The following is a 230,686-nucleotide window of genomic DNA, read 5'->3' on the forward strand; positions in this document are numbered from 1 at the left end:
CCCGACTTCGAGACCAGGCCGATACGGCCGGCGCTGGTGATGTCGGCCGGGATGATCCCCGCGTTGGAGGCGCCGGGCGAGGCGATGCCGGGGCAGTTGGGCCCGATGATCCGGGTCTTGCCGCCCTTGGCGACCGCGTACGCCCAGAACTCGGTGGTGTCGTGGATCGGGACGCCCTCGGTGATGACCACGCAGAGCGGGATCTCGGCGTCGATGGCCTCCTTGACGGCGTCCTTGGTGAACGCCGGGGGCACGAAGACGACCGACACGTCGGCGCCGGTCTCCTTGATGGCCTCGGCGACGGTGCCGAAGACGGGCAGGCCCTCGTGGACGGTGCCCGCCTTGCGGGCGTTGACGCCGCCGACGACGCGGGCGCCGGAGGCGAGCATCCGGCGGGTGTGCTTGGTGCCCTCACCGCCGGTCATGCCCTGGACGATGATCTTGCTGTTCTCGTTCAGCCAGATGGCCATTACGCACCTACCGCGGCGAGCTCGGCGGCGCGCTTGGCCGCATCGTCCATGGTGTCCACCAGTTCGACGCCGGAGAGCTTGGCGTCGGAGAGAATCTGACGCCCGAGTTCGGCGTTGTTGCCGTCCAGACGGACGACCAGCGGGCGGCTCACGCTCTCACCGCGGGCGTCCAGCAGCTGGAAGGCCGAGACGATGCCGTTGGCGACCGCGTCGCAGGCGGTGATGCCGCCGAAGACGTTGACGAAGATCGACTTCACCGCGGGGTCGGAGATGATGATCTCCAGGCCGGCCGCCATCACCTCGGCCGAGGCGCCGCCGCCGATGTCGAGGAAGTTGGCGGGCTTGGGCTGACCGGGGAACGCCTCGCCCGCGTAGGCGACGACGTCCAGGGTCGACATGACCAGGCCGGCGCCGTTGCCGATGATGCCGACGGAACCGTCGAGCTTGACGTAGTTGAGGTCCTTGGCCTTGGCCGCGGCCTCCAGCGGGTCCTCGGCGGCCTTGTCCTCGAAGGCCGCGTGGTCCGCCTGGCGGAAGGACGCGTTGTCGTCGAGGGTGACCTTGCCGTCGAGGGCCTTCACCTGGCCGTCGGCGGACAGGATCATCGGGTTGACCTCGACGAGGGAGGCGTCCTCGTCGACGAAGGCGCACCAGAGCTTCTCGATGAGCTCGGCGGCGCCGTCGAGCGCGGCCTCCGGCAGCCCTCCGGCCTGGGCGATCTCGCGGGCCTTGGCCCGGTCGACGCCGTCCAGGGGGGAGACCGGGATCTTGGCGACCTTCTCGGGGGTGTTGTGCGCGACCTCTTCGATGTCCATGCCGCCCGCCGCGGAGCAGATGGCGAGGAACGTACGGTTGGCGCGGTCGAGCAGGAAGGAGAAGTAGTACTCCTCCGCGATCGCGCTGGCTTCCTCGATCAGGACCTTGTGGACCGTGTGGCCCTTGATGTCCATGCCGAGGATGTCGGTGGCCTTCCGCTCGGCGTCGGCGGCGTCGTCGGCGACCTTCACGCCTCCGGCCTTGCCTCGACCACCGGTCTTGACCTGGGCCTTGACAACGACACGGCCGGTCAGCTGCTCGGCTGCCGCCCGTGCCTCCTCCACGGTGTGCGCGACCACGCCGCGCGGCACCGGGATGCCGTACTCCGCGAAGAGCTCCTTCGCCTGATGTTCGAACAGGTCCACGAGGGTCCGTCCTTGCTTGTCCGGCTGGTGTACAGATGTGAGCGAGCCGACTCCATGATCCAAGGGGGAGCCCGGCGGTTTTGCGCCAATGAAGCCTAGCCCGCCTCATGGCATGACCAGGTAACCGGGTTCCAGATCGTACGCCCCGAACGCTGTCCGCGCCGAACCGGCCGGTCCGGCCGCCGGTCCCGCGAGCCGGTTCACCGGGTCGGCGGGCGATCTGTCAGAGGTTCGTCGGACAGGCGAGGGGCGACCGGAGCACCGGCGAGAGGTCCGGCGAGAGACCCGTCGGACGGTGGGAGACCGTCAGATGGACTCAGACGGACGCGGCATCGTCAAACGGGCGAGAGAACCGTCAGACGGGCGAGGGGATCGCGCTCCGCACCCAGTCGACGATCTCCTGGGTGGTGGCGCCCGGGGTGAAGACGCGTGCGACGCCCATCTCCTGGAGGGCGGGCATGTCGGCCTCGGGGATGATCCCGCCACCGAACACCACGATGTCGCTCGCGTCGTTCTCCTTAAGCAGCTCCAGCACCTTGGCGAAGAGCGTCATGTGCGCGCCCGACAGGATGGACAGCCCGACCGCGGCGGCGTCCTCCTGGATCGCGGTGCGCACGATCTGCTCGGGCGTCTGGTGCAGGCCGGTGTAGACGACCTCCATCCCGGCGTCCCGCAGCGCCCGCGCCACGATCTTCACGCCCCTGTCGTGACCGTCCAGCCCCGGCTTGGCGATGACGACGCGGATCCTTGACACGGCATCCATCCAGACCTCCTTGTCTGCGCTCCCCTCGCGACGTGGGAGCTGTCCGCAGCGTAACCGGCCGCGCCGCGCCGGGCTCGGCGGGCCACCGCGAACCACGGTACAGCGGTACGAATTTCACCGCCTTTCCGTACGGCGCCACGGCCCGTCTCCCCCGGCGGCCGCGCCCCGGCTGAACCGGCCGGAATACCCGGAATACGCTGCGGAACCGGGGCCGCACGGAAAAGGGAAACTGACCGTCCGTGATTGTTCGGAAACGAAGCCGCGTTCCCGGTATAGGAGATGACGGCGTGCCAAAGGCCGGCAGGACCTCTCTGCACCGAATGTGCACGGTTAATTCAAGGCAATCCGCCAAATACGCTACCGTTCCGTGATCTTTCTCCATAAGAATGTGTCGTCCCTCCCCCAGCGGGGCGGAGGGATCAATCAGGAGGACATCCCTTTGAAGCGATACATCGCCGGGCTGGCGTGCGCCGCAACGGCCATGCTGGGCGTTCCGGCGCTGGCATCGACCGCGCACGCACAGGCCGCCGATCCGATCAGCGCACTGAAGAAGCAGTTCAAAAACGGCCGGGGCGTGACGTACGTCGACACCACGAAGGGGCGCGCCTCGTACGGCAGCGCGGTCGTGGCTCAGCGCAAGGGGGTGTTCCAGTTCGGCGCCTCCGGAATCAACGCGTCCGACCAGACCACCAAGCTGCGCATCAAGGCGAGCGACATCGCGGAGATTACCGAGAACCTGAGCGAGGAGGAGAGCAAGGTACTGGTCGGTCTGACCAAGCCCGAGCGGGTGATCCGCGTCAAGAACACCTCCTACGTCTCCGGCGGCATCTTCGGCCAATTCCTGCCCGAGGACAAAACGTGGCTTAAATTGCCGGGCGTTCTGGGCAACACCGGCCGGTTGAGCCAGCTCGTCAACCCCGCCGAACCCGCGACGCTCAAGGCCCTGCTCGCGCGCGCCACGGTCAAGCGCCCGACCGCCTACTCGGGAAAGATCACTTTCGGCGAGCTCTACAAGGTCTCACCGTGGTTCCGGGCCGGCATCTTTGTTCCCCCGACGGCCAAGCAGTCGAAGACCGTGGTGCAGTGGAAGCTGGTTCTCGGCTCCGACCTGCTCGCCAGGAGCCTGACCACCACCTACCCCGGGACCGCCCTGTCCACCGCGCCGGGGACGACCATCTCGGTCGAGACCCGCTACACCGGCTGGGGCTCCAGGGTGACGGTCAAGGCGCCGCCGGCCGATCAGATCGCCAAGCCGGGCGATCTGGACGAGGGCGTGGAGACCGACACCCCCATCCCCCTGCTGAGCGGCGGCAGCTGATCACCCGGGGCTGATCACACGGCACCGGTTCGTCCCGCGCTGATCACACCACACCGATCGCACGGCACCGATCGTCCCGCGCTGATCACATCTCGCACCACACGGGCCGCGCCCGGCGGGTTTCCTCCGCCGGGCGCGGCCTGCGGCGTCCGCCGATGGCGCGGAGCCCGGCACCTCTGTCGATTCTTGATCCAATATTTCGGGATATAGGGAAGAATCTTCTTCCGCCCTCCGCGACGACGCGAGGACACCTACGGGAGGACCCCCTCGATGAGGCGAATCATCGCCGCCCTGACCGGCGCCACCATGGCAGCCCTGATCGTTCCCACGCTGGTGACCGTCGCCCCGGCGGGCGCCACGACCACCCGGACCGCCCAGGCCGGCGCGGCCGACCCGGTCTCGGCGCTGAAGCGCCAGTTCAGGACCCACCGGGGCGTGAAGCTCACCGAGAACACGAAGATCGTCGGTGAGGGCAAGAAGAACCGGACGATCTTCACCCGGCGGAGCGGGGTGCTGGAGTTCGGCAGGACCGGCATGGTCGCCTCGGACCTGACCACCAAGTTCAACCTGCCTGTGCCGGACAGCGAGCTCAAGGGCCTGTTCACCCCGTCGCGGACGATCTCGCTGAAGGGCGTCAGCTACACCTCGGGCGGCATCTTCGCCGAGTCCATGCCCGAGGGCAAGAAGTGGCTGCGCACGCCCAGTGGCACGCTCTCCCTGGTCAGTGCCTTCCAGCAGATCATCAGCACCGTCGAGCCCGGCACGCTCAGGGCGACCCTCGCCCACACCCGCGCCAAGCGCCCCGGCGGGACGTGGGACGGCACCCGGACCACGGTCCACTCGGGCACGATCACGCTGGCCGAGCTCTTCAGGGTCTCTCCCGCGGTACGCACGATGCTGGGCAGGAAGCCCACCGGCAGGTCCGCGACGCTCCCGGTGACCTGGAAGATCTATCTCGGCTCCGACCAGCTGGTCCGCCGGATCGTGTCGTCGTACACGGAGTTCACCCAGGGCCTCAACAGCACCGAGCTGACCTACGTCAACGACACCCGCTACACCGGCTGGGGCACCAAGGTCACGATCAAGGCACCGCCCGCCGGCCAGGTGGTCGAATTCGACGAGCTCCTCGGCGACGTCACCCAGCCCGAGGACCCCGTCCAGGAGCTCTTCAAGGGCTGAACCGGCCCAGGGGGACCGGACCGGACCGGACGATGGCGTAACGGACGCGATCCGACCGGCAGGCACGTGGGGGCGCCACCGATCACATCGGCGGCGCCCCCAGCCGTGCGTGGCCGCTACCCGGACGAGACCGAGCGGATCCACCTCGCCGATCGGGTGCGGGAGAAGACATCGATCCGGGAGATCGCGCGCGAGCTCGGCCGGGCCACGCGCAGGCCCCGCCGCCTGGCCCACGCCGCGTCGGCTGATCCGCGGCTGAACGGCACGGCCTCGAGGACGCGGGTCATCTGGTTCCGGCGGCGCCCGCCGCGACGAGTCCCAGGAGGTTGTCGTGAATCTCGGTGAACCGGGTCCGCACCGCTTCCGCGGCCTTGGCGACATCGCGCGCGGCGGGGTCGTGAGGCCGTTCGAGCAGCAGGTGGACGGTGTCGGCGAGGGCGGTTTCCGGATCGTCGATGCTGAGCGGGCCTGCGACATCGACGTTGTTCATGACGGTGCTGAACCCGACCAGCACGGCGTGCAGGGCGTACATCTGCTTGGACAGCGGGAGATCGTCGCGCACGATCCCGTGGTCGCGCAGGATCGTCACGACCGCGTTGCCCAGCGCGCTCGTGGTGGCCTCGGCGAAGCGCTCCTGGTCGGCGGGGCGGTGGAGCAACTGCCGTAGGGCGCTGTCGTCGCTCATGAGCCACCGCAGCCACGGGTTGCCCAGTGTCGTGCGGATGAGCAGCGGAGCGAGACGGCGGGGCAGGATGGACTGCGGGTCCTGGGCGATCTGGGTGTTGATGGTCTCGATCCAGGCCAGTACCTCGCGCGCGGCCAGCCCCACGAGCAGGTCTTCCTTGGTCTCCCAGTACAGGTAGACCGTGCCCTTGCCCACGCCCGCGGCCGCGGCGATCTCGGCGATGGTCACCTTGCGGACGCCGTGTGCGAGGACCAGCTCGCGCGCGCTGTCGAGGATTCTGGCCGCCTTGACGGAGTCGTGTTCGATCAGCCGTCTCACCGTCGGGGTTCCTCCCGTTCGCTCTTCGGCGGCATGATGTCACGTGGATTCACGGAGGTGAACCCTACCGTGCGGCGGGACCCGGGTCCGGGTCACGTCCAGGCGATGTCGATCGTCTTCATCCGGGAAGCCTTGCTGCGGTGTTTGGCCTCCGAGAGGAGCGTTCTGCCGAGCGTGGTCCCCGCCACGTGGTCGAAGACGAACCGGAGCCCGTACTCGGTGCGGCCGGCCGGGACGAAGAGCTTGCGCATGGCCATGCCGGAGCCCTGGTGGAACTCGATGAAGGGGCGGAGTCTCTCCTCCCAGGCGCGCAGCGCCCGCGGTACGTCTCCGGGATACCGCTCCAGCATCGTGCCCAGCACGTCGGCCCCGGCCAGGCCGCTGGAGGCCCCCATCCCGGAGTAGAGGGTCAGGCACCACGCCGAGTCGCCGACGAGCACCACCCTGCCCTGGTGCCACGTGTCGAGCCGCACCTGCTCGGCGGTGTCGAACAGGCGGTCAGGCGCCTGCTCGAACCGGTCGAGCAGCCAGCCGAGCGTCGCACCCGTGGACTCCGGTCCGAACACCGCCCGCAGCGAGTCGATGGCGGGCCGGGTGAACTCGCCGTCCACGTCGTCGGTCCGGTAGTTGAACAGCACCGTCGGTGGCCGGTCGGCGAAGGCGAACACCCATGCCGACCGGCCCAGCTCGGACATGACGATTCCGTCAGTGCCCCGGAAACCGGGGACCGGGCCGGGCAGGGCACACGCCGCGAGCATGTAGCCGAGACGGTGAAGGCGGCCCTCATCGGGCCCGAACGCCAGCCGGCGCACGGTCGAGCGCAGGCCGTCGGCCCCGACCACGAGGTCGAACCGTTCGGTGGTCACCGTCCCCGCGGCCCGGTCCTCGATGTCAACCCGCACGCTTTCCGCGTCCTGGCGTAGCGCGACCGGAACGGACGAGTAGCGGATCTCCACGTCCTCGGGCAGGGCGTCGAACGCCGCCTGCTCGACGTCGCCGCGCACGACCGGGCGTGACTCGCCGGCCACGGCCTCGGTGAAGCCCATGCCGCGCCGCCGTCGGCCTGCGCGATCGACGTTGTAGTAGGCGATGTCCGTCGAGAAGCGGTTCGGCACCTCGATGCCCAGGCGCTCCGCCGCGGTGATCCCGGTGCCGAAGAGGGTGAGGAAGTACCCGCCGCGGCGGCGTTCGGCTGCTTTCTCCAGGACGACAACGTCCCAGCCCGCCTTGCGCAACCGCAGCGCGGAGGCGGTTCCGCTGACGCCGAGCCCGACTACGAGAGCCCGCTGTCGCGGGGTGGTGTTCGTCTTCATGTCCGCAGACTATAGTCTCTGACCAGATTGGTCATATGGTCAGTCTCGTTCGATGTGAACGGAGTTCCCGCCATGCCAACCGTTTTCGTCCACGGCCTCCCCGAGACGCGGGAGGTCCGGGAGCCGCTGCTCGTCGAGCTCGGCCACTGGTGGATGGCACAGGACCCCGGCCGTGGCGCCCGGGTACCCACCGATTTCCGGGACTCGTTGGACCGCTGACGAGCCGAGCGGCTCGAACTGTCGAGCGGGTGCGATCGGCGGTCACATTCAGCCCCTCGTCCTTGTCCTGCTTGTCGAGTCGACGAGAAAGGACGGGACGCAATGATGAAGAAGGAAGGAAACGCGATGAGGATGGCGGTGGCCGGGGGAACCGGCTGGGTCGGCAGGCTGGTGGTCGAGCGGGCGCGCGAGCAGGGCCACGAGGTCGTGGTGATGTCCCAGTCGAGTGGCGTCGACCTGATAACGGGAGCCGGTCTCGACGACGCGCTGCGCGGTGTGGACGTCGTGATCGACGTGGCGAACGTGACGACGCTCAGCCGCAAGACGTCGGTGGCGTTCTTCGAGACCGAGACACGCAACCTGCTGGCGGCGGAGGAGCGGGCGGGCGTACGCCACCACGTGCTCCTGTCGATCGTCGGGGTCGACCGGGTCGACTCGGGCTACTACATCGGCAAGCGCCGCCAGGAGGAGCTGGCGCTGGCCGGCCCGATCCCGGTGACGCTCCTGCGGGTGACGCAGTTCCACGAGTTCGCGGCGCAGATGCTCGACAAGGTGCCCGGCCCGGTGAAAGTGGCGCCGTTGATGCTGAGCCGGCCGGTCGCCGCCTCCGAGGTCGCCGTCGAGCTCGTGCGCCTGGCCGAAGGCCCCGCCCAGGGCCGGGCGACCGAACTGGCCGGCCCCGAGGTGCTGACGATGGCATCGATGATGCGCCGCCTGGCCAAGGGCAAACTGGTGCTGACGGTGCCCGCCGGCAAGGCGATGGCGAACGGTGGCGTGCTGCCGGCCGGCGACTTCCGCAGCGGGAAGATCACCTTCGAGCAGTGGGCGGCGTCGCGATGACCGTGACGGCCAAGCGCTGGATGGCCGGGGTGCTGGCGGTGGCGGCGGCGTACCAGGGGGTGTGGGCGGCGGCGTTCCCGCGGTCGTTCTACGACGACTTCCCGGCGCCGGGGTTCCACTGGGTGGCGGCGCTCGGCCCGTACAACGAGCATCTGGTCGTCGACATGGGGGCGCTCAACCTGGCGCTGCTGGTGCTGAGCGTGTGGGCGCTGCGCCGGCCGACCCGGGAGTCCCTGGTGGTGACCGGGGGCGCATGGTCGATCTACAACGCGATCCACTTCCTGTGGCACATGCTGCACCTGCACGTCTTCCCCGTCATCGACAAGGTCAGCGTGGCGGTGATATTGGGTGGCCTCCTGATCCTCTCGATCCTCATGATGCTGCCCGTCAAGGAGCCCGGACCCGGTCCTTCCTGACGCCTCGGCGAGGACGCCGGGCAAACGCGCCAACCGCTCCCGGGCCCTTCCGGCTTCCCCGGACGCTCATCCGGGGAAGGCTAGAGCTTCTCCAGGGGCGCGTACGCCAGCAGCAGGGTCTTCTCTCCCCCGCCACCGAAGTCGATCTTGACCTTGGTCTTCTCCGCGACACCGTCCACGGACACGACCGTGCCCAGGCCGAACTGGTCGTGGGTGATCCGGTCGCCGGGGGACAGGTTGGGGATCTGCCTGCCGCCGGGCTTCCTGGCCGGGGCGGGACGGGAGTCGCGGCGGGTGGCGGCGCTCCAGGCGCTCTTCTCCGGGTCACTGCGCCAGTCGACCAGCTCGGACGGGATCTCGGCGACGAACCGGGAGGCCGGGTTGAACGCGGGCGAGCCCCAGGAACTGCGGACGGCCGCCCTGGAGATGTAGAGGCGCTGCTCGGCCCGGGTGATGCCGACGTAGGCCAGGCGGCGCTCCTCCTCCAGCTCCTTGGGCTCGCCGAGCGAGCGCATGTGCGGGAAGACGCCGTCTTCCATGCCGGTGAGGAACACCACCGGGAACTCCAGCCCCTTCGCGGTGTGCAGCGTCATCAGCGTCACCACACCCTGGCCGCCGTCGGCCGCCGGGATCTGGTCGGCGTCGGCGACCAGGGAGACCTGCTCCAGGAACTCCACCAGCGTGCCCTCGGGGTTGGCCTCCTCGAACTCGGAGGCGACCGAGATCATCTCGTCCAGGTTCTCCAGGCGGCTCTCGTCCTGCGGGTCGTTGGAGGCCGTGAGCTCCAGGCGGTAACCGGTGCTCGCCAGCACCTCCTGGGCCAGCTCCGAGGGCGTCATGTCGTCGGCCTTCACCATGAGCTCGTCCATCAGCGCGACGAACTCCTTGATGGCCTTGAGCGAGCGGGTGGCCATGCCCGGCGCGTCGTCCGCCCGGCGGAGCCCCTCCCAGTAGGGGATCCGCTCCCTGGTCGCGAACGCCTCGACCATCGCCTCGGCACGCTCGCCGATGCCGCGCTTGGGCACGTTGAGGATGCGGCGCAGCGACACCACGTCGTTCGGGTTGGACAGGAAGCGCAGGTAGGCGAGCAGGTCGCGGACCTCCTTGCGCTCGTAGAAGCGCACCCCGCCCACCACCTTGTACGGCAGGCCGGTCCGGATGAAGATCTCCTCGAACACCCGGGAGGCGGCGTTGGTCCGGTAAAACACCGCGACCTGGCCGGGCACGACGTCCTCGTGGTCGGTGAGCCTGTCGACCTCCTGCGCGACGAACATGGCCTCGTCGTGCTCGTTGTCGGCGACATAGCCGATGATCTTCGCCCCGGCGCCCTGGTCGGACCAGAGGTTCTTGGGCTTGCGGCTCGCGTTGCGCGAGATCACCGCGTTCGCGGCGGACAGGATCGTCTGGGTGGAGCGGTAGTTCTGCTCCAGCAGGATCGTCCTGGTCTGCGGGTAGTCGCGCTCGAACTCCAGGATGTTGCGGATCGTCGCGCCACGGAAGGCGTAGATCGACTGGTCGGCGTCACCGACCACGCACAGCTCGGCCGGGGCGACCCCGCCCTCCCCACCCTCCCCGACCATGTCCCCGTCGGCGGTGCGCAGCTCGGGACGGCCGGCGATCTCGCGGATCAGGGTGTACTGGGCGTGGTTGGTGTCCTGGTACTCGTCCACCATGATGTGGCGCCAGCGGAGCCGGTAGTGCTCGGCCACGTCGGGGAAGATCTGAAACAGCGTCACTGTCAGCATGATGAGGTCGTCGAAGTCCATCGCTCCGGCCTCGGTGAGCTTCCGCTGGTAGTTGCGGTACGCCTCGGCGAGCTTGCGCTCCAGGTGGGTGGACGCCTGGGCCGACGCCGTCTCGTAGTCGATCAGCTCGTTCTTGAAGTTGCTGACCTGGGCGGAGAACGATCTCGGCGGGTAGCGCTTGGGGTCGAGGTCCATCTCGCGGCAGACCATCGCCATCAGCCGCTGGGAGTCGGCCTGGTCGTAGATGGAGAAGCTCGTCGGGAAGCCCAGGCGCTTGGCCTCGCGGCGCAGGATCCGCACGCACGCGCTGTGGAAGGTCATCACCCACATCGCCGCCGAGCGCGGGCCGATGAGCCGGTCGACCCGGTCCTTCATCTCCCTCGCGGCCTTGTTGGTGAAGGTGATCGCCAGGATCTCCTGCGGCTGCACGCCCCGCTCGCCCAGCAGGTAGGCGATGCGGTGGGTCAGCACCCGGGTCTTGCCGGAACCCGCGCCCGCGACGATGAGCAGGGGGCTGCCGTGGTGCACGACGGCCTCGCGCTGCTGGGGGTTGAGCCCGTCGAGCAACGGATGGGTCAGGGAAGAGGCTGGGATCGACACGTCCCCTAGGTTAGAGCGACCGACCGACAACCGGGTCCAGCCATCGCAAAGGAATGCGGGTGGACTCCCCCGCGGTTGTGATGACGGAGCGGTACGCGGAAAAACGGAAAGGTCTTCTCATGCTGCCCGAGAACGAGATCAACCGCGTATTGGCGGTCACCGCACACCCCGACGACGTCGACTTCGCCGCCGCGGGCACGATCGCGCTGTTCACCGATCGAGGCGTCGAGGTGACCTACTGCGTGGTCACCGACGGTGACGCGGGCGGCTTCGACCGCGAGCTGGACAACGGCGGCATGGCCGAGTTGCGCCGGACCGAGCAGTCCAACGCCGCCAAGGCCGTCGGCGTGACCGACGTGCGCTACCTCGGCCACCACGACGGGACCGTGGTGCAGAGCCTGGAGCTGCGGCGTGACATCACCCGGGTCATCCGGCAGGTCAGACCCGACCTGGTGATCACCCACAGCCCCGAGCGCAACCACCGGTTCATCGCCCCCAGCCACCCCGACCACCGCGCGGTCGGCGGCTGCGCCCTCGACGCCGTCTATCCCGACGCGCGCAACCCGTACACCTTCCCCTCGCTGCTGCTCGACGAGGGGCTGGAGGCCTGGACCGTCCGCGAGGTGTGGCTCAACGGCGGCCCGACGCCCGACCACCACGTGGACGTCACCGACACCTTCGACCGCAAGCTCGCCGCCCTGCGCGCCCACGCCAGCCAGATCGGCCACCTGGAGGACTTCGAGAGCTTCCTGCGGGGCCGCTTCTCGCAGATCGCCGTCGAGGCGGGCTTCGGCGAGGGCCGCTACGTCGAGGCCTTCCAGCGGGTCCCCACCGCCTGATCCTCCCGAGGGCCCGAAGAGCGCCGCAGAAGGGCGGGCCACGACCGGACCACCGCTCCCGCCGGGAGTCCGAAGGGCACCCGGCGGGAGGAGCCGGGCCCTCCTCGAGGTCGCCGCCGGGGACCTGGGAACCTGGAAGGCACCCGACGGGAGGTCCGCGCCGTTGAACAGCATCGACCTGTCCCTCGCCACCGCCGTCGTCGTCCTCCTGCTGGCCGTCGGAGCCGCCGCCGTCACCCGGCTCGGCCGCCTCGGGCACGCGCCCGCGGTGCTCGTGGCGTGCCTGCGCGCCGCCGCCCAGCTCGGCGCGGTCTCCCTGATCATCGTGTGGGCCGTCGAGCACGCGCTCGCGGTGGCGGTCTTCGTGCTGGTCATGTACGGGGTGGCGAGCGTGACCGCGGGACGCAGGATCACCTCGGGTTCCGCCGTCCGGTGGGCCGCGGTGCCCATCGCGGCCGGGACCCTGCCGGTCCTTGCCCTGCTGTTCGGCAGCGGCGTCGTCCCGCCGCTGGGCATCACGCTGATCCCGGTCGCGGGCATCCTGCTGGGCGGGTGCCTGACGGTCACGGCCCTCGCCGGACGGCGGGCCCTGGACGAGCTGGCCCACCGGCGCGGCGAGGTGGAGGCGGCGCTCTCGCTGGGCTTCTCCGAGCGGGACGCGGCGCTGGAGATCTGCCGCCCGCCCGCGGCGCAGGCGCTGGTGCCCGCGCTGGACCAGACGGGAACCGTGGGCCTGGTCACGCTGCCCGGCGCCTTCGTGGGGATGCTCCTGGGCGGAGCCGGCCCGCTCCAAGCCGGAGTGGTGCAGCTCGTCGTGCTGGTCGCGCTGCTGGCCGCGGAGGCGGTGGCCGTGGTCGTCACGATCGAGCTCGCCGCCCGCGGCCGCTTCGGCGGTCAGCGGCCGGGGGCGGGCCTGTCCGGCGGGGCCAGGCGGGCGAACAGGTAGCCCAGGGAGTTGGTCGCGACGTGGAACATCGCGGGAGCGGCCAGGCCTCCTCTCCTGCGCAGCTCGGTGAAGAGCACCCCGGCGAGGCCCGTCGTGATCACCGACCCGGCCACGACGCGCGCCACCTGCCACGCGGGCGCCCTCCCGGGCACCCCGGACCCGCCCGGTGTGCCCTGCGCGTCATGCGCGTCATGCGCGTTCCGCGTGTCCGTTCCGGTGGGCGTGTCCTGTGTGCCCTGCGCGTTCTGCGCGTCCGTTCCGGTGGGCGTGTCCGAGGCGCCGGGGGTGTGCTCGCTCCCCGGCCCGCCCCCGGGCCCGCTCCCCGGGCCCTCCGTACCGGGGTGACGGGCGGCCGGGGCGTCGGGGGCCTCCCCCGCGGCCAGGCGGCTCAGGGCGGGGTTGGCGGCCATCATGTCGACGGCGGGCAGGATGTGCCAGAGGCCGAAGAGAACCGAGGAGACCGCGGTCGCCGTACCGTGGCCGTGGGAGCGGGCGACGAGGGCGTGCAGCACCCCGCGGAAACCGACCTCCTCGAGCAGGACCGTGCCGACCGGCACCTGGAGCAGGGCCTCCTCCAGCGCGCGGGCGCGGGACAGGGACAGGGCGCGCTCGTCGCGGAAGAACCGGCGGGTGGCCGGGACGGCGATGCCCGCCGCGTAGGCCGCGGCCACGGCGGAGACGAGCGCGCCGCCGATCCGCAGGCCCCGCGCGCGCCGGTGGAATCCCAGCTCGGCCCAGGAGAGCCCGGAACGGCGGGCCATGACGACCAGCGCGCCGGTGGCCGCGGCCGAGGTCAGCGGCGCCAGCCTCGGCGCCACGCGGTTGTTGAGCACGTTGGCCGCCACCAGCACGGCCACCGCGCCCCCCTGCACGCCCGCCCGCGTGCCCGCGGACACACCGGGTACACCGGGCACCACCTCGGGTCCGGCGCACGCGGCTCGCCCCGGCTCACGCTCCATGCCCACGACTGCCCACGACTCCCTCGGACGCCGTCTCGCGCCCCGCGTGCCGGGCCGCGCCGGGGACCGTGATCTTCGGGATCCCCTCGAATCCGGTTCGAGGCTACGCGATCGGAGCTCAGCCCGCGGCGGCCTGGCGCCAGCCGGCGGGGAAGCGCAGGAGACGGCGTTCCCGCACCGTCAGGCCTCCCCAGATCCCCTCGGGCTCGGCCGCGCGGAGCGCGTAGGCCCGGCACTCCTTCAGCACCGGGCACCGCTCGCAGACCGCCTTCGCCCGCGCCTCGTGCTCGGCCGACTGCGTGAGCGGGAAGAACAGCTCGGGGTCGCTCGTACCGCAGGCACCCCGCGCGGCCCAGCCGATATCCCGCACCGTCGTCCGCATGACATCGCCCCCTGATCGCCCCCTGGTGGCCGGCGTCCTCAGCCAGACTAGGCGGACCCCGGCGGCGGGACATCAGCCTCTCGACGGATTCACCCGTACTCATCGCGGCGTACTCCGGTGGCGCGCCACCCCCGTGACACCCCGTGGCGCCCCAGCGGCGCCCCGGCGCCACCCCGTGGCGCCCTCGTGGCCCGCTCCGGCGCCCGCGTCGCGCGACGCGGCCTCAGCAGGCGGTCGTCCCCTGGTTGTATCCCTTGGCGAACAGCTCCTGGCGCTGGCCCGCCGTGCCGTGGGCGTCCGGGCGCAGCCAGTCGTCGGTGGGGTCGCCCGCCGCGGCGAGGTTGATCAGGAGCTCGTCCTCGTCGCCGGGCTCGGTCTGCAGCGAGCCGCCCTTGACGAGCGCCCCCAGGGTTCCCCCGGCGTAGCAGTCAGCCTGGAGCTCCTGCTCGATGTTCAGGCGGAACGCGGTGTTCAGCTGCGCCTGCACCGCGTGCCCGAACTCGTGCGGGATGATCACATAGACCGAGCCGTCGCCCATCCGCTCGTAGAGCTCGTTCATCCACTTCTCGTCGTAGGCGATGAAGTGTCCCGCCGAGCAGTAGAAGGCGTTGTTCGGCACCGACGGCCGCCCGCCGCAGTCGGGCCCGTTCTCTCCCTGGTAGGCGACGAACGCGGTGACCGGGCGGTAGGTCAGCCCGGCCGCTGCGAAGGTCTGCTTCCAGTAGGCCTCGCTGAGCTCCCTGGCCAGCTCGACGTCCGACTCGAACGTCTGCCCCCGCGTGCTGGGCGTGGCCTGCTCACCGGTGGGGCCGGCCTCCGGTTCCGTGCCCTCCCCCACGCTCCCGCAGGCGGTGACGGCCGCCAGGACCAGGGCCAGGAAAAAGGAGAACGCTCTCATGGGCCCATCGTGACGGAGTCCGCGGCCCCGCGCGAGCGATCGGTGCGACCGGGGACCGGCGCGAAGGCGGAGGCGGAGGCGGCACGGCGGGCCTCATCGGCCTCGCAACAGCGACCCCACCGGCGTTCCGGGCGTTCCGGCGGCTCCGGCGGTTCAGTCCGCGGTCCCGGAAACGATCTCAGCCGCGGTCTCACGGGGACGGCCAGGTGTGGACGGGCTCGTTGGTGTGCATGTTCTCGATGTAGCGCAGGGTCATCCGGCGCAGCGCCTCGTGCCTGTCGAGCTCGCCGAGCGCGTTCACCGCGTCGATCTGCCAGCTCGCCCCGGTCGTGCCCGTCAGGCAGCGCTGCTCGACGATCCCCAGCAGCCGGTCCCTGGCCCCGGGGTCCACCCCCCACAGGTCGAGTCCCTCGTGGGCGAGCGGCAGCAGGCGGCGCAGGACCAGCTCCGACGCGACCACCTCGCCGAGCCCCGGCCAGAACAGCCGGGCGTCCAGGCCGTACCGGGCGGCGGCGTGCAGGTTGTCCTCGGCCGCGGCGAACGACATGCGCGTCCAGACCGGGCGTTCGGCGTACGGGAGGACGCGCATGAGCCCGTAGTAGAAGGCGGCGTTGGCGGCGACGTCCGCCACCGAGGGCCCGGCGGGCAGCACCCGGTTCTCCACCCGCAGGTGCGGGGTGCCGTCCACGACCGCGTAGACCGGCCGGTTCCACCGGTAGACGGTGCCGTTGTGCAGGGTCAGTTCGCCGAGCTGCGGGGTGACGCCGCGCGCCAGCTCCTCGCGCGGGTCCTCGTCGTCGCACAGGGGCAGCAGCGCGGGGAAGTAGCGGGCGTTCTCCTCGAAGAGATCGAAGACCGAGGTGATCCACCGCTCGCCGAACCACACCCTGGGCCGCACCCCCTGGGTCTTCAGCTCCACCGGGCGGGTGTCGGTGGCCTGCTCGAACAGCGGGATCCTGGTCTCCTGCCAGAGCCTGCGGCCGAACAGGAACGGGGAGTTGGCCGCCAGCGCCACCTGGGGGCCCGCGATGGCCTGGGCGGCGTTCCAGTTGGCGGCGAACGCCTCGGGGCTGACCTGGAGGTGGAGCTGGAGGCTCGTGCAGGCGGCCTCGGGGGTGATGCTGTCGGCGTAGGCCTCCAGGAACTCCTCGCCCTCGATCGACAGGTGCAGGTCCTCGCCCCTGGCCGCGAAGATCTGCTCGTTGAGGAGCTTGTAGCGGGGGTTGGCCGACAGCGTGCCCTCGTGTACGTCGCTCTCTCGCAGCGTGGGCAGGATCCCGACCATCACCATGTGCCCGCCGACGGTACGGGCCCGTTCCTCGGCATGGTTGAGCCGGTCCCTGATCACCTTCTCCAGCCGGGCCGCGCCGTCCCCCTCCAGGGATTCGGGCAGGACGTTGATCTCCACGTTGAACTGGCCCAGCTCGGTCGCCCAGTCGGGCTCGGCGATGGCCTCCAGCACCTCGACGTTCTTCATGGTGGCCTCGCCGCGCTCGTCCACGAGGTTGAGCTCGATCTCCAGCCCGGCCCTGGGCTCGTCGAACTCGAACCTGGACTCGCGCAGCATCTGCGCGAAGACGTCAAGGCACCGGCGGACCTTGTCCCGGTAGCGCCGCCGGTCCTCGCGGCTGAACACCATCGCAGGTACATCGCGTCCCATACTTCGCAGAGTCGCACAGAAGTAACTGTTCGTACAGAAGTCCGCGAGGTGAGGATGCCGTGGAAGCCGGGGACGCCGGGGACGCCGGGGATTCAGACCAGGCGCCGCGCCGTGGCCCAGCGGGACAGCTCGTGACGGTTGGAGAGCTGCAGCTTGCGCAGCACGGACGAGACGTGGGTCTCCACGGTCTTCACCGAGATGAACAGCTCCTTGGCGATCTCCTTGTACGCGTAACCGCGGGCGATCAGCCGCAGCACCTCGCGCTCACGCTGGGTGAGCGAGTCGAGCTCGGGGTCGATCGGCGGGGCCTCGCTGGAGGCGAACGCGTCCAGCACGAACCCGGCCAGCCTCGGGGAGAAGACCGCGTCGCCCTCGGCCACCCGGCGGATGGCGTCGGTGAGCTCGCGCCCGCTGATGTTCTTGGTCACGTATCCCCTGGCACCGCCCCGGATCACGCCGATGACGTCCTCCGCCGCGTCGGAGACCGACAGGGCGAGGAAGCGGACCGTGGAACCTGAGCCGAGCACCCGGCGCAGCACCTCCTGGCCGCCGCCGCCGGGCATGTGCACGTCGAGCAGGACCACGTCGGGCCCCAGCGCGGCGATCGCCTTGACCGCGGACTCCACGTCCTCGGCCTCCCCGATCACCTCGATGGAGTCGCCCAGCTCGGCCCGCACGCCGGAGCGGAACAGGCGGTGGTCGTCGACGATCAGGACCTTCACCACACTCATCGGACTTCTTCCCCTCGCGGTCCCGAGGGCCGCTCTCCTGCTCGTCGCGGTCCCGAGGGTGATCCTGAGATCCGCTCTCCGGCCCGCCGCGATCCCGGGGGCGGGGCCCCGGCTCGCCGCGTCGTGGCTCGCTCGCCGCTCACGTCTTCTCCAGCTTCATGGTCAGCATCACTTCCGTGCCCTCGCCGGGCTCGGTCCGCACACGGGCGCTGCCCCCGTGGCGCTCCATCCTGCCGATGATCGACTGGCGGATACCCATACGATCCTCGGGCACGTCGTCCATGTCGAACCCGATCCCCCGATCTCGGACGAAGACGGTGACCTCATCCGGTTCCGTCTCGGCGTACACGGAGACGACCTCGGACCCGGAGTATTTCGCGGCGTTGACCATCGCCTGCCTCGCGGCCTGCATCATCGCGGACAGCTCGGGGGTGAGCGGGCCGTCGCCGACGCAGACGACCTCGATCGGCACCCCGTGCGCGTCCTCCTCCTCGGCCGCGACCCGCCGCACGGCCGCGGCCACCGACGCGTCGGCGTCCTGCTGGGGCTGGTAGAGCCAGTTGCGCAGCTCACGCTCCTGGGAGCGGGCCAGCCGCATCACCTCGCGCGGGTCCTGGGCGTTGCGCTGGATGAGCGTCAGGGTGTGCAGCACCGAGTCGTGCACGTGCGCGGCCACCTCGGCGCGTTCCTCCTGCCGGATGCGCTCGCGGCGTTCGCGCTGCAGCTCCTTCCACAGGGCGGCCAGCCAGGGCGCGGCGATCAGCGCGACACCGCCCACGACCACCAGGGTGAACACGATGCCCGGGCGCGCGTTGCCCAGCTCGTCGTTGGCCACCAGGAAGCCGATCGCGCCGACCACGACGAGCACGAGCCCGAGGAAGGTGCGGACCCGGTTCTGGCGGACCTGCCCGACGGTGTTGCTCATCCAGCGCTGCCGCCGGTCGGGATCGGCCTGCTGCCACAGGATCAGCGAGCCGATACCGCCCACGGCGATCGGCCAGGCCCCGATCCCGGCACCCGAGGCGCCGGTGAGCCAGCCCAGGGCCATCAGCGCCAGCCCGATCGCGCTGTACGCGGTGATCTGGCTCCAGTCCCTCCCCGGCTCCCTGCCCTCGTACGGCTCGCGCGGGGTGAACATCCACAGGGCGGCGTACGCCAGGGTGCCGAAACCGTCCAGGACGGTGAGCAGCACGAAGGCCAGCCGCAGCACGACCGGGTCGAGCCGGAGCTGGGCGGCGGCACCCTGGGCCACCCCGGCGACCAGCCGCCCCTCCATCGGTCTCACCAGGCGAGGGAAGGGGGCGTCGTCGGAGGTCACGGGCGCCGCGTCGCGAACTGTCTGTCGGTCAGCCATATCGTCAGCATCGTCACATGAACCAGCCTGCCAGTGCATCAGGCGTTCCCCTGAAGCGACCCTGAGAGAGACGTACCCTCTCCGGGACGACTCAGGGGTCTCCCGGATGCGTCATGGGCCGGGAAAGGCCACGATGAGGAACATGAACGACACCGGGCGGGCCCAGGATCCGGCGAGCTCGCCGTCCGCCTCCTCCCCCTTCGAGAAGCGCGACTTCGAGAAGCGCGACCTGAGGCGCAGCAACGAGGGGCGCATGCTCACGGGTGTCTGCGCGGGCCTGGGGAGATACACCCGGATCGATCCCGTGGTGCTCCGGGTCGGTTTCGCGGTGCTGGTGCTCGGCTCCGGAATCGGCATCATGCTCTACATCGCGGCATTCCTGCTGATGCGCGAGACCGACGGCGGCCCCGGCTACCTGGAGCAGTGGGTCCGGCGCGACTTCGACGGCGAGACGGTCCTGACCCTGCTGACCGGCCTGTTCGCCCTCGGACTGATCGTCAACGTCTCCTCGGACGGCATCGGCACCGGCACGGTCGTGGTCGGCACGGTATTCGCCATCGCCCTGCTCGCCGCCCATTCCCGCGGGGTCGACCTGCTGGCCGTGGCGAGGTCGCTGCCCGACCGGCTGCGCAGGCACCGCGCCCCGTCCCCGTCCCCGTCCGGCCGGTGGCCCGGCTCGCCCGGCTCGCCCGCTCAGGCGCCCGGCGCCGCCGGGCAGCGCCCCGTCGGCGAGCGGGATCCGGTCACTCACGCCGCCGCGTCTCCGGCCGCGTCCCCGGCCACCGAGACGGTCGCGTCTCCGGCCGCCGAGACGGTCGCGGAACCGTACGCGCCCTCGGCCGGCCCGGGATCGGCGACGGTCCCGCCGCCACCCGCCTCCGGGACCCGGCCCATGCCCGCCTTCGAGAACCGTGCCGGGCAGGCGCCGGGCATGCCCCCGGGCCCCGTCGGACCGCCGGGACACGGGCCGCGGGACACCCCGCCGGGCCCGTACGGCGCCGCGAGGCCGTTGTTCGACTCCTCCGGCGAGCCCTTCTCGCCCTACGGCCCCTACCAGCCTCTGGACCCCCGGAGACGGCAGCAGCCGTACCTCCCCTACGACCCGTCCGCGTACCTGGGGACGGTGGTGGCGCCGCCCAGGCCGCGGCGGCGCGGATCGCTCGTCGGGAGCATCACCATCTTCCTGGCCATCATCGTTGGAGGAATCATCGTGGCGATCCAGTCCGCCTCGGGATCGGTCAACATGACGGTCGCCGGCGGCGCGGTACTCGTCGTCATCGGCGCCGGCCTGCTGGTCGCCACCTGGTTCGGCCGGGGAGCGGGGCTGGTCGCGACCGGCACCGTCCTGTCGCTCGCCCTGATCGCGGGGTCCACGCTGGGCGGCGTGCCGAAGAAGTTCGGCGACTACACCTGGCGGCCCACCACCCTGTCCGAGGTGGCGCGCACCTACTCGGTGGACGTGGGAGAGGGCAGCCTCGACCTGGGCGACCTGGCCCTGCCCCCCGGCTCGCGGACCGTCGTGAACGCCTCGGTCTCGGTCGGCGAGATAAGGGTGATCCTGCCCCCGACGGCCAGGGTCGAGGTGAACGGCTCCACCAGGTTCGGCGACGTCAAGATCGACCATGCGGTGGAGGGCGGGGCCGACATCCATCACAACAAGATCCTGGAGCCCGAGGTGCTCCCCGAAGGGGACGTGGCCACCATCGTGCTGAACATCAAGGCCGGCCTCGGGGACGTGGAGGTGCGCCGTGCGGCCTGACCTCGAAGGGACCGAGCGCCGCCGCGTGCACCGCACCGACTGGATGGCCCTGCTCAGCGGGGTGGTGTTCATCGCGGCCGGCATCGTCTTCATCAGCGAGCCGTCCGTACAGCCGCTGGTCATGCTCATGGTCCTGGTGAGCGGCCTGGGCTTCGCGGGCCTGGTCGCCATCCTGGCCAAGGCCATCCGGCGCTAGGTGTCCCGTCCCGGCGGTCGCCGGCGACGGCAGGACCTCACGGCAAAAGACCACATCAGGCATTAGGATCGGAGTATGTCGGCCCTGGAGTTCGTCAGCACCGTCCGCGCGACGCGGGCCGGTCTGACGGACACGCTCGCCGACGTCGAGGGCATGACCGCGTGGGGCCGGGCGCACGCCGCCGAGCTGGGGATCGACCCGGGCTTCCTCGCCTCGGAGGAGCTGCGGAACGAGGTGGTGGAGCTGCGGCAGGCCGTGCGGGCGCTCTTCGCCAGGGCTGTGGAGCCGGGCCCCGCGAGCGGCGCGGACGCGCACCGGCTCCCGGGGTTCGCCGAGTCGCTCGACCTGGTCAACGCCGCGGCGCTGGCCGTGCCGCTGGCCGCGCGGCTGGAGTGGCCCGCCGGCGACGCTCCCCGCGCATGGGCCGTCCCCGGCGACGGGGCCACGGAGTCGGCGCGGATCCGGGCGGCCCTGGCGACGTCGGCGATCGAACTGCTGGCCGGACCCCGGCGCGAGCGGCTCCGCACCTGCCCCGCGCCGCGCTGCGTGCTCTACTTCCTCAAGGAGCACGCCCGGCAGGAGTGGTGCTCGGTCGGCTGCGGCAACCGGGCCCGCGCGGCCCGCCACTACCACCAGCACCGCGACGGCTGACCCCGCCCGGCCGACTCTCCCTTCTCACGCCCGACGGGTGGATCTCACGCCTGGATTCCCGCAGGTGTGACTTACGTCATATATTTATAATGGAAAAAATGATGATTGTGCATTAGATTTACCCTGCAGCCAGACTAACGGAACGAGCCGTTAGAAAACCTGAAGGGGAGAGACCAGATGACCTTCCAGACCGGCCACGTCGGCCTCAACGTCTCCGACCTCGACAGGTCCAGGGACTTCTACGTGAAGATCTTCGGCTTCGAGGTCCTCGGCGAGTCCGGCGAGGCGGGCCGCCGGTACGCCTTCCTCGGCCTCGACGGCACGCTGGTGCTCACCCTCTGGCAGCAGAGCGAGGGCCGCTTCGCCACCGGCCTGCCCGGCCTGCACCACCTGTCCTTCCAGGTTCCGGACATCGAGACGGTCCGCCGGGCCGAGACCGCGATCAGGGAGGCCGGTGCCACGCTCCACCACGACGGCGTGGTGGCGCACCGCGAGGGCGCGTCCTCGGGCGGTGTGTTCTTCGAGGACCCGGACGGGATCCGGCTGGAGATCTACGCGCCCACCGGCGCCGAAGGTTCCCCCGTGCCGGTGGCCGCCGCTCCCACCTGCGGCTTCTTCTAAACGACCGTGGAACACGCAGGAGAGCTCGCGGTTCAGCGAAGGGCCGGGGTGCGCGCGGTGGCGCTGGGTTCGGCCAGGACCCGGCCGGAGATCCCGGCGGTGGCGGCCGAGTTCCTGGGGCGGCAGCGGATGCTGCTGATCGGGGCGAGGGGGCGGGACGGGCTCCTGTGGGCGTCAGTCCTGACCGGGCCCGAGGGCTTCGCCCGGGCGCCGGACGAGCGGACGGTCGTGATCGACGCGGTTCCCGGCGAGCACGACCCGCTGGCGGGGCTGGACGGGGGCCAGATCGGGATGCTCGCGATCGAGCCGCGGAGCAGGCGCAGGATGCGGGTCAACGGCACGGTCTCGCGGGAGGGCGGGCGGTTGATCGTCCGTACCGAGCAGGCGTACGCCAACTGTCCCAAGTACATCCAGGCGCGGGAGATCGTCGCGGAACCGGCCGAGCCGGGGGAACCCACCCCCGGCTCCCACGGCTTCTCCTCGGGGACGGTGTTCGGCGACGAGGACCGGGCGTGGATCGAGGGCGCCGACACGTTCTTCGTCGCCACCTCCGCGCCCGGTCTCGGCGCCGACCTGTCACACCGGGGCGGCAACCCCGGGTTCGTCCGGGTACTGGACGACCGGCGGCTGGTCTGGCCGGACTACGTCGGCAACTCCATGTACATGACGCTGGGAAACCTGGAGCTGGACGACGACTGCGGCCTGCTCTTCCTCGACTGGGAGGGCGGCGGCGCCCTGCACCTGACCGGGCATGCCCACGTCGACTGGGATCCGGGCGACGTCCCGGGCGCGCAGCGGCTGGTCCGCTTCGAGGTGGACCGGATCGTCCGCCTACGGGGAGCCAGCCCGCTCCGCTGGGGGCTCGCGGAATACTCCCGCCACAACCCGCCGGTCTGAGGGCGCGGCGCGGCGGGCGCATCGTCCCCGTCAACGGGGGCAGTACCAGGGGAGCGGGCACCGAACTGGAGTGCGGACACGAACCGTCGCAGGAGGTCCGGCCGGGCTTCAGGGCGGCATACTGGCAGTACGCCCCCGTGTAGTCGTAATGTCGCGACAGCGGCCGAGCGGTGAGGAGCGCAGCGATGGCGATGCGATTCGAGCACGAGTTCACGGTTCCCGTACCTGTCGACCAGGCGTGGCCGGTGCTGCTCGACGTCGAGCGGATCGCGCCCTGCCTGCCCGGAGCCGCCGTGGACAAGGTCGAGGATGACTCCTACACCGGCCGGATGAAGATGAGGATCGGGCCGATCACGGTGACGTACCAGGGCCGGGTCGCCTTCGAGAAGGTGGACGAGGACACCCGCTCCATGACCCTCAGGGCCTCCGGCAAGGAGGCCAGGGGTCCGGGCACGGCGGGTGCCACGGTCGTCGCGCGCCTGCACCCCGAGGGCCGCAACACCCGGGTCACCGTCGACACCTCCTTCGACGTGACCGGCCGCCCGGCCCAGGCCGGCCGGGGCGTGATGACCGAGGTCGGCGGGAAGCTGGTCGACAGGTTCGCGGCCAACCTCTCCCGCCTGCTGGGCCACGGCCCCGGCGTGGAGACGGCCGCCGAGACGGTCTCGGGGACGGCCGGCCTGGGCGGCTGGAACGCGAGCGCGAAGCGGGAACCGGCGTCCACGGGGCCGGACGACGTTCCGGCGATCTCGGAGACCTGGGGTCCCGGCCCGGCGCGCCCCGCCGATTCCGACGATTCACGCGAGTCCGTCGACTCCACGACCGCACCCGCCGCGTCCTCCGGTCCTGCCGGTCCCGCGGGTTCGACGGCCTCCGGCCAGGAGAGCCCCGGCACGACCGGCTCGGCGTTCCCCGGCCCGGCAGGCTCGACGGGGCACGGCCCGGAAGGCCACGGGAGCACGACGGCCTCCGGCGGCACGGACCATGGTGCGGCGTCCGGACTGGGCGGCCCCGGCGGCCCGGAGGACCTGAACGGCCCCGGCGTCCCGGACGGGCCGGAGCGTCACCTCAGCGCGGTGCCCACCCCGCCCGGCCTCGCCATCGGCGAGAAGGAGGAGTCCCGCCAGAGCCACCCCGCGGGCACCGCGCGCACCTCGCTCAGCCCCGACGAGGAGGCCCTGAACCTCCTGGAGGTGGCGGGCCTGCCGCTGCTCAAGCGCGTCGCCCCCCTGGTCGCCGCCCTGGCGGGCATCGTCCTGCTCGCCTGGCTGATCCGCCGCGCCCTGCGGCACTAGCCCGCCAGAGCACCGCCCGCGATCGTCAGTAGACGCACCTCTCGGTGTCGTCCGACGTGCAGCCCTCCGGTACGTGAGGCGCCGTGTCGGTCCAGCCGGGCTTCCCGACGGTGATCACGGGAGAGCGCCGGCTTCCTGTGGGGGATTTCGGTGATCGTTCAGGGTGCGGTGGGGCTGCGGGCGGGTCAGCGCACCATCGACCAGGCGGGCGAGGTTCGCCAGGTCATGGAGCAGTCGATGACGCTCAGACTCCTCCCAAGCCCTGATCGCCACTCTGATGTCTCCGGAGCCACCGGTCGTGACGATGACGTCCTGGCCGTTGACCGTTGCTTGTGAGTGTGCTGTGGTGAGCGCGCTCTCAGGCAGCTTCCGGCTTGCGCCGGAGCGTTCCCCGTTTCCGGGGTTCCCGTTTCGCCGGTGCGCGCCCGGCACGGGTGCCGGGTCCTACCGCTCTGTCCCGTGAGCAAGTGGCAGAGGCTACTGAGATCAACCGCGCCACCCTGTACCGAATCGAGATGGCGCAGGCAAAACCACAGGTAAGAACGCTACGGGCGTTGCTCGACGCGTACGGCGTGCCGGAACGATACCGGGACGACCTGATCGGAATCCTCACACTGGCGGGAGAGGAAAGTTGGCTACAGGCCCCCTCAGAATCCCTGTCCGATCAGTACGCCACCTACATAGGGTTCGAGCAGGAGGCCAGAGCGATTCTGGACTACCAGTCCTCGTTTGTTCCCGGGCTGCTGCAGACCGCAGCGTATGCCCGCGCAGCGATTCCCGGAGGCGCACTCGAACTGTCGGCGGAGGAGATTGAAACCCGGGTGGCGGCCCGCATGGCTCGCCAGGCCAAACGAGATTCATCGCCGACCATCGAGGCAATCATCGATGAGGCGGCGTTGCGCCGTCGTGTCGGTGGTCCCGAGATCATGCGCGAGCAACTGCGACGCCTGCTTGATGAGAGCGAGCAGCTCCACGTGACGTTGCAGGTGATCCCTTTCGAAGCCGGTGTACACCCAGGAATGCAGGGGTCATTCGTCATCCTCCAGTTCGCCGAGGACGTTCACGATGTTGTCTACATCGAGGCGAGCGTAAGAGACTTGTTCCTGGAGAGCGAGAGTGACGTGACGCGATACAACCGAGTCTTCGAGAAGCTCCGGGCCATAGCGAGTAGCCCAGACGAGAGCCGCGATCTCATAGCACGCGTGCTCGCGGACACATAACGGAAGGAAGCATGGGGTGGGCGAGGAGTCCGGTATTTCCCGCGCCGAATGGCATACCAGTAGCCTCAGCGGCTCAAGCGGCCAGTGTGTACAGGTTGCTTTTCTTGATGAGGATGTCGCTGTACGTGACAGCAAGGATCCAAATGGGCCAATATTGTTCTTCACCTCTGACGAATGGCAGACTTTTACCGGAAGTATTCGCCGGGGAAAATTTGAAATTCCTGCAAGCTGAACCAGTGGTCGCCTCAAGGACCCACTGACCAGATCAGCCGAGGAAGTGTGAGCGTGACCGACAGCACCCCCGTGAGCGTCGAGACCGAACTATCGACGGCTGTCTGGCGCAAGTCCAGCCGCAGCAATGCCGATTCCAACTGTGTAGAGATCACCCGCCTGAATAACAACCGGGTTGGCGTGCGCGACAGCAAGAACCCCAACGGCCCCGCCCTTGTGTTCGGGGCCGCCGCGTTCGCCGCTTTCCTGGAAGCCGTGAAGGCCGAAGCGCTCTGAGCAACGCCTTCGGCGAAGGTGCCCCCTGAACGATCGAAGTCCTCGAACCGGTCGCGAATGCGGTCGTAGTCGCCAGGAGAGAGAACACCGAGAACCGTTACCCGGCCCGGGTCCGGCTCGCTCTCTCCGCTGGTGGGGACGGGAGGAGGAGGCGATCATACGGGGTGGCGCGGCGTTTACAGGTGACGGGGATTGACCGGACCTCGGGCGGGGAACTGTCACACCCATCAGCCATGATGGAACACATGTTCGGGATCGAAGAATGACCAAAAACTCTGACCCCACCGGGCACGAACCGCATCCTGACCCCATGCCCCTCTCAGCCCACGCCATCGCCGCCGCCCTCCGCCAGCGGTAACCCGGCATGGGCGAAAAGCTCCACAAGCTGCTCTACTACGCGCAAGGACACCACCTTGCCGCCTTCGGCCGGCCTCTGTTCAGAGAATCGATCTCCGCATGGGACATGGGGCCGGTCGTCGGACAGGTCTGGGGAGACGAGAAGTACGGTGCCCTCATCGAGGAGCCTCCCGAGCTGACGGAAGCCGAGTTGAACACCATCGGCTACGTCCTCAGCAGGTACGGCGGTTTGACCGCGACGGACCTGGAGAACCTCACCCACTCCGAAGGCCCTTGGCAGCGCGCCGACCGTGATCGGCCCCCGGGAGGGAAAGCCCGGATGGAGCTGGAGTCGTTGCGAGAGTTCTTCTCCAACCAGGTTGACGACGAAGACGAGCCGCAGCCCGATCGCGCCCAGTTCGCCCGCATGATTGAGGGCATCGAACAGCGGCGAGCCGAACCGGCCAGCCCGGACAGCCCGGAGGACATCCGCGCGTGGCTGGCGGCCCGCGCCTGACTCCACCCCTGCAAGCTGGTCAACGTACGCAACGCTCTGGATATCTGGGAGCTGAACGAGCCCGTGTCCGCAGCCCGCAAGGAGGTCCGGTTCGACATGTTCTCCACGCTGAGCCTGCCGGGCTGACCGGCCGGCCGAGAACCCAACTCCTCCGCTCGCCTGGTGGAGCCGCGCCGCGAGACTGATCACGAGGGGTGTCAATGCACGAGGTCGTCGTGGCTCGGCTCTGCGCCGAACTGTGCGTGAAGGCGGGATTCGCAGCGAGGCCGAAGACTCGTGCGGCGGAGTTCACACCCAGCGGCCATATGAACGGTTAGCATTTAAGTGTTCATATGGATGGGAGGTATTAACACTTGTGGCTGAATACATCGCTGCGTCGTGGCCCGGGATACCGAACGGCGCCATACGTGCGGAACGCCGGCCGTGTGACTACAGGGCCTACGTTCCAGACCTGCTGGTCGGCCGCCCCCTGCAGCTGAACGGACAGCGCTCGGCGGATATCGGTGACGTGGAACGTCAACTCGTGGCGCTGAACGCGTCCGACCAGCCCTTGGTCGGCCTCGAAGCCCTGGCCAGGCTCCTGCTGCGAGCCGAGGCGGTGGCGAGTTCCTTCATCGAAGGCCTGCGGATCAACGTGCGGCGTCTGGCCAAGGCCGACATTGCGGCACGTACAGGTTTGGAGGCACATGATGACACCGCGCGCGCGGTCCTCGGAAACGTCCGGGCGATGGAAGCGGCCCTGAAACTGGCGGACGCCCCGACCGTATGCGTCGATGACGTGCTGGAACTTCACCGCAAGCTGCTCGAAGGGACCCGAGACTCTCACTTCGGCGGCCTGGTCAGAACGGAGCAGAACTGGGTCGGCGGGACCGGTATGTCGCCATGCGGCGCCGACTTCGTGCCCCCGCCGCCCGACAGAGTCCCCGAACTCCTGGAAGACCTGTGTGCCTACATCTCAGGCGATGACCATCCCACCCTGGTTCAAGCCGCCGTCGCCCATGCCCAGTTCGAAACCATCCATCCTTTCGTCGACGGCAACGGCCGTACCGGAAGGGCGCTCATCCACCTGATTCTCCGTCGCCGAGGTCTTGCCGCCCGATTTGTCCCGCCGATCAGCCTGATCCTGGCATCACACGCCAACGCCTATATCGCGGCACTCACCGCCTATCGATATGAGGGAACCGCGAGTTCGCCCGCGGCACAGGAGGCGATCGGCACGTGCATCGACCGTTTCACCGCGGACACCGCCCGTGCCATCGCCGACACGGCTCGGTTCGGCATGGAACTCGACGCCCTCGAAGCGGAATGGCGCGGGAAACTGGGAAAGGTTCGCGCGGCATCCTCCGTCGACCTGCTCCTTCGGATGCTTCCCTCGGCGCCCGTGCTCACCGTGACCACCGCCGCCGAGCTCATCGGCAGATCCGTCCAACGGGCCAACGACGCCATCAACCAGCTCGTGGCGGCGGGCGTGCTCAAGCAGACCACCATCGGCAGACGCAACCGCGCGTTCGAGGCCCCCGACCTCATCAAAGCCCTCACCGGGTTCGAGCGAGCGCTCGCCAGCCCTCTCGGCGACACTCGGTAGGCACCCCCCGCCCGCCCGGTTCCGTACAGAGATCAAGGGTCATAGCACCTCTGGACCGATAGAGGCTCTGGGAGCCGTGAGGTCGTACAGAGTCATCAGGTCAGGTGTATCGGGCGCGGGCCGGCCGGTGGTGTCGGCGATCGGCTGGTGAAGCGGAGACGGCCGGTGAAACGTGTCGGTGACCGTTTCACGTCAACAGCTTCACACAACCCCAAAAACAGTGTCATCAGTGAACAAGTAGGACAACTGACTACTTTTTCTCGGGAATACCTCGGATCGTGATCAATATCCCGGAATGCAGCGTTGTGGTCATCACCTACAACGATGCCGCACGGCTGGCCAGGGCCGTGCGGTCCGTGCTCCGGCAGTCCCTGCGCAACATCGAGGTGATCATCGCGGACGACGCGAGCACCGACGGCACAGGGAAGGTGGCCAGGGAGTTGCAGCGCAGGGACGCGAGGGTCCGCTACCTGCGCGGGGAGGTCAACAGCGGCGGCTGCGGGGTGCCGCGCAACAGGGGGGTGGCGGCGGCGCGGGCGCCGTACGTGATGTTCCTGGACAGCGACGACGAGCTGACGAGACACGCCTGCAAGAGCATGCTGCTGGAGATCGAGCGGACCGGCGCGGACTTCGTCACCGGGCAGATCGCGCGGCTGTACGAGCAGACCGGGAAGACCGCGCGCTACTACCCCGCCCTGTTCACCAGGCGCAGGACGGTGGAGGGCATCGCCAGGGAGCCGGAGATGTTCCTCGACTCCTTCAGCACCAACAAGCTCTACCGGGCCGAGCTGCTGCGGCGGGTACCGTTCCGCGAGGACATGCACTACGAGGACCACGTCTTCAGCACCGCCCTGTACTGCGCGGCGCGGCGGTTCGCCGTGGTCCCCTGGGTGGTCTACCTCTGGCACCGGGCCTCGGCGGAGAGCGACGAGCGGCTGTCGATCTCGCTGTGCCTGACGGACATGGCCAACGTCCGCTCCAGGATCAGGGCGGCCCGCCTCAGCGACGACATCCTGCGGGACAGCGGCCTCGGCGACCTGGTGCACGAGCGGCAGCGCCGCTTCGTCCGCCAGGACCTGCGGGTCTACCTCAACCCGCTGCCCTCGCGCGACCCGGCGTGGATCGAGGAGTTCGTCTCGGTGATCCACCCCTACCTCGCGGAGCTCGACCCGGTGGTGTTCGAGACGGTCGACCCGCTCCTGCGGGTCTGCTGCAGCTTCATCCTCGACGGCAGGCCCGACGAGCTCCTGGTGGCCGCCCGGTCGCTGAACGGGCCGAAGGCCCCGCCGCGCGTCGCCGTACGGGAGGGCGGGCGCACCTACTGGGGCGCCGTTGCCGACGAGAGACGGGAGATCACCTCGCTCCGGATGGCCGAGCTCCCCTACAGCGCCTCCCGGCTGCGCCACGAGGCGGTCGTCACCGGGAAGGGCTCGCTGATCAGGCTGGCCATCACGACGTACGACCCGTTCGGGGTGCTCGCCGCCACGCCCGGCTGGACCGCGTTCCTGCGGTTCAGGAACCATCGGGTACGGCTGGAACCGCGCGCGCCGGACGGCGACGGCGGCGACGGCGGTTATCTGAGCGAGGCGACGATCGACCTCGCCGCGATCCGCCACGGCCGCCTGGGCTTCGAGGGCCGCTACGACCCGGTGGTCGAGATCGTCAACCCCGACGGGCGGGTCACCTCCGACCGGCTGCTCGTCGACCCGCGCACCGCGCCGTTCGGCACGACCATCCTGTGGCACGAGGTCGTCGTCAAGGCGGAGGGGAGCGCCGCGTTCCTGCGGGTGCTCTGGCGCCGCCAGGGGCTGCTGCGGCAGCTGCCCCGGCTCAAGCGGGCCGCCACCCGTCTGCTGCGGCAGGTGGGCGGGCCGGAGGTGAAGCTCCGCGTCTACAAGGGGCTGATCTCCGTGATGCCGCCGCGCGGGGACTTGGCCCTGTTCGAGTCCGACGTCGGCACCGGGTACACCGGGAACCCGCGCTACATCTACGAGGAGCTCAGGCGACGGAACACGCCGCTGAAGGTGGTGTGGTCGGCCGCCGGGACGCGCGGGAACTTTCCCCCCGGCGTCAGGCTGGTACGGCGGATGAGCTGGCGCCACGTCTGGACCATGGCCAGGGCCGGCTACTGGGTCGACAGCCACGGCATGCCGCTGGCCTATCCGAAACCGCCCGGCACCCGCTACCTGCAGACCTGGCACGGCCAGGGCATCAAGTCGGTCGGCTTCGACGCGCCCGACCTGCGCGCCGACTTCGACGGTCCGAGGGCGACCTGGCGGGCCGCGGTGGACCGCTGGGACGCGCTGGTCTCGCCCAGCGCCGAGTTCGAGCGGGTCTTCGTCCCCTCCAACGGCTACCGGGGGCGGCTGCTGCGGCACGGCTCGCCCCGCTGCGACGTGCTCGTGCACGGCGACCGGGAGGCGGTCAGGCGGGCGAGGGAGGCGCTGGAGATCCCGCACTGGTCCAGGGTGCTGCTGTACGCCCCCACCTACCGCGACCGGGCCAAGGGGTCCGGGCAGTCGGTCAGGGCCGACCTGGCCGCGATGGCCGAGGCCCTGGCGGGCGACTGGACGGTGGTCCTGCGGACCCACCCGGTCGAGCGGTTCGAGGTGCCCGAGCACCTGCGCCACTTCGTCCGGCAGGCGGGGCCCTACCCCGAGGTCAACGACCTGATGCTGCTCTCGGACGCGCTGCTGACCGACTACTCGTCGCTGATGTGCGACTACGCGGTCACCGGACGGCCGATGCTGTTCCTGATCGACGACTGGGACGAGTACCGCAGGGTGGAACGCGGGGTCTACCACGACCTGCCCGCGATCGCCCCCGGCCCCTGCCTGACCACGACCGAGGAGCTGATCGAGGCGCTGCGCGACCTCGAGGGGCTGACGGCGTCGTTCGCCTCCAGGTACATCGCGTTCCGCAGGACGTGGTGCGCCGACGAGAAGGGCCACGCCGCGGCGAAGGTGGTGGACGCCTTCTTCGAACCCTCCCACGTCCAGACCCCCCGCCCCGCCGGCGTGCGGGAACGCGCCCCGGCCGGGGCGCGGCAGCTGAGCCGCCTGCCGCTGCTGGGACGGCCGCGGTGAGCGGCGGGCACACCGGGGCGGTGGTGTTCGCGTGCATGGACGCCGACACCCTCGGCGGCGTCCAGCGGGTCACCCACACCATGGCGCAGGGCCTGGCCGAGCGGGGCCGCGAGGTGCACGTGGTCGGGCTGCACCGGGCGGAGAAGCCGTTCCGTTACGTGGAAAGGCCGCGTTACACCAGCCATGTGATCCACCGCACTCCGGTGGGAAGGCTCTCGCGGCTGGGCAGGCGCCGCGAGCGGCGGGCGCTCGGCAGGCTGCTGCGGGAGGTGGGGCCGGGGTTCGCGGTGCTCGCCTCGCCCAGCGTGGTCGCCCGGATCGGGGGCCTGCTGCCCGAGGGACTGCTGCCGATCGGGCAGTACCACGGCTCGTACGAGCACGCGCGGGGATCCTGGCATCTCGGCTCGGTCCGCGGCCACTACGCCACCCTGGAGAAGGCTGTGTTCCTCAGCGAGGAGGACGCGTGGCTGTTCTCCGAGCACGCCCTGCTGCCCAACACCTGGTCCATCCCGAACCCGCTGCCCGCCTGGCCGTCACGGACCGCGGACCTGACCGCCCGCCGGGTGCTCGGGGTCGGCAGGCTGGAGGGCGTGAAGCGGTTCGACCGGCTGATCTCGGCCTTCGCGGAGGCGTGCGGCCGGCCGGGTCCCGGAGGCCCCGGAGGTGTCGGCGGTGCCGGCGGTGACCCGGAGCTCGTGGAGGCCCGTCGCGCGGCGAGCGAGGACTGGGAGCTGCACCTGATCGGCGAGGGGGCCGAGCGGGGGCGGCTCCTGTCGCACGCGGCGGCGTGCGAGGTGAGCGACCGGGTGGTGTTCCGCGGCGCGGTGCCCGCGGCCCTGATGGGGGAGGAGTACCTGGGCGGGTCGGTGCTGGCGCTGTCCAGCGAGCACGAGGGGCTGCCCCTGGTGGTCGGCGAGGCGGCGTCCTACGGGGTGCCCTCGGTGGCGTTCGACGTGTCGGGCGGGCTCAGGTCACTCGTCCTGGACGGGCGGACCGGGGTGCTGGTGCCCCCGGCCGACGTGACCGCGCTCGCCGCCGCGCTGGCCGGGCTGATGGCCTCGGCCGAGGAGCGGCGGCGGCTGGGAGCCGCCGCCCGCGCGCACGTCGAGGCGTTCCGCCCAGACCGCGTCCTGGACCGGTGGGAGGCATTGTTCGAGCAGGTCACCCGCTGAGCGGCACGGGCTCGTGCTCAGCGGGTCACCCGCCGGTCCTCACCGGCTCGCCGCGGGCCGGCTGGGCCGGTCACCCGCCGATCCCCGGCGGCTCTCCGCGAGCAGATCGGACCGGTCCGGCCGGTCGGACCGGTCACCCGCTGACCGCGACGGGCTCGTTGCGCGGCAGCGGCACTCCCGCCAGCACGATCTGTGCGGAGGTGAGCCGTGCCCCCAGCGGGTTCGGCTCGCGGAGCCGGATCAGCCGGTCGAACGTGACCCGCTTGACGCGGGCCAGCTTCCGCTTGGCCGCGGTCCGCTCGTAGGAGACCATCCGCGAGGTCTCGACCTTCGGCGCGCCGGTGAGCTCGTACCCGTACGTCTCCAGCCGGTTCCCGAGCACGCTCTCGCACAGCGAGACCTCGCCGGGGTCGAGCCGGTCGCGCCACGAGCCGGTCCGCACGGTGGTCACCTCGCCGAAGGTGCGCGCGTGCCAGGTCTTGCGCGCGGGTACGGCGATGTCGGCCACCGCGCCCGGATCGCACATGGCGGGGTCGAAGTCCTCGCCGAGGAACTCGCACAGCCTGCGCAGGTGGGCCTCGGGCTCCGCGGTCAGGTCCTCGTAGCGCAGCTCGTGGTAACTGCCCTCGGGGAGCTTCGGCGCGCCGTGCCGGGCGAAGTCGATCGCCTCGGCCCAGGCGGACACCGCGCTGTAGACGCTCCCGTTGTACCAGGGCATCTCCTTCAGCGACGCCACGCAGTCGCGGCCGTCCCTGATCAGGTGCACGAACTGGGCGTCGGGGAACAGCCGCAGCAGCACGTCGGTGTACTGGAAGTACGAGGGCCGCTTGTCGCCCCAGCGCGGCTTGCCGTGCCGGGCCGCGTACGCGCGCAGCACGATGCCCAGCGCGGAGCCGAGCGTCGGCGGCCCGTCGACGATCTGCTCCAGCACGTCGTCGCGGTCCAGCTCCAGCTCGTGGAAGCGCGTCTGGCGCCGGTCGACCACCCATTCGCCCAGCTCTCGCCGGCGTTCGGCGGCGTTGAGGTCGCCGAACTGGAGCCGTCGCTGGTAGGTGGAGATCATGAACCGGGTCTCCGGCGGGATGGCGACGCGCGGGTGGGCGTGCAGCATCAGCTGCAGCATCGTCGTCCCCGAGCGGGGACAGCCCAGGATGAAGATCGGGCGATCGGACGTCATGTCAGACCTTCGCAAGCTCGCCGAGCTGCCGGCTGGTGAGCCTCGCGGCCACCGGGCTGGGCTCGCGGAACCGGTTGAGGCGGTCGCGGATCTCCTTGCGCCTGCGCGCCCAGCGCCGCTTGGACGCCGCCTTCTCGCACGCCTGAACGTGGGCCTTGCTCGCCTTGGGCGCGCCGCTCAGCTCGTAGCCGTTGGCGGTGAGCCGGTCGGCCAGCACGGTCTCGCACACCGAGATCTCCCAGGGCTCCAGCCTGGCCTTCCACGAGCCCGCCCGCGCGGTCGTGACGTCGCCGTGGGTGTTGCTGTGCCAGACCTTGTGCTGCGGGATCGCCACCCTGGCGACGTGGTACGGCTCGGTCATCGCCGGGTCGTAGTCCTCGCCGAGGAAGTCGCAGAGCTTGCTCAGCTCGGTCTCCGGGTAGGCCGTCAGGTCCTCGTAGCGCAGCTCGTAGTAGCTGTCGGCGGGGAGTTTCTTGGCGTGCCGGCGACCGTAGTCGATCGCCTCGCTCCAGTTGACCGCCGCGTGGAAGACGTCCTTGGTGTACCAGGGCATCTCCTTCAGCGACGCCACGCAGTCGCGGCCGTCCCTGATCAGATGCACGAACTGGGCGTCGGGGAACAATCGCGTCAGCAGGTCCACGTGGTGGTAGTAGCTGGGCCGCTTGTCACCCCAGCGGCTCTTGCCGTACTGCTCGGCGTAGGAGCGGAAGGTGATGCCCATCGCCGACCCCAGCGTGGGCGGCCCCGCGACGATGTCGTCGATCAGCCTGTCCCCGTCGAGCTTGAGCTCCTTGAACTTGGTGTCCTTGTCGCTCACGATCCACCGGCCGACCCTGCGCCGGTTGCGCTCCTCGCGCAGGTCCCCGAAGGAGAACCTGCGGTAGTAGCCGGGCACCACGAACCGTGTCTCCGGAGGCACCGCGATGCGCGGGTGCGAGTGCAGCATCAGCTGCAACATCGTCGTGCCGGAACGCGGACAACCGATCACGAAGATCGGACGGTCGGACTGCATGACAACGAACCCCCGTAAAGCTTGGTCAAACAGATACGCGTGGCGCCTTCTGCACGAGCGGCATGACGGGCACCACCCGGGCGAAGAGCCACATTCGATAGATCAGGACGACCTCGTTCAGCAGAAGCAGCACACCCGCCGCGACCGAGAGGGGCATCAGGGCGACCGGCCCGATCAGCGGGGCGACCACGAACACCGCGGCGTGGAACTCGATGCCGCTGATCAGGTGGGTCCGCACCCGGTGGCGGGCCAGCAGGCGCCCGAACCTGCGGGGCAGCTTCGGGCGCCTGCCTCCCCGGGGGCCCCGCCCGGCCCGTTTCCCGTCCCGGCCCTCGCCCGGGTTTTCGTCCCGGTTCTCGAACCCGGCGACGCGCAGCGGCTCGCGGGGAGTGATGACCTCGACGGGCCTGACGTGCCCGGCGTGCCCGGCATGTCCCGCGTGGACGGTGTGCCCGGCGGCCACCGGCGCCTCCCCGGGCCTGGGGTGTCCCACGGTCACCACGGACTCGACGGGCGCCAGGCGTCCGAGCCGGTTCTCCTTGACCACCTCGCGCACGCGCTTCATCTGCGGCGCGTTCACGTAGCGGAACAGGTCGAGCACGGCCACCCCGGCGCCGAGCAGGATGTAGGAGACGTCCCCCGTCGCCACGTACTGCCCGGACGCCAGCCCGGCGGCGCAGCACACCACCCTGATCCGGTCTCCCACGTAGTCGAGCCAGAGCCCGAACGCGGTCCCCGTCCCCTTGAGCCGGGCGATCTTCCCGTCCATGCAGTCGACCATGAAGCTCACGTAGAACAGCAGGGCCCCGGCGACCAGCCGTCCGGACGCGAAGCAGATCGCCGAGCACATCCCGAGGATCAGGGAGAAGCGGGTGAGCCCGTTGGGGGTGATGGACGTGTGGTTGGCGACGAGCAGGGTGAGCCTGCACGCCACCGGGTCGACCAGGAAAACGGTCCACCAGGAGTCTTTTCGTTTCCGGGTCGCGTGAACGTCGTCCAACGAATAGGCCCTCATGCGTTCCAGCATGGCCACGCCGCGTCTCCTCTCATCTACGCTCTGTAACTACTAGAAGATCTCCATGCCACTTCTTGACCGACCCGCGCCACAGAGATCGGGGGCTTTGAGGACGCGAAAGGCCGAGGAGGGCTTCCCCGGCCTTTCGCCCTCGCGGGGCGGGTGGTCACCGGAAGATCCGGTCCACCGCCCTGGCCGACGCGCCGCCGTCCTCCAGCGGGCAGAACCTGGCGGTGAAGGCGTCGTACGGCTTCCGGTACTTGGCGTGCACCTCGTCGGCGTCCCGTACGGCCGCCACGACCTCCTCGGTCGTGCGCAGCAGCGGCCCGGGGGCCTCGGCCTCGAAGTCGAAGTAGAAGCCGCGCACCTCGTCGCGGTAGCGCTCCAGGTCGTAGGTGTAGAACAGCATCGGCTTACCGGTCACCGCGAAGTCGAACATCGCCGACGAGTAGTCCGTGATCAGCATGTCCGCCACCAGGTACAGCTCCTGGATGTCCGGATACGCCGAGACGTCGAGGACGAAGTCCGTGCCGACCCTGGGCAGCCTGTCGGTGACGCTCGGATGCTTGCGGATCATGAGCACGTGGTCCCCGCCCAGCTCCTCGTCCATGTGCCGCAGGTCCAGCCGCAGGTCGAGCCGGTAGCGCCCCTTGCTGTAGAACTTGTCGTCGCGCCAGGTCGGGGCGTACAGGACGACCTTCCTGCCCTCGGGCAGGCCGAGCCGCTCCCGGATCTCCCGGGTCCGCGTGGCGGCTCCGGCGCGGCGCAGCAGGTCGTCGCGGGGAGAGCCGATCTCCAGGACCTCCCCCTCGAACCGCAGGGCGCTGTCCAGGACCGAGGTGCACCAGGGACTCGGCGAGATCAGGTGGCTCCACCTGGCGACGGCCCTGGCCAGCCGCTCGTGGTGGTCGGACCGGGTGAACGGCACCTTCTCGACGTCGAAGCCGATGCGCTTCAGCGGGGTGCCGCGCCAGGTCTGCAGCACCGTCTGGCCCTCCCTGCGCTCGAACCAGGAGGGCAGGTGGCTGTTGGTGACGATGTACCGGCAGCGGGCCAGGGCGTCGAAGAACTCCCGTCCGTACCGCCGGACCGGCGTCACCCCCTCGGGCAGCTCCACCTGCCCGTCCCTGACGATCCACATGAACTCCAGGTCGGCACCCCGCCGCACGAGCTCCTCGTAGATCGCCTTCGGGCTGTCGGAGAACTGCCTGCCGCCGTAGCTGTCGAAGAGGACGGCGGGCCGCAGCGGCTCCCGGCACCTCGCGGGGTAGAAGTCCTCGCGCAGCAGCCGCTGCTGCTTGGGCCTGCCCGAGGCGCGCAGGTCGTCGCTCACGGTGAAGACGGCCTCGTCCATCAGGTCGGTGTCGAAAGTGAAGGTGCGGGTGGCGGAGATGTGCTCCAGCGGCGCGGACAGCCGAAACTCCACGCGCATGTCGCCGGTGCCGGTACGGATCGCGAAGCCGTGCGTGCCCGCCGGCAGCGGCAGCCGGCCGCCGAGCGTGTCGCTCCCCTCGGGCGTCACCGTGGCGCTGCCGCCGTCGAGCGGGAAGAGCCGTTCGCTGAGCCGGTTGCGCGAGGTGACGACCAGCCACGCCGGGCCGTCGATCGGGCGCATCGGGGCCCCGGTCACCTTGAGGTGGCCCAGGTCGGTCCACTCCACCCGCTCGACGTAGAACGTCGGCCGCTGCTCGCGCAGCACGAGCCCGCCCGCCTGCGAACGGTCCAGCACCACGTCGCGGCCGCGGAGCCGGTAGAGGCCGCGCTCCACGTCGCGTCCGACGAGCAGCGGCCTGGCCTGACCCCGTCCCTGGTTTTCCGAGGGTTCTGAGGGTTCTGAGGGTTCCGGACGCTCCGGGTTTCCCGGAAGGACCTCGAAGTGCCATTCGGCGCCGGGGTTGAGCGCGCTCATCTCCAGGCCGGCCGGGTCGAGGCCCGGCCAGCGCTCGGACAGCACCTCGTCGAGGTCGATCACCGTCTCGAAGGCACCGTCCGTCACGGTCATCGGGTAGCACCGGTCGCGGCCGCCCTGCGGCCGGGTCAGCCGCAGCGCCGGCGCGGCGCCGAGGTCGTCGTCACACCGGCCGCTGATCCGCAGCCTGCCCTCGGCCACCCGGTGGCCGGTGACCCATCCGCCCGGCCGCTCCACCCGGAGCCTGAACTCCTCGGCGGGCGTCCACTCCGTCCACGCCACGGTCCCCGACTCGCGCTCGGTGAACTCCAGCCGCCGCGCGGCCGGACTCGGCTGGGACAGCCTGCCCCTGCGCAGGAGACCCCGGGACAGCACGCACAGGTCGATCCGCCAGGTCGATCCGGCCGGAAGCGCGGCCGGGTCGACGGCCAGACGGAACCCGCACCAGTCCTTGCGCCTGCGCGGGCCGGTGTCGACCAGCGACAGGCCGCGCCGGATCGTGACCGGGAGCCGGACCCTGCGGCCGTGGTTCCCGGGGCCCTCGGGGCTCCCGGGGCTCCCGGGGTCCTCGGACACCAGCCAGGCGAGGACGTGCTGCTGGATCCGCCTGCGGGGGCGCAGGTAGCGCAGCGAGACCCGGCCCTCGACGACCAGCTTGTCGTCCTTCCAGTCCAGGCTGTCCACCCGCTGCCGCAGGTCCAGTTCCTCGCGCATCCGCGTGATCGGCCGCTCGACCTGCACGGGGCTGTTGAGGTGGTACCCGCGCAGGCCGCCGCCGACGACGCGGGCGGTCGGCTTGACCGTCCTGTCCCACTCCAGCAACTGGAGGAGGTCGCCGATCCGGCGCTCCCGTACGAGAGCCCACTTCGCCCGGCGCTGCGCGGGGATGAGTGAGAGGACCTTCGGCCCCGCCTGGTCGAGGTAGGCGCACGCCAGATCGAGGAAACGGTCGCGGAACTCCTCCCCCGCCTGGTCCAGCACCTGCAGGAAGTTCGGCAGGTCGCTGTCGAGGACCATCCGGTCCCACGCCTTCAGGTGCTGGGCCCGCCCGGTGTCGATGAGGAAGCTCCGCACGGAGTTGACGGCGGCGAACCGGTCCTCGATCCCCTTGACGTGCCCCCGGTTCTGCGTGATCGAGACGCTCTCCCCCTCCCGCTCCCGCCACAGGTAGACCGGGGTGGACAGCACGTCCACCGCCCCGGCCATGAAGTGGGCGGGCAGGGAGACGGCGATGTCCTCCCACAGGACCCCCTCGGGAAAGCTCAGCCCCTGCTCGTCCCAGAAGGAGCGGCGCCACAGCTTGTTCGTGACCAGCCGGTCCTTGAGCAGGATCTCGTCGCCGGTCACGTGGGTCCGCCTGGCGGAGCCAGCGAAGATCATCTTGTGCATCGCCGACTGGCGCACCCCCTGCCCGCTGAAGCGCAGGACGTTGCCCGTGACGAAATCGGATCCGCTCTCCCGCAGGCTGCACACCATCGTCTCGACGGCCGTCAGCGGGAGCATGTCATCGCTGTCCAAGAAGGCGAGGAAATCACCGGTGGCGTGCCTTATGCCGGTGTTGCGCGCGGTGCCAAGTCCCCCGTTCTCCTGCCGGATCAACCTGAACCGGTCATCACGCTCGGCGAAGGCCTCGGCGATCTCCGCGCTGGAGTCGGGAGAACCGTCGTCCACCATGACGACCTCGATGTCACTCCAGGTCTGCGCGACCAACGACTCCAGACACGCCTCAAGGTACGGTTCCACGTCGTAGATGGGCACGATGATGCTCACTGGGGCCACGATCGGTCCTCCGGTAGTCGAAAGCTCACAGTCCGGTCCATCGGCGTGAACGCCGGACACGGCACGCAGGTGAAGATCCACTCATCGTGGAAGACGTCACGGGCGCGCGGCGGGAGGCCCAGCGGTCGCCGGAAAGCGGCGGAAGGGGCCCATGTGCCCGTCGACACAACCTGGCGGCCATGAGCGCGACGTAGACGTCACGTCAGCAGCATGGCTTCGCGACAGGCCGGGCGAACCCAAAACATGACCGCGATGGAGTGAGCTGACCGAGACTTGACCATCTCCCGTGCATCTCCCGCGGGCGGCCGTCTCACCTCGGGGCCGTGACGCGGCAACGCCTTCCCCAAGCCCAGGTCAAGGCTGGGAATGCACACGTCCTAGTAAGACGTGATGACCCCTCGGTCCCCCCTGGCCGTCCGACACGATCGGGTGACCGAGACGGGCGAGATCGCGGGAAACGGCATTCGCGGGGGGAAGCGCATGGATTCAACAGTGGTCGTGGGAGCGGGGCCCGCCGGGCTCACCGCGGCCTACGAGCTGGCCCGGCGAGGACACCCCTGCGAGGTCTTCGAGGCCGACCGCGTGGTCGGCGGGATCAGCCGGACGGAGGAACGCGACGGCTGGCGCTTCGACATCGGCGGGCACCGCTTCTTCACGAAGGTGTCGCGGGTGGAGGACTTCTGGAACGAGATCCTCGGCGAGGAGGACTTCCTGCTCCGCCCGAGAATGAGCCGCATCCACTACAAGGGCCGTTTCTACGACTACCCGCTCAAGGCGTCCAACGCCCTGCTCAACCTCGGTGTCCTCGAATCCCTGCGCTGCGTCGGCTCGTACGCCTGGGCCCGGGTCAGGCCGCCCGCCGACCAGTCGACCTTCGAGGGCTGGGTCGCGGCCAGGTTCGGCCGGCGACTCTACGGGATCTTCTTCAAGACCTACACCGAGAAGGTGTGGGGCGTTCCCGCCGCGAGCATCCAGGCCGACTGGGCCGCGCAGCGGATCAGGAACCTCTCCCTGGGAAAGGCCATCGCCGACGCGCTGACCCCCGGCAGGAACCGGAAGGAGGTCACGAGCCTCATCGAGGAGTTCCGCTACCCCAAGCTGGGACCGGGCATGATGTGGGAGGCCTGCGCCGACCGGGTCCGCGAGCGAGGTTCCACCGTGCACCTCGGCACCAGGGTCGAGCGCATCCGCCGCCACCGGGGCCGCCTGGCCGTCACCGTCCGCCAGGACGACGGCGGTACGGCCCGCCGGGACGACGGCGGTACGGCCCGCCGGGACGACGGCGGTACGGCCCGCCGGGACGACGGCGGTACGGCCCGCCGGGACGACGGCGGTACGGCCCGCCGGGACGACGGCGGTACGGCCCGCCGGGACGACGGCGGTACGGCCCGCCGGGACGACGGCACCGGCGACGTCCGCTCCGCCGGTGACACCGGCACCGTTCACCCGGACGGCGGGAGCGCCACCCGCGAGATGCGCGAAAGCGCCACCCGCGAGGTACGTGGGAACGCCACCCGCGAGGTGTGCTGCGACGACCTCATCTCCTCGATGCCGCTCAACGCCCTGATCCGCGCGTTCGGGCCGGACGTGCCCGACGCCGTCGCCGAGGCCGCCGCGGGGCTGAGATACCGCGACTTCCTCACCGTCGCGCTGGTCGTCCCCGAGCGGTTCTCCTTCCCCGACAACTGGGTCTACATCCACTCCCCCGAGGTCCGGCTCGGCCGGGTGCAGAACTACGGCTCCTGGTCGCCGTACCTGGTGCAGGCCGGGCGGACCTGTCTCGGCCTGGAGTACTTCGTCAACGAGGGCGACGACCTGTGGCGCGCCCCGGACGACGACCTCGTCGCGTTCGGCACCCGGGAACTGGAGCACCTGGGCCTGGTGACCCCCGGCTCGGTCCAGCGGGGGTACGTGGTGCGGATGCCGAAGGCCTACCCGGTCTACGACGCCGGTTACGCCGGCAACGTCGAGGTGCTCAGGAAGTATCTCGACGTGGAGTGGCCGGAGATCCACCCGGTCGGCCGCAACGGCATGCACCGGTACAACAACCAGGACCACTCCATGCTCACCGCGATGCTGACCGTGGAGAACATCGTCGACGGAGCCCGGCACGACGTCTGGGACGTCAACGTCGACGCGGAGTACCACGAGGAGCGCGCGGACCGGAAGCGGGCCGCGAGCGGCACCGGCCGTGACGCCCCCGTCCTCCTCTCGGACGCGCCCGCCTCGGCCTGACGCGCCCCCTCTCTCCCCCCCGACCAACACCAGCGATCCCATGACGCCTTGCCTGGCTCGCGCCCACCGGGCCTGAGCCACCGCAGGTCAAGGCTCTCCTCCCAGCCGCCTTGGAGTTGCGCACATGACAACACAGCGATACACGGCCCCGGACGTCAGCGTCATCGTCATCACCTACAACGACGCGGCCCGGTTACCCCGGGCCGTGCGCTCCGTGCTCAGCCAGACGCTCAAGAACCTCGAAGTGATCATCGTGGACGACTGTTCCGGCGACGACACCCCCGCGGTGGCCAGGGCGCTCACCGAGGAGGACGGCCGGGTCCGCTACGTACGGCTGCCCGCCAACAGCGGCGGCTGCGGCGCGCCGCGCAACGCGGGCATGGACGCCTCGCGCTCGCCCTTCCTGATGTTCCTCGACAGCGACGACGAGCTGCCCAGGCACGCCTGCAAGAGCCTCCTGCTGGAGGCGGAGACGACCGGCGCCGACTTCGTCATGGGCACCGTGGAGCGCGTCGACGAGGCGACCGGCGCCGTCACCCTCTGGTACCCCCAGCTGTTCGCGGAACGGCGGGTCGTGGACGGCATCCGCGCGGAGCCCGAGCTGCTCTTCAACTGCCTGGCGACCAACAAGCTGTACCGGCGGACCTTCCTCGACGTCACCGGCATCCGCTTCCCCGAGGACATCCACCACGAGGACATCGTCTGGTCGACGGAGCTGTTCTGCCGCAGCAAGCTGTTCGCCATCGTGCCGTGGCCGGTCTACCGCTGGCTGCTCGCCGCCACGCCCGCCACCAGGTCGATCTCGTCCCGGCGGCACGAGCTGGAGAACGTGCGCCAGCGCGTCGCCGCCGCCGTCCTGAGCGACCGCGTCCTCGCGAGCACCCACTCCCTCGACCTCAAGGAGGACAAGGACTTCCGCTTCCTCTCCCACGACCTCCGCCTCTACCTGGGCGACCTTCCCCAGCGCGACCCGGCGTGGATCTCCGAGTTCGCCGACATCGTCATCCCGTACGTGGACACGCTCGACCCCGCCGCGATCGAGCGGCTGACCCGGGCGGAGCGGGTGTGCGTCCAGCTCGTCCGCGAGCGGCGCGGAGCGGAGGCGGCGCTCGCCGCCGTCGAGCTGGGGGGCAGGCACTCGATCCCGCCCCGGACGGTCACCGCGGACGGCGAGCGGGTGTTCTGGGGGGCGACGCTCCCCGGAGGCGAGCAGGGACGGAGCGAGCTGGACGTCACCGAGCTGCACCTGGCGGAGCAGCCGCTGTCCGGCGCGCTGCTCAGGCACGAGCTCGTCGACCTGCAGGCGTCGAGGGACGAGATCCGGTTGCGCCTGCGGACCTACGACCCGGGCCGGGTGCTCGACGGCCGCACGCTCACCGCGTGGCTCCGTATCGGCGGCAGGAAGAGGGCGATCGCCTCGATCCCCGTCCAGATGGCACCCGTCGTGATCGAGGCGCCGGGAGAGCGGGAGAAACAGGCCCCGAGGGGGCTCGAAGGACAGTGGGACCCGGAGGAGCCGGAGAGACCGAGAATCCCGCGGATGCCGGGAGCTCCCCCCGAGGGGACGGGCATCCTGGAGGGAACGGTGTCGATCTCCCTGCCCGACCTGGACTGGCCGGACAACGCCGTCAGGCCGCAGGCGGTCACGATCTCGCTCCACGAGGGCGAGCGGCGGAGCATCAGGCCCCTCCTCGCGATCCCGGGGTTGTCGTTCACCTCCGTGGGCACTGTGGGTCCGGCGGGTCCGGCGGGTCCGGCGGGCTCGGGCCGCCTGGTCCTCGAGGCGTCGGCCGACATCCCGTTCCGCCTCACGGCGCGCAGGCTCGGCCCCGCGGCCGGGCGGCGTCTCCCGAACGTGGCGGACCTCTGGCGGGACCTGCTGTCCGACCTCGCCACCCCCCGCAACCTGGGCCGCTTCTACCGGCTGGTCAGCGCGACGGTGCCGGTGAACCGCCGCCTGGTGCTGTTCGAGTCGGCCGAGGGCACCGGCTACACCGGCAACCCGCGCTACGTCCACGAGGAGTTGCAGCGGCGCGCCACGGGCCTGCGGGCGGTCTGGTCCCACGCCGACGTCCCCGAACGCTTCCCCGAGGACGTCGACCTCGTCCGGCGCGACACCTTCCGCTACGCCTGGACCCTGGCGCGCGCCGGGCACTGGGTGGACAGCCACAACCTCCCCTACTGCTACCGCAAGCGCGGAAGCACCCGCTACCTGCAGACCTGGCACGGTCAGGTGCTCAAGAAGATGGGACTGGACGAGCCCCGGCACCGGGCGCAGCCGTCCCTGGCCAGGAAGTACGCCGAGGCGGTGGCGCGCTGGGACGTGCTGCTCACGCCGGGCCCCGACTTCCGCCGCGACTTCGCGGAGGCCAGCGGCTTCAGGGGCGAGCTGCTACACGCCGGCTACCCGCGCACCGACGTACTGGTACGGCACATGGAACCGGCGCAGCGCGAGCGGGCGCGGCGGGTCAGGGAGTTCTTCGAGATCCCCGCGGGAAAGCGCGTGATCCTCTACGCGCCCACCTACCGCGACAGCAGGCGCTTCAGCGGCGACTCGATCCGGCTCGACCTGCCCGCCCTCGCCGGCGTGCTGCCCCCGGACTGGGTGATCCTCGTCCGCGCCCACCAGTACGACCGCTTCGCGGTGCCCGACCCGCTCGGCTGGCTCGTCCGGGACGCCTCGGCGTTCCCCGAGGTCAACGACCTGATGCTCGCCTCGGACGTGCTGGTGACGGACTACTCCTCGATCATGTTCGACTACGCCTGCCTCGGCAGGCCGATCCTCTACTACGTCGACGACTACGAGCGCTACGCCTCCACCCAGCGGGGCGTCTGCTTCGACCTGGCCGAGGTCGCCCCCGGGCCGCTGCTGCGCGCCCCCGAAGAGCTGGCCGGGGCACTGGACGGGCTCGCCGAGATCACCGAGCGGTACGGGCGGCGTTACGCGGAGTTCCGCGACCGCTGGTGCGGCCTCGACGACGGGCAGGCAAGCGGCAGGGTCGTGGACGCGTTCTTCCCGGAGGTCGTGCGGTGAGACCGCTTCTTCCCCGAGATCACGCAGTAGGGCCACTCCTTCCCCGAGATCACGCAGTGGGATCGCTTCTTCCCCGAGATCACGCAGTGGGATCGCTTCTTCCCGGAGGTCACGCGGTGAGATCGCGCAACGTCTTCTTCCTCAGCACCGACGGCGACTCGATGGGCGGGTCCCAGCGGGTCATCCACACCCTCGCCCAGGGCCTCGGCTCGCGCGGGCACAAGGTCACCCTGATCAGCATCAACCCCTCCCGGCAGCCGCAGACCTACGTCGCCGACCCCGTCTACCGGCACACCACGCTGTACGACACGCCCGCCCCCGAACCCGCCGCCCGCTCGCTGCCGTGGCGCAGGGGCAGGCAGCGCAGGACCCCGGAGGAGATCGACGCCGCTCGGCAGAAGCTGCTGCGGCTGACGGACCGGACCCGCGACGGCTACCTGGTCATCGCCTCGCCCTGGGCCGCCCACTGGATCGCCGACCTGCCCATGCCGCACATCGCCAAGATCGGCCAGTACCACCAGTCGTACGCCGAGGCGGTGGACTCCCCGAACCTCAGGCTGATCAAGAAGCACTACGCGCACCTCGACAAGGCGCTGTTCCTCTGCGACGACTACGCCGCGTCCTTCACCGGACACCGGCTCGCCAACTGCGGGACCATGCTGAACCCGGTCAGCGTCTTTCCCAGGGAGGCGGCCCCGCTGCGCACCCCGCGGATCGTCTCGGCGGGGCGGCTGGTCAGGGTGAAGCGGATCGACCTGCTGATCGACGCCTTCGCCGCCGCGGCCCCGGCCGTCGCCGAGCCGTGGGAGCTGCACATCATCGGCGACGGGCCGCTCCGGGCGGTCCTGGAGGCGCAGGCCGCGCAGACGGGGCTCGGCGACCGGATCGTCTTCCGCGGGCAGGTCGAGAACGTCGAGGCCGAGTACCTGAACGCCTCCATCGTCACCCTGAGCAGCGACTTCGAGGGGTGGGGGCTGGTCCTCGCCGAGGGCGCGGCCTGCGGCCTGCCCGCCGTGGCCTGCGACGCCTCGGCGGGGGTGAGGACCCTGGTCGAGGACGGGGACAACGGCATGCTCACCGAGCCCGGCAACACCGGGAGCTTCGCCGCCGCGCTGGAGCGCCTCATGTCCGACGCCGAGCTGCGCCGCAGGATGGGGGCCAGGGGCAGGGAACGGATGAGGGAGTACCGGCTGCCCCGCGTCCTGGACCGGTGGGAGGCGCTGTTCGACGAGCTCGACCGCTGACGGGCGGGCTCCGGGGTCCGCTCATCGCCCCTGCTCATCGGCGGGGTGCCAGGGCCGCCGCCTCCCGCAGGAGCAGCGGAACGAACAGGACCCCGATGAAGATCGGCGACACCATGAACCGGAAGTCCGGCGCGGTGTTGGTGAGGATCACCCCGATCTGCTGCCCCGCGACCACGGCCGCCCCGGCGAGCGCCGCCCGGCTCCCCGTCCGCCACCACGCGAGCGCGGCGGCGGCGTAGGCGAGGTAACACCAGAAGGGCGCCCGCCACAGCAGCCATTCGAGCTGCCTGACCGTGCTCGCGTCCAGCGCGAACAGCCCCGCGGCCAGCAGTCCGGCAAAGATCGGCCGCTGCCGCATCACCGAGGCCGCCGGGGTGCCCTGCCAGCCTTCGGGGAGCCGGGGATCCCTCAGCGAGAAGCGGTAGAGCTCACCGCCGGGTTCGTCCGACGTGGAGGCGACCTGCCAGGCGAGCGCGGCGCGGCAGACCCGGGTGCTCAGCATCATGCCGGGGGCGCGGACCAGCAGGTCCCGCCAGAGCTCCAGGACGTCGGAGATCCGCCGCTCGGCCCGCGCGTGGCCGAACCCGGGGTCGAAGAAGACGCCCGCCATGGTCTGGCAGGTCGCCCCCCGCCGCCACGCGTCGAGCGGGGCGATCCCCGCCAGGAGCGCCCGCTGCTCGTGGTCGAAGAGCCGGGGTCTCCGGCCGTACGCCACGGCGAGGTCGCCGAACACCGTCTGGTAGGCGAACGAGCGGGACGGCGGCGCGATGCCCATCGCCGGGTAGCCGGCGCCCAGCAGGAGCAGGGGCGCCGCCACCGCTCCGGCCGCCAGCGTCGCGACCCACCGGCGGGCCCCCGGGTGGCCGGACAGGAGCGCGACCAGCAGCGCGGCGGCGATCGACGCCACGAGGAAGCCGTTGTTGCGGAAGAGCCCCAGCCCGAGCAGCTCCGCCCCGAGGGCGGCGAAGCGCGGGTCCCAGGCCCACCCGCCGCGCCCGCCCCCGCCCCGCCTCCGGGCTCCGCCACGCCTCCGAACCCCGTCCCGCGCCACGGACCCGGCCACGCCCCCCGCCCGGCCCTCGTCCGGCACAGCGGACCCGGCCACGCCACGCGCACGGGACCGGCCACCGGGTCGGGCCACGAGCCGCACGGCGGTGCCCGCGGCCAGTACGGCGCACACGGTGAACGGCACGTCCTTCCACATCGACACCGTGAAGGCGCCGAGCGGCGGCGACAGCGCCGCGCACCCCACCGCCACGAGCAGCGGGCGCCCCCGTACCCCCAGCGACCGGATCGCGCCCGCGAGGTGGGCGAGCGCGGCGGCCATCGCCGCCGTCTGCAGGAGGGTGACCGGGGACAGGTCGCCGGTCACCCTCAGGGAGAGCCCGAGCAGGGCGTCGTAGGCGACCGACTGCCCGGCCACCCAGGGGCCCGTCGTGACGTGCGCGACGTAGGTGACGGAGTCGGGACTCATCAGTCCCGGATGGAAGGCGAGCCACCAGCCGAGCAACGCGAGCTGGGCGGTCGCGTAACAGGCGAGGGTGAACCACCGGTCGCGGGCCGGCGCCCCGCCGGTCTCCCCCCGCTCCTCCTTGACCGGTTTCGGGCTCACCGTACTGATCATCATGGTTTTCCCAGCGTGCTCCGGCAGGGGGCCGATGCCCATCATCGGGCACGCCAGGGGCCGGTCCGGCCCGTTATACACAGCCATGACCTGGGGAAACGTCAAGTTTGTGCGGAGCGCGGCACCACGCGCGGCACCGTGGCCCGATTACAGGAAAATGCGTCTTTCACAGGACATCGTGACGCTTCAGCCCCGGGAGGCATCAGGCACCTCGATAGGATGCCCACTCGACCGACGTCGATTTGACCCGGAGCTCCCCTCATGAAGCCTCCTGTCCGAATGTTGCTGGCCACATCCTGTGCGCTGGCCATGTTTTCCATCCCGACCACCGCGTGGAGCGCGGAACAGCCCAGCACGACGGCCACGACGGCGGGCAAGGCCAAGCCCGCCCCCAAGGCCACGCCCACTCCCACGCCGAAGCCCGTGCCCGTGGACTGCGCGAAGGTCAAGTGCATCGCGCTCACCTTCGACGACGGCCCCGGCAAGTACGCGGACAAGCTGCTCGACACCTTCAAGAAGTACAAGTCCAAGGCGACGTTCTTCCTTGAGGGCCAGTACGTGAAGTCCCGCCCCGCCTTCGCCAAGCGGATGGTCACCGAGGGCCATGACATCGGCAACCACAGCTACAGCCACCCGCACCTGCGGGAGCTGTCGGAAGACAAGATCCGCGAGGAGCTGACCAAGACCCAGGACATCGTCAAGAAGTCCACCGGGAAGTACCCGACGACGATTCGCCCGCCCTACGGCGAGTTCGACGAGCGGGTCGCGGCGATCGCCACCCAGATGGGCATGCCGATCGTCCTGTGGAACGGCGGTTCGCGGGACTGGGCGACCAAGAACGAGAAGGCCATCTACGACGAGGTGCTCAAGAACGCCAAGCGTGACGGGGTCATCCTCATGCACGACTGGGTGCCGCAGACCGTCACGGTGATGCCGAAGCTGCTGGCCGCCCTGCAGAAGCAGGGATACCACATGGTCGCGGTCTCCTCGCTGCGCGGCGCCAAGGCCACAAAGGCCGGGGACGTCTACCCGGTCGGCTCCGAGAAGGACGACGACCTGTCCTCCGATTCGCCCACCGGCGACCCGGACGCCTACGCCCAGTCCCCCGAGGACGGTCTCTGAGCCGCCTCGCGGGAGGAAGCGGCTGGGCAGGCGCCCGGCCCCCGGGCCAGCCGCCTGCCCAGCCGCTGCATGGGAAGCTCCACGTAGCGGTGGGTGAGCAGGCTCAGGCCGAGCACCACCAGCACGAACGCTGCCGACAGTGACAGCTGCACCACCTGCCCCGCGTCCCGCACGTCACCGACGACGGCGTGCGTGAGCCGCAACAGCGGGTGGTGCAGCAGGTAGATCGAGTAGCTGACCAGGCCCAGCCAGACGAGGAACCTGGGCAGCCGACGCTCGCGCAGGGCCATCGCGGCCGCGAACGTCACCCCGGCCAGCGCCATGGTCGCGAACCACGGCCCCGGCCGCACCCACCACCAGCCCGCCTGCTCCGACCAGACCGGGGCCAGTGCCACCAGCACGGTCGCCGCCGCCACCGGCCAGAGCCCGCCCGCGCCCTGCTCCCAGCGGCGGATCGCGGTCCCGACGAACATCACCGCGAGGATCGCCGCCCCCAGCCAGGGCACGAAGCCCGAGAAGATCAGCAGCACCAGCGCCATCGCGCCGAGGACGTACGCGGCGGCCTTCCGGAACCGGCCGGTGATCAGGCACGCCAGGCCCGCGAAGAACACCACGCCGGAGACGTACGCGGGCCAGGGCCCCTGCAGCAGCGGTCCCGTCAGCAGCAGTCCCGCCACGACCGCGACGGCACCGAAACCCACCGCGTAGGTCCCGCTCGCGCGGTGCGCCCCGCCGACGAACAGCGCGGTGACGACCAGGTAGAAGACCATCTCATAGGAGAGCGTCCACATGGTGTCGGCCAGGCCGCCCAGGTGCACCACGTCCAGCAGCATCGTGGCGTGCGCGGACACCGACGACAGATCCCTGGGCACCTGCTCGCGGACGGGCATCCAGATCGCCATGACCAGGACGGCCGCCGCGACCAGCAGGTAGATCGGGTAGAGCCGGAACACGCGGCTGATCCAGAAGGCCCTGACGTCGCCGCGCCTCTCCAGCGAGACCGGGATGATGTAGCCGCTGACCAGGAAGAACACCAGGACGCCGTACATCCCGAGGTTGAACCAGTACGGCCTCAGAGCGGGCATGAACCAGGGCAGCAGATGCTCCAGCAACACGGCGACCGCGCCGATGCCACGCAACGCGTCGAGCCACGCCAGGCGGGCGCCGGAGGTCGGGGGGGAGTCTGCGCCGCCGGGGGTGCCGATGGGGGTGGTGGAGGACACCCGCCCCAACTTACCGCCCGGCACCTCGCGAAACCGCGCCATCGGCGCCAACGGGCCCGAGCGGCCCACCCCCGCGGAGCACTTCGCGCGGCTCGCTTCCGCGGCTCAGCCCTCGCGGCTCACCCCCACCGCTCACTTCCGCGGCTCAGCCCTCGCGGCTCACCCCACCGGCTCAGCCCTCGCGGCTCGCTCCCCGGCCGCGACCTTCCGGGGCGCCTACTCCCACTCGATGGTGCCCGGCGGCTTGCTGGTCACGTCGAGCACCACCCTGTTCACCTCGCGGACCTCGTTGGTGATGCGGGTGGAGATGCGGGCGAGCACGTCGTACGGGACGCGCGACCAATCGGCGGTCATGGCGTCCTCGCTGGAGACCGGGCGCAGCACGACCGGGTGGCCGTAGGTGCGGCCGTCGCCCTGGACGCCCACCGAGCGGACGTCGGCGAGCAGGACGACCGGGCACTGCCAGATGTCCCGGTCGAGACCGGCGCGGGAGAGCTCCTCGCGGGCGATGGCGTCGGCCTCGCGGAGGATCTCCAGGCGCTCGCGGCTGACCGCGCCGACGATGCGGATGCCCAGCCCGGGGCCGGGGAACGGCTGGCGCCAGACCATGGCGGCGGGCAGGCCAAGCTCCTCCCCTGCCCGGCGCACCTCGTCCTTGAACAATGCGCGGAGCGGCTCCACCAGCGAGAACTGGAGATCGTCGGGGAGGCCGCCGACGTTGTGGTGGGACTTGATGTTGGCGGTGCCGGTGCCGCCGCCGGACTCGACCACGTCCGGGTAAAGGGTGCCCTGGACGAGGAAGTCGACGGGGCCGTCGGCGATGATGGCGCGCTGCTCGTCCTCGAAGACCCTGATGAACTCACGGCCGATGATCTTGCGCTTCTCCTCGGGGTCGGTGACCCCGTCGAGCGCCTTCAGGAAGCGCTCCTGGGCGTCGACCACGCGGAGCTTGACGCCGGTGACGGCCACGAAGTCGCGCTCGACCTGCTCGGCCTCGCCCTTGCGCAGCAGCCCGTGGTCGACGAAGACGCAGGTCAGCCGATCACCGATGGCCCGCTGGACCATGGCGGCGGCCACCGCGGAGTCGACCCCCCCGGACAGGCCGCAGATGGCGCGGCCCTCGGGGCCGATCTGGGCGCGGATCGCCTCGACCGCGTCCTCGACGATGTTGAGCATCGTCCAGGAGGGGCGGCAGCCCGCGGCGTCGAGGAAGTGCTTCAGCACGGCCTGGCCGTGCTCGGAGTGCAGGACCTCGGGGTGGAACTGGACGCCGTACAGGCCCAGCTCGGGCTGCTCGAAGGCGGCGACGGGCGTCTCGGCGGTCGCGGCGGTGACGGTGAAGCCCTCGGGGGCGGCGGAGACGCTGTCGCCGTGGGACATCCAGACCGACTGCGTGGCGGGCAGCCCCGCGAAGAGCACGCCCTGCTGTCCGACGTCGAGGCGGGTGCCGCCGTACTCGGCGGTGCCGGTCCTGGCCACCTCCCCGCCGAGCTCCTGGGCCATGATCTGGAAGCCGTAGCAGATGCCGAAGGTCGGCACACCGGTCCGGAACAGGCCCGCGGGGGCGGCGGGGGCGCCCTCGGCGTACACCGACGAGGGGCCGCCGGACAGGATGATCGCCTTGGGCTTCTTGGCCATCATCTCCTCGACCGGCATCGTCGAGGGGACGATCTCGGAGTAGACGTGGCATTCACGCACCCTTCGCGCGATCAGCTGCGCGTACTGCGCGCCGAAGTCGACGACCAGGACCGTGTCGAAGTCAGACACCAAGACCCCCAAAAGGAACAGAGCGGTGGCCCCAGTCTATCGGCGCCCGTCAGCGCGCCTGGTCGTAGCCGGGAAACGAGGGCAGCGCTCCCGAGATCAGGGCCTCGGTCTGCTCGCGCAGGGCATCCGCGTGGCCGGGATGGGTGAGGACCAGGAAGCGCTCCTCGCGGATGGCGGCCACCGCGGCGAGCGCCACCTCGGCCGGGTCGATGCCCCCCTCCACCAGGCCGCCGATGATCGCGGAGGAGGCCGCCTCGTCCTCGGTGCGCTCGGCGGCCACGAGGTTCTCCGGCCGGTGGCGGCCGGAGTGGTTGAGGCCGGTGCGCACCCCGCCGGGGCACAGCGCGGTCACCCGGAGCTTGGAACCGGCCGTCGCGAGATCCTGGGCGAGGGACTGCGAGGCGGCGAACGCGGCGTACTTCGAGACCGAGTAGGGGCCGAAGTATGGGGTGGCGAACAGTCCCGCGGCGGAGACGGTGTTGACGATGTGGCCCTCGGTGTCCTGGTCGATCATGCGGGGCACGAAGGCCCGGACCCCGTGGAGCACGCCCCACAGGTTCACCCCGAGCATCCAGGCGAAGTCCTCCGGCTCCCGCGTCCACATCCGGCCGCCCTGGAAGACCCCCGCGTTGTTGCACAGCACGTGGACCGCGCCCAGCTCGCCGAACGTACGGTCGGCGAGGTGATCCACGGCCACCGGGTCGGAGACGTCGGCGATCTCGGTGAGCACCTTGCCCCCGAGGATCCTGCCCTCCGCCGCGCTCCCCCTCGCCGCGCTCCCCTCCACCAGCGAGGCGGTCTCCGCGAGGTCTCCCGGATCGACGTCGGCGAGCATGAGGGACATCCCCTCCGCGGCCAGGCTCAGCGCGAGTGCCCTCCCGATCCCGCTGCCCGCCCCCGTGACGACCGCGACCTTGCCCGACAGTTCACGCATAGCGCTTCCTCCAGCATCATGGTTCACGCATCGTGTTACCTCAGGACCGGCGGTTCACACCTCGCGCCGCCTCCGGTTCACGCCGTACCCGGCGACCGCCCGGCCACGAAATCGTCCTGCCCGGTATCCGCCCGGCCACAGAACCGCCGTACCTGGCGACCGATTGGGCTTAAAGCTAACGTGAGGCCCACCACCAGTCGAGGAGGTAACCGATGGCCGGCACCGGAGTCGTCGTCACCGGCGGGGCGTCGGGGATCGGCCGGGCCTGCGCGCTGGCGCTCGCCGAGGCCGGGCGCCCGGTGGCGATCTGGGACCTGGACGAGGCGGGCGCCAAGGAGACCGCCTCGCTCGCCGCCGCGCACGGCGTCGCCGCGATCGCCGTTCCCGTCGACGTCACCGACTCCTCGGCCTTCCCCGCGGCGATCGCCGCCGGCCGCGACGCCCTCACCTCGATCGGCGGCCTCGTGCACGCGGCCGGGATCGCGGCCCCCATGGCCGTCGGCGACCTGACCGAGGCCTCGTGGGACGCGGTGCTCAACGTCAACCTGCGCGCCCACGCCCTGCTGGTCAAGGCACTGCTGGAGGACCTGCGCGACCAGGAGGGTTCCGCGATCGTCGGCATCTCCTCGATCGAGGGCCTGGTCGGGCAGGCCTTCATCCCTGCCTACTGCTCGTCCAAGGCGGGCATGCTCGGCCTGACCCGCTCGATGGCCCACGAGCTGGCGCCGATCCGGGTCAACGCCGTCTGCCCCGGCTACGTCGACACCCCGCTGCTCACCACCGCCACGGGCGGCGACGCGGGCTATCTGGAGTCCTTCACCCGCAGGTCGCTCTTCGGCCGCCTGGGCCGGCCCGCCGAGATCGCGGCGGCCGTACGGTTCCTGCTGAGCGACGAGGCGTCGTTCATCACCGGCACCCACCTGGTCGTCGACGGCGGCGCCACGGCCGTCGACCGCTGACCACGCGTCCGCCGCGCCTCCGGATGGACATGCCGCCGGGGACCGCCGGTCACGTACCGGCGAGGGCGTGGCCGAGCAGGCCGAGGGGCGGGGAGCCGAGGTCGAGCATGGCGGTGTGGAAGCGGTTGAGGCCGAAGCCGGGGCCCCATTCGGCCCTGGCGCGGTCGCGGAGGTCGAGGATCTCCAGCTTGCCCCAGGTGTAGCGACCGTAGGTGGGGTCGAAGGTGGCCCGCGCGGCCTCCGAGAGCGCGGCGGGACCGGCGATGTGGGTGTCGGCGGCGAAGCGGCGGGCGCCCTCCTCGACGGTCATCGCGCCGGAGTGCACGCCGATCGCGCAGGCCAGCCGGGTCACCCTGATGAGCGCCTCCAGCCACACGCCGATCTCGAAACGCGGGTCGTCGGGGGCGAAGCCCTCCTCGACGCAGAGCTCCTCCGCGTAGTGGGCCCAGCCCTCCGCGAAGGCCAGCGACATCAGCGTCCGCCGCACGTCGGAGCGGGCGTGGCGCAGGGCGCGGCCGTGGGAGAAGTGCCCGGGGGCGACCTCGTGCACGTTGATCGCGGGAAGCGTGGTCTCGCTGAAGACCTCCAGCCACTCCTCGACGTCGCGCTCGGGCCAGGAGGGGTCGGGCGGGGTGACGTGGTACCACGAGGGGCCGTCGGGCTCGCCGGGCGCCGACCAGCTCATCATGGCCATCGCCCACCGGCGCGACTCGGGCGCGATACCGACCCGGCACTCCCCGTCGTGGTAGGGCACCAGGTCCTTCTCCCTGGTGAAGGCGATCGCCCTCTCGGTGCCGATTCTGGCCGCCTCGATCACGCCGTCGGGGCCGGGGTGCTGCCTGACGAGCTCGCGCGCGACCTCCAGCGGCGGCCGTCCGGCGAACCCCAGCGCGGCGCAGGACTCCGCCAGCCGGGCCATCAGGCGGTCGCGCTCGGCGTCGGCGCGCTCGGCGAGCCGTCCCAGGTCGACCGGGAGGCCGTCGCCCGTGCCCATCAGCCTGGCGAGCCCCTCGGCGCCGAGGGAGGCGTCCGGGTCGCCGGTGTGCGCGGCCTTCTCGACGTGCTCCACCAGCCGGGCGTGCGCCCTGAACGCCGCCTCGCGGGCGCTCTCCTCGGCGTCATCGGGCACCCCGGAGGCGAGGCCGCGCACCGCGCCGAGCAGGGCGGTCGCGACGGGGGCGCTGAGCAGGTCGAGCGAGGCGACCGCGTTGTCCACCGCCTCGGGCCAGCGGGCCAGGTGCGCGAGCTTGGCGGCGTGCCGCTCGGCCTCGGGGGCGTACTCGCGGTCGTAGGTGGCCAGGTCGAGGTTGCCCAGGTGCTCCAGCGGGCTGCGGCGGTGCAGCTCCAGCTCGCCGAGCTGCACCCGGGCGGCCTCCTCGAAGATCTGCAGGTGCGCCGCGTCGTACGGGTCGGCGGGCAGCGGTCCCCGGCCCAGCGCGGCCAGCCCGGCGCGCACCCCCTCAGGCGACAGGTCCTGGATCAGGCCGTCGTACTCGTGCCGCCCGGCCATTTCCCGGACGCCGGAGACGGTGAGGTCGCACACCGCGCGCAGGCGGCCGTCGAGTTCGGTCATGGACGCGACGCTATATCAGGACGGGTCCGCCCAGCCCGGGAAAGATACGCGCGCATTCGAGGGCCGGGCCGGGAAGCGGCCGCTCGACTCCTGCCGGGCGTACGGGTGAAGCACGCCACGGCGGACCGGAATTAATATATGGGAATATGAAATAAGCGCATTGAATACTCGGCGGATCATACGTGGCGGACGAGAAGTGCGTACTTTTACATGGCACACCCCGTATCCACCGTGTTTTCGTATTGCCAGCGCCGGCAGGCGGAAAAGAATGCGGCGGCTCCGCCGATCTCACATATGCGCGATCACCACGACGCGGTCCCGGTGACGGGAGCGGCGGTGGCCGCACCCCGGCGGGATCCACGCCATCGGCGCGGCTCCCGGGCGTGAACACCTCGCGCGTTTCCCGCTTCCCTCCCACCCGTTTGACGCGGATCTCCCGCATGACGCGATCTCCCGCGTGACGCATCTCCCGTTTGACGTATTTCCCGTTTGACGTCGGACCGATTCCCGCATGACGTCGAACCGCGACAGCCGAAGGATGACCTCCCGTGAAAAGCCCGACGGGCGACAGCGCCCTCCTGCGTGACATCGCGATCACCGAGATCGGACGGGTCCCGGCCCGTGAATGGTCGGTCACCGACGGGGAATTCTGGTGCCTGGTCGTTCCCGGCGGATACGCGATGCCCGCGCAGGGCTGGAAACTTCACGTCTCCGCGACGATGCTCTCCGCTCCGATCGTGCTCTCCCGGGTCGTACGGGTGCTGGCCGCCGAGGGGTGCGCCTTCAAGTTTCCCGCGCGGCTGGGCGACTACTGGGAGCTGCTCGCCCCCCACTGCGCCCGCGCCCAGGCGGGGAAGTTCGTCACCGCCTACCCGGTGGGCGGCGCCGAGGCGGCCCGGCTGGCGCCGCTGCTCGACGAGGCCACCTGGGGGCTTCCCGGCCCGGCGATCCTGTCGGACCGCCCCTACCGGCCCGGCGGGATCGTCCACTACCGCTACGGGGCCTTCGGCGGGCACCGGGTGCTCGGCAACGACGGCTTCTACGAGGTCCGGCTCCGCACGCCTGAGGGGACGGCGATCCCTGACGAGCGGCTGCCACGGTTCTCCCCGCCCTCCTTCGCCGTCTCGCCTTTCACCGCCCCCGGCGCCTCCGGAACGGCGGACCGCGCCTTCGGGGCCTCCGTGCCGCCGCAGCGGCCCGCCGTGCTGCTGAACGGCCGTTTCGTGGTCCGCGAGGCGGTGCGACACGCCAACAGGGGCGGCGTGTACATCGCGGAGGACACCGAGAGCGGCGCCGAAGTCGTGATCAAGGAGGGCCGGCCGCACGCCTCGTCCGATCTCGGGGGCCGGGACGCGCGCGACCGGCTGGCGACGGAGAGGTCCCGGCTGGAGGCCCTGGCGTCCAGCGGGGTCGTCCCGGCCGTGGTCGACTTCTTCGAACAGGGCGGGCACGCGTTCCTCGTCGAGGAACTCGTGCCGGGAACGACGCTGCGGCGCTGGTCCGAGGGGAACGCCGGGCCCCTCGGGCACGACGGCTTCGGGAACGGCGCCGCCGAGGTCCGGCCGATCCTGCGGCGCCTCGTCGACGCGCTGCGGGCCGTCCACGACCTCGGCCACGTCTTCCGCGACCTCTCGCCGGACAACGTGATGCTCCTGCCCGGCGGCGACCTCCGGCTCGTCGACCTGGAGTACGCGACGGTGCCGGGCGACATCGTCATGATCGGTGGAACCCCCGGCTACCTCGCTCCGGAACTGGTGCCGCACACCGGCGAGCTCCGGCCGGCGCCGGGAGAGACGGCCGACCTGTTCGGCCTCGGCGGGCTGGCGTACTTCCTCGCGACCGGCGCCGGGCTGGAACTCCCCGAGGACGGCACGACGGGCCCGGCCCGCGGCCGGCGCCTCCTCGACCACGTCGCCGCGGTGTCCGCGGCCAACCCCACCCTCGCCCTCCTCCGCCCCCTGGTGGAGGGACTGGTCACCGAGCCGGAGGAGCGCTGGTCGCTGAACCGCTGCGCGAGGTATCTGGACACGCTCGCCCCGGCGGCTCCCGCCGCCGACCTCGCGACGGCGCGGGAGACGCGGGAGACGCGAAAGGCCTGCCCCATCCTCGCGGGGGCAGGGGCGGGCGGGGCACGACGGGCGGATCTCCTGGTGGCCGACGGGCTGGCGCGGCTGGTGGAGACCATGGACCCCCGGCGGGACAACCCGTCGCCGTGGCCCAACGCGGTCGCCGGGGACGGCGGGGCCGAGGCGGACCCGTGCTCGGTGAACGGGGGCGTGCCGGGCATCCTGGCCGTCCTGACGTTCGCCTCCCGCGCGGCCGTCACGGACAACGCCTTCACAGGCAACACCGTCACAGACAACGCCTTCACCGACGACACAGCGGACGCAAGAGGCGCGGCGTCCGCCGCGGCCGGGTGGCTCCGCCGCCGTCTCTCCGACGAGGACGCCTGGCCCCCCGGCCTGTACTTCGGGCGCTCGGGAGCCGTCTGGGCCCTTCACGACGCGGCGGAAGCCACGGGCGACGACGAGATGCGGGACTTCGCGCTGCGGGCGGCGGCCCGGCTTCCGGTGGACCACCCGAGCCCCGACGTGACGCACGGGCTGGCCGGGTCCGGCATGACGGTGCTGCGCCTCGCCCTACGCTCGGGCGATCCCGTGCTCCGCAGGCGGGCCGTGGAGACGTTCGAGAACCTGCACGGCGCGCGGTCCTACCGGATGGGGCACCCACGGTGGCCGACGCCGGAGTCGTTCGACTCCGGTCTCGCGGGCGCCGACCATCTCGGCTTCGCGCACGGGATCGCCGGGGTCGGCACGGCGCTGCTCTACGCCGCCGTCACCCTCGGCCGCCCGGAGTGGATGGCGACCGTGCGCGAGGTCGCCCGCGCCCTGTACGAGCACGCCGACGTCGACGGCGACACCGCCTGGTGGCCGGCCCTCGCGGGGGATCCGCGGACGGCCCTGCCGCGCCGGCCGCACTGGTGCAGCGGCTCGTCGGGGGTCGGCTCCTTCCTCGTCCGGTACTGGCGCGCCACCGGCGACCCGGACGCCCTGCGGCTCGCCGGTCAGGCGGCGGTCGCGGTGCACAGGACCCGCTGGCAGTCGGGGGCGGTGCCGTGCCACGGCCTGCCCGGCGACGGCGAGTTCCTCCTCGACATGGCTGGGTTCACGGCCGACGACCGGTATCTGCGCTGGGCCGGGGACCTGGCCGGGTGCCTGGAGGCCAGAGCCGTGACCCGCTCCGGCAGGCTGCTCGTGCCGGACCCCTTCTCGAAGGTCGTCCCGACGTTCCTCGGCGGCACGGCCGGGATCGTCGCCTTCCTCGTCCGGCTGCGCCACCGGCACGCGCGCCCGTGGATGCTCGACGACGTCGTGGGGGACGCCTGGCGTCCTCCCGTCCCAGGCTCGCCGCCCGCTCCGGGGCGGCGGAAGGAGAAACGGTCCGCGCCCGGCGCGGCCACGAGATCGGCGAGGAGGTGAAATCGATGTCGTTCGACGTTCAGGACCTTCAGGGTCTTCAGGAGCGCGAGCCGGCCGCCGCCGAGGCGGGCCGCGTCACGAACTGCCGTATCCACATGTTCTGCACCGACAACTGATCACACGGGCCCCCTGCCCTCTCCGCGGCCGGGCAGGGGGCCCCTCGGCCGGCGCGGCCGCCGCGCCCTCCCCCTGTTCACCCCTGTTCGCGAGGTCCCGCGACGATGACCTCCAGGGCGGACCGGGGAGCCCTGCCGAGCAGGGCGCGCAGGTCGCCGCCCGTCGCGTCCATGAACCCGTTCGCGATCGAGGAGTAGGTGCTCACCAGCATCGGGACCTGGAAGGACGCCAGGCCGAGGGCGGTGAACGCCTCGCGGGCCCCGGCGAGGGTGCCGGGCTCGTACGAGACGGTGCCTCCCGTGGCCCCGGTGAGGGCCGCGGCCAGCTCCGCGCCGCCGACCGCCTCCTCCCCGACCAGCTCGTAGGTCCGGCCCGCGTGCGCGGAGGCATCGGTCACGACCAGAGCGGCCACGTCGGCCAGGTCCTCGCGGGCCACCGCGGCCAGCCGTCCCGCTCCCAGCGGCGCGGTGATCCTGCCGTCCACGGCGGGCGCGAGCGTCGCCAGCAGCTCGGCGTAGAGGCCGTTGCGCAGGATCGTCCAGTTCGCGGCCCCCTCGCGGAGCCTGCGCTCGGTCCAGCGGTGGGCGAGCGCGTAGGCCAGGTGGTCCCCGGCGGCGCTGAGGCCGGTGTAGACGATGTGCGAGACCCCGGCCTTCTCCGCCGCCTCGATCGCCGCGCCGTGCCTGGCGATCACCACGTCGTCCTCGCCGTAGCCCGCGGAGATCAGCAGCAGCGTGTCCACCCCGGCGAATCCCTCCTCCAGCGAGGCGGGGTCCTCGAAGTCGACCGGGCGGGCCGGTGTCCCGGCGGGGACCGCCTCCGGGGTGCGGCTGCCGATCACCACGTCGTCCCGCCCGGCCAGCCGAACGGCGACGAGCCGCCCCAGTGCGCCCGTCGCCCCCGTCATGAGAATCATGGAATCTCCCCCGCGTAGTTGGTTCTCTTCGGTAACCGGGTCCATCATCGACAACCAGGACACGTGGCATAAGGAGGCACTTCGATGTCAGTCGGGCACACGGAGGTAACCACGGAGCCGGTCGTCTCCTGCGGGGGCGAGGACTGCGGCATCCGCGAGGTCCTCGACCGGATCGGCGACAAGTGGTCGGTGCTGGTGGTCGTGGAGCTGGCCCAGGGGGTGCGCCGGTTCCGCGAGCTCCAGCGGGCCCTGCCCGGCATCTCGCAGCGGATGCTCACCCTGACCCTGCGCCGCCTGGAGCGCGACGGCCTGATCTCCAGGACCGTCCACGCCGTCGTCCCGCCTCAGGTCGACTACGAGCTGACCCCGTCCGGGCACAGCCTCACCCACCTGTTGCGGACCCTCGTCGACTGGTCGGCCGAGCACCGCGACGGCATCGCCGAGTCGCGGCGCCGCTGGGACGCCGCCCACCCGGACTCCGGGATCCGCTGAGGGCGCCGGGGTCCACCCCGGGACTCCCGGGGGACCGGCCTTCCGCATCGGCCGCATCGGCCGCACCGTCCGCACCGGGTTCGGCGAGGAGCGGCCCGGCGCTCCTCGCGGGGGGTCACCGGGGACCGGCCGTGGCCTCAGGTCCGGAGATCCGGTCGAGCAGCGCCTCCAGCGTCTTGTCGTCCGTGGCGGGGGCCATCACGGTGACCCGCAGGTGGCGGACCCCGCCGACCTCGGCCGAGGTCAGCTGGAAGGCCCCGTCCTCCATCAGGCGCTCGCGGATGTCCGCCTGGTCGCCGGCGCCGTACCGGAAGCAGACGATGTTGCTCTCCGGCTCGTACGGGCACTCGAAGTCCGGCCGCTCGCGGGCCAGTTCCCAGAAGCGGTGCGCGGTGGCGTACCGGCGCGCGACGTACTCGCCCAGGCCACGCTCGCCCCGCCAGGCCAGGTTGAGGAAGATCTTCAGGCCCAGCTCGGCCTTGCTGCACTCCACGGTCCTGCCGATGAGGTCGAAGCCCTGCTCCCCGTAGAACAGGTAGCTGGCCCGCTGCCGGAAGGCCGCGTCCAGGTCGCCCTCGCGCCGGGTCAGCACCGCCGCGGCCAGGCTGGAGGTACGCAGCATCTTGTGCGCGTCCCAGATCAGCGAGTCGGCGAGGTCTATCCCGTCGAGCAGGTGGCGGTGCTTCTCGGAGAGCAGCGCGGAGGCACCGTGGGCGCCGTCCACGTGGAACCAGACGCCGTTGGCCGCACAGAACTCCCCGATCCCGCGCAGGTCGTCGTGGAGGCCGGTCCCGGTCGCGCAGGCGTTCGCCACCAGGGCCATCGGCCGCCGCCCCGCCCGGCGCACCCGCTCCAGGGCCTCGGGCAGGCGGGCGACGTCGATCCTGCCGAGCCCGTCCACCTCCAGCGGCATCACGGCCCGCTCCCCCAGGCCGAGGATCGCGGCGGCGCGGGTGAGCGAGTAGTGCGACGACGCCGGGGCGAGCAGCGCGAGGTCGCCGGGGACGCCCTCGGTCCACGCCTCCGGGGCCACCGACGCCCGCGCGGCCAGCAGCGCGGTGAGGTTGGCCAGCGATCCCCCGTGGGTCAGCACCCCGCCGCCCGCCTCGCCGAAACCGACCTTGCCGAGCATCCAGCGCAGCACCTCGAACTCCACGGTCGCCGCCGAGGCGCCCATCTCGTAGATCGCCATCGGGTTGTTGCTCACGCCGTGGACGAGGTCGGCGAGGGCCGCGGGGAAGTCGGGAGCGGCGACCTGATGCCCGAGGTAGGCGGGATGGTGCAGCCGCGTGCCCTCGGCGAGGTAGGTGCGCAGGAACTCCGCGTGGTCGCCGGCGGTCATCCCGCCCTCGCGGATCCACCGGGCGAGCCCGAGCCGCTCGGCCAGCTCACCGGGGGGTCTGCGGCCGAGCACGGGTGGCACGCCCCGCTGGCTCTCGTCGACGTAGGCGGCCAGCTCGTCGACGGTCGCGGTCGCCGCGTTCACGAATTCCTCAACATTCCATGTCACACGGGGATACTGGTCGAATTCACGACAGCTCGCCAGGCGAGCCGAATTGGACGGAGGTGAACCCGGTGAGCGTCGAACTGGATTCGGTGGACCGGCGAATTCTGGCCGAGCTGCAGAAGGATGCGCGACTCCCCAACAAGGACCTGGCCGAACGGGTGGGCGTCGCCCCCTCCACGGCGCTGGAGCGGGTGCGCTCCCTGCGGAGGCGCGGGGTGATCGGTGCCTTCCGCGCCGAGGTGGACCCGGCGACGCTGGGCCGTCCCCTGCAGGCGCTGCTCGCCCTGCGGGTCCGGCCGCACACCAGCCAGCTCGTCGACCCGCTGCGGGCCTTCGTCCTGGGCCTGCCGGAGACCATCGCCCTGTTCCACGTGGCCGGCCCACAGGACTTCCTGGTCCACGTGGCGGTCGCCGACGCCGACCGCCTGCACCGCCTGCTGCTGGAGAAGTTTCTGATCCGTCCCGAGATCGTGCACGTCGAGACGACCCTCATCTACCGGACCGAGACCCAGCCCGTCCAGCGGCCCACCGGCTGATTCGTGTCCGGCTCCCGGGCTCAGGACGACGGCCGAGAAGTCGTTCCAGGAAGAAGCCACCAGCGGGCCCAGACGGTTTTGCCGGGATGATCGGGGAGTGGGGTGACGCCGGATTCGTGGGCGAGGGCCTCGACGATGGTCAGGCCACGACCGTGCAGGGCGTCGGTGTCGAGACGGAGGTGCCGGGGCTGCCCCGGCCCGCGGTCGGTCACCTCCAGACGGAATTCATCGGCTCCGGCCCGCAGGGAGAGGGTCGCCGGGGCGTCGCCGTGGACGACGGCGTTGGCCAGGAGCTCCCCGGCCACGAGGACCACGTCGTCAGCGAGGTACGCCAACGTCCAGGCGGTGAGGGTATCGTCCACCAGGGCGCGGATCTTGGCGATCGCCGAGGGGTCGTGGGGCACGTCCCAGCAAGCGGTTCGGGGGTCGTCCGGGATGTCGGGCATCGTGGCTCCTCGGAGTGCCGATGAGGTGTGTTCGCTCTCCCGCGTCCGTGAGGGTGGTGACGCGGTGGGTCGGGTCTCGTGCGCCGGCCGGAGATGCTCGGCCTCGCGCATCAGGTCGCGGAGCTCTTCGACGGTGCCCGCGTACACGATCAAGGGTTGAGGTGCGGACCAGAGGGCGACGGCATGGAAGCGCCGGGTGGCCGGGCCGTACCAGACGGCCCAGGCGGGTTCGAGCAGGTCGAGCTGCCGAGCGCGGGCCACGCTGTCCGCGTCCCAGCGCCGGGGAGCGGCCGGAGAGACGAGTGCGCCCCGCCGGTGCCGCCCGGTCGGCCGCTCCCGGCCTTCCCGTCCACTCATACCGTCACCGCCGGCGTGGTGGAGCTCGTGCTCACCGGACGCGAACCTGCGGGGTTCGGCGGCCATCCGTGCCGGTGGGGAAAAGCCGCCGTTGTCACGAGCTGGTCCTGTCGCCGGTGCCGCCCGGGCGAGTTGGGCGGGAAGGCGGGCCTCAGCGGAGGACGAGCCGTACGAGGTTCGGTGTGCGGCGGCGGAGGGGAGGTCGGAGGTTCGGGCCGGAGGACCGGTCTCGTCGATGTGGCCACCGCCTGGGACCGACCGCACAGACCGAGACGCCTGCGCGCGGCCATCCGGGCGCGAACCTGCGCGGCGGTGGGCTGCTGCCAGTCGTGGTGGATCCGGTGCGGCAGGCTCGTGGCCTCGTGGGCGTACGGGGGATGCCCGCACCAGCGGCAACCGAGCGGCATCGGCGGTTGGTCGGCGTGCCAACGAACCCGGATCGGCCTGGGGTTTCCTCTAGGGTTGTGCATCGGATCGGACCTCCAGAGTCCGGTCAAGGGGCCCGTCCTGGCGTGCGATGCCGTGACGGGCCCCGTTTTCATTCGGGTCTTCCTGCCATCAGAGAAGCCTCGGCACCTGTCTCCTCACCAGCGCATGTGCCAGGTGCGCACGCCACGTGCAGGATCTGCATATCCACCCTCCTGAAGAGGATCGGCGAGCGTATGGTGACCGAGGGGAATGATGTCGTGACCGGGAGTCGCGATGAGCGGGCAACGAAGTACGCACGATGATGATCAATGGCAGTCGCCACAGCTGCGAGCACTGATCGCCGCCCATGACGTCGGCGGTGTCATCAGGTTCGCGCGGCAGCTACGGAGCTGGAAACAAGCCGACCTGGGGAAAGCCTCGGGCTACTCGGCATCGACGATCTCCCGGCTGGAGACAGGTCGGCGTGCGGGGATCGACCTTCAGGTGCTGCGCCGCGTCGCCCACGCAGCTGGGGTACCTAGTCATATCCTTAGCGCGCTGATCAATCCGGTTACGGTGGCTGAAACGATGGGTCAGCCCGCGAAAGAAGACTTGATGCGCCGCCGCACTCTGCTGTCCGCCGCCGGACTCGCTGTCCCTGCTCATCTGCTATCCAGACTCGATGACGCGCTGGCCGTCCCGCCCGCATCCTCCGGTCCTCCCCTGCCTGAGCGGATTGCCTCCCGTCTGGCCTGGGCGCGAAGCCGCTTCGACAGCGGCGATCTGGCCCGGCTTGTCGCTGATCTGCCCGACCTTCTGGCCCTGGCCCACGAAGCGGCCGATAACCGGAGAGCGGATGCTTGCGCTCAGGCGGCCGCCTGCTACGACCTGGCGACCGAGACCCTGGACAAGATCGGGAGATATGAGGCGAGCAGGATCACCGCAGACCGCGCCAGCGTGTTCGCGGGTCTGTCCGGCTCCCCGATCAGCATGGCCGCCTCGGCGCGCTCCCTGGGCATCGTGCTACGCCACGAAGGCCGCCAGAAAATCGCCGACCAGCTCACTCTGCGGGCCACCCACCGCTTGGAGGCCACAGGACTTGGCACGCCCGCCCACACCGCCGCCTACGCCCAAATGCTGTGCACCTGTGCCTACAACGCCGCACAAGCAGGAGACCGAGACCGCGCCCTAGAAATGATCAAACAAGCCGCGCACGTCACCACCCGGCTTCCCAAGCGGGCGATTGCCGACCAGCCCTTCAGTATCAACCCCGCGCACGTCAGCCTGTACGAGATCGGCGTGCACTGGTCCCTAGGCGACGCTGGAGCAGCCCTGCACGCCGGGCGCGACGTGCATCCCAGCCATCTATCCACCCCCGAACGACGCGGACGCCTGTACACCGACCTGGCACGAGCATGGTGGCAATGGGGCAAACCCGAACAAACAACGGTGGCCCTGTTGAACGCCTTCCGGCAATCGGCCGACGAAGTCCGCGCTCGGCCCAGCATCCGTGCGATGGCGGTGACCCTGATCGACCAACATCCTCGGGTAGCCGGTGTGCAGACGCTGGCCGTCGCCATCGGCCATCGGCGCTGACCTGTGCGGCCCTTGTGTCCCGTTGAGTGAGAGCGAGGGTACGGCTGACATCCGGTTGCCAGCCCTATGGTCGGAACCCAGTCATGCCGCGCAGCCCTTGACCCGCCACCCCCTCAGGTGATTCCCACGATGGGCAGCCGCAGGGCCCCGGGGGCGGCGGCACACTGGGATCCTGGTCGAGTTCACGACAAATCAACAATGAGGGGAGCCGTCTCCGTCTCCGCCGGCGCGCCTTTGCCGGGTTTCCGCCCGTCGATACCCAGCGTGGCCAACAGCCGCCACACGTCGGTGGACGGATCGCGCTGGAGGACCTGACACTCCAGGGCATGTCCGGAACGGGCCGCCCACGCTTGAGGAGACTCCGGTTCGGCCTTGAGGTCGACTGGCCCGATCTTCGCACGATCGGGCTCGCAGAACCCCTGAGCGCAGGAGGCCACCAGACTTCGGGCATGCGCCACCGCCTTGCCCTCCCGTCCTTTCAGGGCATCGCGCCGGGCGCCCTTGATGCTCTTCTCCCCCTTCCTGCCATAGTCCTTGAAGGCGTCCGCGCCCCTGGCCTGCCGCAGCTTCTCAACCACGATCTTGCCGCTGCCACTCTGCGCCCCTCCGAACATCTGGAAGTGCAGCAGTAACCACAGGTCGAACGACGGGTGCGAGAACGCGAGCTCGACCCTGGACTCGGCGGCGGCCTTGACCGCCTGTGGGATGTCATTCCACCGATCACGGTCGAAGAGCGCCCATGCCTCATCCTCACCCGCGACTTTCCGTACGGCTTCGACGATCCCCGAAGGCGTCCTTCCATCCCTGCGGGGGACGAGCTGGATTCGGAACGATTGCCGACCCTGACCTCCGCCGTCCCCGAACTGGTCGTTCAGGTAGTCCAGGTAGTCCGGTTCGGTGGATTCGCCCTCGCAGGCCACGTACAGCACCCGTACCTCACGCGAATGCGAGCCGAGTCTCGGAGCCAGCGGACGCTCGTCTTCCAGACTCCCGCGTCTTCTCCGCCTTCCCGGTTCCCGCTCTTTCCCCGCCCGCTTGCTCACGCCGTCGCCTTCGCCTCTTGCCTGGACAGTTCACGGACGATTTTTCCGGCGGTGACCCGAGGCACTCCGCCGTAGCGGCCACGTAGGTAACCGCGTTCCAGGTTCTCCTCCTTACGTGGCTTGGCCTCTGTCAGCGGGTACAGCTCGGTCTCTCCTGAGCGTTGCTTCACCGTGATCCACACCTGATCACGGTTGAGCGGCCTGTCGAGCACCTCGCTGCCCAGCAAGGTCGCGTCATGCGTCGTGAAGATCAGTTGTGCGCCGCGCGGGTTGGACGCGGGGTCCTGGAAGACCCGTACGACCTCGGCCGCGAGCGTGGGGTGCAGGCTCGAATCCAGCTCGTCCACCAGCAGGACCGATCCCTGATCCAGCACGGTGAGCATGGGCCCGAGAAAGGCGAACCAGGCATGGGTGCCCAGGGACTCTTCCGTGCGAAAGTCCAACGCCGTCTCTCCACCATTCGGTGTGCGATGCCACAATCTGATCTCGCCGGTCTCAGGGTCCGTATCAAGGCGGGTGACCCCCAAATCGGCCGACTGCAGCAACCGCGTGATCCGCTGGTGGTAGCTCTCCTCCTGATCCGAGCGCATGAGGAGCCGCTTGGTCCAGTCCACTCGGGCATTGAGATCTCTGCCCGGTGTCACCAGCCACAGGTTGTTGAGGAACCACCTGTGCACCGCCGACAGCTGGGGATCGTTGAGGGTCGCACCGACGGACAGGAACAGGGCGTTGGGGCGGGTCAACCTGACCAGCGGATCCCGTTCTCCCCTGAAGCCCTCTCCCCTGAAGACGAACTCCCCTCCCTCCGACTCAGGACGGCCCGCCTCCCGGTCGAACCAGACGTTGCGGCGGCCATGCGGGTATGAGTGAAGCCACTCCGCCTCCACCCGCTCATCCGACAGCTCGAAACCATAGGTGTAGCGGACGGGATCCCTCCCCAGGGCAAGATCCACCTCGAACAGGGTCGTCTCCTCGCGAGAGGCGGGATCGAGCTTGAAGGGCTGCCGGGGAACCACCTCCGGCGTCTTGGCCCAGTCGGCGAAAGAGTCTCGCACCGCGTCGCGCATGAGCTGGAAACCGCTGAGCAGGTTCGACTTCCCCGACGCGTTGGCTCCGAACACACCCGCTACGGGTTGCGCTGAAACATCTCGTCCCCGGTGTTTGAGGCCAGTCCTGCGTCCTGCACTCTCATCGAACTCAGTTGCGATTAGAGACAGCTCATACTCATTGCGGATGGACCGGTGGTTGGCCAGCCGGAAACGGATAAGCACCGTAGACCTCCTACCGAGACAGGGCTTTCCGCACCGTCATCTACATCTTGGTGCACAGAACCTGCACGTAACAGCCTATGACGCTCTCTCAACAGATGCCAGCATAGGATTACCATGTCCTCTGGAGCCTGGCCTGGTGGTATGAGGTTTGTAGCGATATGAGATCTCAGGACATATTCGGCCGCCGCGCCGGTCGGGCATCCGGACATTGACGGCAGCGGTGAAGGATCCCCGGCCATGGGGAGCGAAGGCGAGGACCGGGCCGGTGTGCCCCCTACCGTCCCGGACAGCACGACGCCCGTCGAAAGAGCGGCGACCTCGCCGTAATCGACCCCACGGCGGAACCCGGCGCCTCCCGTCAGGTGATCTCCACGATGGGCAGCCGCAGGGCCCCGGGAGCGGCGGCCGGGACGGCGGGGTTCTTGGGGGCGACGGGCGCGAGGCGTGCGTACGGGGAGCCCGGGGCGGGGCGCGGGTCCGGCTCGCCCCGGTTGGGCCACAGTGCCATCGCCCGCTCGGCCTGGGCGGTGATGGTGAGGGAGGGGTTGACGCCCGGGTTGGCGGAGACCGCGGAGCCGTCGACGACGTGCAGGCCCTCGTGGCCGTGGACGCGGTGGTAGGGGTCGATCACCCCGGTGTCGCGATCGGCGCCGATGACGCATCCGCCCAGGAAGTGGGCGGTGGCCGGGATGTCGAACAGGTCGAGCCAGGAGCCGCCGGGGATGCCGCCGACCTCCTCGGCCGCGTGCCGGACGAACTCGTGACCGGCGGGCAGCCAGGTGGGGTTGGGCTCGCCGTGGCCCCGCTCCGAGCGCAGCCTCGGGCCGAACGGCCCCCTGCGCGCGGACAGGGTGATCGAGTTGTCCTTCGCCTGCATGACCAGCGCGATGATGCCGCGCTCTGACCACCGGCGGTGGTTGAACAGCCTCGCCACCCGGTGGGGCGCGCGCAGGGCCTCACCGAGGAACTTCAGCCAGCGCGGGGCGCCGCCGCCGTCGATGAGCAGGGTGCGGAGCATGCCCATCGCGTTGGAACCGTCTCCGTAGCGGACCGGCTCGATGTGCGTGCGGGCGTCGGGGTGGATCGAGGAGGTGATCGCCACCCCCCGGTTGAGCTTCTCCCCCTCGACCGACAGGCGCTCGAACCCGAGCAGCGCCTCGGAGTTGGTCCTGGTGAGGGTGCCCAGGCGGTCGGAGAGCCGGGGCAGCGTGCCCGCGGCCTTGAGCCGGTGCAGCAGGCGCTGGGTGCCGTACGTCCCCGCCGCGAAGACCACGTGCTCGGCGGTGAGCGCGCGGCGGCGCCAGGGCGTGCCCGTCCCGCGCGCCTCGACCCGGTAGCCGCCGTCCACCGGGACGACCGAGGTGACCGTGGTCTCGGGGAGGACCCTGGCCCCGGCCCTCTCCGCCAGGTAGAGGTAGTTCTTGATCAGCATGTTCTTGGCCCCGTGGCGGCAGCCCGTCATGCACTCGCCGCACTCGGTGCAGCCCCTGCGGCGCGGCCCCGCGCCGCCGAAGTAGGGGTCGTCCACCTCCACTCCCGGGGTGCCGAAGAAGACGCCGACCGGCGCCAGGTGGAAGGTGTCGCCCACGCCCATCCGCTCGGCGACCGCGCGCACCACCTCGTCGGCCGGGGTGACCGTCGGGTTGAGCGTCACGCCCAGCATGCGCGAGGCCTGGTCGTAGTACAGGGCCAGCTCGGCCTTCCAGTCGGTGATGGACGACCACTGGGCGTCCTGGAAGAACGCGTCCGGCGGCTCGTAGAGGGTGTTGGCGTAGACCAGGGAGCCCCCGCCGACCCCGGCGCCAGCCAGGACCATCACGCCGGTGCCCTTCTCGCCCCTGAGCACGTGAATGCGCTGGATGCCCTTCAGGCCCAGCGCCGGGGCCCACAGGAAGTCGCGGACCCGCCAGGAGGTCCTGGGGAGCGTGGTCTCGTCGAAGCGGCGCCCGGCCTCCAGGACGGCGACCCGGTAGCCCTTCTCCGTCAGCCGCAGCGCCGAGACGCTCCCGCCGAACCCCGATCCGATCACCAGCACGTCGTAGTCGAACACGGCGGCTCCCTTCGCACGACGACCCCGTCGATCACGGCGGCCCCGGTGACTTCGACGGCCTCCCGGCGGCCGTCGAAGTCACCGGAGCCCCTCACTTCAGGTGGAGCGTCTTCATGACCTTGAAGGCGGTCGCGAGGGTGTCGGCGTACTTCTCGTACGCCATGCCGAGGATCGGCTCGAAGCCCAGCCAGGACGCCTGGCTGGAGACGGTCTGCCCCTCGGTGTACTTCAGCAGCCCCTCAGCCCCGTGGCGGCGGCCGAGGCCCGAGGACTTCATGCCGCCCATGGGCGCGTCGTAGGAGGCGTAGGCGGAGCCGTACCCCTCGTTGATGTTGACCGAGCCCGCCCTGATCCGGGAGGCCAGCGCCCGCCCGCGCGGCACGTCGCGGGTCCACACGGAGGCGTTGAGGCCGTACGCGGTGTCGTTGGCCCGCTCGACCGCCTCGTCGTCGTCGCCGAAGCGGTAGATCGCGACGACGGGGCCGAAGGTCTCGGCCCGGCACATGTCCATGCTCTCGTCGACGTCGGCCAGGACGGTGGGCTCGTAGAACAGCGGGCCGAGGTCGGGGCGGGCCCGCCCCCCGGCGAGGACCCGGGCGCCCTTCGCGACGGCGTCGTCCACGTGGGCGGCGACCGCCTCCAGCTGCCGCGGGGAGGAGAGCGAGCCCATCTGCACGTTCCAGTCGAGCCCGGCGCCGAGCCTCATGTTCCCGACCTGCCGGACGAACCGCTCCAGGAAGGCGTCGTGCACGGAGTCGTGGACGTAGAGCCGCTCGACGGACAGGCACAGCTGCCCGGCGTTGGTGAAGCAGGCGCGCAGCGCGCCCTGGGTCGCCGCGTCCAGGTCGGCGTCGTCGAGCACGAGCATCGGGTTCTTGCCGCCGAGCTCCAGCGAGCAGCCGATCAGCCGCCGGGCCGCCTCCTCGGCGATCTTCCGGCCGGCCCGGGTGGAGCCGGTGAACGCCACGTAGTCGGCGCCGTCGAGCAGCGCCTCGCCCACCTCCGCGGGGTCGCCGAGGACGACCTGCCAGATCTCCCTGGGCATGCCGAGGGAGACCAGCAGGTCGATCGTCCACAGCGTGGACAGCGCGGTCTGGGTGTCGGGCTTGTGGACCACGGCGTTGCCGGCGAGCAGCGCGGGAACGGCGTCGGTGACGCCGAGCGAGAGGGGGTAGTTCCACGGCGAGATCAGGGCCACCGTCCCCCGGGGCTGGCGGGTCTCGACCGTCCTGGTGGCGACGGGCAGGATCCCGGCGCGCCTCCTCGGCTCCAGCAGGCCGGGGGCCCACCGCGCGTGGTAGAGGGTGCAGCCGGCGACGTCGAGGACCTCCTCGAAGGCGTGCCTGCGGGCCTTGCCGGTCTCCCACTGGACCACGTCGAGGATCTCCTCGCGGCGGTCGAGGATGGCGTCGTGCAGCCGCAGGAAGGGCTCGGCACGCTCCCGCGCGGGCCGGGCCGCCCACGCCCGCTGTGCCTCCCGCGCCACGGCATGGGCGGAGCGGACGTCATCGGCGGTGGAGACGGGCATCTCGGCGAGGACCTCGCCGGTGAACGGCGCCGTGATCTCCCGCGTCTTGCCGTCGGAGGTCACGTGCCGCACGACGCGTTCGATCATGCGGGGAGCGAGAGCCCTTGTCATCTCGGCCCGTGTCATTTCAGGGGGAACGGCCATGTTCGCAGCGTAATCGTGGGAGGCGTGCCGTGGCTACCGGCGGGTAGCGAGGTGTTGAACCACACGTCCTCCCGATCCGTCGTAGGGGCATGAGGACATCGATTCGTACGGCCGGCGCGGTCGCCCTCGCCGCCGCCCTGCTCGCCACGGCGTGCACCCCGACGGAGACGAGGACCGCCGCGGGCCGTACGACGGCGCCGGTCGATCTGGGGAACGTCAAGCTCGTCTCCTACAGCGGCTGCGACGACATGCTGGCCGGCCTGCGCGCGGCGACGGCGAGGAACGTCGGTCCCTGGGGCATCGGCGGCCCGGTCGTCATGTACGCGGAGACGCAGTCGGACGCCTCCGCCAAGCGCGCGTCCGGTGCGCCCGAGCACTCCACCACGAACACGCACGAGGCCGGGGTCGACGAGCCCGACCTGGTGAAGACCGACGGCGATCGGATGATCACCGTGAACCGCGGCGTGCTGCGGGTGGTGGACACCGCGACCAGGAAGGTCACCGGCACGCTCAGGCTCGTGGACGCCGAGCAGGCGTGGGCCCCGGCCGACCTGCTGGTCAGCGGCGACCGGGCGCTGGTGCTGTTCTCCGGCGGCGGGATCATCCCGTACGGCGCGACGGCCAAGCACGCGGCGAGCCCGGGACCGCGCTACGTCCTCGTCGACCTGTCGGGGAAGCCGAAGGTGATCGGCGCGCTCACCCCCGAAGGCGCCCACGTGGACGCCAGGATGGTCGGCTCGACCGTGCGGATCGTGGTCCGCAGCCAGCCGCGGATCGAGTTCCCCGACGCCGGGCCCGGCCTGTCGGACGGCGAGCGCACCCGGCGCAACGCGGAGATCATCGCCAGGGCTCCGATCGAGGCGTGGCTGCCGAAGTACGAGCTGACGTCCGCGGACGGCACGACCTCGGACCGCAAGGTCGACTGCGGGCAGGTCAGCCACCCCGCGGAGTACAGCGGGACGTCGATGCTGACCGTGCACAGCCTCGACCTGTCGCAGGCGCTCGCCGAGACGGCCCCGATCGGCGTCGCGGCCGACGGCGACACCGTCTACGGGACGGGCACCAGCCTGTACGTGGCCAGCAACCCGCACTGGTGGTGGCCCCGCCCGGTGGACCGGGTGATCGTCGAGGACGCCCCTGCGACACCGGCCGCCGAGCCCGCCCCGACCCTCCTCCCCGAACCGTCCACCACCCCGACGCCGACCGCGACACCGACCGCGACGGCGGCCCCGGAGCCGCCGCCGGAGGAGACCGAGATCCACCGGTTCGACATCACCGCGGCCGGGGCACCCCGCTACGTCGCCTCGGGCAAGGTCTCCGGCAGGCTGCTCAACCAGTACTCCCTGTCGGAGCACGAGGGGCACCTGCGGGTCGCCACCACCTCGACCGCCGCGCGGGACGCCTCGACCGGCTCCCCGGAAGCCGCGCCGGACACCTCCAGCGCCGTCTACGTGCTCGACGCCGACACCCTGGCCAAGACCGGCGAGGTCGGCGGGCTCGGACAGGGCGAGCGGATCTACTCGGTCCGCTTCATCGGTCCCGTCGGCTACGTGGTGACGTTCAGGCAGGTGGACCCGCTCTACACGCTCGACCTGCGCGACCCGGCGGCACCGAGGAAGACGGGCGAACTGAAGATCACCGGCTACTCGGCGTACCTGCACCCGGCGGGCGACGGGCGGCTGATCGGCGTGGGCCAGGAGGCCAGCGAGCAGGGCCGCACGCTCGGCACCCAGGTCTCGCTGTTCGACGTCGGCGACCCGGCCAACCCCCGCCGCCTGTCCCAGATGTTCCAGAAGGACTCCGGCTCGGAGGCAGAGTGGGACCCGCATGCCTTCCTGTACTGGGCCAAGACGGGGATGGCGGTCATCCCGGTGAGCTCGTGGACGGGGACCGAGCAGAGCAACGGGACCGCCCTGGTCCTCAAGATCGATGATTCCGCGGTCACCAGGACCGGCACGGTCAGCCACCCCAGGCCCAAGCCCGCGGAGAACACCCGAGTGGCCTCGTACGACCCGGGCATCCGCCGCTCGGTCGTCATCGGCGACAGCCTGTGGACGGTCTCCGACCTTGGCCTCAAGGTCAGCGACATGAAGGACCTGTCCGACCAGGCCTGGATCCCCTTCTCCTGACCCCCTCGCTCTCCTGATCCCCTCGCGACCTGGCGAACCCCAGAGCCCGCGCCCCCGGCCCGACCGCCGGGGGCGCAGCTGTTTGCACGGTCCAGACCGCCCTACAACACGGTCCAGACCGCCCTATAACACTGACATATACACCTTTACAAGATCTTGTCATGACACTTGAATCGGTGTTACCTCTTGCGCAACACACGTGATCCGCGTGTGCATGGCCGGCGACGGCCATCTTTCGCAGGAGGATCGGTGTCGACCAAACCCTGGTCACGCGTTACCGTCATCGCCGCCGCCACCGCGGCGCTCGTCATTCCCCTGCCGGGGGTCGCCCAGGGCGAACCCGGCGGCCGGCCCCCCAAGGTCCACGACTTCCAGGCCGAACACGGCGCCAAGCCCGACCTGGACAACCGGCGCGGCAGCGTCGCACCCCCCACCTCCCTCTCCAGGTCGGCGACGGCGAGCGCCGCGACGATCCGGTGGAACGCTCTCGGCACCCCGGCCGTCGTCACCGGCTCCGCCCCCCTCGCCGAGGGCCTGGACGCCGACCCCGAGCGGGCCGCGCGGGCCTACCTCAAGGCGAACGAGAGCCTCTTCGGCCTCTCCGGCGAGGCCGTGGACGCGCTGGAGAAGATCGCCGCCAACCCCATCGGCGACGGGTACGCCGTACTCCTGCGGCAGAAGTTCGGCGGCCTGCCCGCGGGCGTGGACGGTCAGGTCGTGGTCGGCGTGAAGGGCGGCAAGGTCCTCCACGTCACCTCGACCCTCTCGCGCTCCTCCGAGGCGCCTCCCGCCGCCAGGCTCACCGAGCAGCAGGCGCTGGAGATCGCGGCCAGGGACGGCGGGATCGACCTGGCCACGGCCACCGTCAAGAAGGCCACCGCCACGGCGGTACCCGCGCCCGACGGGACGCACAACGCGTTCCAGATCACCCTGATCGGCGGCGGCGAGGGCGAGCCCGCCGCGTACACGACGCACGTGGACGCGGTCAGCGGCGAGATCCTCACCCGCGAGAACCTGGTGGACCACCACAGCGCGCCGGACGACCCCCGCTGGGAGGCCTTCCCGGCCAACCCCCCGGCCGACTACTCCTCCACCGACACCCGCGCGACGTGGTGCGCCACGGCCGGACCGGGCTGCGACCTGGTCGGGGCCGACCCGGCCACCGGCAAGGCGTGGGACGTCGACCACGCCACGGACACCCCGACGAACACGAGTGTCGGCAACGCCGCCAAGACCGTGGAGAACCGCGCCAGCGGCGACGCGTTCTCCGTCGGCACGCGCAGCAACGTGGCCACGCCGAACCGCGAGTACGTCTACCCGTGGACCAACAAGTGGTACACGGCCAAGTGCGACCCGGCCGTCCTCGACCAGCCAGGCGAGGCCGACCTCGAAGCCGCCATCTCCAACCTGCACGTCATGCACAACCGCATGCACGACTGGTCCTACCGGCTCGGCTTCACCGAGACCGCCTGGAACATGCAGAACGACAACGGCGAGCGCGGCGGCCTCGGCGGCGACCCCGAGCAGGGCAACGCCCAGGCGGGCGCCCGGGTGCTCAGCGTGCGCGACAACGCCAACCAGATCACCGGCCCCGACGGGATCGCGCCCATCACCAACATGTACATGTGGCAGCCGATCGCGGGCGCGTTCTACTCGCCCTGCGTGGACGGCGACTACGACATGTCGGTGATCGGGCACGAGTACACCCACGCGATCTCCGGCCGCATGATCGGCGGCCCGAACGCCGGGTGGAGCGGCGCCCAGGCCGGGGCGATGAACGAGAGCACCTCCGACCTGTTCGCGATGGAGTACCTCTCCGAGTACGGCTTCCGCCCCGCGGGCGACACCCCGTACGTCACCGGCGGCTACGTCACCGGCGACAAGAAGGCGGGCATCCGCAACTACGACATGTCCAACTCCCCGCTGAACTACAGCGACATCGCGTACGACATCGTCGGCCAGCAGGTGCACGCCGACGGTGAGATCTGGTCGGCGACCCAGTACGACGTGCGCAAGGCCTTCGTCCAGAAGTACGGCCAGGGCACCCCGGCCAAGCAGAAGGCGTGCGCCGACGGCAAGACCCCGCTCGGGGAGTGCCCCGGCAACCGCCGCTGGGCGCAGGTCTCCTTCGACGCGCTGCTGCTGATGGCCTCCGGCGCGGTCAGCTACGTCGACCACCGCGACGCGCTGCTCGCGGCCGACGCCATCCGCTTCGGCGGCGCGAACCAGGCCATCATGTGGCGCGCGTTCGCCGAGCACGGCCTCGGCGAGGGCGCGGCGAGCGCCGGGGCCAACGACCCCGACCCGACGCCGAGCTTCGTCGACCCGGCCGGCAAGAACGGGAAGATCCAGCTCAAGCCGCTGCTCGAGGCCAAGGACGCCGCGCTCCGGCTGTACGTCGGCGACTACGAGGGCCGCGTCGTGCCGGTGGCCGACACCGACCCGGCGACCGAGCTCGGCGACACCGTCGAGATGACCCCGGGGATCTACGACTTCGTGGTCGCGGGCAACGGGTTCGGGCACACCCGGGTGAAGTTCGCGGTGCTGCCCGGACTGAAGCTGCCGCTGCCGCTCGCGGTGCCGAAGAACCTCGCCTCGGCGGCGCTGGGCGCCACCGCGACCGGCGACGGCGTCAACCAGGCCAAGCTGATCGACGAGACGGAGGCCACGAACTGGGCCTCGCTCACCGGCCCGGTCAAGGGCAGGTCCGTCACCGTGGACCTGGCCGGGACCAAGCCGGAGAAGATCCGCCGCGTGCAGGTCAGCGCCATGCTCAGGCCCCCCGCCCCCACCGACCCGGCCGACCCCGGCACCCAGAACCGCTTCAGCGCCCTGCGCGCCTTCGAGGTCCTGGCCTGCGACGCCACCAAGAAGGACTGCTCCTCGCCCGCGTCCTTCTCGGTCGTCTACACCAGCCCGTCCAACGCCTTCGAGACGCGCCGGCCGCGTCCTCGCGGCGCCGACCTGCTCATCGAGTCCTTCAAGATCCCCACGACCACCGCGACCCACCTGACCCTGCGGGCCGTCTCCACCCAGTGCACCGGCAACCCGGTCTACGCCGGCGAGCAGGACGCCGACCCCAACTCCGCCACCGACTGCGCCACCGCCAGCCCCGCCAGGGACCACCTGCGCGCGGCCGAGTTCCAGGCCTTCACCCGCTAGTCCTCCCGGAATCTCCTGCCGGCCTCTCCCGAGGGGCCGGCAGGCCCTCCGGACACCCGCCCGACCCCTCCGGAGCCCGTCAGTCCCTCCGGAGGAGTCCCCGGGTCCCGAGTCTCTCGGGGCCCGGGGACCTTTCCGTTCCGGGGCCTTCCGGTTTCTGGCGCGTTCAGCTTCCGGGGCGTTCCGGCTCGGGAAGGGCTAAACCGGGTTCGTCTCGGGACTGGCCACCGGCACGATCTCCGGGGCGCCCAGGCGGATGGCGTCGGCCTCCTGGTCGGTGTCCTGCTCCTGGGAGAGGCGCTCGGACTCGACGCGCTTGGTGTAGTACTCCACCTCGCGCTTGATCTGCTCGGCGTCCCAGCCCAGCGGCTCGGCGAGCAGCTGGGCCGTCTCCTCGACCACGCCCACACCCCGGTGGAAAGTCTCGATCGAGATGTGCGTACGCCGGGTCAGCACGTCGTTCACGTGCCGGGCGCCCTCGTGGGTCGCCGCGTAGACCACCTCCGCCCGGAGGTAGTCGTCGGCCCCCGTCAGCGGCTTGGCCAGCGACGGGTCCCGCTCGATCAGCGCCAGCACCTCGTCGATCATCGACCCGTACCGCTGGAGCAGGTGCTCGATCCTGGCCACGTGCAGCCCGGAGGACTGGGCCAGCCGCTGCCGGGAGTTCCACATCGCCTGGTAGCCCTCGGCTCCGACCAGCGGGACCCGGTCGGTGCAGGAGGGCGGGACCCGCTGGTCAAGGCCGTGCGCCACGGCGTCGACCGCATCCTTCGCCATAACACGATATGTCGTGTATTTTCCGCCGGCCACCATGACCAGGCCCGGGACGGGATGGGCCACCACGTGCTCGCGGGAGAGCTTGGACGTCTCCTCCGACTCCCCCGACAGCAGCGGGCGCAGCCCGGCGTAGACGCCCTCGACGTCCTCGCGGGTGAGCGGGACCGAGAGCACCTCGTTCACATGGTCGAGGACGTAGTCGATGTCCGACCGCGACGCCGCCGGATGGGCCCGGTCCAGCTTCCACGCGGTGTCGGTGGTGCCGATGATCCAGTGACGGCCCCAGGGGATGACGAACAGCACCGACTTCTCGGTGCGCAGGATGATCCCGGTGAGCGAGTGGATCCGGTCGCGCGGCACCACCAGATGGATCCCCTTGGAGGCGCGCACGTGGATCTGCCCGCGCCCGCCGACCATCTCCTGGATGTCGTCCGTCCACACCCCGGTGGCGTTGACCACCTGGCGGGCCCGCACCTCGAGCTCCCTGCCGCCCTCCAGGTCGCGCACCCGGACGCCGGTGACCCGCTCCCCCTCGCGCAGGAAACCCACCACCTGCGCCCGCGAGGCGACGTTGGCCCCGTACATGGCCGCCGTCCGCAGCGTCGTCATCACATGGCGGGCGTCGTCGACCTGGGCGTCCCAGTACTGCACCGCGCCGGAGAACGCCGTCCTGCGCAGCGCGGGTGCGAGCCGCAGCGCCCTCGTACGCGACAGGTGCCTGTGGCCCGGCACGCCCCGGGCGAGCCCGGTGGAGAAGCCCATCGTGTCGTACAGCACCAGACCCGCGCCGACGTAGGGCCGCTCCCAGCCGACATGCGTCAGCGGAAACAGGAACGGCACCGGCCGCACCAGGTGCGGGGCGATCCGCTGCAGCAGCAGGGCCCGCTCCTGGAGCGCCTCCCTGACCAGCTCGAAGTTGAGCTGTTCCAGATAGCGCAGGCCGCCGTGGATCAGCTTGGACGACCTGGACGAGGTGCCCGAGGCGAAGTCACGCGCCTCCAGCAGCCCGACGGACAGGCCCCGGGTCACCGCGTCCAGCGCGACTCCCGCTCCGACGACCCCGCCTCCGATCACCACCACGTCGAGTTCCTCGGCGCTCATCTGCGCCAGTGCGGCGGACCGCTCGGCAGGACCGAGCCGTCCGGTGCCCATTCGCGCCGTCATGTGCAACCCCCTGGGGTGCGGCTTGTCGCCTTACGTGAGGTATCTACCCATCTACCCTAGGCACCATTACCGACCGGTAGGCAACGGCGGCGGTGACGCGCCACCACGCCCTCCAGGCCCCGCCCGGGGCGTGTGACCGGGCGCGCACGCCCCGGAGCGGACGGTCACCGCTGGAGTGCCGGGAGCCGGTTCTCCCGAGGACCCGCGAGGATGGGGAGCATGAGCATCACACTCGCCGACGCCCGCGTCGTGACCCCCGAAGGTGTCCACGAAGGCTGGCTCACCATCGAAGACGGCCGCATCACCCACGTGGGCCAGGGCTCGGCCCCCGGCGCCGGGCTCGGTCTCGGCGGCCGGTACGTCGTGCCGGGCTTCGTCGACATCCACAACCACGGCGGGGCGGGCGGTTCCTTCCCCACAGGCGACCCGGACCAGGCGAGCCGGGCCGTCGACCTGCACGCCCGCCACGGCACCACCACGCTCATGGCCAGCCTGGTCACCGCGTCCCCCGAGGACCTGGCCAGGGCCGCCTCCTCCCTCGCCGACCTGTGCGAGGACGGGCTGCTGGCCGGGATCCACTTCGAGGGCCCCTACATCTCCGCCGCCCGCTGCGGGGCGCACAACCCGGCGCTGCTGCGCGAGCCCTCGCCCGGGGAGCTCAGAACGCTGCTCAAGGCCGGACGCGGCCACGTGCGGATGATCACCATCGCCGCCGAGCTGCCCGGCGCGCTGGACACCGTACGGGAGGCGGTGGCAGGCGGCGTGATCGCCGCCCTCGGCCACAGCGACGCCACCTACGAGCAGACGATCTCCGGCATCGAGGCGGGCGGCAGCGTCGCGACCCACCTCTACAACGCGATGCCGCCGCTGCACCACCGCGACCCCGGGCCGATCGCCGCGCTGCTCCAGGACGAGCGCGTCACGGTCGAGCTGATCAACGACGGCGTGCACCTGCACCCGGCCATGACGCGCCTGGCCTTCGAGGTCGCGGGTCCCGGCAGGACCGCGCTGATCACCGACGCCATGGCGGCGGCGGGCATGGGCGACGGCGTCTACGGGCTCGGCCCGATGACGGTGAACGTCGCGGACGGGGTGGCCCGGCTGTCCGAGAGCGGCACCATCGCGGGCAGCACCCTGACCATGGACGTCGCGTTCCGGCGCGCCGTGCGCGAGGTGGGCCTGTCACTGGCCGAGGCGTCCGAGATCGCCTCCCTGACCCCGGCGCGGGTGCTCGGTCTCGCCGACCGCCTGGGATCCGTCTCGGTCGGCAAGCGGGCCGACCTGGTGATGCTCACCGACGACCTGGAGGTCTCCGGCGTCATGCGCGGCGGCGCCTGGATCACCGAGCCCCGCTGAACCCCTGGATCCGGGCGGCTCAGGACCAGTCCCAGCGGATGCCGACCAGGCCGGGTTCCAGCGACCCGGCCACCAGGTGCACGGCGTTGTGGGCGTTGAGGGAGAGCTCGCCGAGATCCTCCTCCCCGGTGCCGGTGCCCTGCCGGGCGAACCGCTGGACGCGCACCGGGAGTGCTTCCGGCGCGAAGTTCACCCGGAGCACGTACTGCCCGGCCGGGTGCCGGAAGCCCCGCTCGTACTCGACGGTCTCCACGCCGCTCGGGTCGGCCAGCTCGTAGCGGATGATCTGCGTCTCGCCGGGCCGCAGCATCTGGTCGAACAACAGTTCCGCCACGACCAGGGCGGTCGGCCCGTCGCGGCGGACCCGGCCGACCCGGCAGTCCTCCAGGGCCCGGACGCGCACGCGCTCCACGTCGCATCCCAGGTCGCCCCGGTAGACCATGATGTAGCGGTCGGTGGCCTCCTCGTGCGCCTGCACCACCTGGAGCGTCTCACGCCGCACGGTGCTGCGGTCGGGACCGATCTGCAGCGTCTCGTACATCCCGGCGATGTGCAGGCGCCGGTCGTCGGCCACCCCGTTCAGATCGTGGATCATCGCCGACAGCGTCTGGGAGGACTCCATGATCGCGGAGTAGGGCAGGGCGCCCACGGGCAGCTTCCCCGCGTCCCGCCCGCGCGGCCTGGGCGGGCCGAGAAGGGCCATGAGGGAGCGCGGCGGCAGGACGAGGATCTCCTCCAGGGCGCGCACGGCGCGCAGCGACTCGGGGCGCTCAGGGCGGCGCAGCCCCTGTTGCCAGTAGCTCAGGCTCGTCATCCCGACCCGGAGGCCGCGTTCGCCGAGGTGCCGGCGAAGCCCGGTCAGCGTCAGCCCGCGGGTCTCCACCGCGGCGCGTAGCGCGACGTGGAAGGGCCCCTCCTTGAGGGCGACCCGGAGCTCCCGATCAGTTGGCACGTACGAATGCTCACAGATTTCTTCAAGCGCGTCATTTCGGTTATCGGCGGCACGGGAGACGGCGAGCACCCGGACTCGCGGGAGGGCGGCCCGGACGAGGTTCCGCCCCGCCCCGCGAGATGTCAGCCGATCTGCGGAGCCACGACGACCTCGACCCGCTGGAACTCCTTGAGGTCGGAGTATCCGGCGGTGGCCATCGTGCGCCTGAGCGCGCCCATCAGGTTCATCGAGCCGTCGGCGACCGAGGAGGGGCCGTGCAGGATCTGCTCCAGCGTGCCGACCGTGCCGAACTCGACCCGCTTGCCCCTGGGCAGCTCGGGGTGCTGCGCCTCGGAGCCCCAGTGGAAGCCCTGGCCGGGAGCCTCGACGGCCCGCGCCAGCGGCGAGCCGACCATGACCGCGTCCGCGCCCACGGCGATCGCCTTGGCGATGTCGCCGGAGGTGCCCATGCCGCCGTCGGCGATGACGTGGACGTAACGGCCGCCGGACTCGTCCATGTAGTCGCGGCGGGCGGCGGCCACGTCGGAGATCGCGGTGGCCATCGGCACCACCACGCCCAGCACCGTGCGGGTGGTGTGCGAGGCGCCGCCGCCGAAGCCGACGAGCACCCCGGCCGCGCCGGTCCGCATCAGGTGCAGCGCCGCGGTGTAGGTGGCGCACCCCCCGACGACCACGGGGACGTCGAGCTCGTAGATGAACTGCTTGAGGTTGAGCGGCTCGGCCCTGCCGGAGACGTGCTCGGCGGAGACCGTGGTGCCGCGGATCACGAAGATGTCCACGCCCGCGTCGATGACGGCCTTGTGGTACTGGACCGTGCGCTGCGGGGACAGCCGGACGGCCGTCGCCACCCCGGCGGCGCGGATCTCCTCGATGCGGCGGCCGATCAGCTCCTCCTTGATCGGCGCGTCGTAGATCTCCTGCAGCCGCTTCGTGGCGGGCTCGCCCTTAAGCTCGGCCACCTCCTCCAGCAGCGGCATCGGGTCGTCGTACCGGGTCCACAGCCCTTCGAGGTCGAGCACGGCGAGACCGCCGAGCCTGCCGACCTCGATGGCGGTCTTCGGCGAGACCACGCTGTCCATCGGGCTCACCACGACGGGCAGCTCGAAGCGGTAGGCGTCGATCTGCCAGGCGATCGAGACCTCCTCCGGGTCGCGGGTGCGACGGGACGGAACGATGCCGATCTCGTCGAGCGCGTAGGCACGACGGCCGTTCTTGCCGCGGCCGATCTCCACCTGAGTCATATGTCTGTCTTTCCCGTTCCGTGCGTGCACAGCGCACGCCGCGATCCATGCGTGCGCCATGCACGCCGCGTTCCATGCGGTACGGCCGTGCGCGCGGCGTCCCGTGCGTGCACGGCGCACGCCACGTTCGCCCGCGCGCCCGGCGCGGGCCGCCCTAGCGACCGTGGTAGTTGGGAGCCTCGACCGTCATCTGGATGTCGTGCGGGTGGCTCTCCTTGAGGCCGGCCGCCGTGATCGGCATCAGCTCGCACCGCACGTGCATGTCGGCGACCGTACGGCACCCGGAGTACCACATGCCCTGGCGCAGGCCGCCGATGAGCTGATGGGCCACCGCGGCGACCGGGCCGCGGTAGGGGACCTGCCCCTCGATGCCCTCGGGGATGAACTTGTCCTCGTTGCCGACGTCGCCCTGGGCGTAGCGGTCCTTGCTGAAGGAGGCGCCGCCGCGCTCGCGGTTGCGGACCGCGCCGAGCGAGCCCATGCCCCGGTACGACTTGAACTGCTTGCCGTTGATGAAGATCAGCTCACCCGGGGACTCCTCACAGCCCGCCAGGAGGGAGCCGAGCATGACCGTGTCGGCCCCGGCCGCGATGGCCTTGACGATGTCGCCCGAATACTGCAGGCCGCCGTCGCCGATCACCGGGACCCCGGCGGGACCGGCGGCCAGCGAGGCCTCGTGGATCGCCGTCACCTGCGGGGCGCCGACACCGGCGACCACGCGGGTGGTGCAGATGGAGCCGGGCCCGACACCGACCTTGACCGCGTCGACCCCGGCGTCGACCAGCATCTGGGCGCCCGCGCGGGTGGCGATGTTGCCGCCGATCACGTCGACCCGGCTGTTGGACTTGATCTTGGCGATCATGTCGGCGAGGCCTTTGGAGTGGCCGTGCGCGACGTCCACCACGATCACGTCGACCCCGGCCTCGATCAGCGCGATCGCCCGCTTCTCCGCGTCGCCGCCGACGCCGACGGCCGCCCCCACGACGAGCCGGCCGTCGGCGTCCTTGGTGGCGAGGGGATACTGCTCGCTCTTGGTGAAGTCCTTGACGGTGATGAGCCCGCGCAGCCGCCCTCCGGCGTCGACCAGCGGAAGCTTCTCGATCTTGTTCTGCTTGAGCAGGGCGAACGCGTCGTCGGTGGAGACCCCGACCGGCGCGGTGACCAGCGGCATCGGGGTCATGACCTCGCGCACCGGACGGTTCTCGTCGGTCTCGAAGCGCATGTCGCGGTTGGTGACGATGCCGACGAGCACGCCGGTCTCGTCGGTCACCGGGACGCCGGAGATCCGGTACGTCGCGCAGAGGCGCTCGACGTCGGCCAGCGTCTCGTCCGGGGAGCAGGTGACCGGGTTGGTGACCATCCCGGCCTCGGAGCGCTTGACGAGGTCGGCCTGCTGGGCCTGGTCCTCGATCGACAGGTTGCGGTGCAGGACGCCGATGCCGCCCTGGCGTGCCATCGCCACCGCCATGCGGGCCTCGGTCACCGTGTCCATCGCCGCGGAGACCAGCGGGATCCGCAGGGTGATGCCCCGCGACAGCCGCGTGGTGGTGTCGGCCTGCCCCGGCTGCAGGTCCGAATACGCGGGAACCAGCAACACGTCGTCGAACGTGAGCCCCGGCTCGGTGAACTTGGCCATCTGCGATCCTCCTGCCGCGGCGCTCTCATGACGGGGAAAGGCGCCGACCCCCGGATCACAGTTTAGAGTCTGACGCCAAAGCCGGGGGACCCGGGGGAAAAGGCGGGGCGCAAAGGCCCCTGGGAGAGACGGGCCCCGGGGGGCCCGGAGGAAGGACGGGCCCCCGGAGGACCCGGGAAAAGCGGGGGACCGAGCGGTCGGTGACCCGCTCGGTCCCCCGGATCACCGGCATCGGCGCGGAGATGCCTTGACGCCAACCGAACCCCCCTCCGCATCCGGCTGGCGGGTGATCCGCGCCTTCGCCGACGCTGCGTCAAGAGTGCGTCACGATGCGTTCGTCTCGCAATGTCCAAACGTGCAATTGCACGAAGCTGCACACGGTGGCATGCCAGTAGGAGCAACGCCCGGACAGGGACGATTCGCCGAGTTATTCTCGCCAGACCCTCGTGTCACTTGCAGGAGTCCCTCGCCGATGAGTACCGACACACCCACGCTGCCCGACCCGCTGGAGAGCCTGGGGCTCACGCCGGCCCAGACGGCCCTGTACAACGCGGTCCTGCGCCTGCACCGCGCCACCTGCGCCGAGCTCGCCCAGGCCACCAACCGCTCGCCCGAGCAGCTCGGCCGCGAGCTGGCCACCCTGGTACGGCTGGGCGTGGTCGACGAGCAGGGGGGCGAATACCTGGCCCGCCACCCGGCCGCGGCCCTCGGCCATCTGATCGCGGAGAGGCTGGACCGGCTGGCCGCCGAGAGCCGCCGGATCGACACCGTGCTCGGCTCGATCCGCGGCTTCATCCACCAGTACGACGCCGGCCGCGACTACCAGACCGGCCAGTTCTCCGTGGACCTGGTCGGAGGCGCCGACGAGCTCTACGAGAGCGTGATCGGCATGGCGGTCCAGGCCCCGCCGCTGAGACTGCTGTCGAGCATCCCCGACCGGCGGACGATGAGCGACTTCGCGCACCGCTACGCCGACCAGTGGATCGGCGGCCAGCGCACCGGCCTGCTCGCCTGCCGGGTCATCATCCCGGTCCACGCCCTGGAGATCCCCGGCCTGCGCGACAAGCTGGACCAGTTCGAGCAGGCGGGGGCCGAGGTGCGCACCCTCGACGCGGTGCCCAGCTGGTTCCTCGTCGCGGGGGACGACGCCGCGGGCATGCCCGCCCGGTGGGGCGGCGCGCTCGCCGAGAACGCCTACAACTTCCATCTGGTCAGGGCTCCGGTCGTGGTGGCCGCGCTGCGCTCGCTCTTCGAGGAGCTGTGGGCCCGCGGGGCCCGCCTGCCCGGGACCCACCGCGACGACGGGGTGGTCCGGGTGCTGCGGCTGGCCGGTCAGGGCGTCCCCGACGAGATGATCGCCCGGCAGCTGGGCGTCTCGGTCCGCACGGTGCGCGCCAGGTTCGCCGACGCCATGGCCGAGCTGGGGGCGCAGTCCCGGTTCCAGGCGGGGGTGGAGGCCTCCCGGCGCGGCTGGCTCGTCTAGTGCCTCAAGTGCCGCCGGGCCTCTGACCTGCCCGTACCGCCCCGGAGCGTCCTACTCGTGCAGTTCGGAACCTGTCTGTCACATCCAGGCCATAAGGTGGGATCGTGCTCGACGATGTCCCTCGCGACCCGTTCGCGGATGACCCCGACGACCCGGCGGCGGCGCTGGGCGATCCCGACGATCCCGAGCCGCTGACGACGGACGAGCGTGACGAGGCCATGACCGACCTCGCCGACGTGGAGGTCTTCCGCTCGTTGCTGGAGCCTCAGGGCGTGCTCGGCCTGGTGCTCGACTGCCCCGAATGCGGGGAACAGCACTACTTCGACTGGGAGCTGCTGCGCGGCAACCTGCGCCAGATGATCGAGAACGGCCAGCCCCAGGTGCACGAGCCCGCCTACCAGCCCAACCCCACCGACTACGTGAGCTGGGAATACGCCCGTGGTTACGTGGACGGCGTGATCGACACCGAGGAACACCGCTGATCCACGTCGTCGATCAGGGCCGCCAGCAGGGCGACCGCGGCGTCTGAGCCGGAGACGGGCCTCCTGCCGGAGAGCGCCTCCAGGAGTTCGGCGGTCTCGGCGACCGCCGGGTCCTCGTCCGGCCCGTATCTCCGAGCCGGACGTCGCGGGTGAACCGTTGTCATGATCGTTCTCGCTCCGGGTCGTCGCGAGCCCCGCCCCGCGGTTCGGGCCTCCGCTCGCGCCCCCTGCTCGACAGCTCCGCGGTCAAGCTATCGACTCCAGCTCCGCCATCGCTCGTAGCCGGGCCAGCGCCCTGTGCTGGGCCACACGAACCGCACCTGGTGACATGCCAAGTACATTACCGGTCTCCTCGGCGGAAAGGCCCGACACCACTCGAAGCATGAGCAGCTCGCGCTGGTTGTCCGGCAGCCTCGACAGCAGCCGGCGGGCGTGTTCGGCCTCGATGTAACGCACCACGGTCTCCTCCGGCCCCGGACCCTCGTCAGGCCCGTCAGGAAGGTCCTGGGTGGGCACGGCGGATCGTACGGAGCTGCGCAGCGCGTCGGCCACCTTGTGAGACGCGATGCCGAAGACGAAGGACGCGAACGGGCGTCCCATGTCACGGTAGCGGGGCAGTGCGGACAGCACCGCTATGCATACTTCCTGGGCCACGTCGTCCGCGATGTGATACTGACCGGAAACCCGGCCCAGACGACCACGGCAATATCGGACGACCATCGGCCGCAGTTGCGCGATCAGAGATTCGATCGCGGTGCGATCCCCCTGAACGGCGAGGCTCGTCAGATCCTTGAGATCATCCCTGTGGGCGACCCCATCAGACCTCGTCGCAAGCCTCACCCCATTTTTGGCGTCGGCGACGCATCCCTCGGTCACGTTAGGCATGATGCCCGCCCTGGTAGTGACTGTCGTCATCGCAAACGGCTACGGATTGGTCACATTGAGGCGGAGATAACGGCGCGTAATCGAACGGCGACTGCAACGACTACAGAATGTGCAAATATTTCATTCGATTGCCAAATACGTCGACTATTCGTTAGAACCGCGTTTGGTCTTCTGTCCGGCGCGACGCTTGAGATCGTTTTTCGGTTTACCGCGAAACGCGAACGGCTCGCGCCTCCGGGGAGACGCGAGCCGTTCGGAACCGATGATCGGCCTGGCCGATCGGGGCCGATCGGGGGCCGATCGGTGACCGGTCGGTGACCGATCAGTGGCCGTGACCGTGGCCGTGACCCTGGCCGGCGGCGGCCGGGGCCTCCTCCTCGGGCTTGTCCACCACGAGGGCCTCGGTCGTCAGCAGCATGCCGGCGATGGAGGCGGCGTTCTGGACGGCCGAGCGGGTGACCTTGACCGGGTCGATGACGCCCTGGGCGATCAGGTCGCCGTACTCGCCGGTGGCGGCGTTGAAGCCCTGGCCGACGGGCAGCTCGGTGACCTTCGCCGTCACGACGTAGCCCTCGAGGCCGGCGTTCTCCGCGATCCAGCGGGCCGGCTCGACGAGCGCCTTGCGGACGATGGAGACGCCGGTCGCCTCGTCGCCGGTCAGGCCCAGGTCGTCGAGGACCTTGGAGACGTGGATGAGCGCGGAGCCACCGCCGGAGACGATGCCCTCCTCGATCGCCGCGCGCGTCGCCGAGATGGCGTCCTCAAGGCGGTGCTTCTTCTCCTTGAGCTCCACCTCGGTGGCCGCGCCGACCTTGAGCACGCAGACGCCGCCGGAGAGCTTGGCGAGGCGCTCCTGGAGCTTCTCGCGGTCCCAGTCGGAGTCGGACTGCTCGATGGCGAGCTTGATCTCCTTGACGCGGTCGGCGATCGCCGAGGCCTCACCGGCACCGTCGACGACGGTGGTGGAGTCCTTGGTGATGACGACGCGCCGGGCGGTGCCCAGCACCTCCAGGCCGACGTGCTCCAGCTTGAGGCCGATCTCCTCGCTGACGACCTGGCCACCGGTGAGGATGGCGATGTCCTGCAGCATGGCCTTGCGGCGGTCGCCGAAGCCCGGCGCCTTGACGGCGACGGAGGTGAAGGTGCCACGGATCTTGTTCGTGACGAGGACCGCGAGGGCCTCACCCTCGACGTCCTCGGCGATGACCAGCAGGGCCTTCTTCGTCTGCGCGATCTTCTCGAGCAGCGGCAGGAAGTCCGAGACCGAGGCGATCTTGCCCTGGGTGATCAGGATGTAGGGGTCCTCCAGGATCGCCTCCATGCGCTCCTGGTCGGTCACCATGTAGGGCGACAGGTAACCCTTGTCGAACTGGAGGCCCTCGGTGAACTCGAGCTCCAGGCCCATGCTGTTGGACTCTTCGACGGTGATGACACCGTCCTTGCCCACCTTGTCGAACGCCTCGGCGATCAGCTCGCCGATCCTGGCGTCCTGCGCGGAGATCGTCGCCACATTCGCGATCTCCTTCTTGTCCTCGACCGGGCGGGCCGACTCGATCAGCCGGTCGCTGACGGCCTTGGCCGCGATGTCGATGCCGCGCTTGAGGGAGAGCGGCTGCGCTCCGGCGGCCACGTTGCGCAGGCCCTCGCGGACCATGGCCTGGGCCAGGACGGTCGCGGTGGTGGTGCCGTCACCGGCGACGTCGTTGGTCTTGGTCGCCACTTCCTTGGCCAGCTGGGCGCCCAGGTTCTCGTACGGCGTCTCCAGCTCGACCTCGCGGGCGATGGTGACACCGTCGTTGGTGATGGTCGGCGCACCGAACTTCTTGTCGATGACGACATTGCGGCCACGCGGGCCCAGCGTCACCTTGACCGCGTCCGCGAGAGCGTTCACGCCGCGCTCGAGAGCTCGGCGCGCGTCCTCCTCGAACGACAGGATCTTCGGCATGACAATCCTCTCTATAAGTACGTCGGCGCATCAAAGCCCCGGGCGCTCTCGCGACCCGGGGCTCGATACGTCATCTTTGTGAAGCGAGAACTACTTCTCGATGATGGCGAGCACGTCACGAGCGGAGAGCACGAGGTACTCCTCGCCGTTGTACTTCACCTCGGTGCCGCCGTACTTGCTGTAGAGGACCACATCGCCCTCCTTGACGTCGAGCGGAATCCGCTTCTCGCCGTCCTCATCCCAGTTGCCGGGGCCCACCGCGAGGACCTTGCCCTCTTGCGGCTTCTCCTTGGCGGTGTCCGGGATGACCAGACCGGAAGCGGTGGTCTGCTCGGCCTCAAGCGGCTGGACCACAATGCGGTCGCCGAGCGGCTTAACGGGAACCTTGGTGGCGGTCGTCACGTCGGACCTCCCCTTCAGATTTGAATGATCTAGAAGAGGCGACCAGCGGTCTGCCGTCGCGGGTGTCAGACCTGCCTCGTCGCATGTATTTGGCACTCTCACCGGGAGAGTGCCAATACGGAACAGTATGCAAGGTGGCCTTGACAGTCAACACGAAGCACCCCTTCTCCGCTTCACGCGAACGTCAAGGCAGGTGGAAGCCCTTCGCGAAGCCCTACGGCCGAGGCGGTAGCGTCGGCTGGTGTGAATCTCGACGCATTCCGGGAACTCCTGACCCCGCGCGGCCAGGAGGCCCTGGGCGCGGCGGCCGGGATCGCCGACGACGACCCGGTGGCGGCGGTGACCAGGCTGAGGAAGACCTACGACGCGGACCTGACCTCGGCGGCGCTCACTCAGGCCACGCTCCGGCTGCGCGCGAGGGAGAAGTTCGGGGCCGACGCCGATCTCATGTACTTCACCCGGACGGGCCTGGAGCAGGCCACCCGCCGGGAGGTCGCCGACCATCGGGCGCGGCGCGTCCCCGCGGGCTCGCGGGTCGCCGACGTCTGCTGCGGCATCGGCGGCGACCTCCTCGCCCTGGCCAGGGCCGGGTGCTCGGTCGAGGCCGTCGACACCGACCCGCTCACCGCGGCGATCGCCCAGGCCAACGCGGACGCCCTGGGCTTCGGCGACCGGGTCTCGGTCCGCGCCGCCGATGCCTCCGTCCTGGACCCGGCCGCCTTCGACGTCCTGTTCGCCGACCCGGCGCGCCGTACCGCGCGGGGCAGGACCTTCGACCCGATGGGCTACTCGCCGCCCTGGCCCGCCGTGCTGGAGATGGTGGCCCGGGCCCGGGCCGCCTGCCTGAAGGTCGCCCCCGGGATCCCGTACGAGTTCGTCCCCGAGGGCGCGGAGGCCGAGTGGGTCTCGTACAAGGGCGACGTCAAGGAGGCCGTGATCTGGTGCGGCGCGCTGGCGGGCGAGACGGCGCGCAGGGCGACGATCCTGCCGTCGGGCGCCACGATGACGCCCGACCCGGCCCTGGGCGCCCCCGGCACCGGCCCCGCCGGTCGCTACATCTACGAGCCGGACGGCGCGGCCATCCGGGCCCACCTGGTGGCGGAGATCGCCGCGGCGGTCGGCGGGCACCTGCTCGACCCGCAGATCGCCTACATCACCGGCGACGTCGCGACGCCGACGCCGTGGGCGTCCCGGTACGAGGTCCACGAGACGCTGCCGTTCTCGCTCAAGCGGCTGCGGGCGGCGCTCCGCGAGCGCGGCGCGGGCAATGTGACGATCAAGAAGCGCGGCTCCGCGGTGGACGTCGACCGCCTCAGGAAAGAGCTCCGCCTTTCCGGTGAGGAATCCGCGGTCGTCATTCTCACCCGAATCGGCGACCGGCCGTTCGCCTTCGTGTGCGGCCCCGGCTGACCGGCCGGATCGAACCCGTTCGACCAGCCGAAGTCAGTCCTGGTTGACCAGCCAAAATAGTCAATTCTTCCAGCCAACCGGCAATTCCTCTCTTTTAATCTCGCTGCCGGAAAACCTTGATCCAGAGGCTAAGGTTGCCAGGCGGGAGTTCTCTCTCGCCTGCGGTTTCCTATCGTTCATCAGCAAATCCCATCAAATCCAACCGCGCGGCTGAGCGTCGGCGAGTGAAGGAGCTCTCGGTGGATCACTCCGACCACACCCTGCTCCAGGCAGGCAGCCAGACCGCCATCTCCGACCGGATGCGCGAGCTCCTCGCCCGCGCGGCGCAGGACCACGTCTACGAGCAGCGGACCCAGGGCGCGGTGCTCGACGAGATCCGGCAGCGCCTGGAGGGCATGGAGTGGCTGCTGCGCGAGGTCAGGGAGCGCGAGATCGGCGGGCTGAACGGCACGCTGGAGTCCGTCCACGGGCGCCTGGACGACATCGCCGCCAAACCACCCTCCTGGGCCGAGGGCCTGGCCCAGCACGTCGAGGCGGTGCGTGACCACGTCGACTCCGTCGGCGAGCGGGTCGACTCCCTCGGCCGCCGGGTCGAGGCCGTCCGCGACCGGGTCACCCCCCTCGGCGAGCTGCCGAGCCTGTGGACCGACCTCGGCACCGTCGGCGAGAGCGTGGACGAGGCGCTCACCCGCCTGCGGGCGATCTCTGACGGCACCCTGGGCCTCGACGAGCAGGTGCGGCAGCTGGCCGAGCACCTCGGCAGGCTCCAGGCCGACATGGGCATCGCGGCGCACCGGTTCAGCCGCCTGGACAGGGCCCTGGCCGACCTCTCCCAGCGCACCGGGCGCATCGAGGCGGGAATGCTCGACCTGTCGGCGAGCGTCCAGCAGGCCGTCGGCACCGCCGCCGACCGGATGCTGGCCGCCGTCGAGCAGGTCAACGGCAAGGTTGACCTGGTGAGCGGCAGGGTCGAGCAGGTGGGCGCCAGGGTCGACCTGGTCGTGCCCAGGATCGACGAGCGCGCCGCCGCCGTCGAGAACCGCGTCGACAGCCGCATCGACCGGCTGGAGAGCCATCGCATGGCGGCCGGTGGCCGCTTCGACACCCTCGAGGAGCGCCTCGACGACATCGAGGGCCGCCTCACCGGCCGGATGGACGTCATCGACTCCCGGCTGTCCACGCTGGACGGGCACGCGGAGAAGTCCGCCGAGCGCCTGGAGAGCCTGGACGAGCGCCTGGAGGTCCTGCCCGCCGTCCTCGGCGTCGGCGCGCTCATCGGCGTTCAGACCGACGAGCAGCGCGAGCGCTTCGACTCCCTGGACGAGCGCGTCATCCGGGCCGAGGCCGCGCTGGCCCCGCTGGCCGAGACGCTTCGAGCCCTGCCCGACCGTGACCAGCTCTCCGAGGCGCTGAGCGAGACCGTGGAGCCCGCGCACACCGACCTCACCCGCCGCCTGGGCGCCCTGGAGGAGACCATGCTGGCCCTGGCCGAGGCACTGCTCAGGCCCACCAGGGCCGACAAGGACTGACTCCCGGAGGCCCTCGCTCCGGGTGCCCCCGGCTCTCACCGGCCCGCGCGGGCCCCGTACGGCCGTCGTCAGGCGCACGACCCCGTCACGGACCCGCCTCACCGGCCCGCGCGCCGTCTCCGACCGGCGCCCGGCTCCCAGCGGTCCCCGGACCCGTACGCCCGTCGTCAGCCGGCGCGCGCGGCGCCCCTGTGGCTCCCGTCACCTTCGACGGTTTTCACCTCGTAGCACAGGTTGCCCCTGACCACGGAGAGCAGGGCCAGCAGTTCCTCGATCTGCCGGGCCGTCAGCCCACGGGTCATCCGGCGATGGACCTCGGCGAGGACCCGGTCCACCTCGGGACGGAGCGCGTGCCCCCTGGGCGTGACGTCGACGATGCTGATCCGCCGGTTGGCCACGTCGGGCCTGCGGCTGACGAACCCGCTGCGCTCCAGGCGCTGCAGGGTCTTGGTCATGGTGGACACGTCGATGCCAATGATCCTCGCCAGGCTGTTCTGCGACTGGGGGCCGTTGTCCCACAGGGCGATCATCACGCGCTCCTGGCCCGGGTAGAGGTCGATCTCCCCGAGAAGGCCGGCGAGCAGCACGCGGTGGCCGCGCGTCGCGGTGGCCATCAGGCAGTTGAGGTCGCTGTCGTCCTCGCCGCAGCTCCTGGTGGCCTCACCGTACGTCCCGGCGGTGTCGCCGCCTCCGTCTCCCGTCACGCCCCCGACCGCGCCCTCGGCCCTGTGCTCGATCGCGTCCCCGGCCGTGGCGTCCTCGTAGGCCGCCAAGCCCTCTGTCGCGTCGCGCTTCTCGTCGATCAGCGGCTCCGCCATGTTCAGGTCCTTCCGTCCTCCTCAGACTACCGGCTTGCATGTTGGCCGACCAAGTTGTAAAACTGCATATTGGCTAGCCAAATTGGCCAGCCAACCAAGGAGTCGTCATGCCTTTCACACCGTTCTCGCTCGCCGGTCTCCAGCTGCCCAACCGCCTGGTGATGGCACCCATGACCCGGTCACGGTCCTACGTCGACGGGATCCCCTCGTCGCTGAACGCCCTTTACTACGCCCAGCGAGCCTCCGCGGGCTTGATCATCAGCGAGGCGATCCAGCCCAGCTCCGCGGGGCAGGGCTACATGAACACCCCCGGCCTGCACACCGACGAGCAGGTGGCCGGGTGGCGCGAGGTCACCGACTCCGTCCACGCGGTGGGTGGCAGGATCTTCGCCCAGCTCATGCACTCCGGCCGGATCGGCCACCCCGACAACAGCGGCCACCTGCCCATCGGGCCGTCCGCCGTGAAGCTTGAGGGCCAGATCTTCACCCCCTCCGGCATGCAGGACAACCCCACCCCGCTCGAGCTGACGACCGCCCAGGTCGAGTCGACCATCCAGGACTTCGCCGACGCCGCCGAGCGCGCCATGGACGCGGGCTTCGACGGGGTCGAGCTGCACGGTGCCAACGGCTACCTCGTCCACCAGTTCCTGTCGCAGAACGCCAACCTGCGCGAGGACCACTTCGGCGGGTCGGTGGCCAACAGGATCCGCTTCGGCGTGGAGGTCTCGCGGGCGATGGCCGACCGGATCGGCGCCTCCAAGGTCGGCGTCCGGTTCTCGCCCGGCAGCGGCGCGGGGGGCCTGATCGAGGACGACGTGCACGAGGTCTACCCGGCGCTGGTCTCCGAGCTCGCCGGCCTCGACCTGGCCTACCTGCACCTGCTGCCCAGCACCTCCGACGACCTCAACCAGCGGCTCGTCAAGTCCTGGCCGAACGCCCTGATCGTCAACGACCACTCGATCAGCGACCCGGCGACCCGGATCGAGCGGTGGCTGGGGCGCGGCGCCGACCTGATCGCGCTGGGCGCGTCGTTCATGGCCAACCCCGACCTGCCGATCCGCCTGCGCCTCGGCGCCGAGCTCAACCAGCCCGACCACGCCGCGGCCTTCGGCGGCGACCACCGCGGCTACACCGACTATCCGGTGCTGGCCCTGCACTCCGCCTGAAACACCCCGCGCACGCCGCCCAGGACACCCCACGCTCCGCCCGGGACACCCTGCCGGGAAGAGCCCGCGCAGCCGCCGCCCGACGGGGGCGCGACGGCCGAGGGGGCACGCGTGACCGGCGCACCCCCCCACGAGGAGCGAGCCCGTCAGACGTGGACGGTGGTGACGGGCATCGAGGAGTCGGCGGGGATGTCCAGCCGCGACGGCGCGATGCCGGCCGCCACCAGGTCGGAGCCCAGGGCCGCCACCATGGCACCGTTGTCCGTGCACAGCCCGGGGCTGGGGACCCGCAGCCGGACCCCGGCCGCGTCACAACGCTCCTGGGCCATCGCACGCAGCCGGGAGTTAGCCGCCACCCCGCCGCCGATCAGCAGGTCCTGGACGTCGTACTTGGCACACGCGCGCAGCGCCTTGCGGGTCAGCACGTCGACGACGGCCTCCTGGAACGAGGCCGCCACGTCGGGCACGTGGACCCGCTCGCCCGTCTTCTCCCTGGCCTCCACCCACCGGGCCACGGCCGTCTTCAGGCCGGAGAAGGAGAAGTCGAGCGTCCCGTCGTCGTACTTGCCGCGCGGGAACGCGATGGCCGCGCCGGAGCCGTCACGGGCCGCCCTGTCGATGTGCGGACCGCCGGGGAACGGCAGGCCGAGCACCCTGGCCACCTTGTCGAACGCCTCGCCCGCGGCGTCGTCCACCGTGGACCCCAGCGAGACGACGTCCCTGGCGACGTCGGGCACCAGCAGCAGGGACGAGTGCCCGCCGGAGACCAGCAGGGCGATGCAGGGCTTGGGCAGCGCCCCGTGCTCCAGCTGGTCCACCGCGACGTGGGCGGCCAGGTGGTTGACGCCGTACAGCGGCACGCCCAGGCCCAGCGAGTACGCCTTGGCGGCGGCGACGCCGACCAGCAGCGCGCCGGACAGGCCGGGCCCGGCGGTGACCGCGATCGCGTCGACGTCGGCGAGGCGCAGCCCCGCCCGCCCCAGTGCCAGCTCGACGGTCGGGGTCATCGCCTCCAGGTGCGCCCTGGAGGCGACCTCGGGCACCACCCCGCCGAAGCGGGCGTGCTGCTCGACGCTGGAGGCGATGGCGTTGGCCAGCATGGTGTGCCCCCTGACGATGCCGATCCCCGTCTCGTCGCAGGAGGTCTCGATCCCCAGGACCACCGGTTCGTCACGCATGGAGATCCTTCCTCATCATGATCGCGTCAGTGCCGTCCTCGTAGTAGCGGCGGCGCAGGCCGATCCGCTCGAACCCGAACCTGTCGTAGACGGCCTGCGCGCCCGGGTTGTCGGCGCGCACCTCGAGGAAGACCGACACCGCGCCCCGGCGGGCGGCCTCGGCCAGCAGCTCAGCCAGCATGGCGCCGCCGACGCCGGTCCGGCGCCACTCGGCCAGCACGGCGATGGTCTGCACGTCGGCCTGGTCCCCCGCCGCGGCGAGGCCCGCGTAGCCGACGATCACGCCGTCGACCAGGGCCACCACGTAGTGCCTCGTCCTCGGCTGGTCGTCGAGCTCGCCGCGGAGCATGCCCTCGCTCCAGGCGTCGGCGGGAAAGGTCTTCCGCTCCACCTCCATGACCGCGGGCAGGTCGTCGACGGTCATCCGGCGCAGCACGGCGGTCATGCCGTGACCCTCTTGGGCGCCGAGGGCTCCTTGGCGTCGGGGCGGCGCAGGTAGATCGGGCGGGGCGGGCCGAGCACGGGGTGGGTGCCGCTCTCCACGGCCTCACGGACGCCCGGCTCGCCGAGCAGCCCGGCGGCGAGCGCCGCCATCGCGCCCGCGTGGGGGTACTCCGGCACGTCGAGAAGCCGGGAGGCGCCGACGACCTCGGCGTACATCCGCGCGCCCGCGCCGGCCAGCGGGAGCTCGGCGGGCAGATCCTGGGGCCGGTCCACCGCGGGGCCCGACAGCCGGGTGCGCGCGTCCCGGTAGTGGCCCCAGAACACCTCCTTGCGCCGGGCGTCGGTGGCCACCAGGAACGGCTCGGCCGACCCGCTGCCGTACGCGAGCGCGTCGAGGGTGCACACGCCGTACGCCGGGACGCCCAGCGTCGTCGCGAGGGCCTGGGCGGTCACCAGGCCGACCCGGAGCCCGGTGTAGGGGCCGGGGCCCGAGCCCGCGACGACGGCGGTGACGTCGCCGAGCGAGGCTCCGGCCTCCCGGAGGACCGTCTCGATCGTGGGGACGAGCAGCTCACCGTGGCGGCGCGCGTCGACCGTCGTCGACTCGGCGAGGACCCTCTCACCGTCGTGCAGAGCTGCGGTGACGGCGGGGGTGGCGGTGTCAAAGGCCAGGACCAGCACGAACAGTTAGCCTATCCCGTCCCGCGAGGGCTCAGGGGCACTCCCCCCGGGTGAGCCGCGCGGACAGGCGGAACACCTCAGGTCTTGACCAGGGTGGCGTAGACGATGAGGTTGTCCTCGTACTCGTTGCTGTCCCAGTCGAAGTCCCCGCCGCAGGTGATCAGCCGCAGGCCGTCCTCGAGATAGACCTTGTCGGCGGGGAACCGGTGCTTGCTGATCTGCTCGATCGTGTCCACCCGGTACTGGGCCACCTTGCCGTCGCTGCGCACGACCTTGATGACCTGCCCCTCCCGCATGTCCTTGAGCTTGTAGAAGACCGCGGGCGCGGTCTTGGTGTCCACGTGCCCGAGGATCACCGCGGAACCCTCGTCGCCGGGGACCGCGCTGTCCTTGACCCACCCCGCGACGTTCGGCTTCTCGTACGGCGGCAGATCGACCCGGCCGTCCGTCACGCCGAGCTTCATCAGGGGCGCCTTGATCCCCAGGGACGGGATGTCGATGCGGCTGGGCACGATCGAGGTGCGGGCGGGCGCCTTCTCCTCCTTGACGTCGCCGCCCCTGTTGCCGAACGCGACCATGACGGCACCGGTGATCACTCCGGCCAGGACGATCCTGGACCAGCGGGTGGAATCGGCCATCGGGGACTACGAACGGCGGCGACGCACGACCGCGATGCCGATGCCGCCCGCCAGGGCGAGGGCGAGCAGGACACCGGTCGTGCCGATCGGGGCACTCGAGTCGTCGGGGCCTCCGGCCGCGGTGCCGCCACCGCCCGTACCCGGCGCCTCGGTGCTGATGATCGTCCGGGTCGGCCTGGAGGTGGGGTCGGTGGGGGTGGGGCTCGGCTCGGTGTCGGCCACGATCCTGAGGTTGGCGCTGCCGGTGTCGTTGGTCCCCTCGCACCTGGCGTTGACCTCGTGGACCCCGGCGGCGACGCCCGCGGCGACGGTGGCCTGGCCGCGGACCCACGGGCGCGGCGTCGGGGTCGCGGTCGAGGCGGGGTCGGGCGTGGGCGTGGCGAGGATCGGGTCGAGGGTCACCGGGGTGCGGAAGATCCGGGAGGACGCGGTACCGCGATGTTCGGGACCGCCCTGCGGGATCGGGCAGTTCGCCAGGACCCACACCTTCTGCCCGGCCTTGGCGCGGGCCGGCTGGAGCTGGACCTCGATGTCCTGCCGGCTGATGCCGGAATCAGGCGGGGTTGGGGTGGGAGTGCCCGTGGGGTTGCCCGAGTCGGCGTCAGCCGAGCACCCGAGCAGTCCGAAAAGGACGATGGCTCCCAGAACCGCGACACGCTTGACGCTTGGCACCGTCGAACTCCACTTCGCCCTCCGGCCGACGACCCTCGCCCGGCACGATTTCCCACCTGTTCCCCATTAAACATGGGCAAACCCGCCAGAGTCGATCATCAGGCCTGACGATCTAGACCAATGGTGCGTAGTGCCAGCGTGCCAGGATTTCCCCGGCTTCGTAGGCACATCAGACGACACCGTTCAGATGACGCCGTGCCAGCGCGGCCCGACCCCCCGGAGGGTCACGGTCCGCTCCTCTCCCGGCTCGCCGGACGCGCCCCTGCCGATGAGGATCTCCAGCCGGTCGTCGGCGAGCCCCTCCACCAGGCCCTCGCCCCACTCCACGACCGTCACCGACTCCTCCAGCGAGGCGTCCAGGTCCAGGTCGTCGACCTCCAGGTCGCCCCCGAGGCGGTAGGCGTCGACGTGGACCAGCGGCGGGCCCCCCAAGAGCGAGGGGTGCACCCGGGCGATGACGAAGGTCGGCGAGGTGATCGGGCCGCGCACCTTGAGCCCCTCGGCGATCCCCTGCACCAGGGTCGTCTTGCCCGCGCCGAGCGGGCCCGACAGCACCGCCAGGTCCCCGGGGCGCAGCAGCGCCGCCAGCTCCTCGCCCAGCTCCCGCATCTCCTCGGCGGTCGCCACGATTCTCACCGCTTCGTCACTCCTGTCGATGCCTCTCGGTGTCCACCGCGCTTCCCGGTGTCCCACCGCGCTTCCCGGGGTCCGTCGACCCCCCGTGGCGCCGTTCGGCGCCCTCCCGAACCCCCGGTCCCTCCGTCGGACCTCGGGCTCACCGTACGCCGTGCGCGTGCCCCCGGCTCACCGGTCCATGTCACCGGCGTCGGCTGCGTCGGCCTCGTCGCCCGCGTCCACCCGTTTGAGCAGCTCGTGCAGGGCGTCGTTGACCACGGTAGGCCGCTCCAGCTGGACCAGGTGCGAACTTTCCGTGACCTCGGTGAACCGGGCGCTCGGCAGTGCCGCCGCCATCGCCCTGCTGTGCTCGACGGGCGTCAGCCAGTCCTTGTCGCCGACCATGATGGAGGTCGGGACCCCGTCCAGCACGGACAGCGCGCTCAGCTTGTCGTGCGACATCAGCGCCGGGTAGAACTCGGCGATCACCTCGAAGGGGGTGGATCGGATCATCGACTCGGCGAAGTCGACGACCGTGGGGCTGACGTTCCTGGAGTCGCCGAAACCCAGGTGGCGCAGGGCGAGGAAGGCCACGTCGTTGCCGACCTGGCGGCTCTTGTCGACCAGCGAACCGCCACGCCTCAGGATCGACACCGTGCCCGGCGTGGCCTTGTGCACCGCCTTCGACAGCAGCGCGGGCAGGCCCAGGGAGATCTCGCCGAGCTTGCCGGTGGAGGTGGAGATCAGCGCGACACCCCTGATCTTGTCGCCGAACAGCTCCGGATGCCGGTCGGCCAGCGCCATGACCGTCATGCCGCCCATGGAGTGGCCGACAAGCACGCAAGGGCCGGGCACCAGCGCCTCGATGACCTCGGCCAGGTCGTCGCCGAGCCGGTCGATCGAGCAGTCCTTCATCGGGATGCGCGGCGAGCGGCCGTGGGAGCGCTGGTCCCACAGGACCAGGCGGTGCGTGCCGCCCAGGTCGCGCCGCTGGTAGTGCCAGGAGTCGAGGTTGAGCGTGTAGCCGTGGCAGAACACCACGGTCAGCGGGGCCTTCTCCTGCCCGTCGACCTCGGCGTACAGAGGGACACCGTCGGAGGTGGTGACCGTGGTGGGGCGGCCGCGCAGCTCTCCGAGCGGCTCGCTCGCCTCCAGATCCGGGCGGAGCCTGATGCGTCCGACGGCGTACCGCTTGGCGAGGGCCCCGGCGGCCACTCCTGCCGACGCGACACCGACGATCGCGCCCGCGATACCGACCCTGCGCCGTCTGGTACTACTCATGCGACCCCCTGAGCTGCCTTTCACCGGTAAACGCGCGGGACCCGCGAACCGATCCTGGTCACGATCTCATGCGTGATCGTGCCGAGGGAATCCGCCCACTCCTGAGCGGTGGGCTCACCTCGCGAACCGTCACCGAAAAGGATCACCTCGTCACCCTCCGCCAACGGGTCGTCCCCTACGTCGATCATGAACTGGTCCATGCAGACCCTGCCCGCGATCCGCCGCCTGCGGCCACCGGCCAGCACCTCCGCCAGATTGGTGGCGTGCCGCAGAACCCCGTCCGCATACCCGAGCGGGACGAGGCCAAGCGTCGTTTCCCGATCCGTGATGTACAGATGCCCGTAGGAGACGCCCGAGCCGGCGGGGACCCGCTTGACCAGCGCGATCCGCGCGGCGAGCGTCATCGCCGGGCGCAGCCCGAAGTCCCCGAGCCGGGGCACCGGGCTCAGCCCGAAGGTCGCGATGCCCGGGCGGACCAGGTCGTAGCGCGCCTGCGGCAGCGTCAGGATGGCCGCCGAGTTGGCGATGTGCCTGATGACATGGGAGCCCCCCGCGCCCGCCTTCTCCGCGATGAGCAGCGCCTCGTCGAAGGCGGCCAGCTGGGCCGCGATGGACGGGTCTCCCGGGATGTCGGCGCAGGCGAAGTGGGACCAGAGCCCGACGATCTCGATCGTGCCCTCGGCCCGGTGCCGCATCGCCCGCTCGACCAGGGCGGACCAGTCCGCCGCCGTCGCGCCGCCGCGCGACATGCCGGTGTCGGCCTTCAGGTGCACCCTGGCCGTCCTGCTGGCCCTGGCGGCGGCGTCGGCGATCGCGTCGGCCGTCGCGGCGGAGCCCGCCGACAGCTCGACGTCGTGCCCGACGGCCTGCTCCAGCGGCTCGCCCGGCGGGATGATCCACGCCAGGATCGGCGCGGTGATCCCGGCGGCCCGCAGCTCCAGGGCCTCGCGGACGTAGGCGGTGCCCAGCCGTCCCGCCCCGGCCTCCAGGCAGGCGTGCGCGACGGGGACCAGCCCGTGCCCGTAGGCGTCGGCCTTGACCGCGACCATCATCTCGGCACCGGGGGCGTGGCTCGCGAGCAGCGCCAGGTTCTCACGGATCGCCGAGAGGTCCACCCGTGCCTCGGCGGGAGTCATCGGGAAACTCATAACCCCAGTTTGGCAGGTGAGCCGCCATGCCGGGGGCCGTTGGCCGGTCCGTCGAGCAGGGAGCGCACCGTCCGCGGCAGGGCCTCGGCGACGTCCCAGGCGGTGAGAGGGCCTTCCCGCCCGGCGATCCCGTGCAGGTAGGCGGCGCAGGAGGCCGCGTCGTACCCGCTCAGTCCGGCGGCCAGCAGCGCGCCCGCCAGGCCGGCCAGCACGTCGCCGGTGCCGCCGGTCGCGAGCCAGGGGCTGCCGGTGGGGTTGATCCTGACCGGCCGCCCGTCCTCGGCGACCAGCGTGGTCGAGCCCTTGAGCAGCACCGTCACGCCCAGCTCCGCCGCCGCCCTGCGCACGTTCTCCAGGCGCCGCGCCTCGATCCGCTCCCTCGGCACCTCGATCAGGCGGGAGAGCTCGCCCGCGTGCGGGGTGATCAGCACCGGCGCGCCCCGGCGGAGCAGGGACCTGTCCTGGGCCGCGAGGGTCAGCGCGTCGGCGTCGACGAGCACGGGAACCTCGCTGGACAGCACCGAGCGGGCGATGGCGCGTGCCTCGTCGCCGGTGCCGAGGCCGGGGCCGAGCACCCACGCCTGCACACGGCCCACCTCCTCGACCCCCTCGCCCGGCGCGAGCGTGGTGATCACGGCCTCGGGCCAGCGGGCCCGTACCTGGGCCACCGGCTCCGCGACCCCTGCGTAGCGGACCATGCCCACCCCGGCCCGCAGCGCCCCGCCCACGGCCAGCACCGCGGCGCCGGTGTAGCGCTCGCTGCCGGCCGCGATCCCGACGACGCCCCTGCGGTACTTGTCGGACGACGCGCCGGGCCTGGGCAGCAGCGCGGCCACGTCGGCGTCCGTCGGCACGGCCGCGTCGGGGTCGGGCAGGTGGGGGCCGAGGCCGATGTCGACGAGTTCCGTCCGGCCCGCGTGCCCGGAGCCGGGATCGACGAGCAGCCCGACCTTCCACGCCCCGAACGTGACGGTGGCGTCCGCGAGGACCGCGGGGCCCTCCACCCGGCCGCTGCTCGCGTCCACGCCACTCGGCACGTCCACCGCGAGGACCTCGCCGGGCGCGTCGTTCGCGAGCCCGGCCAGGGTCGCGTACGGCTCCCTGAGCGCCCCGGCCCCGCCGATCCCGAGCATCCCGTCCACGATCAGGTCCGCCGCGCCGAGCAGGTCGCGGACGCGCGCTCCCGCCGGGTCCTCCGAGGTTTTCCGAGCCGAGCTTCCCGAGGCCGGGTCCTCCGCGGGGCCGTGATCGGAGTTCGGGCCCGTCACTCGGCCGCCCGCGCGGCGCAGGGCCTCCAGGCCCGCCGCGTGGACGCGCGTCCCGGCGAGGAGCGCGTCGACCCTGGCCCCCCTGGCCGCCAGGCGGGCCCCGGCGAACAGGGCGTCGCCGCCGTTGTCGCCGCCGCCGACGAGCAGCACGACGCGGGAGCCGTACACGCCGCCGAGCATCCTGGCGCAGACCACCGCGAGCCCGGTGGCGGCCCGCTCCATCAGGGCGCCCTCGGGCAGCGTCGCCATCAGCGCCGCCTCGGCCGCCCTGATCTGGTCGGAGGTGTACGCGATTCGCATTCCACCGAATCTATCCCTCGGCGATCACGTAGGCGATGGCGACGCCCCCGTCATGGCTCAGGGAGATGTGCCACCGGGCCACGCCCAGCGCCCTGGCGACCTCCGCCGCCCGCCCGGTCACCCGCAGTTCGGGCCGTCCGTGCTCCCCGGCGATCACCTCGGCGTCCAGGTGCCGCAGCCCTGGAGGTGCGCCCAGGGCCTTGGCGACGGCCTCCTTGGCCGCGAACCTGGCGGCCAGGGAGGCCGCGCCCAACGTGCTCTCCCCCTCGGTGAACAGGCGATCCCGCAGCGCGGGCGTCCGCGCCAGCGTCACCTCGAACCTGGCCGTGTCCACGACGTCGACGCCGATACCAACGATCACCCTCCCAGGCTAGTGGCGTCACGTCACCGGCCCGCGATCCCGCGGGTCAGAAGCCGCCGCGCTGCCAGGGGCCCCAGATGGCGAAGCTCATCCCCTTGGACGACTGGACGTTGACGTAGAGGGTGTGGCCGCCGGGGCCGAACGTCGAGCCGGCGAACTCGGCGCCGGAGTCGCCGTCGACGGGGACCAGCCGGGAGAAGTCGAAGATCTCGCCCCGGCGGGTGAGACCGCGCAGGTAGTTGTCGCCCGAGCCGTCCTCGCAGAGGACCAGGGTGCCCCGGGGGCTGGCGGTGACGTTGTCGGGCAGGTCGAGGGTGACCGCGCCCGGCGACTCGTAGACGAGCCTGAGCCGCCCGCTCCACGTCTCGTACGCCCACACCTGGCCGCGCCCCTTGCCGAAGCCGCTGGGCGGGGTGTCGCCGGACGCGGTCGCGCCGCCCTGGGTGGAGACGAAGTAGATCGTGCCGTGGTGGTTGATCGCCCCCTCCAGCCGGGAGAAGATCGCCGCGCCCTTGGCCCTGCCCTGGTTACCGACGGCCTGGACGGCGACGTCGTTGGCGGGGATGCCGATGAAGGCGGGGTCGGGGTCGTCGATGTCCACCCAGGTGGTCGCGTACGAGGCCCCCTTGGGCTGGCCGAGCGAGAGGTCCTTGCCCGGGGCGCCCCGCACGGCCAGCATCTGGAGCCTGCCGCCGTCGAGGATGCGGCGGGCCTCCAGCGGGTTCTTCGGGGGCAGGTAGCGGTAGAAGCCGGAGGCGAAGCCGAAGTTGTCCTCGGTGAGGTAGATCGCGCCGGTGAACCCGTCGAACGCGGCCGACTCGTGGGCGAACCGCCCGGCGTTCCTGATCGGCCCTCCGGCCTTGCCGTCGAGCGGGACCTCGAAGATGTAGCCGTGCTTCTGCGTGAGCTTGCCGTTGTCCTGGCCGGTGAAGTCGTTGCCCACGTCCGGCCCGTTCACGGTCTCCTCGCAGGTCACCCAGGCGCCCCAGGGCATCGGGCCGCCGGAGCAGTTCATCTGGGTGCCGGTCAGGCTGGGAGCGGACTTGAGCACCTTGCCGTAGCGGGTGACCCGGAGGGTCGAGGTGCCGCCGCCCGCCGCCGGGTCGTAGGCCTTGGCCGGGTCGCCGAACGCGCCGACCGGGCCGTTGACCTCGTGGTTGCGGATGAGGATCGCGCTGCCGGCCGGCCCTCGGAACGCGGCCATGCCGTCGTGCCGGGAGGGGACGGTGGATCCGTCGCTGTACTTGTCGCCGGCGGCGTTGAAGGACCTGTAGTGGAAGCCGCCGGGCAGGTGGAGCCGCACCACGCCGTCCCGTTCGTCCTTGACCGGCTTCAGCGGCCCGTACCCGGCGCCCGGGAGGATCTCCCCGTTCGCTCCCGCCCGCGCGACGCCGGCGAACGGCCCGGCCACCCCCAGCGCGGCCAGCGCACCGCCTCGGGCGAGGAAACGACGACGATCCATCTTGCGGCTCCCTTGGGTCCGGTGGATTCACGCCACGTTAATCCGTCCCAGTAAACCGCTATATGGCATATATCGACAATTAATCTGACAAGAAGGCGGGCAGCTCCTATACCCACTTCCGGCCGTGGATAATCCATAGGCTTTGTCCACAGGCTGTGGAGAACCCCCGGCCCCGGCTTACTCCACCGTGACCGACTTGGCGAGGTTGCGGGGCTGGTCGACGTCGTGCCCCTTGGCCGTGGCAAGCTCGCACGCGAAGACCTGGAGCGGCACCGTGGCGACCAGCGGCTGGAGCAGGGTCGGCACGGCCGGGATGTGGATCAGCGTGTCGGCGTACCGCGCGACCGCGACGTCCCCCTCCTCGGCGATGACGAGGGTCCTCGCGCCCCTGGCCCGGATCTCCTGGATGTTGGACACGATCTTGTCGTGGATCACCCGCTGGCCGGACGGCGAGGGGACGACGACGACCACCGGGAGCCCCTTGTCGATCAGCGCGATCGGGCCGTGCTTCAGCTCCCCCGCCGCGAAGCCCTCGGCGTGCATGTACGCCAGTTCCTTGAGCTTCAGCGCCCCTTCGAGCGCGACGGGAAAGCCCACGTGCCGCCCCAGGAAGAGCACGCACCGCTCGCCGGCCAGCGACCTGGCCAGCGCGCGGACCGGCTCGACGGTCGCGAGGACCTCGCTCACCTTGGACGGCATCTGCGCCAGCCGCTCGACGATCTGGGTGATCTCGTCGCCGAACTTCACCCCCCTGACCTGGGCGAGATAGAGCGCCACCAGATAGCACGCCACCAGCTGGGTGAGGAACGCCTTGGTGGAGGCCACCGCGACCTCGGGGCCCGCGTGCGTGTAGAGGACGGCGTCGGACTCACGGGAGATCGTGGAACCGTTCACGTTGCAGACCGCCAGCACCCGGGACCGCTGCCCGCGCGCGTGCCGTACCGCCATGAGGGTGTCCATGGTCTCGCCCGACTGGCTGATCACGATCACCAGCGTGTCGCGGTCGAGGATCGGGTCGCGGTAGCGGAACTCGCTCGCCACCTCGACCTCGCAGGGCAGCTGGGCCCAGTGCTCGATGGCGTACTTGGCGATGAGCCCAGCGTGGTACGAGGTCCCGCAGGCGACCAGAATGATCTTGTTGATGTCGCGCAGCTCCTGGTCGGACAGCCGCATCTCGTCCAGTACCAGCCGCCCGTCCTCGCCGATCCTGCCGAGCAGCGTGTCGGCGACGGCCCGGGGCTGCTCGGCGATCTCCTTGAGCATGAAGTGGTCGTAGCCGTCCTTCTCCGCGGCGGAGGCGTCCCAGTCGACGTGGTAGTCACGCGTCACCGCCGGCAGGCCCTGGAAGTCGATGACCGTGATCTTCGAGGGACGCAGCTCGACCACCTGGTCCTGGCCCAGCTCCACCGCCTCGCGCGTGTACGCGATGAACGCCGCCACGTCCGAGCCGAGGAAGTTCTCCCCGTCACCCCTGCCGATCACCAGCGGCGAGTTGCGCCGCGCCCCCACCACCACGTCGGGCTCGTCGGCCGAGACCGCGAGCAGGGTGAACGCCCCCTCCAGCCGCAGGCAGACCCGGCGCATCGCCTCCATGAGCCCCCCGGCGGCGAACTCCTCCAGCAGGTGCGCCACCACCTCCGTGTCGGTCTCGGAGACGATCCGGTGCCCCGTGCCCTCCAACTCGGTCCTGAGCGCGGCGAAGTTCTCGATGATCCCGTTGTGGATGACCGCGATCCGCCCGTCGCAGTCGGTGTGCGGGTGGGCGTTGCGGTCGGTCGGGGCTCCGTGGGTGGCCCACCGGGTGTGCCCGATCCCCGCCGTCGCGCCGGCCGGCGGCACGGGCCGCGAGACCAGGGCCGAGCGGAGGTTGGCCAGCTTCCCCGCCCGCTTCTCCACGGCGAGGCCGTCCGCCCCGACCAGGGCGATCCCCGCCGAGTCGTACCCCCGGTACTCCAGCCGGCCCAGCCCCTCGACCGCGACCTCGACCGCCGACCGCTGTCCCGTATATCCCACTATTCCGCACATTGTCATACCCCCTCCCTGAGAGATCGGCCGCCGCGTCTATGGAGAACCCCCCGGACAGCCCAAGAATCCCGACCGGTACCCGGCGGGAACCCACTCCCAGCGGATCAACACCCGGCGGGAACCCGCTCCCGGCGGATCAACACCCGGCAGGAGCCCGTTCCCGGCGGATCAGTAGGCTCTCTGAGCATGGCCAACGGTTTGGACACCGCGACACCGTACGTGCAGCTGAGCCGGGCACAGTGGAGCGAACTCCGGAAGAACACCCCCCTCACGCTCACCGTGGACGAACTGGAGGAGCTGCGCGGCGTCGACGATCCGATCGACCTGGCCGAGGTCACCGACATCTACCTGCCGCTCACCCGGCTGCTCAACCTCCACTTCACCGGGGTGAGGCAGCGCAGCGCGGCGCTCAACACCTTCCTCGGCGGCGGGCGGCGGCCGGCCCCGTACGTGCTGGGCATCGCCGGAAGCGTCGCGGTCGGCAAGTCGACCACGGCCAGGCTGCTGCACACCCTGCTGGCCCGCTGGCCCGAGCACCCCCGGGTGGACCTGATCACCACCGACAGCTTCCTGTTCCCGAACGAGACCCTCACCGCCAGGGACATCATGCACAGGAAGGGCTTCCCCGAGAGCTACGACCGGCGGGCCCTGGTCAGGTTCGTCGCCGACGTCAAGGCGGGCCTGCCGGAGGTGACGGCCCCGGTCTACAGCCACCTGGAGTACGACATCGTGCCCGGCGCGACCCAGACCGTACGCCGTCCCGACATCCTCATCGTCGAGGGCCTCAACGTCCTGCAGCCCGCCCCGCCCACCGCCCTCGCGATCAACGACTACTTCGACTTCTCCATCTACGTGGACGCCAAGGTCGAGCACATCCGCGACTGGTACGTGGACCGCTTCCACAAGCTCCGGCGCACGGCCTTCGAGGACCCGAAGTCCTACTTCAGGTATCTCGCCGACCTGTCGGAGGAGGAGGCGACCGACTTCGCCAAGAATGTCTGGCGCGACATCAACGAGCGCAACCTCGTCGAGAACATCGCCCCCACCAGAGGCCGGGCCGACCTGGTGCTGCACAAGGGCGCCAACCACTCCATCCAGCGCGTCCGCCTCCGCCGCATCTGACCCTCTCTGCGCTCCCGGCAGGCCGGATGACCGCGGCGCCCCGATCGCGGCCGTCGCGGCAGCGGCCTTCCCGGCTGTTTCGGGCAAGGCCCCGCGGATAGTTTTCGAGACGAGAGCGGGTGAGAAGGGCGGGTGCCGTGGGCAGGACAGCGAGCGGTCGTGTGATCGTGAGGGTTTTGGGCCCGGAGGAGGCCGGGACCTTCACCGAGGAGGTCGGTGCGGCGTACCGGGAGGCGTTCGGTGCCCCGCCCAACAGCGAGGGGCCCGCCGAGTTCGAGCACCAGCGCGCCTCCTACGCCGACCTCCTCGGACGGCGGGGGTTCCGGCTGTCGGTCGCCCGGCAGCACGGGCTGCTGGTCGGCTTCGCCTACGGGGCCTTTCTGCGGGAGGGGGGTCGCTGGTGGCACGGCGTACGTGATCCGCTCCCGGCCGGGTTCACCGACGAGTCCGGTTCCCGCACCTGGCACCTGGTGGATCTGGGCGTACTGCCCGGCCACCGCGGGCGCGGCATCGCCAGACGGCTGACCGAGGCGGTGCTGGCGGGGTGCGGGGCGCAGCGGGCGGTGCTGGCCGTGGAGCCGCGGTTGAAGGGCAACCAGCGGCTCTACCGATCATGGGGCTGGCGGCAGGTCGGGAGCGTGGACGCCCCGGCGTCGTCCGTCAACGACGTCTACGACATCTACGTCCTGGAAGACCTGCCCGCGGGCAGGCCATAGGAGCGCAGCCGCTCGTCCAGGCGCACCACGGCGTCGGTGCGGTTCCAGGGTGACAGGGCCTGGCGGGCGTCGGCGGTGGCCGCGACCAGTCGCGGGGACCGGTTGCGGCTGGTGAGCTCGGCGGCCAGGGCCAGTTCCGTGCAGGCCTGGCCGATCTCACGTTTCTGGGCGAACGCGCGGCTGAGATACAGGTGGCCGAACGCCAGGTTGCGGGAGAAGGCCGTCCCTATCGAGGTCATCGCCTCGCGCGCGCAGGCGATCGCGTTGTCGGGTTCACGCATGTCGAGGTGACACAGGGCGCGGGTCAGCGTGAGCATGGCCGGACCGAAGAAGTACGTCAGTCTCCGGCCGGGGTCGTCCTTCGTGGAGTCGTCCAGCCCCGAGCGGGCGGCCGACAGCGCGGTACGGCACCGCGCGTGGTCCCTGGCCCGGTTCTTGCCGTTCTCGCGACGCGCGATTCCCGCATAGGCGCGGGCGCCGACGTCGTTGGCGTAGGCGATCAGTATGGGACTGCCGGCTCGCTGCGCCCAGGCGAGTGCCCCGAGAGCGTGCTCGACCCCGAGACGCGGGTCGCCGGACCAGGTGGCCAGGTGACTCCACTGGGCGAGCACGTAACTGGACATGAGGTCGTCGTCGGCTTCATGAGCGGCACGCCGGGCCTGGCCGTAATAGTGCTCGGCTCCGGCGAAGTCACCGGAGTTGAACAGCAGCCACCCGATGAAACGGGATACGTCGGCGAGCAGCGACATCAGTCGCCGGCGCAGGTCCTCGTCGGCGGCGCCCGCCAGGAGCCGGCGGACCAGCCCGTGCTGCGCCAGAGCCGTCTCCAGCACCGCCTGGGGACCCAGGATGTCCTCCTGCCTGATGGCGTGACGAAGGATCGTCTCCACATGCCCGACCACCTCGCCGTCGACCCGGGAGGGCGCCTGGGAGGCCGAAGTCAGGCGTTCGAGGGCGTCGCGGTCCAGGTGGGCGAGAAGGGGGGAGGCGTGCGCCGCGGCGGCCGCGGAGGCGACCACGGCCAGTAGGTCGCGGCGTTTCATCCCGTCCGCCCACTGGGTGAGAGCGGCGACCAGATAGCCGAACTCCTGCTCCCGCAGAGCCGCGACCGTGAGAACCCGATCGGCCTCGTGGCCGGGCGGCTGTGTCGGCAACCCGTCCAGAAATGAGGCGATATCGGTAACGGTGAGTACGGGCCGGGGAACGGGTCGGTCCTTGGCCGCCGGGTGCCTGCCGATGCGGTCGTCTTCACGACTGTGGTCCTCCCCATGGACCAGGTCCCCGGCCCGGCACCGGTAGATGCGGGCCAGGCGTTCCAGTCCGGAGATGGGAGGCTCGTTGCCTGTCGCCGAAGGCCAGGCCTCCCACGCCCCGAGCCGGCGTTCGCTGAGCACGTCGTCTGGCCAGCGCAGGTTCCATAGTCGGACCACCTCGGACTGCGTGTATCGGTGTGCCTCGCGGAAGCCGCGCAGCGGATTGAGCTTGAACCGGAGCTGATAGTCCGCGGCGATCTGGCTCCACGTCGCCCCGTGCTCGCGCATCTGGGTTGTGAGAACGTCCATCTGCCGCTTGAGGCTGCGGGGTCTGGGTGGCATCGCTCGCCCCTTCCGGGCGTCACTCCCCCGAGGCGGTTGTTGTTTTCCAAACGCTACGGCATTGGTTACGCCAAGTGACGGCCGATTCAAAAACCGGCGACCAGATCGCCGATTTTGGTCACGGATCACGCCGGTGGCCGGTGGCCGCGTCGTCCGGACCCGCGAAACCCCGCCCTGACCGCGTGCTTCGCGAGTCCGCGGTAGCGGACGGTGACAACGGGGCTGCCGGAGCAGCGGCACATCGGGAACCCGGCGCCTCCGGCCGAGGAGCGCGGATGTGCCTTCGCCAACGCCGCGGGCGGGTCACCTGAAGGCGCCGACGTTGCGTCGCGCCCACTCGGCGAAGGTGCGGGGGGCGCGGCCGAGGATCCGTTCCACGTCGGGGCTCACCCGCTGTTCGGCGGCCGACGGCTCTCCCAGGATGGCGAGGGTGCCCTCCACGACCGGCTCGGGCATGAACCGCAGCATCTGCTCCCGGGCCTCCTCGCGGCTCTGCTCGACGAACCGCACCGGCGTGCCCAGCGCGTCCCCGATCGCCTGGGCCCGCCGTCGCGGGGTGATCGGCGCCGGGCCGGTGAGCTCGTACGTGTGGCCGGCGTGCTCCCCCTTGCGCAGGACCACTGCCGCGACCTCGGCGATGTCGGCCGGGTCGACGACCGGCAGCCCGACGTCGCCGAACGGCGCGGCGGCGGTCCGCCGCGAGCGGATCATCTCCGCCCACGCGAACGCGTTGGAGTCGAAGCCTCCCGGCCGCAGGACGGTCCACTCCAGGCCCGACCGCCGGACGGCGTCCTCCAACGCCCGGAGGGGAGCGTGGGAGCCGGACTCCGGTCGCGTCCCGGCGGCCTGGGAGGACTGCAGGACGACCCGCCGGACCCCGGCCGCCCTCGCGACGTCGAGGATGCCTCGCGGGTTCAGGTGCTCTCCGGCACCGGCGACGAGGAGGAACAGCGCGTCGGCCCCGTCGAGCGCGGGCCGGAGGCTTTGCGGGTCGGCCAGGTCGGCCCGGTGGTGCGTCACGCCCTCCGGCATGTCAGAAGGCCGTCGCGAAACCGCCGTCACCCGCTCCCCTGCCTCGGCGAGCGCCCGTACGAGCACTCGTCCGACGTTCCCGGTCGATCCCGTGACCACGATCATGAGAGTCCCGCCCGTCGCAAGTAAGTTAGTTGACTGACTAAAAGGACCATAGCCAGCAGCCGCCCCGGTTGTCTACACTCGTTAGTGAGATGACTGACTCAGTTACCGCGAAGCGGGGCAAGCGGGAGCGGCTCGTCGCCGCCGCGTCCCGGGTCCTGCACGAGCAGGGTGTCGAGAAGACGACGCTGGCCGACATCGCCCGCGTGGCCGAGGTCCCCCTGGGCAACGTCTACTACTACTTCAAGACCAAGGACCAGCTCGTCGAGGCGGCGATCGAGGCGCACGCGCTCGGCTTCCGGGCGATGACCGCCTCGCTCGACCTGCACACCGGCCCCCGCGACCGCCTGAAGGCGCTCCTGCGCGGCTGGATCGACCAACGCGAGCTCACCGCGCGGTACGGCTGTCCCACCGGGAGCCTGTGCTCGGAGCTCGACAAGCGCACCGACGGCCTCGACCGCGCCGCGGCCGAGGTCATGCGACTGCTGATCGACTATGCCGAGATGCAGTTCCGGGAGATGGGCCGATCCGACTCCCGCGAGCTCGCGGTCGCCCTGGTCGCCGCCTACCAGGGCATCGCGCTCCTCACCAACACCTTCAGGGACCCCGAGCTCATGGCCGGGGAGGGCCGCCGCCTGGAACGCTGGATCGACTCGCTCACCTGAGCACCCGCGCCTCGATGAGACGCCCTCTCCCACCGGACTCCCACCGGACGGCTCCGAGGGGAAGGCGCCGTTACGGCCGCCGCGAAACCAACACCCGCCGGAGGTAAAACTTCTCTCTACGTGCAGTCATATATGCCGAAATAGCGCCAAAGACCCGCTAGTTAAGGGGGTTAGTGTCTAATACGTGAGCATCCCATCCCATGGGCCGCTGAAGCTGAGCGTTGGCGCGAGCACCGGCATGAAGATCGGCGCCATCCTCCTGGCCGTCCCTTTCGTCGGCATCCCGCTGTTCGTGATCTCGAAGCTCGAACGAGCCGTTCAGCTGTCCGCCGGAGGCTCCTCTCTCGAATCCCAGATCCTGATGGTGCCCTTCGTCGTGGTCATGATGGTCTTCCTCATCGTTCTCCTCGGCATCTTCCACTTCCGGGCGGAGATGGAGGGAAGCGTCGTGGAGGTCCGCGGCGCGTTCACGACGCGCAGGGTGGACCTCGCGCGGGCCCACGTCTGGCTGGACTCCTTCCCCGAGTGCTCAAGGGCCCGTGACCTCACCGGCCGCAGGCTCCCGTACCTCTACCTGTACGCCCAGGAGCGGGGCGGCCGCAAAGTCCTGCTGCGGCTGCGCGCGGCGCGCGCCTTCCTGCCGCCGCACGAGCTGGCGGCTCTCGCGGGCGCCATCGAGTCGGGCCACCGGACCGGACAGGACGCCGAGCAGGCCTCCCGGACGGCCGGCCTGCTCCGGCGCCTGAGCGCCGACCCCGCCGTCAAGGTCCCCTGAGGGCCCGGCCGCCAAGGTCCCCTGAGGCATGTCGTCAGGGGAACCACGCCCGCCTGGGACGGCGAGGGCGGCAGCCGGACCTCCGTGCTCTCTCAACCGGTGTGAAGGATCCGGAAGCGATCGGGTTCCGCCGGATCTCGATCAACGACTTGGATCGGCGTCCACGTCCATTGCCAAACGCTGATGCCGGGTGTGCGGGAGAACCGGATCTGCCCGCGGGTGCCTTCGACCGCGACGCGCGGCCAGGATTCGGCGGTGCGCGCCCGGTCCGCGCCGTGAGAACGCAGCGCGTCGGCGAGGACGGCGACCGTGTCGTAGCCCTCGAAAGCGACGAAGGAGGGCGTCTCGGCCAGCCGCTCGCGGAGGGCCGTCTCGACTCGTGCACCGAGTGGGCCGAGGCGCTCGGGCAGGTAGCGCAAGAACGGGATCGCGGCGCCGTCGTCCCCCAGCGACGTCGCCCATTCGGCGAACTCCGGCTGCCCGGCCGGAGCACCGATCATGATCTCGGCGAGGCGCTGGTCGCGGCGGACGGACCTGACGATCGACACCGCCGGCTCCGGATTGCCGACCAGAAGAAGGAGAGCCGTCGCCCGATTGCCGACGAGTTCGTCGCACACGGCCGTGGGGGCGAGCGCGCGCATGTCGAGTTCGGTGACGGTGCCGCCGCGTGCGGCGAGGTGGTCCCGCAGGATACGGGTCCCAGACGCCCAGTAGACACTCGGCTCTGCGGCTACGGCGATTCGACCGTGGCCCGCCCCGAGGAGGAAGTCCGCGTAGATCCGCCAGCCGCGGGATTGCGCCGGGGCGAGGCGCGCGACCCATTTCGTCGGCTGTTCGGTGAGCGCGTCGAGAACCGCCGACGAGCAGAGGAACGGCAGGCCGAGGGCGTCGGCCCTGGCGGCGGCGGCGCGAGCGACGACGCTGTGATACTCCCCCGCCAAGGCGGCCACGCCCAGGCCGGCCAATTCGTCCACGGCCGCCACGGCCCTCTGCGGATCGGCCGCGGTGTCCCGGACCACCAGCTCGAGTGGTCTTCCGGCGATCCCGCCGGCGTCGTTGACGTCGCGAACGGCCAGCTCGAGTCCGGCGAGCAGGTGCCGGCCCGCCTCGACCCAGCCAGGCCGAGTCAGCGGAACGAGAGCGCCGATCCGGACGGATGATCCGGCACTCCGCTCCGCTCCAGGTGGCGATGGTGGCGTATTCATGCGCTGGCGTCTCCCGCGTGACGATTCGGTCGCCGTTTGCCCGTATCGCAGAGTGGCAAGGCTCGATGGTACGCGTTCATCCCATCTCACCGCGGCGGGCGCACCTGGGTGACCATGCCGGACTCCCCGGTCCCCTGCTCGGATGGCTCCTCTCACGCCTGCAGCCCCGGTTCCCCCTGGGGACGGATCCCCAAACCGGGGCACAGGTCCTAGGGTTGGCCCGTGCTGCATCTACGCGTGATCAGTCCGCCGGAGCTGTCGGACGAGGTGCTGGAGGTGCTCGACGAGTGCGTCGGCGTCGTCAACATCGTGGTTTTCCCCGGTGCCGCGCGTTCCCCCGCCGGTGACCTCGTCCAGTTCGACATCGCCCGCGAGGCCGCCAACGAGGTGATCGAGCGGCTCCAGGAGCTCGGCCTGCACGCGGAGGGCTCGATCGCGGCCGAGGAGGTCGACCTGTCGATCTCGGAGGTGGCCGAGCGCGCCAAGGAGGAGGCGCCGGGCGACAGCGACGACGCGGTGGTCTGGGCGGAGTTCGCCCAGCGGGTCGACGAGGACACCCGGCTCACCTGGGCCTTCCTCGTGTTCCTCACGATCGCCACGCTGCTCGCGGCGATCGGCGTGATCGTCAACTCGCCGATCCTCATCGTCGGCGCGATGGTGCTGGGACCGGAGTTCGGCGCGATCGCGGCCGTCTGCTTCGGCCTGCTCCGTACCGACAGGGACCTCATCGGCCGCGCGGCCAGGACCCTGGTCCTGGGTTTCACCGCCGCCGTCGTGATCACCTTCGTCGGCGCGCTGGTCACACGGGGGCTCGGCTGGATCGGCGTGGGCACCCTGGCGACCGGGCACGAGGAGATCGAGTTCATCGTCAAGTACGACAGGTGGTCGTTCATCGTCGCGCTGCTCGCCGGGGCCGCCGGAGTGCTCTCGGTCACCGCGGGCAAGTCCTCGGCCCTGGTCGGCGTCTTCATCTCGGTCACCACGGTCCCCGCCGCCGGATACTTCGCGGTCGCCGCCGCGCTGGCCCGCTGGGGCGACATGGCCGCCTCGGCCATCCAGCTCGGGGTGAACGTCGCGGGCATGGTCATCTCCGGCGTGGTGACGCTTCTCATCCAGAAGGCCTACTGGTCCCGGTTCGGGATGAGGCTGCCGGCGCGCCCGGGTGGGAGTTAGCGGCTGAGAATTGCCCTTTCGGACGATGCGAGCCTCCTTCGTGTGACGGAGGTGCGCACCTGCGGCGACGGATAGTGTCCGAGCATGACTATCCTCGCCACCGAGGGACTAACCAGACGTTTCCCCCGGGTGACGGCGCTCGACCAGCTCACCGTCACCGTCGGCCCCGGTGTGACCGGCCTGGTCGGCGCCAACGGCGCGGGCAAATCCACGCTGATCAAGATCCTGCTCGGCCTGCTCGAACCCAGCGCGGGAAGCGCCCAGGTGCTGGGCATGGACGCGACGAGCAGGGGGGCGGAGATCCGCCGGGTCGTGGGTTACATGCCGGAGCACGACTGCCTGCCGCCCGACCTGTCCGCCACCGAGTTCACCGTGCACATGGCCCAGATGTCGGGCCTGCCGCGCACCGCGGCCCGCGAGCGCGCCGCCGACGTCCTGCGCCACGTCGGGCTGTACGAGGAGCGCTACCGGGCGATGGGCGGCTACTCCACCGGCATGAAGCAGCGCGTCAAGCTGGCCCAGGCCCTGGTGCACGACCCGCGCCTGGTCCTGCTGGACGAGCCCACCAACGGCCTCGACCCGCGGGGCCGCGACGAGATGCTCGCGCTGATCCGCAGGATCGGCTCCGAGTTCGGCATCAGCGTGCTGGTCACCTCCCACCTGCTGGGCGAGCTGGAGCGGGTATGCGACCACGTCATCGTGATCGACGGCGGCAAGCTGCTGCGTTCCTCGTCCATCGGGGAGTTCACCCAGATCACCCAGACCGTGACCGTCGAGGTCGAGGAGGGGCAGGACGCGCTGGCGGCCCGGCTGACCGAACTGGGCGAGACCGTCACCCCGCACGGCAGGCTGCTGCTCGTCCACGTCCGCGCGCCGGAGACCTTCGACGCACTCCGTGACGCCGTCTGCGAGCTCGACCTCTGCCTCGTGCGCGTGGAGCAGGGCCGCCAGCGCATCGAGGACGTCTTCAGGGAGCCGGTCAATGTCTGAACCCACGGGTGTCATCCACGACATCGGATACCGCCACTACGAGGGGCCGCGGCTCGGCCGCGGCCACGCCACCGCCGCGCTGACCGCGCACAGCCTGCGCGGGATCTTCGGGCTCGGCCGCACCGCCCGCTCGAAGATCATCCCCTTCGTGCTCCTGGGCGTCATGCTCCTGCCCGCGGTCGTCTCCATCGCGATCATGGCGCTGGCCCAGCAGGAGGGGATGCGCTACACCGAGTACGCCGTCGTCATGCAGGCCGTGCTCGCGATCTTCCTGGCCTCGCAGTCGCCGTACGCCGTCGCGCCGGACCTGCGCTTCCGGGTGCTGCCGCTCTACCTGTCGCGCCCGGTGACGATCTGGGACTACGTCGGGGCGAAGCTCGCGGCGATGACGACCGCCATGTTCCTGCTGCTGGCGGCGCCCCTCACCGTGCTCTACATCGGCGAGGTGGTCATCGACCTGCCCGGCGACACGCACACCGCCGAATACCTCACCTCCATGGCCGGCGCGGTCTGCTACGCGCTGCTGCTGGCCTGCCTCGGCGTGGCCATCGCCTCGTTCACCCCCAGGCGCGGCCTGGGCGTGGCCGCGGTCATCGCCTTCTACCTGCTCGCCTCCGCCACCTCGACCGTGCTGTTCGCGACGCTGGAGTCGATGGGCGACGACACCGCCGCCGCGTGGGCGTGGCTGATCAACCCGTTCTTCCTGGTGGACGCCGCCGTGCACGTCGGGATCTTCGGGGCGACACCCACCGCGGGCGTCATCTACCCGCCGGACGGCGGATCCCTCGTCGCGGGAGTGATCATGATCGCGCTGATCGCCCTGTCCGTCACGGCCCTGATCGCGCGCTACCGTAAGGCGGCCTCCCGATGAAGATCGAACTGGCCCAGGTGTCCCGCTGGTACGGCAACGTGGTCGCCGTCAACGACATCACCATGACCGTCGGCCCCGGCGTCACCGGGCTGCTCGGCCCCAACGGCGCGGGAAAGTCCACGCTGCTGCACATGATGGCCGGGTTCCTCGCCCCCTCGGGCGGCACCGTCACCCTCGACGGCGACCGCATCTGGCGCAACCACGAGATCTACCGCTCCATCGGCCTGGTCCCCGAGCGCGAGGCCGTCTACGGCTTCCTCACCGGCTGGCAGTTCGTGCTGTCCAGCGCGAGGCTGCACCGCCTGCCCAACCCCGACGACGCCGCGCGCAAGGCGCTCGCCCTGGTGGAGATGGAGAGCGCCAAGGACCGCAGGATCGAGACGTACTCCAAGGGCATGCGCCAGCGCGTCAAGGTGGCCGCGGCCCTCGTCCACGACCCGCAGGTCCTGCTGCTCGACGAGCCGTTCAACGGCATGGACCCGCGCCAGCGCCTGCACCTGATGGACCTGGTCCGCGCCATGGGCACCGCGGGCAAGACCATCCTGTTCAGCTCGCACATCCTGGAGGAGGTGGAGCGGGTCGCCCAGCACATCGAGGTGCTGGTGGCCGGACGCCACGCCGCCTCCGGGGACTTCCGCGAGATCCGCCGCCGGATGACCGACCGCCCGCACCTGTTCAGGGTCCGCTCCAGCGACGACCGCCGCCTGGCGTCCGCGCTGATCGCCGACGCCTCCTCGGGCTCGGTCTCGCTGACCGAGGCGGGCCTGGAGGTGCACGCCGTCGACTTCCGGCGCTTCACCCGGCTGCTGCCCAGGGTCGCCAAGGACGCGGACATCCGGATCCTGCAGGTCTCCCCCGCCGACGAAGACCTGGAGAGCGTCTTCTCCTACCTGATCAACAGGAGCAGCTGACCATGAACGGTGTCATCGCCGGAATCTCCTACCGGGCGCTCCTCGGCCGCCGCCGGATCTGGCTGCTGATCATGCTTCCCATGGTGCTGGTCGCCATGGCCGCCCTGCTGAGGTTCATCGGCGCCGCCGACGAGCGGACCGCGGTCACGCTCATGCAGACCTTCGCCATCGGCACCATGCTGCCGCTGCTCGGCCTGATCGCGGGGACCGGGGTGATCGCCCCCGAGATCGACGACGGCACGATCATCCACCTGCTGTCCAAGCCGATCTCCCGCCCGGTGATCGCCCGGACCAAGTTCGTGGTCGCCGCCTCGATGCTCGCGCTGTTCGCCGCCGTGCCGACCTTCGTCGCGGCCTACCTGCTGGTCAACCTCGAATCCGGTATCGCGTACGGCTTCGCGCTCGGCTCCCTCATCGGCGGGATCGCGTACGCGGCGGTGTTCATGCTGCTGGGCGTGCTGACCCGGCACGCGGTCACGATCGGCATCGTCTACGCGCTCGTCTGGGAGGGCGTGGTCGGCAACTTCGTGCCCGGCGCCCGCAGGTTCTCCATCCAGCAGTGGGCCCAGACGATCGCCGACCAGCTGTCGTCCTCCGCGTTCTTCTCCACCGAGATCACCCTCGGCTTCGCCGTCCCCGCCCTGGCCATCGTCACCGTCGGCGCGGTCGTCTGGGCGGGCAGGCGCCTGCGGAGCTTCTCCCTCACCGGCGACGAGTAGAGGCTCACGTGCGTCCCCTCCGGCAGGGGGCGCACGTGTACCGTTCGAATATGAAGCCGTACCTGCATGAGCTGCGCCTCACGGAGTTCAAGACGTTTCGCGACGCGACACTCCCGCTGGGCGGTATGACGGCGCTCATCGGCCGCAACAGCAGCGGGAAGTCGAACGCGCTCGACGGGCTTGAGGTGCTCTCCCGGCTGGCGGCCGGTACGGACATCGTGGACGCGCTCGACAGCAGGCGCGGCGACGAGGGGCCCCTCCGCGGGGGCATCGAAGGATGTCCCCCGCACGGGACGGACCGGTTCAGCCTGGGCTGCACGGTCTTCCCTCTCAGAAGCGAACCGAGCAGCTATTGGATCGTGCAGTTCGACGTCACGATCCAGGTCCGCCCCGAGCCGGAGATCGTCAGCGAAACGCTCTGGGGCATATCAGGCCACAAACGATCCACGAAAAACTGGCTGGAGCGGTTCCGTCACAAGTTGCTCGCGACCGAAAGCGCCTCGCCGGGGTCGGGCAGTATCGACGCCACCTGGTACACCGGCCGGCCCGGTCGCAGCCCGCGCGCCCCCTTCCGTTCCTCCCGGCTCCTGACCAGCCAGCTCGCTCTCCGGCTGGAGGGCAGGAACGAGAGGGAGCGCGCTGTCCTCACGGCGGCCGAGGACATGCTGGAAGCCTTGCGCGGCGTCTTCCATCTCGATCCCGTCCCGCACCTGATGAGGCAGTACGTCCCCGGTCGCGATATAAGGCTGCGCAGGACGGCGGAGAACCTCTCCGCCGTCATCGGGCACATGGCGACGCATGACACCGAGCGATTCCGGCAGCTTCTCACCCGGGTGCAGAACCTCGTCGAGCACGAGGTGACGGGCATCGAGGCCGTTCGTTCGGACCTGAACGATGTGATGCTCGCCCTGCGGGAAGGACCCGCGATCACCCCCGCACGCGAGATGAGCGACGGCCTGCTGAGGTTCACGGCCATCGCCACGACGCTGCTGCGGCAGGGACGCGATCTCGACCTGGGCGGGCGCGACACGAGTGATGACGGTAAATCGCCCATGCTGGTCATCGAGGAACTCGAGAACGGCCTCCACCCATCCCAGGCGACACAGGTGCTCGATCTCGTGAAGCAGGCGACCGTGGACAATTCCGCCCGCGTGATCTTCACCACGCACAGCCCCGCCCTGCTTTCCGCACTGAGTTCCGAGGATCACAAGAACGTCGTGGTGTGTTCCCGGGATCGCGCCACAGGCCTGTCGAACCTCCGTACACTTCCCGAAATCGACGGTTACCCTAGCCTGATGGCTCAGGGGGATCTCGGCACGATCATCACGTCGGGCCTGCTGGAGCAGGCACCGCCCCGAGAGCGTGACTTCAGCGAGTTCGACCGTCTGATGGGAATCGGCTGACGATGGTCCGCAGGGTCGAGTTCGTCGACACTTCGGTGCTCTGCAACATCCTCGACGTCCCCGGGAGGAACCAGGACCGGGAAAGCGTGCTGCGAGCGCTCCGGGACGAGAAACGATCATGCGATCTCATCCTGCCCGTCACCGCGGTGATCGAGACCGGCAACCACATCGCCCAACTCTCGGACGGCCGGCTCCGCAGGCAGCACGCCGACAAGCTGTCCGATCTCCTCGGACTCGTCATCACCGGGCAGGCGCCCTGGGTGCTGCACACCGTCGAATGGGGCGAGGGCTTCCTGCGGTCACTCCTGTCGGGAGCGGGAACGGGAACGCCGTTCTCCGACCACGTGATGGCCAAGCTGGGTCTGGGCGACCTCTGCATCCTGACCGAACGGGAGCTCTACCGCGCGAGGGTCGTCAATGTGGACGTCGGTATCTGGACCCTGGATGCGCAGCTTCGGTCACACTCCTGAGCAACGGAGTACGGGCCCCGTACTCCGTTGCTCTGAGTCGTCACGAAGGCGGCTGCCGCAGGTGGCGGCCGCGCCTGGAGCGGCGGAGGAACAGCAGCCCGACCAGCGCCAGGGCCAGCAGCCCGGCCCCCGCGCCCAGACCCACGTACCCCAGGCGGCTCGACACGGGGTGGGCTCTCACGTGCGCGGCCTCGGCCGCCGCCGCTCCGGCGGGCAACTGGTCGGAGTGGGTGGCACAGACGATCGGCCTGTCGCTTCCCTCGGTGTTCGCGCAGGCGATGCTGGCCAGGCGAAGGAGGTCCTCCGGGGTGGCCCCCACCTCCGCGACGGTGTGGAAGGTGGCGTCCTTACCGGGCGGCACGTCGGCGCTCCAGCGGACCTGCCCCTTCGAGGCCGAGCCCCCGCCGTCCGCCGAGACGAACCTGAGGCCGGCCGGCAGGGTCTGGGTGAGTTCGAGGTCGCGTACGCGGGTCGCCCCGGTGTTGCGCACGGTGACGGCGTAGGTGAGCCGGTCTCCCTCCTCGGCGGTGGTCCGGCCGTTGTCGATGCTGATGCTCAGGCTGGGTACGCCCCCGGTCACCGCCTTACTCGCTCTGCCCCCGGCGCCCCCGGGGTCCTCGGGATGCGGTTTGAGGGCGGCCGCCGCCGATGACGGTACGGCGAGGGCGACGGCCAGGGCCGCGCCGAGCCCGTAGCGGACCGCGGCGCGCAGCGTGCCGGTGGAAGGACGGATCATCGCGATCAGTGCCATGGATTTCTCCTTCACGTTGCTCGTGTACAGGGGGAGCCCACCCGGGCTTCCAGGGACGGCGCGGTGTCATTTGGCCGTCGCGACGTAGGTGAGCGTCCCTGAATAGGCGCCGACCTGGACGAAGGGGATGTAAGCCTCGAAGTCGGTGCCGATGGCGTCCCCGTTGGGGGCGGACGCAACCGGCTGGTCGTGGACGAGCACCGGGACGGTGGTCGAAAGGGGCTGGAAGGCCGTCGTGCCGCTCTCGCGCACGCGCAGGTTCCCGATCGGGATGGTGGAGTCGTTGCCGGGCTGGTCGGAGGTGAGCTCGGGGGACGCCGCCCGCACGGTGACGGTGTAGCCGTCGAAGCTGTTCGTGATGACCGTCATGGTCACGGCCTGGTTGTCGCGGACCGTCGAGTCCGGCTTGCCGGTCAGAGTGAAGGTGCTGGTCAGATCGACGAGGGTGATGCTGGTGGGGGTCACGGCGATCTGGACGGAACAGCCGGGGTCGGTGCCGCCGGCGGGGCAGGTGCTGCCGACGGTCGCCGAGGTGACCTGGTTGTCGAGGATCGCGTCGCCGGTGGTCTCGTGGGTGACGACCACGCTGAAGGTGACGACCGCGCTCGTCCCCACCGGTAGCGCCCCGGTCCAGCTGAGGACGCCGGCGGCGTAGGTGACGGTGCCGACGGTGGCGGTCGCGTCGCCCGCGTAGGTGGCGTCGTCGAGCAGCCCGGCCAGCGCGTCGGTGAACGCGGCCTCGGCGTACGGCGACTCCCCGGTGTTCGTGGCCGTGATCGTGTACTGGACGGTGACGGCCGCCACCACGTCACCGCTGTTGTCCGCGGTCTTGGTGATGGTGAGGCCGGGGGTCAGGACGGCGACAGTCGTGGTGCAGAGAGGGTCGTCTCCCCCCTCGGGACAGGTCGCCCCGGCCGTGACGGAGCTGACGGTGCTGGTCAGGATCTTGTCGCCCGGCGGCGGATAGACGGTGGTGACCGAGTAGGTGATCGTCGCGGTGTCCCCGATGGGCAGGGCGCCTCCCCAGCTGAGGGTGCCGGCGGCGTAGGTGACGGTGCCGACGGTGGCGGTCGCGTCGCCCGCGTAGACGGCGTCGTCGAGCACCCCGGCCAGCGGCTCGGTGAACGCGGCGCCGAGATAGTCGGTCTCGCCGGTGTTGACGAGGGTCACCGTGTACTGGACGGCCTCTCCGGCGACGACGGTGGCGGTGTCGGCGGTCTGTGTGATCGTGAGCTGCGGCACCAGGACGCGCACGAACGTCGTGCACGCCGGGTCGTTCCCGCCCACCGGGCAGGTGCTGCCCGGTGCGGTGGAGGACACGCCGCTGGTCAGTGCCTTGTCACCGGGGTCGGGGTCCTTCACCGTGACGGAGTAGGTGATCGTGGTGCTCGCGCCGGTCGCGAGGGATCCAACCCAGGTCAGTTTCGGCGCGGTGTAGTCGAAGACGCCGGTGGAGGCGCTCGCGTCGTTGTTGTAGACCGTGTCGGGGAACAGGCCGTCCAGCGCGGCGACGACGGAGGCGCCTGTGTAGTCCGTCTGCCCGGTGTTGGTGAGCGTGATCGTGTAGCCGATCGTGCCGCCGGGGGTCGTGGTCGCCGTGTCGGCGGTCATCACGATGCTCAGCGCGGGGATCAGGACGGTGACGGTCGCGCCGCAGGCCGGGTCCGTGCCGCCCACCGGGCAGGTGCTGCCGGGCACGGACGAGGAGATGACGCTGGTCATGCTCGTGTCGCCGGTATTGGGGTCGGCGGCCCTCACCGTGTAGGTGACGGTCGCGGTCGCCCCGACCTGCAGGTCACCGGTCCAGGTCAGTGTGGTTCCGGCGAGGCCGACCGCGCCGGTGGTGGCGGTCGCGTCGTCGTTGTAGGTGGCGGCGTCCAGCACCTCGGCCAGGGAGTTCACGACGCTCGCGCCGGAGTACGGGGTCTGGCCGGTGTTGGCGATCGTGATCGTGAACCGGGTGACGCCGCCCGGGGTCGTGGTCGCCCGGTCGGCGACGATGGAGGTGGTCAGTCCGGGCAGGAGGACCGCCACCGACGCGGCACAGGCCGGGGCGCTGCCACCCACCGGGCAGGTGCTGCCCGGCGCGGACGAGGCGGCGGTGTTGGCGAGCACCCGGTCGCCGGCGTCCGGGGTGTTGACGGTGACCGAGTAGCCGATGGTCACCGTCGCCCCGATCGCCAGGTCGCCGGTCCAGGTCAGGGTCTGCCCGGCGAGGCCGACCGTGCCGGTCGAGGCGGTCGCGTCGCCGTTGTAGGCGGCGTCGTCCAGCACCGCCGCCAGCGGGTCGGTGACGCTCACGCCGGTGTAGGCCGTCTGCCCGCTGTTGGTGGCGGTGATCGTGTAGCCGACCGTGCCGCCGGGGGTCGTGGTCACCGCGTTGGCCGTCTTGACGATGGTCAGCGCCGGGACGAGCACGGTGACGAGCGTCGTACACGCCGCGACGGTTCCGGTGGACGGGCAGGTGCTGCCCGGCGTGTCGGAGGAGACCCGGTTGTTGATCAGCTTGTCGCCGGGATCGGGGTTCAGCACGGTGACCGAGTAGGTGATCGTCGAGGTCGCGCCGATCGCGAGGTCGCCGGTCCAGGTCAGGTTGGAGCCGGTGAGGATGACGGTGCCGCTCGTGGCGCTCGCGTCACCGTTGTAGGAGGCGTCCGTGAGCACCCCCGTCAGGTCGTCGGTCGCGGTCGCTCCCGTGTACGGGGTCTGGCCGGTGTTGGCGACCGTGATCGTGTAGGTGATGGTCCCGCCGGGCGTGATCGTCGTCCGGTCCGCGCTCTTGGAGACGTCCAGGGCGGGGGTCAGCACGGTCACCGTCGAGGTGCAGGCCGGGTCGGTACCGGCGACGGGGCAGTTGTTCCCCGGGGTGGCCGAGGTCACGACAGCGGTGAGGGTCTTGTCCCCCGGGTCGGGGTTCAGCACCGTCACCGAGAAGGTCGCGACAGCGCTGGCGCCGACCGCCAGAGGGAACTCCCAGATCCCCACGTCGGCGCCGGAAAAGGAGAAGCCGCCCGCCGAGACCACCCCGTCGCCGTTGTAGACGGCGTCGTCCAGCACCCCCGCGAACAGTTCGTTCACCGCGACGTCGGCGTACGGCGTCTGACCGGTGTTCGTGACCGTGACCGTGTAGTTCACCACCTGGTTCGGGACGGCCGTGGTGACGTCCGCCACGTTCGTGATCGTGATCCTGGAGATCGGGACGTCGCTGAGGCAGCGGGTGTCGGTGCCGCCGGTCGGGCAGGTGCTGCCGGAGGTGGTGGAGGTGACGGCGTTGACCAGCCGCTCGTCGCCGGTGCCCAGGTCGTCGACCGTGACGCTGTAGGTGACCGTGACCGCCTGGCCGGGGTTGAGAGCTCCGGTCCAGGTCAGGTTGGGGCTGGTGAAGGTGACGTCACCCGTCGTGGCGCTCGCGTCCCCGTTGTAGGAGGCGTCGTCCAGCACCCCGGTCAGCGCGTCGGTGAACGTCGCCGCGGCGAAGGGCACCTGCCCGGTGTTGGTGGCGGTGATCGTGTAGGTGACCGCCGCCCCGGGGACGGCCGACGTGGCGCCGGGCGTCTTCACGAGCGTCAGGATCGGGGTGAGGACGAGGACGCTCACCTCGCACGCCGTGTTCGTGCTGGAAGGCGGGCAGGTGCTGCCGGCCTCGTTGGACACCACCTGGTTGGCCAGGAGCTTGTCACCCGTGGCGGGGTCGGTGGTGGTGACCGAGTAGGTGACGGTCGCGGTCGCCCCGACCGCCAGGTCTCCGGTCCAGGTCAGCGTGGTCCCGGCGAGGCCGACCACGCCGGAGGTGGCCGCCGCGTCGCCGTTGTAGGTCGCCTTGTCCAGCACGCTCGCCATCGCGTCGGTGACGACGGCGCCGGTGTACACGCTGTCCCCGGTGTTGGCGATCGTGATCGTGTAGGCCACGGGGCCGCCCGGGACGACCGTGCTCCGGTCGGCGACCTTGGTGATCGTCAGCCCCGGGGTCAGCACGGTGACCGTGTTGGTGCAGCCGGGCTCGGTCACCGCGGGGCAGCTGCTGCCCTGCACCGTGGAGAGCGTGGTGAGAGTGATCAGCTTGTCCCCCAGGTCGGGGTTGTTCACCGTGAGGCTGCCGGTCAGCGTGACGCTGCCGCCCACGGGGACGTCCCCGGTCCAGGTCAGCCCCGTCACCCCTCCCAGGCTCAGCGTCAGCGTCCCGGAGGTGGCGGTCTGGTCGCCGTTGGCGACGGCGTCGTCGGCGCCTTCGATCCCCCGGAACAGGACGCCGATTCCGAAGTAGGGCGTCTGCCCGGTGTTGGTGATCACCGTGGTGTAGTGGATCACATCGCCCGGCAGGTAGGCCAGCTTGTCGGACGAGGTCACGATGGCCAGGCTCGCCACGGTCACCGTCTCCGCGCAGCGGGGGTCGGTGCTTGCCACGCCGCAGTTGCCGCCCACCGAGTCCGAGACCAGGGCGTTGGTGAGGATCCCGTCGCCCGAGGCCGGCGGGTTCGCCGTCACCGAGTAGGTGACCGTGACCGACCCCTCGGCCGGAACGGTCCCGGTCCAGGTCAGGTCGGGTGCATCATAGGCGACGTCACCGCTGCCGGCCACGGCGTCGTTGTTGTAGGTCGCGTCGTCCAGCACCCCGGCCAGCGAATCGGTGAACGTCGCGTCGACGTAGGGCGTCAGCCCGCTGTTGCCGATCGTGACGATGTAGGTGACCGTCTCGCCCTGCGCGACCGAGGGGGTGCTCGCGGCCTTGTCGAACGTCAGCGTGGTGGCGTCGGTGACCGGGACGCTGTCGACGCAGCGCAGGTCGGTCCCGCCGGCCGGGCAGTTGTTGCCCGGGGTGGCTGAGGTGACGGTGTTCACCAGGTTCAGGTCACCGGTCACCGGGTTGTCGACGGTGGCCGTGTAGGAGACGGTCGCGCTCGCACCGGGCGCGAGATCCCCCGTCCAGATCAGGTCGGACCCGGTGAGGCCGACCGTTCCGCTCGTCGCGGTGGCGTCCGCGTTGTACGCGGCGTCGTCCAGCACCCCGGCCAGCGCGTCGGTGAACGTCGCCCCCGTGTAGGGGAGCGGCCCGGTGTTGGTGGCGACGATCGTGTAGGTGACCGTGGTCCCCGGCACCGCCGTCGTGGGGTTCGAGGTCTTGGTGATCCTCAGCGCGGGGACGAGCACGCCCACGGTGCTGGTGCACCGCGCGTCGCCGCTCGCCGGTGTGCAGTTGACGCCGGTGGTGGGCGAGGAGATCGTGTTGATCATCGCCTTGTCCCCGGGGTCGGGGTTGCGCACGGTGACCGTGTAGGCGATGGTCGCGCTCGCCCCGACCGCGAGGTTCCCGGTCCAGGTCAGCGTGGATCCGGCGTAGCTCACCGTACCTGTCGTGGCGGTGGCGTCCGCGTTGTAGACGGCGTCGTCCAGCACCCCGGCCAGCGGGTCGGTGAACGTCGCGCCGGTGTAGGGTGCCTGCCCCGAGTTGACGACGGTGATCGTGTAGCCGACGGTGCCTCCCTGGACGGTGACGGCCGTGTCGGCGGTCTTGGTGATCGTCAGGCCGGGGACGAGCACGTTGAGCGTGGCGGTGCAGCGGGGGTCAGAGCCGCCGGACGGGCAGTTGTTGCCCGGGGCGGCGGAGACGAGGGTGCCCGTGACGGTCCGGTCGCCGGTGGGCGGGTCCTTGAGCGTGAGGGTTCCGGTGACGGTGACGACTCCCCCGACGGGAATGTTCCCGGTCCAGGTGAGGCTCGTGGCGTTGAGCACGAGCGTCCCCGAGCTCGCGGTCTGGTCCCCGTTGGGGATGGCGTCGTCGAGGGTGCCGGCGGTGGGGGCGGAGACGGAGATCCCCGTGTAGGGAACCTGTCCCGTGTTGGTGAACGTGGCGTTGAGGGTGATCGTCGAGCCGGGGGTCGCCCCGGTCTGGGTGTAGCTCTGTTCCAGCACGAGACGCGCCACCGCCACCTGGACGGTGCAGCGCGGGTCGGTGCCCCCCGCCGGGCAGTTGCTCCCCGTGGTGGAGGAGACGGCGGTGCTGGAGAGCCGGGCGTTCCCGGTGACGGGGTTGTCGACCGTGACGGAGTAGGTGATCGTGGCGCTCGCGCCGACCGCCAGGTCGCCGGTCCAGTTCAGGTCGGAGCCGGTGAGGCCGACCGTTCCGCTCGTGGCGCTGGCGTCCCCGTTGTAGGCCGCGTCGTCCAGCACCCCGGCCAGCAGGTTGGTGACGGCGGCGCCGGCGTACGGCGTCTGCCCGGAGTTGGTGACGGTCACCGTGTAGTCGACGACGCCCCCGGGCGCCGTCGTGGCGGTGTTCGCGCTCGCGGCGATGGTCAGCTCCGGCACCAGGACGATCACCGTCGAGACGCACGCCGGGTTGGTGCTGCCCGCCGGGCAGGTGCTGCCCGGCGTGGACGACACCGCGACGTTGCGTATCAACCTGTCGCCGAGGACGGGGTCGTTCACGGTGACGGAGTAGGTGATCGTGGCGCTCGCGCCGACCGCCAGATCACCGCTCCAGGTCAGGTCGGACCCGGCGTAGGCGACCGTGCCGCTCGTCGCGGTCGCGTCGCCGTTGTAGGAGGTGTCGTTGAGCACCTGGGCCAGCTGGTTGACGACCTGGGCGCCGGTGTAGGCGCTCTGCCCGGTGTTGGTGACCGTCGTCGTGTAGGTGACCGTGCCGCCGGGGACGGCCGTCTGAGTGTCGGCGGTGTTCGTGATCGTCAGCCCCGGCACCAGGACGGTGACCACGCTGAAGCAGCCGGGCGCCGTCGCACCGACGGCCGGACAGGTGCTGCCCGGCGCGGCGGAGGTGAAGGAGCCACTCAAAACCTTGTCACCGGTGTCGGGATCGTTGACGGTCACCGAACCCGCGATGGTGACCGTCGCGCCGATCGCGATGTCCCCGGTCCACAGGAGCGAGCCGTCCGGGGTAACGTCGATGCTGCCCGAGCTCGTCACGATGTCACCGTTGTAGGTCGCGTCGTCGAACACGTCCGCGACGGTGAACACGGCGCTGATGCCCACGTAGGGGGTCTGCCCGGTGTTGACCATCGTGAGGGTGTACGGCACGACGCCACCCGGGGCCGCGGTGCTCGACGGGGTCGTGACGGTCATCGTCAGCTGCGGGACGAGGACCGTCACACTGCTGGAGCACCGGGCGTCGCCACCGCCCGACGGGCAGTTGCTACCGGTGGTGGCCGAGGTGAGTGCGTTGGTCAGCGTCTTGTTCCCGGTGCCGGGGTTGGCGACGGTCACCGAGTAGGTGATCGTGGCGCTCGCCCCGACGGCCAGGTTCCCTGTCCAGGTCAGCGTGGAGCCCGCGAAGCCGACCGAGCCGCTGGTCGCGGCGGCGTTCGCGTTGTAGGTCGCATCATCCAGCACCCCGGCCAGCGCGTCGGCGAACGTCGCGCCGGTGTACGGCGTCTGCCCCGAGTTGGTGACCGCGACCGTGTAGTTCACGACCGAACCGGGGGTCGTGGTCAGCGTGTCGGCCGTCTTGACGATCGTCAGACCGGGGACCAGGACCGTGATGACGCTGAAGCACCCGGGAGCCTGGTTGCCCACTGGGCAGTTGCTGCCAGGCGCGGTAGAGATCACGGAGGTTGTCAGGACTTTGTTGCCGGTGTCGGGATCCTTCACGGTGACCGAACCTGTGACGGTGACGGTCGCGCCGATGGCCAGGTCACCGGTCCAGGTGAAGGTGCCGTTCAGGTTGTTGACGACGGTACCCGACGTCGAGGCGAAGTCTCCGTTGCCCGTCGCGTCGTCCAGCACACCCACCATGGAAACGGTGAAACTCGTCCCGACGTACGGGGTCTGCCCGGTGTTGGAGACCGTCAACGTGTAGTTCACGACCGAACCGGGGGTGGCGTTGGCCACGTCCGTGCTGGTGTTGATCGTCAGTCCCGGAACCAGGACGGTGACGGTGGCGACGCACTGCGGGCCGGGGTTTCCCGGCGGGCAGGTGCTGCCGGGAGTGGCCGAGGAGACCGTGTTGGAGACGATCCTGTTGCCGGGGTCGGGGTTGCGCACCGTGGCCGAGTAGGTGATGCTCGCGCTCGCACCGGGCGCGAGGTTGCCGGTCCAGGTCAGGTTGGGGGCGGTGTACGACACGCTGCCGGTCGTCGCGACGGCGTCGGCGTTGTAGACGGCGTCGTCGAGCAGGCCGGCCAGCGCGTCGGTGAACGTCGCACCGGTGTACGGGGTCTGGCCGTTGTTCGTCACCGTGACCGTGTATCCGATGCTTCCCCCGGGAGTCGCCGTCGAGACGTTGGCGACCTTGACGATGGACAGCCCGGACACGGTCACGGTGGCCGAGCAGCGGGTGTCGAGGCCGCCGGCCGGGCAGGTGCTGCCGACCGTCGACGAGGTCACCGCGTTGGCCAGCACCTTGTTGCCGGTGTCGGGGTTGTTCACCGTGACCGAGTAGGTGATGGTCACGGTGGCGCCGGCCGCCACGTTGCCGGTCCAGGTCAGGGTCTGGCCGTTCAGGGACACCGAGCCGCCGCTCGCGGTCGCGTCGCCGTTGTAGGTCGCGTCGTCGAGGACGCCCGCCAGCGGGTCGTCCAGCGTCGCGCCGGTGAAGGCGGCGCTACCGGTGTTGTTCACGGTGATCGTGTAATTGACCGTGCCGCCCGGGACCGCCGAGGAGGCGCTGGCCGTCTTGACCATGACCAGGGCTCCGGCCGCGATCACCAGCGTCGCGGACCTGGTGTCCGCGAGGCCGCCTCCGTCGACCACCCGGAAGGTGACCGCGAAGCTGCCCATCACCGTCGGGGTGCCCGACAGCACACCGGTCGAGGCGTTCAACGTCAAACCCGGCGGCAGGCTGCCCGCGCTGACCGACCACGTGTAGGGCGCGACCCCTCCGCTGACGGTCAGCGGGACGCTGTAGGCGACCCCGACCTGTCCGGGCGGCGGCGCGGCGAACGTGAACGTCGGCAGTGCCGCGATCGTCACGCTCACCGTCCTGGTGCTGCTCTGGTTGAAGGCGTCGACCACCCTGACGGAGAAGGAGAAGACGCCGCCCAGCGTCGGGGTGCCCGACAGCACGCCGGTGGAGGTGTTCAGCGTCAGACCGGGGGGCAGGCTGCCCGCCGTGATCGACCACACGTACGGCGCGGTGCCTCCGGTGACGGTCAGCGGGATGCTGTAGGGGATGCTCACCTCGCCGTTGGGCGGCGCCGGGAACGTCAGCACCGGCAGCGGCGCGATGACCAGGGTGACCGCCCGGGTGGTGCTCACATTGCTCGCGTCCGTCACCTGCGCGGTGAAGGAATAGCTGCCCGCCGCCGTCGGGGTGCCCGACAGCACACCGGTCGAGGCGTTCAACGTCAAACCCGGCGGCAGGGCGCCCGCGCTGACCGACCACACGTACGGCGTCGTACCGCCGGTGACCGTCAGCGGGACGCTGTAGGCGACGTTCACCTCACCGGCCGGCGGCGGGGCGAAGGTGAAGGCGGGCGAGGCGTTGGGGACGACGGCGGCGGAGGGCAGGGACGCCGGGCCCGGGCCCGCCGCGTTCACGGCGGTGACGGTGAACGTGTACGAGGTGCCGGGGGTCAGGCCGACGACACGCTGGGTGGTCGCGGTGCCGGGGAACGTCTGGGTGGGCTGCGCGACGCCGCCGATGTAGGGCGTGACGACGTAGCTCGTGATGGCGCTGCCGTTGGTCGCCGGCGCCGTCCAGGTGAGATTCGCCGAGGAGGTGCCTGCGGTGGCCGCGGTGATGGTGGGCCGGCCGGGGACGTCGTAGGGGACGACCGCGTTGGAGGCGGGGCTGGCCGGGCCGGTGCCGACGGCGTTCACCGCGGTGACGGTGAAGGTGTAGGTCGCACCGGCGGTCAGCCCGGTCAGCGTCCTGCTGGTGGCCGAGGCGTCGAAGGACACCGGGGTCTGGGCCACGCCGTTGCGGGTCGGGGTCACGATGTAGCCGGTGATGGCGCTGCCGTTGGCCGCCGGCGCCGTCCAGTTCACCGTCGCGCTGGTCGTCCCGGCCACCGCGGTGGGCGCGACGGGCGCCGCGGGGGCGGAGGTGTAGGTGTAGGCGGCCTGCGCGTCCAGCCCCTCGGTGACGACGTTGACGTTCACCGCGGCGGCCGTGGTCCTGGCGGGCATGGAGGGGATGGTCAGGGTGCCGTCGCCGTTGTTGACGAAGCAGCCGGTGGTGACCCCCGAGGGGCACGGCAGCAGGACGACCGGGGTTCCCGCCTGCTGCTGGGCGGTGGTGCCGATCTCGATGGCGGTGGCGTTGGAGATGTTCGTCCCGCTCACGGTCACCACTCCGCCGCCGGAGATGGTGCCCGAGTTCGAGCTCAGGGTTATGCCGCCGGGCGTCGCCGGCAGCGTGCCGACGGTCGTCGTCGACAGGTAGGCCGGATTGGCGTCGTTGGACGACGCGGTGACCACGGTCCCGCTCTGGATCTGCGCCGGCGTGACGCCGGTCCCGGTGACGATGCCCACCACGGTGAGCGGCGGTAACGTCGTCCCGTCCGCGAACGGGGTGGCGAAGTTCGTGCAGGTTATGGAGCGCGACGACGGCGCCGAGCAGACCCACCCGGTGCCGTACGCCCCCACGGGCACCGTTCCGGCGGGCAGGGTCTGGGTGATCGTGATCGGCGTGGTCTCATCGAGACCCGCCGCGACACCCGCGACGACGCTGTAGGTCACGGGGTCGCCCGGCTGCAGCGTCGCGGCGTTGTAACTGGTCTGAGCGACGGTCAGCTCGGGAACCGCGCTGATCGTGGCGACCCTGGCGTTGTCGACCTCGTGGAAGTCGGTGATGCCGCCGGTGGAGGCCACCCAGCCGAACGCCAGCTGCCGGGGGATCCCGGCCGCGGTCAGCCAGCTCGCCGGGAACAGGCTCGTGGAGACCGCGGGGAGAGTGCCGGTCAATGTCCTGGACGTACCGTTCACCAGGGTGGTTATCACTCGGTAGCTGTTGGCCGGGATGGACATGCCGGCGGCGGTGGTGAGAACCGTGTTGGTGGGGTTGATACCGACCTGGACCGGGACGGCCCTGCGGGTGGTCGATCTCAGCCCGAGAACGGGGGCGCTCGTCGAGGTCGCCGTGCTGTTGATCGCGCAGTATCCGACGGTGCCGTTGCCCGGCCCGCGGACGACGACCTGGCCGGCCACCCGGACGCTGCCCGTCCCGATGTAGGCCGGGTTCGTGCAGCCGCTTCCCTGGTAGGCGCTGTTGCTGAAGTTTCCGTACACGTCGAAGCCGATGCCGAGATAGCCGTACGCCAGGCCGGGGAGGGAGGAGAACGAGGTGTAGCCGAGCGCACCGCCCGACTGGCCGATGTTGGCCGGAGGCGCGGACGTGGCGGGGTTCACCGCGGCCAGGACGAAGGTCATCCCGTCGGCCGCCGACCCGCCGTACTGGTAGGTGTTGAACGTGACGTCCAGCCCCTGCGAGGTCGGCACGCTGGCGGCGCCGAGGAGCCCACCGACCTTGGTGGTGACCGCGTCCGTCAGGCGCAGCTTGCCCGAGCCCTGAGCGTCCAAGTTGTTGTCACAGGTGTGCAGGGCGCCAGTGCTGGGGTTGCCGGAGGCGGTCAGGCACGCCATGTTCGTGCCGCCACTCGGCAGCGCGGGCAGCACCACGGCGCCGAGCCCGTTGGGCGTGTTGTTGTGGAAGGGCTGGTCGAACACGATCGTGCCGGCCGCCGACGCGGCCATGGGAGCCGGCGCGTTCAGCGCGCCGGCGGCCGCGCTCAGGACGAGCAGCTGGGCGAGTGCCCGCCTGTACCTCGACGGCGGGCCTCCGATCAGGCCCGTGCACCGGCCGGAACCACCGGACGCCCTCGCCGGGCGTGGCACGTCACCCATCACTGCCACCGGACGTACGCGGGCCGACCGTCCCCACCTGATCGGGGACGCCGCCGAGAACAGCGAGAAGCGAAAGCACGGCGCGGCACCCCTTCGATCGATCACGATTTCGGCGGCCTCGCGCCGCGTGGGCATCGTGACGACCGGAGTGACCGGACGGCCACCGGGGCTCGTGGCCATTCGGCACGATGAGCGGTTTCTTAGCGGGAATCCCACCCCAACCACTGAAAGTGTCTGATCAACGACTCAGAGTGTCAATCAATGAGAAGTGTGGCGTGGCGCCAGACAAGTTGGACACAACGGGTCACGAGAACGGGGCGCGTCGAGCGCGGCGGAACGGGTACCGCGCGAGCCGGGCGGTACCGGTTACGGAACCCTCGCGCAACGGCCGGTCACGGAGACCGGGGTGACCTACCGGACGCTGCGGACCGGACGCGAAGGCATACGTCGAAGCCGGGCGCCACAAAGGCCGGGTACAAGACGAAGCACGGCCCGCACCGGAGTGCGGGCCGTGCTTCGATCGTTCAGACGCAGGCCGTGCGGACGACGTCGGCCAGCCGGCCGGCCAGCTGCTCGGCCTGTTCCGCCGAGGCGGCCTCGACCATGACGCGGATCATCGGCTCGGTGCCACTGGGCCGGATCAGCACGCGCCCGGTCTCCCCCAGCTCCGACTCCGCGGCGCTGACCGCGGCGGCCAGCTCCGGAACCGAGGCCTTGGACCGGTCGACGTCCTTCACGTTGACCAGGACCTGCGGCAGACGGGTCATCACCGAGGCCAGCTCGGCCAGCGACTTCTTCTCCCGCGCCACGACCGCCAGCAGGTGCAGCGAGGTCAGCAGGCCGTCCCCGGTGGTGGCGTGGTCGAGCATCAGGACGTGGCCGGACTGCTCGCCGCCGAGGTTGTAACCGCCGGCCCTCATGGCCTCCAGGACGTAGCGGTCACCCACGGCGGTCTCGACGACGTCGACACCGGCGTTCTTGAGCGCGATCTTGAAGCCCAGGTTGGACATGACCGTGGCCACCACGGTGTCGCCGATCAGCTTGCCCTCGGCGTGCATGGCCATGGCCAGCACGGCCATGATCTGGTCGCCGTCGACGATCTCACCGGTGTGCGAGACGGCCAGGCAGCGGTCCGCGTCGCCGTCGTAGGCGATGCCCACGTCCGCGTTGCGGGAGACCACGATCTGCTGGAGCTTGTCCAGGTGGGTGGAGCCGACCCCCGCGTTGATGTTGAGACCGTCGGGGCGCGCCCCGATCGTCTCCACGGTGGCTCCGGCCCGCAGCAACGCCTCGGGAGCCACCATGTGGGCGGCGCCGTGGGCGCAGTCGAGGACCACGTTCAGGCCGTCGAGACGGCCGTTCACGGTCGACAGCACGTGGGACACGTAACGGTCGGCCTCACCGTACGCCTCGCGTACGCGGCCGACCGAGGCACCGACAGGACGCTCCCACTTCTCGCCGAGCCGCTGCTCGATCTCGTTCTCCACCGCGTCGGGCAGCTTGTAGCCGCCTCGGGTGAGGAACTTGATCCCGTTGTCGGGGGCGGGGTTGTGGGAGGCGGAGATCATCACGCCCATGTCGGCTCTGAGAGCCGTCGTCAGGTAAGCGACCGCCGGGGTGGGCAGCACGCCGAGCCGGAGAACGTCCACACCAGACGACGCGAGGCCGGCGACCACCGCGGCCTCCAGGAATTCTCCTGAAGCCCGAGGGTCCCGGCCCACGACGGCGACGGGACGGCCCCGCCGCCCGACGCTGGTATTGAACGCCCCGGCATCGCCGAGGACATGAGCCGCGGCCACGGACAGGTCCATGGCGAGCTCGGCCGTGAGGTCGCGTCCAGCGACCCCACGTACCCCGTCGGTGCCGAAAAGGCGCCCCAACGCTTAACGCTTGCTGTACTGCGGAGCCTTGCGGGCCTTCTTGAGGCCGTACTTCTTGCGCTCGGTGGCGCGGGCGTCACGGGTCAGGAAGCCGGCCTTCTTCAGCGGCGGGCGGTTGACCTCGACGTCCAGCGCGGTCAGCGCGCGGGAGAGACCCATGCGCAGGGCACCGGCCTGGCCGGTCACGCCGCCGCCGTTGATGCGGGCGATGACGTCGAACTGCTCCTCGGCACCGAGCACCACGAAGGGCTCGTTGACGATCTGCTGGTGCACCTTGTTCGGGAAGTAGTTCTCAAGCGTACGACCGTTGATCGTCCACTTGCCGGTGCCCGGCACGATGCGCACGCGGGCCACGGACTCCTTGCGGCGGCCCGTGCCGTACGAGTTGCCGGTGGTGATGGGCTTGCGGACGGCGACGTCGCCGCTGGCGGTGGACTCGGAGGTGTACTCGGAGGGGAACTCCTCCGCGGAGTACGCTTCCTGCTCGGCCTCGACGGCCGTCTCGACACCGGTGGACTCAGCCACGGTTCTCCTCTAACTTTCCTACTCGGCGTCGGCCATCGGCCAACGCTGCTGGCGACAAGCAGCTAGTGACTACTGGGCGATCTGGGTGAGCTCGAAAGACACCGGCTGCTGCGCCTGGTGCGGGTGCTCGGAACCGGCGTAGACCTTGAGCTTCTTGATCATCTTCCGGCCGAGGGCGTTCTTGGGCAGCATGCCCTTCACGGCCTTCTCGACGGCGCGGTCGGGACGCTTGTCCATGAGCTCGCCGTAGGTCATGGAGCGCAGACCGCCCGGGTAGCCCGAGTGGCGGTAGGCCTTCTTCTGCTCAAGCTTGTTACCGGTCAGCGCGACCTTGTCGGCGTTGATGACGATGACGAAGTCACCGGTGTCGACGTGGTTGGCGAAGGTCGGCTTGTGCTTACCGCGAAGCAGGATCGCGACGTGGCTGGCCAGCCGGCCAAGCACGATGTCGGTGGCGTCGATGATGTGCCACTGACGCTCGACTTCGGCAGGCTTGGGTGTGTACGTGCGCACGGTCGTATGCCTTCTTTGGTCGCGTCTTCGGCGCTGTCGGAGAGGACAGCAACATGGTCGGTAGGTGCGGGCACACGACAGCCCGGACCTTCCGTCTCCAGGAAAAGAGGAGATGACGCCGGACGCGCCGCGTATCGGTCTGCAAGAGGAGACCAATTCGCACACAACGAACTAGCAGGATACCGGCAAGGGAGAGTGCTTGCAAAACGACATGACTCTCCGCCGGTATCCCTGGCAGTCTACCCGCCCCCGGGCGGTGCCCGGGAACCGCCACGCGGGGCGAGGGGATCCGGCGGCCACCGCACGGGGTCGTCACCAGGGCTGGAACCCGGCGGCACGATCTCTCCCCGCACCCCCGGGGAAGGGCGCCGGACGGTGATCTCGGGGCCGCCGCGCCGGAACCTTCACGGAACGGTTCCAATATGTTCTCAGCATTCCCTTCTTCCTCACCGCAAACATCCCTATCTTTGATAGCGGTATGTGGCAGCTTCCTCACCCCGGGCATACCCAGCGAGCGCGCCTGCGTCGTATGGGGGTGTTCGCGTGCCTGCTGGCGGTTCTGCTGGTCGGCTTCATCATCGGCCGGGGCAGCCGTGACGAGAACGCCGCGGACCAGATCTACCTGAACGACACCGGGCCGGCGAGGCCCACACCCAGCGGCGCCCTGGCCGGGCAGGTCGAGCGCGCCCCGCTCGCCCGGGTCGCCCGCGCCGCCGTCGCCCCCACCGCCCCCCAGGACCGGCGCCCGCGTCCCACCCCGAGCACCGACGCGTCACCCGGCGGCTCCGGGAAGGACGGCCCCTCCCGATACCTGCTCAACGGCGACGGCGGCGACGGCGCCACCTCCGTCCTCGGCGCGATGGAGCGCGAGGTCGTCCGGCTCGTCAACGTCGAGCGCAGGCGGGCCGGGTGCGCGCCGCTCCGGATCGACAGGCGGCTGACCGCGTCGGCCAGGAGGCACTCGGCCGGGATGGCGGCCGCGGGAAGCCTCTCCCACAACTCCGCCGACGGCACGTCCCCCTGGGAGCGGATGGAGGCCACCGGCTACCGCGACGGCGGCGCGGAGAACATCGGGCGCGGCTACACCTCTCCCGACGAGGCGGTGCGCAGCTGGATGGGGACCAGCGGCCACCGGCGCAACATCCTCAACTGCGAGCTCATGGCCACCGGAGTCGGGGCCGTCCAGGGTCCCGACGGCCCCTGGTGGACCCAGGACTTCGGATACTCCTGAGCCAACCGGCTCCGATACCGGGCTACGCTCGGCGCATGGGTTTTCCCGTGGAGCCGCCGCGCCGCCCGCCTTACAACCGGCCTGACGCGTCGCCGCCCGCACAGGGCCAGCACTGGTTCGACGCCTCGCCGAACAACCGCGCCGCCGAGCCCCCCCAGCAGGCCTCCCGGCCCACCGGACCGCGGGAACGCCCCACGGAACCGCCCAGGGAACGACCTCGCCAGGAGATGTGGAGCCCGTACGACGAGGGGCCCCGCTCACGCCGCCCGATCTTCATCGCGGCCGGGGCGTTCGCCGCGCTGGTCGCCGCGGGCATCGGCCTGGCCGTGCTGGCCAACTCCGACCCCGACCCGGTGCCCGGCGCGACGGCCCCCACCGCCGAGGCCCCCCTGATACCGCCCGCCAACACCGCGGAGGGCAAGTTCGGCTTCGCCTCCTCCCGCGCCGGCGACCCGCACCTTCTCACCCTGAACGAGGTGTTCAAGCGCAAGAAGGTGAAGATCGGCGGGCAGACCTACCTGATGACCACGCGCAGGACCGACAAGAAGTGCGACAAGGCGGTGGTCGGGGAGAAGCTCCAGAAGGCCCTCATCGCGGCCAAGTGCAACCAGCTCCTGCGGGCCAGCTTCCGCGACGCCTCAGGGAAGATCATCGGCACCGTGGGAGTCGCCAACCTCAAGACGTCGGCGGGGGCGTCCAAGGTCGTCTCGGTCGGCTCCGGCAAGGAGCGGGAGGAATACCTCAAACCGCTCCCAGGTAAGGATAAGGTCACCAAACTTCTCGGCACCGGTGAGGCGTTCGTGGGCGAGTGGCGCCACGGGCACTACGCGGTGATGGTCTGGTTCCAGTACAAGGACGGCCACCTGCCGAAGAAGACCGAGGTCAAGAAGCTGAACCAGGCGGCCTTCGGCGCGGCGGACGCGACCGTCACCCCCGCCCTGGAGTCGCGATCACTGACCGGAAAACGCCCTTGACCATGGGGTCATACTGGCGTTTTGCGGCATGAATCCGGCAGACGATACGGCCATACCCGCATGACGATCTCCGGCTGTCGCTAGGCTGCGTCGTATGCGTGGCCAGGAATCCGGGTCCGAGCACCAACGTGAAGCCGAGGGTTCGGCAGCACCGGCGACGCCGCCGCCGAGTTTCGGCCAGCCCTCGCCCCACGTGCTGCGGACCGATCTCACAGGTGACGAGCAGCCCCACAGTCCTTCGGCGTGGCCGGAGGTGACCCCCGGGGCGGCTCAGCCATGGACGGTCCCCGGCGACGGGGCCCCCTACGACTGGTACGCCCAGCCGGAGGACGACCCGCCCGCCCCCTGGTCCGGCCCCTCGCACGCCGCGCCCCGGCCGGAGCCGCTCCCGTCTCCGGAGCCCTCCGGTCCCCCGCGGCCCGAGTTCTCCGCCGAGCCCTCCGATCCCGCCGGGCCCGGGTTCCCGCCCGGCCCCTCGGGGAGCGCCCGGCCGGATCTCCCCTCCGAGCTCTCAGGCCCGCGGCCCGAGCTCCCGGATCCGCGGCCCGGGTTCCCGCCCGCTCCCTCCGGCCCCGCCTGGTCGGAGTTCTCCCGGCCCGATCCGGCCCCTCCGGCGTGGATCAACTCCCCCACGCCCCCGGAGCCCTCCCCTCCCGCCTGGCCGGCCCCGCCGAACCCGGGCGACCCCTCGGGCCCGTCCTGGCCCGGCGCCCCCGCGTCGGACACGACCTCCCCCGCCTGGCCGCCCCCGCTCCCCGCCGAGGCCACCTCACCCGCCTGGCCCTCTCCCGCCGACCGCCCGTCCTCGCCCTGGCCCGGTGCCCCCGGATCCGCCGACGCCCTGGGCCCGTCCTGGCCCGGCGCCCCCGCGTCGGACGCCACCTCCCCCGCCTGGCCGCCCCCGCTCCGGGACGACTCCTCCTCCGCCTGGCCGACGGAACCGGCCGCCCCTTCGCGGCCCGGCGAGGCCGGCGAGGCCGGCGAGGCCGGCGAGGCCGAGCGCCACGAGCACGGGGGTTCCGCGCCGCGGAGCGACCAGCCGCTGTCCACCGCGCCCATCGTGCCGGGCGCGCCGCCCTGGCAGCCGCCGCCCGCCTTCACGGCCGCGGCCGCGGGCATGCAGGTCTGGCCCTCGTCCGGGCAGGAGGCCCCCTGGCCCGCCGCGACCGGCGAGCCGGTGTGGACCGACCCCGAGGAGAGCGCCGCCCGCCCGGGAGAGCCCGGCGACGTCGCCGTGTGGCCGCCGGACGCCACCCCCCATCAGGAGCCGGACGAGGGCGGCGACACCACGGTCGACGTCCGCGCCACCGGGCCCGCCGCGCCGGCGCACCCCGCGCCGGGGGACCTCCTGGAGGACGGCCACGGCCTCGCGCCCCGGCAGGACCCGCCCGCCCGGCAGGCTCCCGCGCAGCCCTCCGCCCCGCAGGTCTCCCCGCAGCAGAACCCCGCGGCCCCGCAGCTCTCTCCGCAACAGGCCCCCGCGCCCTCACCGGCCGGCCCGCCGGACGAGGCCCCTCCCGTCCTGTCCGGTCCCGCTCCGGCGGTTGTGCCCCCTGTGTCTCCCATGTCCGCACCCGTGGCGCAGCCCGTCACCCGGCCAGGCACACGACCGGGACCGGAGCCGGCCTCGCCGGTGCCCGCGCCTCCCCTCGACCAGGCCGCCCGCGACCGTACACCGTCCCAGGCCGCCGATCCCGGCCCGGAGGCGGCGCAGCCCTTCCCCTCCTCGGACCAGGCGACCCCGCCGGGCGGCATCCCCGTCGTCACCGGCGTCGCCCCGCCGTTCCCGGTCCTCCCGCCCCCGCCGGTGACCTCCGCGCCCGCGGGCGAGCCGACGGCGGTCCTCGGGACCGGCCCGGCGACGACGCGGGGGGCGTTCACCCCGCTCTCGGCGTTCACCCCCGAGCCACCGCCCCCCGCCCCCGCGCCGGCCCGCAGCAGGGCGAGTACGACGCTGATCGCGGCCGTGGTCGCGGTCGTGGTGGTCGGCATCGGCACCGGCGCCTTCTTCGCCTACCAGTCGTTCAGCGCCAAGCAGTCGGCGAACGCGACGGACCCGATTCCCAGCTCCGGAACCCTCGACCCCACCGACGACCTGGACATCACCGGCGAGCCCGAGCCGATCAACACCACGATGCTCAACTCCGAGAAGACCGACCCGGGCACGATGACCGTGGCCGCCGCCTTCGGCAAGAAGGTGTCCGTGGCCGGGACGACCTTCACCAGGGTCAAGACCGACGTCACCGAGCAGTGCCACAAGGCCGCGTCCGGCAAGTTCGCCGGCACCCTGCGCGACCAGGAGTGCCGCCGGGTGCTGCGGGCGACGTACGTGGACAGCAAGCGGCGATACGCCGTGACCACGGGGATCGCCGTGCTGCCCACCCGCGAGTCCGCGGTCGCGGCCGACAAGGCCAAGAATCTCGGCAGCAACCTCTGGTTCCGCGGCCTGCCCTCGGCCGCCGGCACGGGCGGCGAGCGGGTGCACATCGCGGGCGGCTACGCGGCCGGGATGGTGTGGGGCCGCTACATCGTGTTCAGCTACGCCACCTTCAGCGACGGGCACACACCGACCGCCAAGGAGAAGGGGCTGGGCAAGGTCAGCGGCGCCTTCCGCGACCAGACCGCGAAGGTCGTGGAGCGCCGCGTCACGAGCTGAGCGTCCGCACCCGGCGGGTCTCCGCGGCCCGCCGGGCGAGCTCCTCGGCGCCGGGATAGCGCACCTCCTCCAGGCAGAGCCCGTGCGCGGGCGCGACGTGCACCCCCGAGTCCCGTACGGCCCTCGCCAGCACCCCGCCCGGCCAGTCGACCGGGAGCCGCCCCTCACCGACGGGCAGCAGAGATCCGACGAGCGCCCGGACCATGGAGTGGCAGAACGCGTCGGCCGTCACCGTCGCGACGACGAGCCCGTCCTCGCGGGCCCAGTCGAGCCGCTGAAGCTCGCGGATCGTGGTCGCGCCCTCGCGTTTCTTGCAGAACGCGGCGAAGTCGTGCTCGCCGAGGAGGGCGGCGGCGGCCGCGTTCAGCCTGTCCACGTCGAGGGGCCTGTTGTACCAGACGACCTCGCGGCGCCGGAGCGGGTCGACCCCGCCCGGGGCATCGGAGATCCGGTAGGCGTACCGCCTCGACAGCGCCGAGAACCGCGCGTCGAAGCCCTCAGGAGCCGCCGTGACGAGACGCACACGCACATCGGGCGGCAGGACCCCGGCGAGTCTCCTGCGCATGGCAGAGAGCCTCTCGGCGAGCTCGGCCGCGGATCCCGGCTCCGGGCCCTCGCCCGCGCCCGCCCCCCGGCGGTCGCGGCCGTCCAGCGCGCCGAGCGCGCCGGGGTCCAGGTCGACGTGGGCCACCTGACCGCGGGCGTGCACGCCCGCGTCGGTCCGCCCGGCCACGGTCAGCGCCGGGGGCTCGGCGAGCCGCAGGATCCTGCCGAGCGCCTCCTCGATCTCCCCCTGGACCGTACGCCGCCCGGGCTGCTTGGCCCAGCCGGAGAAGTCGGTGCCGTCATAGGCGAGATCCAGCCTCAGCCGTACCACGATGGTTCCTTTCTGGAACTCTCACGGGCTCACGTGCTCACCTGGCCCCGGGCCTCCCGGGCATTCCCGGGAGAGCGTCCGGAGACCTTCCGGGAGACCGCCTGGAGAACGGAAAGGGCCCGGCGCCCCCCGCTGAGGAGGTGCCGGGCCCGTTCACGGGGCCTGAGAGATCAGGCGTTGTCCTTCTTGGCCTCGGTCTCCTCGGAGGGAGCCTCGGTCGTCTCCTCGGAGGCCTTCGTCTCCTCGGTGGTCTCGGCCTTGGCCTCGCCGGCCTCGCCGGCCTTGGTCTCCTCGACCTCGGCCTCCTTGGCCTCCTCCGCCTTGGGCGCGGTGGCCTTGGCGGCGGCCGGGGTCTGGCCGACCTTGACCGCGTTCAGCGGCTCGGACACCAGCTCGATCACGGCCATGGGGGCGGCGTCGCCCTTGCGGAGGCCGATCTTGGTGATCCGGGTGTAGCCACCGGGACGCTCGGCGAAGGTCGGGGCGATCTCGGTGAAGAGGTGGTGGACGACGCTCTTGTCCTTGACGATCGTCAGCACCTGGCGACGGTTGTGCATGTCGCCCTTCTTCGCCTTGGTGATCAGCTTCTCCGCCACCGGACGCAGACGCTTCGCCTTGGCCTCGGTGGTCTTGATCCGGCCGTGCTGGAACAGCTGGGTGGCGAGGTTCGCCAGGATCAGCCGCTCGTGGGCCGGGCTGCCGCCGAGACGGGCACCCTTGGTGGGCCTAGGCATAACGTTCTCCTTGGGAGTAAACCCGCCCCGGCCGTACGAGGTACCGGGGTCGGGCCGGGGGCCGGAGGGCCCCCGTCATCGTGAAACTCGGTGACACCTGAGGTGACGAGGGGTCACCCGGTGCCGCGGGACGTCCGCGAGACGCCGTGAGGCGTGACGCCGCGGGACGTCCCGGAACTCAGTACTGCTCGGTCTCGACGTAGGCGCTGTCGTCGTCGTCGTAGCCGCCGCCGGCCACCGCGCTCGGGTCGAACCCGGGCGGGGAGTCCTTGAGCGCGAGCGTCATCTCGTGCAGCTTCTGCTTGACCTCTTCGATGGACTTGGCACCGAAGTTCCTTATGTCGAGAAGGTCCTGCTCGCTGCGGGCCACGAGCTCGCCCACGGTGTGGATGCCCTCGCGCTTGAGGCAGTTGTAGGAGCGGACCGTGAGGTTCAGCTCCTCGATCGGCAGCGCCAGGTCGGCGGCGAGGGCCGCGTCCGTCGGCGACGGGCCGATGTCGATGCCCTCGGCCTCGACGTTCAGCTCGCGGGCGAGGCCGAACAGCTCGACGAGGGTCTTGCCGGCGGAGGCCACCGCGTCGCGGGGCTTCATGCACGGCTTGGTCTCGACGTCCAGGATCAGACGGTCGAAGTCGGTGCGCTGCTCGACTCGGGTCGCCTCGACCTTGTAGGTGACCTTGAGCACCGGCGAGTAGATGGAGTCGATCGGGATGCGGCCGATCTCCTGGCCCGGCTGCTTGTTCTGCGCGGCGGAGACGTAGCCGCGACCGCGCTCGACGGTCAGCTCCATCTCCAGCTTCGCCTTGCCGTTCAGGGTGGCGATGCGCAGCTCGGGGTTGTGCACCTCGACACCGGCCGGGGGCGCGATGTCGGCGGCGGTGACGTCACCGGGGCCCTGCTTGCGCAGGTACATCACCACGGGCTCGTCGTGCTCGGAGGAGACGACCAGGTCCTTGAGGTTCAGGATGATGTCGGTGACATCCTCCTTGACGCCCGGCACGGTGGTGAACTCGTGCAGCACACCCTCGATGCGGATGCTGGTCACGGCCGCGCCCGGGATGGACGACAGCAGCGTGCGGCGCAGCGAGTTGCCGATGGTGTAGCCGAAACCCGGCTCCAGCGGCTCGATGATGAACTTGGACCGGGTCTCCTCGAGGGACTCCTCAAGGAGGGAGGGACGCTGAGCGATCAGCATGGTGAGATCTCCCTTGCATGGCGGCGCCCGCTATTTGACGCCGCTCGAACAACAGCATAGGTGCCGTACGGCGGATCGCCGCACGGCACCTACAGGAGCCGCTACTTGGAGTAGAGCTCGACGATCAACTGCTCCTGGACCTGGGTGTCAATCTGCTGACGGACCGGGAGCTGGTGGACCAGGACGCGCAGCGCGTCCGGGACGACGCCCAGCCACGCCGGGTACGTCTTGTCACCGGCGGTGGCGCGGGCCACCTCGTAGGGCAGGAGGTTGCGCGACTTCTCGCGGACCTCGACGATGTCGTGCTCGCGCACGCGGTACGACGGGATGTCGACCTTCTTGCCGTTCACCAGGATGTGGCCGTGACGGACCTGCTGGCGGGCGGCGTCGCGCGACTCCGCGAAACCGGCGCGGTAGACCACGTTGTCGAGACGGCTCTCCAGGATCTGGAGGAGGTTCTCGCCGGTCTTGCCGGTCTTGCGGTTGGCTTCCTCGTAGTAGTTGTGGAACTGCTTCTCGAGGACGCCGTAGATGCGGCGGGTCTTCTGCTTCTCACGAAGCTGGAGCTGGTACTCAGACTCCTTGGGACGGCCGCGGCCGTGCTCACCCGGCGGGTAAGGACGGATCTCGATGGGGCACTTCGCGGACTCGCACTTCTTGCCCTTGAGGAAGAGCTTGGTCTTCTCCCTGCGGCAGAGCTTGCAGTCCGCACCCGTGTAACGAGCCATTTTCTATCTTCTCCTGGGCGTCAGACGCGACGGCGCTTGGGCGGACGGCAGCCGTTGTGCGGCACGGGGGTGACGTCCTGGATGGACCCGACCTCGAGGCCGGTCGCCTGCAGCGACCGGATCGCGGTCTCACGGCCGGAGCCGGGGCCCTTGACGAAGACATCGACCTTGCGCATGCCGTGCTCCATGGCGCGGCGGGCGGCGTTCTCCGCGGCCATCTGCGCCGCGAACGGGGTGGACTTACGAGAGCCCTTGAACCCGACGTGGCCGGCGCTGGCCCAGGAGATCACGTTCCCACTCGGGTCGGTGATCGAGACGATCGTGTTGTTGAACGTGCTCTTGATGTGGGCGTGCCCGTGAGCGACGTTCTTCTTTTCCTTGCGGCGCACCTTCTTGGGTGCACCCTGGCGGCTCTTAGGAGGCATTCTTTGCCTTCACTCCTGAGGTCTTCGGTCCTGCGGCTACGCGGACTACTTCTTACCGGGCTTCTTCTTGCCGGCCACGGTCTTCTTCTTGCCCTTACGGGTGCGTGCGTTGGTCTGCGTGCGCTGACCGTGCACGGGAAGGCCACGGCGGTGCCGAATGCCCTGGTAGCACTGAATCTCGATCTTGCGACGAATGTCGGCCTGAACTTCGCGACGGAGGTCACCCTCGATCTTGTAGTTCGCCTCGATGTAGTCGCGCAGCGGCACCAGCTCTTCGTCGGTCAGCTGGTGAACCCGCAGGTCGCCGTTGACGCCGGTGGCCTGAAGGGTTTCGAGCGCACGAGTGCGGCCGATTCCGAAAATGTAGGTGAGAGCGATCTCCAGCCGCTTGTCGCGGGGGAGGTCTACACCAACCAGGCGAGCCATGGTCGGGCATTCTCCTTCGTTATGGCGGAGGTCCTGCGCCTCACTTCCCCTCCCCATGCCCGGGGTGAGGGCCCCGGCCTCCGACCGGGGGTCTCCTGCGGGGTACGGCGCGAGCCGCCGGCGCAGGTGTGAGACACGATTACGTGAAAGCCCCACATGGATCGAGTCCGCCTCTTAGGAGCGGACTCTCACGGGGCCTTGTTTGGAGCGACTAACCCTGGCGCTGCTTGTGGCGCAGGTTGTCGCAGATCACCATGACGCGACCGTGCCGGCGAATCACCTTGCACTTGTCACAGATCTTCTTGACGCTCGGCTTGACCTTCATAGTCCTATTCGTCCCTCAGACGCGCTTACTTGTATCGGTAGACGATCCGCCCACGACTGAGGTCGTAGGGGCTCAGTTCGACGACAACCCTGTCGTCAGGAAGGATCCGGATGTAGTGCATCCGCATCCGCCCGCTGATGTGGGCCAGGACCTTATGGCCGTTGTCGAGTTGCACCCGGAACATCGCGTTCGGGAGCGACTCAACCACAGTGCCCTCGATCTCGATGGCGCCGTCTTTCTTGGCCATGTCCCTCGCGTTTCACTGATCGGTCGTCTGAGGCTTCGGAACACTAAGCAGCCGCGACCCAGCGCTTCGATGAGAGCGGCGGTTGCGACACCGCCGATGCGCAATGGTCATAGTGAACCGAAGAAGGAGTGTACGGCACCGGGCGAGGAAATGCGAAACACACGGCCGGTACCTTGACACAACCGCTACAAAGGATACCGCAGATCCCGAGCGGGACGGACGGCACGGCTCGACGCGCGAATACTCGTTTCCCCATTGTGGCACGTCCGGCCAGGTCAGGCCAGCATCCCGGGTCCCACTCCCCGCCCCCGATCCGCCACCGCGTCTCCCCCGATGCGCCGCCGATCCGCTCTCAGGCCGCTCTCGGTCCGTTCCAGGTCCGCCCCCGATCCCCGCGGCGGGGCTCCATCCGGGTGATCGCCTCCGTCAAGACCACCCGGCAAGCCCCCCGGGACCGGGAGCCCGCGTGAGCGTCCCCGTCGTCCCGTCTCCCCCTCGGCACCGAAAACCCCCGGGCACCGGAAAACCTCCGGGCACGGGAAAGCCCCCCGGCGACCCGGCGCCGGGGGGCTTGCTCGACCAACCTCATCGATCAACGTTTCCCGATCGACTTCTCTCGGCCGACGCTTCTCGACCAACACCCCTTGATCAACACCTCTCGGTCAACGTCCCGCCGAAGGGCCCCCGCCCTCACCGGATGACCTTGACCACTCGGATCGTCCCCCCGGAAGGAGTGGGGAGGGATCAGAAGGCGTCACCCCAGCGACCGCAGTCGTCGAACTTGTTGCCGCCCTCGCAGACCCGGATCTTGAAGTCGTCGAAGCCGTTGCTCTTCTTGAACCCGCCGAACTTGTTGAAGCCGGAGTTGCCGAAGGTGCTGAACACCTTGCTGTGCGAGCCGAACTTGTCGTGCCACTTGAACCACACGTAGCTGCGCTGGCGGTCGCGGTCGCGGTCGAACAGGTTGCCGTAGAACCAGTAGCGGCCACCGCTGCTGGTCCAGTAGCCCTTGAAGTAGGAGCGCTTGCCGAAGCTCTCGCCACCGCCGAAGCCCGAGTAGTACGGACCGAAGAAGTGCTTGCTCGACGTCTGCGCCTCCTGGACCGCGACGGCGGACCCGGCCGGGGCCTGCGAGGCCGAGGCCATCGCCGACGGGGCGGCGAGGACACCCGCGGCCAGCGAACCTGCCAGCGCCGCTCCGACCAGGGCTGCACGGATCTTGCTCATTGAATCTTCCTCCTGTGAACCGGGGTCCGGCTGTCCGGACACCGCTCACGTTAGGAAGATTCAATCCCTCCTTCTGCGGAGGAATACACACTCAACGCCCAGAGTGCACTATTACGGGTTCCGTCCTCGCCCCAGGACCGTGGCGACCGTCGTCACCAGCAACACCACACCCCACGGGCCCATGACCCACAGGGGCCACGGGTACGGGAAGTCGTCGCCGGTCACCCCGATGATGAGCCAGATCATCCAGTTGATGCCGCTGGCCGTCGCCCAGACGGACCAGGCGGCCATCAGGCCCTTGTCCTGCGCGCCCTTCACGCTGCTCGCCTTGGCGCGCTCAGGGGCCCGGGAGGGGGCCTCGGGGAGCCGGCGCAGGTCGACGTCCGGAAGGTCGGAGGTGAGGACGGCGAGCTCGCCGTACGTCTTGCTGGTGTAGAGCTGCTCCAGACGCTCGTCGAACTCCTCCGTGGTCAGGCGTCCCTGGGCGTAGTGCTCCCTCAGGACCGAGGCGACCTTGTCGCGATCTCCGTCAGAGGCTCGCATCTCCGGACCAGCCGCCATGTCACCACATCCGCTCGCCGGCGGGCCCGAATCAGCCCGCGTCTCCCAACAGGTCGGCAAGCCGCTCTTTCCCCCCGTCAAGGGCGGTCAATACCCAAGGTCCATTATGTGTCACGGCGACGCTGTGTTCGAAGTGTGCGGAGACCTTTCCGTCGATCGTGACCACGGTCCAGTCGTCGGCCAGCACCTTGGTCCTGTCCGTCCCGAGGTTGACCATCGGCTCGACGGCGAAGCACATGCCCGGCTCGAACTTCGGGCCCCGGCCGGGCTTGCCGTGGTTGGCCACCCACGGGTCCATGTGCATCTCGGTGCCGATGCCGTGGCCGCCGTACTCCTGCGGGATGCCGTAGCGCCCCTGGGAGCGGACGTACTTCTCCACCTCGTGGCCGATATCGGACAGATGGCGGCCCACGGTGAGCGCGGCGATGCCCCGCCACATGGCCTCCTCGGTGACCCGCATCAGCTCGGTCAGCTTGGGATCCACCTCGCCGACCGGGACCGTGACGGCCGAGTCGCCGTGCCAGCCGTCCAGGATGGCGCCACAGTCGATCGAGATGATGTCGCCCTCCCGCAGCGGGCGGCGGTCACTCGGGATGCCGTGGACGACCTCGTGGTTGACCGAGGCGCAGATCGTGGCGGGGAAGCCCTGGTAGCCCTTGAAGGAGGGGATCGCTCCCTCGTCCCTGATGGCCTTCTCCGCGATCGCGTCCAGGTCCAGGGGCGTCATGCCCGGCTGGACGCTCTCCCGCAGGAGCTGCAGGGTACGGCCGACCACGAGACCTGCCGCCCGCATCTTCTCCACCTGCTCGGGCGTCTTCATCTGGATTCCATGCTTGTTCTTCTTGAACACGTGCACACCCCCTGGGGTGGTTCAACGGGCGGTCCGGGAGCCCAATTCCCCCGATTCTGCCCTAAATGACAGCACGCCACCCATGAGAAACCCATGGGTGGCGTGCTCGGTGCTATCGCTTCGCTAGCCGATGAAGGGGTTCAGAGCCTCCATCGCGCGCTGGGTGACCTCTTCCACCGGACCGGTGGCGTCCACGCCGACCAGGATGCCCTCGTCGGCGTAGAAGGAGACCAGGGGAGCGGTCTGCTCCTGGTAGACCTCCAGGCGGTGCCTGACGGTCGCCTCCTTGTCGTCGTCCCGCTGATACAGCCGGCCGTTACAGGCGTCGCAGACGTCGTCCTTCTTGTCATCGAAGTCGACATGCCAGATGCGGCCGCACTGGCTGCAGGTCCGGCGTCCCGCGAGCCTGCGGACGACCTCCTCGTCGTCGACCACGAGCTCCAGGACGATGTCCAGACCGACCTCGAACTCGGCGAGGATCTTCTTCAGGATCTCGGCCTGGGGCACGTTCCTGGGGAAGCCGTCGAGCAGGAAACCGTCCTGCGCGTCTTTCTCGGCGAGGCGGTCGCGGACCATCGCGATGGTGACCTCGTCGGGTACGAGGTCGCCGCGGTCCATGTATTCCTTGGCAAGCTTGCCGAGCTCCGTGCCACCCGAGACATTGGCGCGGAAGATGTCACCTGTCGAAATCTTCGGGATCGACAGGTTCGATGCGACGAACTGGGCCTGTGTCCCCTTACCCGCTCCGGGGGGCCCGACCAGGACGAGGCGCACTACTTCAGGAAGCCTTCATAGTTGCGCTGCTGCAGCTGGCTCTCGATCTGCTTCACGGTGTCGAGGCCGACACCAACCATGATCAGAATGCTCGTCCCTCCGAACGGGAAGTTCTGACTCGCGCCGACGAGCGCCAGCGCGACGATCGGCACCATGGAGATCAGGCCCAGATACAGCGCGCCGGGAGCGGTGAGTCGTGTGAGCACGTAGTTCAAGTACTCAGCCGTCGGGCGACCCGGACGGATGCCCGGGATGAACCCACCGTACTTCTTCATGTTGTCGGCGACTTCAACGGGGTTGAAGGTAATCGACACGTAGAAGTACGTGAAGAAGACGATAAGCAGGAAGAAGGTGATCATGTACGTCGGGGTGGTCCCGCCGCCGCCGAACTCCTGCGAGATCCACTGGATGATCGGGTGCGGCTCTTCCTGGGTGTTGGAGAAGAGCGTCGTGATCAGCTGCGGAAGGTAGAGCAGCGAGGAGGCGAAGATGACCGGGATGATGCCGGCCTGGTTGACCTTCAGCGGGATGTAGGTCGACGTCCCGCCGTACATCCTGCGGCCGACCATGCGCTTGGCGTACTGCACCGGGATCCGGCGCTGTGCCTGCTCCACCATCACGACCAGGGCGATCATCGCGATACCGACGACGATGACCACGGCGAAGACGAAGCTGCCCTTCTGGCGGGCGATGTTCAGCAGCTCGGACGGGAAGACCGCGATGACCTGCGTGAAGATCAGGATGGACATGCCGTTGCCGATGCCGCGGTCGGTGATGAGCTCGCCCAGCCACATGACGACGGCGGTGCCGGCCGTCATGGTCAGCACCATCGTGACGATGGCGAAGACGTTGTCCTTGTCGAGGAGGATCTCCTCGCGGCACTGCGGGAACAGCTGGCCGCTGCGGGCCAGGGCCACGAAGGCGGTCGACTGCAGGACCGCCAGGCCGACCGTCAGGTAACGGGTGTACTGCGTGATCTTCGTCTGTCCGGCCTGCCCCTCCTTCTTGAGGGCTTCCAGGCGCGGGATGACCACGACGAGCAGCTGAAGAATGATGCTCGCGGTGATGTACGGCATGATGCCGAGGGCGAAGATTGAAAGTTTCAGAAGGGCGCCGCCGCTGAACAGCTGCACCATTCCGTAGATGTTGCCCGCGTCCCCCGCCTGCGCCTGGGTGAGACAACGGCTGATGTTCTCGGTATGCACACCCGGAGTCGGCAGGACCGACCCAAGTCGGAACAGCGCGATGATGCCCAAAGTGAAGAGCAACTTCTTACGCAGGTCCGGCGTACGGAACGCTCGGGTAAATGCGGTCAGCACGGTCCCTCCTGCGCGCCTGAAAGGCGAGGTCGGTCAGCGATGGTGCGGGGGTGTTCCATCTTTGCCATATCCAGTCAATGAGCCCACGGAAATGAGTCGAGGCCCACTGTCCAGCGAACTCTAACGCACTACGGGCGCGGGAGCCCATTACGAGCCCCCGCGCCGCGTGATGATAACGCCTACAGCTCGGAGACGGAGCCCCCGGCAGCGGCGATCTTGTCCTTGGCCTTGGCCGAGAAGGCGTGCGCCTCCACGTTCAACGCCACGGAGATGTCACCGGTTCCCAGAACCTTGACGAGCTGGTTCTTGCGAACCGCGCCCTTGGCGACGAGCGTGTCGACGGTGACGTCGCCACCGTCGGGGAACAGCTCGCCGAGCCGGTCAAGGTTGACGACCTGATAGGTCGTCTTGAACAGGGCGTTGGAGAAGCCCTTGAACTTGGGCAGGCGCCGCTGCAGCGGAACCTGGCCACCCTCGAAGCCGAGCGGGACCTTGTTCCTGGCCCTCGTGCCCTTGGTACCACGACCCGCGGTCTTGCCCTTGGACGCCTCGCCGCGGCCCTTGCGGACCTTCGACTTGTTGGCGCCGGGGGCCGGACGCAGGTGGTGGATGCGGAGCGGAGTGTTCTCTGCCATGTCTAGTCGACCTCTTCCACGGTGACGAGGTGCGTCACCACGGTGACCATGCCGCGGATCTCCGGGCGGTCCTCCTTGACAACGACGTCGCCGATTCGCTTCAGACCGAGCGAGCGCAGCGAGTCACGCTGGTTCTGCTTGCCACCGATCTTGGAACGGACCTGGGTAATCTTCAGGCGTGCCATGGACTAGCTCACCGCCTTCGCGGCCGCGGCCTCCGCGAGACCCTCGGCGCGAGCCTTGAGCATCCGCTTGGGGGCGACGTCCTCGATCGGGAGACCACGGCGGGCCGCGATCTCCTCGGGGCGGCTGAGGCCCTTCAGGGCCGCCACCGTGGCGTGCACGATGTTGATCGGGTTGTCCGAGCCGAGCGACTTGGACAGCACGTCGTGGATACCGGCGCACTCCAGCACGGCGCGCACCGGGCCACCGGCGATGACGCCGGTACCGGGCGAGGCCGGACGCAGGAAGACGACGCCCGCGGCCTCTTCGCCCTGCACGATGTGCGGGATGGTGCCCTGGATGCGGGGCACCTTGAAGAAGTGCTTCTTGGCCTCTTCGACACCCTTGGCGATCGCCGCGGGCACTTCCTTGGCCTTGCCGTAGCCGACGCCGACCATGCCGTTGCCGTCACCGACGATGACGAGGGCGGTGAAGCTGAAGCGACGACCACCCTTCACGACCTTGGCCACTCGGTTGATCTTCACAACGCGCTCGATGTACGAGACGCCCTTGTCAGCGTTTCCACCGCGGCGATCGTCACGACGACCGTCACGCCGCTCGCCACCGGCGGCGCCACCGCGACGCGGAGCTCCAGCCATTAGTGGTTCCTCTTCTCATTCGTAAGACGGGCCATCGGGTGCGATCCTGGATTGCGATCCTGGGACGGAGTCATCAGAACTCCAGTCCGCCTTCGCGTGCGCTGTCTGCCAGCGCCGCGATGCGGCCCGCGTAGCGGTTGCCACCCCGGTCGAACACAACCGCGGTGATCCCGGCTGCCTTGGCCCGCTGAGCGAGAAGCTCGCCGACCTGCTTGGCCTTGTCGGTCTTGGCGCCCTCCGCCGAGCGCAGGGAGGCGTCCATGGTGGACGCGCTCACCAGCGTGTGGCCCTGGGTGTCGTCGACGATCTGCACGAAGAGGTGCTTCGTGGAGCGGTTGACGACCAGGCGCGGACGCGTGGCCGTACCGGCCACCTTCTTGCGGACTCGGCCGTGGCGGCGGGCCCGCGAGACGGCGCGGGCGGCCGTGTGCTTGCCGAACGCAGTCTTGCCAGCCATGCCTACTTACCAGCCTTTCCGACCTTGCGGCGGATAACTTCACCCTGGTAGCGCACGCCCTTGCCCTTGTACGGGTCGGGCTTGCGCAACTTGCGGATGTTCGCGGCGATCTCGCCGACCTTCTGCTTGTCGATGCCGTCCACGTGGAACAGCGTCGGCCGCTCGACGCGGAAGGTGACACCCTCGGGGGCGTCGACGATCACCGGGTGGCTGAAGCCGAGAGCGAACTCGAGCTGAGTCGGGCTCTTGGCCTGCACGCGGTAACCGACGCCCACGATCTCCAGGGTCTTCGAGTAACCCTGGGTCACACCGGTCACCATGTTGGCGACCAGGGTGCGAGACAGGCCGTGCAGCGCACGGACCTTGTTCTCGTCGTTGGGACGGGTGACGTTCAGATTGCCGTCGTCACCCTTGGCGATCGCGATGGGTTCCGCGACCGTGTGTGAAAGCGTGCCCTTGGGACCCTTGACCGTGACGTCCCGGCCGTCGATGGCGACGTCCACTCCGTTCGGTACGGGGATGGGCAGCCGTCCGATTCTTGACATGCTGTTCGTTCTCCCCTCTTACCAAACGAAGGCGAGGACTTCCCCGCCCACTCCACGCTTGCCGGCCTGCTTGTCCGTCATGAGACCGCCGGACGTCGAGATGATCGCGACGCCCAGTCCGCCCAGGACTCGGGGCAGGTTGTCCTTCTTTGCATAAACCCGCAGGCCGGGCTTGGAAACCCGGCGCAGGCCCGCGAGGGACCGCTCACGGGTCGGCCCGAACTTCAGCTCCACCACGAGGTTCTTTCCGACCTTGGCGTCTTCGACGCTCCAGGACTGGATGTAACCCTCCTGCTGGAGGATCTCGGCGATGTGCGCCTTGATCTTCGAGTACGGCATCGCCACACTGTCGTGGTACGCCGAGTTCGCGTTTCGCAGACGCGTCAGCATGTCTGCGATCGGGTCCGTCATCGTCATGGCCGGTGGCCTTCCTCACCGCGGTTTCCACAGGGGACCTACGGTGCGGTCATGGGCGCCTGTAGTCGGCGCCCGGTGAATACGACTTCTATGTGCGGCCGGTGCCACGCGCGGGCCCGTGATCGCTCACGGGGCCGCGCGGAAGGCTACCAGCTCGACTTGGTGATGCCGGGCAGCTCGCCCCGGTGCGCCATCTCACGGAAGCAGATGCGGCACAGGCCGAACTTCCTGTAGACGGCGCGGGGACGACCACAGCGCGAGCACCGAGTGTACGCCCGGACCTCGAACTTGGCCTTGCGAGCAGCCTTGACCTTGAGCGACGTCTTCGCCATGATCAGGCCTCCTTGAACGGGAATCCGAGCTGCTTCAGCAGCGCCCGGCCCTGGTCGTCGGTCTTAGCGGTGGTCACGACCGTGATGTCCATACCACGCTGGCGGTCGACCTTGTCCTGGTCGATCTCGTGGAACATGACCTGCTCGGTGAGACCGAAGGTGTAGTTCCCGTTGCCGTCGAACTGCTTGGGCGACAGACCGCGGAAGTCACGGATGCGGGGCAGCGCCAGCGAGAGCAGCCGGTCGAGGAACTCCCACATGCGGTCACCGCGAAGCGTGACGTGCGCGCCGATCGGCATGCCCTCGCGCAGCTTGAACTGGGCGATGGACTTGCGGGCGCGGACGACCGCCGGCTTCTGGCCGGTGATCACGGTGAGGTCGCGGACGGCGCCTTCGATGAGCTTCGAGTCGCGCGCGGCCTCGCCGACGCCCATGTTCACCTTGATCTTGGTGATGGTGGGCACCAGCATGATGTTCTCGAACTCGAACTGCTCGTTCAGCTTCGCGATGATCTCTTCGCGGTAGCGCTGCTTGAGGCGCGGGAGGGCCCGCTGTCCGGTCTCGGTGGTGTTCGCGGTCATCAGTTGTCCTCACCCGTCTCCTCGGAAGCGGCCTTGGCCGACTCCTTCTTGGCGGGCTTGTCGTCCTTGGCAGGCTTCTCATCCTTGAGCTTCTTGACGTTGCTCACGTGGATGGGAGCCTCCATGGTCTGCACGCCACCGGTCTTGGCGCCGCGCGGACCCTGGTTGGTCTCCTTGGCGTGCTTCTTGACCATGTTGACGCCCTCGACCACCACGCGCTCGTCGCGCGGGTGGGCGGCGATCACACGACCCTTGGCACCCTTGTCCTTGCCGGCGATGACCAGGACGAGGTCACCCTTCTTCACATGAAGCTTCGGCATTACAACACCTCCGGCGCGAGCGAGATGATCCGCATGAACTTCTTGTCACGCAGCTCACGTCCGACGGGACCGAAGATGCGGGTGCCCCGGGGGTCACCGCTGTCCTTGATGATGACGGCGGCGTTCTCGTCGAAGCGGATGTAGGAACCGTCGGGACGGCGGCGCTCCTTGACGGTGCGGACGATGACGGCCTTGACCACATCGCCCTTCTTCACGGTGCCGCCGGGGATGGCGTCCTTGACCGTGGCGACGATGATGTCGCCGATTCCCGCGTAACGGCGGCCCGAGCCACCGAGAACACGGATGCAAAGGACTTCCTTCGCACCGGTGTTGTCGGCGACCTTGAGCCGCGACTCCTGCTGGATCACTTGAACTCCTGTTTGTCTCGCCGGTTCTCACCCGTGGGTGAGCCTTGCGGAACCTGATGGTCTTTTTCCCCCGGCGACAGCCCCTCTCAGGACCGCCACCGCAGGCGGGGCGAAGATCGCTTCGCCCCCTTGGACGCCGTCATGGGGGGTGACGGTGTCACCCCCCACGAGGCGCGTTGCCTACTTGGCCTTCTCGAGGATCTCGATGACCCGCCAGCGCTTGCTGGCGGACAGCGGCCGGGTCTCCATCAGGAGGACACGGTCGCCGACACCGCAGGTGTTGGCCTCGTCGTGCGCCTTGTACTTGGTCGTCCTGCGGATGACCTTGCCGTACAGGGGGTGCTTGACGCGGTCCTCGACAGCGACCACGACAGTCTTGTCCATCTTGTCACTGACGACCAGACCCTCACGGGTCTTGCGGTAGTTCCGCGTCTCGGTCGTGGTTTCCGTGGCCTCAGCCATCGATCGACTCCTTCTCTACCGTGACGATTCCGAGCTCCCGCTCGCGCATCACGGTGTAGATACGGGCGATCTCGCGGCGGACGGCACGCAACCGCCCGTGGCTCTCCAACTGGCCGGTCGCTGCCTGGAAGCGGAGGTTGAACAGCTCCTCCTTGGCTTCCTTCAGCTTCGTGACCAGGGTGTCCTGGTCTTCCACCCGCAGCTCACCGGCGGTCAGGCCCTTAGCCATCACGCCTCACCCACTTCACGCTTGACGAACCGGCACTTCATCGGCAGCTTGTGCATCGCACGACGCAGGGCTTCGCGAGCCACCGGCTCGGCGACACCCGACAGCTCGAACATGATGCGGCCGGGCTTGACGTTGGCGATCCACCACTCCGGCGAACCCTTACCGGAACCCATGCGGGTCTCGGCGGGCTTCTTCGTGAGGGGGCGGTCCGGATAGATGTTGATCCAGACCTTTCCACCACGCTTGATGTGACGGGTCATCGCGATACGAGCCGACTCGATCTGGCGGTTGGTCACGTAGGAGTGCTCAATCGCCTGAATGCCGAACTCGCCGAACACGACCCTGGTGCCACCCTTGGCGGCTCCGTGACGGTCGGGCCGGTGCTGCTTGCGGTGCTTGACCCTGCGCGGGATCAGCATGGTCAGCTCCCTTCAGCACCCGGCTGCGCAGCCGGGCCGGTCTCGGGGGCAGCCTGCGAGGCCGCCTCGTTCCTGGGGGCGGAGGCGCGGTCGCCACGGCCGGCACCGGCGCCACGACGGGCGCCACCGGCGCCGCCGCCACGACGGGGACGGTCGCCGCCACCGGCACCGGGGCCACGACGGTCGTCGCGGTCACGACGCTGGCCGGCACGAGCACCGGCGGCGGCCGCCTCGCGCTCGGCGCGGCTGGTCGGAGCCTCACCCTTGTAGATCCACACCTTCACGCCGATACGGCCGAAGGTGGTGCGGGCCTCGTACAGGCCGTAGTCGATGTCCGCGCGGAGGGTGTGCAGGGGCACGCGGCCCTCGCGGTAGAACTCCGAACGGGACATCTCGGCGCCGCCGAGACGACCGGAGCACTGCACCCGGATGCCCTTGGCACCGCTCTTCATCGCCGACTGCATCGCCTTGCGCATGGCACGGCGGAACGAGACACGGCTGGACAGCTGCTCGGCCACACCCTGGGCGACGAGCTGAGCGTCGATCTCAGGGTTCTTGACCTCGAGGATGTTCAGCTGGACCTGCTTCTTGGTCAGCTTCTCGAGGTCACCGCGGATCCGGTCCGCCTCGGCGCCGCGGCGGCCGATGACGATGCCCGGACGGGCGGTGTGAATGTCGACCTGTACCCGGTCGGTGGTCCGCTCGATCTCCACCTTGGAGATGCCGGCCCGCTCCATGCCCTTCTTGAGCATGCGGCGGATCGCCACATCCTCGGCAACGTACGACTTGTAGAGCTTGTCGGCATACCACCGGCTCTTGAAGTCGGTCGTGATGCCGAGGCGGAACCCGTGCGGGTTAACCTTCTGACCCACTAGCGGGTCCTCCCCTTCGGCTCGCGGGACTCCACGATCACGGTGATGTGGCTGGTCCGCTTGTTGATCCGATAGGCACGACCCTGAGCACGGGGACGAAACCGCTTCAGCGTCGGGCCCTCGTCGACCCAGGCACGGCTCACGAAGAGCGTGTCACGGTCGAGCTTGAAGTTGTGCTCCGCGTTGGCAATGGCGCTCGAGAGCACCTTGTACACGGTCTCGCTCGCCGACTGGGGAGCGAACTGCAGCACGGCCTGCGCCTCCGAAGCGGGCAGCCCGCGAATGAGGTCCACCACACGGCGGGCCTTCATGGGCGTGTGGCGCGCGAACCGCGCCTGAGCCCTGGCTTCCATCGCTTACTCCTCTTACCCTTCGTTTTGGTCGAGTCCGTCTCGCCTTGTGAGGCTCGACGTCCTCTTCCTGAGGCGCTTATCGCCGGCTGCGGCGGTCTTCCTTGACGTGGCTGCGGAAGGTTCGCGTCGGAGCGAACTCACCCAGCTTGTGGCCGATCATCGACTCGGTGACGAACACCGGGACGTGCTTGCGGCCGTCGTGAACGGCGATCGTGTGACCAAGCATGTCGGGCACGATCATGGAGCGCCGCGACCACGTCTTGATGACGTTTTTGGTGCCCTTCTCGTTCTGGACATCCACCTTCTTCTGAAGGTGGTCGTCCACGAAGGGACCCTTCTTAAGGCTACGTGGCATTTTGGCTGCTCCTACCGCTTCTTCCGCTTGGTACGACGGCGGATGATCAGCCGGTCGCTGGCCTTGTTCGCCGCACGGGTACGTCCCTCGGGCTTGCCCTTGGGGTTGACAGGGTGACGACCGCCGGAGGTCTTACCCTCACCACCACCGTGCGGGTGGTCGACCGGGTTCATCGCGACACCGCGGACGGTGGGGCGCTTGCCCTTCCACCGCATCCGGCCGGCCTTGCCCCAGTTGATGTTGGCCTGCTCGGCGTTGCCGACCTGGCCGATCGAGGCCCGGCAGCGAACATCGACCTGGCGCATCTCGCCGGAGGGCATACGCAGCGTGGCGTACTGGCCCTCCTTGGCGAGGAGCTGGATCTGCGCGCCGGCGGAACGGCCCAGCTTGGCGCCACCACCCGGACGGAGCTCCACCGCGTGGATGAAGGTACCGGTCGGGATGTTGCGCAGCGGGAGGCAGTTACCCGGCTTGATGTCGGCCGTGGGGCCGTTCTCGATGTTGTCGCCCTGCTTGAGGCCGGTGGGGCAGAGGATGTAGCGCTTCTCCCCGTCGGCGTAGTGCAGCAGCGCGATGCGGGACGTGCGGTTCGGGTCGTACTCGATGTGAGCGACCTTGGCCGGGATCCCGTCCTTGTCGTGACGCCGGAAATCGATGATCCGGTAGGCGCGCTTGTGGCCACCACCCTGGTGACGGGTGGTGACTCGGCCGTGGACGTTACGGCCACCCTTGCTGTGCAGGGGTGCAAGCAGCGACTTCTCGGGCGTGCTGCGCGTGATCTCGGCAAAGTCCGAGACGCTGGCGCCGCGGCGACCCGGGGTCGTCGGCTTGAGTTTACGGATGCCCATCTTTTTCGTTCATCCTTCGTCGGTTAATCCGGTCGAATGCCCCTCACCAGGCGGCGAGGGGCTTTCTCCCTGTACTTACTGAGCGAGCGCGTCAGCCGATCTGGCCGAAGATGTCAATCCGGTCGCCCTCGACCAGGCTGACGATGGCTCGCTTGGTGGCCGGGCGCTGGCCGTAGCCGAACCTGGTCCGCTTCCGCTTGCCCTGGCGGTTGATGGTGTTGACGCTGGCGACCTTGACACCGAAGATCTTCTCAACGGCGATCTTGACCTGCGTCTTGTTGGCCGTCTTCCGCACCAGGAACGTGTACTTGTTGTGCTCGTCGATCAGGCCGTAGCTCTTCTCGGAGACAACCGGCTTGATGATGATGTCGCGCGGGTCGGCGATCTTCTCCATCAGGCGTCTTCCTTCCCGCTCTTGCTCAGACGCGCCACGATCTGGTCGTAAGCGTCCTGAGTGAAGACGACGTCGTCGTAGCAGAGCACGTCGTAGGTGTTGAGCTGCCCGGCGTCCAGAAGGTGGACCTCGGGAGCGTTGCGCAGACTCAGCCAGCTGAGCTCGTCACCCTCGTCGACGACGACCAGGACGCTGCGGGCCTTGGTGAGCCTGCGAAGCGACTCGAGAGCCGCCTTGGTCTTCGGGGTCTCCCCCTCAACCAGACCGCTGACCACGTGAACGCGGCCGCCGGTCGCCCGGTCGGACAGGGCCCCGCGCAGGGCGGCGGCCTTCATCTTCTTGGGAGTCTTCTGGGAGTAGTCCCGCGGAACCGGGCCGTGGACGGTGCCACCGCCGGTGAACTGCGGGGCGCGGGTCGAACCCTGGCGGGCGCGGCCGGTGCCCTTCTGGCGGTACGGCTTCTTGCCGCCGCCTCGGACCTCACCGCGGGTCTTCGCCTTGTGGGTGCCCTGCCGGCGAGCGGCGAGCTGGGCCACGACGACCTGGTGGATCAGCGGGATGTTGACCTTCGTACCGAAGATGTCCTCCGGCAGGTCGACGGTGCCGGCCTTCTCACCGCGTACGTCGAGGACGTCAATGGTGCTCACTTGGCAGCCCCCTTCTTGGCGGCGGTGCGGACCAGGACCAGGCTGCCGTTGGCGCCGGGGATCGCACCCTTGATCAGGATGAGGCCCTTCTCGGCGTCCACGGCGTGAACCTTGAGGCTCTGGACGGTCGTGCGGACGTTGCCCATCCGGCCCGCCATGCGCACGCCCTTGAAGACGCGGCCGGGGGTGGCGCAGCCACCGATGGAACCGGGCGAGCGGTGCTTGCGCTGCGTACCGTGCGAGGCGCCGAGACCCTTGAAGCCGTGGCGCTTCATGACACCCGCGAAACCCTTGCCCTTGCTCTTGCCCGTCACGTCGACGAACTGGCCGGCCTCGAAGGTGTCGGCGAGGAGCTCCTGGCCCAGGGTGTAGTCGCTCGCGTCGTCGGTGCGGATCTCCGCGAAGTAACGGCGCGGGGTGATGTCGTGCTTGCGCAGGTAGTCGCCGAGCGGCTTGTTGACCTTCCGCGGGTCGACCTGGCCGAAGCCCAGCTGGACGGCGGTGTAGCCGTCCTTCTCGGCGGTGCGGACGCGGGTCACGACGCACGGGCCAGCCTCGACGACGGTCACCGGGACCATCCGGTTGTCCGCGTCGAAGACCTGGGTCATGCCGAGCTTCTTGCCCAGGACGCCCTTGATCTTGTTAGCCATGTCAGTGCGTTCCCTCAGAGCTTGATCGAGATGTCAACGCCGGCGGGAAGGTCGAGTCGCATGAGCGAGTCGACCGTCTTCGGCGTCGGGTCGATGATGTCAATCAGCCGCTTGTGCGTGCGCATCTCAAAGTGCTCGCGGCTGTCCTTGTACTTGTGCGGCGAGCGGATGACGCAGTACACGTTCTTCTCGGTCGGCAGCGGCACCGGGCCCGCGACCTTGGCGCCAGTCCTTGTCACCGTCTCGACGATCTTCTTGGCCGAGACGTCGATGACCTCGTGGTCATAGGCCTTGAGCCGAATGCGGATCTTCTGTCCCGCCATAATGGCCTCGGTGTCCTTCACTGTCGTCTGAAAAAGTTACGTGCGGCCTGTTGCCGCTGTGTCATGGCCGAGTCCGTCCGGGACGGTCCCGCCACGTCGTGCCGGAGCACGTCGCGCCCTGGGGCGGCGTTCTCCGCACATGCCCCACGTAGCAGACGCTGTGAGTCCGCGCTTTCTTCCGTGATCTGGCAATTAGTTCGGTCATCCTTCGGCCGAACCAACTGCGAGATCACGGTTCGTGGGGTCCTGCCGGGGTCCGCGCCCTGCGGCACGGTCCCCTCGTGGGGAGGCGGCCGGCCCTGCGTCGAGGGCCGACCGCCACTCCGCGATCGTACTACTTGATGATCTTCGTCACTCGACCCGCACCGACGGTGCGGCCACCCTCACGGATGGCGAACTTGAGACCGTCCTCCATCGCGATGGGCTGGATCAGCGCGACGTTCATCTCCGTGTTGTCGCCGGGCATGACCATCTCGGTGCCCTCGGGGAGGTTCACCACGCCGGTCACGTCGGTCGTACGGAAGTAGAACTGCGGGCGGTAGTTGTTGAAGAACGGGGTGTGGCGGCCGCCCTCGTCCTTGCTCAGGATGTAGACCTGGGCCTCGAACTCGGTGTGCGGGGTGGTCGTGCCCGGCTTGATGATGCACTGGCCGCGCTCGACGTCCTCGCGCTTGATGCCGCGCAGGAGCAGACCGACGTTGTCACCCGCCTGGCCCTCGTCGAGGAGCTTGCGGAACATCTCGACACCGGTGACCGTGGTGGTGGTCTTGGTCTCCTTGATGCCGATGATGTCGACGGTCTCGTTGACCTTGACGATGCCACGCTCGATACGGCCGGTGACGACCGTGCCGCGGCCGGTGATCGAGAAGACGTCCTCGATCGGCATCAGGAACGGCTTGTCGGTCTCACGGGTCGGCTCGGGGACGTTCTCGTCCACGGCGGTCATGAGCTCGATGATCGAGTCGCCCCACTTGGCGTCGCCCTCGAGCGCCTTCAGCGCCGAGACGCGGACGACCGGCAGGTCGTCGCCGGGGAACTCCTGGGCCGAGAGAAGCTCGCGGACCTCGAGCTCGACGAGCTCCAGGATCTCCTCGTCGTCCACCATGTCGGACTTGTTGAGGGCCACGACGATGTAGGGGACGCCGACCTGGCGGGCCAGGAGGACGTGCTCCTTCGTCTGCGGCATCGGACCGTCGGTGGCGGCGACCACGAGGATCGCACCGTCCATCTGAGCCGCACCGGTGATCATGTTCTTCACGTAGTCGGCGTGACCGGGGCAGTCCACGTGGGCGTAGTGGCGCTTCTCGGTCTGGTACTCGACGTGCGCGATGGAGATCGTGATACCACGAGCCTTCTCCTCGGGCGCCTTGTCGATCTTGTCGAACGGGGTCGCCTCGTTGAGGTTCGGGAAACGCTCGTGGAGCACCTTGGTGATCGCCGCGGTCAGAGTGGTCTTGCCGTGGTCGATGTGCCCAATGGTGCCGATGTTTACGTGCGGCTTGGTCCGCTCGAACTTGGCCTTGGCCACTGCTCTCTCCTTAGAGATTCTGACGTGACTTGCGTCTTCATATTCGGGCTTGGGGAGGCCGGCCCCTCTCGGAACCGGCCGGCGAGAGGTATCTCGCCCCGCACCCCTCCGGTAGCGGGGCGACGATCTCTCGCCTCCCGCACCCGGAACGGTGCTGAGCTACTCGCCCCGCACCTTCGCGACGATCTCCTTGGCGATGTGCGCAGGCACTTCCGCGTAGGAGTCGAACTGCATGCTGTAGCTCGCGCGTCCCTGCGTCTTGCTACGGAGGTCTCCCACGTAGCCGAACATCTCAGAGAGCGGCACGAGCGCCTTGATGATCCGGGCGCCGGAGCGCTCGTCCATCGCCTGGATCTGCCCGCGGCGACCGTTGAGGTCACCAATGACATCACCCATGTAGTCCTCGGGCGTGGTGACCTCAACGGCCATCATCGGCTCCAGGATTACGGCGTCCGCCTTGCGCGCGGCCTCCTTGAAGGCCATCGAGCCAGCGATCTTGAAGGCCATTTCGGACGAGTCCACCTCGTGGTAGGCACCGTCCTGCAGGGTGACCTTGACCCCGACCATGGGGTATCCGGCGAGAACACCGAACTCGGCCGCCTCCTGGGCGCCCGCGTCGACCGAGGGGATGTACTCCCTCGGGATACGGCCACCGGAGACCTTGTTCGAGAACTCGTAACCGTCGTTGCCCTCGCCCAGCGGCTCAATGTCAATGATGACCTTGGCGAACTGGCCGGAACCACCGGTCTGCTTCTTGTGGACGTAGTCGACCTTCTCCACCTTGCGGCGGATGGTCTCCCGGTAGGCCACCTGAGGCCGGCCGATGTTGGCCTCGACCTTGAACTCGCGGCGCATCCGGTCGACGAGGATCTCCAGGTGGAGCTCGCCCATACCCCAGATGACCGTCTGCCCGGTCTCGTCGTCACGACGGACCTGGAAGGACGGGTCCTCCTCGGCCAGACGCTGGATCGCGGTGCCCAGCTTCTCCTGGTCACCCTTGGTCTTGGGCTCGATGGCGACGCTGATGACCGGCGCCGGGAAGTTCATCGACTCCAGGACCACGGGGTGAGCCGGGTCCGACAGGGTGTCACCGGTGGTGGTGTCCTTCAGACCCATGACGGCGACGATCTGACCGGCCACGGCCGACGGGCGCTCTTCGCGCTTGTTGGCGTGCATCTGGTAGATCTTGCCGATCCGCTCCTTGCGGCCCTTCACCGAGTTGACCACGGCGGTGCCGGTCTCGAGCGTGCCCGAGTAGATGCGGATGTAGGTGAGACGGCCCAGGTGCTGGTCGCTCATGATCTTGAAGGCGAGCGCGGAGAAGGGCTCGTTCACGTCGGCGTGACGCTCGATGACCTCCTCCTCCTTGCCGACCGCGTGGCCCTTGAAGGCCGGGATGTCGATCGGGGCGGGGAGGTAGGCGACGATCGCGTCGAGAAGGGGCTGAACGCCCTTGTTCTTGAACGCGGTGCCGGTCAGGACCGGGTTGATGGCGCTGGCCAGCGTGGCGCGGCGGATGGCCGCGACCAGCTGCTCCTCGGTGGGCTCGACGCCCTCCAGGAAGAGCTCCATCAGCTCGTCGTCGTTCTCGGAGACCGTCTCGACGAGCTTGTCACGCCACTCGCGAGCGATCTCGGCGTGCTCGGCCGGGATGTCGACGGTCTCGTACATCTCGCCCTTGGCCGCCTCGGCGCTCCAGAGCAGACCCTTCATCTTGACCAGGTCGATGACGCCCTTGAAGTCGGCCTCGACGCCCCAGGGAAGCTGGATGACGGCGGGGGTCGCGTTCAGGCGGCTGATCATCATGTCGACGCAGCGGTGGAACTCCGCGCCGACCCGGTCCATCTTGTTGACGAAGCAGATCCTGGGCACTTCGTAGCGGTCGGCCTGACGCCAGACCGTCTCGGACTGCGGCTCGACACCGGCGACGCCGTCGAACACGGCGACGGCACCGTCGAGGACGCGGAGCGAGCGCTCCACCTCGATCGTGAAGTCCACGTGGCCCGGCGTGTCGATGATGTTGATCGTGTGGCCGAGCCATTCGCAGGTCGTGGCAGCGGAGGTGATGGTGATACCACGCTCCTGCTCCTGCTCCATCCAGTCCATCGTGGCTGCGCCCTCGTGGACCTCACCGATCTTGTAGTTGATACCGGTGTAGAACAGGATGCGCTCGGTCGTCGTGGTCTTGCCCGCGTCGATGTGGGCCATGATCCCGATGTTACGGACCTTGGCCAGGTCAAGAGCGGTCGTGGTGGCCACTTCTCTCGCGTCCTCGTCGTCTCGTCGAACCCGCTGTTACCAGCGGTAGTGGGCGAAGGCCTTGTTGGACTCGGCCATCTTGTGGGTGTCCTCGCGCTTCTTGACGCTTGCGCCGAGGCCGTTGCTGGCGTCGAGCAGTTCGTTCATGAGGCGCTCGGTCATGGTCTTCTCGCGGCGGGCGCGGGAGTACTGCACCAGCCAGCGCAGGGCCAGGGTGGTGCTGCGCGCCGCGCGCACCTCGACCGGGACCTGGTAGGTCGCGCCACCGACACGGCGGCTGCGGACCTCAAGGGTGGGCTTGACGTTGTCCAGCGCGCGCTTCAGGGTGACGACCGGGTCGTTGCCGGTCTTCTCCTTGGCGCCTTCGAGGGCGCCGTACACGATGGACTGGGCGATGGATCGCTTGCCGTCCAGGAGCACCTTGTTGATGAGCGCGGTGACCAGGGGCGAGTTGTGAACCGGGTCAGCCATGAGCTGACGACGGCCAGGAGAACCCTTGCGAGGCATTCCTACTTCTCCTTCTTCGCGCCGTAACGGCTACGGGCCTGCTTGCGGTTACGGACACCCTGGGTGTCGAGCGAGCCGCGGATGATCTTCTTCTTCGGGGTCGTGGTGTAAACGCGCATGCAGGTGCCGCGTCGCTGAGGGCTGGCCTTGAGCGCCGGGGTCTTGGTCTTGGTGACCTTGTCCTGGCGGCCCTTGCGGACCAGCTGCTGAATCGTGGGCACCGCGTCTCCGTTCGTGCTAGCCGGTAATTCGAATGTGATGCATTTTGCAGGTACTGCCGGTGTCATGACCTGCGGTTCTTTCATCCCCTCCGACCCACGCGGTCGGGCGTGTCGCGTAGGTTCCGCGCCACATCCCGTTTAAGGCCGGTCCGGTGGAGGAGGCCACGCGGCGCCTCTGCCGACTCCCCAGTGGGAAACCTGTCGACGCGCACGCATGAAGGCCCATGAAGACATGGGCACGAAGGAAAAGACTACCCAGCCCAACGCAACACGTCAAAACGGTTGCGCTCGCCAGGCGCCGGCGTTCGTGTCATGACTCCCGCGATCGGTTTCCGACCGACCGCTTCTGGGTCCGTGTCGAGTTTACCCGCCGCGAAGCACTTCTCCGGCCGTTCTCCGCATTAACGTACGGCTTTCGCCGCAACATTCCGGTCAAGAAAGGTCCACATCCCCAGCTACCGGGCCTGCGGGAAGGAAAAAGCGGCGGCCGAGGGGAAGGCGACGGCGCCCGGCCCCCTTCCGGGGACCGGGCGCCGCCCGTGACCACTCAGCGTTCGTACCGCTTAGCGGTTGTACTGCCCGAAGTCGTACTCCTCCAGCGGCACGGCCTCACCGGAGCCCGAACCGAAGGTGTAGTCGGCCGCGGAGCCGTCGTAACCGCCGACGGTGTACATGGCGGCCTTGGCCTCCTCGGTGGGCTCGACCCGGATGTTGCGGTACTGGGGCATGCCCGTACCGGCCGGGATGAGCTTTCCGATGATGACGTTCTCCTTGAGGCCGAGCAGCGAGTCCGACTTGGCGTGGATCGCCGCGTCGGTGAGCACTCGGGTCGTCTCCTGGAAGGACGCCGCGGACAGCCAAGACTCGGTGGCGAGCGAGGCCTTGGTGATGCCCATCAGCACCGGGCGTCCGGAGGCCGGCGTGCCGCCCTCCGCCACGCACTCGCGGTTGATCCGCTCGAAGCGCGGCCGCTCGACGAGCTCACCGGGCAGCATGTCGGCGTCGCCGGACTCCAGCACGTTCACGCGCTTGAGCATCTGCCGCACGATGATCTCGATGTGCTTGTCGTGGATCGACACGCCCTGCGAGCGGTAGACCTGCTGGACCTCCGCCACGAGGTGCAGCTGCACGGCCCGGGGGCCGAGGATGCGCAGCACCTCGTTGGGGTTGACCGCACCGGCGATCAGCTGCTGGCCGACCGTGACGCGCTGCCCGTCGGAGACCAGCATGCGCGACCGCATCGACACCGGGTACGCGACCTCCTCGGAACCGTCGTCCGGGACGATCACGATCTTCCGCGTCTTGTCGGTCTCGTCGATGCGGACCCGGCCCTCGGCCTCGCTGATCGGGGCGACACCCTTGGGGACGCGCGCCTCGAAGAGCTCCTGCACACGGGGCAGACCGTGGGTGATGTCGGCGCCCGCCACACCACCGGTGTGGAAGGTCCGCATCGTCAGCTGGGTGCCGGGCTCACCGATCGACTGGGCGGCGATGATGCCGACCGCCTCGCCGACGTCCACGAGCTTGCCGGTCGCGAGCGAGCGACCATAGCAGGTGGCGCAGACACCGATCTTGGCCTCGCAGACGAGCGCGCTGCGGGTCCTGACGGTCTCCACACCGGCCTCGACCAGCGCGGTGACGTGGATGTCGTTGATGTCGACGCCCACCGGCACGATGATCTTGCCGTCCACCTCCACGTCCTCGGCGAGGATGCGGCCGTGCACGTTGCTCTCGGCGTTCTCCGCCTTGACCAGGTTGCCCTGGGCGTCGCGCTCGCCGACGTGCAGCGGGACGCCGCGGTCGGTGCCGCAGTCGATCTCGCGGACGATGACGTCCTGCGCGACGTCCACCAGACGACGGGTCAGGTAACCCGAGTCGGCGGTCCGCAGCGCGGTGTCCGCCAGACCCTTCCGCTGGCCGTGGGTGGAGATGAAGTACTCCAGCACCGACAGACCCTCGCGGAACGAGGCCTTGATCGGACGCGGGATCGTCTCACCCTTGGTGTTGGACACCAGACCACGGATTCCGGAGATCTGCCGGACCTGCATCAGGTTTCCTCGGGCGCCCGACTGGACCATCATCCAGACCGGGTTGGTCTTCGGGAACGCCTTCTGCATGTCGTCGGTCACGTCACTGGTCGCGTGCGTCCAGATCTCGATGAGCTCCTGACGGCGCTCCTCGTCCGTGATCAGACCGCGCTCGTACTCACGCTGGACCTTGTCGGCCCTGCGCTCGTACGTCTCCATGATCTCGGCCTTGTTCGGCGGCGCGATGACGTCCTCGATGGAGATCGTCACACCGGCCCTGGTCGCCCAGTAGAAACCGGCGTCCTTGAGGGCGTCGAGCGCCGCGGCGACCTCGACCTTGGGGTACTTCTCGGCGAGCTCGTTGACGATGACCGACAGCTGCTTCTTGCCGACCTGCGAGTTCACGTACGGGTAGTTCGCCGGCAGGGTCTGGTTGAACAGGCACCGGCCCAGGGTGGTCTCCAGGCGGTAGCTGTCACCTGCCTCCCAGCCCTCGGGAGCGGCCCAGCCGCGGGGCGGCGGGACGTCGCCCTTCATCCGGATCTGGATCAGCGACTGGATGTCCAGCTCGCGGCGGTCGAAGGCCATGAGCGCCTCCGACACCGAGCCGAAGACCCGGCCCCTGCCGACACCGTTCTCGTCCTCGTCCTTGAGCGTGGTCAGCGAGTAGAGGCCGATGATCATGTCCTGGGTGGGCATGGTCACGGGCTTGCCGTCGGCCGGCTTGAGGATGTTGTTCGTCGACAGCATCAGGATGCGGGCCTCGGCCTGCGCCTCGGCCGACAGCGGCAGGTGCACGGCCATCTGGTCACCGTCGAAGTCCGCGTTGAACGCGGTGCAGACGAGCGGGTGGATCTGGATGGCCTTGCCCTCGACCAGCTGCGGCTCGAAGGCCTGGATGCCCAGGCGGTGCAGGGTCGGCGCGCGGTTGAGCAGCACGGGGTGCTCGGTGATGACCTCTTCGAGGACGTCCCACACGACCGGCCGGGCACGCTCGACCATCCGCTTGGCCGACTTGATGTTCTGCGCGTGGTTCAGGTCGACCAGGCGCTTCATCACGAACGGCTTGAAGAGCTCCAGCGCCATCTGCTTGGGCAGACCGCACTGGTGCAGCTTCAGCTGCGGGCCGACGACGATGACCGAACGGCCGGAGTAGTCGACTCGCTTGCCCAGCAGGTTCTGGCGGAACCGGCCCTGCTTGCCCTTCAGCATGTCGCTGAGGGACTTCAGGGGACGGTTGCCGGGACCGGTGACCGGGCGGCCGCGGCGGCCGTTGTCGAACAGCGCGTCGACGGCCTCCTGGAGCATCCGCTTCTCGTTGTTCACGATGATCTCGGGGGCACCGAGGTCGAGAAGCCGCTTGAGGCGGTTGTTCCGGTTGATCACCCGGCGGTACAGGTCGTTCAGGTCCGAGGTCGCGAACCGGCCACCGTCGAGCTGCACCATCGGGCGCAGGTCCGGCGGGATGACCGGGATGCAGTCGAGGACCATCCCGTTGGGCGAGTTGCGGGTGTTCAGGAACGCCGACACGACCTTGAGACGCTTGAGCGCGCGGGCCTTCTTCTGGCCCTTGCCGCTGCGGATCGTCTCGCGCAGGTTCTCGGCCTCGAGAGCGAGGTCGAAGTTGGTCAGACGCTCCTGGATGGCCTGGGCGCCCATGCCACCGCGGAAGTAGCGGCCGAAACGGTCGCGCATCTCGCGGTAGAGCAGCTCGTCGCCCTCGAGGTCCTGGACCTTGAGGTTCTTGAAGCGGCTCCAGACCTCGTCCAGCCGGTCCAGCTCGCGCTGGGCCCGGTCGCGCAGCTGCCGCATCTCGCGCTCGGCGCCCTCGCGGACCTTGCGGCGCTGGTCGCCCTTGGCGCCCGCGGCCTCAAGCTCGGCCAGGTCGGTCTCCAGCTTGCGCTGGCGAGCCTCGATGTCGGCGTCACGGCGCTGCTCGATGTGCTGCCGCTCGACGGAGATCTTCGCCTCGAGCGACGGCAGGTCACGCTCGCGCATTTCCTTGTCGACGTGCGTGATCATGTAGGCCGCGAAGTAGATGACCTTCTCGAGGTCCTTCGGGGCCAGGTCGAGCAGGTATCCCAGGCGGGACGGGACACCCTTGAAGTACCAGATGTGCGTGACGGGCGCGGCCAGCTCGATGTGGCCCATCCGCTCACGACGCACCTTGGCACGGGTCACCTCGACGCCACAGCGCTCACAGATGATGCCCTTGAAACGGACGCGCTTGTACTTACCGCAGTAGCACTCCCAGTCGCGGGTCGGACCGAAGATCTTCTCGCAGAAGAGTCCGTCCTTCTCGGGCTTGAGCGTCCGGTAGTTGATCGTTTCAGGCTTCTTCACCTCGCCGTGCGACCACTGGCGGATGTCGTCGGCGGTCGCGAGGCCGATCCGAAGCTCGTCGAAGAAGTTGACGTCGAGCACTATGTAATCCCCTCCTCAGCTTCTAGATCAGACCTCTTCGACGCTGCTCGGCTCACGCCGGGACAGGTCGATGCCGAGCTCCTCCGCGGCGCGGAAGACGTCCTCGTCGGTGTCGCGCATCTCGATGGACATGCCGTCGCTGGAGAGCACCTCGACGTTCAGGCACAGCGACTGCATTTCCTTGATGAGCACCTTGAATGACTCCGGGATGCCCGGCTCGGGAATGTTCTCGCCCTTGACGATCGCCTCGTAGACCTTCACGCGGCCCAGGACGTCGTCGGACTTGATGGTGAGCAGCTCCTGCAGGGCGTAGGCGGCGCCGTACGCCTCCAGGGCCCAGACCTCCATCTCACCGAAGCGCTGGCCACCGAACTGGGCCTTACCGCCGAGCGGCTGCTGGGTGATCATGGAGTAGGGGCCGGTCGAACGAGCGTGGATCTTGTCGTCGACCAGGTGGAGCAGCTTCAGGATGTAGATGTAGCCGACGGAGATCGGGTGCGGGAACGGCTCCCCGGAACGGCCGTCGAACAGCTGGGCCTTTCCGTTCGCGCCGACCATGCGCCCGCCGTCCCTGTTGACCAGGGTGTTGTCGAGCAGACCGATGATCTCTTCCTCGTTGGCACCGTCGAACACCGGCGTGGCCATGTTGGTGCGCGGCTCGACCTCTGCGAAGCCCTTGTCGCGCAGCCGCTCGGCCCATGCCTCCTGGATGCCGGTGATGTCCCACCCTCTGGCGGCGATCCACCCGAGGTGGGTCTCCAGGACCTGGCCGACGTTCATTCGGCCGGGCACGCCCAGCGGGTTGAGGATGATGTCGACGGCGGTGCCGTCCTCGAGGAACGGCATGTCCTCGACCGGAAGGATCTTGGAGATGACGCCCTTGTTGCCGTGCCGGCCGGCCAGCTTGTCGCCGTCGGTGATCTTACGCTTCTGGGCCACGTAGACGCGGACCAGCTCGTTGACGCCGGGGGGGAGCTCGTCGCCCTCCTCGCGGCTGAACACGCGGACGCCGATGACCTTGCCCTGCTCGCCGTGCGGCACCTTCAGGGAGGTGTCACGGACCTCGCGGGCCTTCTCACCGAAGATCGCGCGAAGCAGGCGCTCCTCGGGGGTGAGCTCGGTCTCGCCCTTGGGCGTGACCTTGCCGACGAGGATGTCGCCCGGGACGACCTCGGCGCCGATGCGGATGATGCCGCGCTCGTCGAGGTCGGCCAGGACCTCCTCGGAGACGTTCGGGATGTCCCGGGTGATCTCCTCGGGGCCCAGCTTGGTGTCGCGGGCGTCGACCTCGTGCTCCTCGATGTGGATCGAGGACAGGACGTCGTCCTGCACCAGGCGCTGGGAGAGGATGATCGCGTCCTCGTAGTTGTGGCCCTCCCACGGCATGAACGCCACGAGGAGGTTCTTGCCCAGGGCCATCTCGCCGTCGTCGGTGCAGGGACCGTCGGCGACGACCTGGTTCACCTCAATCCGGTCGCCTTCCTTGACGATCGGCTTCTGGTTGAAGCAGGTGCCCTGGTTGGAGCGCTTGAACTTGGCGACCCGGTAGGTCGTGCGGGTGCCGTCGTCGTTCATCACCGTGACGTAGTCGGCGGAGACCTCCTCGACCACGCCCGCCTTGTCGGCGGTGATGACGTCGCCGGCGTCGGTCGCGGCACGGTACTCCATGCCGGTGCCGACCAGCGGCGCCTCGCTCTTGAGCAGCGGCACCGACTGGCGCTGCATGTTGGAACCCATGAGCGCGCGGTTGGCGTCGTCGTGCTCCAGGAACGGGATCATCGCGGTCGCCACGGACACCATCTGGCGTGCCGAGACGTCCATGTAGTCGACCTCGTTGGCGCGCAGGGACTCGAACTCCCCGCCCTTCCTGCGGACGAGCACGCGCGGCTCGAGGAACGTTCCGTCGGAACCGATCGGCGTGTTCGCCTGGGCGATGACGTGCCGGTCCTCCTCGTCCGCGGTCAGGTAGTCGACCTGGTCGGTGACCCGGCCGTCGACGACCTTGCGGTAGGGGGTCTCGACGAAACCGAAGGAGTTGACCCGGCCGAAGGAGGCCAGCGAGCCGATCAGACCGATGTTCGGTCCTTCCGGCGTCTCGATCGGGCACATGCGGCCGTAGTGCGACGGGTGGACGTCACGGACCTCGAAGCCGGCCCGCTCACGGGACAGACCACCGGGGCCCAGCGCGGACAGACGACGCTTGTGCGTCAGGCCGGCCAGGGGGTTGGTCTGGTCCATGAACTGGGACAGCTGGGAGGTGCCGAAGAACTCCTTGATCGACGCCACGACCGGGCGGATGTTGATCAGGGTCTGCGGCGTGATCGCCTCGACGTCCTGGGTCGTCATCCGCTCGCGGACGACGCGCTCCATGCGGGCCAGGCCCAGGCGGACCTGGTTCTGGATGAGCTCGCCCACCGTGCGGAGACGGCGGTTGCCGAAGTGATCGATGTCGTCGGTCTCGACGACGATCTCACCGTTGGCGCCGGGCATCTCGACCTCGCCGGCGTGCAGCCGGACGATGTACTCGATGGTGGCGACGATGTCGTCCTCGGTGAGCGTGCCCTGGGTGATCTCGCTGTCGACCCCGAGCTTCTTGTTGATCTTGTATCGGCCGACCTTGGCGAGGTCGTAACGCTTGGAGTTGAAGTACAGGTTCTCCAGCAGCGTCTGCGCCGACTCCTTGGTCGGCGGCTCGCCCGGGCGCAGCTTGCGGTAGATGTCGAGCAGAGCGTCGTCCTGGCCGGCCGTGTGGTCCTTCTCCAGGGTGGCGCGCATGGACTCGTACTGGCCGAAACGCTCGAGGATCTGCTCGCTGGTCCAGCCGAGCGCCTTGAGCAGGACGGTGACGGCCTGCTTGCGCTTGCGGTCGATGCGGACACCGACGCTGTCACGCTTGTCGATCTCGAACTCGAGCCAGGCGCCCCGGGAGGGGATCACCTTGCATCCATAGAGGTCCTTGTCGGAGGTCTTGTCGACACTGCGGTCGAAGTAGACGCCCGGGGACCGGACCAGCTGGGAGACGACGACACGCTCGGTGCCGTTGATGATGAATGTGCCCTTGCCGGTCATGAGCGGGAAATCGCCCATGAACACGGTCTGGCTCTTGATCTCACCAGTGGTGTTATTGATGAACTCCGCCGTGACGAACATCGGGGCGGAGTAGGTCATGTCCTTGTCTTTGCACTCATCGACTGAGTACTTGGGCGGCTCGAACCGGTGATCGCGGAACGACAGGGACATGGTCCCGGAGAAGTCCTCGATGGGACTGATCTCCTCAAAGATCTCTTCGAGGCCCGACTGGGCCGGAACGTCCTTGCGCCCGGCCTGGCGAGCCGCCTCGACCCGCCCCTTCCACTTCTCGTTGCCGAGCAACCAGTCGAAGGACTCGGTCTGAAGAGCGAGAAGGTCAGGAACTTCTAGCGGCTCCTGAATTCGTGCGAAAGACACACGACGGGGACCGGCGGGTACGGCGAAGGCGTTGCGCGAGGCTGCCAACAGATGTCCTTCCGAGGGCTCGCGGCGGACTGACTACACGCACGCCAGACGACCATGCATCAGAGCACCAAAAGAAGCGGGTCGTCAAAGGGCAGCGCAAAGGGGCAGTGTAGCCGAACGGCATACACCTGTCCACTTCAGTCTCGCTGCAAGCTCCACGTTGGTCGCAGCATCGCCCGTCAGAGCCGAAACGTCAAGCCCGGGAGCTGACATTTCGGCCGGGAGATGGCCGAGACCTTGGGAGTTTTCCCCCCGGGTGACCTGCGTACACCACAAGGCCGGAGACGATGCCCGACCTGGTGCGGCTGACGCTGAGTCACCCGGCGGATCGAACGCTAGCCGAGGGATCGACTGACGATCGACGCTGCCATGGCCGATGTACCCAACCGCGTGCCCAACCTAAACCAAGCCTTTACTAACAATTGGGTAAAGCGACGCGCCGATCAAGGTGGCGGAGGGTCTCCGAGCAGCGTGGAGAGCTCCGAGACCAGCCAGCGGGAATCCTTCTTGACCATGATGAATCTGGCCCGGTTCTGGCTGACGACCCGGCGGGGCTCCTTCTCGCCCTCGGGGGTCCTGACGGTGCTCATGCTCATGAAGAGCAGCACCTCGACTCTGCCGAAGTCACCGGACTCCACCGACTCCACCCCGGCCCCGGTCACCGCGGCCTGCTGCACCGTCTTCTGCTTTCTCGCCTGCGCGGCCATGCTCCTGGCCAGCTGCCGGTAGTGCAGGCTGAGCGCCCCGGTGGTGTATCCACCCGCTCTTGCGAAATCCTGTTCGATCGTACGATAGTCGTACGACAGCATGTCGGGGGCGACCGCGCGGGCCGCGGCGAGCGCCTCCCGCCCCGCCGTCTCGTCCGCGCGCAACCGGCTCAGGTCGGTGAACATGATCCAGACGGCCGCCGCGAGCGCGAGCGCGACGGCGACCATGAGCCCGATCGCCAGCCGGGAGGCACGTCTCACAGCACCAGCTCCGCTTTGGACACCAGCCAGGCTCCCCCTACCTTGGTCACTTCCATGTTCCACCGGTAGAACCGCTCCTGCGGAGCGTCCTTGCTCCCGTCCCGCCGGACCACCGCGTCGCCCACCACCATCACCTGGGCTGTGCTCCCCCTCAGCGAGACCAGCCCTGAGGCCCGCAGCGCGCCTGTTTGGAGGATCTTGTCCTTGACCGTGCTCTTCTTGAGCTCCGCGGCGGTCCTGGCGTACTCGGCCCTGGCCGCGCCCGTGGAGGTGTCGAGGATGCGCCCGATGTCGTCGTCGACGCTCCTGTAGCCGACGGAGAGCAGATGAACGGCGTGGGCCCCCGCCGCCCGCAGCGCCGCCTGCCTGTCGTCAGCGGCCGTCTGGGCGTCGCGCAGGGCGGCCCCGACCCAGAACGCGGCGGCCAGCAACCCGGCGATCAGCAGTCCCAGCACCGGTCCGGCGATCCTGAGCGGGCGCCGGGAGCGGCGCGAGCGACGGGAGCGGGTGGCGTGCACTGCCATGCGTCTCTCCCATCGCACGGTCTGCGGAACGCGGGCCGGCGAGCGCGGCTGCTTCGCCGCCCGGGACGGCATGCTCCCCGATCGCCGGATCATAACCCGCCACGCGGATCCGCATAACGGCCTTCGCGCACATGCCCCGGGCCATTTCCCCCGGGCCCGCTCGACCGCGTACGAAACGGCCGGACGCGGAAACACGAAAAGAGACGCGGAAACACGAAAAGAGCGGGCCACCGGCACCAGGTGGACCCGCTCTTTTTCGATGAAACGAACTACTTGACGGTGACCGAAGCGCCGGCGCCCTCAAGGGCGGCCTTGGCCTTCTCGGCCTGCTCCTTGTTGACCTTGCCGTCGAAGACGGACTTGGGAGCGCCGTCAACGAGGTCCTTGGCCTCCTTGAGGCCCAGGCTCGTCAGGGCGCGGATCTCCTTGATGACCTGGATCTTCTTCTCGCCGGCGGCCTCGAGGACGACCTCGAACTCGTCCTGCTCCTCGACCTCTTCGACAGCGGCCGCACCGGGGGCGGCGGCGGCGACGGCGACGGGGGCAGCGGCCTTGACGTCGAAGGTCTCCTCGAAGAGCTTCACGAAGTCGGACAGCTCGAGGAGAGTCATCTCCTTGAAAGCGTCGAGCAGCTCGTCGGTGCTGAGCTTCGCCATGATGGTTCCTCCATACGGATCTGAACTACTAAAGAAAGTTGGGACCGCGGTTTGCGTTAATCCCCTGTGACCGCCTGCGCGGACCTACTCGCCGGCGCCTTCGCGCTTGGCGCGCAGGGCCTCGGCCAGCTGAGCCATGTTGGTGGGCAGCGCGTTGAAGACGGCGGCCGCGTGGCCCTGCTTCGCCTTCAGTGCGCCGGCCAGCTTCGCGAGGAGAACCTCACGCGACTCGAGGTCGGCAAGCTTGCTGATCTCGTCCGGCGTCATCGACCTGCCGTCGACGACACCGCCCTTGATGATCAGGAGGGGATTGGCCTTGGCGAAGTCACGCAGACTCTTGGCAGCCTCGACCACGTCGCCGTTGACGAACGCGATCGCCGACGGACCCGCGAGCAGGTCGTTGAGCTGGTTGAACCCGGCCTCGGTGGCCGCGATCTTGGTCAGCGTGTTCTTCACCACGGCGAACTTCGCATTCTCACCGAGGGAAACGCGCAGCTGCTTGAGCTGAGCGACGGTGAGACCGCGGTATTCGGTCAGAACGGCAGCATTGGAGCCGTCGAAGCTGCTCTTCAGCTCAGCGACAGCCGTTGCCTTTTCTGCCTTCGCCATGGGCCTCCTTCCAGATGTGCCGCCGGGGCAAAGGGCCCAGAAAAGCGAACAAGCCCCGGCGCAGGCGCACGGGGCTCACATGAGGAGGTTAGTCCAGATGAAAACTCACATCACAACCTACGCGGGCCGTCCACTGACGTGGATCCTTAAGTCGTCAGGCCATGCGGCTTGACGACGACCGGCGGTCTTCGGCGTTGACAGCTTACGTCCTCCCGTCCCGAATGCCAACTCGGAGTCCCCTGACGGGGACCCGTGGAAAAGGCTCGCGCCCCCGGCCGGTGGGCCGAGGGCGCGAATCTGGGGGAAACGTCAGTTTCCGCCGCGGTGCTCGGGCAGGTCGCCCACCTGGTCGGCGGGCGGGGCTGTGATCTCCACGGGCTCGTTGAAGCCCTTGAAGAGTGCCGTCAGGTTGAACGTCGCGTCCTTCTCGGAGCCGCTGAGCGTCACCTTGCGGGGCAGGCTCTGGGCGTCGGCCCAGAGGTCGAACTTCACGTTCTTGGCCTGCGAGAGCTGCTCCTGGAGCTTCTCGCGCTTGGCCGGGTCGATCAGCTGGGCGGCCTCGGCGACCGGGAAGGTGCCGCTGTAGTGCGTCGTGTCGACCCCGCCGACCGTCTCGGTGCCGACCGCCTTGACGTCCTTCGACGCGGTCAGCAGCTTGACGGTGCCCGCCAGGTCGAACTGCTGGGCCTGGTCCATGAACTTCCTGATCTCGGACTGCCCCTTGGCGTCGAGCTCGCTGAGCGACACCTTGGTCCACGGCTTGGTGGTGCCGGCGAACCTGTTGATGAGCTCGGACTTCACATAGACCGTGTCGCCCGACAGGATGGCCCGCGCCCCGCCGGGCACGTTCTGCCCGCCGAAGGTGATCGTGTCGAGCCTGATGTCCGTGGCCAGCTGGGGCTTGCTCTGGTAGAGCATGCTGCCCTGGACCTTGCCCGCGCCCTTCTCGCCGCCGCTGGCGTCGAGAACCACGTCCGCGGAGTAGGAGGTGACCTCCTGGGCCTTCTGCGCGCTCTGCTGCACCGCGTCCGCCGCGGCGAGCTTGATGTTTCCGAGGGAGCTGGTGCCCTGTGCACCGCATCCCGCGACCGCGACGAGCGCGGCCGCTCCCAGTGCAAGTGCGGGAGCCAATCGGCGCATTTCGTCTTCCACCCTTTCGTTCCCCCGATGATCCTGATATAGACACTACGCGTCGGCAAAGCCGGGCGCGTCGTCCGGGAGAACGAAGAAAGGCCTCAACCGAATGGCCATTCGGTTGAGGCCTTCCGCGGAAGACGTCTGGTATCAGGCGTCGAGCTCGGCGGTCAGCGCCCGCGTCTGGTTGGGGTCGACCTGGATGCCGGGGCCCATGGACGTGGAGAAGACGACCTTCTTGACGTAGCGTCCCTTGGCCGCGGACGGCTTGAGGCGCAGCACCTCGTCGAGGGCGGCGGCGTAGTTCTCGATGAGCTGGCGCTCACCGAAGGACACCTTGCCGATGATGAAGTGCAGGTTCGCGTGCCGGTCGACACGGAACTCGATCTTGCCGCCCTTGATGTCGGTGACGGCCTTGCCGACGGCCGGGGTCACGGTGCCGGTCTTGGGGTTCGGCATCAGGCCACGGGGGCCGAGCACGCGGCCCAGACGGCCGACCTTGCCCATGAGGTCCGGGGTGGCGACGACGGCGTCGAAGTCGAGGCGGCCCTTGGCGACCTCGTCGATCAGCTCATCGGCACCGACGATGTCGGCACCCGCGGCGCGAGCCTCCTCGGCACGGTCACCGGTCGCGAAGACCAGGACCCGGGCGGTCTTGCCGGTGCCGTGCGGGAGGTTGACGGTGCCACGGACCATCTGGTCGGCCTTGCGGGGGTCGACACCCAGCCGCAGGGCCACCTCGACGGTGGCGTCGAACTTGGCGACGCTGGTGTCCTTGGCCAGCTTGGCCGCCTGGGCCGGGCTGTACAGGGTCTCGCGGTCGACCTGCGCCGCCGCGGCGCGGTATCCCTTGCTGCGCTTCATGTGATCACTCCTGTGGATCCGAGTGTTCGTGGTGCGGGCCAGCGCCTGGCCCCTCCACTTACTTCGATGTCTGGTGGTCGGCGCGATCGAGATCGCGCTCGCCGCCGGTCCCCGCCGGTCTCGCGGATGCGGTTCGCCGCCGCGAGGTCGCCGCCGAGTCCGTACGGCGGATGGTGCTAGTCGACGATCGTGATGCCCATCGACCGGGCGGTGCCGGCGATGATCTTCTCGGCCGCCGCGACGTCGTTGGCGTTGAGGTCCTGCATCTTGGTCTCGGCGATCTGGCGCAGCTGCTCCTTGGTGAGCTTGCCCACCTTGTCCTTCTGCGGGACGGCCGAACCCTTGGCGACACCGGCGGCCTTCTTGATCAGCTCAGGCGCCGGGGGCGTCTTCGTGACGAAGGTGAAGGTGCGGTCCTCGTAGATGGTGATCTCGACGGGGATGATGTTGCCGCGCTGGGCCTCGGTGGCAGCGTTGTACTGCTTCACGAAGTCCATGATGTTGACGCCGTGCGGACCGAGGGCGGTACCGACCGGCGGCGCGGGCGTGGCCTGGCCGGCGGGGAGCTGGACCTTGACCAGCGCGGCGAACTTCTTCTTAGGAGGCATGCTTCTCTCCGGGTCCTTGCTTCTCTGAACGATGTTCCAGATCCCCGCGACCGCGGGGCTCACGGCAAGTGCGCATTGGCCAGTGCCGCGAACGTGGAACCATCCCCGCGACCGCGGGGCAGACTGATGAAGTCTACGCGACCGGTTTAGATTTTCGAGACCTGGTTGAACGAGAGCTCGACCGGGGTCTCGCGACCGAAGATCGACACGAGCACCTTGAGCTTCTGCGACTCGGCGCTGATCTCGCTGACCGTGGCGGGCAGCGTGGCGAACGGGCCGTCCATGACGGTGACGGACTCGCCGACCTCGAAGTCGACCGTCGCGGCGGAGGCCTTCGCGGTGGACTTCTTGACCTCTTCCGAGGGCTCCGGCGCGAGCAGCTTGGCGACCTCTTCGAGGCTCAGCGGGCTCGGCTTGTTGGAAAGGCCAACGAAACCGGTCACGCCGGGCGTGTTACGCACCGCGGACCAGGACTCGTCGGTGAGCTCCATCCGGACCAGCACGTAGCCGGGCAGCACCCGCTCCTTGACCAGCTGGCGCTTGCCGCTCTTGATCTCGGTCACGTGGTGGGTGGGCACCTCGACTTGGAAGATGTAGTCCTCCATGTTGAGGGACTGCGTGCGGGTCTCGATGTTCGACTTCACCCGGTTCTCGTAGCCGGCGTAGGAGTGGATGACGTACCACTCGCCGAACAGGCTCCGCAGGTGCCGCTTGAACTCCTCGACCGGGTCGACGTCGGGAAGGACGTCACCGTCCTCGTCGACGGCGCCGGCCGGGGCCTGCTCGGCCTCGGTTTCGGCGTCGGCGTCGGTCTCGGCGTCGACGTCCTGCCCGTCGGACTCGTCAAACGAATCCTCGGTGACGTCGACGGCCTTCTCCAGCTCGTCCTCGCGCTCTTCGCGGGGCTCGCCGGCCGACTGTGCAGACTCGGACACGGTGCTCTTTCTCTTTTCGTCGATGGCTGATGGACTCGTCCGCGGGGCTGCTCGCCCGCTGGAGACCGCGGCTCAGGCTCCGCCGAAGATTCTCAGCACGCCCTCGGTGAACAGCGCGTCCAAAGCCGACACGATCCCGACCATGATCAGAACGAAGACCAGGACGATGATGGTGTACGAAATGAGGTCCTTGCGCGTAGGCCAGATGACCTTACGCAGCTCGGCGACTACCTGACGGTAGAAAAGGGCGGGAGAAGTGCGCTTAGTCTTCTTCTCACCGCTCGGCTTGTCTGCGGTTTCGCCGCGCGTGTCGATCGCCACAGTCCTCACCTGAATCCATCGAGTCCAACGCACATAAGCGGCGCGCTGGACGCCTGATGCGCGGACCGCTCCTAGCAGGGCACGAGGGACTCGAACCCCCAACCGCCGGTTTTGGAGACCGGTGCGCTACCAATTGCGCTAGTGCCCTAAGACATGAACCACCATACATCGGTTGGACCGAAGTTTGTCCGTGGCTCACGGTCTTGACCGCCGGTTCACGCATGCGGCGGAAAGACCATGCCGGAGTCTACGTGTGAATGGCCACCGCGTCGAACCGACAGGCGATCGCCCAGGTCAGGGACTTTTCCCGGTGCTCGTACGGCTTGCGGGGAGGAACGTCCGCATGGTGGATATGCGGCGGAAACATCGGCACAGGTCTGTAACCATGGAGGTATGACCCGTCCTCGCATCTCAGCGCGCATCTCCGCGATCTCCGAGTCCGCCACGCTCGCCGTGGACGCCAAGGCCAAGGCGATGAAGGCGGCGGGCCGCCCGGTCATCGGCTTCGGCGCCGGTGAGCCGGACTTCGCGACTCCCGGCTACATCGTCGAGGCGGCCGTCGAGGCGTGCCGGAACCCCCGGTTCCACAAGTACACCCCGGCCGGCGGCCTTCCCGAGCTGAAGCAGGCCGTCGCCGACAAGACGCTCCGCGACTCCGGCTACCGGGTGGACGCGGCCCAGGTCCTGATCACCAACGGCGGCAAGCAGGCCGTCTACGAGGCGTTCGCCACGCTGCTCGACCCGGGCGACGAGGTCCTGGTGGTCGCCCCGTACTGGACGACCTACCCCGAGGCGATCAAGCTCGCCGGCGGCGTCCAGGTCGACGTGGTGACCGACGAGACCACCGGCTACCTGGCGAGCGTGGAGCAGCTGGAGGCGGCGCGCACCGACCGTACCAAGATCCTCCTCTTCGTCTCGCCGTCCAACCCGACCGGCGCGGTGTACACCCCCGAGCAGGTCGCGGAGATCGGCCGCTGGGCCGTCGAGCACGACCTGTGGGTCGTCACGGACGAGATCTACGAGCACCTCACGTACGGCGACGCCACGTTCGCGAGCATCGCCACCGTGGTCCCCGAGCTGGGCGACAAGGTCGTGGTCCTGAACGGCGTCGCCAAGACCTACGCGATGACCGGCTGGCGGGTGGGCTGGCTGATCGGCCCCAAGGACGTCGTCAAGGCCGCGTCCAACCTGCAGTCGCACGCCACCTCCAACGTCTCCAACGTCGCCCAGGCCGCCGCGCTGGCCGCCGTCACCGGCGACCTGTCGGCCGTGGCGGAGATGCGCGGCGCCTTCGACCGGCGCCGCCGGACCATGGTCAGGATGCTCAACGAGATCCCGGGCGTGCTCTGCCCCGAGCCGCTGGGCGCGTTCTACGCCTACCCGTCGGTCAAGGCGCTGCTGGGCAAGGAGTTCGGCGGCAGGCGCCCGGCGACCTCCGCCGAGCTGGCCGAGATCATCCTGGAGGAGGCCGAGGTGGCGGTCGTCCCCGGTGAGGCCTTCGGCACCCCGGGCTACTTCCGCCTGTCCTACGCGCTCGGCGACGACGACCTCGCCGAGGGCGTGAGCCGCCTCGCCAAGTTCCTCGGCCAGGCCGGCTGAGCACGACGGCTCCCCGGCCGGCCGGGCGCGACCTCCGTACGCGCCGGGCGGGATCGGCCTCCCGGGGCGTGGGCCGCGGCGCCCCTCAAAGCGGTCACACTCCCGCGGGGCATGGGCCGCGGCGCCCTCGAGGCGGTCAGTCCCGCAGGGCGTAGGTCACGGCGCCCTCGAAGTGGGAGGCCGCGCCCTCGTTGAAGGCCCGCGCGTAGGCGACCTCGCCGATCAGGCACACCGCGCGGGCCCCGACGGCCTCGCGGAGCGCGGTCAGGGTGTCGGCCTCGGCGGCGGGCGGCCCGAAGGTGGTCCAGATGCGCTGCGCGGCTCCCAGGAGCCAGGCCGCGCGGTGGCCGTCCTCCGTGGCGGCGGCGATCCTGGCGAGCTGGTCGATGGCGAGGACGCTGCCGACCGGGTCCCGCAGCCGCCATTTGACCTCCAGCGCGGCCCTGGCCGCCGCGGAGGCCTCCGCGATGTCTCCCCGGCCGAAGAGGGCCAGGGAGAGGACGTAGTCGTCCATGGCGCGCTGTGACAGCTCCCCTCGCACCTCGTGGCGGGAGCGCGCCTCGCGCAGGATCCTCACCGCCTCGTCGAAGTCGCCGCCGAACGTGGCGGTCAGCGCGAGGAAGGAGGGCAGGAAGAGCGTCCCCGGCGAGGTGGGGCCCAGCCCGGCGGCCACGCGCAGCGCGTACGCCCGCGCGCTCTCCAGGTCCAGGTCACCGGTGAACAGGCGGGCCTCGGCGAGGGCGAGGAGGGCGTGTGCCTCGGCGTCGGCGTCACCGTGCCGCCGGGCGCTCTCGACGCCCTCCTCGGCCCTGCCGCGTGCCAGGGACATGTCTCCCCGGATGAGCGCGAGATGGGCGGCGACCCAGAGCGGCCTGGACCTGGCCCGGTCGGTGACGGGGGCGGCGGCCAGGGCGCGGTCGAGATAGTGGCGGCCCTCGCGGACGAGCCCCAGATGGCACCAGAGCACCCACAGGGCCCCGGCCAGTTCCAGGGCGCCGTGGTGGTCGCCCGTGGCGAGGCAGCGGTCGAGGGCCGCGCGGATGTTGGGCAGTTCCCCGCGCGCCCAGCAGGCCCATTCGAGCTGGTCCGGGCCGTACCATTCGGCGCCCATGCGCCGGGCGGTGGACAGGTAGTGGTCGCGGTACCTGCGGGTCATCAGGCCGCTCTCGCCCAGCTCGGCGAGCCAGCCCCGCCCGTAGTCCCTGATGGTGTCGAGCAGGCGGTACCGGCCCCCCACGCGGGCGACGACGGATTTGGCCGCGAGCGTGGCGAGGACGCCGGGGACGTCGGGCAGGCGCTCGTCCTCGCACACGCCGCGCGCCGCCTCCGTGTCGAAGGCGGCGGGGAAGACCGACAGGCGGGCCCAGAGCAGGCGTTCGGCGGGCGTGCACAGCTCGTGGCTCCAGCCCGCGGCGGTGCGGAGGGTGTGGTGGCGGACGGGGAGCCCCTCACCGTCGGCCAGCAGCTTGAAATGGATGTCGAGCTGGTCGGCGAGCTGGGTCGCCGACAGGCCGCGCATGTGGCTGGCGGCCAGCTCGATGGCGAGCGGCATGCCGTCGAGCCGGCGGCAGAGCCTGGCGACGGCCATCATGGCCCGCTCGTCCGTGCGCAGCCCGGGGGCCACGGCCCTGGCGCGGTCGAGGAAGAGGCTCGGCGCGTCGTGGTCGGCGAGGTCGGCGGCCTCGGGCGGGGGGACGGGGAAGGGCTCGACGACCATGACGACCTCCAGCGGCAGGCCGAGCTCCTGGCGGCTGGTCACGATGATCTGGACATCGGGCGCGCCGGTCAGGACTGCGACGACCATGGCCGCGCAGGACTCGATCAGGTGTTCGCAGGTGTCGAGGACGATGAGGAGACGCCGGTCGGCGAGATACTCGATGAGGGACTCCAGGGCGGGGCGTTCGGCCTGGGTGTGCAGGCCGAACACTCCGGCGACGCCGTGGATGAGCAGGCCGCCGTCGCTCTCCGCGGAGAGCTCGGCCACCCAGACGCCGTCGGGGTAGTCGTCTCGAACGTTCCGCGCGGCCCGCAGGGCCAGCCTCGTCTTGCCGACGCCCCCGGGGCCGCGCAGGGTGAGCAGGCGCGTCCGGGTGAGGAGTTTCGCGATCTCGTCGAGCTCGGTGGCGCGGCCGACGAAACTGTTCATCTCGGCCGGCAGATTGCCGCAGCGCGTCAAGAAAAGTCTCCCTGGAGTGCGTGTTCCACGGCTTGGCGCAGGCTGATCGAACCTCCCCGCGCCTCCAGCCGGTCGAACTCCGCCCTGCCCAGGCGCCCGCGCAGCCTCAGCTCGGCCGCGCGGATCCGGCTCGCGATCATGGGCGAGCGGCTGGGCGGGACACCGGCGGTCTTCCACGCGGCGGCGGACGCCCCGAACATGGCGGCGGCGAAGGTGTCGTCGGCGCACGCCTCGGCGATCACGACGAACACCTCCAGCGCCTCCATGAGGGAGATGCTGTCGCCGAACAGGCGTGCCCCGCGCAGGGAGGCGCAGGCGAACTCGACGGCCGAGGCGGTGTTGCCGAGGGCGTGCTCGGCCTGGGCCAGGAGGAGGTCGAGGCGGATGAGCGTCCAGTAGTCGCCGCAGGACTCGCAGAGCTCGCGTCCCTCGCGCAGGACGGCGACGGCCTGGTCGTGGTGGTCGCCGAGCATCATGGCGGTGGCGACCACGGTGTAGGTGGGCAGGAAGCCGGGGAAGACGTTGCCGGTGGAGCGGTGGCGCACCCGGGCGTGCTTGATGAGCCGCAGCGCCTCGACCACGTCGCCCCTGACGACGGCCAGGTGGGCCTGGAACTGGCTGACGTAGGCCGTGGCGTAGCCGTCGGCGTCCTCGGCGGCGCATTCGGTGAGGATGCGCTCGGCGCGTTCGAGGTCGCCTCGCTGGATCGAGACCCAGGCGTGCACCCAGAGGGCCTTGACCCGCTCGGGGCTGGGGGTGGGGTCGAGATCGAGGCCGCGCTGGAGGAGGTCGTCGCCGGGTGCCTGCATGCCGCAGCACGCCCACAGGAACCACAGGTTGCCGACCAGGTCGAGGCCCTTGCGGTATTCCGGTGGCCGGGAGTAGCAGTATTCGATGGCGCCGCGCATGTTGCCGCATTCGAGGACCAGCCTGCGGTACCACTCCAGCTGGCGGCCCTGCCAGCTCATCTCGGCGCGGGCGGACAGCGCGAGGAAGTGGTCGCGGTGGCGGCGCTGGGTCTCGTCGGTCTCGCCGAGCCGGTCCAGCCAGACCACGCCGAACTCGCGGACGGTGTTGAGGAGGCGGTAGCGGACCCCGCCCTCGCCCTCCTCGCGGACGAGGACGGACTTGTCGAGCAGGCCGAGCAGCCCGTCGAGGACGTCCTTGACGGCGAGGGCGCCGCCGGCGCAGACCTCCTCGGCGGCCTCGATGTCGAAGGTGCCGGCGAAGACCGAGGCCCGCGCCCACAGGAGGCGCTCCTGCGGGGTGCAGAGCTCGTGGCTCCAGCCGAGGGCGACGCGCATGGAGCTGTGCCGCCGGGGAGCGGCGGCCCGCCCGCGCGGGGTGGCGCCGGCCCTCTCGGCGTGGATCTCGCGCTCGGCCGCGGGCGTCGTACGGCCTTCGAGGGCCGCGGCGAGCTCGTCGGGGGAGGTCACGTGGCCGTCGAAGGCGGCGAGCCCGGCGGTGGAGATCGGGCGGCCGTCGAGAGTGGCGGCGAGCCCGTCGAGGGTGCCGGGGCCGCCAGGGGTGCCGTCGGCCACGGCGAGCCGGATCGCCAGCGGCAGGTTGTCGAGGCGCCGGCAGAGCTCGGCCGGATCGGTGCCGCCGAGCCTGTCACCGGCGAGGGTGGTGATCAGGTGGACGGCGTCGGCGTCGGGCAGGCCGCCGACCGGGTAGAGGTGCTCGCCGGGCAGGCCCAGCCGCTGCCTGCTGGTGGTCAGGACGCGCAGTCCCTCGACCGAGCGGAGCAGCAGGCCGACCAGGATGCCCGCGGTGCCGACGACGCGGTCGCAGGTGTCGAGGACGAGGAGGGTCCGGCGCGCGAGGAACTCGTCGACCAGGGCCCGCAGCGCGGGGACGCCGGGTTTGCGGCGGGTGCCGATCGCGCCGGCGAGCGTCTCGGCCAGGGAGTCGAGGTCGGCGGGGGCCTCCGACAGCTCCACGACGTGGACGCCGCCGGAAAACGCGGGTTCGAGGGTGCGGGCCAGCCGCAGGGCGAGACAGGTCTTCCCGACCCCCGCGGGGCCGGTCAGCGTGACGTGTCTGACCCTTTCGAGCAGCGCGGATACGTCGGCGAGTTCCGTTTCCCTGCCGACGAAGACGTCTGCTTCCATGGCAGCCCCAGCGTCCTGACAACGTGTGCCTCCACGGTCGCACGGAGACGTGGTCCGCTGAAAGCCCGTTTCCTAAATTTCCTCGATATAACAGGGGATCGAATATGGATGGGGGTGCCCCGAACCCGGTAACCCCCGCCCGAAATAACACCTTAAAACCTATAAATAGGCAATTGGGAAAACCGCGAGAAACACCGGGGAGGATGGCGGGGGCCTGCGCGTTCCTGACCAGGTCCTCGGCGCCGTGCGGTGACGCGCCACGGACCGGGACCGCGGCGGCGCCGTACCCCGTACGGCAGGGGCCGTACCCCGTACGGCGGGGAACCCGTCGAAGGCCGCCTCGTCTCCTTCCGCCGCCGGCGAGGCCCCTCCCGCCCTCCCCGGCACGCGAACGGATCGTCAGGTCGAGGCCAAAAACCGCGGGGCCGTCGATCGGGGCCGCCCGGGGTACGGCACCATATTGAAATGCCACGTCCCCTCAGCGAACTGCCCAAGGCGCACCTGCACCTGCACTTCACCGGCTCCATGCGTCACTCGACCCTCGTCGAGCTCGCCCGCGAGCACGGGTTACACCTTCCCGACGCGCTCGAGGAGGACTGGCCGCCCCAGCTGCGCGCGACCGACGAGCGGGGCTGGTTCCGCTTCCAGCGGCTGTACGACATCGCGCGCTCGGTCCTGCAGCGGGAGAGCGACGTCTACCGGCTGCTGCGCGAGGCCGCCGAGGACGAGGCCGCCGAGGGGTCGCGCTGGCTGGAGATCCAGATCGACCCCTCCGGGTACGCGTCGAGATTCGGCGGGCTCACCTCGGCCATGGAGCTGATGCTCGACGCGACGCGCAGGGCCGCGGACCACGCGGGGATAGGGATCGCCGTCGTGGTGGCCGCCAACCGCACCCGCCACCCCCTCGACGCCAAGACGCTCGCCCGCCTCGCCACGCACTACATGGACCAGGGCGTGGTCGGGTTCGGGCTCTCCAACGACGAGCGGCGCGGACGGGCCCGCGACTTCGACGGGGCCTTCCGGCTGGCCAAGCGCGCCGGGCTGCTGGCGGTGCCGCACGGCGGGGAGCTGCTGGGCGCGGCCAGCGTGGCCGAGTGCGTCGACGTGCTGGACGCCGACCGGGTCGGGCACGGGGTGCGGGCGGCCGAGTCGCCCAGGCTCATGGAGCGCCTCGCGGCCCGGGGGATCACCTGCGAGGTCTGCCCGACGTCCAACGTCGGTCTCGGGGTGGCCGAGCGCGCCGAGGACGTGCCGCTGCGGCGCCTGTTCGAGGCGGGGGTGCCGATCGCGCTGGGCGCCGACGACCCGCTGCTGTTCGGCGCCAGGCTGCTGCCCCAGTACGAGCTCGCCAGGCAGGTGTACGGCTTCTCCGACCCGGAACTGGCCGAGCTGGCCCGCCAGTCGGTACGGGCGTCGGCGGCTCCGGACGGCGTGCGCGAGAAGCTTCTCCAGGAGATCGACGACTGGCTGGCGCCGGAGGGCTGAGCGGGCGATCCCCGGCTCCGACGCGCCACGCGAACCGCCGGCCGCCAGGTGTCCGGCCGGCGGACCCGAGCGGGCGATCCCCGGCCGCGACGCGCCGCGCCACGCGGCCGGTCGGCCACCAACGCGCCGGGTCGGCGTCAGCGGACCGAGCGGGCGATCTCCAGGGCGCGGCCGAGCTCCCCGACGCCCTCCAGGCGCAGGCCGACCCGCCCCCGCTGCCAGATGAGGGTGGGCCCGGCCGGACGAGGACGGATCGCGGCCTGGCCGCCGCTCCTGGGCAGATAGGTGAGGCCGTGGTGGACCGGGATCCACTGCGCCCGCGAGGCGCCCACGCTGGTCTCCTGCGGCCAGGGCGGGCCGAGCTCCTTGCGGAAGACGAGATGGAGGCTACCGTCGTACTCGTCCAGTCTCAGGCCGGGCCAGAACAGTGACACCACCCTGCCGCCGTCACTCGTTCTGACCTCTGTGGGAGCGCCGAGCGCGGCCGGGAGGGAGATCGGGAACGCCACCTGTTCCCGGGCCCGCTCCAGGGTGACCCGCCGCTCGCCGGGCAGCGGCTGGGGCACCCCCGAGGGGAGCGGCCCCGGGCCGCCGGTCCTGAACTCGACCCCCGCGAAGCGCAGGATCTCCGCGACCGCCGCCCTTCCCGCGGGCGTCGCCCCCAGCAGCAGGGCGACGAGGATCGCGACGGCGGCGACCGCCGCCCGCCGGCGTGCCCGGCCGCCGTCCCGCAGCGTCTCCCACCCGCGCCGGAGCGCGCCGGGGACACCGGGGACACCGGGGACCGCGGGGACCGCGGGCGCCTCGGGGACACGCGTCCCGGGAGCGGCGGTTCCAGGGGCCGTCGCCGGTGTCTCGGGGACGGGTGTGCCAGGGGCCGGAGTCTCGGTGACCGGCGTCTCAGGGGCCGGGGTCTCGGTGACCGGCGTCCCGGAGGCGAGGGGTGATTCGAGGCGGGCCCGTACGGCCCGCGCGACGTCGGCGGGGGGCGGGGACGGGACGTCGAGGGACTCGCCGAGGGCGAGGAGCCGGGCTTCGAGGTCGTCAGGTGAGGTCACGGGCCACCTCCTCGCGCAGACGGGCCAGGCCGCGGGAGGTCCGCGACTTGACGGTACCGACGGGAAGGTCGAGCACCTGGGCGGTCTCGGCCTCCGACAGCTGTAGGAAGTACCGGCAGACCACGGTCTCGCGTTCCCGTTCGGGCAGCGTACGCACCGCGTCGAGGAGCCGCGCCCTCCGGTCGGTCGCCACCGCCGCCTCCTCGGGCCCCTCGCCCGGCTCGGGAACGGCGTCCGTGAGCCGCGCGGCCAGCCTGTCGCGGCGTCCGCGGGAGCGGGTCAGGTTGTGCGTCTCGTTGGCCACGATCCGCAGCAGCCAGGGGCGGAAGTGCGCGTCCCTGCGAAAGGAGGCCAGGTGGCGGTGTGCCTTGACGAACGCCTCCTGGACCACGTCCTCGGCCTCGTCGGCGGCCCCGAGCATGGCCGCGGTGCGGTGCGCGATCGCGCTGTAGCGGGTGACCAGCACCTCGTAGGCGTCCAGATCACCGGCCAGCGATCGGGTGATCGCCTCGTCGTCGTCCGTCGGGGGCTCCTTCACGGATGTCGTGAGAGATTCCACCGCATACGAGCCGTTTGCGGAAGCCCCTGTCCGCGGGCGCGCTGAATCGCCCGCCGGGGGCGGGTGGCCTTCAGGGGCGCCTTCGGCGGTCAGTGGAGGGCATAGGCGACCGCCGCGTCCGGGTCGGCCTCGTAGCCCTCGGCGAAGACCGCGTCATAGGTCTCGTCGCCGAGCAGCTGCCTGGCCGTCCGCTCGGCGACGGTCCTCGGCTCGGACATGCCCTCCGAGCCGAAGCCCGTGAGCCCGAAGGTGGCCCACAGCCGCACCCCCGCCCCCTGGAGCCTGGCCGTGCGCCGGCCGTCGCCCTCGACCGCGGCGATCACCGCGAGCTGGTCGACCGCGAGCGCCACCCCGGTGGCGTCGCGCAGGCGCCACTTGACGTCGAGCGACTGGCGGGCGGCCTCCGCCGCCTCGGCCACCCTGCCGAGACCCAGCTGGGCGATGGACAGGACGTAGTCGCCGCAGGCACGGGCCCAGCGCTCGCCGCGCGCGTCACAGAGCCGCTGCACCTCCTTGAGCACCGAGACCGCCCTGTCGAACTCGCCGCGCCAGGTGACCGCCATCGCCGCGGTCACCAGGGCGAGGGGTTCGCTGACCGTGGCGGCCTCGGCCCGGCGGAAGTACTCGCGGACGAGCTCGACGCGGGGTTCGACGTCCTCCAGGGCGCCGGAGCACAGGGAGCTGCTGGCCAGCCGGAGCTGGGCGTGCCCGGCCGCCGCGTAGTCGCCCCAGTCGAGGGCCGCCGACAGCGCCGCCTCCGCCCGGCGGCGGCCCAGCTCCAGCTCTCCCCTGGCGATGGCCACGCAGCCGTCGGCCCACAGGAGCCGGGGCAGCCCGGGATCGGTGACGGGAGCCGCCTCGATCGCCCGCGTCATGTGGTAGCGGCCCTCGTTCAGCCGGCCCAGGCAGAACCAGAGGATCCAGAGCGTCCCGGCGAGCTCGACGGACGTCGGGGAGTCGGGGTCGAGGGCGAGGCGGAGGTCGGTCATGGAGAAGGCGAGCCTGGCGGCCCACTCCTCCTGCCCGGGGCCGTACCAGTCGGCCTCGGCCCTGCGCGCCAGGTCGAGGTAGTGGTAGCGGTGCCGCCGCACCAGCCGGGCCTCCTCGCCGAGCAGGGCGAGCCGCTCCCTGCCGTACTCCCTGACCGTGGCGGGCAGCCGGTAGCCGCCGGGCACGCGGACGAGGAGGAACCTCTCCGCCAGGCTCGCCAGCAGGCCCGGTACGTCGTCCAGGTGCTCGTCGCCGCACACCCACTCGGCGGCGGCCGTGTCGAAGCCTCCCGCGAAGACCGAGAGCCTGGCCCAGAGCAGGCGTTCCCGCGGGGCGCACAGCTCGTGGCTCCAGCCGATCGCGGCGCGCGCGATCCGGTGGCGGGGGATCCGCGCCCGGCCGTGGAGGACCTCGAAGTGGTCGTCCAGGTGATCGGCGAGCCGCTCCACCGGCAGGGATCCCAGCCATCCGGCGGCCAGCTCGACGGCGAGCGGTACGCCGTCCAGCCGCCGGCAGATCCTGGCCGCGGCCTCCGTACCGGCCCGGGTCGTCTCCAGGCCGGGCGCCGCGATCCCGGCCCGATCGAGGAAGAGGCGAAGCGCGTCGTTCTCCTCCGGTTTCTCCAGCTCCTTTGGCTCCTTTGGGGGCTCCTTCTCCGGCTCCGACCTTTCCGTTCCCGCCCTCTCCGGCGTCCTCTCCGCCCCCGGACCCTCCGGCGCCGTGGTCAGCGGCTCCGTACCCTCCGGCGCCGTGCCTTGCGTCCATCGGGCGACCGCCCCCGGGCCGGGTGCCGCGAAGGGCTCGACGGGGAGCAGCGTCTCCTGCGGCAGTCCGAGCGGCCGGCGGGAGGTCGCGATGATCCGTACGCCGGGTGCCGCCGCCAGGATCTCCGTGACGAGGTCGCGGCAGGCAGGCAGGAGGTGCTCGCAGGCGTCGAGGATCAGCAGGAGTCTCCTGCCCGCGAGGAACTCGACGAGCGTCCCGGTCTGCGACCGCGCGGACCGCTCCGGGAGGCCGAGGACGGCCGCGACCGTGTGGGCGAGCAGATCGCCGTTGCGCTCGCCGGAGAGCTCCACCAGCCAGGTGCCGTCGGGGTGGTGCTCCTGCCGCTCCCGCGCGGCCCTGACCGCTATTCGCGACTTGCCGATGCCCCCGGCACCGGTGACCGTGGTCAGCGGCGTGCCGGCCAGGAGCTCCAGCAGCCGCCGCACCTCGCGTTCCCTGCCGATGAAGCCATTCGTCTCCGCGGGCAGGTTCCCGCGCCACCATTGGGTCTGTTCCATCGATTCGTGCTCCTTTATCCGCTCACCGTGAATCGCACCCTTTCCAAATCACGAACCGGCCGGACCGCCATTTCCCAGGGGGGTTTCCTTGTCCCCCGGTGCAAATCTCCCCGCCGGGTCGAGGCCGAACTTCCCCCGTACGGCGTGAACCGTGGAAATGCTGGTGCTTTATCGCTGATTCGGCGGAGCCGGTAATCAGGGTGGGGCACGGGGCGCGCCGCCCGGCGGATCCGGCCGATGCTCGCCGCCGAAAGGGCTCGTCAGGGAGGGGCGACACCGGCCGTGAAGCGTTTGAGGGGCCGCCGCGAGGGAAGCGCCACTAGACTCTGGCTGTCCCTGGCCGTGGCCTCGCCGCGGCCTTTCCGTAAGCGAGCTGGACGGAACCGCATGTCTGGGTATGACCGCGTAGTGCAACCCGCGGCCGGTGACGAGGCCCTGGAGAACCACCTGGGTGGGGACGAGGCCAAGAACTACCGGCAGTACGAGCTCGACATGGTCGCCCCGCACGTGGGCCGGTCCATGCTGGAGATCGGCTCCGGGCTTGGCCACTTCGCCGAGGCGTTCCTGCCTCGCCTCGACCGGCTGGTGGTCAGCGACTTCGACCCCTACTGCGTGGAGCAGCTGCAGAAGCGTTTCGAGGGCCGCGACGACATCGACGTGCTCCAGTTCGGCCTGCCGACCGAGATCCCGATCGGTGAGAAGGTCGACACCGTCGTGATGATGAACGTCCTGGAGCACATCGAGGACGACGTCGAGGCCCTGCGCTCCCTCGCCAAGGTCACCCTCCCCGGCGGCCGGATCGTCATCTGGGTGCCCGGCTACATGCAGCTGTACGGAGACTTCGACCGCAAGGTCGGCCACGTCACCCGATACACCCCCGCCACCCTGCGCAGCACGGTCTCCAAGGCGGGCCTGGACATCGACGTGCTCAAGCCGATCAACTTCCTGGGCGGCATCGCCTGGTGGGCCGCCGTCCGCCGCGGAGGCGTCGGCTACCCCGACCCCCGTCTGGTCAAGATCTACGACCGCACGGTCGTGCCCCTGACCCGCTTCATCGAGCGCTTCGTCCGCCCGCCGTTCGGGCAGACCGTCTTCTGCGTCGCCCGCGTACCCAAGTAGTCCCGGGCGAGCGCCCCGTAGCCCACAGCGCCTCCCTAGCCCACATCGCCCGCAGTGCCCACAGTGCCCACGGTGACCCGCGCGCGGTGTCGCTCCCGAAAAGGAGCGGCACCGCGCGCGGCCTTTTCACGGCTCTACGGTTCCACTGCTCTCAGGGAATTCCCAGGATCCTCCTTCGAAGATCACAGCTCGAGACGATTGCCTGATCGGCGTCTCCCCGTCGGGAGACGTTCCCGGAAGGACCACCATGAAGAGGAAACTGGCACTCGGCGCCGCGGCCATTACGGCGTCGATCATGCTGACGGGCTCCACCGCCTGGGCGACCGGCACGGCTCCCCCGGTGCCGACCGGCGTGACCGCCATCGCCGACCAGCTGCTCAAGGCCGACTCCACGCTTCGCGGGCCGCGGCTGCGCTCCCACTACAACCTGTGGGTGGTCGGCATCCACGGACGGGCCACCGTCAGGGACAAGAAGTCGGCGTTCATCGACTACACCTGGCAGCGAGGTGTGATCACCGCCAAGGGTGAGAACAAGCTGACCGTCAAGAGCAAGGACGGCCTCGTCTGGAACTGGAACCTCGACACCTCCACGAGGTTCCGCAGGCTCGGCGCCCGCGCCGACCTGACCAAGCTGGTCGTCGGGGACGGGGTCTTCGTGATCGGCGTCCCCACCTCGACCGACCCGACGGCCGCCGCGGTGTTCGTACCGCGTGACCGCGCCCTCCTGGACCCGCCGGTCACCACTCCGGGGAGCTGACCGGAGGCTCCGGAGGCCCGGCGGAAGCTGACCGTGAAGCGGTGGGATCACCGAGATGCGCCGGAATTCCACCGCTTCGCGGCGGCCTCCAATTGAGGACTAACAGCTATGAACTGGGACGAAGTACGGATCGGTAGGCAAGAATGGGGCCTCCATGAACGAGCGCACCATCCTCGTCGTCGAGGACGACCCCAACATCCGTGACATCGTCGAGGTCGCCCTGCGCTTCCACGGCTTCGGGGTGACGGGCGTGGCGACCGGCGGGCAGGCCCTCGACGCGGTGGAGGGCGGCTCCCCCGCGCTGATCGTGCTCGACGTGATGCTTCCCGACGTCGACGGTTTCGAGGTGTGCCGGAGGATCAGGGCCGCGGGCCTGCACACCCCGGTGATCTTCCTGACGGCCAGGGACACCTCCACCGACACCGTGCGCGGTCTCACTCTGGGCGGCGACGACTACGTCACCAAGCCCTTCTCCGTCGAGGCCCTCGTCGCCCGCGTGCGGGCGGTGCTCCGCAGGACGGCCGTCTCCGACGACCTCGGCGGGACGCTCAGGGTGGCGGACCTGGAACTCGACGAGTCACGCTGGGAGGCGCGGCGGGCCGGAGTCGCTCTGGACCTCTCCCCCACCGAGTTCCGGCTGCTCGCCTTCCTGATGGAACATCCCGGACTTGTCCTGACGAAGCGTCAGTTGCTGGAACACGTCTGGGGCTACGGGGGTTCGTCGCAGGTCGTCGAGACCTACATCTCCTATCTGCGCCGCAAGCTCGACCCGCTCGGCCCACCGCTGATCCACACCCAGCGCGGAGTCGGGTACGCGCTGCGCCCGCCCCGGGGCACCTGATGTCGCTCAGGGCACGACTGCTCGCGGGCCTGCTCGCGGTGAGCACGGCCCTGCTGGTGATGCTGTCCATCGTGAGCGTCCTCGTCCTGCGCGGGCACCTGATGGAAAGACTCGACGGGCAGCTGCGGGCGGCCACCGCGACCGCCGCCAAGCGGATCGTCGCCGCCCCCGGCGGCCAGCTCGCGCAGACCCTGACCGGGTCCACCTACGCCGTGGCCGCGATGAACCTCAACTCGGGCCGGGCCAGGCTCGTCAACGGGGACGCGCCCGCCGCCGCGACCGTACCGCGGCTGGTGGAGAGCCTCGGTGCCGCCCGTCTGAAGGCCCAGGCCAAGAGCGGGGAGGCGTTCGTCCTCGACACGACGGGCGACCAGCGCATGATCGCGCGGGTGGCCGAGGCCAGGCAGGGCAACCGGCTGGTGGTCGTCGCCGTCCCGCTGGAGTCCGTCGAGGCCCCGATCCGGCGGCTCGTCATCGCCGAACTGCTCACCGGCGGCGCGCTGATCCTGGTGCTGGCGCTCGCCGGCCGCGCCCTGATCACCAGGGGGCTCTCACCGCTGGCCAGGATCGCCGGGGCGGCGTACCGGATGGCCGGGGAGGGCGACCTGTCGGTCCGGATGCCCGAGGGCCCCTCGGAGGTCGGACGGATCGGCACGGCCGTGAACCTGCTGCTCGACCGGATCGCGGAGGCCTTCAGGGATCGCTGGGCGTCGGAGGAGCGCGTCCGCCGCTTCGCCGCCGACGCCTCGCACGAGCTGCGGACCCCGCTGTCCACCATCCGGGGGTACGCCGAGCTCTACCGGACCGGGGCGCTGCGCGCCGAGGACATGCCCAGGATCATGGGCAGGATCGAGGACGAGGCCACCCGGATGGGTGATCTCGTCAGCCAGATGCTCGACCTCGCCCGCCTGGACAGGAACGCCGGGCTCCAGCTCACCGAGACCGATCTGGCCTCGGTGGCGCGCGACGTGAGCGCGGACTGCACGGCCATCGAGCCGGAGTCGCCGATCGTCGTGGACGCCCCGGAGTCGCTGACCGTCACCGCCGACGAGGCGAGGATCAGGCAGGTCCTCGTCAACCTCCTGGCGAACGTGCGGGCGCACACCCCCACGGGGACGACGGCCACCGTGCGGGTCGCGCGGCGGCCGTCCGGCGGTGCGGTGATCGAGGTCTCCGACGACGGCCCCGGGATGTCCGCCGAGCAGGTGGACAGGGCCTTCGACCGCTTTCACCGGGGCGGGGAGCGGACGCCCGACGGTGCCGGGCTGGGACTGTCGATCGTCAAGGCGATCGCCGACGCGCACGGCGGCGGCTGCTGGATCACCTCGGCCCCCGGAGAGGGCACCCGCGTTCACGTCGAGCTTCCCGAGCGCCCCGTCCCCGCGGGGCCGGCCGGTCTCGCCGGGTGAGCGCGGCCCTGAACCGGCGGCGAACAAATCGGTTGCACGCCTCGGTGGACAGCCGTATGTTCGACCGCATGTGGACTAACTCCTAGGAGCCGGCGTCGATCGGTCCTCGCCGATCCGCCCGCACTCAGCCCTCTGGCCCCGTTCGTCCGACGCGGCAGCTGAGTCGTCCGACCCGGGATCTCACCGCGTCGTCACATTCTTCAAGGAGTCCATATGCGAATTCACGCTGCTCACGAACTCGCGCAGAAGCGCGGCGGGAAGTCCAAGACCGCCAGAACCACCAAGACCGCCAAGCCCCGCACCCCGCTCCCCGAGCACGTCGTGCCCCCGGCGCCCCGGCACCTGCCGATGCCCCCGGCGCCGATGAGGCCGACCCACCAGCCGCGCCGGATCCCCGGCAAGGGCGGCCGCTGACCCGCGGGCCCCGTCGCGAAAACGCGAAAGGCCCCGGTCCTGGAATCCAGGACCGGGGCCTTCCCCACCTCACGGACGCCCCGTGAACACTCAAATGCCCCGGGTGCCCCGGGGCGCCGGCGTCACAGACGCTCGATGATCGTGACGTTGGCCTGGCCGCCGCCCTCGCACATCGTCTGCAGCCCGTACCGGCCGCCGGTCCGCTCCAGCTCGTGCAGGAGCTTGGTCATCAGGATCGCGCCGGTGCCGCCCAGCGGGTGGCCCAGGGCGATCGCGCCGCCGTTCGGGTTGACCTTCGCCGGGTCGGCGCCCAGGTCGTTGATCCACGCCAGCGGGACGGGGGCGAACGCCTCGTTGATCTCGGTGACGTCGATGTCGTCGATCGACAGGCCCGCCCTCTTCAGCGCCTTCTGCGTCGCCGGGATCGGCGCGGTCAGCATGTAGACCGGGTCGTCGCCGGTGAGCGCCAGGGTGACGATGCGCGCCCGGGGGGTCAGGTTGTGGTCGTGGACGGCCTGCTCGGAGGCGATCAGGATCGCTCCCGAGCCGTCGGAGATCTGCGAGGAGGTGGCGGCCGTGATCATGCCGTCGGGCTTCAGCGTCTTCAGCGACGCCATCTTCTCCAGCGTGGTGTCCGGGCGCGGGCCCTCGTCGTCCTCGACACCGTTGATCGGGGCGATCTGGTCCTTGAAGTAGCCGTTCGCGACGGCCTTCGAGGCCCGCTGGTGGCTCTCGTACGCGAACAGCTCCAGCTCCTCGCGCTTGAGACCCCACTTCTCGCACATGAGCTCCGCGCCGCGGAACTGGGAGATCTCCTGCTTGCCGTACCGCTCCACCCACTTCTCCCCGAACGGGAAGGGCATGCCCTTCTCCAGGGCGGCGGTGATGCTCGACCCCATGGGGACGATGCTCATGGATTCCACCCCGGCGGCCACGACGAGGTCCTGGGTGCCGGAGAGCACCCCCTGGGCCGCGAAGTGGATCGACTGCTGGGAGGAGCCGCACTGGCGGTCGATGGTCACGCCGGCGACGCTCTCCGGAAGGCCCGCCGACAGCCACGCGTTGCGCGCGATGTCCATGCTCTGCGGGCCGAACTGCATGACACAGCCCATGATCACGTCTTCGACCGCGGACGGGTCGACGCCCGTACGCTCGACGAGCGCGCCGAGGGTGTGCGCGGCCAGATCGGTGGGGTGGACGGTGGACAGACCGCCCTTCTTCTTGCCGACGGGGGTGCGGACCGCCCCGACGATGTACGCCTCTGCCACAGTGCCTCCTGCTTGCGGAACCGAGCTGCCTGCGAAACCGAGCAATGTTCGGTTAGTAGGAGGTTACAACAGAACTTTCGCCCGCGCCCTGGACGGGAGCGGCGCGCACGGCGGCGAGGATGATCGCGTCTTTCCCCGAACACCGAAGGAACCCGAGACCCGGCCCCGGCCCGAGCGGCCCGTTCAGGCCTTCTTCGTGCTCGTCATGGTCGCGTAGGCGATGACGTTGTCGGTGTAGTGGCCGGTCGCGCGGTTGTAGGTGCCGCCGCAGGTGATCAGGTGCAGCTGGGGGGTCGGCGACCGGCCGTACACCCGCTGGGTCGGGAACACCGACTTCTCCGCCTGCTCCAGGCCGCCCACGGTGTAGACGGCGATGATCCCGTCCTTGCGGTGCACCTCGATGACGTCGCCGTTGCGGATCTCGTCGAGGCGGCTGAACACCGCGCTTCCCGAGCGCGTGTCCTTGTGCCCGAGCATGATCGCGGGACCCGCCTCGCCGGGGGTGGGTCCCGAGCGGTACCAGCCGACCAGGTTCGGGTTGCCGACCGGCGGTACCTCGATGGCGCCCTTCCTGTCGAGCCCGACGGACCTGACCGGCGCGTTGACCCCGAGCCGCGGGATGACCAGGCGCACCGGGGACGAGGGCTGCATGGCCGGGGCCGCGGGCAGGCTGGGCAGGGGCGGCGGCGCGGTCGGGGGCGCCTGGAAGTAGGGGTTCGCCGGTGCCGCCGCCAGGTCGCGGGGCGGCAGCGTGGTGCGCTGGTCGGCCAGACCGTACTCCTCGGGCGAGGCCAGCATGTAGAGCAGGCCCACCAGCACCGTGACCACCCCGGCGATCCCGGCGAGGATGAGCACCGACCGCATCATCCGGCCGCCGGGGGGCTCCTCGTACGGCGGGCCGTACTGCTGGTGGGGGCCCGGCGGCGGGTACGGCGGCTGGACGGGGACCGGCCGGTAGTGCGGCGGCGGCCCCGGAGGCGGCCAGCCGCCCGGCGGCGGCGGGGTGGTCATCCGGCCACCCCGATCAGCCGCGACCGGCGGTGCGACGCCGCAGCACGAGCCCGCCGATTCCGGCGAGGGCCACCGTCAGCACACCGCTGAACATGATCATCCGAGCGTCGGGACCGGCGTCACCGCCGCCGCCCGTGGAGGCGGCGCCCTTGGGGGTCTCGTCGATCTGCTCGTCGGAGTCGGGGTCGGGTACCGGGTCGGCGGTCCTGGTCCGGGTGACGGTGATGGTCGGCGTGGGGGTCGCGCTGGCACTGGCGCTGGGGCTGGCACTGGCGCTCGGGCTGGCACTGGCACTGGCACTCGGGCTGGCGCTGGGGCTGCCCGTCCCCACGGTCACCCGCAGCGCGGCGGCGGAGACCTGGGCGGACGCCTGGGCGTCGACCACGAGGTCGCAGTTCAGCAGCTCGGTGGGGGAGGTTCCCGCCGCGGAGTCGAGGAACACGGTGAAGGAGTCGGGCTTGAAAACCACGACGCCGGTCGCGCTAGGAGTCACAGTGACCATCAGCGTCGGCAGGGTGAGCGGCTGGCCAGCCGTCATCGTCGCGGCTGGAGCGGTGGCGGCGAGCGAGCGAAGGTCGGAGGGAGTCGCGAGGACCGCCGCGGGAGTGGCGTCGATCCGCATGTCCGCGTCGATGACGAGAGACAGGGGCGTGGTGACGGCCACCGGCGCGGTGAGGGGGGTGGGCGGGGCGACCTTCCATGTCGCCATGATGGGCGAGTTCGTCACTCCCGCCGCCGGACCGGTGAGGTCCATCTGGAGCGTGTATGTCGCCGCCGCCCCACCGGGGGGCGTGCAGGTGTAGGCCACCGGTTTGGGGGCGGCGTAGATGGAGGCGAGCGCGGGAAACGCACCGAAGATGCCTGCGCCCGCCGTAGCGATCACAGCCGTCTTGACCGCGACGCGCAGCCGCGTCTTGGACTTCAGCACAGTTTCTCCTCGTTCCAGCTTGATCGACCGGTCTCACACCGGCCGCCGAGGCTTACAGGTTGCGGTCAAGGTTCGGCATAGATCCTACGAACACAGACCGCGCCACGCGAGCAAGTCGGCTAAACGGACACAAATTCCCATCTATCCCACAGCAAACGACACCGTACATCGGTAAAGCCCGTCATGGCAGGTCGGGTCGTGCCCCGGCCGGACGAGGAACGCGCGGAAGACACCTCCCGGAGCCCGTCCGAGACTCCCGCCGCGAATCCGGCCGCCCGGCAGGCGGGCGGCCCGGGGTTGGCAATCAGTGTCCGGATATATGGAAAAAACCAGGTCAAAACTGGTGTCGCCCCACTTAAAGATCACCCTACGGAACCCCCACCGGGCAGGGTGGAACCTACGGTGGGCCCGATTCGGACGCTCCGAATATCTGTTTGGGTTGTTGAGATATTTCATCGACACACCCACCGTGGTCATCGGCCCGTTCATCTGACCGGGGCCTCGCGTTCGCCCGCGAGGTCGCCGCGCGGGCTGGACGGCGTCCGGCGACTCGACCGGTTCCCGTTCGGGAAGGATTCGGTGGAAGGCGTGCGAACGGGTATACGGGGCATGAAGAGCATCACCGCGCCCTCGGCCCGGTGGGTCGCGAGGATCACTTCGCCGCCCCGCGGGTGCGAGGACTCCCCGGCGGCACGCCGCGTCGTCCGAAGGGTTCCGCCGAACGCCTTCGCCGAACAGCGACGATCATCCCCGGGCTCTCCGGTAAGCCTTCCCCCGCCCGGCCGCGAGCACCTTCCGGGGCTCTCCCCCAGCGGATGGATCAGCGATCACCTTGAGGTTTCCCCATTGGAAGGATTGAGATGAGCACGCCGGTTGCATCGCGGGCGCGCGGCGGGCAGGTGCCCCGCCGGAGGATCCCGGCGAAATGGATCGCCGTCGCCCTGGCGGTGGCGCTCCTGGCGGCCATCGGGTTCAGCACCCAGTACCGCTCGGCGGAGTCCGTCGCGGCGGCGGGTCCCCGGCGTTTCGACCCGGCCGCGTACGGAGCGCGGACGTACGAGGACAAGGTCGTGCCCGCGATCGAGAGGAAGGCCGTCGAGCTGCCCGTACTGGTGAAGGCCATGAACGCCGACGCGGAGGCGGCCGGGAAGCAGTACGGCGTCCGGCACGGCAACGGCCCCTACACCTTCGCGGTCGAGGGCGTCGGCACGGCCGGGACGGTGAGGTCGGGACTGATGCACGTGACCGTCCCCGGCCTTCCCCCCGACACCCGGGTCTCACTACAGGTCGGTCCGATCATCAACGGCACGGCACTGCGGGACGCGGTGGGGTTCATCACCTTCGGGCAGTTCCTCGACCAGGTGGAGTACGCCGACGCCGCCACCGCGCTGAACGACCAGATGCGGGAGAAACTTCTCAAGAATTTGGACGTGCCCCGGCTGGAGGGCAAGAAGATCTCCTTCGTCGGGGCCTTCAGCTTCCTCACCCCCTCCGTCGTGACCATCACCCCGGTCTCGATCAAGGAGATCGCGTGAGGACCCCGACCACCACCGTCCTGAGCGCTCGCGACGTCACCAAGGTGTACGGCGACACGCACGTGCTCCGGGACGTCGACTTCGACGTCGCCGCCGGCCGGGTGACCGCGCTGTTCGGCGAGAACGGGGCCGGCAAGTCGACCCTGATGAGGATCCTCTCCGGGATCGAGCACCCCACCACCGGCCATGTCGAGCTCGACGGGGAGCCCGTCAGGTTCGCGTCGCCCCGCGACGCCGCCGACCAGGGCGTCGCGATCGTCCACCAGGGGCTCAACCTCTGCCCCAACCTGAGCATCCAGGACAACCTGTTCCTGGCCAGGGAGATCCGCGGGGGCCGCTGGGTGATCGACCGCTCGTCCCAGCGGGCCACCGCCGCGGCGGTCCTCCACAGCCTGGAGGAGTATCTGGATCCCGACCGGCTGGTCGGTGACCTGACTCCGGGCGAGCAGCAGATCGTCGAGATCTCGCGGGCGCTCCTCCAGGAGGCGCGGGTACTGATCATGGACGAGCCCACCTCGGCGCTCACCGCCCCGGAGGTCAAGGCCCTGTTCCGGGTCATCAAGGAGCTGGCCTCGAACGGCGTGGCGATCGTCTACGTCTCCGCGCACCTGGAGGAGGCGCTGGAGATCGCCGACGACGTCGCCGTACTGCGTGACGGGCGGCTGGTCGCCACGGCTGACGCCGACAACGTCGGCGTTCGGTGGGTCGTGGAGCGGATGACCGACCGCGACCAGGGCGACCGGTTCCCGCGCTGTGCCGCGGTCGCCGGGGAGGAACTGCTGACCCTGCGCGACCTCGTGGTGGCCGACCCGGCCAACCCGGGCCGCCTCGCCGTCGACGGCCTCTCCCTGGCCGTGAGGGAGGGCGAAATCGTGGGGATCTACGGGCTGACGGGCTCGGGCCGCACCGAGTTGCTGGAGGCGCTCGCCGGCCGGATCCCCTCGCAGTCGGGCCGCATCCTGCTCTCCGGCACCCCGCTGGAGCGCGCGGGGATCCGCGACCGGGTCGGCCTGGGCATGGTCCTGGTCCCAGGGAACCGGCGGCGCGACGGCCTCGTCCAGACAATGTCGGTCGGGGAGAACCTCTCCCTGGCCGGGCTGGGCGCGTTCGTCCGGCGGCTGCTCCTCTGCCGTGACCGCGAGCGGGACGCCGTCTGCCGGATGATCACCGACATCACCGTCGGGACGGGCGGCACGGAGGCGTCGGTCGCGTCGCTGAGCGGCGGCGACCAGCAGAAGGTGGTGATCGGCAGGGCGCTGCTGACCGCCCCGCGGGTACTCCTGCTGGACGAACCCTCGCGCGGCATCGACGTCGGTGCCAGGACGGACATCTTCGAGCTCATCGCGGCACAGGCGGAACGCGGCCTGGCCGTCCTCTTCACCACGTCGGACGCCGAGGAGGCCCTACGCGTCCCCGACCGCCTGCTGGTGCTCGCCCGCGGGGTCCTCGTCGGCGAGTTCCGGCGCGGCACGACGACCCGGGAGGAGCTGCTGAAGGTCTCGAGCGGCAGCACCTCCACCGACATGGACATCGCCCCTGACATCGATCGGGACACCGGCACGAGCACGGCCAGGGACGGTGCGGGGTGACACCTCGGGAAACGCCCCCCGCACCGGCGCCGCCAGGTCACTCTCCGCCGGGGAAGGCCACAGCCGAGGCCCGCCGCCTCTCCCTGGTGAACGGTCTGTTCGAGCTGCGGGCGCTCATCGCGCTCGTGGCCATGATCGTGGTCTTCGGCCTGCTGTCGGACACGCTCCTCTCCGCGCCGAACCTTCTCATGGTGGCCAAGCACATCGCGATCAACGCGGTGATCGCGCTCGGCGTGCTGCTGGTCGTCGTCAGGGGCGGCATCGATCTGTCGGTGGGCTCGATCGCCGGGCTCTCCGGGGTCGTCGCCGGCGAGTTGCTCGAAGGACTCGAACTCGGGTTCGCCGACGCCTTCGCCTACCCGCCCGTGTGGGGCGTGATCGTGCTCTGCGTCGCGGTCGGCATGCTCGTCGGCCTGGTGAACGGCGTCGTCATCACCCGGTTCAAGGTGCCGCCGTTCATCGCGACGTTCGGCATGCTGTACGTGGCGCGGGGAATCGCGCTGCTGATCTCCGACGGCTCGACCTATCCCAATCTGGACGGCAACCCCGAGCTGGGCAACACCGGCTTCGAGGTCCTCGGCAACGGACGCCCGCTCGGCCTCCCGGTGGCGATCTGGATCGCGATCCTCCTCGCCGTCGCCGTCGCGCTGGTGCTCACCAAGACGCCCTTCGGACGGTGGCTGTACGCCGCGGGCGGCAACGAGCGGGCCGCGGAGCTCTCCGGGGTCCCGATCGACCGCGTCAGGACGGCCGTGTACGTGATCTCCGGTGGCTGCGCCGCGCTCGCGGGTCTCGTCGTCGCCTCGGAGCTGGCCTCGGCAACGCCGCTGGCCGGTGAGACGTACGAGCTCAACGCGATCACCGCGGTGATCCTCGGCGGCGCCGCGCTGGGCGGGGGGCTCGGCACGGTGCGAGGCGCTCTCATCGGGGCCTGTGTCGTCGGCCTTCTCGCCGAGAGCCTGGTGCTCATGGGCGTGTCGGAGTTCTGGCAGATCGTCATCAAGGGAACCGTGCTCGTTCTCGTCGTCATGCTGGACCAGGGCCGGCGGCGGTTCCAGCGGCGCGGGGCCACCGCGTCGGCGATGGCCGCCGGCAGGCGACCGGGCTGACGCGGCCGTACGGCCGCGTCAGCCCGGGGCGGGGCCAGGGCTCAGGCCCCGCCCCCAGCCGCCCCCAGCCGCCCCCAGCCGCCCCCGGCCGCCCCCGACCACCGCGGCCACCGGTTCGTGCCAGGCCGGGGTGTCACCGGTCTTGGCGGCCCCTTGGTTCCCCCGTGATTCTCGAAGCACCACGATTGCCGCTTCTTTTGGATTTTCAGATTAATCACAAATCCCCCCATCATTGGGGAATTGACAGGATAAACGCATGGCAGTCGAAGCGTTCAGCAGCGAGATCACGCTGCGCATCAACGGTGCCGACCACTCCGTCTCCCTGGACAACCGGGTGACCCTCCTGGACGCGTTACGGGAGCATCTCGGGCTGACCGGGACGAAGAAGGGATGCGACCACGGGCAGTGCGGGGCGTGCACGGTCCTGCTGGACGGCCGCCGGGTGAACAGCTGCCTGACGCTCGCGGTCATGGCCGCCGGGCAGGACATCGTCACCATCGAGGGGGTGGCCGGCCTGGCCGGCGCGAACGATCTGCACCCCGTCCAGCAGGCGTTCCTCGATCACGACGGCTTCCAGTGCGGCTACTGCACGCCGGGCCAGATCTGCTCGGCCATCGGCGCGCTCGACGAGGCGGAACGAGGCTGGCCGAGCCACGTCACCGAGGACGTCACCGCGGGCGTCGCCTCCAGCGGCGCCCTGGACGCCGAGGAGGTCCGCGAACGGATGAGCGGCAACCTCTGCCGCTGCGGGGCGTACGCCGGAATCGTCGAAGCCGTCCTCGACGCGGCCGGCGGGGGAAGCCCGGACCCGGTTCTCTCCGGATGGAATCCCGGGAGCGCGCGATGAGGCCCTTCACCTACGAGCGCGCCACCGACCCCGGCGCCGCCGCCACCGCCGTCCTCGGCGGCACCGGCACGATGTTCCTGGCCGGCGGTACCAACCTCGTGGACCTGATGAAGCTCGGCGTGGTCGAGCCGGCGACGCTGGTGGACATCACCCGGCTGCCGTACGACCGGATCGAGCACCGGGCCGACGGCGGCGTGCTCATCGGCGCGATGGTGCGCAACAGCGACCTGTCCGGCGACCGGGGCATCAGGGAACGTTTTCCCGCGCTCTCCCAGTCGGTGCTGGCCGGGGCCTCCGGGCAGCTGCGGTCGATGGCCACCACCGGCGGAAACCTGCTGCAGCGCACCCGCTGCCCGTACTTCCAGGACGTCACCAAGCCGTGCAACAAGCGCGAGCCGGATACCGGCTGCTCGGCGATCGGCGGCGACCACCGCGACCTGGGGGTGATCGGCACCTCCGTCGCGTGCGTGGCCACCAACCCCTCCGACATGGCGGTGGCGATGGCCGCCCTCGACGCCGTGGTGCACATCAGGCTCGCGGGAGGCGACGAGCGGGCGGTCCCGCTCTCCCGCTTCTACCTGCTGCCCGGCGACACGCCGGACCGGGAGACGGTGCTGGAGCCCGGTGACCTGATCACCGGGATCGAGCTGCCCCCGCCCCCGGACGGCGCGGCGATGCTGTACCGCAAGGTCCGCGACCGCTGGTCCTACGCGTTCGCGGTGGTCTCGGTCGCGGCGGTGGTCGCGACGGAGGCCGACGGCTCGCTGCGGGAGATCCGGCTGGCGCTGGGCGGGGTGGCCCCCGTGCCGTGGCGGGCCCGGGAGGCCGAGAGGATGCTGGCCGGCCACCGGCCGACCAGGACGCTGCTGCTGGCGGCCGCGGATGCGGAGTTCATGGCGGCGCGCCCCCTCCCGCGGAACGAGTTCAAGATCGGACTGGCCGGCGACCTGATCGCGGCGAGCGTCCGAGATCTCACGAAACCGACGGGGTCCACGGGGAACGGCTTCACTCGGGAGGAGCGGGGATGACCACTCTCGACAAGGTGGTGGGCGGGGCGCCGGTCAGGATCGAGGGACGCGACAAGGTCACCGGCGTGGCCCGCTACGCGTACGAGTACCCCGTACCGGACGCCGTCTACGTCTGGCCGGTGCAGTCCACGATCGTCCGGGGGCGGGTGCGCTCCGTCGACGGCGCCGCCGCGCTGGCCCTGCCGGGGGTGATCGCCGTGCTGGACAGCGGCAACGTCTCCCGGCTGCGTCCCGTGCAGGACGCCGAGCTGGCCGTCCTGCAGTCGGCCGACGTCGCCTACCGGGGGCAGATCGTCGCGGCCGTGGTCGCGAACACCCTGGAGGGGGCCCGCGAGGCGGCGTCGGCCGTGCGCGTGGACTACGAGGAGGAGGAGTACGAGGTCGTGCTGGATCCCGGAAGCCCGCGGATCTCCTTTCCGGAGAAGGTCAACGCGGGTTTGACGGGGACGGTCGAGTGGGGTGACGCCGAGAGCGCCCTGGCGGCGGCGCCGGTCGGCGTGGACGCCGCCTACACGACCCCGACCGAGCACTCCACCCCGATGGAGCCGCACGCCACGATCGCGTTCTGGGAGGGCGAGACCCTGACGCTCTACAACGCCGACCAGGCACCGTGGGTGTCGGCGACCGCGATCGCCCAGCTGTTCGGCCTTCCCGAGAGCGCGGTGAGCGTCGTCGCGGACCACGTCGGCGGCGGTTTCGGGTCGAAGGCGGCGACCCGCCCGCCGACCGTGCTGGCGGCGCTGGCCGCCCGCGCCGTCAGGCGACCGGTCAAGGTGGCGATGACCCGGCAGCAGATGTTCGCGCTCGTCAGCTACCGGACACCCACCGTGCAGCGCGTACGCCTGGGGGCCGAGCGCGACGGCAGGCTGACCGCGGTGTGGCACGACGCGCTCCAGCAGAGCTCGAAGCTCGTCGAGTACACCGAGCAGACGGTCTCGCCCAGCCGCGTCATGTATGCGACGCCCAACAGCCACACCGTCCACCGGCTCCTGCGGCTGGACGTGCCGACCCCCTCGTGGATGCGCGCTCCCGGCGAGGCTCCGGGGATGTTCGCCCTGGAGTCGGCGATGGACGAGCTGGCGTACGCCCTCGGGATGGACCCCGTCCAGCTGCGGATCGTCAACGAGCCTTCGGCCGACCCCGAGTCGGGACTCCCGTTCAGCAGCCGCAACCTGGTCGCCTGCCTGCGTGAGGGGTCGGCACGCTTCGGCTGGGCCGGGCGCGACCCCACGCCGGGCGTCCGCGAGGACGGCCGGTGGCTCGTCGGGACCGGCGTCGCGTCGTCGACCTACCCCGTCTACACCAGGGCGTCCACCGCGGCCGCCTATGCCGAGCCCACGGGCAGGTTCGTGGTCGAGATCGCCGCGGTCGACATCGGCACCGGCGCCCGCACCGCGCTCACCCAGGTCGCCGCCGACGAGCTCGGCGTGCCGATGGACCGGGTCACGGTCAGAGTGGGCCGCAGCGTCTTCGGCCCCGCGGCACTCGCCGGGGGGTCCATGGGCACCTCCTCCTGGAGCTGGGCGGTGAGCAAGGCCTGCCGGGCGCTGGTCAAGGATCTCGACGAGCGGTCCGGCGTGGTCCCCCCGGAGGGCCTGGGGGCACGGGCGGACACCGCCGAGGACCTCGCCGTGTGGAAGCGTTTCTCACGCCACTCGTTCGGGGCGCAGTTCGCCGAGGTCAAGGTGAACCTCGACAGCGGACAGGTCCGTGTCGAGCGGCTGCTGGGGGTCTTCGCGTGCGGCCGGATCATCAATGCCAGGACGGCGCGCTCGCAGTTCCTCGGCGGCATGACGATGGGGATCTCCATGGCCCTGCACGAGGCCCTGGAGCTGGACCCCCGGTTCGGCGACTTCGTCAACCACGACCTGGCCGGGTACCACATCGCGGCGAACGCCGACGTCCGCGGGATCGAGGCCCACTGGATCGACGAGCAGGACGACGAGCTCAACCCGGTCGGTGCCAAGGGCATCGGCGAGGTGGGGATCGTCGGCACCGCCGCGGCGATCGCCAACGCCGTCTTCCACGCCACCGGCTTCCGGCAGCGGGACCTGCCGATCACCCTTGAGCGGGTACGGGCGGCCATGCGGGCCGGATGACGGGGGGCGCGTCGACCGACCGGACCCGGCGCGCGCAGGTCCTCGCCGCCACCCGGCGGCGCCACGCGAGATCCGACCGGCGCGCGTCAGCCTCTGGTGCGAAGCCGGTCCCGTACGGCCGTCAGCCTCTGGTGCGAAGCTGGTCCCGTACGGCGCGCGCCAGGCCGGGGTCGTCGGCGATCACCCCGTCCACTTTGAGCCTGCACAGGTGCTTCAGCCACCTCCTCACCTCTTCGGTGGCGCGCCCGCCGGAGGTGTCGCCCCTGAGTTCCGCCCGGAGCCGCGCGGCGAGCTTGCGAACCGTCGTGGCGTGGACCAGGAGCCCTTCTTCCTGGGCGTTCCTGACCAGCGCGGCAGGCGAAACCGGCCTGCCGTCGAGACCTCCGGGATCACCGGGACCGATCCGCTTGGTGACCACCCCGATGCCGTCGGCGTACTCGGCGACCTCCCGCAGCCCCTCCGGGGTGACCATGTCGTCATAGGTGAGCGGGTCACCGGTGCTCGCGAGGTCGTACGGGGCGCCGGTGGCGCCGACGAACTGGATGAGCCGCAGCCGCGTGAGGGGACGCAACCGCTTGAGGTTCCTGGTCTCGAAGGACTGGATGAAGGCCGGGTCCCGCTCGTCGTCCCAGCCGTACCGCGCGAAGGTCTCCAGCAACGGCTCCTCCAGCGGCAACCCGATCGAGGCGAAGTAGGAGGGGAACTTGGTCTCGGCGTAGACGCCGACCCCGTGCTTCTGCGCGAGCTGGACCACCTCGTCGAGCGTCGGGATCCGCTCTGTCCCGTCGTAGGCGGTGTTGTCCCGCCGCTCCTTGGGGAAGCGCTCCCTGGCGCGGAGGGTACGCAGTTCCTCCAGGGTGAAGTCCTCGGTGAACCAGCCGGTGTGCCGGATGCCGTTGATGACCTTGGACGTCCTGCGGTCGGCGAACTCGGGATGTCTGGCGATGTCGGTGGTCGCCGAGAGTTCGTTCTCGTGCCGGGCGACCAGCACGTGGTCCTTGGTCGAGACGAGATCGGGCTCGATGTAGTCGGTGCCCATCGAGATGGCGACCGTGTACGCGAGAAGCGTGTGCTCGGGACGGAACGCGCTGGCTCCACGGTGTGCGATGACGATCGGCGCGACCTCGTGGCGGCCGAAATGCCTGGCCTCCGGGTTCGCGGCATGTCCGGCCGCCGAACTCACGGACCGTCCGTCCGTGGAGCTCGCGGGCCGCTTGGCCGTCGAGGCAGCGGATCCTTCGTCCGCGGGACTCGCGGATCGCGTGCCCGTCGAATCAGCGTGGTGGAGGGCACCGATCGCGGCGACCCCTATGAGTACGGCCAGCACACCGGCCCGCGCCTTGCTCACCTGTGTACACCCCTCGCTCTGCTTCAGCGGGGGAGACACATTCGCATAAACGGCTATACCCGGACCGGACATACGATTAACGATCAGAAGCGATTCTGACTGAGATAAGAGCACATGACCATCTCCTGAGGCATTTCCCCGGATGTGTCCCGGTATTGTCGGCCACAAAAAAAGAGTGAGCGATCAATCACTCACTCCTCGGGGCGGGAAGGGGAAACCCGGGTCAACAGGCGGCTACGCGTCCCTGTTCCCGGGCCTGGTCTCGGCCTCACATCCCCGCATCCGCCTCAGGCGGCGATCCCGGCACCATACGGACCTCGGACGGCGAACCGGTGGCTCACCGGCCCCGAACTCGGACGGCGAACCGGCCCTCCACCCGTCCCGGCCGCCGAACGGGCACCGTACCGGCTCCCGGCGACGGGCGGGTGTCCTCGCATCATCGCCCGCGCCCGCTCCGTCCCTCACCCGACCAGCCGTTTCCGTGCCGGTGTCCCCGCCGGTATCCGTACCTGTGACGATGGCGCCGCTCGCCTTGCCCGGCCCACGCCGGCCGCGCGAACTCCCGATCCCGATGGCGCCGGGCGTCGGACCCGTGCCGCCCGAGCCCGTCGCCCCCGCGCCATCCGGCCTCCGGACCTCTCCGCCAGAACCCCTGGTCCCTGTCGCGCCCGAACTCCCGGTCCCTGTCGCGCCAGAACCCCTGGTCTCCGTCACGCCCGAACTCCCGATCTCTGTCGCGCCAGAACCCCTGGTCTCCGTCACGCCCGAACTCCCGATCTCTGTCGCGCCCGGATCTCGGCCCCTCGTCGCGCTCGCCGCCCGGACCGCGCCGCCCGAACCCGAGGTCGCCGTGGCGTTCCCGCCCCGGGTCCCATCGCCCGGCCGCCCTGGCCCGGTGCCGCCCGCCGTCCGAATTTCTCGGCCGCCCGAAGCCCCAGTTCCCCTTGCGCTCGATGCTCGTCCTCGAGCGCTCGGCCGTCCGTCCCCCGTTGCCCCAGTTCTTGGTCGTCCAGCCCCCGGCATGCTTCGGCGTCGAGTGCGCGGGACGCTTGGCACCCCAGCCCGAGGATCGCTCGTTTCCCGACTTCGGGTGCTGGACCGCGCCGAGAGCGGCGACCCCTATGAGTACGGCCACGACCCCGGCCCGCACGATGCTCACCTGGGCACACCCCCGCCTTCTGATCATTCGGGGGGTTGTCTCCTGTTGTACAACTCCCTACCCGGATCGCCGGGGAGGCTAACGATCAGCGACGGGCGACGAAGGGGCCGTGACCTGCCGGTCCGGCGAGCACCGCGCTCGATTCGGGGAGCACCGCGCCCGGCTCGCGGGCCAGACGGTACGGCGAGGTCAGGCGGTGCGGTCAGGCGCGACGGGTCTTCGACAGGGTCGCGTAGACGATGATGTTGTCGGTGTAGTGACCGGTCCTGCTGTTGTAGACACCACCGCAGGTGATCAGCCGCAGGGTCGCCTCACCGGTGTTGCCGTAGACCCGCTTCGACGGGAAGGCCGCCTTGCTGACCTGTTCCACCCCGTCGACCGTGAACTCCGCGAGACTTCCGTCGGACCGGGAGACCTTGATCTTGTCCCCGCGCTTGACCTCCTTCAGCCGGCTGAAGACGGCGGCGCCTTTCTTGGTGTTCACATGCCCGAGCACCACCGAGGGCCCCTGCTGCCCGGGAATCGGGCCGTGCTTGTACCAGCCCGCCTGGTTGGGCCTGCTCAGCGGAGGCGTCTGGATCTCCCGCTTGGAGTCGACGCCGAGCGCCATCAGCGGGGCCAGCACGCCGATCTTCGGGATGGCCAGCCGCCGGGGCTTCACGCCGTCGCTCTTCAACGGCTCCGGAGGCATGACCACCGGCAGCGGCGGCGCCGCCGTGGGCGCGGCGGCCGTCAGAGGGGCGTCGAGCCCGCCCGGCCCCACGGAGGAAGGCGTCACTCCCGCCGGCTGCTGGCCGGCGGCCGGGACCTCCTGGATCTGGATGTTGCTGTCCGCCGCCTGTGGCACGGGCGGGCCGTACGGCTCCTCCTCCAGCGCCGGAGTCAGGTACGCGAGCAGACCCGCCATGATCGCGGCCACCCCGCCGAGCGACCCGGCCACGAGGAGCCCGGCCATCAGCATGCTCCCCTTGGGCTTGGGAGCCGGGCCCCGGCCCTGATAGGGGTCGGGACCGCCCTGCACGGGTCCTTGATACATCCGGCGCCTCCTTCAGCTGTCCCTCTGGCCGCGCGCGTGTGCCGCCCGCCGCCTCATCAAGACCACACCGCCCAGTGCGCTTCCCGTCACCATCGCCGTGCCCGCGCCGAGAAGCCCCAGCCCGGAGCCTCCCTGAGGAGCCTCACCGGTCTGCGCCCCGCCGCTGGGGGTGATGATCACCTGCGGCGCGGTGGGGGTGGGCCTGGTGGGGGTGACGGTGGCGGTCACGGTCAGGGTCGGCTTGGGCGTCGAGGTGGTCGTGCTCCTGGTGGTGCTGTTCGTCCCGCCGTCCTGGTTGCCGTTCTGGTTGCCGTTCGAGCTCGGGGTGGGCGTGGGCGTGGCGGTGGGGGTGACCGTGGGAGTGACGGTGGGGGTGATCGTGGGGGTGAAGGAAGGGTCCGGGGTCTCGGAGATCGACGGGCTGGGCGAAGAGGATCCGCCCGGCTCGGAGATGGTGACGTTCACCGAGACCGGCGCGCTGACGAGCGTGCAGGTGGCCCGGTAATCGGCCGGCGGGTTCGCCAGCTCCTTCGTGATCACCCGGAAGGCGTCGACCTGCGCGAACTTGCCGGCCTCCAGGTTCGTGACCTTGATGGTGTGCTCGCCGTACTTGAGGCCGTTGAACCTCCACAGCGTGAGCCCGCCCTGGTGCGCGGCGTTCGTCGGCGTGCCGTCGGGGTTCTTCGATGCGTCGATGGATGACGGCGTGGCGTCCTGGTTGTCGATTTTGAACCCGACCTGCCCCGCCTCCGTGCTGCGCCGGGCGATGTACTCGATCCCGGTGCCGGTGAACGTGAAGGTGGCGAAGGAGTTGACCTTGTCCGTACGGTGCAGGTCGCGGCCGTAGTCGCCGATGCTCAGCGGCTCGTCGTCCAGCTCGTACCAGTCGCCCGCCCCGTGGTAGCTCACCTGGGGGTCGTCGTTGTTGACCATGACCTCACCGGCCGGAGGCATGAAGTCCACAAACAGCTTCCGGGGGCTGACATTGACCGTGCCCGCCTGGGCGAGGTGGGCGGAGTCGGAGATCCCCTCGGGGAGCTTCAGGATCTTTCCCGGCTGCAGCTTGCCCGGCTGTTCGACGAAGCCCTTGGGCTGCAGCTCACCGACCCAGCTCCCGGAGAGCTGCACGTTCCCGGTGACGAAAACCTTACCCCCCGGGCCGAAGTAGCCCGGGGAGCCGAACCGGGCCGGGGTGCCGTTCTTGTAGTTGAGGGCCCAGCCGATGTTGAGCGGCTCCCCGACCGTGAGCGTGGTGGGAATCGACACCTTGGTCCGGAGGTTCACCACGCTGCCTCCCAGGGCGATCCCGCCCGTACAGCTGTAGTCGACCACGAGTTCGGCATTGCTGGCACCGGACGCACCGGTGGGCAGCGCGACCAGCGCGCCGCCGACAAGGCACAGGGCCGAAACCGCGAGAGACCTACGGAGCCCAGATCGCCACCGAACCACCACACACTCCGATCACGAAGGCTGCCGTCAACAGGCATACCCATAGCACACCGAGGGTAGATCGTACGGTTTCTACCATCTTCGCCGCAGCGAGATCGCGGGTGGATCCGAAGACCGTGGCGCACTTGTGATCTGGATGTACCTCTCCATACCTCTACACATCGCACGAATGCGCCGGGTCCGGGTGTACCTGCTGGTAACAGAATCGTATTCTGTGTCACGAGTCGTCATGAGCCGTCGCGAGTCCTAGGAGGCACACCATGCAGCGAGACCTCTTCGAGGAGGAGCACCAGCTCTTCCGGGAGACCGTGCGCGAGTTCCTGGCCCGCGAGGTGGCGCCCCACCACGACCAGTGGGAGAAGGACGGCATCGTCCCCCGCGAGGTGTGGAAGAAGGCCGGAGAGATCGGGATGTTCGGCTTCGGGGTGCCCGAGGAGTTCGGCGGAGCCGGAATCACGGACTTCCGCTACAACGCGGTGATCGTCGAGGAGGTCATCGCGATCGGCGCGTCCGGCCTGGGCTACTCGCTGCACAACGACGTGATGGCGCCGTACTTCGTGGACCTCACCAACGACGAGCAGAAGGCCCGCTGGCTGCCCGGGTTCACCTCCGGCGAGCTGATCACGGCCGTCGCGATGAGCGAGCCCGGCGCGGGCAGCGACTTGCAGGGCATCAGGACGACCGCCGTGCGCGACGGCGACCACTACGTGGTCAACGGCCAGAAGACCTTCATCACCAACGGCATCAACTCCGACCTGGTCGTCACGGTCGCGAAGACCGACCCGGCGGCGGGCGCCAGGGGGATCTCGCTGCTCGTCGTCGAGCGGGGCATGGAGGGCTTCACCCGGGGTCGCAACCTGGAGAAGATCGGCATGCACGCCCAGGACACGGCGGAGCTGTTCTTCGACAACGTCAGGGTCCCCGCGGCCAACCTGTTGGGCCCCGAGGAGGGGCAGGGCTTCTTCCAGCTCATGGCCAACCTGCCGCAGGAGCGCCTGTCGATCGCGGTGATGGCCGTGGCGGCGGCGGAGACGGTCCTGCGGACGACCATCGAGTACTGCAAGAGCCGCACCGCCTTCGGCCGGAACATCGGCAGCTTCCAGAACACCCGGTTCGTGCTGGCCGAGCTGGACACCGAGGTGGACATCGCCCGCCTCTACGTGGACAAGTGCATCCTGGCCCTCAACGCCGGGGAGCTCACCGCCGTGGACGCCGCCAAGGCGAAGTGGTGGACCACGGAGCTGCAGACCAAGGTCATCGACCGCTGTCTCCAGCTGCACGGCGGCTACGGCTACATGATGGAGTACCCCGTGGCCAAGGCCTGGGTCGACAGCCGCGTCCAGACCATCTACGGCGGCACCACCGAGATCATGAAGGAGATCATCGGCCGCTCCTTCGGTTTCTGAGACCGGCCTCCGACACGGCTTTTCGAGACCGTCTTCCGAGATCGGCCTCTCGACCGGCCTTCCAGTCCGGCTTCTGGGCCGTCCTCCACGAGGCGCCGCCCAGGCAGCAGAGGACAAGGGACGAGAGACAGCCCCGCGAGACACCGCCGTCCGCGCACTACCGAGACGGCGGTTCCCCGCGATCAGCCGGATCCTCACTCCTCGGTGATGTCCTCGATCTGCACGGCCACCCCGTCCTTGATCGTCACCTTGGCGAAAAGGGCGCCGCCCTTCTCGATCGCCTTCTGCAACTGCTCCACCGAGCAGCTGTACGGGGCCTCCCCCTCCTCGCAGACCAGCCCCCGCGCGTCGCGCACGACCGTGTACGGCAGCAGGAGGGCTCTCACCTCCCGGTCGCTCTCGGAGGTCACCGTGATCCCGTCCACCCCGCGCTGGGCGATCTGCCCCCTTATCGTGGCGTCGACGTCCCGGCTCCCGGAAAAACTCACCGATGGTGACGCCGTGACGAGGGCGTCGTCGTCCGCCGACGCGGAAGTGGACGGAGAGGGCGTAGAGGACGGAGAGGGAGTGGCGGAGGCCACGGGGGACGGGGAGGCGGTCACGGTAACGGTGGCCGTGGCGGTCGCCGACGCGCCGGACGCTCCGGGCGCGGCACTCCCGCCCGAACATGCGGAGAGGCCTGCGCCCAGAACTGCCACCAGCAGGGCACGCGTTACCTTCGATGTTCTGTTCACGAAAGGTAACGATCCCATGGGTTGGGGATTGCGGTTACCGGCCGCACAGGCGGTCCCGCCGACGCATACTGGTCAGCGGAGACTCCCCCGAGGTGGTGACGATGGACAGCGGGCTGATTCTGCTGATCTTCCTGGCGTTCCTGTTCGCCTGGGGCCTGAACCGGGTGCGCCGCGCCCTCCGGTTCGGCCCGGTCGCCTACCTCGGCGTCATGATCGTGTTCGTCATCGCGATGCTCGCCATCTGGGGACAGACCATCCGCTGACTTCTTCCGCCGGGCCCGGACGTCCTGAGGACGAAGCACCTCCGAGCCGGCCACCCCCGGACGCCCGCCCCCGGGACCGTACGACGCCCCTACCGGGATCCCTCCAGCAGCACGCTCGTGACCAGCTCCGGGTCGTCGGTCATCGGCAGATGCCCGCAGCCCTTGAGCAGCTTCACCCGCTGCCCCGACCACCTGGCCGCCCGGACGGCCTGCCGGCGCGGGAGCAGCCGGTCGTGCTCGCCCCAGGCGATCGTGACCGGCGCCTTCGGCGGCGCGGGAGGCATCAGCCCCGCGAACGAGGCGAGGGTCTCGTCGAAACCGGAGGAGTCCCCGAGCGACTGGAGGGCGGCGAGCAGCGCCTCGGGCGTGAGCCTCACCGGATGGGCGACCAGGACACCGGCGCAGAGGATGCGGCCCAGCGGATCTTCCGCGAGGGCGGCGGCCCGCCCGGGGGGAAGACGGCGAGCGGAGACCCTGATGGCGCGGAGGACGGCTCGCGTGTAAGCGAGCTCGCTGCGGTTCCAGAATCCGGCGGGAGAGAGCGCGGTGGCCGAGCGGACCACCCCGCGCGAGGCCAGTTCGAGGGCGACGTAACCGCCCAGGGAGCTGCCCGCCACGTGAGGGTCGCGCAGGCCGAGCACCGCGAAGAAGGACTCGATCGCGTCGGCCAGGCTTTCCGCCGTGTACGGCGTGCCGGGCGGCAGCGGCGGCGAGACGCCGAACCCCGGGAAGTCGACGGCGATCACGTCCCGCTCGGCGGCGAGCCTGTCGAGCACTGGCAGCCATGCCTGCCAGTGATGCCCGATCCCGTGCAGCAGGACCAGCGGGGAACCCGTCCCGCGCCGTTCGAACGCCAGCTCCATACCCCCGAGTCAACCACCGATCGGGGAGGTGTTCCAGCTCTGCCGCGTCCGGCTCAGCGTGACCTGGTGGGGATCTCGAACCAGACTGCCTTGCCCTCCTTGGTGGGGCGGGAACCCCAGCGCTTGGCGAGCTGGTCGACGAGGTAGAGACCCCGTCCGCCCTCGTCGTTCTCCCCCGCGCTGCGGATGCGCGGCAGCCGGAGATCCTGGTCGAAGACCTCGACCCAGACGGACTCCCTGCCCCGGCGGAGCCTGAGCGTGAACTCCTTCTCGTTGACGATCTCGTCTTCGAAGCCGGGGACGTCCCAGGACTCGTCGAACGGCAGCGGAGGGCCGTCCATCGTCAGCTCCCTGCGCGGGATGCTGGCGGTGGCGGCGTGCAGCACGACGTTGGTGACGACCTCGGAGACCAGCAGGCAGGCGAGCTCGGCGCGCTCCTCGGGGACGTTCCAGCCGATGAACGCCTCCGATGCCATCCGGCGCGCCTCCCCGACCATGATCGGCTGGGCGGGGAAGGTGCGCTCCTCGACCGCGAGGTCCTCGGAGGCGGACCTGAGCACGAGGATGGCCATGTCGTCGTCGATCTCGCCGGGCACCGCGACGGTGGCGGCGTCGGCGAGGCGCTCGACGGAGGCGTCACTGATCTCGATGAGCTTGCCGCAGAGCTGCGCCAGCGTCTCCTCGACGTTGGGCGGCCTGCCGTCGGCGTCGCGGATGGGGCGACGGTCGACGAGCCCGTCGGTGTAGAGGAGCAACGCGGCCCCGGGGGGCAGCGTCCGCGTCTCCTCCTTGTAGACCAGGTCGGCGTGCATGCCCTTGGCCCGCACCCCCAGCGGCTGGCCGACCTCGTGGATGTCGAGCTCGGTACAGGTGTCGCCGATGAGCAGCAGCGGAGGCGCGTGACCGGCGTTGGCGAACGACAGCTGCCGCGACCAGGCGTCGTACACCAGGTACTGGCAGGTGACGATGGGCGGGACGCTGATGTCGGTGCCGCTCTCGTCCTGCTCGGGGGTGGCGATGATGCGTGTCCACTCGTCGAGCCTGGCGAGGATCTCCGCGGGCGGCTTGTCGTCCTGGGCGAAGGCCCGCAGGGCCGCCCGCAGCTGCCCCATGACCGCCGCGGCCTTGGCTCCCCTGCCCTCGACGTCGCCGATGACGATGCCGACCCGGCCCGCCGACAGCGGGATGACGTCGTACCAGTCACCGCCGACCTGGGTCTGGATGCCCTGTCCGTGGCTGGCCAGGGGTGCGGCCGGGTAGTAGCGGACCGCGATGTCCAGCCCGTCGAGCTGCGGCAGCGCGCGGGGCAGCAGGTGCTTCTGGAAGGACTCCGCGGTGTGCCGCTCCTCCTCGAACAGCAGGGCGTTGTCGACGGCGAGCGCGACCCGGGTGGCGATGGCCCCCACGAAGTCGCGGTCGAAGGCGTCGTAGTGCGGGCTGCGCCGGTCGGTCAGGTTGGACAGCCCCAGGTACATCAGCCCGAGGGTCTCGCCGCGCACGCACAGCGGCGCCACGATGGCCGAGGTCATGCCGATCTCGGCGGCCAGGCGGGTGTTGGCCTCACCCGGGCTGGGGTAGTTGGTCTGGGAGAAGTCCTCGACGAGGATCGTCTCCTGGCGGCGCAGCGCGATCTCGGCGTAGTGCCCCACCGGGTAGCGGATCTCCGCCCCGAGCGGCGCCCAGGTGTTGGGCGGCGGGCTCCAGCCCTGGACGTGGGTGGAGACCCTGCGGGTCAGCCGCCCCTCCTCCATCAGCTCGATGAAGCAGTGGTCGGCGAACTGCGGGACGAGCATCTCGGCGACGCGCTTGAGCGTCTCCTCGACGTAGAGCGATCCGGCGAGGCGCTCGCCGATCCGCTCCAGCAGGCCGAAGCGGTCCTTCTCCCGCTCGTTGCTGCGCATCGCCTCGCGGGCGGTGATGACGATGCCCGTCACCGCTCCCGAGGGGTGCCGCAGCGGCACGGCCTGTGCCCGTACGTAGATGATCGTGCCATCCCCGCGCCTGACGTCGAACGTGCCCTCCCAGACGCCGCCCTTGAGGACGTGCTTGGAGAGCTCGACGGCGAGCGGGTGATCCTTCTCCATGATGCCCAGGGAGAGGGACTGGTCACGGGGCCCTGATGTGCCGGGGCGCCCGAACAGCCTTTCCGCGAACGGGTTCCAGTAGAGAAGGTTGCTGAACCTGTCGGTGACGACCACCGCCATCTCAGCGTGATCCAGGACGGAGCCGGCCGTAAGGTGATCAGCGGCGTCCTGGGAAACATCCCCCCACCGCTTCATCCGGTGACCGCCCGTCGTGGGCGGGTGTGTGCAAAGCGAACCACGGTTGCTCCTGCAGTCTCGGCCTGGGAGCGGAGGGACTCCCGAACGGGATCCAACCGAGCTAAGGGGCCTCGGTCAGCGTGTGGAGACGAAAACGTGCGCGGCAATCTCTCGCGGGAGATCCGCAAGAAAATTGTCCGCCTCGTCGTCACCTGTCACCCGCACACCGTCGTCGCTCGCCGCGAGCGTCACCTCGCGTCCGGGTTGTATCCCAACTTGCTTGAGTTTAAGCATCACAGCCGGATCGCTTTGCACTTGTTCGCTAATTCGCCGCACGACAACGGGTATATCTCTGGGTCCGGCCATCGCCGACATCGACGGCAGCGACTCCGGCCTCCCGCCGGGAACCCCGGTAACGCCGAGTTCCTCGAGTCCGGGTATCGGATTGCCGTGCGGATCCTCGGTGGGATTGTTGAGCAGGCTGACGAGCCTGGCCTCCACGGATTCGGACATGACGTGCTCCCAGCGGCACGCCTCGATGTGCACCTCTTCCCAGGGCAGACCGATGACCTGGGTGAGAAGGCACTCGGCGAGGCGGTGCTTGCGCATGACGCGGGTCGCGAGCGTGCGCCCCAGGTCGGTCATGGTCAGGTGGCGGTCGCCCTCGACGCGGACCAGGCCGTCACGCTCCATCCGGGCGACCGTCTGGCTGACGGTGGGTCCGCTCTGCTGGAGGCGCTCGGCGATGCGCGCGCGCAGGGGGACGATGCCCTCCTCCTCCAGCTCGAAGATCGTACGAAGGTACATCTCCGTTGTGTCGATCAGGCCGTGTGCGGTCAAGGTTCCTCCCGTCCTCTCTCGATGCTACGTCCATCGCGCGGTGTTCCCGGGAGGGCGGCGCGGGACCTCGGAAGTTTGAGAAGACGACCCTATTGGGAGAACAGCCCACGATGACAAAGGACGGCAACGCCGGAGGGCGCCAAATCCTTCCCTAGCTGCTCAAACGCTACGCGTGATCGGGCGATATTTTCTGAAGGCCGGAACGGCCAGTCCCACCGCGACCACGGCCACCGCGCAGGCGATCCCGCCACCCACCCAGGCCCACGTGACGCCGAACCACGAGGCGGTGCCCCCGGCCCGCAGGTCCCCCAGCCTGGGGCCTCCCGCGACGACCACCATGAAGACCCCCTGCATCCTCCCGCGCATGTCGTCGGGCGCGTGGGTCTGCAGGATCGTCTGCCGCCACACCGCGGAGACCAGGTCGGCGGCCCCGCCGAACGCCAGCAGCGCGACCATCAGCCACAGCTGCTCGGCGAGCCCGGCCGCGGCGACGGTGAGCCCCCACGCGGCGATCACGTACGTGAGCGCCAGTCCCTGGCGCCGGACCCGGCCCACCCAGCCCGACAGCAGGCCGCCGAGCACCGAGCCGATGGCGATGCTGGCCGAGAGCCAGCCGAACGCGACCAGAGAGCCGCCGAACCGCTCGTCCACGATCTCCGGGAACAGCGCCCTGGGCAGCGCGAACGCCATGGCGATCAGGTCGACGACGAACGACATCAGCACGACCGGGTGCCCGGAGACGTAGCGCAGGCCGTCCACCACCGACCGCAGTCCCGGGCGGGTCACCTCGCCGGCCGGTTCGAGCCTCGGCAGCCGCACCGCGGCGTAGAAACCGGCGCCGAACAGCAGCGCGTCGATCAGGTAGGCGGTGGTGAAGCCGCTCTGGGCGAGCACGACCCCGCCGACCAGGGGCCCGATGACGGTGCCGAGGCCGCCCACCAGGAAGTTGAGGGTGTTGGCCGCGGGGATCAGGTCGGCGGGGACCAGCCTGGGGATGATCGCGCCCCTGGTCGGCCCGGTGATGGCGAACCCGGTGGCGTGTACGGCCACGGTGGCCAGCAGCAGGCCGACGCCGGTCGAGCCCAGGGCGGCCTGGACCAGGAGCGCGAGCGTCCCCGACCAGGCGATCAGCGCGCCGATCATGAGGAGCCTGCGCCGGTCGACCGCGTCGGCGATCGCGCCTCCCCACAGCCCGAAGACGACCAGGGGGATCAGGTTGGCGGGGCCGAGCATGCCGACCCAGAAGGACGACTTCGTGATGTCGTAGATCTGGGCGCTGACGGCCACCGAGGTGAGCTGGAATCCGATGAACGACACGCCCTGACCTGCCCAGAGCCGCCGGTAGGCGGGTATGGCGAGCGGGCGCGTATCAGCCGCGTGCCTGCGGACGAAGTCCCCGAAACCCACCCCGTTACCTCTCTACCTGACATACATGGATATATCAGTAAAGAGCGGGCAGAGTCTCAAGGGGCCAGGCGTTCGACGATCCAGGTGGCGCCGGAGCGCCGGTAACGGAGGCGGTCATGCATGCGGTCGGTGCGGCCCTGCCAGAACTCCACCTCGGACGGCACCACGCGCAGCCCGCCCCAGAAATCGGGGATCGGCGGATCCTCGGGCCAGCGCTCCGCCAGCTCCTCGTAGCGGGCGTCCAGCTCGTCCCTGGAGTGCACGACCGCCGACTGCCGCGACGCCCACGCGCCGATCCGCGACCCGTAGGGCCGGGACCTGAAGTAGGCGGCCGACTCCTCGCGCGGCAGCCGCACCACCGCGCCCTCCACCCGCACCTGGCGGCGGATGGAGTGCCAGGGGAACAGCAGGGCGGCCCGCGGGTTCTCCGCCAGGTCCCGGCCCTTGCGCGACTCGTAGTTGGTGTAGAAGACGAACCCGTTCTCGTCGTAGCCCTTGAGCAGCACGGTCCTGGCCGTCGGCCGTCCACCCGCCGAGGCGGTCGCCAGCACGGTCGCGTTCGGCTCGGGAAGCCCGGCGTCCACGGCCTCGCCGAACCAGAGGGCGAACTGCGAGAAGGGGTCGGGGGCGAGGTCTGCCTCGATCAGGGGCAACCCCTGGTACGTGCGTCGAAGGCCCGCCATCGAAGGCGGTCGCGATGTGGCATCCACGGGAAGGTATTCTCCCGTGCCGAGCAGGAAGCCCGCGCGGCGCCCCCCACCTGGGGCGATCGCGTTCCGGCGGGTCCGGCGGCACACCGCCTCGGCCCAGGGGGTTGAATATGACCCGCCGGTATCTCGACATCAAGGCTTTGACTTCAAGAAAGGGAGGCAGCCGAGAATGTCCGACTTCAAACCCGGGCTCGAAGGCGTTGTAGCTTTCGAGACGGAGATCGCGGAACCGGACAAAGAAGGGGGCGCCCTTCGTTACCGGGGCGTCGACATTGAAGAGCTGGTCGGCCGCGTCTCTTTCGGACACGTGTGGGGCCTGCTTGTCGACAACGAGTTCCAGCCGGGTCTGTCCCCGGCCGAGCCCTTCCCCGTCCCCGTCCATTCCGGTGACATCCGCGTCGACGTGCAGAGCGCGCTGGCCATGCTGGCCCCCGCGTACGGTTTCAGGCCGCTGCTCGACATCGACGACGAGCAGGCCCGCGCCGACCTGGCCCAGGCCAGTGTGAACGCACTGAGTTTCGTCGCGCAGTCCTCGCGTGGCTTGGGGAAGCCGATGGTCCCCCAGAGCGAGGTCGACAAGGGTGAGAGCATCGTCGAGCGGTTCATGATCCGCTGGCAGGGCGATCCCGACCCCAAGCACGTCAAGGCCATCGACGCCTACTGGACGTCCGCCGCCGAGCACGGCATGAACGCCTCCACCTTCACCGCCAGGGTCATCGCCTCCACCGGAGCCGACGTCGCCGCGGCGCTGAGCGGTGCGGTCGGCGCCATGTCCGGGCCGCTCCACGGCGGTGCGCCCGCGCGCGTGCTGCACATGATCGAGGGCGTCGAGCAGGTCGGCGACGCCAAGAAGTACGTCCAGTCGGAGCTCGACAAGGGCCAGCGCCTGATGGGCTTCGGCCACCGCGTCTACCGTGCCGAGGACCCCCGGGCACGCGTGCTCCGCCGCACCGCCAAGGAGCTCGACGCGCCGCGTTACGAGGTCGCCGCGGCGCTGGAGAAGGCCGCGCTGGAGGAGCTGCACGCCCGCAAGCCCGACCGGGTGCTCGCCACCAACGTCGAGTACTGGGCCGCGGTCATCCTGGACTTCGCCAAGGTTCCCTCGTCCATGTTCACCTCCATGTTCACCTGCGCCCGCACCGCGGGCTGGGCCGCCCACATCCTGGAGCAGAAGCGCACGGGCAGGCTTGTCCGCCCCAGCGCCAACTACGTGGGTCCGTCCCAGCGCTCGGTCCAGGACGTCCCCGGAGGCAGCGAGGTCGTCCACCCCTTCTGATTCCCCCTCCTGTACGGCTGTCGCGCGGCGTCTCGCGCGGCAGCCGTCGCCGGTTCCGGCCCTCCACACCCCCGGACCGCCCCGCCCGGCCCCGCGATCACCCAGCCCTGCCCAAAAACCCGCCACGGCTCGTCTCAGAATCCGGACCCCGTCCTGGTCCGATCCTCGGGCTCAGTAGGCTGGTCAGGTGGCTGACATCGTGATTCCCTCTGACATCAAGCCCGCCGACGGCCGTTTCGGCTGCGGGCCCTCGAAGGTGCGCCCCGAGCAGCTGTCGGCTCTCGCGGCCTCCGGATCCAGTGTCCTGGGCACCTCTCACCGCCAGAAGCCGGTCAAGTCGCTGGTCGGGCGCGTTCGCACGGGGCTCTCCGAGCTGTTCTCCCTCCCGGAGGGGTACGAGGTCGTCCTGGGCAACGGCGGCACCACCGCGTTCTGGGACATCGCCGCCTTCGGGCTGATCCGCGAGCGGTCCCAGCACCTGCACTTCGGCGAGTTCTCCTCCAAGTTCGCCTCCGTGGCGGCCAAGGCCCCGTGGCTGGGCGACCCGACCGTGATCAAGTCGGAGGTCGGCAGCCACCCCGAGGCCCGGCTGGAGGAGGGCGTCGACGTCTACGCGCTCACCCACAACGAGACCTCGACCGGCGTCGCGATGCCGATCAGGCGCGTGGGCGAGGAGGGCTCGCTCGTGCTGGTCGACGCCACCTCGGGGGCGGGCGGCCTGCCCGTCGAGGCGAGCGAGTTCGACGTCTACTACTTCGCGCCGCAGAAGAGCTTCGCCTCCGACGGCGGCCTCTGGATCGCCCTGATGTCCCCGGCCGCGCTGGCCAGGGTCGACGAGATCGCTTCCAGCGGCCGCTACGTCCCCGAGTTCTTCAGCCTCCCGGTGGCGATCGACAACTCCTCCAAGGACCAGACGTACAACACCCCGGCGGTCGCCACGCTCTTCCTGCTCGCCGAGCAGATCGAGTGGATGAACGGCAACGGCGGCCTGGCCTGGACGACCGCCCGCACGGCCGACTCGGCCCAGCGCCTCTACACCTGGGCGGAGAAGACCTCCTACACCACCCCGTTCGCGGGTCCGGAGTTCCGCTCCAACGTGGTCGGCACGATCGACTTCTCCGACGGCGTCGACGCCTCCGCGATCGCCAAGGTCCTGCGGGCCAACGGCATCGTCGACACCGAGCCCTACCGCAAGCTCGGCCGCAACCAGCTGCGCGTCGCGATGTTCCCCTCGATCGACCCCGACGACGTCGAGGCCCTGACCACCTGCGTCGACTACGTCGTCGAGCGCCTGTAGTCCCCCCGGCTCCCGCCCGGGAGCCGGAATCCGTTCCCGCCCGGGCCGGCGGTGACGGCGGTGACGGCGGTGACGGCCACGCTCTCCGCCCCCGTCCCGGAAGCCGGACTTCCGGCTCCCCGGGCGGGAGGCCAGGTGTGCCCGGCCTCCGTGGCCGGTACGGCTAGGGCAGCGTGCTCGGGGTCCCGGCCGGCCCCGGGGCGTTCGCCTGCTCCCCCGCGCGCCGCGCCAGCTCGTGCAGCAGGCGCAGGGCGTCGTCCGGATCCACCCCCTCCGCGAACCGCGAGAGCACCGGAGCCCGGTCGGGACTCCCGGCCAGGGCCGCGAGCATCAGCCCGGCCACGTGTTCGTCCCGGGAGCGGCTGGCGGTGTAGCGGAAGGCGTTGCGCACGGGTGCCCGCTCCAGCAGGCCCTTCCTGACGAGGCGCTCGGCGACGGTCTGCACCGTGGTGTAGGCCAGGCTCCGTTCGGCGTCCTGATTCAGCATGTCCTGTACCTGGCGAACCAGCAGTGGCTGCTTACAGCCCCACAGCACGTCCATGATCGCGCGTTCCAGGGATCCCAGGTTCACCCGCGGCCACCTTTCGAGGGTCGCGCCCGGCTGTGATGGCCCTGGAACATGTACGGGCACGCGGCCAGGCAGGTTCACACATGAAATTTTGTCACATTGTCACTTAAATCAACCGATGCGGCCATAGCTGATGAATTCCAGCAGTATTTTTTGTCGCTCGGTCATGGAAGAAACCACCCGGTGGTCATGAAAGAAACCATCCGGAAAAAGGCGTCCGGCCGAAACACGCCGACGCCGGGTTCGGCCACCGGGACGCCGGGCCTTCGCCCGCACCGCACCGGTCCCGCCGGCGGACGGCACTCCGGAGCGACCTCATTCGCCCGTGGAGACCGCATCCGGCCGACTCTGACTCCCGGGATTCCAGCGGCGCCACGAAGCGCCACATAGCGCCTACAGCCCCGCACAGAGCCCTTCCACGGACGAAGCCCCCGATTTCTGATGGCAACGGGCGCACGGGTGCGGAAATGCTCCCGCCCGGAACTCGCGGAGGGGGAAAGGCTCACGCCGGGAAGGCTGCCGGTGGTCGGGCGCCTCAGTAGGCGGGGGCGACGGCCCGGCGCCTGCGGCGTACCACCCAGGCCGCGATGACGCCACCGACCAGCCCGAACAGGTGACCCTGCCAGGAGATGCCCGACTCGCCGGGAAGCACGCCCCAGATGATCGAGTAGTAGGCGATCGCCACGCCGACACCGATCACGATGTCGAGGGCGCGACGGTCGAACAGGCCACGGGCGACGACGAATCCGAAGTAACCGAAGACCAGACCGCTGGCACCGACCGTGATGGCCAACGGCGAGCTGGTGAACCAGACGCCCAGGCCGCTGACCAGGACGATGATCAGGCTGGCGGCCAGGAACCGGCCGATCCCGCGCAGCGCGGCGAGGAAGCCGAGGATGAGCAGGGGCAGCGAGTTGGCCATCAGGTGGCCGAATCCGGCGTGCAGGAAGGGGGCGAGGAAGATGCCGCCCAGGCCCTCGGGGTCCCAGGCCCGGATGCCGTAGACGTCGAACTCCCCCGGCAGGACGTAGTCGGCGACCTCGATCACCCACATGGCACCGACCATGAGCACATTGATGATCGCGGCGCCCAGCGCGCCCGCGGCCAGATTTCCCGCCCTGCGCTTCAGAAGATCGCCGGAGGATCGGCCGGTGGGGGACATCCCGGTCGGGTGGTCGTTCATGCACTCTCCTGGCCTTGGAGCGGTGGCGTGGATGTCAAGTGCCCCCGCCGCACCCGTCCACACCTTTACCGTACGCACTCCTGGCCGTGAACGCGCCGGGCGCGACCCCGTGGATCGCGCCCGGCCCGCTGAATTCTCTCCGCCCCCGTAGGGGTTACTCGCCCTTCCACCGGGGAGCGCGCTTCTCGGCGAAGGCCGCCGCCCCCTCCATGGCGTCCTTGGAACCGAACACCGGGCTGATGATCTCCCCTTGTTTCGTGAACATCTCCTCGCGGCTCCAGTCCGCCGACTCGACGATCACGCGCTTGGTCGCGGCGAGCGCCAGCGGGGCGTTGGCGGCGATCCGCTTCGCGAGCTCGACGGCCGTGGCCAGCGCCTCGCCCGCGGGCGTGACGTGGTTGACCAGGCCGAGCTCGTACAGCCGGGAGGCGGGGAAGTGGTCGCCGGTCAGGGCGATCTCCATCGCGATGTGGTACGGGATGCGCCGCGGCAGCCGCATCACGCCGCCCGCCCCCGCGACCAGCCCCCGCTTGGGCTCGGGAAGCCCGAACTTGGCGTCCTCGGAGGCGATGATGATGTCGCAGGCCAGCGCCAGCTCGCAGCCTCCGGCCAGGGCGTAGCCCTCGACGGCGGCGATGAGCGGCTTCTTCGGCGGTGCCTCGGCGACGCCGCCGAACCCCTTCCCCTCCACGACCGGGAAGTCCCCGGTCAGGAACCCCTTCAGGTCCATGCCCGAGCAGAACGTGCCGCCGGCGCCGGTGAGGACGTAGGCCGCCACGTCCTTGCGCTCCTCCAGCTCGTCCAGCGCACCGGCGACGCCCCGGGCCACCGCGCCGTTGACGGCGTTCCTGGCCTTGGGGCGGTTGATCGTGATGACGGCCACGCCGCCGTCGACTTCGACCAGAACCTCGTCAGACACCGGGTGACTCCTACTTGGGCTGGAAGCGGATGCCGCCGTCGAAACGGACCGTCTCGGCGTTCATGTAGTCGTTCTCGATCAGCGAGCGGACCAGGTGCGCGAACTCGGCGGCCCGTCCCATGCGCTTGGGGAAGACCACCGGGGCCACGAGCTTGGCCTTGAACTCCTCGGCGTTGGCCGAGAAACCGTAGATCGGGGTGTCGATGATGCCGGGGCAGATGGTGTTGACGCGCACGCCGATGGCGGCGAGGTCGCGCGCGGCCGGGACGGTCATGCCGACGATGCCGCCCTTGGAGGCCGAGTAGGCGACCTGACCGGTCTGCCCCTCCAGCGCCGCCACCGAGGCGGTGTTGATCACCACGCCGCGCTGGCCGTCCTCGTCGACCGGCTCCGTCTTCGCGATCGCGGCGGCGCCGATGCGCATGAGGTTGAAGGTGCCGATCAGGTTGACCTCGATGACCTTGCGGTACGAGGCCAGATCGTGGGGCGAGCCGTCACGGCCGACGGTCCGGCTGGCCCAGCCGATGCCCGCGCTGTTCACCACGACGCGCAGCGGCCTGCCGGTCGCCACGGCCGCGTCCACGGCCGCCTGCACCTGCTCCTCGTCCGACACGTCGGCCTTGACGAAGACGCCGCCGAGCTCGTCGGCGAGTGACTTGCCGCGCTCCTCGTTGAGGTCGGCGACGACGACGGTGGCGCCGTGCGCGGCGAGGTCGCGGGCCGTGGCCTCGCCGAGGCCGCTGGCACCGCCCGAGATGATTGCTGCTGCTCCGTTCAGGTCCATGAGCGGACTTTAACGCGCCTACCGAATGAAGTTCTACTGGGGGTGGCTAAAACTCTCCGCCACCGATGTCCATGACCGGTACGGCTAGATCTCCCCGACGGCGCTGCTCACATCGGGATAGACCTTGATCCGCCGGTCGAGCCCCGTCGTGCGAAGGATTCGGGCCACCGGCGCCTGGGGGGCCGCCAGCGAGACTCCGCCGCCCTCGCTCGTGGCCAGCCGCCACGCCTCGATCAGCACGGAGAGGCCGCTGGAGTCCATGAAGGACAGGGCGGTGAGGTCGAGGACCAGCCGCGCGCCGTCCAGCTTGATCGCGTCGCGGACCTCGTCTCGCAGGAAGGGAGCGGTGAACAGGTCGAGCTCACCCTCGACAGCCACCACCACGGCGTCCCCGACGGCGCGGCGAGCCAGCCGTAGCTTCATCAGTCCTCCTCGCGCCCGAAGGGCAGACCTACTTTACTTTGCCGTCACTCCGCGCGAGGTCATGCGCGATTGTTCACAGCAAGTTCACGCCGACCTCGCTCTGGTGTCCGGGATCTCGCACCCGGCGCCCGGATCGGGATCGGGGCCGGAGACCCCGGAGTCAGGGGGCGGCGAAACCGTACGGCAGTTCGAGCCGGTGCGCGGCGAGGAGGCCGGCGTCGGCGAGGATCTCGCGGGTCGGCCCGTCGGCGGCGATGACGCCTCCGGAGAGGATGAGCGAGCGTTCGCACAGCTCCAGCGCGTACGGCAGGTCGTGGGTGACCATCAGGACGGTCACGTCGAGCCCCCGCAGGATCTCGGCGAGCTCGCGCCGGGAGGCCGGATCCAGGTTGGACGACGGCTCGTCGAGGACCAGGATCTCCGGCTCCATGGCCAGCACGGTCGCCACCGCGACCCGGCGGCGCTGGCCGAAGGACAGGTGGTGCGGCGGCCGGTCGATCGTCTCCAGCATGCCCACGCGCTCCAGCGCGTTCTTGACCCGCCGCTCCAGCTCCTCGCCCGCGACCCCCATGTTGGCCGGGCCGAAGGCCACGTCCTCGCGGACGGTCGGCATGAAGAGCTGGTCGTCGGGGTCCTGGAAGACGAGCCCGACCCGTCTGCGGATCTCCATGAGCGACCCCTTGCCGACCGGCAGCCCCGCCACGGCCACCGTGCCGTGCCCGGCGGTCAGGATGCCGTTGAGGTGCATCACCAGCGTGGTCTTGCCCGCGCCGTTCGGCCCGAGCAGCGCGACCCGCTCGCCCCGCTCCACCCGGAGGTCCACGCCGAACAGCGCCTGCGTGCCGTCGGGGTACGCGTACGCCAGGCGGCTCACCTCGAGCGAGGGCGGCGGGGGCGGGGACGCGGTCGAGGACGGCACAGGCGGCGAGGACGGCACGGTCACGCGAACCCCCAGCTCCCGAGTAGCACGGCGAGTGCCGCACCCGGCAACATACCCGCGACGAGCCACTGCCGCGAAACGGCGGAGAGATCCTGGATGACCGGCATCGATCCGGTGTAGCCCCGGCTGAGCATCGCCAGGTGCACCCGCTCGCCCCGCTCGTACGAGCGGATGAACAGCGCCCCCGCCGATCTGGCGATCACCGGGATGTGCCGCACGTCCCTGGCCGCGAACCCGCGCGACTCCCTCGCCACCCGCATCCGGCGCATCTCGTCCAGGATCACGTCCATGTAGCGGAGCATGAACATGGCGATCTGCACCAGCAGCGGCGGCAACCTCAGGCGCTGGGCGCCCAGCAGGATCAGCCGCGGCTCGGTGGTGGCCGCGAGCAGCACGCTCGCGACCACGCCCAAGGTCGCCTTGGCCAGGATGTTCCAGGCGGCCCACAGGCCCGCCACGCTGAGCGAGAGGCCCAGGAAGGTCACCCTCTCGCCGAACCCGATGAACGGGATGGCCAGCGCGAACACCACGAACGGGATCTCGACCACCATCCGCCGCAGCACGAACCCCGCCGGGACGCGCGCGAGGGCCGCCACGGCGGCCAGAAGCACGGCGTACAGCCCGAAGGCCCAGAACCACTCGCGCGGGGTGGCGACCACCACCAGGGCGAACCCGGCCACCGCCACCAGCTTGCACTGGGGCGGCAACCGGTGCACGAGCGTGTCGCCCGGCCGGTGCAGTTGGTGATGGTGCCCCGCTCCCATCAGACGGAGACCTTCTCGTCCCTGTCGTCCCTGCCGGTGCCGCCCTCCTCGCGGCGGCGCACGGCGTAGAACACCCCGCCGCCGACGGCCAGGGTCACCCCGACGCCGATCAGCCCGGCCACGCCCACCGGGATGCCGCCCACGTCGCCGTAGTCGGCGAGCGGCTGCTCGCCCAGCGCGTGGTCGTCCGCCTGGCCGATGAAGCCCTTGTCCTCGGCGACCCGCTCCAGGCCGTCGGGCGAGGAGGAGGCGTAGAAGCTGACGACGCCCGCCAGCAGGGCCGCCACCGCGACTCCGGCGGGCAGGAACCAGCCGGGACGGCGAGCGGCGGGCGGCGCCGAAGGCGCGGAGGACCCCGAGGTGGCGGGGTTCCCGGGGGTGACGGTCACGTCGCCGTCCGCACCGCGCAGGACCAGCGGCGCGACGAGCTCGCGGGCGCCGTACACCAGGTCGGGCCGGATCGCCAGCACGGTACTGACGGTGACCGCGGTGATCAGGCCCTCTCCCACGCCGATGAGCAGGTGCACGCCGCCCATGGCGGCGGCGACCGTGCCGATCTCGATGGGCGCGGCGCCGCCGGCCCAGAACAGCAGGGTGAACGCCAGCGCCGAGGCCGGCACCGAGAGCAGCGCCGCGATGAAAGCGGCCGCCACCACGGCGCCCCTGTTCCGCACGCTCCGGGTGATCAGGCGGAAGACGCCCCACCCGACCAGCACGGCGACGAGGCCCATCAGCGTGATGTTGACACCCAGCGCGGTCAGCCCGCCGTCGGCGAAGAAGAACGCCTGCACCAGGAGGACCACGGCCACACACAACACAGCCGTGTACGGGCCGACGAGTATCGCGGCGAGCGCGCCGCCGAGAAGGTGACCACTGGTGCCCGCGGCGACCGGGAAGTTGAGCATCTGGACCGCGAAGACGAAGGCGGCGACCAGCCCGGCCATCGGAGCGGTGCGGTCGTCGAGCTCACGGCGGGCGCCACGTAGGCATACGGCCACGCCGGCGGCGGCGACCACTCCCGCCGACACCGAGACGGCGGCGTTGAAAAAGCCATCGGGTACGTGCACAACAAGCCTCCGAGGTGCGGATTTGCCCCTAACTTTAGGCCATCGGCTTGTAGTTGCAAGAATGTGGCATTAACGAACGATACGTCTGATGAAAGTTCTGGGGCCGAGGGTGCGGACCACCGTGCTGAGTCGGCCCTTCCCCGCCGTGGCGTAGGGCCTGACACTCCACCGGATCGCGCCGCGCCACCACGTGCGCGGCTGCTCGATCACCTCCGGCACCGCCTCGATCCTGAAGCGCGCGGGCGGCCCGCCCAGGTCGAGCTCCAGGTAGGCGTCCCAGGTGCCGGGCCCCAGCCGCCCCATCGCCTGGGAGGCCGTGAACGTGCCGCCCGCGCCGACCGTGACCGGCTCGCGCCGCTCCCGGCTCGACTCGCGCTCCCGCCAGACCAGGGAGCGCACCGCGTCGGCCGCCGGGGCCGCCGCACCCACGCTGACCTCGCCGTCGAGCACCAGCCGGTGCCCGGCCGCCCAGCGGGCGCGCACCAGCCTGGCGCCGCCCGGCACCGCGACCACGTGCCCGCCGATGTCGAGACTGAGGTTGCCGTACGGGTGGGTGAAGTACGGAAGGGCGACGACGTCGCCGACCACGCGCGGCGCGGGCGGTGCGATCAGCCCCTCCCCGTCGGCGCCCAGGCGCGCGAGCCGGGGAACGCCCTCGAACGCGACGCTCACGTGGACGTCCCAGATGCCGGAGGACAGGGTGGTGACGTCGACGATCCCGGTGAACCCCGCGCAGTCGCCGGTCACCGGGACCATGACCTCGTCGGACGGGCCGGGGTCCACGTGCCGGCGCCGCAGCACCAGGGCGAGGTCCCCGCCGGTGATCTCCGGGCGGTCGTAGCGCTCCAGCGTGCTCAGCGCCACCTTGCCAGAGATCGCCAGCCTCCCCTCCCGTTCACGCTCCCAGCGAAGCGCGGTGAGCTCCCTGCGCACCGAGGCCGACTCGATGTGCGCCAGCCGCACCAGGCGGTCGATGTCCTGCAGCGCGGCGATCCGGCTCCGGTCGATCGCGGGGAGCCGCTCGCGGACCCCGTCGGTCAGCCACCGCTCGCACATGTCGGCCACCTCGGCGGCGATCTCCTTGCGCTCGACCTCCCCGGCCTCGAGAAAGGGCCTGCCGAGGTTGCCGAAGGCGTCCATCCGGAAGTGACGCCGCAGGAGGTGGTCGCGGAGATTCCCGGGGCGTACGTGGGCGAGCATCAGCTCGATCGGCCGCCTGATCATCCGCAGCCAGGAGACCGGGTCGCGGCTCCCCTGCCGCTGCATGATGCTGGTGCCGTCCGGCCGGGCGACCAGGTGGTAGCAGTCGTAGTCGGCGACCACCGAGATCACGTCCGCGTGACAGTAGGCGTGGGTGGTGAAGACGACGTCCTCCCCCACCAGGAGCGTCTCGTCGAAACGGATGGCGTGCCGCTCCAGCATCTCCCTGCGGAACAGCTTGAAGCAGCTCAGGCTGTTGTAAACCGCGCTGTCGCCGAGGGGCACCCGCTCGGCGTTCTCCTTGAACATCGAGATCGGCACCTTGCGGTCATGCCCGACGATCTTGCCGAGCACGATGTCCGAGCCGTTGCGGTCGGCCATCGCGAGCATCCGCTCCAGCGCCTGGGGGCCGAGGTAGTCGTCCGCGTCGCAGAAGAAGACGTATCTGCCGCGCGCGCGGGAGAGCCCGACGTTGCGCGGGCGCCCCGCGCCGCCGGACGCCTCCTGCCTGACGACGCGGATCACCCCGCGGTGGCAGGAGGCGTACAGGTCGAGCAGCGCGGCACCGCCGTCGGTGGAACCGTCGTCGACGACCACCACCTCCAGGGCGACGCGCTGGATCAGCAGCGAGGTCAGGCACCTGTCGAGATAGGGCCCGCAGTTGTGGAGGGGGACGATCACGGTGACGTCGACGTCGGACCGGATCGCCTCCTCGCTCGTGATCTCACAGCCGCCCCGCTCCGTGCTCGTGCCATCGCAGCCGCCCCGCTCCGTGCGGACTCGCTGGAGGATCGTTACTGTCACCGCCGCGCCCCTCGTCGGTCACTTTCCGCTTATCTAGCGTCTCAGTATGTGACGAAGGGCCGTTCGTACGAGGCGAATCCACAGGGTTGCCTCCCCGATCTGCCGGCGCGGGAGACCGCACAGGGAGTGAA

General features: G+C 70.2%; 200 protein-coding genes, 1 tRNA gene and 2 pseudogenes. 69 read left to right on the top strand and 134 right to left on the bottom strand.

Annotation, left to right across the window (positions count from 1 at the left end):
* The 3 genes from ACTOQ2_RS11830 to ACTOQ2_RS11840 form a co-directional block, all read right to left on the bottom strand.
* Positions 1–470, bottom strand: a 470-nt coding sequence (locus ACTOQ2_RS11830) for a CoA-binding protein (RefSeq protein WP_440082895.1), incomplete at its 3' end; no start/stop codon positions are given.
* On the bottom strand, positions 470–1,651 hold the full coding sequence (gene sucC / locus ACTOQ2_RS11835) for an ADP-forming succinate--CoA ligase subunit beta (protein ID WP_440099683.1): 1,182 nt from the start codon (positions 1,649–1,651) through the stop codon (positions 470–472). The genes sucC and ACTOQ2_RS11830, both read right to left, overlap by 1 nt.
* A 355-nt stretch (positions 1,652–2,006) precedes the next feature.
* A complete protein-coding gene (locus ACTOQ2_RS11840) occupies positions 2,007–2,414 on the bottom strand; it encodes a cobalamin B12-binding domain-containing protein (RefSeq protein WP_440073307.1) in 408 nt (135 codons plus the stop codon).
* 439 nt (positions 2,415–2,853) lie between these two features.
* Between ACTOQ2_RS11840 and ACTOQ2_RS11845 the strand changes: the two genes are divergently transcribed.
* The 3 genes and pseudogenes from ACTOQ2_RS11845 to ACTOQ2_RS11855 all read left to right on the top strand — a co-directional run.
* Positions 2,854–3,732 carry a hypothetical protein gene (locus ACTOQ2_RS11845; protein WP_440099684.1) on the top strand — a complete coding sequence of 293 codons (879 nt, stop codon included), beginning with the start codon at positions 2,854–2,856 and terminating at the stop codon, positions 3,730–3,732.
* 270 nt (positions 3,733–4,002) lie between these two features.
* Entirely contained in the window at positions 4,003–4,911 is a 909-nt protein-coding gene (locus ACTOQ2_RS11850; RefSeq protein WP_440099686.1) for a hypothetical protein, read from the top strand.
* A 21-nt stretch (positions 4,912–4,932) separates the two neighbouring features.
* Positions 4,933–5,118: pseudogene (locus tag ACTOQ2_RS11855) on the top strand (IS30 family transposase); the annotation flags it as partial.
* A gap of 76 nt (positions 5,119–5,194) precedes the next feature.
* Here ACTOQ2_RS11855 and ACTOQ2_RS11860 read toward each other — a convergent pair.
* Positions 5,195–5,914, bottom strand: a complete 720-nt coding sequence (locus ACTOQ2_RS11860) for a TetR/AcrR family transcriptional regulator (protein ID WP_440099687.1) — start codon at positions 5,912–5,914, stop codon at positions 5,195–5,197.
* A gap of 92 nt (positions 5,915–6,006) precedes the next feature.
* A complete protein-coding gene (locus tag ACTOQ2_RS11865; RefSeq protein ID WP_440099688.1) occupies positions 6,007–7,227 on the bottom strand; it encodes an FAD-dependent monooxygenase in 1,221 nt (406 codons plus the stop codon).
* A 72-nt stretch (positions 7,228–7,299) separates the two neighbouring features.
* Here ACTOQ2_RS11865 and ACTOQ2_RS11870 point away from each other — a divergent pair, with 72 nt between their 5' ends.
* The 3 genes from ACTOQ2_RS11870 to ACTOQ2_RS11880 all read left to right on the top strand — a co-directional run bounded on the left by ACTOQ2_RS11870 (position 7,300) and on the right by ACTOQ2_RS11880 (position 8,702).
* Positions 7,300–7,446 carry a hypothetical protein gene (locus ACTOQ2_RS11870; protein WP_440099689.1) on the top strand — a complete coding sequence of 49 codons (147 nt, stop codon included), beginning with the start codon at positions 7,300–7,302 and terminating at the stop codon, positions 7,444–7,446.
* 126 nt (positions 7,447–7,572) lie between these two features.
* Positions 7,573–8,286, top strand: a complete 714-nt coding sequence (locus ACTOQ2_RS11875) for an SDR family oxidoreductase (RefSeq protein ID WP_440099690.1) — start codon at positions 7,573–7,575, stop codon at positions 8,284–8,286.
* Positions 8,268–8,702 carry a hypothetical protein gene (locus ACTOQ2_RS11880; protein ID WP_440099691.1) on the top strand — a complete coding sequence of 145 codons (435 nt, stop codon included), beginning with the start codon at positions 8,268–8,270 and terminating at the stop codon, positions 8,700–8,702. Before ACTOQ2_RS11875 ends, ACTOQ2_RS11880 begins: the two co-directional genes overlap by 19 nt.
* Before the next feature lie 80 nt (positions 8,703–8,782).
* On the opposite strand, the gene pcrA is transcribed toward ACTOQ2_RS11880, so the two are convergent.
* Entirely contained in the window at positions 8,783–11,041 is a 2,259-nt protein-coding gene (gene pcrA, locus ACTOQ2_RS11885; RefSeq protein WP_440099891.1) for a DNA helicase PcrA, read from the bottom strand.
* A gap of 125 nt (positions 11,042–11,166) precedes the next feature.
* Here pcrA and ACTOQ2_RS11890 point away from each other — a divergent pair, with 125 nt between their 5' ends.
* Together ACTOQ2_RS11890 and ACTOQ2_RS11895 are read left to right on the top strand one after the other, a co-directional pair.
* Positions 11,167–11,886, top strand: coding sequence for a PIG-L deacetylase family protein (locus ACTOQ2_RS11890; protein ID WP_440073319.1), 720 nt, complete (start codon positions 11,167–11,169; stop codon positions 11,884–11,886).
* A 163-nt stretch (positions 11,887–12,049) separates the two neighbouring features.
* Positions 12,050–12,832 carry an ABC transporter permease gene (locus ACTOQ2_RS11895; RefSeq protein WP_440099692.1) on the top strand — a complete coding sequence of 261 codons (783 nt, stop codon included), beginning with the start codon at positions 12,050–12,052 and terminating at the stop codon, positions 12,830–12,832.
* On the opposite strand, the gene ACTOQ2_RS11900 is transcribed toward ACTOQ2_RS11895, so the two are convergent.
* The 6 genes from ACTOQ2_RS11900 to ACTOQ2_RS11925 all read right to left on the bottom strand — a co-directional run bounded on the left by ACTOQ2_RS11900 (position 12,781) and on the right by ACTOQ2_RS11925 (position 18,816).
* A complete protein-coding gene (locus ACTOQ2_RS11900; RefSeq protein WP_440099892.1) occupies positions 12,781–13,791 on the bottom strand; it encodes a CPBP family intramembrane glutamic endopeptidase in 1,011 nt (336 codons plus the stop codon). The two genes, ACTOQ2_RS11895 and ACTOQ2_RS11900, sit on opposite strands and share 52 nt — an antisense overlap.
* Before the next feature lie 118 nt (positions 13,792–13,909).
* Positions 13,910–14,173, bottom strand: a complete 264-nt coding sequence (locus ACTOQ2_RS11905) for a WhiB family transcriptional regulator (protein ID WP_362678664.1) — start codon at positions 14,171–14,173, stop codon at positions 13,910–13,912.
* A gap of 223 nt (positions 14,174–14,396) precedes the next feature.
* Positions 14,397–15,071, bottom strand: coding sequence for a neutral zinc metallopeptidase (locus ACTOQ2_RS11910; RefSeq protein ID WP_440099693.1), 675 nt, complete (start codon positions 15,069–15,071; stop codon positions 14,397–14,399).
* Between the two features lie 190 nt (positions 15,072–15,261).
* Positions 15,262–16,731: a glutamate-cysteine ligase family protein gene (locus ACTOQ2_RS11915; RefSeq protein ID WP_440099694.1), complete on the bottom strand. Its 1,470-nt coding sequence runs from the start codon at positions 16,729–16,731 to the stop codon at positions 15,262–15,264.
* 92 nt (positions 16,732–16,823) lie between these two features.
* Complete coding sequence (locus tag ACTOQ2_RS11920; protein ID WP_350943408.1) at positions 16,824–17,462, bottom strand: response regulator transcription factor; 639 nt, start codon at positions 17,460–17,462, stop codon at positions 16,824–16,826.
* A gap of 139 nt (positions 17,463–17,601) precedes the next feature.
* On the bottom strand, positions 17,602–18,816 hold the full coding sequence (locus tag ACTOQ2_RS11925; RefSeq protein WP_440099695.1) for a PspC domain-containing protein: 1,215 nt from the start codon (positions 18,814–18,816) through the stop codon (positions 17,602–17,604).
* 142 nt (positions 18,817–18,958) lie between these two features.
* Here ACTOQ2_RS11925 and ACTOQ2_RS11930 point away from each other — a divergent pair, with 142 nt between their 5' ends.
* From ACTOQ2_RS11930 to ACTOQ2_RS11990, 13 genes are all read left to right on the top strand, one after another.
* Positions 18,959–20,575 carry a PspC domain-containing protein gene (locus ACTOQ2_RS11930; protein ID WP_440099696.1) on the top strand — a complete coding sequence of 539 codons (1,617 nt, stop codon included), beginning with the start codon at positions 18,959–18,961 and terminating at the stop codon, positions 20,573–20,575.
* Positions 20,565–20,771, top strand: a complete 207-nt coding sequence (locus tag ACTOQ2_RS11935) for a hypothetical protein (RefSeq protein WP_440099697.1) — start codon at positions 20,565–20,567, stop codon at positions 20,769–20,771. The genes ACTOQ2_RS11930 and ACTOQ2_RS11935 overlap by 11 nt, the downstream gene beginning before the upstream one ends.
* Before the next feature lie 75 nt (positions 20,772–20,846).
* Entirely contained in the window at positions 20,847–21,422 is a 576-nt protein-coding gene (locus ACTOQ2_RS11940; protein ID WP_440099698.1) for a CGNR zinc finger domain-containing protein, read from the top strand.
* A gap of 177 nt (positions 21,423–21,599) precedes the next feature.
* Entirely contained in the window at positions 21,600–22,043 is a 444-nt protein-coding gene (locus tag ACTOQ2_RS11945) for a VOC family protein (RefSeq protein ID WP_440099699.1), read from the top strand.
* Positions 22,044–22,049: 6 nt separating this feature from the next.
* Positions 22,050–22,940: a pyridoxamine 5'-phosphate oxidase family protein gene (locus ACTOQ2_RS11950; protein WP_440099700.1), complete on the top strand. Its 891-nt coding sequence runs from the start codon at positions 22,050–22,052 to the stop codon at positions 22,938–22,940.
* A 185-nt stretch (positions 22,941–23,125) separates the two neighbouring features.
* Entirely contained in the window at positions 23,126–24,235 is a 1,110-nt protein-coding gene (locus ACTOQ2_RS11955; protein ID WP_440099701.1) for an SRPBCC domain-containing protein, read from the top strand.
* Positions 24,236–24,609: 374 nt separating this feature from the next.
* Positions 24,610–25,455 (top strand): helix-turn-helix domain-containing protein, encoded by an 846-nt coding sequence (locus tag ACTOQ2_RS11960; protein WP_440099702.1) that lies wholly within the window; start codon positions 24,610–24,612, stop codon positions 25,453–25,455.
* A 16-nt stretch (positions 25,456–25,471) separates the two neighbouring features.
* Entirely contained in the window at positions 25,472–25,687 is a 216-nt protein-coding gene (locus ACTOQ2_RS11965; protein ID WP_440099703.1) for a DUF397 domain-containing protein, read from the top strand.
* Positions 25,688–25,740: 53 nt separating this feature from the next.
* Positions 25,741–25,962 (top strand): DUF397 domain-containing protein, encoded by a 222-nt coding sequence (locus ACTOQ2_RS11970; RefSeq protein WP_440099704.1) that lies wholly within the window; start codon positions 25,741–25,743, stop codon positions 25,960–25,962.
* 364 nt (positions 25,963–26,326) lie between these two features.
* Positions 26,327–26,815, top strand: coding sequence for a Panacea domain-containing protein (locus ACTOQ2_RS11975; RefSeq protein ID WP_440099705.1), 489 nt, complete (start codon positions 26,327–26,329; stop codon positions 26,813–26,815).
* Positions 26,816–27,170: 355 nt separating this feature from the next.
* Positions 27,171–28,400, top strand: a complete 1,230-nt coding sequence (locus ACTOQ2_RS11980; RefSeq protein WP_440099706.1) for a Fic family protein — start codon at positions 27,171–27,173, stop codon at positions 28,398–28,400.
* Positions 28,401–28,678: 278 nt separating this feature from the next.
* A complete protein-coding gene (locus ACTOQ2_RS11985) occupies positions 28,679–31,486 on the top strand; it encodes a bifunctional glycosyltransferase/CDP-glycerol:glycerophosphate glycerophosphotransferase (protein WP_440099707.1) in 2,808 nt (935 codons plus the stop codon).
* Positions 31,483–32,658 carry a glycosyltransferase gene (locus ACTOQ2_RS11990; RefSeq protein WP_440099708.1) on the top strand — a complete coding sequence of 392 codons (1,176 nt, stop codon included), beginning with the start codon at positions 31,483–31,485 and terminating at the stop codon, positions 32,656–32,658. Before ACTOQ2_RS11985 ends, ACTOQ2_RS11990 begins: the two co-directional genes overlap by 4 nt.
* Before the next feature lie 133 nt (positions 32,659–32,791).
* On the opposite strand, the gene ACTOQ2_RS11995 is transcribed toward ACTOQ2_RS11990, so the two are convergent.
* The 4 genes from ACTOQ2_RS11995 to ACTOQ2_RS12010 all read right to left on the bottom strand — a co-directional run bounded on the left by ACTOQ2_RS11995 (position 32,792) and on the right by ACTOQ2_RS12010 (position 39,541).
* Positions 32,792–33,835: a sulfotransferase family protein gene (locus ACTOQ2_RS11995; RefSeq protein WP_440099709.1), complete on the bottom strand. Its 1,044-nt coding sequence runs from the start codon at positions 33,833–33,835 to the stop codon at positions 32,792–32,794.
* A 1-nt stretch (position 33,836) separates the two neighbouring features.
* Positions 33,837–34,847 (bottom strand): sulfotransferase family protein, encoded by a 1,011-nt coding sequence (locus tag ACTOQ2_RS12000; RefSeq protein WP_440099710.1) that lies wholly within the window; start codon positions 34,845–34,847, stop codon positions 33,837–33,839.
* Between the two features lie 25 nt (positions 34,848–34,872).
* A complete protein-coding gene (locus tag ACTOQ2_RS12005) occupies positions 34,873–35,862 on the bottom strand; it encodes a CDP-alcohol phosphatidyltransferase family protein (protein ID WP_440099711.1) in 990 nt (329 codons plus the stop codon).
* Positions 35,863–36,028: 166 nt separating this feature from the next.
* Positions 36,029–39,541 carry a bifunctional glycosyltransferase/CDP-glycerol:glycerophosphate glycerophosphotransferase gene (locus ACTOQ2_RS12010; RefSeq protein WP_440099712.1) on the bottom strand — a complete coding sequence of 1,171 codons (3,513 nt, stop codon included), beginning with the start codon at positions 39,539–39,541 and terminating at the stop codon, positions 36,029–36,031.
* A gap of 489 nt (positions 39,542–40,030) precedes the next feature.
* On the opposite strand from ACTOQ2_RS12010, the gene ACTOQ2_RS12015 reads away from it, so the two are divergent.
* The 3 genes from ACTOQ2_RS12015 (at position 40,031) to ACTOQ2_RS12025 (ending at position 46,063) form a co-directional block, all read left to right on the top strand.
* A complete protein-coding gene (locus ACTOQ2_RS12015; protein WP_440099713.1) occupies positions 40,031–41,785 on the top strand; it encodes an FAD-dependent oxidoreductase in 1,755 nt (584 codons plus the stop codon).
* A gap of 124 nt (positions 41,786–41,909) precedes the next feature.
* Positions 41,910–44,819, top strand: a complete 2,910-nt coding sequence (locus ACTOQ2_RS12020; RefSeq protein WP_440099714.1) for a CDP-glycerol:glycerophosphate glycerophosphotransferase — start codon at positions 41,910–41,912, stop codon at positions 44,817–44,819.
* Between the two features lie 116 nt (positions 44,820–44,935).
* Positions 44,936–46,063: a glycosyltransferase gene (locus ACTOQ2_RS12025; protein WP_440099715.1), complete on the top strand. Its 1,128-nt coding sequence runs from the start codon at positions 44,936–44,938 to the stop codon at positions 46,061–46,063.
* Positions 46,064–46,097: 34 nt separating this feature from the next.
* Here the strand turns inward: ACTOQ2_RS12025 and ACTOQ2_RS12030 are convergent, their stop codons facing one another.
* Positions 46,098–47,675, bottom strand: coding sequence for a hypothetical protein (locus ACTOQ2_RS12030; protein WP_440099716.1), 1,578 nt, complete (start codon positions 47,673–47,675; stop codon positions 46,098–46,100).
* Between the two features lie 291 nt (positions 47,676–47,966).
* On the opposite strand from ACTOQ2_RS12030, the gene ACTOQ2_RS12035 reads away from it, so the two are divergent.
* Entirely contained in the window at positions 47,967–48,809 is an 843-nt protein-coding gene (locus ACTOQ2_RS12035) for a polysaccharide deacetylase family protein (protein ID WP_440099717.1), read from the top strand.
* Here the strand turns inward: ACTOQ2_RS12035 and ACTOQ2_RS12040 are convergent.
* The 3 genes from ACTOQ2_RS12040 to ACTOQ2_RS12050 form a co-directional block, all read right to left on the bottom strand.
* A complete protein-coding gene (locus ACTOQ2_RS12040; protein ID WP_440099718.1) occupies positions 48,779–50,032 on the bottom strand; it encodes an acyltransferase family protein in 1,254 nt (417 codons plus the stop codon). The genes ACTOQ2_RS12035 and ACTOQ2_RS12040 overlap by 31 nt on opposite strands.
* A 216-nt stretch (positions 50,033–50,248) precedes the next feature.
* Positions 50,249–51,820 (bottom strand): glutamine-hydrolyzing GMP synthase, encoded by a 1,572-nt coding sequence (gene guaA / locus ACTOQ2_RS12045; RefSeq protein WP_440099893.1) that lies wholly within the window; start codon positions 51,818–51,820, stop codon positions 50,249–50,251.
* A gap of 28 nt (positions 51,821–51,848) precedes the next feature.
* Complete coding sequence (locus tag ACTOQ2_RS12050) at positions 51,849–52,733, bottom strand: SDR family NAD(P)-dependent oxidoreductase (RefSeq protein WP_440099719.1); 885 nt, start codon at positions 52,731–52,733, stop codon at positions 51,849–51,851.
* Positions 52,734–52,945: 212 nt separating this feature from the next.
* Here ACTOQ2_RS12050 and ACTOQ2_RS12055 point away from each other — a divergent pair, with 212 nt between their 5' ends.
* Positions 52,946–53,692, top strand: a complete 747-nt coding sequence (locus tag ACTOQ2_RS12055; protein WP_440099720.1) for an SDR family NAD(P)-dependent oxidoreductase — start codon at positions 52,946–52,948, stop codon at positions 53,690–53,692.
* Between the two features lie 49 nt (positions 53,693–53,741).
* Here ACTOQ2_RS12055 and ACTOQ2_RS12060 read toward each other — a convergent pair whose 3' ends face one another.
* Positions 53,742–55,265: a DUF885 family protein gene (locus tag ACTOQ2_RS12060; RefSeq protein ID WP_440099721.1), complete on the bottom strand. Its 1,524-nt coding sequence runs from the start codon at positions 55,263–55,265 to the stop codon at positions 53,742–53,744.
* 548 nt (positions 55,266–55,813) lie between these two features.
* On the opposite strand from ACTOQ2_RS12060, the gene lanL reads away from it, so the two are divergent.
* Positions 55,814–58,744, top strand: a complete 2,931-nt coding sequence (lanL, locus tag ACTOQ2_RS12065) for a class IV lanthionine synthetase LanL (RefSeq protein WP_440099722.1) — start codon at positions 55,814–55,816, stop codon at positions 58,742–58,744.
* A gap of 193 nt (positions 58,745–58,937) precedes the next feature.
* Here the strand turns inward: lanL and ACTOQ2_RS12070 are convergent, their stop codons facing one another.
* A complete protein-coding gene (locus ACTOQ2_RS12070) occupies positions 58,938–59,777 on the bottom strand; it encodes an NAD(P)H-binding protein (protein ID WP_440099723.1) in 840 nt (279 codons plus the stop codon).
* A gap of 84 nt (positions 59,778–59,861) precedes the next feature.
* Here ACTOQ2_RS12070 and ACTOQ2_RS12075 point away from each other — a divergent pair, with 84 nt between their 5' ends.
* Positions 59,862–60,269, top strand: a complete 408-nt coding sequence (locus ACTOQ2_RS12075; RefSeq protein ID WP_440099724.1) for a winged helix-turn-helix transcriptional regulator — start codon at positions 59,862–59,864, stop codon at positions 60,267–60,269.
* A 115-nt stretch (positions 60,270–60,384) separates the two neighbouring features.
* Here ACTOQ2_RS12075 and ACTOQ2_RS12080 read toward each other — a convergent pair whose 3' ends face one another.
* On the bottom strand, positions 60,385–61,779 hold the full coding sequence (locus tag ACTOQ2_RS12080) for a pyridoxal phosphate-dependent decarboxylase family protein (RefSeq protein ID WP_440099725.1): 1,395 nt from the start codon (positions 61,777–61,779) through the stop codon (positions 60,385–60,387).
* Positions 61,780–61,844: 65 nt separating this feature from the next.
* Between ACTOQ2_RS12080 and ACTOQ2_RS12085 the strand changes: the two genes are divergently transcribed.
* Positions 61,845–62,312, top strand: coding sequence for an Lrp/AsnC family transcriptional regulator (locus ACTOQ2_RS12085; protein ID WP_362839792.1), 468 nt, complete (start codon positions 61,845–61,847; stop codon positions 62,310–62,312).
* Positions 62,313–62,332: 20 nt separating this feature from the next.
* Here ACTOQ2_RS12085 and ACTOQ2_RS12090 read toward each other — a convergent pair whose 3' ends face one another.
* Positions 62,333–63,115 carry an ATP-binding protein gene (locus ACTOQ2_RS12090; RefSeq protein ID WP_440099726.1) on the bottom strand — a complete coding sequence of 261 codons (783 nt, stop codon included), beginning with the start codon at positions 63,113–63,115 and terminating at the stop codon, positions 62,333–62,335.
* Positions 63,116–63,817: 702 nt separating this feature from the next.
* Here ACTOQ2_RS12090 and ACTOQ2_RS12095 point away from each other — a divergent pair.
* Entirely contained in the window at positions 63,818–65,119 is a 1,302-nt protein-coding gene (locus tag ACTOQ2_RS12095; protein ID WP_440099727.1) for a helix-turn-helix domain-containing protein, read from the top strand.
* Positions 65,120–65,301: 182 nt separating this feature from the next.
* On the opposite strand, the gene ACTOQ2_RS12100 is transcribed toward ACTOQ2_RS12095, so the two are convergent.
* The 4 genes from ACTOQ2_RS12100 to ACTOQ2_RS12115 form a co-directional block, all read right to left on the bottom strand.
* Positions 65,302–66,048 (bottom strand): RloB family protein, encoded by a 747-nt coding sequence (locus tag ACTOQ2_RS12100; protein WP_440099728.1) that lies wholly within the window; start codon positions 66,046–66,048, stop codon positions 65,302–65,304.
* Positions 66,049–66,158: 110 nt separating this feature from the next.
* Complete coding sequence (locus tag ACTOQ2_RS12105; protein ID WP_440071012.1) at positions 66,159–67,433, bottom strand: AAA family ATPase; 1,275 nt, start codon at positions 67,431–67,433, stop codon at positions 66,159–66,161.
* Between the two features lie 358 nt (positions 67,434–67,791).
* The gene (locus tag ACTOQ2_RS12110; RefSeq protein ID WP_440099729.1) at positions 67,792–69,483 is read right to left on the bottom strand and encodes a GMC oxidoreductase; all 1,692 of its coding nucleotides are present in this window, start codon (positions 69,481–69,483) and stop codon (positions 67,792–67,794) included.
* Between the two features lie 91 nt (positions 69,484–69,574).
* Entirely contained in the window at positions 69,575–71,098 is a 1,524-nt protein-coding gene (locus ACTOQ2_RS12115) for a succinic semialdehyde dehydrogenase (RefSeq protein ID WP_440099730.1), read from the bottom strand.
* Between the two features lie 146 nt (positions 71,099–71,244).
* Between ACTOQ2_RS12115 and ACTOQ2_RS12120 the strand changes: the two genes are divergently transcribed.
* On the top strand, positions 71,245–73,284 hold the full coding sequence (locus ACTOQ2_RS12120) for a beta-propeller domain-containing protein (RefSeq protein WP_440099731.1): 2,040 nt from the start codon (positions 71,245–71,247) through the stop codon (positions 73,282–73,284).
* A gap of 249 nt (positions 73,285–73,533) precedes the next feature.
* Complete coding sequence (locus tag ACTOQ2_RS12125) at positions 73,534–76,446, top strand: M36 family metallopeptidase (RefSeq protein WP_440099732.1); 2,913 nt, start codon at positions 73,534–73,536, stop codon at positions 76,444–76,446.
* Positions 76,447–76,644: 198 nt separating this feature from the next.
* Here the strand turns inward: ACTOQ2_RS12125 and ACTOQ2_RS12130 are convergent, their stop codons facing one another.
* On the bottom strand, positions 76,645–78,387 hold the full coding sequence (locus tag ACTOQ2_RS12130; protein WP_440099733.1) for a glycerol-3-phosphate dehydrogenase/oxidase: 1,743 nt from the start codon (positions 78,385–78,387) through the stop codon (positions 76,645–76,647).
* A 219-nt stretch (positions 78,388–78,606) separates the two neighbouring features.
* On the opposite strand from ACTOQ2_RS12130, the gene nagA reads away from it, so the two are divergent.
* On the top strand, positions 78,607–79,743 hold the full coding sequence (gene nagA, locus ACTOQ2_RS12135) for an N-acetylglucosamine-6-phosphate deacetylase (RefSeq protein WP_440099734.1): 1,137 nt from the start codon (positions 78,607–78,609) through the stop codon (positions 79,741–79,743).
* A gap of 19 nt (positions 79,744–79,762) precedes the next feature.
* Here nagA and ACTOQ2_RS12140 read toward each other — a convergent pair whose 3' ends face one another.
* The 3 genes from ACTOQ2_RS12140 to guaB form a co-directional block, all read right to left on the bottom strand.
* A complete protein-coding gene (locus ACTOQ2_RS12140) occupies positions 79,763–80,695 on the bottom strand; it encodes a hypothetical protein (RefSeq protein WP_440099735.1) in 933 nt (310 codons plus the stop codon).
* A 122-nt stretch (positions 80,696–80,817) separates the two neighbouring features.
* Positions 80,818–81,936: a GuaB3 family IMP dehydrogenase-related protein gene (locus tag ACTOQ2_RS12145; protein WP_440071004.1), complete on the bottom strand. Its 1,119-nt coding sequence runs from the start codon at positions 81,934–81,936 to the stop codon at positions 80,818–80,820.
* Positions 81,937–82,090: 154 nt separating this feature from the next.
* The gene (gene guaB / locus ACTOQ2_RS12150) at positions 82,091–83,572 is read right to left on the bottom strand and encodes an IMP dehydrogenase (RefSeq protein ID WP_440071003.1); all 1,482 of its coding nucleotides are present in this window, start codon (positions 83,570–83,572) and stop codon (positions 82,091–82,093) included.
* 472 nt (positions 83,573–84,044) lie between these two features.
* Here guaB and ACTOQ2_RS12155 point away from each other — a divergent pair, with 472 nt between their 5' ends.
* Positions 84,045–85,055, top strand: a complete 1,011-nt coding sequence (locus ACTOQ2_RS12155; protein ID WP_440099736.1) for a LuxR C-terminal-related transcriptional regulator — start codon at positions 84,045–84,047, stop codon at positions 85,053–85,055.
* Between the two features lie 104 nt (positions 85,056–85,159).
* Complete coding sequence (locus ACTOQ2_RS12160; RefSeq protein ID WP_326635634.1) at positions 85,160–85,537, top strand: DUF5319 family protein; 378 nt, start codon at positions 85,160–85,162, stop codon at positions 85,535–85,537.
* Here the strand turns inward: ACTOQ2_RS12160 and ACTOQ2_RS12165 are convergent.
* The 4 genes from ACTOQ2_RS12165 to groES form a co-directional block, all read right to left on the bottom strand.
* Positions 85,498–85,701: a hypothetical protein gene (locus ACTOQ2_RS12165; RefSeq protein ID WP_440082849.1), complete on the bottom strand. Its 204-nt coding sequence runs from the start codon at positions 85,699–85,701 to the stop codon at positions 85,498–85,500. The genes ACTOQ2_RS12160 and ACTOQ2_RS12165 overlap by 40 nt on opposite strands.
* Positions 85,702–85,783: 82 nt before the next feature.
* Complete coding sequence (locus ACTOQ2_RS12170; protein ID WP_329090055.1) at positions 85,784–86,422, bottom strand: sigma-70 family RNA polymerase sigma factor; 639 nt, start codon at positions 86,420–86,422, stop codon at positions 85,784–85,786.
* A gap of 322 nt (positions 86,423–86,744) precedes the next feature.
* Positions 86,745–88,367: a chaperonin GroEL gene (groL, locus tag ACTOQ2_RS12175; protein ID WP_440071001.1), complete on the bottom strand. Its 1,623-nt coding sequence runs from the start codon at positions 88,365–88,367 to the stop codon at positions 86,745–86,747.
* A gap of 90 nt (positions 88,368–88,457) precedes the next feature.
* Positions 88,458–88,769, bottom strand: a complete 312-nt coding sequence (gene groES / locus ACTOQ2_RS12180; RefSeq protein WP_362678524.1) for a co-chaperone GroES — start codon at positions 88,767–88,769, stop codon at positions 88,458–88,460.
* A gap of 243 nt (positions 88,770–89,012) precedes the next feature.
* On the opposite strand from groES, the gene ACTOQ2_RS12185 reads away from it, so the two are divergent.
* Positions 89,013–90,179, top strand: coding sequence for a class I SAM-dependent methyltransferase (locus tag ACTOQ2_RS12185; RefSeq protein WP_440099737.1), 1,167 nt, complete (start codon positions 89,013–89,015; stop codon positions 90,177–90,179).
* A gap of 239 nt (positions 90,180–90,418) precedes the next feature.
* Entirely contained in the window at positions 90,419–91,708 is a 1,290-nt protein-coding gene (locus ACTOQ2_RS12190) for a hypothetical protein (protein WP_440099738.1), read from the top strand.
* 167 nt (positions 91,709–91,875) lie between these two features.
* On the opposite strand, the gene ACTOQ2_RS12195 is transcribed toward ACTOQ2_RS12190, so the two are convergent.
* Entirely contained in the window at positions 91,876–92,526 is a 651-nt protein-coding gene (locus tag ACTOQ2_RS12195) for a MarR family winged helix-turn-helix transcriptional regulator (protein WP_440099739.1), read from the bottom strand.
* Positions 92,527–92,633: 107 nt separating this feature from the next.
* Between ACTOQ2_RS12195 and ACTOQ2_RS12200 the strand changes: the two genes are divergently transcribed.
* The gene (locus tag ACTOQ2_RS12200; protein ID WP_440099740.1) at positions 92,634–93,692 is read left to right on the top strand and encodes an alkene reductase; all 1,059 of its coding nucleotides are present in this window, start codon (positions 92,634–92,636) and stop codon (positions 93,690–93,692) included.
* A 146-nt stretch (positions 93,693–93,838) separates the two neighbouring features.
* On the opposite strand, the gene tsaD is transcribed toward ACTOQ2_RS12200, so the two are convergent.
* The 12 genes and pseudogenes from tsaD to glmS form a co-directional block, all read right to left on the bottom strand.
* Positions 93,839–94,870, bottom strand: coding sequence for a tRNA (adenosine(37)-N6)-threonylcarbamoyltransferase complex transferase subunit TsaD (tsaD, locus tag ACTOQ2_RS12205; protein ID WP_440099741.1), 1,032 nt, complete (start codon positions 94,868–94,870; stop codon positions 93,839–93,841).
* A pseudogene (gene rimI, locus ACTOQ2_RS12210) lies at positions 94,863–95,327 on the bottom strand (ribosomal protein S18-alanine N-acetyltransferase); the annotation flags it as partial. The pseudogene rimI and the gene tsaD, both read right to left, overlap by 8 nt.
* Entirely contained in the window at positions 95,312–95,995 is a 684-nt protein-coding gene (gene tsaB, locus ACTOQ2_RS12215) for a tRNA (adenosine(37)-N6)-threonylcarbamoyltransferase complex dimerization subunit type 1 TsaB (RefSeq protein WP_440070995.1), read from the bottom strand. The gene tsaB and the pseudogene rimI, both read right to left, overlap by 16 nt.
* Positions 95,996–96,072: 77 nt before the next feature.
* Positions 96,073–96,633, bottom strand: a complete 561-nt coding sequence (locus ACTOQ2_RS12220; protein ID WP_440070994.1) for a class F sortase — start codon at positions 96,631–96,633, stop codon at positions 96,073–96,075.
* Between the two features lie 6 nt (positions 96,634–96,639).
* Entirely contained in the window at positions 96,640–97,305 is a 666-nt protein-coding gene (locus tag ACTOQ2_RS12225) for a hypothetical protein (protein ID WP_440099743.1), read from the bottom strand.
* A 183-nt stretch (positions 97,306–97,488) separates the two neighbouring features.
* On the bottom strand, positions 97,489–97,941 hold the full coding sequence (gene tsaE / locus ACTOQ2_RS12230; RefSeq protein ID WP_440099744.1) for a tRNA (adenosine(37)-N6)-threonylcarbamoyltransferase complex ATPase subunit type 1 TsaE: 453 nt from the start codon (positions 97,939–97,941) through the stop codon (positions 97,489–97,491).
* A gap of 168 nt (positions 97,942–98,109) precedes the next feature.
* Positions 98,110–99,201 carry an alpha/beta fold hydrolase gene (locus tag ACTOQ2_RS12235; RefSeq protein ID WP_440099745.1) on the bottom strand — a complete coding sequence of 364 codons (1,092 nt, stop codon included), beginning with the start codon at positions 99,199–99,201 and terminating at the stop codon, positions 98,110–98,112.
* A 20-nt stretch (positions 99,202–99,221) separates the two neighbouring features.
* Complete coding sequence (gene alr, locus ACTOQ2_RS12240; protein WP_440099746.1) at positions 99,222–100,349, bottom strand: alanine racemase; 1,128 nt, start codon at positions 100,347–100,349, stop codon at positions 99,222–99,224.
* Complete coding sequence (locus ACTOQ2_RS12245; RefSeq protein WP_440099747.1) at positions 100,346–101,917, bottom strand: NAD(P)H-hydrate dehydratase; 1,572 nt, start codon at positions 101,915–101,917, stop codon at positions 100,346–100,348. The genes alr and ACTOQ2_RS12245 overlap by 4 nt, the downstream gene beginning before the upstream one ends.
* A 10-nt stretch (positions 101,918–101,927) precedes the next feature.
* Entirely contained in the window at positions 101,928–102,278 is a 351-nt protein-coding gene (locus ACTOQ2_RS12250) for a holo-ACP synthase (RefSeq protein WP_440099748.1), read from the bottom strand.
* A 46-nt stretch (positions 102,279–102,324) separates the two neighbouring features.
* Positions 102,325–103,740: a PhoX family protein gene (locus tag ACTOQ2_RS12255; protein WP_440099749.1), complete on the bottom strand. Its 1,416-nt coding sequence runs from the start codon at positions 103,738–103,740 to the stop codon at positions 102,325–102,327.
* Between the two features lie 177 nt (positions 103,741–103,917).
* Positions 103,918–105,753, bottom strand: a complete 1,836-nt coding sequence (gene glmS, locus ACTOQ2_RS12260) for a glutamine--fructose-6-phosphate transaminase (isomerizing) (RefSeq protein ID WP_440099750.1) — start codon at positions 105,751–105,753, stop codon at positions 103,918–103,920.
* A 198-nt stretch (positions 105,754–105,951) separates the two neighbouring features.
* Between glmS and coaA the strand changes: the two genes are divergently transcribed.
* Together coaA and ACTOQ2_RS12270 are read left to right on the top strand one after the other, a co-directional pair.
* Positions 105,952–106,887 carry a type I pantothenate kinase gene (coaA, locus tag ACTOQ2_RS12265; protein WP_440070986.1) on the top strand — a complete coding sequence of 312 codons (936 nt, stop codon included), beginning with the start codon at positions 105,952–105,954 and terminating at the stop codon, positions 106,885–106,887.
* A 167-nt stretch (positions 106,888–107,054) separates the two neighbouring features.
* Complete coding sequence (locus ACTOQ2_RS12270; RefSeq protein WP_440099751.1) at positions 107,055–107,603, top strand: GNAT family N-acetyltransferase; 549 nt, start codon at positions 107,055–107,057, stop codon at positions 107,601–107,603.
* Here the strand turns inward: ACTOQ2_RS12270 and ACTOQ2_RS12275 are convergent.
* Complete coding sequence (locus tag ACTOQ2_RS12275; RefSeq protein WP_440099752.1) at positions 107,567–109,198, bottom strand: hypothetical protein; 1,632 nt, start codon at positions 109,196–109,198, stop codon at positions 107,567–107,569. The genes ACTOQ2_RS12270 and ACTOQ2_RS12275 overlap by 37 nt on opposite strands.
* A gap of 303 nt (positions 109,199–109,501) precedes the next feature.
* On the bottom strand, positions 109,502–110,335 hold the full coding sequence (locus tag ACTOQ2_RS12280) for an NAD(P)H-binding protein (RefSeq protein WP_440099753.1): 834 nt from the start codon (positions 110,333–110,335) through the stop codon (positions 109,502–109,504).
* 89 nt (positions 110,336–110,424) lie between these two features.
* On the opposite strand from ACTOQ2_RS12280, the gene ACTOQ2_RS12285 reads away from it, so the two are divergent.
* Positions 110,425–110,997, top strand: coding sequence for a TetR/AcrR family transcriptional regulator (locus tag ACTOQ2_RS12285; RefSeq protein ID WP_440099754.1), 573 nt, complete (start codon positions 110,425–110,427; stop codon positions 110,995–110,997).
* Between the two features lie 184 nt (positions 110,998–111,181).
* Positions 111,182–111,772, top strand: coding sequence for a hypothetical protein (locus ACTOQ2_RS12290; RefSeq protein ID WP_440099755.1), 591 nt, complete (start codon positions 111,182–111,184; stop codon positions 111,770–111,772).
* Between the two features lie 92 nt (positions 111,773–111,864).
* On the opposite strand, the gene ACTOQ2_RS12295 is transcribed toward ACTOQ2_RS12290, so the two are convergent.
* Complete coding sequence (locus tag ACTOQ2_RS12295) at positions 111,865–112,977, bottom strand: ABC transporter substrate-binding protein (protein WP_440099894.1); 1,113 nt, start codon at positions 112,975–112,977, stop codon at positions 111,865–111,867.
* 222 nt (positions 112,978–113,199) lie between these two features.
* Between ACTOQ2_RS12295 and ACTOQ2_RS12300 the strand changes: the two genes are divergently transcribed.
* The 7 genes from ACTOQ2_RS12300 (at position 113,200) to ACTOQ2_RS12330 (ending at position 119,514) form a co-directional block, all read left to right on the top strand.
* The gene (locus tag ACTOQ2_RS12300) at positions 113,200–114,150 is read left to right on the top strand and encodes a DUF389 domain-containing protein (RefSeq protein ID WP_440099756.1); all 951 of its coding nucleotides are present in this window, start codon (positions 113,200–113,202) and stop codon (positions 114,148–114,150) included.
* An 84-nt stretch (positions 114,151–114,234) separates the two neighbouring features.
* Entirely contained in the window at positions 114,235–115,140 is a 906-nt protein-coding gene (locus ACTOQ2_RS12305; protein ID WP_440070970.1) for an ABC transporter ATP-binding protein, read from the top strand.
* The gene (locus ACTOQ2_RS12310; protein WP_440099757.1) at positions 115,133–116,011 is read left to right on the top strand and encodes an ABC transporter permease; all 879 of its coding nucleotides are present in this window, start codon (positions 115,133–115,135) and stop codon (positions 116,009–116,011) included. Before ACTOQ2_RS12305 ends, ACTOQ2_RS12310 begins: the two co-directional genes overlap by 8 nt.
* Positions 116,008–116,922, top strand: coding sequence for an ABC transporter ATP-binding protein (locus tag ACTOQ2_RS12315; protein ID WP_362678441.1), 915 nt, complete (start codon positions 116,008–116,010; stop codon positions 116,920–116,922). Before ACTOQ2_RS12310 ends, ACTOQ2_RS12315 begins: the two co-directional genes overlap by 4 nt.
* 2 nt (positions 116,923–116,924) lie before the next feature.
* Complete coding sequence (locus ACTOQ2_RS12320; protein WP_440099758.1) at positions 116,925–117,641, top strand: ABC transporter permease; 717 nt, start codon at positions 116,925–116,927, stop codon at positions 117,639–117,641.
* An 8-nt stretch (positions 117,642–117,649) separates the two neighbouring features.
* Positions 117,650–119,044, top strand: coding sequence for an AAA family ATPase (locus tag ACTOQ2_RS12325; protein ID WP_440099759.1), 1,395 nt, complete (start codon positions 117,650–117,652; stop codon positions 119,042–119,044).
* Positions 119,045–119,046: 2 nt separating this feature from the next.
* Positions 119,047–119,514 (top strand): hypothetical protein, encoded by a 468-nt coding sequence (locus tag ACTOQ2_RS12330; RefSeq protein ID WP_440099760.1) that lies wholly within the window; start codon positions 119,047–119,049, stop codon positions 119,512–119,514.
* A gap of 40 nt (positions 119,515–119,554) precedes the next feature.
* On the opposite strand, the gene ACTOQ2_RS12335 is transcribed toward ACTOQ2_RS12330, so the two are convergent.
* From ACTOQ2_RS12335 to rplM, 5 genes are all read right to left on the bottom strand, one after another.
* Positions 119,555–120,265 (bottom strand): hypothetical protein, encoded by a 711-nt coding sequence (locus tag ACTOQ2_RS12335; RefSeq protein WP_440099761.1) that lies wholly within the window; start codon positions 120,263–120,265, stop codon positions 119,555–119,557.
* Positions 120,266–120,331: 66 nt separating this feature from the next.
* A complete protein-coding gene (locus ACTOQ2_RS12340) occupies positions 120,332–132,061 on the bottom strand; it encodes a putative Ig domain-containing protein (protein ID WP_440099762.1) in 11,730 nt (3,909 codons plus the stop codon).
* A 524-nt stretch (positions 132,062–132,585) separates the two neighbouring features.
* The gene (glmM, locus tag ACTOQ2_RS12345) at positions 132,586–133,941 is read right to left on the bottom strand and encodes a phosphoglucosamine mutase (protein ID WP_440070963.1); all 1,356 of its coding nucleotides are present in this window, start codon (positions 133,939–133,941) and stop codon (positions 132,586–132,588) included.
* A gap of 3 nt (positions 133,942–133,944) precedes the next feature.
* Positions 133,945–134,466, bottom strand: a complete 522-nt coding sequence (gene rpsI, locus ACTOQ2_RS12350) for a 30S ribosomal protein S9 (protein ID WP_440070962.1) — start codon at positions 134,464–134,466, stop codon at positions 133,945–133,947.
* 69 nt (positions 134,467–134,535) lie between these two features.
* Entirely contained in the window at positions 134,536–134,979 is a 444-nt protein-coding gene (gene rplM / locus ACTOQ2_RS12355) for a 50S ribosomal protein L13 (RefSeq protein WP_344746717.1), read from the bottom strand.
* 529 nt (positions 134,980–135,508) lie between these two features.
* On the opposite strand from rplM, the gene ACTOQ2_RS12360 reads away from it, so the two are divergent.
* The 3 genes from ACTOQ2_RS12360 to ACTOQ2_RS12370 all read left to right on the top strand — a co-directional run bounded on the left by ACTOQ2_RS12360 (position 135,509) and on the right by ACTOQ2_RS12370 (position 139,840).
* The gene (locus ACTOQ2_RS12360) at positions 135,509–136,210 is read left to right on the top strand and encodes a CAP domain-containing protein (protein WP_440099763.1); all 702 of its coding nucleotides are present in this window, start codon (positions 135,509–135,511) and stop codon (positions 136,208–136,210) included.
* Between the two features lie 35 nt (positions 136,211–136,245).
* A complete protein-coding gene (locus ACTOQ2_RS12365; RefSeq protein WP_440099764.1) occupies positions 136,246–137,184 on the top strand; it encodes a hypothetical protein in 939 nt (312 codons plus the stop codon).
* A gap of 94 nt (positions 137,185–137,278) precedes the next feature.
* Positions 137,279–139,840: a hypothetical protein gene (locus ACTOQ2_RS12370; RefSeq protein ID WP_440099765.1), complete on the top strand. Its 2,562-nt coding sequence runs from the start codon at positions 137,279–137,281 to the stop codon at positions 139,838–139,840.
* Here ACTOQ2_RS12370 and truA read toward each other — a convergent pair.
* From truA to ACTOQ2_RS12620, 50 genes are all read right to left on the bottom strand, one after another.
* Positions 139,830–140,717: a tRNA pseudouridine(38-40) synthase TruA gene (gene truA / locus ACTOQ2_RS12375; protein ID WP_440099766.1), complete on the bottom strand. Its 888-nt coding sequence runs from the start codon at positions 140,715–140,717 to the stop codon at positions 139,830–139,832. The genes ACTOQ2_RS12370 and truA overlap by 11 nt on opposite strands.
* Positions 140,718–140,887: 170 nt before the next feature.
* Positions 140,888–141,451: a 50S ribosomal protein L17 gene (gene rplQ, locus ACTOQ2_RS12380; RefSeq protein ID WP_440099767.1), complete on the bottom strand. Its 564-nt coding sequence runs from the start codon at positions 141,449–141,451 to the stop codon at positions 140,888–140,890.
* Positions 141,452–141,629: 178 nt separating this feature from the next.
* Positions 141,630–142,646 carry a DNA-directed RNA polymerase subunit alpha gene (locus ACTOQ2_RS12385; RefSeq protein WP_089210160.1) on the bottom strand — a complete coding sequence of 339 codons (1,017 nt, stop codon included), beginning with the start codon at positions 142,644–142,646 and terminating at the stop codon, positions 141,630–141,632.
* Positions 142,647–142,747: 101 nt separating this feature from the next.
* Positions 142,748–143,374, bottom strand: coding sequence for a 30S ribosomal protein S4 (rpsD, locus tag ACTOQ2_RS12390; protein WP_030912875.1), 627 nt, complete (start codon positions 143,372–143,374; stop codon positions 142,748–142,750).
* A gap of 20 nt (positions 143,375–143,394) precedes the next feature.
* The gene (gene rpsK, locus ACTOQ2_RS12395; protein ID WP_012887860.1) at positions 143,395–143,799 is read right to left on the bottom strand and encodes a 30S ribosomal protein S11; all 405 of its coding nucleotides are present in this window, start codon (positions 143,797–143,799) and stop codon (positions 143,395–143,397) included.
* Positions 143,800–143,844: 45 nt separating this feature from the next.
* On the bottom strand, positions 143,845–144,225 hold the full coding sequence (rpsM, locus tag ACTOQ2_RS12400) for a 30S ribosomal protein S13 (protein ID WP_362678418.1): 381 nt from the start codon (positions 144,223–144,225) through the stop codon (positions 143,845–143,847).
* Between the two features lie 211 nt (positions 144,226–144,436).
* A complete protein-coding gene (gene rpmJ, locus ACTOQ2_RS12405) occupies positions 144,437–144,550 on the bottom strand; it encodes a 50S ribosomal protein L36 (RefSeq protein WP_003956441.1) in 114 nt (37 codons plus the stop codon).
* 25 nt (positions 144,551–144,575) lie between these two features.
* Positions 144,576–144,797, bottom strand: coding sequence for a translation initiation factor IF-1 (gene infA, locus ACTOQ2_RS12410; protein ID WP_012887858.1), 222 nt, complete (start codon positions 144,795–144,797; stop codon positions 144,576–144,578).
* Between the two features lie 744 nt (positions 144,798–145,541).
* Positions 145,542–146,024 carry a hypothetical protein gene (locus tag ACTOQ2_RS12415; RefSeq protein ID WP_440070956.1) on the bottom strand — a complete coding sequence of 161 codons (483 nt, stop codon included), beginning with the start codon at positions 146,022–146,024 and terminating at the stop codon, positions 145,542–145,544.
* A 111-nt stretch (positions 146,025–146,135) separates the two neighbouring features.
* Positions 146,136–146,567 carry a DUF1707 domain-containing protein gene (locus tag ACTOQ2_RS12420; protein WP_440099768.1) on the bottom strand — a complete coding sequence of 144 codons (432 nt, stop codon included), beginning with the start codon at positions 146,565–146,567 and terminating at the stop codon, positions 146,136–146,138.
* Positions 146,568–146,616: 49 nt separating this feature from the next.
* The gene (gene map / locus ACTOQ2_RS12425; protein WP_440070954.1) at positions 146,617–147,435 is read right to left on the bottom strand and encodes a type I methionyl aminopeptidase; all 819 of its coding nucleotides are present in this window, start codon (positions 147,433–147,435) and stop codon (positions 146,617–146,619) included.
* 123 nt (positions 147,436–147,558) lie between these two features.
* Complete coding sequence (locus tag ACTOQ2_RS12430) at positions 147,559–148,209, bottom strand: adenylate kinase (protein WP_440070953.1); 651 nt, start codon at positions 148,207–148,209, stop codon at positions 147,559–147,561.
* Positions 148,209–149,528: a preprotein translocase subunit SecY gene (gene secY, locus ACTOQ2_RS12435; RefSeq protein ID WP_440070952.1), complete on the bottom strand. Its 1,320-nt coding sequence runs from the start codon at positions 149,526–149,528 to the stop codon at positions 148,209–148,211. The genes ACTOQ2_RS12430 and secY overlap by 1 nt, the downstream gene beginning before the upstream one ends.
* A gap of 179 nt (positions 149,529–149,707) precedes the next feature.
* Positions 149,708–150,163: a 50S ribosomal protein L15 gene (rplO, locus tag ACTOQ2_RS12440; protein WP_362678406.1), complete on the bottom strand. Its 456-nt coding sequence runs from the start codon at positions 150,161–150,163 to the stop codon at positions 149,708–149,710.
* A gap of 2 nt (positions 150,164–150,165) precedes the next feature.
* The gene (rpmD, locus tag ACTOQ2_RS12445) at positions 150,166–150,348 is read right to left on the bottom strand and encodes a 50S ribosomal protein L30 (protein ID WP_012887849.1); all 183 of its coding nucleotides are present in this window, start codon (positions 150,346–150,348) and stop codon (positions 150,166–150,168) included.
* Positions 150,349–150,351: 3 nt separating this feature from the next.
* Positions 150,352–150,984 (bottom strand): 30S ribosomal protein S5, encoded by a 633-nt coding sequence (gene rpsE / locus ACTOQ2_RS12450; protein ID WP_329089955.1) that lies wholly within the window; start codon positions 150,982–150,984, stop codon positions 150,352–150,354.
* Between the two features lie 73 nt (positions 150,985–151,057).
* A complete protein-coding gene (gene rplR, locus ACTOQ2_RS12455; RefSeq protein ID WP_344913778.1) occupies positions 151,058–151,441 on the bottom strand; it encodes a 50S ribosomal protein L18 in 384 nt (127 codons plus the stop codon).
* A gap of 2 nt (positions 151,442–151,443) precedes the next feature.
* Positions 151,444–151,986, bottom strand: a complete 543-nt coding sequence (gene rplF, locus ACTOQ2_RS12460; RefSeq protein WP_344746701.1) for a 50S ribosomal protein L6 — start codon at positions 151,984–151,986, stop codon at positions 151,444–151,446.
* A gap of 18 nt (positions 151,987–152,004) precedes the next feature.
* On the bottom strand, positions 152,005–152,403 hold the full coding sequence (gene rpsH, locus ACTOQ2_RS12465) for a 30S ribosomal protein S8 (protein WP_329089949.1): 399 nt from the start codon (positions 152,401–152,403) through the stop codon (positions 152,005–152,007).
* 146 nt (positions 152,404–152,549) lie between these two features.
* Positions 152,550–152,735, bottom strand: a complete 186-nt coding sequence (locus ACTOQ2_RS12470) for a type Z 30S ribosomal protein S14 (protein WP_012887844.1) — start codon at positions 152,733–152,735, stop codon at positions 152,550–152,552.
* A gap of 2 nt (positions 152,736–152,737) precedes the next feature.
* Positions 152,738–153,316, bottom strand: coding sequence for a 50S ribosomal protein L5 (gene rplE, locus ACTOQ2_RS12475; protein ID WP_329089947.1), 579 nt, complete (start codon positions 153,314–153,316; stop codon positions 152,738–152,740).
* Positions 153,316–153,636, bottom strand: coding sequence for a 50S ribosomal protein L24 (gene rplX, locus ACTOQ2_RS12480; RefSeq protein ID WP_362839965.1), 321 nt, complete (start codon positions 153,634–153,636; stop codon positions 153,316–153,318). Before rplX ends, rplE begins: the two co-directional genes overlap by 1 nt.
* Positions 153,636–154,004 carry a 50S ribosomal protein L14 gene (rplN, locus tag ACTOQ2_RS12485; protein WP_012887841.1) on the bottom strand — a complete coding sequence of 123 codons (369 nt, stop codon included), beginning with the start codon at positions 154,002–154,004 and terminating at the stop codon, positions 153,636–153,638. Before rplN ends, rplX begins: the two co-directional genes overlap by 1 nt.
* Before the next feature lie 180 nt (positions 154,005–154,184).
* On the bottom strand, positions 154,185–154,466 hold the full coding sequence (gene rpsQ / locus ACTOQ2_RS12490; protein WP_326635528.1) for a 30S ribosomal protein S17: 282 nt from the start codon (positions 154,464–154,466) through the stop codon (positions 154,185–154,187).
* Positions 154,459–154,695: a 50S ribosomal protein L29 gene (gene rpmC / locus ACTOQ2_RS12495; protein ID WP_030912909.1), complete on the bottom strand. Its 237-nt coding sequence runs from the start codon at positions 154,693–154,695 to the stop codon at positions 154,459–154,461. The genes rpsQ and rpmC overlap by 8 nt, the downstream gene beginning before the upstream one ends.
* Positions 154,695–155,114: a 50S ribosomal protein L16 gene (gene rplP, locus ACTOQ2_RS12500; protein ID WP_030912912.1), complete on the bottom strand. Its 420-nt coding sequence runs from the start codon at positions 155,112–155,114 to the stop codon at positions 154,695–154,697. Before rplP ends, rpmC begins: the two co-directional genes overlap by 1 nt.
* A gap of 2 nt (positions 155,115–155,116) precedes the next feature.
* Entirely contained in the window at positions 155,117–155,986 is an 870-nt protein-coding gene (gene rpsC / locus ACTOQ2_RS12505; protein WP_344746699.1) for a 30S ribosomal protein S3, read from the bottom strand.
* Complete coding sequence (rplV, locus tag ACTOQ2_RS12510; protein ID WP_030912916.1) at positions 155,986–156,339, bottom strand: 50S ribosomal protein L22; 354 nt, start codon at positions 156,337–156,339, stop codon at positions 155,986–155,988. The genes rpsC and rplV overlap by 1 nt, the downstream gene beginning before the upstream one ends.
* A gap of 76 nt (positions 156,340–156,415) precedes the next feature.
* Positions 156,416–156,694, bottom strand: coding sequence for a 30S ribosomal protein S19 (gene rpsS, locus ACTOQ2_RS12515; RefSeq protein ID WP_012887835.1), 279 nt, complete (start codon positions 156,692–156,694; stop codon positions 156,416–156,418).
* Positions 156,695–156,705: 11 nt separating this feature from the next.
* Positions 156,706–157,542, bottom strand: coding sequence for a 50S ribosomal protein L2 (gene rplB / locus ACTOQ2_RS12520; protein WP_329089941.1), 837 nt, complete (start codon positions 157,540–157,542; stop codon positions 156,706–156,708).
* A 91-nt stretch (positions 157,543–157,633) separates the two neighbouring features.
* A complete protein-coding gene (gene rplW, locus ACTOQ2_RS12525; protein WP_030912923.1) occupies positions 157,634–157,936 on the bottom strand; it encodes a 50S ribosomal protein L23 in 303 nt (100 codons plus the stop codon).
* Positions 157,936–158,583 carry a 50S ribosomal protein L4 gene (gene rplD, locus ACTOQ2_RS12530; RefSeq protein WP_344746698.1) on the bottom strand — a complete coding sequence of 216 codons (648 nt, stop codon included), beginning with the start codon at positions 158,581–158,583 and terminating at the stop codon, positions 157,936–157,938. The genes rplW and rplD overlap by 1 nt, the downstream gene beginning before the upstream one ends.
* Positions 158,580–159,233 (bottom strand): 50S ribosomal protein L3, encoded by a 654-nt coding sequence (gene rplC, locus ACTOQ2_RS12535; RefSeq protein WP_329089937.1) that lies wholly within the window; start codon positions 159,231–159,233, stop codon positions 158,580–158,582. The genes rplD and rplC overlap by 4 nt, the downstream gene beginning before the upstream one ends.
* 14 nt (positions 159,234–159,247) lie before the next feature.
* Positions 159,248–159,556 (bottom strand): 30S ribosomal protein S10, encoded by a 309-nt coding sequence (rpsJ, locus tag ACTOQ2_RS12540; RefSeq protein WP_030912931.1) that lies wholly within the window; start codon positions 159,554–159,556, stop codon positions 159,248–159,250.
* Between the two features lie 334 nt (positions 159,557–159,890).
* The gene (gene tuf, locus ACTOQ2_RS12545; RefSeq protein WP_362839969.1) at positions 159,891–161,084 is read right to left on the bottom strand and encodes an elongation factor Tu; all 1,194 of its coding nucleotides are present in this window, start codon (positions 161,082–161,084) and stop codon (positions 159,891–159,893) included.
* A 159-nt stretch (positions 161,085–161,243) separates the two neighbouring features.
* Positions 161,244–163,292 (bottom strand): elongation factor G, encoded by a 2,049-nt coding sequence (fusA, locus tag ACTOQ2_RS12550; RefSeq protein ID WP_440071015.1) that lies wholly within the window; start codon positions 163,290–163,292, stop codon positions 161,244–161,246.
* Positions 163,293–163,379: 87 nt separating this feature from the next.
* The gene (gene rpsG / locus ACTOQ2_RS12555; protein ID WP_012887827.1) at positions 163,380–163,850 is read right to left on the bottom strand and encodes a 30S ribosomal protein S7; all 471 of its coding nucleotides are present in this window, start codon (positions 163,848–163,850) and stop codon (positions 163,380–163,382) included.
* A 2-nt stretch (positions 163,851–163,852) separates the two neighbouring features.
* Positions 163,853–164,071, bottom strand: coding sequence for a hypothetical protein (locus ACTOQ2_RS12560; RefSeq protein WP_440082810.1), 219 nt, complete (start codon positions 164,069–164,071; stop codon positions 163,853–163,855).
* 563 nt (positions 164,072–164,634) lie between these two features.
* The gene (locus ACTOQ2_RS12565; protein ID WP_440099769.1) at positions 164,635–168,522 is read right to left on the bottom strand and encodes a DNA-directed RNA polymerase subunit beta'; all 3,888 of its coding nucleotides are present in this window, start codon (positions 168,520–168,522) and stop codon (positions 164,635–164,637) included.
* A gap of 27 nt (positions 168,523–168,549) precedes the next feature.
* The gene (gene rpoB / locus ACTOQ2_RS12570) at positions 168,550–172,017 is read right to left on the bottom strand and encodes a DNA-directed RNA polymerase subunit beta (protein ID WP_440070949.1); all 3,468 of its coding nucleotides are present in this window, start codon (positions 172,015–172,017) and stop codon (positions 168,550–168,552) included.
* Between the two features lie 443 nt (positions 172,018–172,460).
* The gene (locus ACTOQ2_RS12575; RefSeq protein WP_440070948.1) at positions 172,461–172,985 is read right to left on the bottom strand and encodes a hypothetical protein; all 525 of its coding nucleotides are present in this window, start codon (positions 172,983–172,985) and stop codon (positions 172,461–172,463) included.
* A complete protein-coding gene (locus tag ACTOQ2_RS12580; protein ID WP_440099770.1) occupies positions 172,982–173,509 on the bottom strand; it encodes a hypothetical protein in 528 nt (175 codons plus the stop codon). Before ACTOQ2_RS12580 ends, ACTOQ2_RS12575 begins: the two co-directional genes overlap by 4 nt.
* A gap of 269 nt (positions 173,510–173,778) precedes the next feature.
* A complete protein-coding gene (gene rplL / locus ACTOQ2_RS12585) occupies positions 173,779–174,165 on the bottom strand; it encodes a 50S ribosomal protein L7/L12 (protein WP_440070946.1) in 387 nt (128 codons plus the stop codon).
* An 84-nt stretch (positions 174,166–174,249) separates the two neighbouring features.
* On the bottom strand, positions 174,250–174,774 hold the full coding sequence (gene rplJ, locus ACTOQ2_RS12590) for a 50S ribosomal protein L10 (RefSeq protein ID WP_344746617.1): 525 nt from the start codon (positions 174,772–174,774) through the stop codon (positions 174,250–174,252).
* A gap of 309 nt (positions 174,775–175,083) precedes the next feature.
* Positions 175,084–175,914 (bottom strand): LppX_LprAFG lipoprotein, encoded by an 831-nt coding sequence (locus ACTOQ2_RS12595; protein ID WP_440070945.1) that lies wholly within the window; start codon positions 175,912–175,914, stop codon positions 175,084–175,086.
* A gap of 144 nt (positions 175,915–176,058) precedes the next feature.
* The gene (rplA, locus tag ACTOQ2_RS12600) at positions 176,059–176,772 is read right to left on the bottom strand and encodes a 50S ribosomal protein L1 (protein WP_362678384.1); all 714 of its coding nucleotides are present in this window, start codon (positions 176,770–176,772) and stop codon (positions 176,059–176,061) included.
* A 176-nt stretch (positions 176,773–176,948) separates the two neighbouring features.
* Positions 176,949–177,380: a 50S ribosomal protein L11 gene (gene rplK, locus ACTOQ2_RS12605; protein WP_362840357.1), complete on the bottom strand. Its 432-nt coding sequence runs from the start codon at positions 177,378–177,380 to the stop codon at positions 176,949–176,951.
* A gap of 146 nt (positions 177,381–177,526) precedes the next feature.
* Positions 177,527–178,315: a transcription termination/antitermination protein NusG gene (nusG, locus tag ACTOQ2_RS12610; RefSeq protein WP_440070944.1), complete on the bottom strand. Its 789-nt coding sequence runs from the start codon at positions 178,313–178,315 to the stop codon at positions 177,527–177,529.
* 72 nt (positions 178,316–178,387) lie between these two features.
* The gene (secE, locus tag ACTOQ2_RS12615) at positions 178,388–178,636 is read right to left on the bottom strand and encodes a preprotein translocase subunit SecE (RefSeq protein WP_329089906.1); all 249 of its coding nucleotides are present in this window, start codon (positions 178,634–178,636) and stop codon (positions 178,388–178,390) included.
* Positions 178,637–178,711: 75 nt separating this feature from the next.
* Positions 178,712–178,784 (bottom strand) — tRNA-Trp (locus tag ACTOQ2_RS12620).
* Between the two features lie 245 nt (positions 178,785–179,029).
* On the opposite strand from ACTOQ2_RS12620, the gene ACTOQ2_RS12625 reads away from it, so the two are divergent.
* Entirely contained in the window at positions 179,030–180,235 is a 1,206-nt protein-coding gene (locus tag ACTOQ2_RS12625; RefSeq protein ID WP_440070943.1) for a pyridoxal phosphate-dependent aminotransferase, read from the top strand.
* Positions 180,236–180,371: 136 nt separating this feature from the next.
* Here ACTOQ2_RS12625 and ACTOQ2_RS12630 read toward each other — a convergent pair whose 3' ends face one another.
* On the bottom strand, positions 180,372–182,381 hold the full coding sequence (locus ACTOQ2_RS12630; protein ID WP_440099771.1) for an ATP-binding protein: 2,010 nt from the start codon (positions 182,379–182,381) through the stop codon (positions 180,372–180,374).
* Positions 182,382–182,407: 26 nt separating this feature from the next.
* Positions 182,408–184,525, bottom strand: coding sequence for an ATP-binding protein (locus ACTOQ2_RS12635; protein WP_440099772.1), 2,118 nt, complete (start codon positions 184,523–184,525; stop codon positions 182,408–182,410).
* A gap of 465 nt (positions 184,526–184,990) precedes the next feature.
* On the opposite strand from ACTOQ2_RS12635, the gene ACTOQ2_RS12640 reads away from it, so the two are divergent.
* Positions 184,991–186,010 carry an adenosine deaminase gene (locus tag ACTOQ2_RS12640; RefSeq protein ID WP_440099773.1) on the top strand — a complete coding sequence of 340 codons (1,020 nt, stop codon included), beginning with the start codon at positions 184,991–184,993 and terminating at the stop codon, positions 186,008–186,010.
* 137 nt (positions 186,011–186,147) lie between these two features.
* On the opposite strand, the gene ACTOQ2_RS12645 is transcribed toward ACTOQ2_RS12640, so the two are convergent.
* The 3 genes from ACTOQ2_RS12645 to ACTOQ2_RS12655 all read right to left on the bottom strand — a co-directional run bounded on the left by ACTOQ2_RS12645 (position 186,148) and on the right by ACTOQ2_RS12655 (position 189,900).
* Positions 186,148–187,068, bottom strand: coding sequence for a hypothetical protein (locus ACTOQ2_RS12645; protein WP_440099774.1), 921 nt, complete (start codon positions 187,066–187,068; stop codon positions 186,148–186,150).
* Positions 187,055–187,606 (bottom strand): RNA polymerase sigma factor, encoded by a 552-nt coding sequence (locus tag ACTOQ2_RS12650; RefSeq protein ID WP_440070938.1) that lies wholly within the window; start codon positions 187,604–187,606, stop codon positions 187,055–187,057. Before ACTOQ2_RS12650 ends, ACTOQ2_RS12645 begins: the two co-directional genes overlap by 14 nt.
* Positions 187,607–187,716: 110 nt before the next feature.
* On the bottom strand, positions 187,717–189,900 hold the full coding sequence (locus ACTOQ2_RS12655) for an ATP-binding protein (RefSeq protein ID WP_440099776.1): 2,184 nt from the start codon (positions 189,898–189,900) through the stop codon (positions 187,717–187,719).
* A 408-nt stretch (positions 189,901–190,308) separates the two neighbouring features.
* Here ACTOQ2_RS12655 and ACTOQ2_RS12660 point away from each other — a divergent pair, with 408 nt between their 5' ends.
* The 5 genes from ACTOQ2_RS12660 (at position 190,309) to ACTOQ2_RS12680 (ending at position 194,440) form a co-directional block, all read left to right on the top strand.
* The gene (locus tag ACTOQ2_RS12660) at positions 190,309–191,019 is read left to right on the top strand and encodes a class I SAM-dependent methyltransferase (RefSeq protein WP_440070936.1); all 711 of its coding nucleotides are present in this window, start codon (positions 190,309–190,311) and stop codon (positions 191,017–191,019) included.
* A 247-nt stretch (positions 191,020–191,266) separates the two neighbouring features.
* Positions 191,267–191,776, top strand: coding sequence for a hypothetical protein (locus ACTOQ2_RS12665; RefSeq protein ID WP_440099777.1), 510 nt, complete (start codon positions 191,267–191,269; stop codon positions 191,774–191,776).
* A gap of 154 nt (positions 191,777–191,930) precedes the next feature.
* On the top strand, positions 191,931–192,617 hold the full coding sequence (locus tag ACTOQ2_RS12670) for a response regulator transcription factor (RefSeq protein ID WP_440099778.1): 687 nt from the start codon (positions 191,931–191,933) through the stop codon (positions 192,615–192,617).
* Positions 192,617–194,026, top strand: coding sequence for a sensor histidine kinase (locus tag ACTOQ2_RS12675; protein WP_440099779.1), 1,410 nt, complete (start codon positions 192,617–192,619; stop codon positions 194,024–194,026). Before ACTOQ2_RS12670 ends, ACTOQ2_RS12675 begins: the two co-directional genes overlap by 1 nt.
* 213 nt (positions 194,027–194,239) lie before the next feature.
* Positions 194,240–194,440 (top strand): hypothetical protein, encoded by a 201-nt coding sequence (locus tag ACTOQ2_RS12680; RefSeq protein ID WP_440099781.1) that lies wholly within the window; start codon positions 194,240–194,242, stop codon positions 194,438–194,440.
* A gap of 122 nt (positions 194,441–194,562) precedes the next feature.
* Here the strand turns inward: ACTOQ2_RS12680 and ACTOQ2_RS12685 are convergent, their stop codons facing one another.
* The 3 genes from ACTOQ2_RS12685 to ACTOQ2_RS12695 form a co-directional block, all read right to left on the bottom strand.
* Positions 194,563–195,708, bottom strand: a complete 1,146-nt coding sequence (locus ACTOQ2_RS12685) for an acetyl-CoA C-acetyltransferase (RefSeq protein WP_440099782.1) — start codon at positions 195,706–195,708, stop codon at positions 194,563–194,565.
* 183 nt (positions 195,709–195,891) lie between these two features.
* Positions 195,892–196,719 (bottom strand): class F sortase, encoded by an 828-nt coding sequence (locus ACTOQ2_RS12690; RefSeq protein ID WP_440099783.1) that lies wholly within the window; start codon positions 196,717–196,719, stop codon positions 195,892–195,894.
* A gap of 13 nt (positions 196,720–196,732) precedes the next feature.
* Positions 196,733–197,647 (bottom strand): hypothetical protein, encoded by a 915-nt coding sequence (locus tag ACTOQ2_RS12695; protein ID WP_440099784.1) that lies wholly within the window; start codon positions 197,645–197,647, stop codon positions 196,733–196,735.
* 860 nt (positions 197,648–198,507) lie between these two features.
* Between ACTOQ2_RS12695 and ACTOQ2_RS12700 the strand changes: the two genes are divergently transcribed.
* The 6 genes from ACTOQ2_RS12700 to ACTOQ2_RS12725 all read left to right on the top strand — a co-directional run bounded on the left by ACTOQ2_RS12700 (position 198,508) and on the right by ACTOQ2_RS12725 (position 205,854).
* Positions 198,508–199,182, top strand: coding sequence for a DUF2291 family protein (locus tag ACTOQ2_RS12700; protein ID WP_440099785.1), 675 nt, complete (start codon positions 198,508–198,510; stop codon positions 199,180–199,182).
* Complete coding sequence (locus tag ACTOQ2_RS12705; RefSeq protein ID WP_440099786.1) at positions 199,179–200,771, top strand: sugar ABC transporter ATP-binding protein; 1,593 nt, start codon at positions 199,179–199,181, stop codon at positions 200,769–200,771. The genes ACTOQ2_RS12700 and ACTOQ2_RS12705 overlap by 4 nt, the downstream gene beginning before the upstream one ends.
* Positions 200,772–200,857: 86 nt before the next feature.
* On the top strand, positions 200,858–201,880 hold the full coding sequence (locus ACTOQ2_RS12710; protein WP_440099787.1) for an ABC transporter permease: 1,023 nt from the start codon (positions 200,858–200,860) through the stop codon (positions 201,878–201,880).
* A gap of 256 nt (positions 201,881–202,136) precedes the next feature.
* Positions 202,137–202,727, top strand: a complete 591-nt coding sequence (locus ACTOQ2_RS12715; RefSeq protein WP_440099788.1) for a 2Fe-2S iron-sulfur cluster-binding protein — start codon at positions 202,137–202,139, stop codon at positions 202,725–202,727.
* Positions 202,724–203,755 (top strand): FAD binding domain-containing protein, encoded by a 1,032-nt coding sequence (locus tag ACTOQ2_RS12720; protein ID WP_440099789.1) that lies wholly within the window; start codon positions 202,724–202,726, stop codon positions 203,753–203,755. The genes ACTOQ2_RS12715 and ACTOQ2_RS12720 overlap by 4 nt, the downstream gene beginning before the upstream one ends.
* Complete coding sequence (locus ACTOQ2_RS12725; RefSeq protein ID WP_440099790.1) at positions 203,752–205,854, top strand: xanthine dehydrogenase family protein molybdopterin-binding subunit; 2,103 nt, start codon at positions 203,752–203,754, stop codon at positions 205,852–205,854. Before ACTOQ2_RS12720 ends, ACTOQ2_RS12725 begins: the two co-directional genes overlap by 4 nt.
* A 121-nt stretch (positions 205,855–205,975) precedes the next feature.
* Here ACTOQ2_RS12725 and ACTOQ2_RS12730 read toward each other — a convergent pair whose 3' ends face one another.
* The 4 genes from ACTOQ2_RS12730 to ACTOQ2_RS12745 form a co-directional block, all read right to left on the bottom strand.
* Entirely contained in the window at positions 205,976–207,037 is a 1,062-nt protein-coding gene (locus tag ACTOQ2_RS12730; protein WP_440099791.1) for a glycerophosphodiester phosphodiesterase family protein, read from the bottom strand.
* A 601-nt stretch (positions 207,038–207,638) separates the two neighbouring features.
* Positions 207,639–208,361 (bottom strand): hypothetical protein, encoded by a 723-nt coding sequence (locus tag ACTOQ2_RS12735; protein ID WP_440099792.1) that lies wholly within the window; start codon positions 208,359–208,361, stop codon positions 207,639–207,641.
* A 202-nt stretch (positions 208,362–208,563) separates the two neighbouring features.
* Complete coding sequence (locus tag ACTOQ2_RS12740; protein WP_440070919.1) at positions 208,564–209,397, bottom strand: class F sortase; 834 nt, start codon at positions 209,395–209,397, stop codon at positions 208,564–208,566.
* Positions 209,398–209,409: 12 nt separating this feature from the next.
* The gene (locus ACTOQ2_RS12745; protein ID WP_440099793.1) at positions 209,410–210,846 is read right to left on the bottom strand and encodes a hypothetical protein; all 1,437 of its coding nucleotides are present in this window, start codon (positions 210,844–210,846) and stop codon (positions 209,410–209,412) included.
* Between the two features lie 260 nt (positions 210,847–211,106).
* Between ACTOQ2_RS12745 and ACTOQ2_RS12750 the strand changes: the two genes are divergently transcribed.
* On the top strand, positions 211,107–212,252 hold the full coding sequence (locus ACTOQ2_RS12750; protein WP_440070917.1) for an acyl-CoA dehydrogenase family protein: 1,146 nt from the start codon (positions 211,107–211,109) through the stop codon (positions 212,250–212,252).
* Between the two features lie 194 nt (positions 212,253–212,446).
* On the opposite strand, the gene ACTOQ2_RS12755 is transcribed toward ACTOQ2_RS12750, so the two are convergent.
* Positions 212,447–212,740, bottom strand: coding sequence for a hypothetical protein (locus ACTOQ2_RS12755; RefSeq protein WP_440099794.1), 294 nt, complete (start codon positions 212,738–212,740; stop codon positions 212,447–212,449).
* A 347-nt stretch (positions 212,741–213,087) separates the two neighbouring features.
* Between ACTOQ2_RS12755 and ACTOQ2_RS12760 the strand changes: the two genes are divergently transcribed.
* Positions 213,088–213,249, top strand: coding sequence for a hypothetical protein (locus ACTOQ2_RS12760; protein ID WP_440099795.1), 162 nt, complete (start codon positions 213,088–213,090; stop codon positions 213,247–213,249).
* Positions 213,250–213,338: 89 nt separating this feature from the next.
* Here ACTOQ2_RS12760 and ACTOQ2_RS12765 read toward each other — a convergent pair whose 3' ends face one another.
* The 5 genes from ACTOQ2_RS12765 to pdxH all read right to left on the bottom strand — a co-directional run bounded on the left by ACTOQ2_RS12765 (position 213,339) and on the right by pdxH (position 219,303).
* On the bottom strand, positions 213,339–214,112 hold the full coding sequence (locus ACTOQ2_RS12765; protein WP_440099796.1) for an alpha/beta fold hydrolase: 774 nt from the start codon (positions 214,110–214,112) through the stop codon (positions 213,339–213,341).
* 53 nt (positions 214,113–214,165) lie between these two features.
* On the bottom strand, positions 214,166–216,391 hold the full coding sequence (locus tag ACTOQ2_RS12770) for a SpoIIE family protein phosphatase (protein ID WP_440070913.1): 2,226 nt from the start codon (positions 216,389–216,391) through the stop codon (positions 214,166–214,168).
* Positions 216,392–216,508: 117 nt separating this feature from the next.
* A complete protein-coding gene (locus ACTOQ2_RS12775; protein ID WP_440070912.1) occupies positions 216,509–217,213 on the bottom strand; it encodes a metal-dependent transcriptional regulator in 705 nt (234 codons plus the stop codon).
* A gap of 159 nt (positions 217,214–217,372) precedes the next feature.
* Positions 217,373–218,620: an MFS transporter gene (locus tag ACTOQ2_RS12780; RefSeq protein ID WP_440099797.1), complete on the bottom strand. Its 1,248-nt coding sequence runs from the start codon at positions 218,618–218,620 to the stop codon at positions 217,373–217,375.
* A gap of 56 nt (positions 218,621–218,676) precedes the next feature.
* The gene (gene pdxH, locus ACTOQ2_RS12785) at positions 218,677–219,303 is read right to left on the bottom strand and encodes a pyridoxamine 5'-phosphate oxidase (RefSeq protein WP_440070910.1); all 627 of its coding nucleotides are present in this window, start codon (positions 219,301–219,303) and stop codon (positions 218,677–218,679) included.
* Positions 219,304–219,499: 196 nt separating this feature from the next.
* Between pdxH and ACTOQ2_RS12790 the strand changes: the two genes are divergently transcribed.
* On the top strand, positions 219,500–220,606 hold the full coding sequence (locus ACTOQ2_RS12790; RefSeq protein ID WP_440070909.1) for a citrate synthase 2: 1,107 nt from the start codon (positions 219,500–219,502) through the stop codon (positions 220,604–220,606).
* 187 nt (positions 220,607–220,793) lie between these two features.
* Complete coding sequence (gene serC / locus ACTOQ2_RS12795; RefSeq protein WP_440099798.1) at positions 220,794–221,903, top strand: phosphoserine transaminase; 1,110 nt, start codon at positions 220,794–220,796, stop codon at positions 221,901–221,903.
* A gap of 163 nt (positions 221,904–222,066) precedes the next feature.
* On the opposite strand, the gene ACTOQ2_RS12800 is transcribed toward serC, so the two are convergent.
* From ACTOQ2_RS12800 to ACTOQ2_RS12840, 9 genes are all read right to left on the bottom strand, one after another.
* Positions 222,067–222,474, bottom strand: a complete 408-nt coding sequence (locus ACTOQ2_RS12800; protein WP_440099799.1) for a BlaI/MecI/CopY family transcriptional regulator — start codon at positions 222,472–222,474, stop codon at positions 222,067–222,069.
* Positions 222,475–223,006: 532 nt separating this feature from the next.
* A complete protein-coding gene (locus ACTOQ2_RS12805; protein WP_440070905.1) occupies positions 223,007–223,654 on the bottom strand; it encodes a rhomboid family intramembrane serine protease in 648 nt (215 codons plus the stop codon).
* Between the two features lie 154 nt (positions 223,655–223,808).
* Positions 223,809–224,573, bottom strand: a complete 765-nt coding sequence (locus tag ACTOQ2_RS12810) for a crotonase/enoyl-CoA hydratase family protein (protein ID WP_440099800.1) — start codon at positions 224,571–224,573, stop codon at positions 223,809–223,811.
* Positions 224,574–224,583: 10 nt separating this feature from the next.
* The gene (locus ACTOQ2_RS12815; RefSeq protein ID WP_440070903.1) at positions 224,584–225,357 is read right to left on the bottom strand and encodes an SDR family NAD(P)-dependent oxidoreductase; all 774 of its coding nucleotides are present in this window, start codon (positions 225,355–225,357) and stop codon (positions 224,584–224,586) included.
* Positions 225,358–225,441: 84 nt separating this feature from the next.
* Entirely contained in the window at positions 225,442–225,780 is a 339-nt protein-coding gene (locus ACTOQ2_RS12820; protein WP_344750334.1) for an STAS domain-containing protein, read from the bottom strand.
* Between the two features lie 160 nt (positions 225,781–225,940).
* Positions 225,941–226,723 (bottom strand): energy-coupling factor ABC transporter ATP-binding protein, encoded by a 783-nt coding sequence (locus ACTOQ2_RS12825; RefSeq protein ID WP_440099801.1) that lies wholly within the window; start codon positions 226,721–226,723, stop codon positions 225,941–225,943.
* The gene (gene cbiQ / locus ACTOQ2_RS12830) at positions 226,720–227,484 is read right to left on the bottom strand and encodes a cobalt ECF transporter T component CbiQ (protein WP_440099802.1); all 765 of its coding nucleotides are present in this window, start codon (positions 227,482–227,484) and stop codon (positions 226,720–226,722) included. Before cbiQ ends, ACTOQ2_RS12825 begins: the two co-directional genes overlap by 4 nt.
* Positions 227,484–228,551 carry an energy-coupling factor ABC transporter permease gene (locus ACTOQ2_RS12835; protein WP_440099803.1) on the bottom strand — a complete coding sequence of 356 codons (1,068 nt, stop codon included), beginning with the start codon at positions 228,549–228,551 and terminating at the stop codon, positions 227,484–227,486. Before ACTOQ2_RS12835 ends, cbiQ begins: the two co-directional genes overlap by 1 nt.
* A 69-nt stretch (positions 228,552–228,620) precedes the next feature.
* The gene (locus ACTOQ2_RS12840; protein ID WP_440099804.1) at positions 228,621–230,555 is read right to left on the bottom strand and encodes a glycosyltransferase family 2 protein; all 1,935 of its coding nucleotides are present in this window, start codon (positions 230,553–230,555) and stop codon (positions 228,621–228,623) included.
* Between the last annotated feature and the right edge of the window lie 131 nt (positions 230,556–230,686).

Origin of the sequence: Streptosporangium sp. H16 (genome assembly GCF_051918855.1) — a bacterium.
In the GTDB taxonomy this organism is placed as follows: domain Bacteria; phylum Actinomycetota; class Actinomycetes; order Streptosporangiales; family Streptosporangiaceae; genus Streptosporangium.

Excerpts from the sequence above, each read along its gene's own strand:
- ACTOQ2_RS11840 (WP_440073307.1), bottom strand. The coding sequence starts at position 2,414 with ATGGATGCCGTGTCAAGGATCCGCGTCGTCATCGCCAAGCCGGGGCTG.
- ACTOQ2_RS11850 (WP_440099686.1), top strand. The coding sequence starts at position 4,003 with ATGAGGCGAATCATCGCCGCCCTGACCGGCGCCACCATGGCAGCCCTG.
- ACTOQ2_RS11865 (WP_440099688.1), bottom strand. The coding sequence starts at position 7,227 with ATGAAGACGAACACCACCCCGCGACAGCGGGCTCTCGTAGTCGGGCTC.
- ACTOQ2_RS11870 (WP_440099689.1), top strand. The coding sequence starts at position 7,300 with ATGCCAACCGTTTTCGTCCACGGCCTCCCCGAGACGCGGGAGGTCCGG.
- ACTOQ2_RS11875 (WP_440099690.1), top strand. The coding sequence starts at position 7,573 with ATGAGGATGGCGGTGGCCGGGGGAACCGGCTGGGTCGGCAGGCTGGTG.
- ACTOQ2_RS11890 (WP_440073319.1), top strand. The coding sequence starts at position 11,167 with ATGCTGCCCGAGAACGAGATCAACCGCGTATTGGCGGTCACCGCACAC.
- ACTOQ2_RS11900 (WP_440099892.1), bottom strand. The coding sequence starts at position 13,791 with ATGGAGCGTGAGCCGGGGCGAGCCGCGTGCGCCGGACCCGAGGTGGTG.
- ACTOQ2_RS11905 (WP_362678664.1), bottom strand. The coding sequence starts at position 14,173 with ATGCGGACGACGGTGCGGGATATCGGCTGGGCCGCGCGGGGTGCCTGC.
- ACTOQ2_RS11910 (WP_440099693.1), bottom strand. The coding sequence starts at position 15,071 with ATGAGAGCGTTCTCCTTTTTCCTGGCCCTGGTCCTGGCGGCCGTCACC.
- ACTOQ2_RS11915 (WP_440099694.1), bottom strand. The coding sequence starts at position 16,731 with ATGGGACGCGATGTACCTGCGATGGTGTTCAGCCGCGAGGACCGGCGG.
- ACTOQ2_RS11920 (WP_350943408.1), bottom strand. The coding sequence starts at position 17,462 with ATGAGTGTGGTGAAGGTCCTGATCGTCGACGACCACCGCCTGTTCCGC.
- ACTOQ2_RS11925 (WP_440099695.1), bottom strand. The coding sequence starts at position 18,816 with ATGGCTGACCGACAGACAGTTCGCGACGCGGCGCCCGTGACCTCCGAC.
- ACTOQ2_RS11930 (WP_440099696.1), top strand. The coding sequence starts at position 18,959 with ATGAACGACACCGGGCGGGCCCAGGATCCGGCGAGCTCGCCGTCCGCC.
- ACTOQ2_RS11940 (WP_440099698.1), top strand. The coding sequence starts at position 20,847 with ATGTCGGCCCTGGAGTTCGTCAGCACCGTCCGCGCGACGCGGGCCGGT.
- ACTOQ2_RS11945 (WP_440099699.1), top strand. The coding sequence starts at position 21,600 with ATGACCTTCCAGACCGGCCACGTCGGCCTCAACGTCTCCGACCTCGAC.
- ACTOQ2_RS11955 (WP_440099701.1), top strand. The coding sequence starts at position 23,126 with ATGGCGATGCGATTCGAGCACGAGTTCACGGTTCCCGTACCTGTCGAC.
- ACTOQ2_RS11975 (WP_440099705.1), top strand. The coding sequence starts at position 26,327 with ATGGGCGAAAAGCTCCACAAGCTGCTCTACTACGCGCAAGGACACCAC.
- ACTOQ2_RS11995 (WP_440099709.1), bottom strand. The coding sequence starts at position 33,835 with ATGACGTCCGATCGCCCGATCTTCATCCTGGGCTGTCCCCGCTCGGGG.
- ACTOQ2_RS12000 (WP_440099710.1), bottom strand. The coding sequence starts at position 34,847 with ATGCAGTCCGACCGTCCGATCTTCGTGATCGGTTGTCCGCGTTCCGGC.
- ACTOQ2_RS12005 (WP_440099711.1), bottom strand. The coding sequence starts at position 35,862 with ATGAGGGCCTATTCGTTGGACGACGTTCACGCGACCCGGAAACGAAAA.
- ACTOQ2_RS12015 (WP_440099713.1), top strand. The coding sequence starts at position 40,031 with ATGGATTCAACAGTGGTCGTGGGAGCGGGGCCCGCCGGGCTCACCGCG.
- ACTOQ2_RS12020 (WP_440099714.1), top strand. The coding sequence starts at position 41,910 with ATGACAACACAGCGATACACGGCCCCGGACGTCAGCGTCATCGTCATC.
- ACTOQ2_RS12035 (WP_440099717.1), top strand. The coding sequence starts at position 47,967 with ATGTTGCTGGCCACATCCTGTGCGCTGGCCATGTTTTCCATCCCGACC.
- ACTOQ2_RS12050 (WP_440099719.1), bottom strand. The coding sequence starts at position 52,733 with ATGCGTGAACTGTCGGGCAAGGTCGCGGTCGTCACGGGGGCGGGCAGC.
- ACTOQ2_RS12055 (WP_440099720.1), top strand. The coding sequence starts at position 52,946 with ATGGCCGGCACCGGAGTCGTCGTCACCGGCGGGGCGTCGGGGATCGGC.
- ACTOQ2_RS12060 (WP_440099721.1), bottom strand. The coding sequence starts at position 55,265 with ATGACCGAACTCGACGGCCGCCTGCGCGCGGTGTGCGACCTCACCGTC.
- ACTOQ2_RS12070 (WP_440099723.1), bottom strand. The coding sequence starts at position 59,777 with ATGATTCTCATGACGGGGGCGACGGGCGCACTGGGGCGGCTCGTCGCC.
- ACTOQ2_RS12075 (WP_440099724.1), top strand. The coding sequence starts at position 59,862 with ATGTCAGTCGGGCACACGGAGGTAACCACGGAGCCGGTCGTCTCCTGC.
- ACTOQ2_RS12090 (WP_440099726.1), bottom strand. The coding sequence starts at position 63,115 with ATGAGTGGACGGGAAGGCCGGGAGCGGCCGACCGGGCGGCACCGGCGG.
- ACTOQ2_RS12095 (WP_440099727.1), top strand. The coding sequence starts at position 63,818 with ATGAGCGGGCAACGAAGTACGCACGATGATGATCAATGGCAGTCGCCA.
- ACTOQ2_RS12115 (WP_440099730.1), bottom strand. The coding sequence starts at position 71,098 with ATGATCGAACGCGTCGTGCGGCACGTGACCTCCGACGGCAAGACGCGG.
- ACTOQ2_RS12120 (WP_440099731.1), top strand. The coding sequence starts at position 71,245 with ATGAGGACATCGATTCGTACGGCCGGCGCGGTCGCCCTCGCCGCCGCC.
- ACTOQ2_RS12130 (WP_440099733.1), bottom strand. The coding sequence starts at position 78,387 with ATGACGGCGCGAATGGGCACCGGACGGCTCGGTCCTGCCGAGCGGTCC.
- nagA (WP_440099734.1), top strand. The coding sequence starts at position 78,607 with ATGAGCATCACACTCGCCGACGCCCGCGTCGTGACCCCCGAAGGTGTC.
- ACTOQ2_RS12145 (WP_440071004.1), bottom strand. The coding sequence starts at position 81,936 with ATGACTCAGGTGGAGATCGGCCGCGGCAAGAACGGCCGTCGTGCCTAC.
- guaB (WP_440071003.1), bottom strand. The coding sequence starts at position 83,572 with ATGGCCAAGTTCACCGAGCCGGGGCTCACGTTCGACGACGTGTTGCTG.
- ACTOQ2_RS12155 (WP_440099736.1), top strand. The coding sequence starts at position 84,045 with ATGAGTACCGACACACCCACGCTGCCCGACCCGCTGGAGAGCCTGGGG.
- ACTOQ2_RS12165 (WP_440082849.1), bottom strand. The coding sequence starts at position 85,701 with ATGACAACGGTTCACCCGCGACGTCCGGCTCGGAGATACGGGCCGGAC.
- ACTOQ2_RS12170 (WP_329090055.1), bottom strand. The coding sequence starts at position 86,422 with ATGCCTAACGTGACCGAGGGATGCGTCGCCGACGCCAAAAATGGGGTG.
- groL (WP_440071001.1), bottom strand. The coding sequence starts at position 88,367 with ATGCCGAAGATCCTGTCGTTCGAGGAGGACGCGCGCCGAGCTCTCGAG.
- ACTOQ2_RS12195 (WP_440099739.1), bottom strand. The coding sequence starts at position 92,526 with ATGGCGGAGCCGCTGATCGACGAGAAGCGCGACGCGACAGAGGGCTTG.
- ACTOQ2_RS12200 (WP_440099740.1), top strand. The coding sequence starts at position 92,634 with ATGCCTTTCACACCGTTCTCGCTCGCCGGTCTCCAGCTGCCCAACCGC.
- tsaD (WP_440099741.1), bottom strand. The coding sequence starts at position 94,870 with ATGCGTGACGAACCGGTGGTCCTGGGGATCGAGACCTCCTGCGACGAG.
- ACTOQ2_RS12220 (WP_440070994.1), bottom strand. The coding sequence starts at position 96,633 with ATGGCCGATTCCACCCGCTGGTCCAGGATCGTCCTGGCCGGAGTGATC.
- ACTOQ2_RS12235 (WP_440099745.1), bottom strand. The coding sequence starts at position 99,201 with ATGAGTAGTACCAGACGGCGCAGGGTCGGTATCGCGGGCGCGATCGTC.
- alr (WP_440099746.1), bottom strand. The coding sequence starts at position 100,349 with ATGAGTTTCCCGATGACTCCCGCCGAGGCACGGGTGGACCTCTCGGCG.
- ACTOQ2_RS12245 (WP_440099747.1), bottom strand. The coding sequence starts at position 101,917 with ATGCGAATCGCGTACACCTCCGACCAGATCAGGGCGGCCGAGGCGGCG.
- ACTOQ2_RS12255 (WP_440099749.1), bottom strand. The coding sequence starts at position 103,740 with ATGGATCGTCGTCGTTTCCTCGCCCGAGGCGGTGCGCTGGCCGCGCTG.
- coaA (WP_440070986.1), top strand. The coding sequence starts at position 105,952 with ATGGCCAACGGTTTGGACACCGCGACACCGTACGTGCAGCTGAGCCGG.
- ACTOQ2_RS12275 (WP_440099752.1), bottom strand. The coding sequence starts at position 109,198 with ATGCCACCCAGACCCCGCAGCCTCAAGCGGCAGATGGACGTTCTCACA.
- ACTOQ2_RS12280 (WP_440099753.1), bottom strand. The coding sequence starts at position 110,335 with ATGATCGTGGTCACGGGATCGACCGGGAACGTCGGACGAGTGCTCGTA.
- ACTOQ2_RS12285 (WP_440099754.1), top strand. The coding sequence starts at position 110,425 with ATGACTGACTCAGTTACCGCGAAGCGGGGCAAGCGGGAGCGGCTCGTC.
- ACTOQ2_RS12295 (WP_440099894.1), bottom strand. The coding sequence starts at position 112,977 with ATGAATACGCCACCATCGCCACCTGGAGCGGAGCGGAGTGCCGGATCA.
- ACTOQ2_RS12305 (WP_440070970.1), top strand. The coding sequence starts at position 114,235 with ATGACTATCCTCGCCACCGAGGGACTAACCAGACGTTTCCCCCGGGTG.
- ACTOQ2_RS12310 (WP_440099757.1), top strand. The coding sequence starts at position 115,133 with ATGTCTGAACCCACGGGTGTCATCCACGACATCGGATACCGCCACTAC.
- ACTOQ2_RS12315 (WP_362678441.1), top strand. The coding sequence starts at position 116,008 with ATGAAGATCGAACTGGCCCAGGTGTCCCGCTGGTACGGCAACGTGGTC.
- ACTOQ2_RS12320 (WP_440099758.1), top strand. The coding sequence starts at position 116,925 with ATGAACGGTGTCATCGCCGGAATCTCCTACCGGGCGCTCCTCGGCCGC.
- ACTOQ2_RS12330 (WP_440099760.1), top strand. The coding sequence starts at position 119,047 with ATGGTCCGCAGGGTCGAGTTCGTCGACACTTCGGTGCTCTGCAACATC.
- ACTOQ2_RS12335 (WP_440099761.1), bottom strand. The coding sequence starts at position 120,265 with ATGGCACTGATCGCGATGATCCGTCCTTCCACCGGCACGCTGCGCGCC.
- ACTOQ2_RS12340 (WP_440099762.1), bottom strand. The coding sequence starts at position 132,061 with ATGGGTGACGTGCCACGCCCGGCGAGGGCGTCCGGTGGTTCCGGCCGG.
- ACTOQ2_RS12360 (WP_440099763.1), top strand. The coding sequence starts at position 135,509 with ATGGGGGTGTTCGCGTGCCTGCTGGCGGTTCTGCTGGTCGGCTTCATC.
- ACTOQ2_RS12365 (WP_440099764.1), top strand. The coding sequence starts at position 136,246 with ATGGGTTTTCCCGTGGAGCCGCCGCGCCGCCCGCCTTACAACCGGCCT.
- ACTOQ2_RS12370 (WP_440099765.1), top strand. The coding sequence starts at position 137,279 with ATGCGTGGCCAGGAATCCGGGTCCGAGCACCAACGTGAAGCCGAGGGT.
- rplQ (WP_440099767.1), bottom strand. The coding sequence starts at position 141,451 with ATGCCTAGGCCCACCAAGGGTGCCCGTCTCGGCGGCAGCCCGGCCCAC.
- ACTOQ2_RS12385 (WP_089210160.1), bottom strand. The coding sequence starts at position 142,646 with ATGCTGATCGCTCAGCGTCCCTCCCTCCTTGAGGAGTCCCTCGAGGAG.
- rpsD (WP_030912875.1), bottom strand. The coding sequence starts at position 143,374 with ATGGCTCGTTACACGGGTGCGGACTGCAAGCTCTGCCGCAGGGAGAAG.
- rpsK (WP_012887860.1), bottom strand. The coding sequence starts at position 143,799 with ATGCCTCCTAAGAGCCGCCAGGGTGCACCCAAGAAGGTGCGCCGCAAG.
- rpsM (WP_362678418.1), bottom strand. The coding sequence starts at position 144,225 with ATGGCTCGCCTGGTTGGTGTAGACCTCCCCCGCGACAAGCGGCTGGAG.
- rpmJ (WP_003956441.1), bottom strand. The coding sequence starts at position 144,550 with ATGAAGGTCAAGCCGAGCGTCAAGAAGATCTGTGACAAGTGCAAGGTG.
- infA (WP_012887858.1), bottom strand. The coding sequence starts at position 144,797 with ATGGCCAAGAAAGACGGCGCCATCGAGATCGAGGGCACTGTGGTTGAG.
- ACTOQ2_RS12415 (WP_440070956.1), bottom strand. The coding sequence starts at position 146,024 with ATGAGCAAGATCCGTGCAGCCCTGGTCGGAGCGGCGCTGGCAGGTTCG.
- ACTOQ2_RS12420 (WP_440099768.1), bottom strand. The coding sequence starts at position 146,567 with ATGCGAGCCTCTGACGGAGATCGCGACAAGGTCGCCTCGGTCCTGAGG.
- rplO (WP_362678406.1), bottom strand. The coding sequence starts at position 150,163 with ATGGCAGAGAACACTCCGCTCCGCATCCACCACCTGCGTCCGGCCCCC.
- rpmD (WP_012887849.1), bottom strand. The coding sequence starts at position 150,348 with ATGGCACGCCTGAAGATTACCCAGGTCCGTTCCAAGATCGGTGGCAAG.
- rpsE (WP_329089955.1), bottom strand. The coding sequence starts at position 150,984 with ATGGCTGGAGCTCCGCGTCGCGGTGGCGCCGCCGGTGGCGAGCGGCGT.
- rplR (WP_344913778.1), bottom strand. The coding sequence starts at position 151,441 with ATGGCTGGCAAGACTGCGTTCGGCAAGCACACGGCCGCCCGCGCCGTC.
- rplF (WP_344746701.1), bottom strand. The coding sequence starts at position 151,986 with ATGTCAAGAATCGGACGGCTGCCCATCCCCGTACCGAACGGAGTGGAC.
- rpsH (WP_329089949.1), bottom strand. The coding sequence starts at position 152,403 with ATGACGATGACGGACCCGATCGCAGACATGCTGACGCGTCTGCGAAAC.
- ACTOQ2_RS12470 (WP_012887844.1), bottom strand. The coding sequence starts at position 152,735 with ATGGCGAAGACGTCGCTCAAGGTCAAGGCTGCTCGCAAGGCCAAGTTC.
- rplE (WP_329089947.1), bottom strand. The coding sequence starts at position 153,316 with ATGACCGCGAACACCACCGAGACCGGACAGCGGGCCCTCCCGCGCCTC.
- rplX (WP_362839965.1), bottom strand. The coding sequence starts at position 153,636 with ATGCCGAAGCTTCATGTGAAGAAGGGTGACCTCGTCCTGGTCATCGCC.
- rpsQ (WP_326635528.1), bottom strand. The coding sequence starts at position 154,466 with ATGGCTGAGGCCACGGAAACCACGACCGAGACGCGGAACTACCGCAAG.
- rpmC (WP_030912909.1), bottom strand. The coding sequence starts at position 154,695 with ATGGCTAAGGGCCTGACCGCCGGTGAGCTGCGGGTGGAAGACCAGGAC.
- rplP (WP_030912912.1), bottom strand. The coding sequence starts at position 155,114 with ATGCTGATCCCGCGCAGGGTCAAGCACCGCAAGCAGCACCGGCCCGAC.
- rplV (WP_030912916.1), bottom strand. The coding sequence starts at position 156,339 with ATGGAAGCCAGGGCTCAGGCGCGGTTCGCGCGCCACACGCCCATGAAG.
- rpsS (WP_012887835.1), bottom strand. The coding sequence starts at position 156,694 with ATGCCACGTAGCCTTAAGAAGGGTCCCTTCGTGGACGACCACCTTCAG.
- rplB (WP_329089941.1), bottom strand. The coding sequence starts at position 157,542 with ATGGGCATCCGTAAACTCAAGCCGACGACCCCGGGTCGCCGCGGCGCC.
- rplW (WP_030912923.1), bottom strand. The coding sequence starts at position 157,936 with ATGGAGAAGATCGCCGACCCGCGCGACATCATCATCAAGCCGGTTGTC.
- rplC (WP_329089937.1), bottom strand. The coding sequence starts at position 159,233 with ATGGCTAACAAGATCAAGGGCGTCCTGGGCAAGAAGCTCGGCATGACC.
- rpsJ (WP_030912931.1), bottom strand. The coding sequence starts at position 159,556 with ATGGCGGGACAGAAGATCCGCATTCGGCTCAAGGCCTATGACCACGAG.
- fusA (WP_440071015.1), bottom strand. The coding sequence starts at position 163,292 with ATGGCCCACATCGACGCGGGCAAGACCACGACGACCGAGCGCATCCTG.
- rpsG (WP_012887827.1), bottom strand. The coding sequence starts at position 163,850 with ATGCCTCGCAAGGGTTCTCCTGGCCGTCGTCAGCTCATGGCTGACCCG.
- ACTOQ2_RS12580 (WP_440099770.1), bottom strand. The coding sequence starts at position 173,509 with ATGGCAGTGCACGCCACCCGCTCCCGTCGCTCGCGCCGCTCCCGGCGC.
- rplL (WP_440070946.1), bottom strand. The coding sequence starts at position 174,165 with ATGGCGAAGCTCAGCACCGACGAGCTGCTCGACGCTTTCAAGGAGATG.
- rplJ (WP_344746617.1), bottom strand. The coding sequence starts at position 174,774 with ATGGCGAAGGCAGAAAAGGCAACGGCTGTCGCTGAGCTGAAGAGCAGC.
- ACTOQ2_RS12595 (WP_440070945.1), bottom strand. The coding sequence starts at position 175,914 with ATGCGCCGATTGGCTCCCGCACTTGCACTGGGAGCGGCCGCGCTCGTC.
- rplA (WP_362678384.1), bottom strand. The coding sequence starts at position 176,772 with ATGAAGCGCAGCAAGGGATACCGCGCCGCGGCGGCGCAGGTCGACCGC.
- rplK (WP_362840357.1), bottom strand. The coding sequence starts at position 177,380 with ATGCCTCCTAAGAAGAAGTTCGCCGCGCTGGTCAAGGTCCAGCTCCCC.
- ACTOQ2_RS12625 (WP_440070943.1), top strand. The coding sequence starts at position 179,030 with ATGACCCGTCCTCGCATCTCAGCGCGCATCTCCGCGATCTCCGAGTCC.
- ACTOQ2_RS12630 (WP_440099771.1), bottom strand. The coding sequence starts at position 182,381 with ATGAACAGTTTCGTCGGCCGCGCCACCGAGCTCGACGAGATCGCGAAA.
- ACTOQ2_RS12635 (WP_440099772.1), bottom strand. The coding sequence starts at position 184,525 with ATGGAAGCAGACGTCTTCGTCGGCAGGGAAACGGAACTCGCCGACGTA.
- ACTOQ2_RS12640 (WP_440099773.1), top strand. The coding sequence starts at position 184,991 with ATGCCACGTCCCCTCAGCGAACTGCCCAAGGCGCACCTGCACCTGCAC.
- ACTOQ2_RS12655 (WP_440099776.1), bottom strand. The coding sequence starts at position 189,900 with ATGGAACAGACCCAATGGTGGCGCGGGAACCTGCCCGCGGAGACGAAT.
- ACTOQ2_RS12665 (WP_440099777.1), top strand. The coding sequence starts at position 191,267 with ATGAAGAGGAAACTGGCACTCGGCGCCGCGGCCATTACGGCGTCGATC.
- ACTOQ2_RS12670 (WP_440099778.1), top strand. The coding sequence starts at position 191,931 with ATGAACGAGCGCACCATCCTCGTCGTCGAGGACGACCCCAACATCCGT.
- ACTOQ2_RS12675 (WP_440099779.1), top strand. The coding sequence starts at position 192,617 with ATGTCGCTCAGGGCACGACTGCTCGCGGGCCTGCTCGCGGTGAGCACG.
- ACTOQ2_RS12680 (WP_440099781.1), top strand. The coding sequence starts at position 194,240 with ATGCGAATTCACGCTGCTCACGAACTCGCGCAGAAGCGCGGCGGGAAG.
- ACTOQ2_RS12690 (WP_440099783.1), bottom strand. The coding sequence starts at position 196,719 with ATGACCACCCCGCCGCCGCCGGGCGGCTGGCCGCCTCCGGGGCCGCCG.
- ACTOQ2_RS12700 (WP_440099785.1), top strand. The coding sequence starts at position 198,508 with ATGAGCACGCCGGTTGCATCGCGGGCGCGCGGCGGGCAGGTGCCCCGC.
- ACTOQ2_RS12715 (WP_440099788.1), top strand. The coding sequence starts at position 202,137 with ATGGCAGTCGAAGCGTTCAGCAGCGAGATCACGCTGCGCATCAACGGT.
- ACTOQ2_RS12720 (WP_440099789.1), top strand. The coding sequence starts at position 202,724 with ATGAGGCCCTTCACCTACGAGCGCGCCACCGACCCCGGCGCCGCCGCC.
- ACTOQ2_RS12725 (WP_440099790.1), top strand. The coding sequence starts at position 203,752 with ATGACCACTCTCGACAAGGTGGTGGGCGGGGCGCCGGTCAGGATCGAG.
- ACTOQ2_RS12740 (WP_440070919.1), bottom strand. The coding sequence starts at position 209,397 with ATGTATCAAGGACCCGTGCAGGGCGGTCCCGACCCCTATCAGGGCCGG.
- ACTOQ2_RS12750 (WP_440070917.1), top strand. The coding sequence starts at position 211,107 with ATGCAGCGAGACCTCTTCGAGGAGGAGCACCAGCTCTTCCGGGAGACC.
- ACTOQ2_RS12760 (WP_440099795.1), top strand. The coding sequence starts at position 213,088 with ATGGACAGCGGGCTGATTCTGCTGATCTTCCTGGCGTTCCTGTTCGCC.
- ACTOQ2_RS12765 (WP_440099796.1), bottom strand. The coding sequence starts at position 214,112 with ATGGAGCTGGCGTTCGAACGGCGCGGGACGGGTTCCCCGCTGGTCCTG.
- ACTOQ2_RS12770 (WP_440070913.1), bottom strand. The coding sequence starts at position 216,391 with ATGAAGCGGTGGGGGGATGTTTCCCAGGACGCCGCTGATCACCTTACG.
- pdxH (WP_440070910.1), bottom strand. The coding sequence starts at position 219,303 with ATGGCGGGCCTTCGACGCACGTACCAGGGGTTGCCCCTGATCGAGGCA.
- ACTOQ2_RS12790 (WP_440070909.1), top strand. The coding sequence starts at position 219,500 with ATGTCCGACTTCAAACCCGGGCTCGAAGGCGTTGTAGCTTTCGAGACG.
- ACTOQ2_RS12805 (WP_440070905.1), bottom strand. The coding sequence starts at position 223,654 with ATGAACGACCACCCGACCGGGATGTCCCCCACCGGCCGATCCTCCGGC.
- ACTOQ2_RS12815 (WP_440070903.1), bottom strand. The coding sequence starts at position 225,357 with ATGGACCTGAACGGAGCAGCAGCAATCATCTCGGGCGGTGCCAGCGGC.
- ACTOQ2_RS12820 (WP_344750334.1), bottom strand. The coding sequence starts at position 225,780 with ATGAAGCTACGGCTGGCTCGCCGCGCCGTCGGGGACGCCGTGGTGGTG.
- cbiQ (WP_440099802.1), bottom strand. The coding sequence starts at position 227,484 with ATGGGAGCGGGGCACCATCACCAACTGCACCGGCCGGGCGACACGCTC.